At 65.2% G+C, this 220,594-nt stretch carries 222 protein-coding genes, 3 tRNA genes, 1 pseudogene and 1 riboswitch (2 of these 227 only partly in view); of the genes and pseudogenes, 108 read left to right on the forward strand and 118 right to left on the reverse strand.

Annotation, left to right across the window (positions count from 1 at the left end; all coding sequences use genetic code 11):
- The 3 genes in view from ACRYLT_RS05075 to hemC are tightly spaced (each overlapping or abutting the next) and all read right to left on the reverse strand, a layout consistent with a single transcriptional unit that may run on beyond the window.
- On the reverse strand, positions 1-323 hold the beginning of the coding sequence (locus ACRYLT_RS05075; RefSeq protein ID WP_482663018.1) for a hypothetical protein. The gene continues 637 nt to the left of window position 1, outside the view; the window shows 323 of its 960 coding nt (coding positions 1-323); the start codon lies at positions 321-323; its stop codon lies beyond the left edge, outside the window.
- Positions 320-1,003: a uroporphyrinogen-III synthase gene (locus tag ACRYLT_RS05080; protein WP_482663019.1), complete on the reverse strand. Its 684-nt coding sequence runs from the start codon at positions 1,001-1,003 to the stop codon at positions 320-322. The genes ACRYLT_RS05075 and ACRYLT_RS05080 overlap by 4 nt, the downstream gene beginning before the upstream one ends.
- Positions 1,000-1,896 carry a hydroxymethylbilane synthase gene (gene hemC, locus ACRYLT_RS05085; RefSeq protein ID WP_482663020.1) on the reverse strand — a complete coding sequence of 299 codons (897 nt, stop codon included), beginning with the start codon at positions 1,894-1,896 and terminating at the stop codon, positions 1,000-1,002. Before hemC ends, ACRYLT_RS05080 begins: the two co-directional genes overlap by 4 nt.
- Before the next feature lie 45 nt (positions 1,897-1,941).
- On the opposite strand from hemC, the gene tsaD reads away from it, so the two are divergent.
- Both tsaD and ACRYLT_RS05095 read left to right on the forward strand, forming a co-directional pair.
- Positions 1,942-2,976, forward strand: a complete 1,035-nt coding sequence (gene tsaD / locus ACRYLT_RS05090; RefSeq protein ID WP_482663021.1) for a tRNA (adenosine(37)-N6)-threonylcarbamoyltransferase complex transferase subunit TsaD — start codon at positions 1,942-1,944, stop codon at positions 2,974-2,976.
- Positions 2,973-3,953 (forward strand): NAD(P)H-dependent glycerol-3-phosphate dehydrogenase, encoded by a 981-nt coding sequence (locus ACRYLT_RS05095; protein ID WP_482663022.1) that lies wholly within the window; start codon positions 2,973-2,975, stop codon positions 3,951-3,953. Before tsaD ends, ACRYLT_RS05095 begins: the two co-directional genes overlap by 4 nt.
- 7 nt (positions 3,954-3,960) lie before the next feature.
- On the opposite strand, the gene ACRYLT_RS05100 is transcribed toward ACRYLT_RS05095, so the two are convergent.
- Positions 3,961-4,131 carry a DUF1674 domain-containing protein gene (locus tag ACRYLT_RS05100; protein ID WP_482663023.1) on the reverse strand — a complete coding sequence of 57 codons (171 nt, stop codon included), beginning with the start codon at positions 4,129-4,131 and terminating at the stop codon, positions 3,961-3,963.
- Between the two features lie 66 nt (positions 4,132-4,197).
- On the opposite strand from ACRYLT_RS05100, the gene htpX reads away from it, so the two are divergent.
- The 5 genes from htpX to purH are packed head-to-tail and all read left to right on the forward strand — an operon-like array spanning position 4,198 to position 10,459.
- Positions 4,198-5,157, forward strand: a complete 960-nt coding sequence (htpX, locus tag ACRYLT_RS05105) for a zinc metalloprotease HtpX (protein WP_482663024.1) — start codon at positions 4,198-4,200, stop codon at positions 5,155-5,157.
- A 41-nt stretch (positions 5,158-5,198) separates the two neighbouring features.
- On the forward strand, positions 5,199-6,386 hold the full coding sequence (locus tag ACRYLT_RS05110) for an RsmB/NOP family class I SAM-dependent RNA methyltransferase (RefSeq protein WP_482663025.1): 1,188 nt from the start codon (positions 5,199-5,201) through the stop codon (positions 6,384-6,386).
- Positions 6,387-6,445: 59 nt separating this feature from the next.
- Positions 6,446-7,105 carry a ribulose-phosphate 3-epimerase gene (gene rpe, locus ACRYLT_RS05115; RefSeq protein ID WP_482663026.1) on the forward strand — a complete coding sequence of 220 codons (660 nt, stop codon included), beginning with the start codon at positions 6,446-6,448 and terminating at the stop codon, positions 7,103-7,105.
- Positions 7,102-8,847 carry a heparinase II/III family protein gene (locus ACRYLT_RS05120; protein WP_482663027.1) on the forward strand — a complete coding sequence of 582 codons (1,746 nt, stop codon included), beginning with the start codon at positions 7,102-7,104 and terminating at the stop codon, positions 8,845-8,847. The genes rpe and ACRYLT_RS05120 overlap by 4 nt, the downstream gene beginning before the upstream one ends.
- 22 nt (positions 8,848-8,869) lie before the next feature.
- Positions 8,870-10,459 (forward strand): bifunctional phosphoribosylaminoimidazolecarboxamide formyltransferase/IMP cyclohydrolase, encoded by a 1,590-nt coding sequence (gene purH / locus ACRYLT_RS05125; protein ID WP_482663028.1) that lies wholly within the window; start codon positions 8,870-8,872, stop codon positions 10,457-10,459.
- Positions 10,460-10,461: 2 nt separating this feature from the next.
- Here purH and ACRYLT_RS05130 read toward each other — a convergent pair whose 3' ends face one another.
- Both ACRYLT_RS05130 and polA read right to left on the reverse strand, forming a co-directional pair.
- A complete protein-coding gene (locus ACRYLT_RS05130) occupies positions 10,462-11,994 on the reverse strand; it encodes a lipopolysaccharide biosynthesis protein (protein WP_482663029.1) in 1,533 nt (510 codons plus the stop codon).
- Positions 11,991-14,753 carry a DNA polymerase I gene (gene polA, locus ACRYLT_RS05135; RefSeq protein WP_482663030.1) on the reverse strand — a complete coding sequence of 921 codons (2,763 nt, stop codon included), beginning with the start codon at positions 14,751-14,753 and terminating at the stop codon, positions 11,991-11,993. The genes ACRYLT_RS05130 and polA overlap by 4 nt, the downstream gene beginning before the upstream one ends.
- A gap of 96 nt (positions 14,754-14,849) precedes the next feature.
- Between polA and ACRYLT_RS05140 the strand changes: the two genes are divergently transcribed.
- Positions 14,850-15,704: an alpha/beta fold hydrolase gene (locus tag ACRYLT_RS05140; protein WP_482663031.1), complete on the forward strand. Its 855-nt coding sequence runs from the start codon at positions 14,850-14,852 to the stop codon at positions 15,702-15,704.
- Here ACRYLT_RS05140 and ACRYLT_RS05145 read toward each other — a convergent pair.
- The 3 genes from ACRYLT_RS05145 to ACRYLT_RS05155 all read right to left on the reverse strand — a co-directional run bounded on the left by ACRYLT_RS05145 (position 15,701) and on the right by ACRYLT_RS05155 (position 18,900).
- Positions 15,701-16,240 carry a hypothetical protein gene (locus tag ACRYLT_RS05145; protein WP_482663032.1) on the reverse strand — a complete coding sequence of 180 codons (540 nt, stop codon included), beginning with the start codon at positions 16,238-16,240 and terminating at the stop codon, positions 15,701-15,703. The genes ACRYLT_RS05140 and ACRYLT_RS05145 overlap by 4 nt on opposite strands.
- A 78-nt stretch (positions 16,241-16,318) precedes the next feature.
- Entirely contained in the window at positions 16,319-17,914 is a 1,596-nt protein-coding gene (gene nadB / locus ACRYLT_RS05150; protein ID WP_482663033.1) for an L-aspartate oxidase, read from the reverse strand.
- A gap of 56 nt (positions 17,915-17,970) precedes the next feature.
- Entirely contained in the window at positions 17,971-18,900 is a 930-nt protein-coding gene (locus ACRYLT_RS05155) for an ABC transporter ATP-binding protein (RefSeq protein ID WP_482663034.1), read from the reverse strand.
- A gap of 223 nt (positions 18,901-19,123) precedes the next feature.
- Here ACRYLT_RS05155 and ACRYLT_RS05160 point away from each other — a divergent pair, with 223 nt between their 5' ends.
- The 4 genes from ACRYLT_RS05160 to ACRYLT_RS05175 all read left to right on the forward strand — a co-directional run bounded on the left by ACRYLT_RS05160 (position 19,124) and on the right by ACRYLT_RS05175 (position 21,608).
- Entirely contained in the window at positions 19,124-19,333 is a 210-nt protein-coding gene (locus ACRYLT_RS05160) for a zinc-finger domain-containing protein (protein WP_482663035.1), read from the forward strand.
- Positions 19,334-19,438: 105 nt separating this feature from the next.
- Positions 19,439-20,869, forward strand: a complete 1,431-nt coding sequence (gene tldD / locus ACRYLT_RS05165) for a metalloprotease TldD (RefSeq protein ID WP_482663036.1) — start codon at positions 19,439-19,441, stop codon at positions 20,867-20,869.
- Complete coding sequence (locus tag ACRYLT_RS05170; protein ID WP_482663037.1) at positions 20,869-21,405, forward strand: DUF924 family protein; 537 nt, start codon at positions 20,869-20,871, stop codon at positions 21,403-21,405. Before tldD ends, ACRYLT_RS05170 begins: the two co-directional genes overlap by 1 nt.
- Complete coding sequence (locus ACRYLT_RS05175) at positions 21,405-21,608, forward strand: putative signal transducing protein (RefSeq protein WP_482663038.1); 204 nt, start codon at positions 21,405-21,407, stop codon at positions 21,606-21,608. The genes ACRYLT_RS05170 and ACRYLT_RS05175 overlap by 1 nt, the downstream gene beginning before the upstream one ends.
- A gap of 34 nt (positions 21,609-21,642) precedes the next feature.
- On the opposite strand, the gene ACRYLT_RS05180 is transcribed toward ACRYLT_RS05175, so the two are convergent.
- From ACRYLT_RS05180 to ACRYLT_RS05190, 3 genes are all read right to left on the reverse strand, one after another.
- Positions 21,643-22,050, reverse strand: a complete 408-nt coding sequence (locus ACRYLT_RS05180) for a protein tyrosine phosphatase family protein (protein WP_482663039.1) — start codon at positions 22,048-22,050, stop codon at positions 21,643-21,645.
- Positions 22,050-23,819 carry a DNA helicase RecQ gene (gene recQ / locus ACRYLT_RS05185; protein WP_482663040.1) on the reverse strand — a complete coding sequence of 590 codons (1,770 nt, stop codon included), beginning with the start codon at positions 23,817-23,819 and terminating at the stop codon, positions 22,050-22,052. The genes ACRYLT_RS05180 and recQ overlap by 1 nt, the downstream gene beginning before the upstream one ends.
- A 100-nt stretch (positions 23,820-23,919) precedes the next feature.
- Positions 23,920-25,737 carry an ABCB family ABC transporter ATP-binding protein/permease gene (locus ACRYLT_RS05190; protein WP_482663041.1) on the reverse strand — a complete coding sequence of 606 codons (1,818 nt, stop codon included), beginning with the start codon at positions 25,735-25,737 and terminating at the stop codon, positions 23,920-23,922.
- Positions 25,738-25,839: 102 nt separating this feature from the next.
- Here ACRYLT_RS05190 and ACRYLT_RS05195 point away from each other — a divergent pair, with 102 nt between their 5' ends.
- Positions 25,840-26,127, forward strand: coding sequence for a hypothetical protein (locus ACRYLT_RS05195; protein WP_482663042.1), 288 nt, complete (start codon positions 25,840-25,842; stop codon positions 26,125-26,127).
- 27 nt (positions 26,128-26,154) lie between these two features.
- On the opposite strand, the gene ACRYLT_RS05200 is transcribed toward ACRYLT_RS05195, so the two are convergent.
- Positions 26,155-28,263: a TonB-dependent receptor plug domain-containing protein gene (locus tag ACRYLT_RS05200; protein WP_482663043.1), complete on the reverse strand. Its 2,109-nt coding sequence runs from the start codon at positions 28,261-28,263 to the stop codon at positions 26,155-26,157.
- 163 nt (positions 28,264-28,426) lie between these two features.
- Here ACRYLT_RS05200 and ACRYLT_RS05205 point away from each other — a divergent pair, with 163 nt between their 5' ends.
- The 5 genes from ACRYLT_RS05205 (at position 28,427) to ACRYLT_RS05225 (ending at position 31,401) form a co-directional block, all read left to right on the forward strand.
- Complete coding sequence (locus ACRYLT_RS05205) at positions 28,427-29,284, forward strand: SDR family oxidoreductase (protein WP_482663044.1); 858 nt, start codon at positions 28,427-28,429, stop codon at positions 29,282-29,284.
- A 58-nt stretch (positions 29,285-29,342) separates the two neighbouring features.
- A complete protein-coding gene (locus ACRYLT_RS05210; protein ID WP_482663045.1) occupies positions 29,343-29,765 on the forward strand; it encodes a hypothetical protein in 423 nt (140 codons plus the stop codon).
- Entirely contained in the window at positions 29,758-30,126 is a 369-nt protein-coding gene (locus ACRYLT_RS05215; protein ID WP_482663046.1) for an Mpo1-like protein, read from the forward strand. Before ACRYLT_RS05210 ends, ACRYLT_RS05215 begins: the two co-directional genes overlap by 8 nt.
- Complete coding sequence (locus tag ACRYLT_RS05220; RefSeq protein WP_482663047.1) at positions 30,107-30,853, forward strand: Crp/Fnr family transcriptional regulator; 747 nt, start codon at positions 30,107-30,109, stop codon at positions 30,851-30,853. Before ACRYLT_RS05215 ends, ACRYLT_RS05220 begins: the two co-directional genes overlap by 20 nt.
- A 359-nt stretch (positions 30,854-31,212) precedes the next feature.
- Complete coding sequence (locus ACRYLT_RS05225) at positions 31,213-31,401, forward strand: PspC domain-containing protein (RefSeq protein WP_482663048.1); 189 nt, start codon at positions 31,213-31,215, stop codon at positions 31,399-31,401.
- Here the strand turns inward: ACRYLT_RS05225 and ACRYLT_RS05230 are convergent.
- The 3 genes from ACRYLT_RS05230 to chrA all read right to left on the reverse strand — a co-directional run bounded on the left by ACRYLT_RS05230 (position 31,398) and on the right by chrA (position 33,213).
- Positions 31,398-31,541, reverse strand: coding sequence for a hypothetical protein (locus ACRYLT_RS05230; protein WP_482663049.1), 144 nt, complete (start codon positions 31,539-31,541; stop codon positions 31,398-31,400). The two genes, ACRYLT_RS05225 and ACRYLT_RS05230, sit on opposite strands and share 4 nt — an antisense overlap.
- Positions 31,538-31,780, reverse strand: coding sequence for a hypothetical protein (locus ACRYLT_RS05235; RefSeq protein ID WP_482663050.1), 243 nt, complete (start codon positions 31,778-31,780; stop codon positions 31,538-31,540). The genes ACRYLT_RS05230 and ACRYLT_RS05235 overlap by 4 nt, the downstream gene beginning before the upstream one ends.
- A 68-nt stretch (positions 31,781-31,848) precedes the next feature.
- A complete protein-coding gene (gene chrA, locus ACRYLT_RS05240) occupies positions 31,849-33,213 on the reverse strand; it encodes a chromate efflux transporter (protein WP_482663051.1) in 1,365 nt (454 codons plus the stop codon).
- 462 nt (positions 33,214-33,675) lie between these two features.
- On the opposite strand from chrA, the gene ACRYLT_RS05245 reads away from it, so the two are divergent.
- The 3 genes from ACRYLT_RS05245 to ACRYLT_RS05255 all read left to right on the forward strand — a co-directional run bounded on the left by ACRYLT_RS05245 (position 33,676) and on the right by ACRYLT_RS05255 (position 36,488).
- Positions 33,676-34,977, forward strand: coding sequence for a UDP-glucose dehydrogenase family protein (locus tag ACRYLT_RS05245; RefSeq protein WP_482663052.1), 1,302 nt, complete (start codon positions 33,676-33,678; stop codon positions 34,975-34,977).
- A complete protein-coding gene (locus ACRYLT_RS05250; RefSeq protein ID WP_482663053.1) occupies positions 34,978-35,961 on the forward strand; it encodes an NAD-dependent epimerase/dehydratase family protein in 984 nt (327 codons plus the stop codon).
- A gap of 89 nt (positions 35,962-36,050) precedes the next feature.
- Positions 36,051-36,488: an ExbD/TolR family protein gene (locus tag ACRYLT_RS05255; protein WP_482663054.1), complete on the forward strand. Its 438-nt coding sequence runs from the start codon at positions 36,051-36,053 to the stop codon at positions 36,486-36,488.
- 17 nt (positions 36,489-36,505) lie between these two features.
- Here the strand turns inward: ACRYLT_RS05255 and ACRYLT_RS05260 are convergent, their stop codons facing one another.
- Positions 36,506-36,865, reverse strand: coding sequence for a hypothetical protein (locus tag ACRYLT_RS05260; protein WP_482663055.1), 360 nt, complete (start codon positions 36,863-36,865; stop codon positions 36,506-36,508).
- 147 nt (positions 36,866-37,012) lie between these two features.
- Positions 37,013-37,405, reverse strand: a complete 393-nt coding sequence (locus tag ACRYLT_RS05265; protein WP_482663056.1) for a hypothetical protein — start codon at positions 37,403-37,405, stop codon at positions 37,013-37,015.
- Positions 37,406-37,457: 52 nt separating this feature from the next.
- Between ACRYLT_RS05265 and glpX the strand changes: the two genes are divergently transcribed.
- Positions 37,458-38,438: a class II fructose-bisphosphatase gene (gene glpX / locus ACRYLT_RS05270; RefSeq protein ID WP_482665399.1), complete on the forward strand. Its 981-nt coding sequence runs from the start codon at positions 37,458-37,460 to the stop codon at positions 38,436-38,438.
- A 2-nt stretch (positions 38,439-38,440) separates the two neighbouring features.
- On the opposite strand, the gene ACRYLT_RS05275 is transcribed toward glpX, so the two are convergent.
- Positions 38,441-38,830, reverse strand: a complete 390-nt coding sequence (locus ACRYLT_RS05275) for a hypothetical protein (protein WP_482663057.1) — start codon at positions 38,828-38,830, stop codon at positions 38,441-38,443.
- Positions 38,831-38,995: 165 nt separating this feature from the next.
- On the opposite strand from ACRYLT_RS05275, the gene recJ reads away from it, so the two are divergent.
- Together recJ and ACRYLT_RS05285 are read left to right on the forward strand one after the other, a co-directional pair.
- Positions 38,996-40,771, forward strand: a complete 1,776-nt coding sequence (recJ, locus tag ACRYLT_RS05280) for a single-stranded-DNA-specific exonuclease RecJ (protein WP_482663058.1) — start codon at positions 38,996-38,998, stop codon at positions 40,769-40,771.
- A gap of 42 nt (positions 40,772-40,813) precedes the next feature.
- Positions 40,814-40,889 (forward strand) — tRNA-Glu (locus ACRYLT_RS05285).
- Positions 40,890-41,012: 123 nt separating this feature from the next.
- On the opposite strand, the gene ACRYLT_RS05290 is transcribed toward ACRYLT_RS05285, so the two are convergent.
- The 4 genes from ACRYLT_RS05290 to ACRYLT_RS05305 form a co-directional block, all read right to left on the reverse strand.
- Positions 41,013-41,519 (reverse strand): L,D-transpeptidase, encoded by a 507-nt coding sequence (locus tag ACRYLT_RS05290; protein ID WP_482663059.1) that lies wholly within the window; start codon positions 41,517-41,519, stop codon positions 41,013-41,015.
- A 314-nt stretch (positions 41,520-41,833) separates the two neighbouring features.
- On the reverse strand, positions 41,834-42,565 hold the full coding sequence (locus tag ACRYLT_RS05295; protein ID WP_482663060.1) for an extensin-like domain-containing protein: 732 nt from the start codon (positions 42,563-42,565) through the stop codon (positions 41,834-41,836).
- 12 nt (positions 42,566-42,577) lie between these two features.
- Positions 42,578-43,333, reverse strand: a complete 756-nt coding sequence (locus ACRYLT_RS05300; RefSeq protein ID WP_482663061.1) for an NUDIX hydrolase — start codon at positions 43,331-43,333, stop codon at positions 42,578-42,580.
- 408 nt (positions 43,334-43,741) lie between these two features.
- Positions 43,742-43,832: transfer RNA gene (locus tag ACRYLT_RS05305), tRNA-Ser, on the reverse strand.
- Positions 43,833-44,369: 537 nt separating this feature from the next.
- Between ACRYLT_RS05305 and ACRYLT_RS05310 the strand changes: the two genes are divergently transcribed.
- The 4 genes from ACRYLT_RS05310 to ACRYLT_RS05325 all read left to right on the forward strand — a co-directional run bounded on the left by ACRYLT_RS05310 (position 44,370) and on the right by ACRYLT_RS05325 (position 52,877).
- On the forward strand, positions 44,370-46,874 hold the full coding sequence (locus ACRYLT_RS05310; protein ID WP_482663062.1) for a TonB-dependent receptor domain-containing protein: 2,505 nt from the start codon (positions 44,370-44,372) through the stop codon (positions 46,872-46,874).
- A gap of 468 nt (positions 46,875-47,342) precedes the next feature.
- Complete coding sequence (locus ACRYLT_RS05315) at positions 47,343-49,850, forward strand: TonB-dependent receptor (RefSeq protein WP_482663063.1); 2,508 nt, start codon at positions 47,343-47,345, stop codon at positions 49,848-49,850.
- A gap of 39 nt (positions 49,851-49,889) precedes the next feature.
- On the forward strand, positions 49,890-51,731 hold the full coding sequence (locus ACRYLT_RS05320) for a methyl-accepting chemotaxis protein (protein WP_482663064.1): 1,842 nt from the start codon (positions 49,890-49,892) through the stop codon (positions 51,729-51,731).
- 111 nt (positions 51,732-51,842) lie between these two features.
- Positions 51,843-52,877 (forward strand): DUF2332 domain-containing protein, encoded by a 1,035-nt coding sequence (locus tag ACRYLT_RS05325; protein WP_482663065.1) that lies wholly within the window; start codon positions 51,843-51,845, stop codon positions 52,875-52,877.
- Between the two features lie 130 nt (positions 52,878-53,007).
- Here ACRYLT_RS05325 and ACRYLT_RS05330 read toward each other — a convergent pair whose 3' ends face one another.
- Positions 53,008-53,295 (reverse strand): 4a-hydroxytetrahydrobiopterin dehydratase, encoded by a 288-nt coding sequence (locus ACRYLT_RS05330; RefSeq protein ID WP_482663066.1) that lies wholly within the window; start codon positions 53,293-53,295, stop codon positions 53,008-53,010.
- A 147-nt stretch (positions 53,296-53,442) separates the two neighbouring features.
- Between ACRYLT_RS05330 and ACRYLT_RS05335 the strand changes: the two genes are divergently transcribed.
- From ACRYLT_RS05335 to ACRYLT_RS05345, 3 genes are read left to right on the forward strand one after another with little or no spacing between them, the layout of a single operon-like run.
- A complete protein-coding gene (locus ACRYLT_RS05335; protein ID WP_482663067.1) occupies positions 53,443-53,844 on the forward strand; it encodes a metallopeptidase family protein in 402 nt (133 codons plus the stop codon).
- Positions 53,841-54,404: a heme ABC exporter ATP-binding protein CcmA gene (gene ccmA, locus ACRYLT_RS05340; protein ID WP_482663068.1), complete on the forward strand. Its 564-nt coding sequence runs from the start codon at positions 53,841-53,843 to the stop codon at positions 54,402-54,404. The genes ACRYLT_RS05335 and ccmA overlap by 4 nt, the downstream gene beginning before the upstream one ends.
- Positions 54,401-55,042: a heme exporter protein CcmB gene (locus ACRYLT_RS05345; RefSeq protein ID WP_482663069.1), complete on the forward strand. Its 642-nt coding sequence runs from the start codon at positions 54,401-54,403 to the stop codon at positions 55,040-55,042. The genes ccmA and ACRYLT_RS05345 overlap by 4 nt, the downstream gene beginning before the upstream one ends.
- A 4-nt stretch (positions 55,043-55,046) precedes the next feature.
- On the opposite strand, the gene ACRYLT_RS05350 is transcribed toward ACRYLT_RS05345, so the two are convergent.
- The 10 genes from ACRYLT_RS05350 to coxB all read right to left on the reverse strand — a co-directional run bounded on the left by ACRYLT_RS05350 (position 55,047) and on the right by coxB (position 63,575).
- Complete coding sequence (locus tag ACRYLT_RS05350) at positions 55,047-55,913, reverse strand: class I SAM-dependent methyltransferase (protein WP_482663070.1); 867 nt, start codon at positions 55,911-55,913, stop codon at positions 55,047-55,049.
- Positions 55,910-57,133 (reverse strand): M16 family metallopeptidase, encoded by a 1,224-nt coding sequence (locus ACRYLT_RS05355; RefSeq protein ID WP_482663071.1) that lies wholly within the window; start codon positions 57,131-57,133, stop codon positions 55,910-55,912. Before ACRYLT_RS05355 ends, ACRYLT_RS05350 begins: the two co-directional genes overlap by 4 nt.
- Before the next feature lie 22 nt (positions 57,134-57,155).
- Positions 57,156-57,776 carry an SURF1 family cytochrome oxidase biogenesis protein gene (locus ACRYLT_RS05360; RefSeq protein WP_482663072.1) on the reverse strand — a complete coding sequence of 207 codons (621 nt, stop codon included), beginning with the start codon at positions 57,774-57,776 and terminating at the stop codon, positions 57,156-57,158.
- Positions 57,773-58,141, reverse strand: coding sequence for a DUF983 domain-containing protein (locus ACRYLT_RS05365; protein WP_482663073.1), 369 nt, complete (start codon positions 58,139-58,141; stop codon positions 57,773-57,775). The genes ACRYLT_RS05360 and ACRYLT_RS05365 overlap by 4 nt, the downstream gene beginning before the upstream one ends.
- Before the next feature lie 33 nt (positions 58,142-58,174).
- Positions 58,175-58,999: a cytochrome c oxidase subunit 3 gene (locus ACRYLT_RS05370; protein WP_482663074.1), complete on the reverse strand. Its 825-nt coding sequence runs from the start codon at positions 58,997-58,999 to the stop codon at positions 58,175-58,177.
- A 60-nt stretch (positions 59,000-59,059) separates the two neighbouring features.
- A complete protein-coding gene (locus ACRYLT_RS05375) occupies positions 59,060-59,602 on the reverse strand; it encodes a cytochrome c oxidase assembly protein (protein ID WP_482663075.1) in 543 nt (180 codons plus the stop codon).
- Positions 59,599-59,733 carry a hypothetical protein gene (locus tag ACRYLT_RS05380; protein WP_482663076.1) on the reverse strand — a complete coding sequence of 45 codons (135 nt, stop codon included), beginning with the start codon at positions 59,731-59,733 and terminating at the stop codon, positions 59,599-59,601. Before ACRYLT_RS05380 ends, ACRYLT_RS05375 begins: the two co-directional genes overlap by 4 nt.
- The gene (locus ACRYLT_RS05385) at positions 59,730-60,641 is read right to left on the reverse strand and encodes a heme o synthase (protein ID WP_482663077.1); all 912 of its coding nucleotides are present in this window, start codon (positions 60,639-60,641) and stop codon (positions 59,730-59,732) included. Before ACRYLT_RS05385 ends, ACRYLT_RS05380 begins: the two co-directional genes overlap by 4 nt.
- A gap of 93 nt (positions 60,642-60,734) precedes the next feature.
- Positions 60,735-62,411, reverse strand: coding sequence for a cytochrome c oxidase subunit I (gene ctaD / locus ACRYLT_RS05390; RefSeq protein WP_482663078.1), 1,677 nt, complete (start codon positions 62,409-62,411; stop codon positions 60,735-60,737).
- A 15-nt stretch (positions 62,412-62,426) separates the two neighbouring features.
- A complete protein-coding gene (gene coxB, locus ACRYLT_RS05395) occupies positions 62,427-63,575 on the reverse strand; it encodes a cytochrome c oxidase subunit II (RefSeq protein ID WP_482663079.1) in 1,149 nt (382 codons plus the stop codon).
- Between the two features lie 181 nt (positions 63,576-63,756).
- Here coxB and pyrE point away from each other — a divergent pair, with 181 nt between their 5' ends.
- The 5 genes from pyrE (at position 63,757) to ACRYLT_RS05420 (ending at position 67,649) form a co-directional block, all read left to right on the forward strand.
- Entirely contained in the window at positions 63,757-64,341 is a 585-nt protein-coding gene (gene pyrE, locus ACRYLT_RS05400) for an orotate phosphoribosyltransferase (RefSeq protein WP_482663080.1), read from the forward strand.
- Positions 64,338-65,069, forward strand: a complete 732-nt coding sequence (locus ACRYLT_RS05405) for a pyridoxine 5'-phosphate synthase (protein WP_482663081.1) — start codon at positions 64,338-64,340, stop codon at positions 65,067-65,069. The genes pyrE and ACRYLT_RS05405 overlap by 4 nt, the downstream gene beginning before the upstream one ends.
- 100 nt (positions 65,070-65,169) lie before the next feature.
- Positions 65,170-65,577: a holo-ACP synthase gene (acpS, locus tag ACRYLT_RS05410; protein ID WP_482663082.1), complete on the forward strand. Its 408-nt coding sequence runs from the start codon at positions 65,170-65,172 to the stop codon at positions 65,575-65,577.
- Positions 65,578-65,652: 75 nt separating this feature from the next.
- Positions 65,653-66,519 carry a signal peptidase I gene (lepB, locus tag ACRYLT_RS05415; RefSeq protein WP_482665400.1) on the forward strand — a complete coding sequence of 289 codons (867 nt, stop codon included), beginning with the start codon at positions 65,653-65,655 and terminating at the stop codon, positions 66,517-66,519.
- A complete protein-coding gene (locus ACRYLT_RS05420) occupies positions 66,516-67,649 on the forward strand; it encodes an AI-2E family transporter (protein ID WP_482663083.1) in 1,134 nt (377 codons plus the stop codon). The genes lepB and ACRYLT_RS05420 overlap by 4 nt, the downstream gene beginning before the upstream one ends.
- 1 nt (position 67,650) lies before the next feature.
- Here ACRYLT_RS05420 and ACRYLT_RS05425 read toward each other — a convergent pair whose 3' ends face one another.
- From ACRYLT_RS05425 to ACRYLT_RS05445, 5 genes are all read right to left on the reverse strand, one after another.
- On the reverse strand, positions 67,651-68,238 hold the full coding sequence (locus tag ACRYLT_RS05425) for an FKBP-type peptidyl-prolyl cis-trans isomerase (protein ID WP_482663084.1): 588 nt from the start codon (positions 68,236-68,238) through the stop codon (positions 67,651-67,653).
- 73 nt (positions 68,239-68,311) lie between these two features.
- Complete coding sequence (rpsU, locus tag ACRYLT_RS05430; protein ID WP_482665401.1) at positions 68,312-68,518, reverse strand: 30S ribosomal protein S21; 207 nt, start codon at positions 68,516-68,518, stop codon at positions 68,312-68,314.
- A gap of 163 nt (positions 68,519-68,681) precedes the next feature.
- Positions 68,682-69,992, reverse strand: coding sequence for a DEAD/DEAH box helicase (locus ACRYLT_RS05435; RefSeq protein WP_482663085.1), 1,311 nt, complete (start codon positions 69,990-69,992; stop codon positions 68,682-68,684).
- A gap of 383 nt (positions 69,993-70,375) precedes the next feature.
- On the reverse strand, positions 70,376-71,113 hold the full coding sequence (locus ACRYLT_RS05440; RefSeq protein ID WP_482663086.1) for a hypothetical protein: 738 nt from the start codon (positions 71,111-71,113) through the stop codon (positions 70,376-70,378).
- 39 nt (positions 71,114-71,152) lie between these two features.
- Positions 71,153-71,968 carry an enoyl-CoA hydratase-related protein gene (locus ACRYLT_RS05445; RefSeq protein ID WP_482663087.1) on the reverse strand — a complete coding sequence of 272 codons (816 nt, stop codon included), beginning with the start codon at positions 71,966-71,968 and terminating at the stop codon, positions 71,153-71,155.
- A 28-nt stretch (positions 71,969-71,996) separates the two neighbouring features.
- On the opposite strand from ACRYLT_RS05445, the gene ACRYLT_RS05450 reads away from it, so the two are divergent.
- The 5 genes from ACRYLT_RS05450 to ACRYLT_RS05470 all read left to right on the forward strand — a co-directional run bounded on the left by ACRYLT_RS05450 (position 71,997) and on the right by ACRYLT_RS05470 (position 77,340).
- Positions 71,997-72,560: a (2Fe-2S)-binding protein gene (locus ACRYLT_RS05450; protein ID WP_482663088.1), complete on the forward strand. Its 564-nt coding sequence runs from the start codon at positions 71,997-71,999 to the stop codon at positions 72,558-72,560.
- Positions 72,561-72,668: 108 nt separating this feature from the next.
- Complete coding sequence (locus tag ACRYLT_RS05455) at positions 72,669-73,484, forward strand: RcnB family protein (protein WP_482663089.1); 816 nt, start codon at positions 72,669-72,671, stop codon at positions 73,482-73,484.
- Positions 73,485-73,669: 185 nt separating this feature from the next.
- Positions 73,670-74,344 carry a prolyl hydroxylase family protein gene (locus ACRYLT_RS05460; RefSeq protein WP_482663090.1) on the forward strand — a complete coding sequence of 225 codons (675 nt, stop codon included), beginning with the start codon at positions 73,670-73,672 and terminating at the stop codon, positions 74,342-74,344.
- 85 nt (positions 74,345-74,429) lie between these two features.
- On the forward strand, positions 74,430-76,262 hold the full coding sequence (locus tag ACRYLT_RS05465) for a DUF885 domain-containing protein (RefSeq protein WP_482663091.1): 1,833 nt from the start codon (positions 74,430-74,432) through the stop codon (positions 76,260-76,262).
- Positions 76,263-76,266: 4 nt separating this feature from the next.
- Complete coding sequence (locus tag ACRYLT_RS05470) at positions 76,267-77,340, forward strand: S41 family peptidase (protein WP_482663092.1); 1,074 nt, start codon at positions 76,267-76,269, stop codon at positions 77,338-77,340.
- A gap of 1 nt (position 77,341) precedes the next feature.
- Here the strand turns inward: ACRYLT_RS05470 and ACRYLT_RS05475 are convergent, their stop codons facing one another.
- Both ACRYLT_RS05475 and ACRYLT_RS05480 read right to left on the reverse strand, forming a co-directional pair.
- Entirely contained in the window at positions 77,342-78,925 is a 1,584-nt protein-coding gene (locus tag ACRYLT_RS05475; protein ID WP_482663093.1) for a lysine--tRNA ligase, read from the reverse strand.
- A gap of 51 nt (positions 78,926-78,976) precedes the next feature.
- On the reverse strand, positions 78,977-79,489 hold the full coding sequence (locus ACRYLT_RS05480; protein WP_482663094.1) for a YybH family protein: 513 nt from the start codon (positions 79,487-79,489) through the stop codon (positions 78,977-78,979).
- 136 nt (positions 79,490-79,625) lie between these two features.
- Here ACRYLT_RS05480 and ACRYLT_RS05485 point away from each other — a divergent pair, with 136 nt between their 5' ends.
- Both ACRYLT_RS05485 and ACRYLT_RS05490 read left to right on the forward strand, forming a co-directional pair.
- Positions 79,626-82,331, forward strand: a complete 2,706-nt coding sequence (locus tag ACRYLT_RS05485; RefSeq protein ID WP_482663095.1) for an ATP-dependent DNA helicase — start codon at positions 79,626-79,628, stop codon at positions 82,329-82,331.
- Positions 82,328-82,873, forward strand: a complete 546-nt coding sequence (locus tag ACRYLT_RS05490) for a SixA phosphatase family protein (protein ID WP_482663096.1) — start codon at positions 82,328-82,330, stop codon at positions 82,871-82,873. The genes ACRYLT_RS05485 and ACRYLT_RS05490 overlap by 4 nt, the downstream gene beginning before the upstream one ends.
- Positions 82,874-82,894: 21 nt before the next feature.
- Here ACRYLT_RS05490 and ACRYLT_RS05495 read toward each other — a convergent pair whose 3' ends face one another.
- The 5 genes from ACRYLT_RS05495 to rpmF all read right to left on the reverse strand — a co-directional run bounded on the left by ACRYLT_RS05495 (position 82,895) and on the right by rpmF (position 85,898).
- On the reverse strand, positions 82,895-83,266 hold the full coding sequence (locus ACRYLT_RS05495; protein ID WP_482663097.1) for a MerR family transcriptional regulator: 372 nt from the start codon (positions 83,264-83,266) through the stop codon (positions 82,895-82,897).
- Positions 83,267-83,273: 7 nt separating this feature from the next.
- Positions 83,274-83,597 carry an integration host factor subunit alpha gene (locus ACRYLT_RS05500; protein ID WP_482663098.1) on the reverse strand — a complete coding sequence of 108 codons (324 nt, stop codon included), beginning with the start codon at positions 83,595-83,597 and terminating at the stop codon, positions 83,274-83,276.
- 81 nt (positions 83,598-83,678) lie between these two features.
- A complete protein-coding gene (locus tag ACRYLT_RS05505; protein WP_482663099.1) occupies positions 83,679-84,641 on the reverse strand; it encodes a beta-ketoacyl-ACP synthase III in 963 nt (320 codons plus the stop codon).
- A complete protein-coding gene (plsX, locus tag ACRYLT_RS05510; protein WP_482663100.1) occupies positions 84,638-85,684 on the reverse strand; it encodes a phosphate acyltransferase PlsX in 1,047 nt (348 codons plus the stop codon). Before plsX ends, ACRYLT_RS05505 begins: the two co-directional genes overlap by 4 nt.
- Positions 85,685-85,718: 34 nt before the next feature.
- Entirely contained in the window at positions 85,719-85,898 is a 180-nt protein-coding gene (gene rpmF / locus ACRYLT_RS05515; RefSeq protein ID WP_482663101.1) for a 50S ribosomal protein L32, read from the reverse strand.
- A 194-nt stretch (positions 85,899-86,092) separates the two neighbouring features.
- Here rpmF and ACRYLT_RS05520 point away from each other — a divergent pair, with 194 nt between their 5' ends.
- Positions 86,093-86,542, forward strand: coding sequence for an MAPEG family protein (locus tag ACRYLT_RS05520; RefSeq protein WP_482663102.1), 450 nt, complete (start codon positions 86,093-86,095; stop codon positions 86,540-86,542).
- Here ACRYLT_RS05520 and ACRYLT_RS05525 read toward each other — a convergent pair.
- On the reverse strand, positions 86,539-87,198 hold the full coding sequence (locus ACRYLT_RS05525; protein ID WP_482663103.1) for an MBL fold metallo-hydrolase: 660 nt from the start codon (positions 87,196-87,198) through the stop codon (positions 86,539-86,541). The genes ACRYLT_RS05520 and ACRYLT_RS05525 overlap by 4 nt on opposite strands.
- Before the next feature lie 65 nt (positions 87,199-87,263).
- Between ACRYLT_RS05525 and ACRYLT_RS05530 the strand changes: the two genes are divergently transcribed.
- Genes ACRYLT_RS05530 through ACRYLT_RS05540 form a run of 3 tightly spaced genes read left to right on the forward strand, consistent with a single transcriptional unit; the run spans position 87,264 to position 90,205 of the window.
- On the forward strand, positions 87,264-88,073 hold the full coding sequence (locus ACRYLT_RS05530; protein ID WP_482663104.1) for a class I SAM-dependent methyltransferase: 810 nt from the start codon (positions 87,264-87,266) through the stop codon (positions 88,071-88,073).
- A gap of 15 nt (positions 88,074-88,088) precedes the next feature.
- The gene (locus tag ACRYLT_RS05535; protein ID WP_482663105.1) at positions 88,089-89,204 is read left to right on the forward strand and encodes a DUF47 family protein; all 1,116 of its coding nucleotides are present in this window, start codon (positions 88,089-88,091) and stop codon (positions 89,202-89,204) included.
- Positions 89,204-90,205 carry an inorganic phosphate transporter gene (locus ACRYLT_RS05540; protein ID WP_482663106.1) on the forward strand — a complete coding sequence of 334 codons (1,002 nt, stop codon included), beginning with the start codon at positions 89,204-89,206 and terminating at the stop codon, positions 90,203-90,205. The genes ACRYLT_RS05535 and ACRYLT_RS05540 overlap by 1 nt, the downstream gene beginning before the upstream one ends.
- Positions 90,206-90,208: 3 nt before the next feature.
- On the opposite strand, the gene ACRYLT_RS05545 is transcribed toward ACRYLT_RS05540, so the two are convergent.
- Positions 90,209-91,582, reverse strand: coding sequence for an L-serine ammonia-lyase (locus tag ACRYLT_RS05545; protein ID WP_482663107.1), 1,374 nt, complete (start codon positions 91,580-91,582; stop codon positions 90,209-90,211).
- A 42-nt stretch (positions 91,583-91,624) separates the two neighbouring features.
- On the opposite strand from ACRYLT_RS05545, the gene pabB reads away from it, so the two are divergent.
- Positions 91,625-93,337 carry an aminodeoxychorismate synthase component I gene (gene pabB / locus ACRYLT_RS05550; protein ID WP_482663108.1) on the forward strand — a complete coding sequence of 571 codons (1,713 nt, stop codon included), beginning with the start codon at positions 91,625-91,627 and terminating at the stop codon, positions 93,335-93,337.
- Here pabB and pdeM read toward each other — a convergent pair.
- Positions 93,334-93,996 (reverse strand): ligase-associated DNA damage response endonuclease PdeM, encoded by a 663-nt coding sequence (pdeM, locus tag ACRYLT_RS05555; RefSeq protein WP_482663109.1) that lies wholly within the window; start codon positions 93,994-93,996, stop codon positions 93,334-93,336. The two genes, pabB and pdeM, sit on opposite strands and share 4 nt — an antisense overlap.
- A 102-nt stretch (positions 93,997-94,098) precedes the next feature.
- Here pdeM and ACRYLT_RS05560 point away from each other — a divergent pair, with 102 nt between their 5' ends.
- Positions 94,099-94,653: an RNA polymerase sigma factor gene (locus ACRYLT_RS05560; protein ID WP_482663110.1), complete on the forward strand. Its 555-nt coding sequence runs from the start codon at positions 94,099-94,101 to the stop codon at positions 94,651-94,653.
- Positions 94,653-95,018: a DUF6768 family protein gene (locus tag ACRYLT_RS05565; RefSeq protein ID WP_482663111.1), complete on the forward strand. Its 366-nt coding sequence runs from the start codon at positions 94,653-94,655 to the stop codon at positions 95,016-95,018. The genes ACRYLT_RS05560 and ACRYLT_RS05565 overlap by 1 nt, the downstream gene beginning before the upstream one ends.
- Positions 95,019-95,022: 4 nt before the next feature.
- Here ACRYLT_RS05565 and ACRYLT_RS05570 read toward each other — a convergent pair whose 3' ends face one another.
- From ACRYLT_RS05570 to ACRYLT_RS05595, 6 genes are all read right to left on the reverse strand, one after another.
- Positions 95,023-95,187, reverse strand: a complete 165-nt coding sequence (locus ACRYLT_RS05570) for a hypothetical protein (protein WP_482663112.1) — start codon at positions 95,185-95,187, stop codon at positions 95,023-95,025.
- A gap of 307 nt (positions 95,188-95,494) precedes the next feature.
- The gene (locus ACRYLT_RS05575) at positions 95,495-95,995 is read right to left on the reverse strand and encodes an Hsp20 family protein (protein ID WP_482663113.1); all 501 of its coding nucleotides are present in this window, start codon (positions 95,993-95,995) and stop codon (positions 95,495-95,497) included.
- A 122-nt stretch (positions 95,996-96,117) separates the two neighbouring features.
- On the reverse strand, positions 96,118-97,314 hold the full coding sequence (locus ACRYLT_RS05580) for a dipeptidase (protein ID WP_482663114.1): 1,197 nt from the start codon (positions 97,312-97,314) through the stop codon (positions 96,118-96,120).
- Positions 97,315-97,369: 55 nt separating this feature from the next.
- Entirely contained in the window at positions 97,370-97,576 is a 207-nt protein-coding gene (locus ACRYLT_RS05585) for a hypothetical protein (RefSeq protein ID WP_482663115.1), read from the reverse strand.
- A 63-nt stretch (positions 97,577-97,639) separates the two neighbouring features.
- The gene (locus ACRYLT_RS05590) at positions 97,640-100,051 is read right to left on the reverse strand and encodes a ligase-associated DNA damage response DEXH box helicase (protein WP_482663116.1); all 2,412 of its coding nucleotides are present in this window, start codon (positions 100,049-100,051) and stop codon (positions 97,640-97,642) included.
- A 9-nt stretch (positions 100,052-100,060) separates the two neighbouring features.
- A complete protein-coding gene (locus ACRYLT_RS05595; protein WP_482663117.1) occupies positions 100,061-100,252 on the reverse strand; it encodes a hypothetical protein in 192 nt (63 codons plus the stop codon).
- A 68-nt stretch (positions 100,253-100,320) separates the two neighbouring features.
- Here ACRYLT_RS05595 and ACRYLT_RS05600 point away from each other — a divergent pair, with 68 nt between their 5' ends.
- Positions 100,321-101,319: a ligase-associated DNA damage response exonuclease gene (locus tag ACRYLT_RS05600; protein ID WP_482663118.1), complete on the forward strand. Its 999-nt coding sequence runs from the start codon at positions 100,321-100,323 to the stop codon at positions 101,317-101,319.
- Here the strand turns inward: ACRYLT_RS05600 and ACRYLT_RS05605 are convergent.
- The 4 genes from ACRYLT_RS05605 to ACRYLT_RS05620 are packed head-to-tail and all read right to left on the reverse strand — an operon-like array spanning position 101,316 to position 104,051.
- Positions 101,316-101,558, reverse strand: coding sequence for a hypothetical protein (locus tag ACRYLT_RS05605; protein WP_482663119.1), 243 nt, complete (start codon positions 101,556-101,558; stop codon positions 101,316-101,318). The two genes, ACRYLT_RS05600 and ACRYLT_RS05605, sit on opposite strands and share 4 nt — an antisense overlap.
- Complete coding sequence (gene pgmG / locus ACRYLT_RS05610; RefSeq protein WP_482663120.1) at positions 101,558-102,940, reverse strand: phosphoglucomutase/phosphomannomutase PgmG; 1,383 nt, start codon at positions 102,938-102,940, stop codon at positions 101,558-101,560. The genes ACRYLT_RS05605 and pgmG overlap by 1 nt, the downstream gene beginning before the upstream one ends.
- A gap of 26 nt (positions 102,941-102,966) precedes the next feature.
- The gene (locus tag ACRYLT_RS05615; RefSeq protein WP_482663121.1) at positions 102,967-103,245 is read right to left on the reverse strand and encodes a J domain-containing protein; all 279 of its coding nucleotides are present in this window, start codon (positions 103,243-103,245) and stop codon (positions 102,967-102,969) included.
- Positions 103,245-104,051 (reverse strand): division plane positioning ATPase MipZ, encoded by an 807-nt coding sequence (locus ACRYLT_RS05620; protein WP_482663122.1) that lies wholly within the window; start codon positions 104,049-104,051, stop codon positions 103,245-103,247. Before ACRYLT_RS05620 ends, ACRYLT_RS05615 begins: the two co-directional genes overlap by 1 nt.
- An 82-nt stretch (positions 104,052-104,133) precedes the next feature.
- On the opposite strand from ACRYLT_RS05620, the gene panC reads away from it, so the two are divergent.
- Together panC and ACRYLT_RS05630 are read left to right on the forward strand one after the other, a co-directional pair.
- On the forward strand, positions 104,134-104,979 hold the full coding sequence (panC, locus tag ACRYLT_RS05625) for a pantoate--beta-alanine ligase (RefSeq protein WP_482663123.1): 846 nt from the start codon (positions 104,134-104,136) through the stop codon (positions 104,977-104,979).
- A gap of 83 nt (positions 104,980-105,062) precedes the next feature.
- The gene (locus ACRYLT_RS05630) at positions 105,063-105,365 is read left to right on the forward strand and encodes a hypothetical protein (protein ID WP_482663124.1); all 303 of its coding nucleotides are present in this window, start codon (positions 105,063-105,065) and stop codon (positions 105,363-105,365) included.
- A gap of 3 nt (positions 105,366-105,368) precedes the next feature.
- Here ACRYLT_RS05630 and ACRYLT_RS05635 read toward each other — a convergent pair whose 3' ends face one another.
- From ACRYLT_RS05635 to ACRYLT_RS05645, 3 genes are read right to left on the reverse strand one after another with little or no spacing between them, the layout of a single operon-like run.
- Positions 105,369-106,508, reverse strand: coding sequence for a GNAT family N-acetyltransferase (locus tag ACRYLT_RS05635; RefSeq protein ID WP_482663125.1), 1,140 nt, complete (start codon positions 106,506-106,508; stop codon positions 105,369-105,371).
- On the reverse strand, positions 106,505-107,233 hold the full coding sequence (locus ACRYLT_RS05640; RefSeq protein ID WP_482663126.1) for a glycerophosphodiester phosphodiesterase family protein: 729 nt from the start codon (positions 107,231-107,233) through the stop codon (positions 106,505-106,507). The genes ACRYLT_RS05635 and ACRYLT_RS05640 overlap by 4 nt, the downstream gene beginning before the upstream one ends.
- The gene (locus tag ACRYLT_RS05645; protein WP_482663127.1) at positions 107,205-107,711 is read right to left on the reverse strand and encodes a RidA family protein; all 507 of its coding nucleotides are present in this window, start codon (positions 107,709-107,711) and stop codon (positions 107,205-107,207) included. The genes ACRYLT_RS05640 and ACRYLT_RS05645 overlap by 29 nt, the downstream gene beginning before the upstream one ends.
- 196 nt (positions 107,712-107,907) lie before the next feature.
- Here ACRYLT_RS05645 and ACRYLT_RS05650 point away from each other — a divergent pair, with 196 nt between their 5' ends.
- The gene (locus ACRYLT_RS05650; RefSeq protein WP_482663128.1) at positions 107,908-109,572 is read left to right on the forward strand and encodes an ATP-binding protein; all 1,665 of its coding nucleotides are present in this window, start codon (positions 107,908-107,910) and stop codon (positions 109,570-109,572) included.
- A 3-nt stretch (positions 109,573-109,575) separates the two neighbouring features.
- Here the strand turns inward: ACRYLT_RS05650 and ACRYLT_RS05655 are convergent, their stop codons facing one another.
- The 3 genes from ACRYLT_RS05655 to ACRYLT_RS05665 are packed head-to-tail and all read right to left on the reverse strand — an operon-like array spanning position 109,576 to position 111,226.
- Positions 109,576-110,322, reverse strand: a complete 747-nt coding sequence (locus tag ACRYLT_RS05655) for an SDR family NAD(P)-dependent oxidoreductase (RefSeq protein WP_482663129.1) — start codon at positions 110,320-110,322, stop codon at positions 109,576-109,578.
- A complete protein-coding gene (locus ACRYLT_RS05660) occupies positions 110,319-110,963 on the reverse strand; it encodes an HAD family hydrolase (RefSeq protein ID WP_482663130.1) in 645 nt (214 codons plus the stop codon). The genes ACRYLT_RS05655 and ACRYLT_RS05660 overlap by 4 nt, the downstream gene beginning before the upstream one ends.
- Positions 110,960-111,226 carry a DUF3572 domain-containing protein gene (locus ACRYLT_RS05665; RefSeq protein WP_482663131.1) on the reverse strand — a complete coding sequence of 89 codons (267 nt, stop codon included), beginning with the start codon at positions 111,224-111,226 and terminating at the stop codon, positions 110,960-110,962. Before ACRYLT_RS05665 ends, ACRYLT_RS05660 begins: the two co-directional genes overlap by 4 nt.
- 17 nt (positions 111,227-111,243) lie before the next feature.
- Here ACRYLT_RS05665 and ACRYLT_RS05670 point away from each other — a divergent pair.
- Positions 111,244-111,603: pseudogene (locus ACRYLT_RS05670) on the forward strand (response regulator); the annotation flags it as partial.
- Positions 111,604-111,712: 109 nt separating this feature from the next.
- On the opposite strand, the gene rpmG reads toward ACRYLT_RS05670, so the two are convergent.
- The 4 genes from rpmG to ACRYLT_RS05690 all read right to left on the reverse strand — a co-directional run bounded on the left by rpmG (position 111,713) and on the right by ACRYLT_RS05690 (position 116,963).
- On the reverse strand, positions 111,713-111,880 hold the full coding sequence (rpmG, locus tag ACRYLT_RS05675) for a 50S ribosomal protein L33 (RefSeq protein ID WP_114954538.1): 168 nt from the start codon (positions 111,878-111,880) through the stop codon (positions 111,713-111,715).
- A gap of 121 nt (positions 111,881-112,001) precedes the next feature.
- Positions 112,002-113,144, reverse strand: a complete 1,143-nt coding sequence (locus tag ACRYLT_RS05680; RefSeq protein WP_482663132.1) for a DmpA family aminopeptidase — start codon at positions 113,142-113,144, stop codon at positions 112,002-112,004.
- A gap of 61 nt (positions 113,145-113,205) precedes the next feature.
- On the reverse strand, positions 113,206-113,925 hold the full coding sequence (locus tag ACRYLT_RS05685; protein WP_482663133.1) for a response regulator: 720 nt from the start codon (positions 113,923-113,925) through the stop codon (positions 113,206-113,208).
- Positions 113,922-116,963: a PAS domain S-box protein gene (locus ACRYLT_RS05690; RefSeq protein WP_482663134.1), complete on the reverse strand. Its 3,042-nt coding sequence runs from the start codon at positions 116,961-116,963 to the stop codon at positions 113,922-113,924. Before ACRYLT_RS05690 ends, ACRYLT_RS05685 begins: the two co-directional genes overlap by 4 nt.
- 167 nt (positions 116,964-117,130) lie before the next feature.
- Here ACRYLT_RS05690 and ACRYLT_RS05695 point away from each other — a divergent pair, with 167 nt between their 5' ends.
- From ACRYLT_RS05695 to ACRYLT_RS05705, 3 genes are read left to right on the forward strand one after another with little or no spacing between them, the layout of a single operon-like run.
- Positions 117,131-117,280: a hypothetical protein gene (locus tag ACRYLT_RS05695; protein WP_482663135.1), complete on the forward strand. Its 150-nt coding sequence runs from the start codon at positions 117,131-117,133 to the stop codon at positions 117,278-117,280.
- Positions 117,281-117,310: 30 nt separating this feature from the next.
- Positions 117,311-118,213: a hypothetical protein gene (locus tag ACRYLT_RS05700; RefSeq protein WP_482663136.1), complete on the forward strand. Its 903-nt coding sequence runs from the start codon at positions 117,311-117,313 to the stop codon at positions 118,211-118,213.
- 34 nt (positions 118,214-118,247) lie between these two features.
- A complete protein-coding gene (locus ACRYLT_RS05705) occupies positions 118,248-118,805 on the forward strand; it encodes an OsmC family protein (RefSeq protein WP_482663137.1) in 558 nt (185 codons plus the stop codon).
- Positions 118,806-118,867: 62 nt separating this feature from the next.
- Here the strand turns inward: ACRYLT_RS05705 and ACRYLT_RS05710 are convergent, their stop codons facing one another.
- The 5 genes from ACRYLT_RS05710 to ACRYLT_RS05730 form a co-directional block, all read right to left on the reverse strand.
- Positions 118,868-119,431, reverse strand: coding sequence for a GIN domain-containing protein (locus tag ACRYLT_RS05710; protein WP_482663138.1), 564 nt, complete (start codon positions 119,429-119,431; stop codon positions 118,868-118,870).
- Positions 119,432-119,669: 238 nt separating this feature from the next.
- Positions 119,670-120,776 carry a lycopene cyclase family protein gene (locus ACRYLT_RS05715; protein ID WP_482663139.1) on the reverse strand — a complete coding sequence of 369 codons (1,107 nt, stop codon included), beginning with the start codon at positions 120,774-120,776 and terminating at the stop codon, positions 119,670-119,672.
- Positions 120,777-120,884: 108 nt separating this feature from the next.
- Positions 120,885-121,886: a histone deacetylase family protein gene (locus ACRYLT_RS05720; protein WP_482663140.1), complete on the reverse strand. Its 1,002-nt coding sequence runs from the start codon at positions 121,884-121,886 to the stop codon at positions 120,885-120,887.
- On the reverse strand, positions 121,886-123,181 hold the full coding sequence (locus tag ACRYLT_RS05725) for a hypothetical protein (protein ID WP_482663141.1): 1,296 nt from the start codon (positions 123,179-123,181) through the stop codon (positions 121,886-121,888). Before ACRYLT_RS05725 ends, ACRYLT_RS05720 begins: the two co-directional genes overlap by 1 nt.
- Before the next feature lie 31 nt (positions 123,182-123,212).
- On the reverse strand, positions 123,213-123,563 hold the full coding sequence (locus ACRYLT_RS05730; RefSeq protein ID WP_482663142.1) for an ArsR/SmtB family transcription factor: 351 nt from the start codon (positions 123,561-123,563) through the stop codon (positions 123,213-123,215).
- 97 nt (positions 123,564-123,660) lie between these two features.
- Here ACRYLT_RS05730 and ACRYLT_RS05735 point away from each other — a divergent pair, with 97 nt between their 5' ends.
- Positions 123,661-124,749 carry an alkene reductase gene (locus ACRYLT_RS05735; protein WP_482663143.1) on the forward strand — a complete coding sequence of 363 codons (1,089 nt, stop codon included), beginning with the start codon at positions 123,661-123,663 and terminating at the stop codon, positions 124,747-124,749.
- A 12-nt stretch (positions 124,750-124,761) separates the two neighbouring features.
- Here ACRYLT_RS05735 and ACRYLT_RS05740 read toward each other — a convergent pair whose 3' ends face one another.
- From ACRYLT_RS05740 to ACRYLT_RS05795, 12 genes are all read right to left on the reverse strand, one after another.
- On the reverse strand, positions 124,762-125,691 hold the full coding sequence (locus ACRYLT_RS05740; protein WP_482663144.1) for an electron transfer flavoprotein subunit alpha/FixB family protein: 930 nt from the start codon (positions 125,689-125,691) through the stop codon (positions 124,762-124,764).
- The gene (locus tag ACRYLT_RS05745; protein WP_482663145.1) at positions 125,688-126,440 is read right to left on the reverse strand and encodes an electron transfer flavoprotein subunit beta/FixA family protein; all 753 of its coding nucleotides are present in this window, start codon (positions 126,438-126,440) and stop codon (positions 125,688-125,690) included. The genes ACRYLT_RS05740 and ACRYLT_RS05745 overlap by 4 nt, the downstream gene beginning before the upstream one ends.
- A gap of 126 nt (positions 126,441-126,566) precedes the next feature.
- Positions 126,567-127,772 carry an ADP-forming succinate--CoA ligase subunit beta gene (gene sucC / locus ACRYLT_RS05750; RefSeq protein WP_482663146.1) on the reverse strand — a complete coding sequence of 402 codons (1,206 nt, stop codon included), beginning with the start codon at positions 127,770-127,772 and terminating at the stop codon, positions 126,567-126,569.
- A 52-nt stretch (positions 127,773-127,824) separates the two neighbouring features.
- A complete protein-coding gene (locus ACRYLT_RS05755) occupies positions 127,825-127,962 on the reverse strand; it encodes a hypothetical protein (protein WP_482663147.1) in 138 nt (45 codons plus the stop codon).
- 22 nt (positions 127,963-127,984) lie between these two features.
- Positions 127,985-129,316, reverse strand: a complete 1,332-nt coding sequence (locus tag ACRYLT_RS05760) for a dicarboxylate/amino acid:cation symporter (RefSeq protein ID WP_482663148.1) — start codon at positions 129,314-129,316, stop codon at positions 127,985-127,987.
- Between the two features lie 127 nt (positions 129,317-129,443).
- The gene (locus ACRYLT_RS05765; RefSeq protein WP_482663149.1) at positions 129,444-129,752 is read right to left on the reverse strand and encodes a hypothetical protein; all 309 of its coding nucleotides are present in this window, start codon (positions 129,750-129,752) and stop codon (positions 129,444-129,446) included.
- Entirely contained in the window at positions 129,749-131,260 is a 1,512-nt protein-coding gene (rpoN, locus tag ACRYLT_RS05770) for an RNA polymerase factor sigma-54 (protein WP_482663150.1), read from the reverse strand. The genes ACRYLT_RS05765 and rpoN overlap by 4 nt, the downstream gene beginning before the upstream one ends.
- A gap of 3 nt (positions 131,261-131,263) precedes the next feature.
- Positions 131,264-132,043 carry an LPS export ABC transporter ATP-binding protein gene (lptB, locus tag ACRYLT_RS05775; RefSeq protein ID WP_482663151.1) on the reverse strand — a complete coding sequence of 260 codons (780 nt, stop codon included), beginning with the start codon at positions 132,041-132,043 and terminating at the stop codon, positions 131,264-131,266.
- A 96-nt stretch (positions 132,044-132,139) separates the two neighbouring features.
- Positions 132,140-132,673, reverse strand: coding sequence for an LptA/OstA family protein (locus ACRYLT_RS05780; RefSeq protein WP_482663152.1), 534 nt, complete (start codon positions 132,671-132,673; stop codon positions 132,140-132,142).
- Positions 132,670-133,308, reverse strand: a complete 639-nt coding sequence (lptC, locus tag ACRYLT_RS05785) for an LPS export ABC transporter periplasmic protein LptC (RefSeq protein ID WP_482663153.1) — start codon at positions 133,306-133,308, stop codon at positions 132,670-132,672. The genes ACRYLT_RS05780 and lptC overlap by 4 nt, the downstream gene beginning before the upstream one ends.
- Positions 133,301-133,918 (reverse strand): ribonuclease D, encoded by a 618-nt coding sequence (locus tag ACRYLT_RS05790; protein WP_482663154.1) that lies wholly within the window; start codon positions 133,916-133,918, stop codon positions 133,301-133,303. The genes lptC and ACRYLT_RS05790 overlap by 8 nt, the downstream gene beginning before the upstream one ends.
- 34 nt (positions 133,919-133,952) lie before the next feature.
- Positions 133,953-134,756: a TerC family protein gene (locus tag ACRYLT_RS05795; RefSeq protein ID WP_482663155.1), complete on the reverse strand. Its 804-nt coding sequence runs from the start codon at positions 134,754-134,756 to the stop codon at positions 133,953-133,955.
- A gap of 308 nt (positions 134,757-135,064) precedes the next feature.
- Between ACRYLT_RS05795 and ACRYLT_RS05800 the strand changes: the two genes are divergently transcribed.
- A complete protein-coding gene (locus ACRYLT_RS05800) occupies positions 135,065-135,829 on the forward strand; it encodes a cold-shock protein (protein ID WP_482663156.1) in 765 nt (254 codons plus the stop codon).
- Positions 135,830-135,901: 72 nt separating this feature from the next.
- Here ACRYLT_RS05800 and ACRYLT_RS05805 read toward each other — a convergent pair whose 3' ends face one another.
- The gene (locus ACRYLT_RS05805) at positions 135,902-137,485 is read right to left on the reverse strand and encodes a cisplatin damage response ATP-dependent DNA ligase (RefSeq protein WP_482663157.1); all 1,584 of its coding nucleotides are present in this window, start codon (positions 137,483-137,485) and stop codon (positions 135,902-135,904) included.
- Between the two features lie 40 nt (positions 137,486-137,525).
- On the opposite strand from ACRYLT_RS05805, the gene ACRYLT_RS05810 reads away from it, so the two are divergent.
- Positions 137,526-138,353, forward strand: coding sequence for a metallophosphoesterase (locus ACRYLT_RS05810; protein ID WP_482663158.1), 828 nt, complete (start codon positions 137,526-137,528; stop codon positions 138,351-138,353).
- A gap of 2 nt (positions 138,354-138,355) precedes the next feature.
- Here the strand turns inward: ACRYLT_RS05810 and ACRYLT_RS05815 are convergent, their stop codons facing one another.
- Positions 138,356-138,739, reverse strand: coding sequence for a hypothetical protein (locus ACRYLT_RS05815; protein WP_482663159.1), 384 nt, complete (start codon positions 138,737-138,739; stop codon positions 138,356-138,358).
- Between the two features lie 142 nt (positions 138,740-138,881).
- On the opposite strand from ACRYLT_RS05815, the gene ACRYLT_RS05820 reads away from it, so the two are divergent.
- On the forward strand, positions 138,882-140,888 hold the full coding sequence (locus ACRYLT_RS05820) for a putative bifunctional diguanylate cyclase/phosphodiesterase (protein ID WP_482663160.1): 2,007 nt from the start codon (positions 138,882-138,884) through the stop codon (positions 140,886-140,888).
- 143 nt (positions 140,889-141,031) lie between these two features.
- Here ACRYLT_RS05820 and gyrB read toward each other — a convergent pair whose 3' ends face one another.
- On the reverse strand, positions 141,032-143,503 hold the full coding sequence (gene gyrB / locus ACRYLT_RS05825; RefSeq protein ID WP_482665402.1) for a DNA topoisomerase (ATP-hydrolyzing) subunit B: 2,472 nt from the start codon (positions 143,501-143,503) through the stop codon (positions 141,032-141,034).
- A 50-nt stretch (positions 143,504-143,553) separates the two neighbouring features.
- Positions 143,554-144,630: a DNA replication/repair protein RecF gene (gene recF, locus ACRYLT_RS05830; protein WP_482663161.1), complete on the reverse strand. Its 1,077-nt coding sequence runs from the start codon at positions 144,628-144,630 to the stop codon at positions 143,554-143,556.
- A 209-nt stretch (positions 144,631-144,839) separates the two neighbouring features.
- Here recF and ACRYLT_RS05835 point away from each other — a divergent pair, with 209 nt between their 5' ends.
- On the forward strand, positions 144,840-145,976 hold the full coding sequence (locus tag ACRYLT_RS05835; protein WP_482663162.1) for a phospholipase D-like domain-containing protein: 1,137 nt from the start codon (positions 144,840-144,842) through the stop codon (positions 145,974-145,976).
- 10 nt (positions 145,977-145,986) lie between these two features.
- Here the strand turns inward: ACRYLT_RS05835 and ACRYLT_RS05840 are convergent, their stop codons facing one another.
- Complete coding sequence (locus ACRYLT_RS05840; protein ID WP_482663163.1) at positions 145,987-146,604, reverse strand: class I SAM-dependent methyltransferase; 618 nt, start codon at positions 146,602-146,604, stop codon at positions 145,987-145,989.
- Here ACRYLT_RS05840 and ACRYLT_RS05845 point away from each other — a divergent pair.
- A complete protein-coding gene (locus ACRYLT_RS05845) occupies positions 146,506-148,035 on the forward strand; it encodes an MFS transporter (RefSeq protein WP_482663164.1) in 1,530 nt (509 codons plus the stop codon). The genes ACRYLT_RS05840 and ACRYLT_RS05845 overlap by 99 nt on opposite strands.
- On the opposite strand, the gene ACRYLT_RS05850 is transcribed toward ACRYLT_RS05845, so the two are convergent.
- Positions 148,004-150,316: a CDC48 family AAA ATPase gene (locus tag ACRYLT_RS05850; RefSeq protein ID WP_482663165.1), complete on the reverse strand. Its 2,313-nt coding sequence runs from the start codon at positions 150,314-150,316 to the stop codon at positions 148,004-148,006. The two genes, ACRYLT_RS05845 and ACRYLT_RS05850, sit on opposite strands and share 32 nt — an antisense overlap.
- A 535-nt stretch (positions 150,317-150,851) precedes the next feature.
- Between ACRYLT_RS05850 and ACRYLT_RS05855 the strand changes: the two genes are divergently transcribed.
- Complete coding sequence (locus ACRYLT_RS05855) at positions 150,852-151,757, forward strand: LysR substrate-binding domain-containing protein (RefSeq protein WP_482663166.1); 906 nt, start codon at positions 150,852-150,854, stop codon at positions 151,755-151,757.
- A 6-nt stretch (positions 151,758-151,763) separates the two neighbouring features.
- On the opposite strand, the gene ACRYLT_RS05860 is transcribed toward ACRYLT_RS05855, so the two are convergent.
- Both ACRYLT_RS05860 and ACRYLT_RS05865 read right to left on the reverse strand, forming a co-directional pair.
- A complete protein-coding gene (locus ACRYLT_RS05860) occupies positions 151,764-152,525 on the reverse strand; it encodes an SDR family NAD(P)-dependent oxidoreductase (RefSeq protein WP_482663167.1) in 762 nt (253 codons plus the stop codon).
- 13 nt (positions 152,526-152,538) lie between these two features.
- Complete coding sequence (locus ACRYLT_RS05865; protein ID WP_482663168.1) at positions 152,539-153,000, reverse strand: peptidylprolyl isomerase; 462 nt, start codon at positions 152,998-153,000, stop codon at positions 152,539-152,541.
- A gap of 137 nt (positions 153,001-153,137) precedes the next feature.
- Between ACRYLT_RS05865 and mgtE the strand changes: the two genes are divergently transcribed.
- Entirely contained in the window at positions 153,138-154,562 is a 1,425-nt protein-coding gene (mgtE, locus tag ACRYLT_RS05870) for a magnesium transporter (protein ID WP_482663169.1), read from the forward strand.
- Positions 154,563-154,601: 39 nt separating this feature from the next.
- Positions 154,602-155,009, forward strand: a complete 408-nt coding sequence (locus tag ACRYLT_RS05875) for a DUF1489 family protein (RefSeq protein ID WP_482663170.1) — start codon at positions 154,602-154,604, stop codon at positions 155,007-155,009.
- Here ACRYLT_RS05875 and ACRYLT_RS05880 read toward each other — a convergent pair.
- The 6 genes from ACRYLT_RS05880 to ACRYLT_RS05905 form a co-directional block, all read right to left on the reverse strand.
- A complete protein-coding gene (locus tag ACRYLT_RS05880) occupies positions 154,986-155,699 on the reverse strand; it encodes a head GIN domain-containing protein (protein ID WP_482663171.1) in 714 nt (237 codons plus the stop codon). The two genes, ACRYLT_RS05875 and ACRYLT_RS05880, sit on opposite strands and share 24 nt — an antisense overlap.
- Positions 155,700-155,765: 66 nt before the next feature.
- The gene (locus tag ACRYLT_RS05885; RefSeq protein ID WP_482663172.1) at positions 155,766-156,494 is read right to left on the reverse strand and encodes a head GIN domain-containing protein; all 729 of its coding nucleotides are present in this window, start codon (positions 156,492-156,494) and stop codon (positions 155,766-155,768) included.
- A 110-nt stretch (positions 156,495-156,604) separates the two neighbouring features.
- Positions 156,605-157,138 carry a CarD family transcriptional regulator gene (locus ACRYLT_RS05890; RefSeq protein ID WP_482663173.1) on the reverse strand — a complete coding sequence of 178 codons (534 nt, stop codon included), beginning with the start codon at positions 157,136-157,138 and terminating at the stop codon, positions 156,605-156,607.
- A 374-nt stretch (positions 157,139-157,512) separates the two neighbouring features.
- Entirely contained in the window at positions 157,513-157,851 is a 339-nt protein-coding gene (fdxA, locus tag ACRYLT_RS05895) for a ferredoxin FdxA (RefSeq protein ID WP_482663174.1), read from the reverse strand.
- 31 nt (positions 157,852-157,882) lie between these two features.
- Positions 157,883-158,161 carry an RNA-binding S4 domain-containing protein gene (locus ACRYLT_RS05900; RefSeq protein ID WP_482663175.1) on the reverse strand — a complete coding sequence of 93 codons (279 nt, stop codon included), beginning with the start codon at positions 158,159-158,161 and terminating at the stop codon, positions 157,883-157,885.
- The gene (locus ACRYLT_RS05905; RefSeq protein ID WP_482663176.1) at positions 158,154-160,664 is read right to left on the reverse strand and encodes a helicase-related protein; all 2,511 of its coding nucleotides are present in this window, start codon (positions 160,662-160,664) and stop codon (positions 158,154-158,156) included. The genes ACRYLT_RS05900 and ACRYLT_RS05905 overlap by 8 nt, the downstream gene beginning before the upstream one ends.
- A gap of 217 nt (positions 160,665-160,881) precedes the next feature.
- Between ACRYLT_RS05905 and ACRYLT_RS05910 the strand changes: the two genes are divergently transcribed.
- Together ACRYLT_RS05910 and ACRYLT_RS05915 are read left to right on the forward strand one after the other, a co-directional pair.
- The gene (locus ACRYLT_RS05910; RefSeq protein WP_482663177.1) at positions 160,882-162,426 is read left to right on the forward strand and encodes a peptidoglycan DD-metalloendopeptidase family protein; all 1,545 of its coding nucleotides are present in this window, start codon (positions 160,882-160,884) and stop codon (positions 162,424-162,426) included.
- Positions 162,427-163,218 carry a hypothetical protein gene (locus ACRYLT_RS05915; protein WP_482663178.1) on the forward strand — a complete coding sequence of 264 codons (792 nt, stop codon included), beginning with the start codon at positions 162,427-162,429 and terminating at the stop codon, positions 163,216-163,218.
- Positions 163,219-163,244: 26 nt separating this feature from the next.
- Here the strand turns inward: ACRYLT_RS05915 and ACRYLT_RS05920 are convergent, their stop codons facing one another.
- The 3 genes from ACRYLT_RS05920 to ACRYLT_RS05930 form a co-directional block, all read right to left on the reverse strand.
- Positions 163,245-164,936 (reverse strand): ATP-binding protein, encoded by a 1,692-nt coding sequence (locus ACRYLT_RS05920; RefSeq protein WP_482663179.1) that lies wholly within the window; start codon positions 164,934-164,936, stop codon positions 163,245-163,247.
- Between the two features lie 90 nt (positions 164,937-165,026).
- Complete coding sequence (locus ACRYLT_RS05925; RefSeq protein WP_482665403.1) at positions 165,027-165,746, reverse strand: TIGR02186 family protein; 720 nt, start codon at positions 165,744-165,746, stop codon at positions 165,027-165,029.
- 41 nt (positions 165,747-165,787) lie between these two features.
- Positions 165,788-166,705: a sulfite exporter TauE/SafE family protein gene (locus tag ACRYLT_RS05930; protein ID WP_482663180.1), complete on the reverse strand. Its 918-nt coding sequence runs from the start codon at positions 166,703-166,705 to the stop codon at positions 165,788-165,790.
- 79 nt (positions 166,706-166,784) lie between these two features.
- On the opposite strand from ACRYLT_RS05930, the gene dinB reads away from it, so the two are divergent.
- A complete protein-coding gene (dinB, locus tag ACRYLT_RS05935; protein ID WP_482663181.1) occupies positions 166,785-167,900 on the forward strand; it encodes a DNA polymerase IV in 1,116 nt (371 codons plus the stop codon).
- Between the two features lie 27 nt (positions 167,901-167,927).
- On the opposite strand, the gene ACRYLT_RS05940 is transcribed toward dinB, so the two are convergent.
- Together ACRYLT_RS05940 and ftsH are read right to left on the reverse strand one after the other, a co-directional pair.
- Positions 167,928-168,302, reverse strand: a complete 375-nt coding sequence (locus ACRYLT_RS05940; RefSeq protein WP_482663182.1) for a hypothetical protein — start codon at positions 168,300-168,302, stop codon at positions 167,928-167,930.
- Between the two features lie 74 nt (positions 168,303-168,376).
- Complete coding sequence (gene ftsH / locus ACRYLT_RS05945; protein ID WP_482663183.1) at positions 168,377-170,344, reverse strand: ATP-dependent zinc metalloprotease FtsH; 1,968 nt, start codon at positions 170,342-170,344, stop codon at positions 168,377-168,379.
- 263 nt (positions 170,345-170,607) lie between these two features.
- A riboswitch (TPP riboswitch) is annotated at positions 170,608-170,715 on the forward strand.
- A 34-nt stretch (positions 170,716-170,749) separates the two neighbouring features.
- Here ftsH and thiC point away from each other — a divergent pair.
- Complete coding sequence (gene thiC / locus ACRYLT_RS05950; RefSeq protein ID WP_482663184.1) at positions 170,750-172,606, forward strand: phosphomethylpyrimidine synthase ThiC; 1,857 nt, start codon at positions 170,750-170,752, stop codon at positions 172,604-172,606.
- 127 nt (positions 172,607-172,733) lie between these two features.
- On the opposite strand, the gene ACRYLT_RS05955 is transcribed toward thiC, so the two are convergent.
- Both ACRYLT_RS05955 and ACRYLT_RS05960 read right to left on the reverse strand, forming a co-directional pair.
- The gene (locus ACRYLT_RS05955; protein WP_482663185.1) at positions 172,734-173,048 is read right to left on the reverse strand and encodes a transcriptional regulator; all 315 of its coding nucleotides are present in this window, start codon (positions 173,046-173,048) and stop codon (positions 172,734-172,736) included.
- Positions 173,045-173,494, reverse strand: coding sequence for a hypothetical protein (locus tag ACRYLT_RS05960; protein ID WP_482663186.1), 450 nt, complete (start codon positions 173,492-173,494; stop codon positions 173,045-173,047). The genes ACRYLT_RS05955 and ACRYLT_RS05960 overlap by 4 nt, the downstream gene beginning before the upstream one ends.
- A 389-nt stretch (positions 173,495-173,883) precedes the next feature.
- On the opposite strand from ACRYLT_RS05960, the gene ACRYLT_RS05965 reads away from it, so the two are divergent.
- Positions 173,884-174,627: a COG3650 family protein gene (locus tag ACRYLT_RS05965; RefSeq protein WP_482663187.1), complete on the forward strand. Its 744-nt coding sequence runs from the start codon at positions 173,884-173,886 to the stop codon at positions 174,625-174,627.
- Positions 174,628-174,669: 42 nt separating this feature from the next.
- On the opposite strand, the gene ACRYLT_RS05970 is transcribed toward ACRYLT_RS05965, so the two are convergent.
- The 4 genes from ACRYLT_RS05970 to ACRYLT_RS05985 all read right to left on the reverse strand — a co-directional run bounded on the left by ACRYLT_RS05970 (position 174,670) and on the right by ACRYLT_RS05985 (position 176,628).
- Complete coding sequence (locus ACRYLT_RS05970) at positions 174,670-175,122, reverse strand: YaiI/YqxD family protein (RefSeq protein WP_482663188.1); 453 nt, start codon at positions 175,120-175,122, stop codon at positions 174,670-174,672.
- A 135-nt stretch (positions 175,123-175,257) separates the two neighbouring features.
- Positions 175,258-175,677 carry an addiction module antidote protein gene (locus ACRYLT_RS05975; protein ID WP_482663189.1) on the reverse strand — a complete coding sequence of 140 codons (420 nt, stop codon included), beginning with the start codon at positions 175,675-175,677 and terminating at the stop codon, positions 175,258-175,260.
- 180 nt (positions 175,678-175,857) lie between these two features.
- Complete coding sequence (locus tag ACRYLT_RS05980; RefSeq protein ID WP_482663190.1) at positions 175,858-176,229, reverse strand: response regulator; 372 nt, start codon at positions 176,227-176,229, stop codon at positions 175,858-175,860.
- Between the two features lie 60 nt (positions 176,230-176,289).
- Positions 176,290-176,628 (reverse strand): 4-fold beta flower protein, encoded by a 339-nt coding sequence (locus ACRYLT_RS05985; protein ID WP_482663191.1) that lies wholly within the window; start codon positions 176,626-176,628, stop codon positions 176,290-176,292.
- Positions 176,629-176,854: 226 nt separating this feature from the next.
- Here ACRYLT_RS05985 and ACRYLT_RS05990 point away from each other — a divergent pair, with 226 nt between their 5' ends.
- The gene (locus ACRYLT_RS05990; RefSeq protein ID WP_482663192.1) at positions 176,855-177,358 is read left to right on the forward strand and encodes a hypothetical protein; all 504 of its coding nucleotides are present in this window, start codon (positions 176,855-176,857) and stop codon (positions 177,356-177,358) included.
- A gap of 48 nt (positions 177,359-177,406) precedes the next feature.
- Here ACRYLT_RS05990 and ACRYLT_RS05995 read toward each other — a convergent pair whose 3' ends face one another.
- The 3 genes from ACRYLT_RS05995 to ACRYLT_RS06005 are packed head-to-tail and all read right to left on the reverse strand — an operon-like array spanning position 177,407 to position 179,460.
- A complete protein-coding gene (locus ACRYLT_RS05995; RefSeq protein WP_482663193.1) occupies positions 177,407-178,105 on the reverse strand; it encodes a pirin family protein in 699 nt (232 codons plus the stop codon).
- A 24-nt stretch (positions 178,106-178,129) separates the two neighbouring features.
- Positions 178,130-178,822 (reverse strand): glutathione S-transferase family protein, encoded by a 693-nt coding sequence (locus tag ACRYLT_RS06000; RefSeq protein ID WP_482663194.1) that lies wholly within the window; start codon positions 178,820-178,822, stop codon positions 178,130-178,132.
- Between the two features lie 11 nt (positions 178,823-178,833).
- Complete coding sequence (locus ACRYLT_RS06005) at positions 178,834-179,460, reverse strand: FMN-dependent NADH-azoreductase (protein WP_482663195.1); 627 nt, start codon at positions 179,458-179,460, stop codon at positions 178,834-178,836.
- 94 nt (positions 179,461-179,554) lie between these two features.
- On the opposite strand from ACRYLT_RS06005, the gene ACRYLT_RS06010 reads away from it, so the two are divergent.
- The 6 genes from ACRYLT_RS06010 (at position 179,555) to ACRYLT_RS06035 (ending at position 185,976) form a co-directional block, all read left to right on the forward strand.
- The gene (locus ACRYLT_RS06010; RefSeq protein WP_482663196.1) at positions 179,555-180,508 is read left to right on the forward strand and encodes a LysR family transcriptional regulator; all 954 of its coding nucleotides are present in this window, start codon (positions 179,555-179,557) and stop codon (positions 180,506-180,508) included.
- 31 nt (positions 180,509-180,539) lie between these two features.
- On the forward strand, positions 180,540-182,396 hold the full coding sequence (locus ACRYLT_RS06015; RefSeq protein WP_482663197.1) for a DUF885 domain-containing protein: 1,857 nt from the start codon (positions 180,540-180,542) through the stop codon (positions 182,394-182,396).
- The gene (locus tag ACRYLT_RS06020) at positions 182,396-182,659 is read left to right on the forward strand and encodes a DUF3297 family protein (RefSeq protein ID WP_482663198.1); all 264 of its coding nucleotides are present in this window, start codon (positions 182,396-182,398) and stop codon (positions 182,657-182,659) included. Before ACRYLT_RS06015 ends, ACRYLT_RS06020 begins: the two co-directional genes overlap by 1 nt.
- 123 nt (positions 182,660-182,782) lie before the next feature.
- Positions 182,783-183,559, forward strand: a complete 777-nt coding sequence (xth, locus tag ACRYLT_RS06025) for an exodeoxyribonuclease III (protein WP_482663199.1) — start codon at positions 182,783-182,785, stop codon at positions 183,557-183,559.
- Between the two features lie 63 nt (positions 183,560-183,622).
- Entirely contained in the window at positions 183,623-185,059 is a 1,437-nt protein-coding gene (locus ACRYLT_RS06030; RefSeq protein WP_482663200.1) for an alpha/beta hydrolase family protein, read from the forward strand.
- Between the two features lie 80 nt (positions 185,060-185,139).
- The gene (locus ACRYLT_RS06035) at positions 185,140-185,976 is read left to right on the forward strand and encodes an AraC family transcriptional regulator (protein ID WP_482663201.1); all 837 of its coding nucleotides are present in this window, start codon (positions 185,140-185,142) and stop codon (positions 185,974-185,976) included.
- Positions 185,977-186,019: 43 nt separating this feature from the next.
- On the opposite strand, the gene ACRYLT_RS06040 is transcribed toward ACRYLT_RS06035, so the two are convergent.
- Positions 186,020-186,715, reverse strand: a complete 696-nt coding sequence (locus ACRYLT_RS06040) for an arylesterase (protein ID WP_482663202.1) — start codon at positions 186,713-186,715, stop codon at positions 186,020-186,022.
- Between the two features lie 16 nt (positions 186,716-186,731).
- Between ACRYLT_RS06040 and ACRYLT_RS06045 the strand changes: the two genes are divergently transcribed.
- The 5 genes from ACRYLT_RS06045 (at position 186,732) to ACRYLT_RS06065 (ending at position 197,936) form a co-directional block, all read left to right on the forward strand.
- Positions 186,732-187,430, forward strand: a complete 699-nt coding sequence (locus ACRYLT_RS06045) for an ABC transporter ATP-binding protein (protein ID WP_482663203.1) — start codon at positions 186,732-186,734, stop codon at positions 187,428-187,430.
- Positions 187,427-189,943: an ABC transporter permease gene (locus ACRYLT_RS06050; RefSeq protein WP_482663204.1), complete on the forward strand. Its 2,517-nt coding sequence runs from the start codon at positions 187,427-187,429 to the stop codon at positions 189,941-189,943. The genes ACRYLT_RS06045 and ACRYLT_RS06050 overlap by 4 nt, the downstream gene beginning before the upstream one ends.
- 328 nt (positions 189,944-190,271) lie before the next feature.
- On the forward strand, positions 190,272-191,147 hold the full coding sequence (locus ACRYLT_RS06055) for an AraC family transcriptional regulator (RefSeq protein WP_482663205.1): 876 nt from the start codon (positions 190,272-190,274) through the stop codon (positions 191,145-191,147).
- A 208-nt stretch (positions 191,148-191,355) separates the two neighbouring features.
- Positions 191,356-197,073: an autotransporter outer membrane beta-barrel domain-containing protein gene (locus ACRYLT_RS06060; RefSeq protein ID WP_482663206.1), complete on the forward strand. Its 5,718-nt coding sequence runs from the start codon at positions 191,356-191,358 to the stop codon at positions 197,071-197,073.
- A 203-nt stretch (positions 197,074-197,276) separates the two neighbouring features.
- A complete protein-coding gene (locus ACRYLT_RS06065; RefSeq protein ID WP_482663207.1) occupies positions 197,277-197,936 on the forward strand; it encodes a peroxiredoxin in 660 nt (219 codons plus the stop codon).
- Between the two features lie 180 nt (positions 197,937-198,116).
- Here ACRYLT_RS06065 and ACRYLT_RS06070 read toward each other — a convergent pair.
- Positions 198,117-198,203: transfer RNA gene (locus ACRYLT_RS06070), tRNA-Leu, on the reverse strand.
- Positions 198,204-198,326: 123 nt separating this feature from the next.
- Between ACRYLT_RS06070 and ACRYLT_RS06075 the strand changes: the two genes are divergently transcribed.
- The 22 genes from ACRYLT_RS06075 (at position 198,327) to ACRYLT_RS06180 (ending at position 217,813) form a co-directional block, all read left to right on the forward strand.
- Positions 198,327-199,277 (forward strand): complex I NDUFA9 subunit family protein, encoded by a 951-nt coding sequence (locus ACRYLT_RS06075; RefSeq protein ID WP_482663208.1) that lies wholly within the window; start codon positions 198,327-198,329, stop codon positions 199,275-199,277.
- A gap of 42 nt (positions 199,278-199,319) precedes the next feature.
- Positions 199,320-200,123: an undecaprenyl-diphosphate phosphatase gene (locus tag ACRYLT_RS06080; protein ID WP_482663209.1), complete on the forward strand. Its 804-nt coding sequence runs from the start codon at positions 199,320-199,322 to the stop codon at positions 200,121-200,123.
- A 188-nt stretch (positions 200,124-200,311) separates the two neighbouring features.
- A complete protein-coding gene (locus ACRYLT_RS06085; RefSeq protein WP_482663210.1) occupies positions 200,312-200,803 on the forward strand; it encodes a hypothetical protein in 492 nt (163 codons plus the stop codon).
- 149 nt (positions 200,804-200,952) lie between these two features.
- Entirely contained in the window at positions 200,953-201,624 is a 672-nt protein-coding gene (locus ACRYLT_RS06090) for a glutathione S-transferase family protein (RefSeq protein ID WP_482663211.1), read from the forward strand.
- Between the two features lie 37 nt (positions 201,625-201,661).
- Positions 201,662-202,234 (forward strand): NifU family protein, encoded by a 573-nt coding sequence (locus tag ACRYLT_RS06095; RefSeq protein ID WP_482665404.1) that lies wholly within the window; start codon positions 201,662-201,664, stop codon positions 202,232-202,234.
- Positions 202,235-202,293: 59 nt separating this feature from the next.
- Entirely contained in the window at positions 202,294-202,896 is a 603-nt protein-coding gene (gene tsaB / locus ACRYLT_RS06100) for a tRNA (adenosine(37)-N6)-threonylcarbamoyltransferase complex dimerization subunit type 1 TsaB (RefSeq protein WP_482663212.1), read from the forward strand.
- Positions 202,893-203,372: a ribosomal protein S18-alanine N-acetyltransferase gene (rimI, locus tag ACRYLT_RS06105; RefSeq protein WP_482663213.1), complete on the forward strand. Its 480-nt coding sequence runs from the start codon at positions 202,893-202,895 to the stop codon at positions 203,370-203,372. Before tsaB ends, rimI begins: the two co-directional genes overlap by 4 nt.
- Positions 203,373-203,509: 137 nt before the next feature.
- Positions 203,510-203,932 carry a Ros/MucR family transcriptional regulator gene (locus ACRYLT_RS06110; protein ID WP_482663214.1) on the forward strand — a complete coding sequence of 141 codons (423 nt, stop codon included), beginning with the start codon at positions 203,510-203,512 and terminating at the stop codon, positions 203,930-203,932.
- Positions 203,933-204,048: 116 nt separating this feature from the next.
- A complete protein-coding gene (locus ACRYLT_RS06115) occupies positions 204,049-204,471 on the forward strand; it encodes a Fur family transcriptional regulator (protein WP_482663215.1) in 423 nt (140 codons plus the stop codon).
- Between the two features lie 12 nt (positions 204,472-204,483).
- On the forward strand, positions 204,484-205,332 hold the full coding sequence (locus ACRYLT_RS06120; RefSeq protein WP_482663216.1) for a lysophospholipid acyltransferase family protein: 849 nt from the start codon (positions 204,484-204,486) through the stop codon (positions 205,330-205,332).
- Positions 205,329-206,651 carry a tRNA (N6-isopentenyl adenosine(37)-C2)-methylthiotransferase MiaB gene (gene miaB / locus ACRYLT_RS06125; protein WP_482663217.1) on the forward strand — a complete coding sequence of 441 codons (1,323 nt, stop codon included), beginning with the start codon at positions 205,329-205,331 and terminating at the stop codon, positions 206,649-206,651. Before ACRYLT_RS06120 ends, miaB begins: the two co-directional genes overlap by 4 nt.
- Positions 206,651-207,640, forward strand: coding sequence for a PhoH family protein (locus ACRYLT_RS06130; RefSeq protein ID WP_482663218.1), 990 nt, complete (start codon positions 206,651-206,653; stop codon positions 207,638-207,640). Before miaB ends, ACRYLT_RS06130 begins: the two co-directional genes overlap by 1 nt.
- Positions 207,637-208,125 carry an rRNA maturation RNase YbeY gene (ybeY, locus tag ACRYLT_RS06135; RefSeq protein WP_482663219.1) on the forward strand — a complete coding sequence of 163 codons (489 nt, stop codon included), beginning with the start codon at positions 207,637-207,639 and terminating at the stop codon, positions 208,123-208,125. The genes ACRYLT_RS06130 and ybeY overlap by 4 nt, the downstream gene beginning before the upstream one ends.
- Before the next feature lie 4 nt (positions 208,126-208,129).
- The gene (locus ACRYLT_RS06140; RefSeq protein WP_482663220.1) at positions 208,130-209,020 is read left to right on the forward strand and encodes a hemolysin family protein; all 891 of its coding nucleotides are present in this window, start codon (positions 208,130-208,132) and stop codon (positions 209,018-209,020) included.
- 10 nt (positions 209,021-209,030) lie between these two features.
- A complete protein-coding gene (locus ACRYLT_RS06145) occupies positions 209,031-209,810 on the forward strand; it encodes an enoyl-CoA hydratase-related protein (protein ID WP_482663221.1) in 780 nt (259 codons plus the stop codon).
- A 35-nt stretch (positions 209,811-209,845) separates the two neighbouring features.
- Positions 209,846-211,378, forward strand: coding sequence for an acyl-CoA carboxylase subunit beta (locus tag ACRYLT_RS06150; protein WP_482663222.1), 1,533 nt, complete (start codon positions 209,846-209,848; stop codon positions 211,376-211,378).
- The gene (locus ACRYLT_RS06155; RefSeq protein WP_482663223.1) at positions 211,359-211,598 is read left to right on the forward strand and encodes a hypothetical protein; all 240 of its coding nucleotides are present in this window, start codon (positions 211,359-211,361) and stop codon (positions 211,596-211,598) included. The genes ACRYLT_RS06150 and ACRYLT_RS06155 overlap by 20 nt, the downstream gene beginning before the upstream one ends.
- 2 nt (positions 211,599-211,600) lie before the next feature.
- Positions 211,601-212,020 carry a methylmalonyl-CoA epimerase gene (mce, locus tag ACRYLT_RS06160; protein ID WP_482663224.1) on the forward strand — a complete coding sequence of 140 codons (420 nt, stop codon included), beginning with the start codon at positions 211,601-211,603 and terminating at the stop codon, positions 212,018-212,020.
- Positions 212,010-214,154 (forward strand): methylmalonyl-CoA mutase, encoded by a 2,145-nt coding sequence (gene scpA / locus ACRYLT_RS06165; protein WP_482663225.1) that lies wholly within the window; start codon positions 212,010-212,012, stop codon positions 214,152-214,154. Before mce ends, scpA begins: the two co-directional genes overlap by 11 nt.
- A gap of 91 nt (positions 214,155-214,245) precedes the next feature.
- Positions 214,246-215,232, forward strand: coding sequence for a biotin synthase BioB (gene bioB, locus ACRYLT_RS06170; protein ID WP_482665405.1), 987 nt, complete (start codon positions 214,246-214,248; stop codon positions 215,230-215,232).
- A complete protein-coding gene (locus ACRYLT_RS06175) occupies positions 215,229-215,816 on the forward strand; it encodes a hypothetical protein (RefSeq protein WP_482663226.1) in 588 nt (195 codons plus the stop codon). The genes bioB and ACRYLT_RS06175 overlap by 4 nt, the downstream gene beginning before the upstream one ends.
- On the forward strand, positions 215,816-217,813 hold the full coding sequence (locus tag ACRYLT_RS06180; protein WP_482663227.1) for an acetyl-CoA carboxylase biotin carboxylase subunit: 1,998 nt from the start codon (positions 215,816-215,818) through the stop codon (positions 217,811-217,813). The genes ACRYLT_RS06175 and ACRYLT_RS06180 overlap by 1 nt, the downstream gene beginning before the upstream one ends.
- On the opposite strand, the gene ACRYLT_RS06185 is transcribed toward ACRYLT_RS06180, so the two are convergent.
- Both ACRYLT_RS06185 and ACRYLT_RS06190 read right to left on the reverse strand, forming a co-directional pair.
- The gene (locus tag ACRYLT_RS06185; protein WP_482663228.1) at positions 217,810-218,391 is read right to left on the reverse strand and encodes a fasciclin domain-containing protein; all 582 of its coding nucleotides are present in this window, start codon (positions 218,389-218,391) and stop codon (positions 217,810-217,812) included. The two genes, ACRYLT_RS06180 and ACRYLT_RS06185, sit on opposite strands and share 4 nt — an antisense overlap.
- 12 nt (positions 218,392-218,403) lie before the next feature.
- Positions 218,404-219,525: a hypothetical protein gene (locus tag ACRYLT_RS06190; protein WP_482663229.1), complete on the reverse strand. Its 1,122-nt coding sequence runs from the start codon at positions 219,523-219,525 to the stop codon at positions 218,404-218,406.
- 178 nt (positions 219,526-219,703) lie between these two features.
- Here ACRYLT_RS06190 and ACRYLT_RS06195 point away from each other — a divergent pair, with 178 nt between their 5' ends.
- Complete coding sequence (locus tag ACRYLT_RS06195) at positions 219,704-220,534, forward strand: MipA/OmpV family protein (RefSeq protein ID WP_482663230.1); 831 nt, start codon at positions 219,704-219,706, stop codon at positions 220,532-220,534.
- A 57-nt stretch (positions 220,535-220,591) separates the two neighbouring features.
- On the forward strand, positions 220,592-220,594 hold the beginning of the coding sequence (locus ACRYLT_RS06200; RefSeq protein ID WP_482663231.1) for a hypothetical protein. 135 nt of this gene lie beyond the right edge of the window; the window shows 3 of its 138 coding nt (coding positions 1-3); it begins with the start codon at positions 220,592-220,594; the stop codon falls past the right edge of the window.

Below are 220,594 nucleotides of genomic sequence, written 5' to 3' on the forward strand. Positions count from 1 at the left end.
ATTTCCGGATCGATGACGATACGCTGCGGCTCCGTCGGGCCTTCCGATGGCGCCGGCACCTGTGCGGTGACCTGTTGCGACGGCTGATTGGTGGGTTCAGGCAAGCCTTGCGGCTGAGCTTCCTCCGGCTGGACCGGAGCAGGCGCAGCCTCGGTCCTGCTCTGGAGCCCAAGCCAGCTGGCGGCGACATCCCAGCGCGTCAGCGCCCAGCCCATTGCCGCCAGGCCGAGCAGGAAGAAGAGCAGGGCCAAGAGAATATAGATGAGCGGAGAGCGCCGCCGAGGCATCGCTTGAGTTTCCAGAGGCTCGTATTCGCCGTTCATTCGCCGCCGTTCTGGCACAGCTTGGAAGCAAGCTCCAGCATCGCGAGGTCGCACGGAGCTTCGGCTGCCTCGGTCGAACGCCAGCCCGTCCCGGCGGCGGCTGCTGCCGAAGGGCTGATGGCGACGATCCGCACCCCGGATCGTCGGTCTCCGACGAGCTGGCCGAAGATGGCCGCCGCACGCGGCGAGTGGATCAGCGCGACCACTCCTTCCTCGACCGCGCGCCGGGCCTGTTCGGGAAGTCGATCCCCGGCATCCGCGCTGTAGACCGGAACACGGGCGACCTGGACTCCCGGACGGGACAGTTCGACATGGTCGCGCCCGCAAGGGTGGAAGACGCGCCCGATTCCGTCGCCGGCCATCATCTCCAGCAGCATCGCGCCGTCGCCGGAGCCGACGCGGATCTCACCGAAGCCGAAGGCCTTGGCCGCAGCTGCACTGCGCTGTCCAACAGCATAGCAGGGCAGGCGACGGAATGGCGTCAAGCCCCGGCCGGCGAACCGCACCGCATTGGCGCTCGTCAGCATGACCGCGTCGAACTGGTCGAGTGGCGGCGGCACCCAGTCGATCGGCCTCAAGGTGAAGAGCGGAGCGACCACCGGATCAAGGCCGATCGCCGACGCGCGTTCAGCGGTGCGGTCGGCGTCCGGCTGCGGCCGGAGGATCAGGATTTTGGTCATCCCTCGAACATCGAGCGAAGTGCGGGGCTGGCCTGTTCCAGCAGCCGGCGGGCCAGCCGCCCGGGTTGGTCGTCTTCGCCGGCCCGGACCTCGCGGCCATCCGGATCGAGTATCTCCGCTCGGAGCCAGGTTTCTTCCCCGTCGCAGCGGGCCTGGGCGGCCACCGCCGAGCGACAGCCGCCACCCAGTGCCAGAAGGAAAGCGCGTTCCGAGTCGACACATGAGTGGGTGTGGCGATGATCGATCGCTTCGACGAGCCGGCCGACGTCCCTGTTTCCGGCCAGCACCTCGACTCCGACCGCACCTTGAGCCGGTGCGGGAAGCAGGTCCACCGGCACGCCCACGTCGATCCGGAGCCGGTCGAGCCCGGCTGCGGCCAGCAACGTGGCGTCGGCCTCGCCTCGCTCCAGCTTCGCAAGGCGCGTCTGAACGTTTCCGCGGATGGTGACGATGTCGAGATCGGGTCGACGCGCCAGCAACTGGGCGCGGCGGCGCGGGGAGGACGTTCCTACCCGGGCTCCCGGCGGAAGAGCCTCGACGCTGGTCGCGCCGACCAGCCGGTCACGCGGATCGGCCCGCGGCAGCATCGCCGCGATGATCAGACTGTCCGGCCGGATGGTCTCCACATCCTTCATCGAATGGACGGAAAGATCGGTTCGACCGTCAACCAGGCACCGGTCCAGCTCCTTCGTCCACAAGGCCTTTCCACCGACCTCTGCGAGCGGACGATCCTGGATTACGTCTCCGGTCGTGGTGATCGGGACGATCTCGACCGCATCTTGGTCCCAGCCATGGGCCGAGCGGAGGGCGTCGGCAACCATATCGGCTTGGGCGAGCGCCAGGGGTGAGCCGCGAGTGCCGATGCGCAGGGGTCGGGATAAGGGCGTGGGCATGCGGCGCTTGTGCTAGCCGCTGGGGGAATGGCAGGGAAGGGCACGATGAGTCTGATCCTCGGCATCGAATCGAGCTGCGACGAGACGGCGGCCGCGCTGGTGGCTTCCGACCGGCGAATCCTTGCTCATCGACTCGCCGGACAAGAGGCGGCGCACCGTCCCTATGGTGGGGTCGTTCCTGAGATCGCGGCCCGGGCGCATGTGGAGATCCTGCCGCAACTGATCCAGGACGTATTCGCTCAGGCTTCGGTCCGTCTCGGCGACGTTGACGCAATCGCCGCGACCGCCGGGCCAGGCCTGATCGGCGGAGTCATGGTCGGCCTCGTCACCGCCAAGGGGCTGGCGCTCGCGGCCGGCAAGCCGCTGATCGCCCTCAATCACCTCGAAGCCCATGCCTTGTCACCGATGCTGAGCGATCCGGATCTGGAGTTTCCCTATCTTCTGCTGCTCGTCTCCGGCGGTCATTGCCAGCTGCTCTTCGTCGAGGACGTCGGCCGATATCGCCGTCTCGCGACGACGATCGACGACGCTGCCGGCGAAGCCTTCGACAAGACCGCCAAGATGCTCGGGCTCGGCTATCCCGGCGGACCTGCGGTCGAGCGTTCGGCGGCGAAGGGAGATTGCCGGGCCGTTCCCCTTCCCAGGCCGCTGGTCGGATCGGACGAGCCCCATTTTTCCTTTGCCGGTCTGAAGAGCGCGGTGATGCGAGCACGCGAATCCGGCCGCTATGACGAATCCGACATCGCCGCTTCCTTTCAGCAGGCGGTGGTGGACTGCCTTGTCGACCGGACGGCTCGGGCGCTGGAAAGAGCGCGCGGTGCTACCGCTCTGGTTGTCGCCGGAGGGGTTGCCGCCAACCAGGCGGTCCGTCAGGCCCTTACCCAGCTTGCCGCCAGCAGGAACCTGCCGTTCGTCGCCCCTCCGCTTTGGCTATGCACCGACAATGCGGCGATGATCGCCTGGGCCGGTGCCCTGAGGTTCGAGCGCGGCCTCGTCGACGGACTCGATGCGCCGGCGCGCGCTCGCTGGCCGCTCGATCCCGACGCCGAGAGGGCGCGTGGCGCCGGAGTCAAAGCGTGAAGATCGGGGTCATAGGCGCTGGCGCCTGGGGAACCGCGCTGGCGCAGATCGCCGCTTCGGGAGGCGAGGAGACTCTCCTCTGGGCGCTCGAGCCGGAAGTGGCCGAATCGATCAACCGACGCCGGGAGAATCCGCTCTTCCTTCGCGGAATTTCCCTCAATCCGGCGATCCGGGCGACGACGGACCTTGAGGAGCTTGGCGCGTGCGACGCCTTCCTTGTCGTAACGCCCGCACAGCATCTGCGATCGGTGCTCGGCCGGATGCCGGGCACCGACAAGCCCCTGGTCCTGTGCGCCAAGGGTATCGAGGATCGGAGCGGGCTGCTGATGCACGAAGTCGCAGCCGAGATCCTGCCGAGGGCGCCGATCGCCGTCCTTTCCGGGCCGACCTTCGCTCATGAGGTAGCGGCCGGGCTTCCGACGGCGGTGACCCTCGCGGCGGAGGATCGCGAAATGGGACGGCAAGTGATCGCCCGAATCGCCCGGCCCTTCTTTCGGCCCTACCATTCGGACGATGTTGCCGGAGCCGAAGTGGGAGGAGCGGTCAAGAACGTGCTCGCCATCGCCTGCGGGGTCGTCGAGGGAAGAAAGCTCGGCCTCAATGCTCGCTCGGCTCTGATCTCGCGAGGCTTCGCGGAGATGACCCGATTCGGATTGGCCAAGGGCGCTCGCCCGGAAACGCTGGCCGGACTGGCCGGCCTCGGCGATCTCGTCCTCACTTGCTCGTCGACGAGTTCGCGCAACTTCAGCCTCGGCAAGGGCATTGGGGAAGGGGCCAGGCCAGCGGACCTGCTCGCCGATCGCCGCACCGTCGCGGAAGGGGCCTTCACCGCGCCGGTCCTCCATCGGGCCGCCGAGAGGCTCGGGGTGGACATGCCGATCGTCGCCGCGGTCTGCGCCCTCCTCGCCGAGGAGGCATCGGTGGATGACGTCGTGGCCCAGCTTCTCTCTCGCCCGCTGAGGCCTGAAGGCGTCTGATCCGAGCTCAGAAGTCCCAGCAGATACCTTTGCTTTCCCAGTCGCCGTAGCGCGTGGGCTCCTTGCCCTTGGGACCGCCGCTCTCCTGGGCCTCCACGGGTTCGCCGGGCCGCGGAACGGGCGGGCTCTTCGACAGGTGAGCGGGCGGCTTCAAGTGCGATGGGCGCTGTCCGGCCATTTCGATTCCGTTTGAATTCGGGAAGGTTCGAACCCACATTTCGGGCGTGGAGGACCGGAAAGCAAGATGAGCACCTGGAACGGCTTGAAGACCATGATGCTGCTGGCGGCGCTGACCGCCTTGTTCATGGGACTGGGCTACACGATCGGCGGCTCGGGTGGCGCTCTGATCGCCTTCCTGTTTGCCGCCGGAATGAACCTTTTCACCTATTGGAATGCCGACAAGATTGTTCTGCGGATGCACAATGCGCAGGAGGTGGACGCCCGGACCGCGCCCCAGCTCTACGGGATCGTCAGCAGCCTGGCCGATCGCGCACAATTGCCGACTCCCCGCGTCTACCTGATCGAATCCCCGCATCCCAACGCCTTCGCCACCGGCCGCAATCCCAAAAATGCCGCCGTGGCCGCGACGACCGGGCTGCTTGGACTGCTCACTCGCGAGGAAGTCGAAGCGGTGATGGCGCACGAACTTGCGCATGTGAAGAATCGCGACACGCTGATCATGACGATGACCGCGACCATTGCCGGCGCGATCTCGATGCTCGCCAATTTCGGTCTGCTGTTTGGCGGCGGCAACGACAATCGCGGCGGCAATATCGTCGCGATGCTGCTCGCGGTCCTGGTCGCTCCGTTCGCGGCGATGATCGTCCAGCTCGCAATCAGCCGAACTCGCGAATATGGCGCGGACCGGGGCGGCGCCCTGATCTGCCGGAACCCGCGAGCGCTGGCCTCCGCCTTGGCGAAGCTTCATTCCGGGGCGGCTCGGATCCCCAGCCCGGTGGCCGAGCGCAATCCGGCGACGGCTTCGCTTTACATCGTTCCCGGCCTGAGCCGAGGAGACAGCCTCTTTTCGACTCATCCCGCCACCGAGAACCGGATCGCCGCGCTCGAGGCGATGGCCCAGGAACTGGGACTGCACTCGCCTCCGCCGGTCGCGGGAGGCGGCCGAACCCCTCCGCCGATCGCCGCGGTTCCGCGGACGCGCCGCGCTTCCAGCGCGCTTGACCCGCTCGGCAGGCGCGGCTGAGCCGGGCCGATCCGCCAGGCACGGCTACTCGCCGTGCCGCCTTGCGCCTGCTCGACGCGGTGCTCCGCAAGGGGTTGCCGCTGGAAGCGGCGCTCGACGGCGCCGCGCGCGAACTCGATCGAACCGACGACCGTGCCCTGGCCCATGCGATTGCCGCGGAAACGCTTCGGCGGCTCGCGGATCTGGATGCGCTGATCGACCGCGCGACAGCGAAAAGACTGCCGGACGATGCGAAGGCGCGTTCTGCGCTTCGGGTGGCTCTGGTGCAGGCGCTGGTGCTCGGCACGCCGGCTCATGCCTCGATTTCGACGGTTCTGCCGCTGGTCGACGGCGGCCCGCGCCGGCTGGTCCATGGCGTCTTCAGCACCGTGCTCCGGAAGGGCTGGACCCTGCCGGAGGTTCCGACGCTGCCGGAGCCGGTTGCCGAACGTTGGCATTCCGCCTGGGGGCAGGAAGTCGTGGCGGCCGCGGCTCGACTGATCGCTTCCCCTCCGCCGCTGGACCTGGCCTTTCCCGTCGATGGCATCCCGCCTGACCTGGAAGGCATCAGCCTGATGCCGGGACATTTGCGGATCCCTCGTGCCGGGGCAGTCGCGGGTCTCACAGGCACTGGAGAGCAAGCCGGGTCTTTCAGGGCAGGACGTTGGTGGGTCCAGGACATTGCCGCCTCGATGCCGGCGCGCCTGCTCGGCAGTGGAGAGGGCAGAAACGCTCTCGACCTTTGTGCTGCGCCGGGCGGCAAGACGATGCAGCTGGCCGCCGCCGGCTGGCGGGTGACCGCCGTCGACGTGTCGGAAAGTCGCCTTGCGCGACTTTCCGAGAATCTGGGCAGGACCGGACTCGATGCGCAGGTCGTCGTGGCCGATGTCCTGAAATGGAAGCCGGCGGCTCCCGTCGATGCGATCCTGCTCGACGCGCCCTGCTCTGCGACCGGGATCTACCGCCGTCATCCCGACGTCCTTCACAGAGTGCGAAAGGGCGCCGTCCTTGCCCTGGCCGAGGTCCAGAAGTCGATGCTCGCCCGGGCAGCGGACTGGCTGAAGCCGGGCGGGCGGATGATCTATTCCGTCTGCTCCTTGGAGCCCGAAGAGGGCGAAGCCGTCGCTGCCGACTTCCTCGCCCGGCGGCCGGACTATAAGAAGGAGGAAGAGCGGCGCATCCTCCCGGGGACGTTCGAGCAGGAAGGCGGCGCCGACAGCTTCTTCATCGCAGGTTTCGTGCGCAGCTAGTTGGGGATAAGTCGCGGGTTTCCTTGCCCCCCGAGTCGCGCGGGTGTTAGGATTCCGCCGTGCAGCAGACGATCCGAATTTCCCCATCCATCCTGTCCGCCGATTTCGCTCGTCTCGGCGAGGAGGTTCGTGCCGTCGACGAAGCTGGCGCGGACTGGATCCATGTCGATGTGATGGACGGCCATTTCGTTCCGAACATCACGATTGGACCGGCGGTGGTGAAGGCGCTGAGGCCGCACACCGCGAAGCCGTTCGACGTTCATCTGATGATCTCGCCGGTCGATTCCTACCTGCAGGCCTTCGCCGATGCCGGGGCGGACATCATCACCGTTCATCCGGAGGCGGGACCGCACCTGCATCGCACGATCCAGGCGATCAGGGCTCTTGGAAAGAAGGCCGGGGTCTCGCTCAATCCGGCGACGCCGGCCAAGGCGCTCGACTATGTTCTCGAGGAAATCGACCTCGTTCTCGTGATGAGCGTCAATCCGGGATTTGGCGGCCAGAGCTTTATCGACAGTCAGTTGAGGAAGGTGGAAGCGATCCGCAAGCGGATCGATCAACTGGGCAAGCCGATCGATCTCGAGGTGGACGGCGGGATCGACCAGTCGAACTGCCGCCGAGTGATCGATGCGGGCGCCGACGTTCTCGTCGCCGGCACCGCGACCTTCCGAGGCGGCCCGGCCGTCTATGCCGAAAATATCAGGAGGCTTCGGGGATGAGCCTTCTCAAGCGGGTCGATGCCGAGGACGGAACCCTTGAAATCGAGCCGGGCAAGAGGCTGATCCGAGTTGGCGACGACCGCGGGCTTTCCCTTTTCGAGCGGCTCAACCATCGCCTTCACCGCCTCGCCTGGCGGACTCCGCTCCACAAGCTGAGGCTTCGCGGCAAGGTACCGCTGCGGCTGTTGGCGGTGCCGAAGGATCCGATCGCCGGCGACAGGGCGGCCGGCGAATCCCTGCTGGGCGGCCAATTCAGCCACAACGGCACGAATGTACCGGTGAAGGGGTTCGACTATTCGACGGTCGGCCTGCCTGCCGACTTCTGGGATTATCTGCAAAGTTTCGCCTGGCTCCGGGACCTCGCAGCCGCGACGACTCGCGAACGGGGCGCAAAGGCTGCCGAAGAGATTACTCGCCAGTGGATCGCGATTTTCGGCGACCAGGTCGGGTCGACCGCCTGGCGCGGCGATCTCTGGGGTCGCCGGATCCTCTTCTGGACCGCTTATGCGCCGTACATCCTGTCGAGTTCCGACCTGGTTTATCGCTCCTCGGTCCTCCACACTTTGGCTCGGGGCGCACGCCATCTCGAGCGCAGTGCCGACAAGGTCCTCCCAGGGCTGCCGCGCCTCCAGGCGTGGAGCGGAGTGATTGCCGCGGCCCTGGTGGTGCAGGGTGGGCCGGCGCGCCTCAGGACGGGCGAGTCGGGCCTTACCCGGGCGCTCGCGCTCGCGCTGCACGATGATGGAGGATTGTTCAGCCGATCGCCGCTCGAGCAGCTCGCCCTTGTCGAAACGCTCGGTCAGCTGCGCGCGGTCTATATCGCCGGGCGGCGAGACGTGCCGGAATGGCTTGCCGAAATCCTGGCGTCCGCGCTCGGTGCGCTTCTGGCGGCGACCCTTGGCGACGAGAGCCTGTCGGCTTGGCAGGGAGGGAATATGGGATCCCGGCGCCGGCTGCTCGCCGCGATCGAAGGATCGGGCATGTCGGCTCGGCCGCTTCGGCAGTCCCGCGGCTGGGGCTACCAGCATCTCCAGGCGAAAGGCAGCGTGCTCGTCTTCGACGCCGCGCCACCACCGCCGCCGCGCGCCTTGTCGGGCGGCTGCGCCTCAACTCTCGCCTTCGAGTTCAGCGACGGGCCCAACCGGCTGATCGTCAATTGCGGCGGTGCCGGCGACTCGAAAGGAGCGCTTCCGCCGGAACTCGTCCAGGCGCTTCGAACCACCGCCGCACATTCCACGCTGACCCTTGGGGACTGCAATTCGACAGCGATTCACGAGGACGGTTCGCTCGGCAAGGGGGTGGCGGAGGTCGAGATGTCGCGCGACGACACCGCCGGCATCCTTCGCGTCGAGGCCACCCATGACGGCTATGTCCGACGGTTCGGGCTGCTTCACGAACGCCGCCTGACCTTGTCATCCGATGGACGCCAGCTGTCCGGCGAAGACCGGCTCCACCTGGCGGGCAAGAAGCGGCGTCGCGCGGAGGGCATCGTCTTTGCCGTTCGCTTCCATCTCGCACCGGCGATCGAGGTGACGACGACCGCCGACGGCCAGGGCGCGCTGTTGCGCGTGCGTGGCGGCGCGGTATGGCAGTTCCGCTGCCGCGGCGGACGGCTCTGCGTCGAGGAAAGCCTGTGGGTGGACGGCGCGGCCCGTCCGCACCCGACGCTTCAGCTGGCCATACTCGGCGAAACCCCCGCCGAGGGCATGACCATCTCCTGGGAATTAAAACGGGCCCGTTGAGTCCCGAGCGCAGAGGAAGAAAATGTCGGACGTGAAGATCACGCGCGCCCTCCTGTCCGTGTCCGACAAGACCGGGCTTGTTGAGCTTGGCGAGGCGCTGGCACGGCACGGAGCCGAGCTCGTCTCCACCGGCGGCACTGCCGCGGCGTTGCGGGAGGCGGGCCTCGCCGTACGCGACATATCCGAGCTGACCGGTTTTCCCGAAATGATGGACGGGCGGGTCAAGACCTTGCACCCGAAGGTCCATGGCGGCCTGCTCGCGGTTCGCGACGACCCCCAACATGCTGCCGCGATGGAAGCGCATGGGATTGGCGTCATCGACCTGGTCGTCGTCAACCTCTACCCTTTTGCGCAAACGGTGGCCCGCGGCGCCGGGCGCGACGAGATCATCGAGAATATCGACATTGGCGGCCCCTCCATGGTTCGGTCGGCGGCGAAGAATCATGCCTATGTCGCCATTGTCACCGATCCAGCCGACTATGGCGAGCTGATCGCCGCACTGGACGAGAGCGGCGGAATGACGTCGCTGGCCCTGCGCAAACGCCTGGCGGCGAAAGCCTTTGCAGCCACGGCCCGATATGATTCGATGATCGCCTCCTGGTTCGCGTTCGCCGACCAGGAGCAAACCTTTCCGGATACCCTGCCGGTGGTGATGAGGAGGGGCGAAGCGCTTCGCTACGGCGAGAACCCGCACCAGCAGGCGGCGCTCTATCTTCCGACCGGGCCTCACAGCCCGGGAATCTCCCAGGCCCGACAGGTCCAGGGCAAGGCGCTCTCCTATAACAACTACAATGATGCCGATGCGGCGCTCGAGCTGGTCACCGAATTTCGCGATTCCGGTCCGGCCTGCGTGATCGTCAAGCACGCCAATCCTTGCGGCGTCGCCGTCGGGACCAGCCTCGTCGAAGCCTATGAAGCGGCCTTCGCCTGCGACTCGGTGTCGGCCTTTGGCGGAATCATTGCGGTCAACCGGCCGCTCGATGCCGCTTCGGCCGAGGCGATGACCCGGATCTTCACCGAGGTGGTGATCGCACCCGATGCTGACGAGGCCGCTCGCGAGATCTTCGCGCGAAAGAAGAACCTGCGGCTCCTGCTGACGGGCGACCTGGCCGATCCTGCCCGGCCCGGGCTGACGCTGAAGTCCATCGCCGGCGGATTTCTGGTTCAGTCCCGCGACAATGGCCGACTCGCCCGCGATCAGCTTCAACTGGTCACGAGGCGGGCACCGACGGAGCAGGAAATGTCTGATTGCCTGTTCGCCTGGACCGTCGCCAAGCATGTGAAGTCGAATGCCATCGTCTACGCCAAGGGCGGCTCGACCGCCGGCATTGGTGCGGGACAGATGAACCGACTCGAATCGGCCCGGATCGCCGCCTGGAAAGCGAAGGACGCGGCAGAGAAGGCCGGCTGGGCGGAGCCGAGAACCATCGGCTCAGCCGTGGCTTCGGACGCCTTCTTCCCCTTTGCCGACGGCCTGCTTGCCGCCGCGGAAGCGGGAGCGACGGCGGTGATTCAGCCGGGCGGATCGATCCGCGACGAGGAAGTGATCGCGGCGGCCGACGAAGCGGGACTGGCGATGCTGTTCACCGGAATGCGGCACTTCCGGCACTGAAGCTAGGGAGCTGCCGTCCCGGGCGGCGGAAGCGTGGGGCCCTCGTCCTTGTTTCGCCGGAACAGCGCCCGGTCCTCGCTCGTGAAGCCGCGTTTCCAGACGACGAAGCCGAAGGTCAGAAGGATCAACGGAACCCCGAGTGCGAGCTGGGCCCATTCCCACCAGGGGGGGAGCAGGGTGAAGCCGAAACCCACCAGCACGGCGGCGCTCGCCGCCCAGACGAGCGACCAGCGCCAGCCCTGGACCGGCGCTTCCAGGATCTGGCAGAGCAATCTCGCCTTCAGGATCGAGGCCAGGCCGAGCGCCAGCGCCAGGGCAAGGGCCGCGCCTGCGGCCTGATAGGCCTGGGGCCAGTCCAAAGCGCGCATCGCCAGGATGATCGCGACCGTGAGGCCCGCTTGAACGCCGATCATCAGGAAAGAGATCAGCAGATTGCGGTGACGCGCGACATAGACGAGGGCGGCCTCTGAAACGGCCGCAGTCGCAGCGATCACCTCGGCGGCAAGGAGGAAGGCGAGCGCCGCCGTGCCGCCGACGAAGGTCCCGCTCGGACCGAACAGGCCCATCAGGGCCTCGCCGGGAATTCCCAGCGCCAGTGCGACACCGGTCTGGGCGGCGATGATCCAGAAGCCGACTTGTCGAACCTGGCGGGCGACCGCCTTTCGGTCACCTTCGGCGAGCTTCTGGGTGATGACGGGGGCAAGGATCGGGTCGAAGCTGGTCTTGAGCTTCTGCGGCAGCGAGGCGACCTGCTGAGCGACATAATAGATGCCGACGAAGCGGGGCTCGACGAACAGGCCGAGGATGGCGATGTCGAGCCGTCGCGAAACCCATTCGATGGCATCCGCTCCGGCAAGCGGTACATTCTGCCGGGCCACGCCCAGGATTTCGGCCGGGTTCGGCTTCCAGCCCGTCGGCAGGCCATAGCTCCGGTACAAGCGCCACAGCGCGGTCGCGAGGCCGGCGGCGATGGAGATGACATAGGCGATGATCAGGCCGTCCCGGGAAGACAGGAAGATCATCGCCCCCGCGGCGATGCTGATCGTCCAGGGCTCGACGATCGCTCGGACGTGAACCGTGGAGGCGACGTCATGACGATAGGCGAGCGCGGCCAGCGCGACGTCCGCCCCGGCAATCCCGAATATGACGAGTGGAAGGAGCCAGTCGGCACCGTAGATCTCGCCGGTCGGGAACATCGCCTGGGGGAAGATCATGAGCACGGCGCTTGCGGCGGCCGAGGCGATGAAGGCCGCGAGCATTCCGTCCCAGACGACGCAGACATGCGGCTTGTCGGTGCTCGAAAGGCGCTGCGCGAGACCTCGTTTTAGCCCCAGCGTCGCAAGCTGGGCCGCGAACTCGATGACGATCACCGCATAGGCGAACCGGCCGAGTAGCTCCGCGCCATAATAATGGCCGGCGATGAACAGGAAGGGCACGCGCGCCGCAAGCCGGAGCACAAACCCGAAGAAATTGGTCCTTCCACCCCTCGCCAGCGCAGCGATGTCATCGCCGGCTCCTGCCGCGGCCTGGCTCAATGGGCGGCGCCCCAGTTCGGACCGGTGCCGATTTCCACTCCCAGAGGCACGCTGAGCTTCACCGCCGGCTCGGCCGCCTTTTCCATGACGTTTCGGATGACGGCCGTGGCCGGTTCGACTTCCTCCTCCGGCACCTCGAACACCAGCTCGTCATGAACCTGCATGAGCATTCGGACGCGAACGAGTCCTTCCGCCTCGAGCGCCGGATAGATTCGCGCCATGGCGCGCTTGATGATATCGGCGGCCGTGCCCTGGATCGGAGCATTGATCGCTGCCCGCTCCGCCCCCTGCCGCTCGTGCTGAACCTTGGACTTGATCCGGGGGAAGTGAGTCTTGCGCCCGAACAGGGTGGTCGTGAATTCGGTTTCCCGAGCATCGGCGAGCGTATCGCCGATGTAGCGCCGGATCCCGGGAAAGCGGTCGAAATAGCGATCGATGATCGCCTGCGCCTCGTCCGCCGTCACGCCCAGGCGGCCGGCGAGCCCCCAGCGCGATATGCCGTAGAGGATCGCGAAGTTGATCGTCTTGGCCGAGGCGCGCGTGTCGCGGTTCGCCTCCCCGAACAGCTCCACGGCCGTCATGTTGTGGATGTCCGCGCCGGCTTCGAAGGCGGCCCGCAGCTGTGGCACGTCACAGATATGCGCGGCGAGCCGGAGCTCGATCTGGCTATAGTCGGCCGACAGGACGACATAGCCGGGCTCGGCGATGAAAGCGTCGCGGATCCTCCGCCCGAGCTGGGTTCGGATCGGTATGTTCATCAGGTTCGGATCGGTCGAGGCAAGCCGACCGGTCTGCGCTCCCGAAAGGCTGTAGCTGGTGTGGACCCGACCCGTCTGCCTGTTGATCTGCTCCTGCAGGGCGTCGGTATAGGTGCTCTTCAGTTTGGTGAGCTGGCGCCAGTCGAGTACGAGCTGAGCGATCGGGACGCCTTCCCGCGAAAGCCGCTCCAGCTCGGTGACGTCGGTCGACCAGGTGCCCGACTTGCCCTTGCGGCCGCCGGAAAGCCCCATCTTGTTGAAAAGGATGTCGCCGAGCTGCTGGGGCGAGCCGATCGTGAACTTGCAGCCCGCTTCTTCGCAGATCCGGTCTTCGAGCTGAGCGATCTGGGCGTTGAACTCGGCCGAAAGCGCCTTGAGCACTTCTCGATCCACCTTCACGCCGTCGCGCTCCATCCGGCCGATCACCTCGACCATCGGCCGGTCGACGAGTTCGTAGACCCGGGTCACCCGTTCGAACGGCAATCTCGTCCGGAACCGTTTCCAGAGTCGGAGCGCGACATCGGCGTCTTCGGCCGCATATTCGGTGGCCCGATCGACCGGTACCTTGTCGAAGCTGATCTGCTTCTGGCCAGTGCCGCACAGCTCCTTGTAGGTCAGGCACTGATGATCGAGATGCTTTCGGGCCAGATCGTCGAGCGCGTGGCTGTTGAGCCCTCCCGCGTCGAGGTTGAAGCTCATCACCAGCGTGTCGTCATAGGGGGCGATTCGGATCCCCCGTCGATCGAGCACGACCCAATCGAACTTCAGATTATGGCCGATCTTCAGCACGGCCGGATTCTCGAGCAGCGGCTTCAGCCTGGCGAGGACGAGGTCGGTGGCGAGCTGCTTCGGCCGCTCCGAAATCAGATCATGGCCGCCATGTTCGAGCGGAATGTAGCAGGCCCTGCCGCAGCCTGTGGCAAGGCTGATCCCGACCAGCTTCGCGGTGACGCAGTCGCGTCCGTCCGTTTCGGTGTCGAAGGCGACGAGGCCGTTCGCCGTCGCTTCGGCGATCCAGCGGTCCAGGGCGGCTTCGTCGGTCACGGTTTCGTAGGCGGAGCGATCGATCTTGGGCTCCGGGCGGATCTCTGCCTGGGCGGGAACCCTCGAAGACGCAGGTGCCTCCTGCATCTGCGCCCCGAGCCGCGCCAGAAGCGAGCGGAATCCGTGATGTTCGAGAAACTCCCGAAGCGGCGCCTTCGGTATGCCCTTCATTTCGAGCGATTCGAGCGGCTCCGGCAGCGGTGCGTCGCACACCAGACGGACGAGTTCGCGCGAAAGCCGCGCATTTTCGGCATGCTCCGTCAGGTTCTGCTTCAACTTGGGCTTGGAGATTTCGTCGAGATGGGCGAGCACGCCTTCGACGCTTCCATATTGCTGGATGAGCTGAGAGGCGGTCTTGGGCCCGACCCCGGGCACGCCCGGCACATTGTCGACGCTGTCGCCCATCAGCGCCAGCACTTCGCCGACCAGTTCAGGCGGTACGCCGAACTTCTCGATCACCTGCTCGCGGCCGATCCGGCGGTCGTTCATCGTGTCGAGCATGTCGACCTTGCCGTCCTCAATCAGCTGCATCAGGTCCTTGTCGGACGAGACGATGGTGACCTTCCAGCCGGCTTCGCTCGCTGCCTTGGCGTAGCAGGCGATGATGTCGTCGGCCTCGAGGCCGTTCTGCTCGATGCAGGGGATGGAGAAGGCTCGCGTGGCTTCGCGGATCAGCGGGAATTGAGGGACCAATTCGGGCGGCGGCGGCGGTCGGTTGGCCTTGTAGCCGTCATACATTTCGTTGCGGTGGGTGCTTTCCGACGCATCGAGGATGACCGCAAGATGGGTCGGACCCTCCGTCTTCCCCAGATCCTCGGCGAGCTTCCAGAGCATCGTCGTATAGCCGTAAACGGCTCCGACGTTGAGGCCATGCTTGTTCGTCAGAGGCGGCAGCCGGTGGAAAGCGCGGAAGATGTAGCTCGATCCGTCGACGAGATAGAGATGGGGGGAAGACATGGGGCGAAGGTCTAACCGAAGGCCGTCCGGCTGGAAACCGTTTGCGGCGGTGGCAGGGTAAGGCTGCGTTCAAGCAAGCGTGGCTACGCTATCGGGATGAACCGCCGTCTTTTCATCCTTGCGAGCATCGCCGCCGGCCTGATCGGCTGTACGCCGGCGGGGGTCGAGGCTGCGCCTCGCTTCGAGCCGACCCGATTCTCGGTTCAGGTGCGCGGGACCGGCCCGGACGTGATCCTGATTCCCGGCCTGACTTCGGGGCGGGAGGTCTGGAACTCCACGGTCAGTGCCGTACCGGGCTACCGCTATCATCTTATCCAGGTTTCGGGCTTTGCCGGCGAACCGGTGCGCGGCAACAGCGAGGGGGCGGTCGTGTCTCCGCTGGCAGACGAGATCGCTCGCTACATTCTTGATCGCGGCCTGCACCGGCCCGCTCTGGTCGGCCATTCGATGGGCGGCACCGTCGCGATGATGATCGGCGCGCGCAATCCGAACCTGGCGGGAAAGATCATGGTGGTCGACATGCTGCCGCAGCCGGCGGGCTTGTTCGGCGGTTCGGCGGCCGGGATGGGACCGCTGGCGAACAGTCTTCGCAACATGATGTCGAGCCCGGGTGGTCGCCAGCTCGTCGCCAACCTGATGAGCGCCTTCACTCCGCCGGAATCAAGCAATCGCCGGAGCGATCCCAATGTCGTCGCACGCGCCATGCACGAGCTGTCGACCATGGATCTGGGGCCGCAGCTCAGCCGAATCCGCGCGCCGTTGACCGTCGTCTATGCCTCGCCCGATCCTCGGGCGCGGCCGACGATCGAACGCAGCTTTTCCGCAGCCTATGCGCCGGCGCGCAGCGCCCGACTGGTTCGGATCGATGATAGCGGCCACATGATCATGTTCGATCAGCCGGCCCGGTTCCAGGCGACGCTGCGGGCGTTCCTCGGCCCCTCGGTCCGCTAGAAGGGCAGATCCAGGTCTCCGTAGCTTTTCCAGCAAAGGCTCGACAACCTCACCTCGCCTTGATTCAGCTGCAGTCGCACGGTTCCGGGAATATGGAGCGTCTGGTCGATGTCCCCGAGGGTCCAGCGCCGGCCGACGCGACTTTCCTCCCAACGCGCGGTTCGGCCGACAATCCCTCGTCCGACCGCGTCCGCCACTTCCAGCCGCATCTCGCCGGGACCGGTCGTGTCGCCGCTGACGGTAAGGTCGGTGAAGGTGCCCTGACAGGCCGGTGCTGACGACTTCACCGCCAGAACCTCGTCGCCTGCTCGAAGCGCGTTCGAAGCGCGGGCAACGAGTCCGCCGTTCGGACCGCGCTGGAGAAGGGTGAAGCATTGGGACGGTTCGGCATCGGCCGGCGTCGCCGCCTCCGGCCCGAAGGTCGAGCAGGCCGCATAGGGCGCGTTCTTCAGCGAGGGATCGAGGATCGGGCCGGCGAGCGCGCAGGCGCTCAACAAAGTGAAGCTCGCCAGACCAAGTGCAGGTCGCACCGCCATGATTCGTCTCCCCCCTTCGACGATCGAAAGCCGATGCCGATCCTTAAGCGAAGTCTGCCCGGCTTGCCAGCCGGCCGATCAGTCCGGTGAAAGGATCGTGTCGGCGGCGTCGGGGAGAGTGTCGGGAAAGTCGAGCGTGTAGTGAAGGCCCCGGCTTTCCTTGCGGGCGAGCGCGGACCGGACGATCAGATCGGCGACGACGACGAGGTTGCGAAGCTCGATGAGGTCCGGGGTGACCCGGAAATTGGCGTAATAGTCCTGGGTCTCCTGCCGGAGAAGGCCGATCCGGTTGAGCGCGCGCTGAAGCCGCTTCGTGGTTCGGACGATCCCGACATAGTCCCACATGAAGCGGCGGATCTCCTGCCAATTGTGATGGACCACCACTTCCTCGTCGGAGTGGGTCACCCGGCTTTCGTCCCAGGAACGGATCGGTGGCGGCGGCGCCAGATCCCGCAAATGACCGTTGATGTGCCGTGCGGCGGCGAGCCCGAAGACGAGGCATTCCAGAACCGAGTTGGAGGCGAGGCGATTGGCTCCGTGAAGACCCGACATCGTCACCTCGCCGGCGGCATAAAGCCCCTCCAGATCGGTGCGACCGGCCAGGTCGACCATCACTCCGCCGCACGTATAGTGAGCGGCGGGAACGACCGGGATCGGGTTCCGGGTGATGTCGATTCCGATATCGGGCTCCGCCAGCCGCGCCGCGATCGTCGGGAAGTGGGAGCGGATGAAATCCGCGTCCTTGTGGCTGATGTCCAGCCAGACGAAGTCGAGGCCGAGTCGCTTCAGTTCATGGTCGATGGCCCGGGCGACGATGTCGCGCGGCGCCAGTTCCTCGCGCGGGTCGAAGCGCTTCATGAACCGGCGGCCATTGGTGGGAAGCTTCAGCTTCGCGCCTTCGCCGCGCATCGCTTCGGTGATCAGGAAATTCTTGACCTGCGGATTGTAGAGGCAGGTCGGGTGGAACTGGGCGAACTCCATGTTCGCGACCCGACAGCCGGCACGCCACGCCATGGCGATCCCGTCGCCGGTGCTCCCGCGCGGATTGGTCGAATAGAGCCAGGCCCGGCTTGCTCCGCCGGTCGCAAGAATCGTCGCTCGGCCAGTGAACAGCGACACCCGGCCGCTGGTTCGATCGAGCGCATAGACGCCCCACACCCTTTTCTCGTCCGAAAGGCGCTCGGCGTGGCGTCCGGTGGCGAGGTCGATGGCTGCCATGTTCGGAACAAGAGTGATATTGGGCCGGGTGGCCGCTGCCTGTTCCAGCGCCTGCTGGACGGCCCGGCCGGTGGCGTCGGCCACATGGACGACCCGGCGGTGGCTGTGGCCGCCTTCACGCGTCAGGTGCCAGCGGTCGGCCTCGCCACGGGTGAAGGGTACGCCAAGTTCCGCCAGCCGCTCGATCGCTGCCGGAGCATTCTCGACGACGAACTCCACGGCACGACGGTGATTGAGTCCGGCCCCGGCGAGGATCGTGTCTTCGATATGGCTTTCGAACGTATCGCCGGCCTCGAGCACCGCGGCGATCCCGCCTTGTGCATAAGCGGTCGATCCGGCGCTGATCTCGCCCTTGGCGAGCACCGCCACTTTCAGTTCCGGGGAGAGGTTCAAAGCCGCGCTGAGCCCGGCCGCGCCGGAGCCCAGGATCACGACGTCGAAATGAAGATCAGCCACGCAGTGCGTCCGGTCGGCCTCGCCGGGCCAAGCGGAGGATGGCTATCGGCTCGTGCTCAGCCATTCGTTCCCGTTGCTCGGGTAAGGTTCAGGAACACATCCTCGAGATCGGCCTCCCGGGTCGAGACGTCGACGATCCCGAACCCTTCGCGCTGGAGAGCCGCCAGCACTTCGCCGGCATTCACCCGGTCCTTGCGATAGGTGATCGCCAGCGTTCGCTCGCCCGAAAGCTCGATCTTGTCGAAGCAGGCGGCCTGCGGCGCGGCGGCAACGTCCCTGTCGACAATCACTTCGACCACCTTTTCCTGAGCCATTCCGACGAGCGCCCGAGTCGGCTCGTTGGCGATCAGCCGGCCATGGTTGATGATGGCGATTCGATCGCAAAGCTCTTCCGCCTCCTCGAGATAATGCGTGGTCAGAACGATCGTGACACCCTGCGCGTGAAGGCTTCGGACATAGTTCCACAATTGCTGCCTGAGCTCGACGTCCACCCCCGCCGTCGGCTCGTCGAGGACGAGAATAGGCGGCGAATGGACCATGGCCTTGGCCACCAGAAGCCGTCGCTTCATCCCGCCCGAGAGCGTTCGGGCATAAGCGTTGGCCTTGTCTTCGAGATGCATCGCCCGGAGCAGCTCCATCGATCGCCGCTGCTCCTTCGGGATTCCGTAGAGGCCGGCCACCAGCTCCAGCGTCTCCAGCGGAGTGAAGAAGGGATCGAACAGGATTTCCTGCGGCACGATGCCGATGGAGCGCTTGGCGTTGCGCGGATGCTCATCGATGTCGAAGCCCCAGATCGAGGCTGAGCCACCGCTCTTCGTCACCAGACCGGCGAGGATGTTGATCAAGGTCGACTTGCCAGCGCCGTTCGGGCCGAGCAACCCGAAAATACCTCCCCGCGGAACGTCCAACGTAACCCCATCGAGGGCACGCTTCCCGCCCTTGTAGGTCTTTTGGAGCTCGCGGATCGAGATGGCCGCCTCGGACATGGCCGTGGGCATAGCGGCGTTAACCGCCGTCGGGAAGGAGGGGTTAAGAACTTCCACCTAGGACGAAGACCATGTTCGCCCCCCTCCGGCAACAGGGCTTTTCGCGCACCGCACTGCTGCTATCGGCGGTCGGAGCGACGTTGCTTGCTTGGCTGGGTGCCGGCGGCCCAGGCGCCGTCTAAGTCGATTGTCTGCTCCGGACAGGATTGCTAGGAGCGACGGCATGGCCGTGACCGATCCCTTTACGCCCGAAATCGCCTATACCGACACAGCACGGGTCGCCTGCGACGGTGCCGCCGATAATTCGCCGGCGCTTGGTCATCCCCGGGTCTATCTGCAAATCGACGAGAAGGGCTATGTCGATTGCGGCTATTGCGACAAGCGCTTCATCCTGAAGGCCGGACCGGCCGACGAAAGCAGCGCCGCGGCCTGAGGGTCGTCGAGAGCTGGGATCCTGCCGAACTCTCCTCGGCGAGCTGGGCCTTGAAGTCGGCCAAACGAGGCTGGCGTCTGGGCCTCGGACCACTATATCGGGACAATGACCTTTGCCTCCGATCCCCGTCGCTATCTTTATCGCGACGACTCGCTTTCGCCGGAATCGGCGCTCCGGCTCACCGCCAACGCGTTGAAGGCGTGCGACGACGGCGAACTCTATCTTCAATATACCGCCTCGGAGAGCTTCAGCTTCGATGACGGCCGGCTGAAAAATGCCGACTTCAACACCCAGGCAGGCTTTGGTCTTCGCGGCATTTCCGGCGAAACCACAGCCTTCGCCCAGGCGAACGAGATCAGCGAGTCGGCAATCCGGCGTGCTGCCGAAACGATGGCCGTTCTGGATCCCGCCAAAGGTGCGCGATCGGAACCACCGCGCCGAACCAATGCGCGTCTCTATACGGACGAAGATCCGCTGGGTCTGGTGCCGTTCGCACGCAAGGTCGAGCTTTGTCAGCAGATCGATGCGGCTGCGAGGGCCCGCGACCCGCGTGTTGCCCAGGTATCGGTAGCGCTGTCCGGGAGCTGGAGCGTGGTCGAGATCGTCCGGCCGGACGGCTTCGTCGCCCACGACGTGCGCCCGCTGGTCCGACTGAATGTCCAGATCGTCGTCGAGCAGAACGGCCGTCGCGAAGCCGGCTATCACGGGCTCGGCGGCCGTTATCTTTATGACGATCTGTTCCGTCCCGAAACCTGGAACCGAGCCATCGATTCCGCGCTCGCTCAGGCGCTGGTGAATCTCGAATCGGTCGCTGCGCCGGCTGGCGAGATGACGGTCGTGCTCGGGCCCGGCTGGCCCGGCGTTCTTCTGCATGAAGCGGTCGGCCACGGGCTGGAGGGCGATTTCAATCGCAAGGGAACATCCGCCTTCTCAGGACGGCTCGGCCAGCGCGTCGCGGCCCCGGGGGTGACGGTCATCGACGACGGTTCGATGGATGCGCGACGCGGATCACTGACCATCGACGACGAGGGAACTCCGACCCGCCGCAACATCCTCATCGAGGACGGGATCCTCAAGGGCTATATCCAGGACCGGCTCAACGCTCGACTGATGGGCGTCGAGCCGACCGGTAACGGCCGCCGTGAAAGCTTCGCGCACGCGCCAATGCCGCGCATGACCAACACGTTCATGCTCGGCGGCCGCGACGATCCTGAGGAAATCCTCGGGCGGGCGAAGAACGGCATCTACGCCAAGAGCTTCGGCGGCGGCCAGGTGGACATCACCTCCGGCAAGTTCGTCTTTTCCTGCACCGAGGCCTATCGGATCGAGAATGGCCGTCTCGGGGCGCCCATCAAGGGGGCGACACTGATCGGGGACGGCCCGACCGTGCTGACTCGAGTCGCGGCGATCGGCAACGACATGGCTCTGGACGAGGGCATCGGGATTTGCGGCAAGGGCGGGCAGTCGGTCCCGGCCGGAGTCGGGCAGCCGACGCTGATGATCGAAGGGCTCACCGTCGGCGGCACTGCGGCCTGATGCAGCCCTGGGCCCGCGCCGTCCTCGATTTCTGGTTCTCCAGAAAGAAGGAGGAATGGTGGCAGCAGGATGAATCCTTCGACGAGAAAATCCGGGAGCGCTTCGGAATCGAATGGGCGCGGCAATCGCGACGCGAGGCCTCGGACTTTCTCGAGGATCCGAAAACTGCCCTCGCGGCGGTCATCCTGTTCGACCAGTTCCCCCGCAACATGTTCCGGGGTCATGCGGACCAGTTCGCGACCGACCATCTGGCGCTTGCCATCGCCACGAAGGCCGTGGACCGCGGCTATGACGACGGCTTGACCGTCCAGGAGCGCGGCTTTCTGTACATGCCGTTCCAGCACAGCGAGAATCTTCAGGATCAGGTGCGCTCGCTGCTGCTGTTCACTGCGCTGGGCGACGAGGAGATGCTCTTCTATGCGAGGAAGCATCACGAAGTGATCGAACGTTTCGGCCGCTTCCCGCATCGCAACGCGGTTCTTGGGCGCAAGCCCACGGCCATGGAGCAGGCCGCGGGCGAAGTGGTGCCCTGGTGATGGCGCTTGTCGAGATCGCCTCCTTTCCCGATCGACTCACTGCCGAGATGGCGCGGGGACTGCTCGCCTCGGAGGGGATCGAGGCCGTACTGTTCGACGCCGGCCTTTCCAGCCTCGGCTTCGGAGCGCTGGCGCCGGCGAGGTTGATGGTCGAGGAAGATGATCGCGAGAAGGCCCGAACTCTGCTCGCACGGGGCGGCTGAGCACCTTCCCGATTCGCCGGCCTTCGGAACTCCGTCAATCCAGATAAGGGCCGATCGGGGTGAGATCGTAGCCGGCGGCGGCGGCCTGGGATTTCAGGGTCGCGCCATCGCGACCGAGCCGCCGACGCGCCAGCGCCCAGAGAAAGGTCGAGCGGGTACCCGAGCGGCAGTAGGCCAGGATCCTTCCCGGACTATCTTCGATCGCCCCGACCATCTCTTCCACCTGGTCTGGCCGCAACCCGCCTGCAACAGGGATGTGGACATAAGCCAGCCCGCCGGCCTGCGCGGCTTTCCGAATCTGGTCGGAGGTCGGTTGCCCCGGTTCCTCATCATCGGGACGGTTGTTCACGATCATGGTGACGCCCAGCGTTGTAGCCTCGGCCACGTGCTCCGGCCCAATCTGTCCGGCGACCAGCACCTTTTCGTCCAATTGCCGAATCATCAGGCGGCCTCCTGCCAGGTTCGGATCAGCTCGACGAAGGCCGAGCCATATCTCTCGAGTTTCGCTTCGCCGACTCCACCAATCCGAGCCAGCGCTTGAAGCGAGGTCGGCTTCAGCTCCGCCATCTCACGAAGCGTGCTGTCATGGAAGATCACGTAGGGCGGAACGCCGCCCTCTGCCGCGATTTCGCGTCGACGCATTCGGAGGGCTTCGAACAGCGGATCGTTCGGATAGTCATTCGCCTCGCGGCCGCGACGGCGGGTCTGCTTTGGCGGAAGCACGATCTCGAGACGGCTCTCTCCTTTCAGAATCGCCTTGGCCGCGGGGCCGAAGGAGAGCCCGCCAAAATCGTCCGCCCGAAGCGCATCGCGTGCGAGCAGGGCGCGAGCCACCGGCTTGATCAGCGCGAGTTCCCCCTCGCCGGCAATTCCGAAGACGCTCAGCCGATCGTGGCCGAAGCTCAGCACCTTGTCGGTACTACGTCCGGCCAGCACGTCGGTCAGATGACCGATGCCGAAGCGCATCTCGGTCCTGAAGGCGGCAGAAAGCAGCTTCTGAGCGACGGTCGTGGCATCGATCGAGTCGGGCGGGCTCAGGCAGTTGTCGCAATTTCCGCAACGCTCCGGCGGCGATTCGCCGAAATGGCGAAGCAGGATCGCCCGACGGCACTGGGCCGCCTCGACCAGGGCGGCGAGGGCATTGAGCCGTTCGCGCTCGCTGCCCCGCCGCTCCGGCTCGACCTCGGTTTCGAGCCGGCGCCGGGCGCGCGCGAAATCATCCGCGCCCCAGAACAGCCAGGCCTCGGCCGGATCGCCGTCGCGGCCGGCCCGACCGGTTTCCTGGTAATAGGCTTCGATCGACTTGGGAATTCCGGCATGGGCGACGAAGCGCACGTCTGGCTTGTCGATCCCCATCCCGAAGGCGATGGTCGCCACCATCACCATTTCCTCGGAAGCCACGAACGCGGCCTGGTTGCGAGCCCGCACCGACGGCTCCAGTCCCGCATGATAGGGCAAGGCCGGTCGTCCGCCCTGGCCGAGCTGCTCCGCCAGCTGTTCGGCCTTGTCGCGGCTCGGAACATAGACGATGCCGGGTCCCGGCTGATCGGCAAGCAGGGCCTTGAGCTGCGCGGCAACGCTTTGGCGGGGGCGGACATGATAGCGGATGTTCGGTCGATCGAACCCGGCAACGATCAGCCCGTCGTCGGGAAGCCCGAGCTGGAGGAGGATGTCCTCACGAGTCCTCTTGTCGGCGGTAGCCGTCAAAGCCAGCCGCGGAACGCCGGGAAAGGCTTGCAGAAGGGGAAGAAGCTGGCGGTAGTCCGGTCGGAAGTCGTGCCCCCATTCCGAAACACAATGGGCTTCGTCGATCGCGATCAGCGAAAGCCTGGATCTCGAGATCAGGCTTCGAAAGCTTTCGCCCGTGGCCCGTTCCGGAGCGACGTAAAGGAGGTCGAGCTCGCCCCGCTTCAGTTGGTCAAGCGTCTCGGCCCGATTGGAATCCGCCGATGTCAGCGCCGCTGCCCGGATGCCGAAGCCGTGGGCAGCGCGGATCTGATCGTGCATCAGAGCGATCAGCGGCGAAACGACAAGCGCCGTCCCTTCCCGGGCGAGCGCCGGCACCTGATAGCAAAGCGATTTGCCTGCGCCGGTCGGCATGATGGCCAGGGTGTGCCTGCCATCCATCACCCGTCCAATGACTTGCTCCTGCACGCCCCGGAACTGCTGGAAGCCGAACGTCTGACGCAGGATTTCTAGGGGAGTCGTCACATCTGTCTCCCAAGCGGGAGCCGAGCCGAATGTCGAGTCGCAACCGACGCCAACTCACGAATGGAGCAGGATGCTACCAGGATCGGCTAGCCGTCCCGATCTATTCGGCGGCCTGCGCTTCCTCGGCCTCGCGTTCGCTCTGCTGGCGAGCCCACATTTGCGCATACAATCCGTCTTTGCGCATCAGCCATGCGTGGGTGCCGCGCTCGGCGATCCGTCCGCCGTCGAGAACGACGATCTGATCGGCGTCGACGATCGTGGAAAGGCGGTGAGCGATGACGATGGTGGTGCGGCCGCGTTCGATCCTTCGCAGAGTATCCTGGATTGCCGCCTCGGTCCGGCTGTCGAGCGCGCTGGTCGCTTCGTCGAGGATCAGGATGGGTGGATCCTTGAGCAAGGTGCGGGCGATCGCGACCCGCTGCTTCTCGCCACCCGAAAGCTTCAATCCGCGCTCGCCAACGAGGCTCTCATAGCCGTTCGGCAGCTCCATGATGAAGTCGTGGATCGCGGCGCCTCGAGCGGCACCTTCGATTTCTCCCTGGCTGGCGTCCTCCTTGCCGTAGCCGATATTGTAGCCGATCGTGTCGTTGAACAGCACCGTGTCCTGCGGAACGATGCCCAGCGCCCGCCTCAGGCTCGCCTGACTGACCCGCGATATATCCTGTCCGTCGATGGTGATCCGCCCTGCCGTCGGCTCGTAGAAGCGGAACAGCAGGCGCGACAGGGTCGATTTGCCAGCGCCGGAGGGGCCGACGATGGCCGTCATCGTCCCCGGTTCGACCTCGAGGTCGATGCCCTTGAGGATCTCGCGTTCCTCTTCGTAGGCGAAGCGGACATTCTCGAAGCGTACCCGGCCCTCGCGGACCTCGAGATCCGGCGCGTTAGGCACGTCCCTGATTTCCGCGGGAGTGTCGATCACTCCGAACATCGCTTCCATGTCGATCAAACCCTGGCGGATCGTTCGATAAACCCAACCGAGCATGTCGAGCGGCCGGAAGAGCTGGGCAAGAAGAGTGTTCACCAGCACGACGTCGCCGGTGGAGAAAGCGCCGCGGCTCCAGCCCCACACCGTGTAGGCCATGGCTCCGCCCATCATCAGATTGGTGATCAGCGACTGGCCGATATTGAGCCAGGCGAGCGACGTTTCGTTGCGAACCGACGCGTTGGCGAAGGCCTGGGCGGCGTCGCCATAGCGCCGGGCTTCGCGTTCCTCCGCGCCGAAATATTTCACGGTCTCGTAATTGAGCAGGGAGTCGACGGCCCGTGCGATCGCCTGATTGTCGACATCGTTCATCTGCCGCTGGAGCTTCGCCCGCCACTCGGTCACCGCACGGGTGAACCAGATATAGGCGACGACCATCACGAGCGTCGCGACGACGAGCCCGACTCCGAACTTGACGCCGAAGATGACGCAGATGGCGGCGAGTTCGATCAGGGTCGGAGCGACGTTGAAGAGCAGGAAGTAGAGCATCATGTCGATGCTCTTGGTGCCGCGCTCGACGATCTTGGTCAGGGCGCCGGTCCGGCGCTCGAGATGGAAGCGAAGCGAAAGCGCATGAATGTGGCGGAAGACCCGCTCCGCGAGGCGCCGGGCGGCGTCCTGCCCGACCCGCTCGAAGATCGCGTTGCGAAGATTGTCGAAGAGCACTCCGCCGAAGCGCGCGCCAGCATAAGCGAGCACGAGTCCGATCGCCAGCGCGACTCCGGCCTCCATTCCGGCGGCCATCCTGTCGATGGCAGCGGCGTAGACGAAGCCGGTACTGAGCGAGATGGCTTTGGCGACCAGGACGAGCAGGACGGCGATAACCACCCGGGTCCGTAGCGCCGGCTGATCCTTCGGCCACAGATAGGGCAGGAAGCGCCGCAGCGCCCCCCAACCGGGATCGGCCGCCTTCTTGTCGGTCGTCTCTGCTGCCATCGACGCAAGATAGGGAGGAGGGGCGCCAAACCCAAGGAAACGGAGGCGGAACGGCTGGAACGCATCCCCGGCTCGGGCGCTTGATCTTCGGAAGGAGCGGGCATGGAACCCCTGATGTTTGTGATGGCGATCATGGGCTGCGGCGAGAGCGAGGCTCCTTGCCGGGAGGTCGCCGTCGTCGAAGCGCGCTATCAAAGTGAGGCCCAATGTCTCGCGGCCAGCGAAGACACGCTGTGGCGCTACGAGAACCTGTCCTTCCCCGCCGTGGTCGCGCAGTGCCGTCCTGCCGGTGCCCGGCCTCAGCTGCTCCGCGGCAGCGATGTCATGTTGCCGGAGCCCGGACCCGCGCGGCAGCCGCGCTTCGCCGAACGGAGCGATCGCCGACGCTGATTGGCGCCCGCTGCGGCAAAGGTTCCGCTAGATCGTCCCTGATAGGGTGAGGCTGAAGATCGGCCCGTAATATCGGTCGCGCTCTTCGATGAAGAGCACGTTGCTGTTGGTGGCGTCGCGCCGGCCATCGAAGAAGGTTCGGATGAAGCTTTCGTTCGTGTCCAGCAGGTTGTCCACGCTCGCGCGGACGGTGAGGCCCAGCACGTCCTTGTTCTCGATGAACAGGCCGAGGCTCCCCGGCGTGTTGACGAAGCGGAACCGCTGGTCGAGGCGGTAACCTGCGGACTCGCGATCCTGGCTGAAGCTGCCGCCATAGGCCCAGTCGCTCCCTGGAACGTCATGCCTGAAGTCGATCCGTATCTCGCGAGTCATGTTCTCGTTGATGGGCCGCCTTCGACCGGTGAGCGGATCTTCAAGCGCGGTCTTCTGGACCTGCAGGTTGAGATCGAGCTTGGCGCCGCGCCAGCCGAGAGGGTCGAAATTCAATGTGCTCGTCCATTGAGCGCCATAGATCGTCGCCGTGCCTGGAAGATTACCGGGCGACTGGCCGCTCGCTCCGATCGGGATGATGTCGACGATGTCCTCGATCAGGCGGCCGTAGATCCGAGCGGTCGCGGTTCCCCAGGCACCGAGATTGCGTGTCGCCTGCAGCTGGGCGTTCCAGCTCTGAGGCGGCACGAGATTGGCGTTGCCGGCATTCTGGGTGCCACCGCTGACATTCGCCGAGGCGACGAAGTCGAAGAAGTTCAGCTGTTCGACCACCCGCTCGAGCCGAGCGCTGACATCGAGCCCCGGCTGAGGGCGCCAGGCAAAGCTCACGAAGCCCTTGGGCCGGTAGAAGGTTCGGTTGAGTCCGCTCGCCCCCGACTGGCTGAGTTCGGAAAATTCGCCACCGATCGAGGCTTGCACGGTGAGCTCGGGCGAGAGCGGTCGGCCCCAGGTGATCGCGGCTTCAGCTCTCTTCTCCTCGACCGTGGCTTGGGAGTTGGGGAAGGGGACGGGCTCGAACTCTCCGGCCGGGTCGAGTTCGAACAGGGCGTTGACAATGTCGAGCCGGTTCAGCGCACCCTCCACGCTGACCTGCCAGTCATTGCGTCCGCCTCGCCAGCGATATTCACTGCGAAGGATCGACTCGGTCTCGTCCGCAACCTGAGTGAAGCGCTGGCCGAACGTGGGCCGATCGTCCGCAAACGTCTCGGTCAGATTCTGGCTGTAGGGGCTGTGCTCGAACCGGTGCAGACCGATCAGCTTCAATCGCCCGCCGCCCAGGCCAAGTTCGTAATCGCCGCCAAACTCGTAATTGTGCTCGCGCTCGCGCTCGCGGAAGATGCGGAGGCGCTCCGGTCCGGAACGGGGCGAGGTTTCCTGAGCGTCCAGATGATAGATGCCGACGGCGGCATTGAGATTGAGCAGCGAGCCATCTCCGAACGGGCGACGGAGCGTTCCGGCGATTCGCGGCTGATCGCCTTTGACCGACAGTATTTCGTCGCGGACGTCGAGGATCGTTCCGTCGGGCGTGTAGACATATTCCGGGCCCGCATTGCCGTTGCGGAAAGAGTCGTTGCGCAGGCTGACGCTATATTCCGTCCGGCCGATCGATCCGCTCACCGAGATTTCGCCGTTGAGCAGCCGGGGCGAGGTCCGACGAGCGCGGATCTCCGGGCGATAGACGAAGTTGCCGGACAGGCCTCGGGCAGCCGTGACGATATTGGCCACCTGCCCCGAAAGCCCCGAAATGTTGAGCGTGGCGCCGTCGACGACGTCGATCCGGACCACGTTGGCCGCGCTGATCCTGCGAAGCTCGGTGAAAATGTCGGTCGATTTTCCCACCCAGCGCTCGCCGTTGATCAGGACGTTGCCGGTCGCCTGACCGAGACCGCGGCGATCGGTATCTCCCTCCTCGATCGAGAAGCCGGGAACATTGTTGAGCATGTCGAGGGCGTTGCGAGGCGCGAACCGGGCAAAGTCGGCCGGAAGATAGGTCCGGCCGCCCTGCACGCTGGCGGCCTCGGTCGCCACCGGGGGCGGCGCTTCCCCAATGTCGGGAGCTTCCTGGGCAAGGACAGGCGTCGTCGAAGAAAGCCATGCGACCCAGACGAGGTCACGGCCGCGTAACCGGTACCAGCGTCGACTCACCCGATCCTCCCGTTCATTCCCTGTCCCCCCTGCACTATCCGTGGCGTTTATGCACGTTCGTCAGCTTGCGGAGCCTTTGCGGTGATCCTTCGGCTGGTGCACCGGAACGGGGTTTCGATGAAGAGGTTCTCTGCTTCGACCGCAGTCAGAAGGAGAGAGACGGATGTCGGAGACCGAAACGCTCGGAATGATCCACGAGGACGAGCTCCCCGGACATGAAAGTCAGCTTGAGCCGAAGCCCGACTGGCAGCCTTTCTATCCCGGCTCGGGGCGTCTCAAGGACAAGGTCGCGATAATCACCGGCGCGGACAGCGGGATCGGTCGGGCCGTCGCCGCCTTGTTTGCTCGGGAAGGCGCGGACATAGCGATCCTCTACCTTTGCGAGCATGACGATGCCGCCAAGACCAGGCAGATCGTCGAGCAGGAAGGCGGCCGCGCGATCACGATTGCCGGCGACCTTGGCGACAAGGCTTTCTGCGAGCGCGCAGTGCGGCAGACCCTGGAGGCGTTCGGGCGCATCGACATCCTCGTCAACAATGCCGGCGAGCAGCATTGGGACGAGGACATCACCGACATCAGCGAAGAGCAGCTGAAGCGCACCTTTCAGACCAATGTCTTTGGAATGTTCTTCCTCACTCAGGCGGCGAGACCGCATCTCAAGGCGGGCGCCTCGATCATCAACTGCACGTCGGTGACCACCTATAAGGGCGCCGAAATCCTCCTCGACTACAGCTCCACCAAAGGGGCGATCGTCGCCTTCACCTACAGCCTGTCCGAGAATCTGGTGAAGGAGGGCATAAGGGTGAACGCCGTGGCGCCGGGGCCGATCTGGACTCCACTCAATCCGTTTGGCGGCCAGCCAAAGGAGAAAATGGAGGACTTCGGAAAGGACACGCCGATGGGCCGTCCGGGCCAGCCGAACGAAGTCGCGCCCAGCTTCCTTTTCCTGGCCTGCGAGGATTCGCGCTACATGTCCGGGCAGGTACTTCACCCGAACGGCGGAACCATTGTCGGCAGCTAGCCCTTCTGATCGCCGCTCATCACTGCTATAGTTCCCCGCTTCTTGAGGGGGATTGAACGTGAGAGCGCTTCTGGGTCTGGTCGCCGGCATCGTCGCCGGAATCGTCGCGATGATGGTGGTCGGCTGGATCGGCGGAATGCTTTTCTCGGTCCGGAGCCCGGCAGGGGCGGCGGGAAGCGAGGCGTTCGTTGCCGCGCTGGGCACCGCCCCCGTGGCTACTCAGGTGACCATCCTCCTGTCGTGGTTCGCCGCGGCACTGGCCGGCGCTGCGACGGCCAAGGCGATCTCGCGCGTCTCCTGGCCGGGATGGGTCATTGCCGTCCTGCTTGCTCTGATGCTGGCCGGAACCCTTCTGATCCCGCTCCCTGGCTGGATGCAGGCGCTCGCCATCGTCGGGCCGCTGGCGGGCGGGCTGCTTGCTGACATGCTGATCAAGGGCCGCCCCGCGGTCGAGGAGGTCGAGACCGGCGTCGATGCGTGAGCCCCGCCCCATTCGCACCTTTGCCGAGTTCTGGCCCTATTATCTGCGCGAGCATTCGCGGCCGCGGACGAGAGCGCTTCACTATGCCGGCACCACTCTGGTGGTGGGGATTGCGCTGGTTGCGATCGTCACCGGGCGCTGGTGGCTGCTCTGGGCCTTACCCCTCGCCGGCTACGGCTTCGCCTGGGCGGCGCACGCAATCGTCGAGCGCAATCGTCCCGCCACCTTCACCTATCCGCTCTGGTCCTTGGCCGCCGACTTCAAGATGTGGGGGTTCTGGATCACTGGGCGGCTTCGCCCTGAACTTCGGCGGGCGGGCGTAAGCGACGGGCCCGGCCAGGATGATCCGCGTGGGGGGTGACGAGGATCTCGTTGGAAGGCTTCTCCTGAGACTGAGGCGCAGAGACGACGTCAGCGCTCATGAGGAAGAGGTGCTTCGAAGCGCCGTCAGCGAGGTCCACTTCTATCCGGCCGGGAGGACGATCGTTCGCTCCGGGCAGGAGCTCGACCGAAGCATGCTGCTGATCGACGGCTTCATCGCCCGCTTCAAGGATCTCAGCGATGGTCAGCGACAGATCATGGAGATTCATGTTCCCGGCGATTTCAGCGACCTGCATGGATTCCCCCTGAAGCGGCTCGATCACGACGTCGGCGCACTCACCGACGTGAGGATGGGCTTCGTGCCGCACGGCCTGCTCAAGCGGATCAGCGAGGAAGAGCCGCACCTGACCCGAATCCTTTGGCTTTCGACGCTGATGGACTCGGCAATCCAACGTGAGCGCATCTTGTCGGTCGGACGCCGGGCAGCCCGAAGCCGGATCGCGCACCTGCTTTGTGAACTCTACATCCGACTAGAGACGGTCGGCCTCGCCGCCGACGGCGCCTACGATCTCCCACTCACCCAGACGGACCTGGGTGACGCGACCGGCCTCACCTCGGTCCACGTCAATCGGATGCTTCGCGAACTGCGCGAAGAAGGATTGCTTACCTTCCGCGGGGGGCGGGTCCTCATTCATCAGTGGGAACCGCTCAAGCGCGTGGCCGAGTTCGACCCGGCCTACCTTCACCTGGAGCGTCGCCCACGTTGACTGTCCGGATCCGCGCAACTGCCCGGATTCGTGCACCAGGAGTTGGGAATTTTCACCGATAATCGGCGAACGTGTTCATCCGGGAGAAAGGTCCAACGGCGAGATTTGGCTGATTTCGGCCATTTTCTCCGGCTGGCACGAAGTCTGCAATTCCTTGAGCATGACCGTTCGGAAGGTCCGGCGGCCAAGTTCAGGGAGATACGAAATGACACTTTCTTACGCCAACATGCAGCGGATCGCAGTTTCCATCGTCGGCGCGCTGGTCACCAGCAGCCTGTTCATTTCCGCGGCCGTTGGGCCGGTCCCCGTCATCTGAGCGGGGCCGGCTTCAGATTTAAATCAATTGGGGACAAGATACGATGAACAGCCCTTACGCCCTCGACAGGAACAATCGCAAAGTGTTCGGCGTCTGCGCCGGGCTGGCGCGAAGCACCGGTTGGGACCCACTTCTGATCCGCCTCGGCGCGGTATTGCTGACCCTCTTCGTCCTGGGCCCGCTGGCGCTTCTGCTCTACCTCGTCATCGCAATGGTCGCGGAGGGTCGTTAAAGGGTCAGCGGCAGGAAGAGCCCAAGGATGGCAAGCGCGAACGCGATCGCGGACACGATCAGCGCAACCCGAGCGATCTGCGACGCTCGCCTCGCTTCGACGATCGCTTCGTCCTGCTTCGGTTCCCCTTCGCCGTTCAAGCGGGCAGCGGCCGCGCAACCAGTTCCGCGCTCACCATCGAGCCATTGCGAGTCGCCGGCGACGGCGGAGCCACGCCCCGTTCTTCATAGGCGGCGAGCTCGCGTCCGAGCGCCCGGCGGGCTTCCTCACGCGCTTCTTCGTCATCGCGGCCCAGGGCCGTCACGCCCGGCAGATCGGGGAAGGTGGCAATGACCAGGCCGTCATAGCGGGTGACGAGCCTAACCGCATAGCTGACCATCCTCAGCCCTCCTCAAGCAGCGCGACTCCCGCGCTGCCGAATCAACTTCCGACGACTCGAAGTCAGAGTCAATGAATCGGAGCCGAAACGAGCCAAAGAAGCGTTCCGGCGAGACCGCAACCTGCGAGAACAGGTATAGTCCCGATCCTGAAACGGAACACGGCGACCAATGCGGCTGAAGTCAGAACAGCTGCATAGATGTTCAAGCTGGCAAGGTCGGGCAGATCGACACTCGCCCAGGCGAACCGCTTCTCCTCAACCTGGTCGAACAAGACGTGCATGGCGAACCAGAGCGCGAGGTTGAGGATGACGCCGACGACTGCGGCGGTGATGGCCGTCAATGCTCCGGAAAGGGCGCGGTGACCGCGAAGCCGCTCGCTGAACGGGGCACCGACGAAGATCCACAGGAAAGACGGGACGAACACGACCCATGTCGTCAGAATGCCGCCCAGAGTGCCCGCGAGAAGCGGGTCCAGTCCCTGTGCAGCCCGGGCGGCGCCAAGGAATCCGACAAACTGGGTGACCATGATCAGCGGTCCCGGAGTCGTCTCGGCCAGGCCCAGTCCGTCGAGCATTTCCCCGGGCCTCAACCAGCCATAGGTTTCGACCGCCTGTTGGGCGACATAAGCCAGCACCGCATAGGCGCCTCCGAATGTGACCACCGCGAGGCCTGAGAAGAACAAGGCGATCTGGGTGAAGACGTTGCCCCGGCCGAGAGTGGCAAGAAGCAGGAGGAGGGGCGCAAGCCACAGGAACAGCAGGACCATTCCCCGGCCCAGACTGCTTCGCCAGCGGATACGGGCATGGATCGGCAGATCTCCGCCGAGCGCCGTTTCGCTTTCCAGCACTTCCGACGCCGCTTCGCCGCGCCCCCCTGCGGACGCGAAAGCCGGCCGCCCCGAGCGGCCGCCAAGATAGCCGATCAGTGCGGCCGCGAAAACGATCAGCGGGAAGGGCAAGTCGAAGGCGAATATCGCCACGAAGGCGGCCGCCGCGAGCGCGAAGAGGGTTCGATTCCCCAGCGCCCGCCGGCCGATCCGTCGCAGAGCCTCGAGCATGATCGTGAGCACGGCCGCCTTGAGGCCCAGGAACAAGGCTTCGACGGGGCCGACACTTCCGTAAAGGAAGTACAGCCAGCTGAGTCCCATGATCGCGACGAAGCCGGGAAGCACGAAGAGCAATCCAGCGACCATCCCGCCGCGAACCCCGTGCAGGAGCCACCCGATATAGGTTGCGAGCTGCTGCGCCTCCGGTCCCGGAAGCAGCATGCAGAAGTTCAGCGCGTGAAGGAATCGACGATCATCGATCCATTTCTTCTCCTCGACAAGGATCCGGTGCATCACGGCGATCTGTCCCGCCGGGCCGCCAAAACTCAACAGCGCTATGCGCCACCATGTACGCACGGCTTCGCCGAAACTGGGGTGCTGGGACATGGATCTATCTGCGCCGCTTTGCCGTTCGAAGCCAAGCCCGATGAACGGAAGATAAAAGGCTTGTTCAGGACATGCACAGACGCTCTGCCGCAGAGGGGGAGCGACCCCGGCGGGCTTAGATTTGCCGGGGCTCGTGTAAACGGGCCTGGACTGAGCGGCGGTCCTGATCGAGCCCCGAGTTCGATAGCCGGTTACCCTTAGGTTGCGTATCGAGGGAGGGTCGGTGCCTGGTCGGCACCGACCCTGTGCCGGTACGACCCTCCTTCATCGAGGCCGGACGCTTCTTGACGGTCCCGCGAAGGCTGCAAGCCTCAACCTTCCTCGCGATTCTCCTCCGCCACGCGCTCAACTCGTCGCTTACAGCTCAAGCTGGACAGGGGGCAGCGAGATGATAAGGCCCGCTCCGGAACCGTGCCGGAGCTGACGCGGTTTCCCGCTCGGGGTGGCACTTTGAGGTGATCGATGCGCGTGACGATGATTGGGTCAGGCTATGTCGGCCTGGTCTCCGGGGCCTGTTTTGCCGATTTCGGCCATCAGGTGATCTGCGTCGACAAGGACGAAAGGAAAATCGACGCCCTTCTCCAGGGGCGGATGCCGATCTACGAGCCGGGCCTGGACCAGCTCGTCAAGGGCAATGTGGCGGCGGGGAGGCTCCGCTTCACGACCGGACTGGCTGATGCCGTCAAGGGCGCGGACGCGGTTTTCATCGCCGTCGGAACGCCGTCACGTCGCGGCGACGGCCATGCCGATCTTTCCTATGTCTATGCGGCAGCACGAGAAATCGGTGAGAATCTCGACGGCTACACCGTGGTTGTCACCAAGTCGACGGTTCCGGTCGGCACCGGCGACGAAGTCGAGCGGATCATCCGCGAGGCGAATCCCGACGCGGAATTTTCCGTCGTCTCCAATCCGGAGTTTCTCCGGGAGGGCGCGGCCATCGCCGACTTCAAGCGACCGGACCGGATCGTCATTGGGTCGGAGGAGCCGCGAGCGACGGAAGTGATGCGCGCCATCTATCGTCCGCTCTACCTTAACGCTTCGCCGATCGTGGTCATGTCGCGTCGAGGAGCAGAGCTCACCAAATATGCCGGCAACGCCTTTCTCGCGACGAAGATTACCTTCATCAACGAGATTGCCGATCTTTGCGAACGGGTCGGAGCGGACGTCCAGGACGTCGCTCGCGGGATTGGTCTCGACAACCGGATCGGGCCGAAATTCCTTCACGCCGGACCGGGCTATGGCGGCTCCTGTTTCCCGAAGGATACTCTGGCTCTGCTGAAGACCAGCCAGGACTATGACGCTCCGCAGCGAATCGTCGAAGCGGTGGTCGCGGTGAACGACAACCGCAAGCGGGCCATGGGGCGCAAAGTCGTCCAGGCGATGGGAGGAGATGTTCGCGGCAAGACGGTGGCGATCCTCGGCCTCACCTTCAAGCCGAACACGGACGACATGCGCGACAGTCCCGCAATCTCCATCATCCGCACCCTTCAGGATGCCGGCGCCGCAATCCGCGCCTACGACCCGGAAGGTGTCGAGCAGGCCAAGGAAGTGCTCGAAGAGGTGACCTATTGCGAGTCGCCCTATGAGGCGGTGGAGCAGGCGGACGCGGTCGCGCTGGTTACGGAATGGGACGAGTTCCGAGCGCTGGATCTGAAGCGGATCAAGGCGCTTCTGCGACAGCCGATTCTCGTGGACCTGCGCAACGTCTACCCGCGCGCCGAGGCGGAGGCGGCGGGTCTGACCTATACCGGCGTTGGTCGCTGAATGGGGGCGCCGATACTGGTCACGGGCGCAGCAGGCTTCATCGGCCATGCTGTCTCGCACCGTCTTCTCGATCGCGGAGAGGCGGTGGTCGGAATCGACAATCTGAACGACTATTACGATCCGGCTCTGAAATCGGCCCGCTTGGCCGCGCTTCGCCAAAGGGGCGGATTCGAGTTCCGAAAGATCGACATTGCCGACTCGCAACAGGTCTTGGAGCTGGTCCGGGAGAACGGGGTGGATCGAGTCATCCACTTGGCCGCTCAGGCCGGGGTTCGATACAGCCTGGAAAATCCCTTCGCTTATGAGCGGTCCAATCTGGCCGGCCATCTGGCTGTTCTGGAAGCCTGTCGCCATGCCGATCGGCTCCAGCACCTCGTCTACGCTTCCTCGAGTTCCGTCTATGGTGACAAGCCGCTCGGTGACGCGGGGTTCAGCGAGGATGAGCCCGCCATCGCCCCCGTTTCGCTTTATGCCGCCACCAAGCGCAGCTGCGAACTGATGAGCGAGACCTATTCGAAACTTTTCGCAGTCCCGCAGACCGGTCTTCGATTCTTCACTGTCTATGGGCCCTGGGGACGGCCCGACATGGCCTATTTCAGCTTCACCCGGAAGATACTGGCAGGGGAAGCGATCGAAGTGTTTGGCGAGGGCAGACTGGCGCGCGACTTCACGTATGTCGACGATATCGTCGATGGCGTGATCGGGACCCTCGATCGTCCGCCGCCCGCCGGCGAGCATCGACTGCTCAACATCGGCGACAGTCGCCCGGTCGGTCTGCTGGACATGATTTCGACGCTAGAGCATGCGCTTGGGCGGACGGCGATCAAGGTGATGCGACCGATGCAGCCCGGGGACGTCACGGCCACCTTCGCTGACATCGGTCGGATCCGGGCTCTGACGGGATATGAGCCGAAAGTGATGCTGGAAGAGGGGATCGCCCGGTTCGTGCGTTGGTATCGGGAGTACCACAAGGAGATGGTCTAGGGCTGCAGGCAGGGCTGATCACAAAAAGCTGTCGGCGAGCGAGGCGATGATATAATATCAATCCGTCAGACCGCCAACGGAGAATGGACATGTCTGCACGGCTCTACCTTCCACCACCCGCCGACGAGGCCGAACCGATCTCGGTCATCAACACGACACCGCTGATCGACCTGATGCTCGTCCTTCTCATCATGTTCATCCTGTCGGTTCCGGTGACGACCCATCAGGTGCCGCTTGATCTTCCGCGCACCGCTCCCGAGCCGATCGAAAGGCGGGAGTTCCACCGGCTCGCGCTCGACGCTGAGGGGCACATCCACTGGAACGGTCGACGGATCTCAGACTCCGATCTCGCGCCGCGGCTTGCGGCGCTCGCGTCGGATCCTGCTGAACCCGAACTTCACATCATCGCCCATCCGGAGACCCGCTACGAGCGCGTGGACCAGACGCTCGCCGCGATCGGCCGGGCCGGCGTAACCCGGCTCGGCTTCGTGGGCAATGAGAGGTTCTCAGCGTCCCTAGATCGCTGAGCCGGCCACCCCGGGGATTACCAGCGCAGACGCCAGCGATAGCCGTCCCAGAAATAGCGATCGCGGTCGTAGCGGCTGTAGTGCCGGCGATCGTCGCGCCAATCCCGGCGGAAATCCCGCCTCGCCTCGCGCAGGTCACGGCGGCAGTCGCGCAACTCGCGACGATATTCCCAGCGCGAATCCGCGCGGCGAAGGTCACGCCGGCACTCACGTTGGGCTCGACGGACGTCACGCCGATAGTCGCGATAGTCGGCGCGACGGTCACGATAATCGCGAGAGTCGCGATAGTCGCGCCAGGTCTGGGCGTCGGCCTGGCTGGCGGGGAGCGCCGGCACGGCGAGGAAGCCGAGCGCGGCGGCGGCAAGCAGTTTGCGCATGTTCACTCTCCTACGGTCCGCACGTCGGACCGGAGTGGAAACGATCCCGGCTTTCACGGTGTTGCATGAACCGGAAACTACCTGTTGTTCATCAGAGGTTTACTATTCCGGCGAGCGCAAGCGCTTCCTCGATCGACGGCGGTCGCGTCAGTCGTCGGTCAGGGCCCTCGCCACGGCGCGCGCCACCGTGGCGGCGATGCCGATCACGTTCAGTCCCTGGCTGCACTGGGGATTCGGGCCCACCGTCGTGCAGCGACTGGTGTCGATCCCGAGTGCGGCGCGCTGCTCGCCGCCGGCTGCGTTCACCGACCGGCCCGGGTCGCGGCCCGGCGCAAGCGGAAGACGGTGCCGGTCCTCGCCGCGCGATCCGCACACGACGATCTCCTCGTCGCTGGCCGCCGGCGGGCAGTCGATCCGCATCGTCTGGCGAAGCTGGGTACGCTGCGCCCGGATCAGCGCCTCCGCGTCACGATCCTGACCGGCGGCGGGCATGGGAACGAGGACCAGAAGCAGCAGCGGGGCCGTTCTCGACTTTGACATGACGCTCGCCTATCCGCTCCTCGAACGCACCCGCGAAAGGATGACACAGGCCATGGTGAATGCAAGCCACGTTCTCGACCGACTGCTCGTTCTGGAAATGGTGCGGGTCACGGAAGCTGCGGCGGTCGCAGCGTCGAAGCTGGTCGGACGCGGCGACGAGAAGGCGGCCGATCATGCCGCCGTGGAGGCGATGCGGGCGGCACTGAACGAGCTGGAATTCGACGGCACGATCGTCATCGGAGAGGGCGAACGCGACGAGGCGCCGATGCTCTATATCGGCGAAAAGGTCGGGGCGGCACAGGGCTCCGGACCGAAAATCGACATCGCCCTGGACCCGCTCGAAGGCACCACCATCACCGCCAAGGCCGGCTCCAACGCGCTCGCCGTTCTGGCGATCGCGGAGGAAGGCTGTCTGCTCAATGCGCCGGACGTCTACATGGACAAGCTGGCTGTCGGCCCGGGCTATCCCGAAGGCGTGATCGACCTCGCCCGCTCGCCTTCCGAGAATGTCCGCTCGATTGCACAGGCCAAGGGCGTCGATCCCAGCGAAATCATTGCCTGCGTCCTCGACCGGCCACGTCACGCGTCGCTGATCGCCGAGCTTCGTTCCCTCGGTTGCGGCATCAATCTGATTCCGGACGGGGATGTCGCCGGGGTGATCGCTGTCACCAACCCGGAAACCACGATCGACGTCTATATGGGCCAGGGCGGGGCGCCGGAAGGCGTGCTCGCCGCGGCGGCGCTACGCTGCGTGGGCGGCCAGTTCCAGGGGCGGCTCGTCTTTCGCAACGACGATGAGCGCGCTCGCGCCGCCAAATGGGGAGTCACCGATCTGGACCGCATCTACCATCTCGAGGAACTCGCCCGGGGCGACGTGATCTTCGCCGCAACGGGCGTCACCGACGGCACCCTGCTGAAGGGCGTGAAGCGGCGCAGGAATTCGATCGCCACCGAAAGCGTCGTGATGCGCGCCAGCACCGGCACCGTCCGTTGGGTCCGAGGCGAACACCGCCGCGAGCCCGGAAGCCACTGAGTTCAGCGAACCAGCACGGCCAGCGATAGCTCGCGTCCATCGCTTCCGGCGAAGCTCAACTCCGCCTCTTCGCCTTCGATGACGGTCATTGCCGGCGAAGCGACCAGCGCCCAGCCGCTGCCTGAACGGTAAAGGCTCGATCGGATGACGAAAGGCTCGGCGCCTTGCTTGCCTTCGGCCGCCCGATCCATTCGAAGCCGAAAGGCGTAGCTTCCGGCACTCACCGCCGCAGGCCGTCCGACCTCCACCCAGACGGTCGGGGCGGCGACGAGGCGTCCCCCTTCGCGAAGCTCGATCTGGAGTTCGCGAGCATCCCGCTCGGCGGATGACTGGGCGGCGGCGGCGCCTGCGGCAAGCAGCGTCAGGGACAAGGCGGAAGCGAAACGTATCATGGGCACATTCCTCCGGTCGCGATACGGCAGAATGGAGGATAGCCGGCGGCCGTGAAGCGAAGGCTCATGACCGTGGTTAGCACCGCTTAAGCCATAAAGCCGTGGATAGCTTGCAAAGGAGGGATTCACGAGGCCGCACCCATGCCTTAGGCTTGGCGCGTGCTGATGACCCCTTCCCATGTCTGCGGCGTGTCGCGATCGATCCTGGGCCAGCCCTGGCGCTGGCGCGGACAGTCGGGCGAAGGGCTCGACATCGGATTCCAGCCGGACGATCTGGTTGATCAGCTGCTGCTCGCCCGCGGAGTCGCTCGACACGAGCTCGAGCGGCACCGGCAGCCGACGCTGCGCAACTTCATGCCCGACCCGTCGGCTTTCCGCGACATGGACAGGGCCGCGGCTCGACTCGCGGACTGTGTTGAGGCGCGCGAGCCGGTCACCGTTTTCGGCGACTATGACGTCGATGGGGCGACTTCGGCCGCTTTGCTGGTGCGGCTGCTGCGCCAGCTCGGCTGCGATCCGCAGGCCTATATCCCCGACCGGCTGATGGAAGGCTATGGTCCGTCGGGCGAAGCGCTGGTTCGGATCGCCAAAGGGGGATCAAGACTGATCGTCACCGTCGATTGCGGTGCCCAGGCCTTCGAAGCTCTCGCCATGGCGAGGACGGCCGGGGTCGACGTGATCGTCGTCGATCACCACAAATGTTCGAGCCAGCTCCCGCAAGCCTATGCCATCGTCAATCCGAACCGGCTCGACGAAGAAGAGGAGGCTGCCGCGCACGGCCACCTGGCCGCCGTCGGAGTCGCTTTCCTGCTCGGTGCGGCCCTGCTTCGCGAGCTTCGCAAGCGGGGATTCTTCGGCGGGCGCGAGGAGCCCCGGCTGATCGAACTGCTCGATCTGGTGGCGCTTGGTACCGTCGCCGACGTGGCCCAGCTGCGCGGGCTCAATCGCGCCTTCGTCGCTCAGGGGCTCAAGGTGATGGCGGCTCGCCGCAACGTCGGTCTGTCGGCGCTCGCCGATGCCGCTCGGCTCAACCGCACGCCGACCTGTGCCGATCTCGGTTTCGCGCTCGGTCCTCGAATCAATGCAGGCGGACGAGTGGGCAGGTCCGATCTCGGGGTTCGACTGCTGACCACCGAAGATCCTTCGGAAGCCGAAGCGCTGGCCGCCGAACTCGACCGGCTCAACGAGGAGCGGCGAGCCATTGAAATGGCAGTCTGCGCGGCGGCCGAAGAATCCTGCCGGTCGCAGGCCAATCGCTCGGTCGCGCTGGTCGCCGGGGCTGGGTGGCATCCCGGGGTGATCGGAATCGTCGCCGGGCGACTGAAGGAGAAACTGCACAAGCCGGCCATCGTCGTGGCTCTGGACTCCGATGGCATCGGCAAGGGCTCGGGTCGATCGATCTCCGGAGTGGACCTCGGCGCTGCAGTGATCGCGGCGAAGGAAAGCGGGTTGCTGATCGCCGGAGGGGGCCATTCGATGGCGGCCGGCCTGACGGTGGCGGTGGACAAGATCGACGCACTCGCCGATTTTCTCGAGGAGCGCCTGGCTCCGGATATTGCGACCAGCCGCGAAGGCCGAGCGCTTCTCCTCGACGCGGTGCTCTCGCCCGGCGGAGTGTGCGCGGCCTTGTGCGACGCGCTCGATTCGGGCGGTCCCTACGGGGCAGGCTGGCCGTCGCCGCATGTCGCTGCCGGGCCGGTTTCGATCGTCAAGGCGGATATCGTCGGTAGCGGCCATTTGCGGGTGATCGCTGCCGGCGACGATGGCCGCCGCCTGAAGGCGATCGCCTTCCGAATGGCGGACGGCCCGCTTGCCGAGGCCCTCCTTTCCGCTCCGGCCCACCGCAAACTGTGGCTGGCCGGTCGGATCAGGCGCGACGAATGGAACGGAAATGCGAGCGCCGAGCTGCACCTGGAAGACGCCGCCTGGGCCGGTGCTTGACCCTGCGGTCCGCACACCCTAAGTCGCGGCGTCGCGCTTCACGGCCCCATCGTCTAGCGGTCTAGGACGTCGCCCTTTCACGGCGAAAACACGGGTTCGAGTCCCGTTGGGGTCACCATCTCACCATTGTTGGGGGCAGCACCGAACGCCTTTGACGGTTTGTCGGTCGCGAATCACGACGAATCTGCCGCTAGCCTCCGGCTCGAACGGCTGTCAGCTCATCGAACTTGAACCTGGTCGGTTATTCGCGCAGCTCGAGCGGGATCTCCTGCTCAAGCGGGATCTGGTATTCCTCGCTGCGATTTCGAGTCATCTGTTGGAACCAGGATCGTCCCTCCCAAGCGCCGCCAGCCTTCAGGAGCATCTCGGCGAGCGCCACCACATGCTCGTTGGCAACGCGGATCGAGCCGTGTGAAACGGCTTTGCCCAAGGAATCGAGATTGTCGGTCCCGTGTATGGTGTAAGGCATGGAATAGACGAGACGGGCGCGTCCCATTGGGTTCTGGGGATGGCCAGGCGGCCTTGTCTGGCGGTCCTCGGCCCATTCACTGTCTGGCGGCACCCACCGAGGATTCAGGTCGACGCGATGGAAGGCGAAGTTGCCGGTGGGAGTGGGGTTTTGCTCCGTGCCGACGGCGACATCATAGGTTCCGGCAAGTTCGCCGCCGCGATACACTCGAAGCTTTCGCTCGCTCTGGTCGACGAGGAAACGCAGGCCCTGCATCTCGGACTGGCCTTGCCGGCGCATATTCGCCCGCTCCGATTCACTTCCCTGCGACTCCGCCAACTCGCGTGCCCGAGACTCCGATTGTGGGTCTGACTGCGCCTGCCGGTTAGACGCCGCCTGTCCAGCGACCGGAGCCATCTGATTCGAGCTACTACGGTTTTCGTTTCGCTCGTCGCTGATGGTGACGTCACATCCCGCGGCGCCGAGCAGCGCGCAGCCTGCCATCAGAAGCCGTCCAAAGGCCAATCTCGCTCTCCTTCACCGATGCCAACCCAAAGCTTCCGCTTTCGTTGCGTGCAATTGGCTCCTTTTCGGGTCGAGCTAGCTGATCGCCTTCAGCGGCATCCACGCCAGCCGAAGGTGCCCCGCTGCGCCTGGTCGAAATGAAAATGGTCGCGATGAGCTGCGTTATAGGCAGGTGAGAGCACAGTCGCGAAAAGCCTGCAGGCGCCGTCGCGCACTTCGCGCAGGAACAGGGCCTTCGCATCTTGGCCGTCCCAGTCACGAAGGACGCTGATCCGAGTCCCGTCCTCCAGCCGAAAACCTGCGATGTCCACTGCATTGGCGGTGGCATGCTCGCTCCAGGCGCCTTCGTCGCGGCCGTAGAGCCGTCGGCAGCTATAGCTACCGAGATGCTCTATGGCCTCCACTTCTTGGCCGAGGTGACGCCGGGCCGCAGGCTGCACGACGTGCCACTCCCACAGGGCAAGTGCCGCGGCGACGGCGCAGTTCGTCCCCAGCCTGCCGGGCCGGTAGCTGATCTGTTGGGCTCCACCGGGTGCGAAGCGCACTGCATGGTCGTAGCCACACTGCTCTCCGGCCGAGCGTGGCGGAAGCGATTCGAACCGTACCCCCGCCTGCTCCAGCAGAGCGTGACATTGCTCCCCTTCGTCAGCGAGGTCGGCGAGTTTGCGACCGGTGAAAGCGCCGATCGGCTGAGTCAGGTCGAGCGGAGTCCATGGCATGTCCTGCGGATACGTGCGGCTGTAGCCGTATAGCAGCAGCCCCGCGAGGCCGAGCAGCCCCAGCACCAGCAAGCTCGTCACCAAGCGGCGGACGCGTCTCATAACCCCACAACGCTATTGCCGCCTCGCGGTCTCCAAAGGTTCGGACGTTATCGGATAGCCGATCCCTTCGGGAATGCAGACATGCGGCTTGCCGTCTCGATCCTCGACCCAAGGGGTGATCGTCCGAACCGGATGCAAGGCGGCGTCGGCTCGGGCTTCCTCGATGGACGCGAATCGGGCGAGTCGTTCGAGATTGCGCCGGGTGGGAAAAATGGCGTGAGCCCGTCCCGAATCGAGATCCGAAAGTATCTCGGCCGCGCTCGCCCAGAAAACGCGCACCGCCTCGGCCTCGCTCACCGTCGGCTCGGGCGAATCCGGTGGCGCTTCGGCAAGGAAGAACAAGGTGTCGAACCGCCGGGTCTCACGAAAGTTGGGGCACCAGCGCGCGAACGGAGTGAGCGCGTCCAGATCGAGGGACAGATGCTCCTCCTGGAGCAGATCGGAAAAAGCGCGGCCCGAAGCTATCCCCTCCCGAACCCTGTCGATGAGCCGCGCCCTCGGCCGAGGGCTGGTAGCGGGAGCGATGCCGGTTTCTTCGATCGTCTCGCGGATCGCAGCAATGCGCGCTGCGGCGTCGGCGACCGCTGGAAAGCGGGACGCGAGCACGTCATCGTCGCGGTCGATCCTGCCTCCTGGAAAGACCAGAGCGCCCGCGGCAAAGGCCATGTGCCCCGTCCGCTCCATGATCAGAAGCTCGGGCGCGCCGCCGGCTCCGGGTCGCATCATCACCAGTGTGGCGGCAGGAACAGGCTCGGGCAGATCGGACATCAATCACTCATTCGCAACAGCGTGAGAGGGTGGAACTCGAACTCCTCCGTCCGACCCTGAGTTGCAACCGGCTTTCAGCCATGACTGCTGCACGTGGTGCTCGCCGAGCGAAGAGCCAGCAGAAACAGACAGTAGATCCTGCCCCTTCTCGCCGCTTGGCCTCGGCGGAGACCGCTGTCGCCCAAGCGCTCGCCGAGGGCAAGTCGCCGGCCGCGATTGCCGAAGCGCGGCAGCGGTCGCTCGCCACGGTTCGATCGAAGATCAAGGTCATCAAGGACAAGCTGGATCGCCGCAGAGCGAGCGAAATCGCTCCACTGGTCGCGTCGATCCCAGGCCGCCGACTACCGGTAGCTGGAGGGGGCGGCCTCTCGAGCAGTTGGCGAGGGCGCGAGGCGCTCGGCAGTCAGGTGGCGGAGCGGGAGGGATTCGAACCCTCGATACGGTTTTGCCGTATACTCACTTTCCAGGCGAGCGCCTTCGACCACTCGGCCACCGCTCCGCATCGAACCCGATCGTCCGCCATGAAGCGGCGGCGTGGATCGGATTTGCAACCAAGTCACCCTGGAAGTGCGCTCATCTAGTGAGCGCCGCCGCGGAGAGCAAGCTGCTCGATCCGCGGACTTCTCGCCGGTCATCAGCATTGCCCTTTGGTCGAGCCGCCCTCGCCGCCCCAACGGACATCCCGAATCCCGTGTCGTACAGGTGGCTCATCTCAGCACGGCGAAGCAGATCGCAACCAGGCTTCCAAGTGCCATGCCGGCTCAGACTCGTCGGCGTGATCGACGCATCCACCTGGTGGGGGGAGATGTCCGAGCAGGCGAACCCGACCATCGCCCGGCATCGCCTCCGTTCGTCGTAGCGGCGCCTCCTCCGTGAGCCGCCCCTCTGCATTCTCTTGTCCAACGGCCGAAGCGAACAGATCGCGTTAGTCGAGCATTAACCATCTCGGCTCCGAATTATTTCGCGCAGCCGGCAAGGCCCTGTCCCGCCAACCCTATAATGGTCGTGAAAAACCAACAACTTCCAGGGACCTCCGATGCCTCGCGCTTATCTCCTCCTTGCCGCCGCCCCGATCGCAATTGCCGCTCCCGCTGCCGCCGAAACCCTTGCCGTCACCGCCGCAACCGCTGCATCGGCGGAAGCGACAACGACCGACTCCGCTCAAACTCCGGCGCAGCGGGATGTCGTCACCACCGGCGTGGCCCGCGGCCGCGACCGGCTCGACATGGCGATCTCGACCAGCTCGCTCGACAATGTCGAGATCCTGAAGCTCGCGCCGCGCTCCGTCTCCGATCTGCTGCGCGCGATCCCAGGAATTCGCTCGGAAGCCGGGACCGGGGTCGGCGGTGCCAGCATTTCGATCAGGGGCCTGCCGATCTCGTCAAGCGGCAACAAGTTCGTGCAGCTTCAGGAGGACGGCCTTCCCGTCCTCGAGTTCGGCGACATCGCCTTCGCCAGCTCGGACAGCTTCATCCGCGCCGATCTCAACATCGTCCAGGTGGAGACGATCCGCGGCGGCTCAGCCTCCACCTTCGCATCCAACTCGCCCGGCGGAGTGATCAACTTCAAGTCTCGGACCGGCGAGACAGAAGGCGGCGCCGTGCAGACCACATTCGGCATCGACTATGAGGAATATCGCGTCGACTTCGCTTATGGAGCGCCGATCAACGACGGACTGCGCTTCCATATCGGCGGCTTCTACCGCAGCGGCGAAGGCCCCCGCCGCACCGGCTACGATGCCTATCAGGGCGGTCAGGTCAAGCTCAACGTGACCCAGGAGTTCGACGGCGGCTATATCCGCGTTTACGGGAAGGTCCTGGACGACCGCACTCCGGCCTACGATCAGGTGCCGGTCCGGGTGACCGGGACCAATGCCGATCCCTCGTTCGAGGCGGTTCCCGGGTTCGACATCAACGGCGACACCCTGCTGTCCCGTTATTTCACCACCAATCTGACGCTGGACGGCGAGAACAACCTCGCCCGCAACGACGTTCGCGACGGGCAGCACGTCCAGGTGAACGCAATCGGCCTGGAGGCGCAGTTCAACGTCGCCGGCTGGACGGTCACCGAGCGTTTCCGGTACGCGGACAATTCCAAGCACAATCTCGGCGTTGGCTATCCGACAATCCTTCCGGCGGCCATGCTCGCCATGGGCTTCGGAGGACCAGGCGCCACCCTGCGCTATGCGACCGGCCCACTTGCGGGCCAGAGGATCACCGATCCGTCGTCGCTCAACGGCAATGGCCTGCTCGCGAGCCTGCTCGTCACCGACACGAACGTCCACGGTCTCGACAACGTCAACAACGACCTGCGAATCAGCCGGGTCTGGAATGTGGGCGACGCGGCCTTGACCACCACAGTGGGCAGCTACAATTCGCGGCAGTCGATCGACTCCGACTGGACCTGGACCAACGTGATCACGGAGATCCGCGGCGACGGCGAGGCCGCTCTGGTCGACATCATCCGTGCCGACGGCGTTCCGGTGACCCTGGACGGCTTCTACGCCTTCAACGTCGCGCGTCGGGGCGGTGCCTATCGTCGGGGCTTCCGGCTCGACTATGCCATCAACGCCCCGTTCGCCTCTCTGAACTACCATATCGGCAACCTCGTGCTCGGCGGCAGCGTCCGCTATGATTTCGGCCAGGCCAGCGGCTCCATCTTCGGATCGGACCTGGGCGGCGGTCGCGTCGGCTCCATCGAGCGGGACATGAATGGTGACGGAATCATCTCGGGGGCGGAGCGTCATGTCGGCGTGTTCCCGCTCACCCGGCCCGCGCCCGTCGATTACGACTTCGGCTACCTGTCCTATTCCGGAGGCATCAACTACCGTATCGCAGAGCCGCTCGCCGTGTTCGGACGCTACAGCCGTGGCGGCCGGGTCAATTCCGACCGTATCCTTTTCGGCCCGATCGTCAGCTCGGCGGACGGCAGCATCTTGATCGACGGCGCCGATGTGGACTTCGTCGATCAGGCCGAGATCGGCGTGAAATATCGCACATCGAACCTGACGCTGAACCTGACCGGCTTCTGGGCGAAGACCGAGGACACGAACCTCAGCACCACCAATGGCGAGCCTTTCCTCCGGGAATATGAGGCCAAGGGTTTCGAATTCGAGGGCGGCTATCGGCACGGGCCGTTCAGCCTGACGGCCGGCGCGACCTACACCGATGCCGAGATCGTCGACGACCAGCTAAGGCCCCAATTGATCGGAAATACGCCGCGTCATCAGGCCAAGTTCATCTTTCAGGCCACGCCGCAGTTCACAACCGATCGGTTCAGCGTCGGCGCCGTGTTCATCGGCACGACCGGCAGCTTTGCGCAGGATACCAATCAGCTGAGGATGCCAGGCTACGTCACGACCAACGCCTTCGTACAAGTTCGGCCGACCGAAAGCCTGCTGCTGTCGCTGAACGCCAACAACCTCTTCGACGTGGTGGCGCTCACCGCGATCAACGATGCGGCAATCCCGGCGACAGGAATTGTCGGGGCTTATCCGCTCAACGGACGCACGATCTCGGCAAGCGCGCGGTTCAACTTCTGATGCGATCCTCGCGGCCGGACTACCCAAGTGGTCCGGCCCCGGCGCGCGGAGCCCTCGGTATGATCTGACTCGCCGTGCCGAGGTGAGTGGTCCGCAACCTGTACGACGTTGAAGGAATTCTCTTGCGATGGCGAGCGCGGCAGCGAACTCCGCTTGACCTAAGGCTTGGTCAGGCGAGGCGGTTCCGATGCTTCGCCGGCGCCGGGAACGTCGGTCCACCCGAACCTGCGATCAGTTCGCGCGCACCGTGGCCGGGCCTTCGCAGAGATCGCTAAACGTCGGTGATGTTTGAATTGATGCGGTCTGGCGGTTCGGCGGGCTGCGCGATCAAGCCAGGAAGGATCGCCGCCAGCCCAGTTAATCAGCGTTAACCATCACGGCCCCGAAATTATTCCGTTGAGCCGGCCACGCCCTGTTCCGCCAATCCTATAATGGACGTGAAAAACCAATAATTTCCAGGGACCTCCGATGCCTCGCGCTTATCTCCTCCTTGCCGCCGCCCCGATCGCAATTGCCGCTCCCGCTGCCGCCGAAACCCTTGCCGTCACCGCCGCAACCGCTGCATCGGCGGAAGCGACAACGACCGACTCCGCTCAAACTCCGGCGCAGCGGGATGTCGTCACCACCGGCGTGGCCCGCGGCCGCGACCGGCTCGACATGGCGATCTCGACCAGCTCGCTCGACAATGTCGAGATCCTGAAGCTCGCGCCGCGCTCGGTCGCCGACCTCTTGCGCGCCATTCCCGGCATCCGCGCGGAAGGATCGCTCGGCGAAGGCGGCGCCGCCATCTCCATCCGCGGACTGCCGATCGCGTCCAGCGGTACCAAGTTCGTCCAGCTCCAGGAGGACGGCTTGCCCGTCCTCGAATTCGGCGACATCGTGCCGATCAGCCCCGACAGCTTCATTCGTCCCGACCTGACGCTCGCTCAGGTCGAGACCATCCGTGGCGGCTCGGCCTCGACCTTTGCGTCCAACTCCCCCGGCGGCGTGATCAATTTCCAGTCGCGAACCGGCACTCAGCAGGGCGGAGCGGTACAGGCGAGCGTCGGCCTGGACTATGGAGAGTATCGCACCGACTTTGAATATGGCGCGCCGATCAACGACGGGCTACGCTTCCACATCGGGGGATTCTACCGGCAGGGCGAAGGCCCGCGCAACACCGGCTACGATGCCTACCGCGGCGGCCAGATCAAGCTCAACGTCACCCAGCAGTTCGACGGCGGCTATATTCGCTTCTACGGCAAGTATCTCGACGACCGTACGCCGGCCTATGATGTCGCGCTGATGCGCCTGAGTGGCACCGACGAGAACCCGGTGTTCGAGAATATCCCGAACTTCGACGCCAACAGCGACACTTGGTACTCTCGCTACCACCGCCTCAGCCTGGTGCTGGACGGCGACAACAATGTTTCCGCCAACGACATGCGCGACGGCCAGCACGCTCAGATGATGTCGGTTGGCCTGGAGGCGCAGTTCGAACTCGCCGGCTGGACCGTCACCGAGCGGTTCCGCTACTCGGACATGTCCAACCACTTCATCACCAGCCTTGCGCCGATCGCGCTACCGGCGGGCGCCTGGGCCTTCATTTTCGGCGGTCCGGGGGCACGGCTGAGCTACGCCAACGGTCCGTTGGCCGGACAGACGATCACCAATCCGGCCGAGATCGGCGGCAACGGCCTGCTGGCCTGGCTGACCTTCTGGGACTTCAACCTCCACGGGCTGGACAATATCACGAACGATCTGCGCATCAGCCGGGTGTGGGAAATCGGCGGCGGCGACCTGACGACCACCGTCGGCTTCTACAATTCGCGCCAGCAGATAGCCGCCAACTGGCGATCCACGTCGGTATTCTCGGAAGTCCGCGGCGATGGCGAAGCGGCGCTGATCGACATCACTCGCGCCAACGGGACGCGAGTCACCGAAGACGGCATCTATTCCTACGACTTCAGCCTAGCCGGCGGCAACTTCGCGCGGAACTACGACGTAAACTACGGGATCAATGCGCCCTTCGGCTCGCTGAACTATCATATCGGCAAGCTCGTTATCGGCGGAAGCGTCCGCTACGATACCGGCCATGCCGAGGGGTCGATCTTCGGCGCGGCGCTGGGCGGCGGCCGCGTCGGCATGATCTCCCGCGACATGAATGGCGACGGCGTCATCTCCAACCCGGAAACGCGGGTCGGAACGGTGCCGCTGACCCGCCCGGCGCCGGTCGATTATGATTGGCGCTACCTCTCCTATTCGGTGGGGGTCAACTACCGCATCGCGGAGCCGCTGGCAGTCTTCGCCCGCTATAGCCGGGGCGGCCGCGCCAATGCCGACCGGATCCTGTTCACGCCGATCGTCAATTCGGTCGACGGTAGCCTGGTAGACGAGGACGGCGCGGTGGATTTCGTTCGACAGGCCGAGGCCGGCGTCAAGTTCCGCAGGACCAACCTGACCCTGAACCTGACCGGCTTTTGGGCGAGGACCGAGGACACCAACGTCGACAATACGAGCGGGCGCCGGATCTCGCGGGAATATGAAGCGATGGGTCTGGAGTTCGAGGGCGCCTATCGCTGGGGTCCGCTCGGCATCAGCGCCGGTGCGACCTTCACCGACGCCGAGATTGTCGCCGACACCGTCAACCCGGCCGTGGTCGGCAATACGCCCCGGCACCAGGCCGACCTGATCTTCCAGGTGACGCCGCAATATTCGAACGAGTGGATGAGCGTCGGCGCGACGTTCATCGGCACCACCGAGAGCTATGGTCAGGACGTCAACGAACTGAGGCAGCCGGGTTACGTCACCACCAACGCCTTCGTTCAGTTCCGGCCGACGGACCGGCTCCTGCTGTCGCTAAATGCCAACAACCTCTTCGACGTGCTCGCGTTCGTGGCCGTCGACACGGCCTCGATCGCGACATCCGGCGGCCTCGCCAGAGTGCGTCCGCTCAACGGTCGGACCGTCTCGGCAACGGCGCGGTTCAGCTTCTGACCGGGCGCAACCCTCCATCCATGAATCAAGGCGAATAAGATGCTGAGGGCATTGAACATCCCCCGCAAGCTGGGCCTGTCCTTTCTTGCGATCTGCGCTTCCGCCGCGATCATCATGATCGTGTTCTACGTGAATATCACGTCGATCCGCAGCTCGACCGAAAGCAACAATTTCAGCCAGTCCGTCTACGCCAAGGCGCTGACGCTGGAGACCTCGATCCTGCGCCAGAACAGTCAGTTCCGCGGCTTTCTGGTCACTGGCGACGAGACTTATCTCGGCTCCTACTTCGAGGCGCGCGACGAATATGACAGCACCTCGGCCGAGCTGGAGTCCATGCTGACCGACCCGGCCCAGCGCGAGCTGGTGAAGCTGTCGCGCCGCGAGACTCTCGACTGGCGCCGCAATTGGGGAGACCGGCTGATCGCCTGGACTCGCCAAGGCCGACGTGAGGCTGCCCAGGCCGCGGTACGAGCCGCCGGATCGGCCGTCCTGGTCAGCAAGCCGGTGTTGCCGCTGCGGGAACTCCGCCAGACCCAGACCGAAATGATCGAGGAGAATTCGGAGCGACAGGAGAGGGCTATCTCCACCGCCATGACGACCCTCTTCATCGGCGGCATCCTGCTGATCGGAATCGCTATCGCCCTGGCGGTGCTGCTCAGCCGGATCATTGCCCGCCCGATCAGCGGACTCACCCGCAGCATGACCGAGTTGGCGGCCGGCAAGAACGACACCGATGTTCCCGACGTCGATCGCAGAGACGAGCTCGGCGACATGGCCCGCGCCGTTCTCGTCTTCCGCGATGCTGCTGTAGCCAAGCAGGCCGCCGAGGCGGCCAAGGAGAGGGCCGAGGCCGATCAGAAGATGGTGGTCGACACCGTCTCGACCCACCTGTCGGAACTCGCCGAAGGTAATCTGACCGCCGAAATCAGCCGCAACTTCCCGTCCGATTACGCCGCGGTGAAGACGAACTTCAACGGGGCCATCGCCGCGCTGAGGGAGCTGATCGGCTCCGTCATGGAATCGACTTCCATGATTGGAACCGGATCGAACGAGATCGCCCAAGCCTCCGAAGACTTGGCCCGCAGGACCGAGGCCAATGCCGCCAGCCTTGAACAAACCTCGGCGGCGGTCACGCAGATGGACGAGCGCCTGAAGGCGACCGCCGCTGCGGCGAGGCGAACCGTCGAGCGGGCCGACGGAGCGATCGCGACCGTTACCCAGGGCCGCACGGTCGCCGACGAGGCGGTCGAGGCGATGGGCCGGGTGTCGGAAAGCGCGAAGGGCATCGACAGCGTCATCGAGGGTCTCGACAAGATTGCCTTCCAAACACGTGTGCTGGCGATGAATGCTGCCGTCGAAGCGGGCCGTGCCGGCGAGGCGGGGCGCGGCTTCGCAGTCGTCGCCGACCTCGTTTCGGCGCTGGCAATGCGCTCGGAGGAGGAGGCCGCGAGGGCCCGGGACCAGCTCACCGCCACTCAGACCGACATCGGTGCAGCCGTGGAGATGGTGCAGAAGGTCGATGGAGCGCTCGCCAATATTTCGGGCGACGTCGGTGAAGTGCATGAACTGCTTGCCCGAATCGCGCAGGACAATCTGGCGCAATCCACCGCGATCACGCAGATCAGCACGGCGATCGGCACCATGGACCAGGCGACCCAGCAGAACGCCGCAATGGTCGAGCAGACATCGGCCGCCGCGCGCAATCTTGCCAGCGAGGTCGGTGGCCTGACCGAGCAGGCCCGCCAGTTCAATGTGGGTTCCAAGCCGGCATCGAGATCGCCCGCTCGCGTGGCCGCTCCCGCCAGGGAGCGATCGAACCGCGCGCCGTCCTCTCGAACGCACGTGACGGCCGACGCGGGCGACGGCTGGGGACGATTTTGATCGATGGGCGTTCGGCGGCCACTCTGCGGGCCTGGTTTGCCGGACCCCCAGTCAGCGTATCGCCCGCACGGCCGCGATCCACTCACCGCGGCTGGGGCGAACCGGAGGAACATGACTGAATTTCGTGGCACCCGTGGAGAACTTTCGCGCCAAGCGAAAGTCGCCCGGACACTCGGATCGCCCTTCGTCGCGGCAGTTCTCGAGGCAGGCGAACGCCATCTCGCCCAGGCGCCGCGCACGGCGGCGTTGATCGCATCGTGGCCCGGTGATCCCTCCGCGGCAGCCTTGGCGATGCGATTCAATGCCGCCATTCATGCGCTTGCCCGTCGCGGCCGGCCGCCCAAGCTCCGTTCTCTCTACAGGCGTCGCCACGAAGATTTCGACGGCGCTGTCGGAGCGGCCATGGCGGCCGAGGACGAATTCATTGCCGCGTGGATGCGTGATCCGCCGCAGACCAACGAGGTCAGTCGGGCGGCGGCGATCCGGGCGGCGCTCATGGTGGCGTGGCGCTCGACCCGTTTGCCCTATGAACTGATCGAACTCGGCTCGAGCGCTGGGCTCAACCTCAATCTCGATCGTTACGCCTATGATCTGGGCGGTCTGGCGACAGGGGCGCTCGGCTCGCCCGTGCAGATTGCGCCGGAATGGCGAGGTCCCCCGCCGCCCGATGCGCCTGTGGACATCCTGGCCGCCCGCGGCGTTGATCTTCACCCGCTCGACGCCTGCGACGAAGCCACGCGTGAGCGGCTGCTTTCCTTCGTCTTCGCCGACCAGCCGGCTCGCTCGGAGCGCCTTCGGCAGGCGCTGGCGCTCGCGCAGCGCCATCCGCCACGCGTCGAACGCGCCGATGCCGTCTCCTGGCTGGCGGAGCAGTTGCGCGCGCCCCAGACTGCCGGACGGTGTCGGGCCGTCTTTCATTCCATGATGATGCAGTATCTCGGCGACGAGGACCGCCGGGCGGTTGACCACATGATCGCAGCGGCCGGTTCGCGCGCCAGTACGGAGCGACCGCTGATCCGGATCGGGTTCGAATGGGCGCCCGGACGGACGGAAGTCCAGCTATGGCTTACTTGCTGGCCGGGCGGTGAGCCGCTTCATCTCGCGACCTGCCATCCTTATGGGGCTTGGATCGACTGGCGAGGATAGGACAGGACCCTTCCGAGCGGATCGGCCCGGGATCAGAGACTCTCGTCGGTAATCCGCATCGCTCTCCTGTCGCTCCCCTCGGAACCGGAATCGGCTTCATTATGCCATTTTCAAAGGGCCAATGCAGGCCTTAGTCGACGATCTCGTCCAACCGCCGCGCCAGCGCCAAATCCTTCTCCGTGACTCCGCCGGCGCTATGCGTTGAGAGCAGAATATCGACCCTATTCCAGACATTGGCCCAGTCGGGGTGGTGGTCGGCCTTTTCGGCCTCAAGCGCGACTCGGGTCATGAAAGCGAAAGCTTCACCGAAATCGCGGAAGCGGAAGCTTCTGGCGATGCCGTTCCGCTGAGCATCATATTGCCAGCCGGACAGCGTTCGGAGTGCTTCCTCCCGCTCGACTGCTGATAGCAAGGTCACCCTTTCCTCCTGCGGCTGCCGGTTGACTTGCCCGACATGGCGGCGCTTTGCGGCTCGGCTCACCTGCCGAAAGCGCCGAAGAGATCATATCCAGAGCGTCGACGGCGCCTCTTCCGCCCTAGGCCTGCCCACTTTATGGCCCGTCTCATGGGCAGGGGTCAAACCTACGCGCCGGATGCGGCGGCGATCGAGCGGCTCGCCGAGCAGGCGATCGCGGGTCTGCCCGATCAGTTCAGGGTCCACCTTCGCGATGTCGTCCTGCGAATCGAGGAGTTTGCCGACGAGGAGGTGCTGAAGGAACTCGGCATCGAGAACGAGTTCGAGCTCTCCGGCCTCTATAGCGGCCGCTCGCTCGACAAGTCGTCGAGCTGGGCATCGGGCGAGCTGCCGCCGATGATCCACCTTTACCGACGCCCGCTGCTCGACGAATGGGTCGAGACGGGGGTGAGCCTCGAAGAATTGATCACCCATGTGATCGTCCATGAGGTCGGGCACCATTTCGGATTTTCCGACGAGCAAATGCACGCCATCGAGGAGCAGGCGGATTGAGCCAGCGGCTCCGTCTGGAAGGCCTTACCGGCCGGCGTGGGGGGCGAATGCTGTTCCAAGGCTTCAGCCTTGTCCTGAGCGCGGGCGAGGCGGCGGTGCTGACCGGGCCCAATGGCGTCGGCAAATCCAGCCTTCTTCGAATTGCCGCCGGTCTGCTGAATCCGGCAGCCGGATCGGTCGAGCGGGACCGCTGCGCTCTGGCTGACGAAAATGCCGCGCTGGACGAACGCCGGCCGCTTGCCGATTCGCTGGGCTTCTGGGCCGGCCTGGACGGAGGATCGCTCGAACCAGCGCTCGAGCGGATGGGACTGGCTCATCTCGCCCCGGTGCCTGTGCGGATGCTTTCGACCGGCCAACGCAAGCGTGCCGTGCTGGCGCGGGTGGTCGCGAGCGGAGCACCGCTCTGGCTTCTCGACGAGCCCGGAAACGGGCTCGACTCGGAAGGACAGCAGAGGCTCGCGGTCGCGATGGCGGCGCACAGGGCCGAGGGCGGAGCGATCCTCGCTGCGACCCACCAGCCTCTGGGGCTGGAAGACGTCCGGACGGTGACGTTGGGATGATCGCCCTGATCCTGCGCGAGTTGAGGATCGCCACTTCGGGAGGAACGGCGCTCCTTCCGTTGATCTTCTTCCTGCTGGTGGCCACACTTTTCCCGTTCGCGGTGGGACCCGACGGTCCGCTGCTTGCCCGGACCGGAGGCGGTGCCCTCTGGATGGCCGCCCTGCTCGCGGCTCTTCTGCCGGTGGACCGGCTTGTCGAGCCCGACCGGGCCGCGGGTGTGCTCGACCAGCTCGCCGTTCGCGGGATCAGCGAGGAATCGGTCGTGCTGGCCAAGCTCGCCGGTCACTGGCTCAGCTTCGGACCGCCGCTCATGATCGCCGCCATCCCGGCCGCGGCCTTGATGAAGCTGCCGCAGGAGGTCCTGCTCCGGCTGGAACTCGGGCTGCTGGTCGGCACGCCCGGCCTCGCCGGGCTCACCCTCGGCGTAGCCGCGCTTACCGCCGGGCTCAGGCGCAGTGGCGCTCTGGCCGGCCTGCTGATGCTTCCGCTTGCCGTCCCGTTGCTGATCTTCGGGGCCGGGCTGGTCGAACGCGGCAACGACACCGGCGCGCTTCAGCTGCTGGGTGCCGTCTCGCTTCTGCTCGTCGCTGGCGTGCCCTTTGCCGCCGGAGCGGCGATCCGGGCGAGCCGCGACTAGCGACTCAGTCCCGGCTCCACCTCGCGAAAATGGCTGTCGGCAGCAGCAGGCGACGGGCTTCCTCGCGAACCGCCATGTCGCCGCATTCGATCCGCCCGCCAAGATCCCCGAGCGCCTGGTTGAGCAGCTCGCCGATCGCAAGCGCGGACATACGGACGGCGTAGACGGTGAGGACGAGGAAGCGGCTGTCCGAATCGAGCAGCTGACGGCAGTCGGCGATCAGGCCCGGAAGATCTTCCTCCAGACGCCACACCTCGCCGTTCGGACCTCGCCCATATTTGGGCGGGTCGAGGATGATTCCGTCATAGCGTCGGGCGCGGCGAACCTCGCGCGCGACGAACTTGCCCGCGTCGTCGACCAGCCAGCGTATCGGTCGCTCCGCCATCCCCGACAGACCGGCATTGGCCTTGCCCGCTTCCACCGACTTCCTGGAGGCGTCGACATGGACGAGCCGAGCGCCGGTCGCGGCCATCGCGAGCGTGCCGACGCCGGTATAGCCGAACAGGTTGAGCGCTTCGGTCCCTTCGCCCAGCCGTTCGCGCATCCATTGCCATTGCGGCGCCATGTCGGGGAAAAAGGCGAGGTGGCGGAATGGCGTGCACTGGGCCCGATACCGGACCTCCTCCCAGCCGAGCTCCCAGCCGTCGCTCGGAACCGGCCGGGAGAACTGCCATCGTCCGCCGCCCTCCTCGTCCGAACCGGGCACGAACTCGCCATCCGCTTCCCAGGCATCCGCCGCGGGCGCCCACATGGCCTGCGGTTCGGGTCGGACGAAGCGATAGCGCCCATAGCGCTCGAGCTTGCGGCCATGTCCGGAGTCGACGAGGCCGTAATCGCCCCACGGCTCGGCGACGAGCGTCGAAAGTCTCACGCCGCCCGGACGGCTGGCACGCCGATCGTCGCGCTCGCGCGCGGCCCGGCGAGGATCCGCGTGGCGACGGCCCTGACCTGGTCGAGAGTCACGGCCTCATACTCCCGAACCACCTCGGCGGGATCGACAAGTCGTCCGTGGACCGAGAGCTGGCGAGCGACGTAAGCGGCCTGGCCCCAGCTCGATTCCAGCGACATCAGAAGCCCGGCCTTCGCCTGCGCGACCGCCCGGTCGAGCTCGCGCTGGGTGACGGTCTCGGCAGCATCGGCGACGACATCGGCGACGAGCGCGGCCGCTGCTGCGGCCTGCCGGCGCGCCGTGGCGGCATAAAGGTAGAAGGTGCCGCTGTCGCGGCAGGGAAGCAGCGAGGACCAGACCGAATAAGCGAGGCCCCGTTCCTCGCGAACGGCCTGAAAGAGCCGAGAGGATGCGCCATTGCCGAGAATGTCGGAAAACAGCCGCGCTGGATAATGGTCCGGATCGAGCAAGGCGGGCGCCGGATAGGCGAGGGCGATATGGGCCTGATCGGCCCGTACCGGGCCGCTGCGCATACCGCCGGCAAATCGCGCGGGTTCGGCGGCGGCGATCCTGCCGCAGGGCAGTTCGGCGAATCGTTGCTCGGCCAGCGCCACCAGTTCCTCATGGTCGACCTTGCCGGCGGCGACGAGAAACAGGCTTTCGGCTCGAAACTGGTTCTCCCGCCAGGCTTGGAGATCGTCGACTCCGATCGCCGCAATGCTGGCTTCGCTGCCGAGGATGGAGCGGCCGAGCGGCTGATCCGGATAGGCTGCTTCCCAGAGGTGATCGAAGATGATGTCGGACGGCGTGTCGCGCGCTTCGCCCAGTTCCTGGAGTACGACCTCCTTCTCCCGGACCAGCTCCGCCGAGTCGAAATGGGGCCGGAGCAGCATGTCGGACAGGATTTCGAGGCCGAGCGGAAGATGTTCGGCCAAAAGCGAGGCGGTGAAGCTCGTTCCTTCGCGCTCGGTGCAGGCGTTGAGATCCCCGCCGACATCCTCGATCGCTTCGCTGATTTCCCGCGCAGAGCGGCCGCCGGCGCCCTTGAAGACCATATGTTCGAACAGATGGGCGATGCCGTTGAGGGGCGTCGGTTCGTGGCGCGAGCCTGCATCGGCGTAGAGGCCGACGGCGACGGTTTCGAGCCCGGCCATGGACCGGCTGGCGACGGATAGTCCGTTGGAAAGTCGGGTGAGGCGCATCATCGAGCCCGGATGTAGGAGCTCAGCGCTCCGGCGGCAAATCCGCGCCTCGCCGGCGGAGTGCGAGAAGATAGATGACCAGCGCTGCCGCCGCGAAGAAGAACCACTGGAAGGCATAGCCGATATGGTTGTTGGGAATCTCCCCGATCGACGGTGCGGCGCTTGGTCGCAAAGGTGGCGCGGCGACGGCGCTGGTCAGGATGATCGGCTGCCCTTCCTCGACCATCCCCAGGGTTCCGGCGATCGTTCCGGAGAGCGCGAGCCGGCGGTCGCCGTCCGGCATGGCGCTCCAACCGGCATTGACGGTGAGTCGGCCTGCCAGGCCGGAAGCTCCAGGCCGGCAGGGGAGGAAATAGCTGTAGCCCCCCTGGCCCTCGCGGCTTCGACCCCCGCGCAGCTGCGGTTGGACATTGTCGGCGCGGCAGGTGACGAGGACCTTGCGGAAGGCGAGCGGTGCCAGATTGTCGGGCGGGTCGGCGAGGAGGGGATCGAGATCGACGGCCGGCTGCGCCGCCGCCGCCGCATAGTCGGCGAGCAATCGCTCCTTCCAGGCGGCGCGCTGGAGCTGCCAGATCCCGAGCGCGATCATCGTCGCGACGGCGGCGAGGACGACGATCGTCGGAAAGACGGGAAGCCGCTTCATTCTTCGTCCCTCATTCGGGCCTCGTGCGCACGATGGCGCCACTCGAGCGCAAGCAGAAGGCCCTTGGCGAACCGCAACGAAAGGATGACGGCAAGACTCGTCAGTGGCAGCCAGAGCAGGACGTGCAGCCACCAGGGCGGCTCTGCGGTCAGCTCCAGTCCAATGGCCAGAGCGGTGATGAGGCCGCCCACGATCAGGGTGAGGAAGGCCGCAGGTCCGTCGCCGACATTGAAGGCTTGAAAGTCGAGTTCACAACGCCGGCAGTTCGGTTCGAAGGTGGCGAGCCCGGAGAAGAGCGTCCGGTTGCCGCAGCGGGGACATAGGCCCTGAAGCGCGACCAGGATGGGAGAGGGGGATGAAGACATCGGGCCGGACATGGGGGTCCGGCCCGTCATTGCCTAGTGAATGTCGGCGCCCCAGCCGCCCCAGATGTAGATGCACAGGAACAGGAACAGCCAGACCACGTCGACGAAATGCCAGTACCAGGCGGCGGCTTCGAAGCCGAAATGCTGACGCTGGGTGAAGTGGCCCTTATAGGCCCGGACGAGGCAGACGATCAGGAAGATCGTTCCGATCGCCACGTGAGCGCCGTGGAAGCCGGTCGCCATCATGAAAGTCGAACCGTAAATGTTCGCTTCCGGTCCGACGAAGAGGAACGGCGCGTGGGCATATTCATAGATCTGGACGGCGGTGAACAACAGGCCGAGGCCGACCGTCGCCCACAGGCCCTTGATCAGTCCGTCCCGGTCGCCGTTGATCAGGGCGTGGTGCGCCCAGGTCACCGTGGTTCCCGAGCAGAGCAGGACCAGGGTGTTGAACAGCGGCCAACCGAAGGGATCCAGAACCTCGGTTCCTGCCGGCGGCCAGGTGCCGCCGACCGCGTCGATTTCCGACGGGAACAGGGCCGCGTTGAAATAGGCCCAGAACCAGGCAACGAAGAACATCACCTCGGAGGCGATGAACAGGATCATTCCATAACGCAGGTGAAGCTGCACGATCGGCGTGTGATCGCCCGCATGCGCCTCGCGGATCACGTCCGACCACCAGCTGAACATGGTGAAGATGACCCCGATCACGCCCAGCCCGAACAGATAAGGGCCGTAGGCATAATCGTGCATCCACATCACGAGCCCGCCGAAGAGGACCAGCGCCGACATCGAGCCGACGAACGGCCACGCACTCGGCGGCAGGATGTGATAGGGATGGTTCTTCGCTCCGGCCATTCTTCGTCCCTGTTCCCTTGGCTTCACCCGGCCTGCGCCAGGTGAGGATGTTGCGCCCCTCTAACTTCCGTTCCCCGGCTGGTCCACCGGGTAAAAGGTGTAGGAAAGCGTGATCTCGCTGATGTTGCGGGCGTTCGGATCGTCCAGCATCTTCGGGTCCACGAAGAAGACCACGGGCATGCTGATTTCCTGCCCCGGCTCCAGCCTTTGCTCGGTGAAGCAGAAGCACTGGATCTTGTTGAAATACTGGCCCGCCTGGCTTGGGGTGACGTTGAAGGTGGCGGTTCCGACGACCGGCCGGTCCGAAACGTTGCGGGCGGTGTAGAGTGCGATGTTCCGCGCTCCGACCGCCACCCGGCGGCTGGTATCGACCGGCTCGAAATCCCAGCCCAGAGCAGGCGAGGTGTTGGCGTCGAAGCGCACGCTGATCATCCGGCCCACCGCACCGGGCGCTTCGCCGCCGACCGCCATCTGGGTGGTCCCGCCGAAGCCGGTCACCTGGCAGAAGATCCGGTAGAGCGGAACGCTGGCGAACGCCATTCCGGTCATCCCCGCGACGAGGACGAAGCCCAGCAGCGCCGTCCGAAGCTTGCGGTCCTTCATAGCGCACCGATCCGGGCGATGGTGATGAAGTAGAGCAGCACGACGAAGGCGCCGAGCGCAAGGGCGACGACAAGCGCCCGCGAACGCTGACGCCGGCGAACTTCCCTGGTGACCGGATCGTCCGGAGTCATGCCAACAATGCCTTGTCTGCGACCAGCACTCCGAAGAGCGCGAACAGGTAGAGGATCGAAAAGGCGAACAGCCGCTTTTCCGGAGCCATGCCTTCGGGGGTGACGGCCTTGTTTCGAAGCACCTGGAGCGAAAGCAGAAGGAAGAGCGCGCTGAGTGCCGTTGCCGCTGCCCCATAAAGGGGCCCCGTCAGCCCGAGCGCCCAGGGTGCGATCGCCACGGCGGCCATCGGCAGAGTGTAGAGCAGGATCTGGATCCGGGTCGCCCGTTCGCCGGCAACGACCGGAAGCATCGGCACGCCCGCTTTCGCATAGTCGGAGCGTACGAAAAGCGAGAGCGCCCAGAAATGCGGCGGGGTCCACAGGAAGATCAGGCCGAAGAGGAGCAGCGGGAGCATGTCCGCCTGGCCGGTGGCTGCGGCCCAGCCGATCAACGGTGGAAAGGCCCCGGCAGCGCCGCCGATGACGATATTCTGGGGGGTTCGGCGCTTCAGCCAGATCGTGTAGACGAAAACGTAGAAGAGGATCGAAAGGGCGAGTACGCCGGCCGCGAACCAATTCGTGGCCAGTCCCATCAGAAGGACGGAGAAGACCCCGAGTCCGACGCCGAAGTGAAGCGCCGAATCACGCTCCATCCGGCCGGCCGGCAGCGGACGCCCGGCGGTCCGCTTCATCATCGAATCGAGATCGGCTTCGTACCATTGGTTCAGCGCTGCCGCCGCTCCAGCGCCGAGGGCGATGCACAGCACGGCGGTGAAGGCGAGCACCGGATGAAGCGAAACGGGTGCGGCAAGCATTCCGCACAGTCCGGTGAACACGACGAGACTCATCACCCGCGGCTTGGTGAGGGCCACGAAATCCCGCCAGTCGGCAGGAAGCGCCTGGGCTTGAGTCTGCGTCAGCGTTGCCACTTCAAATCACTCTCATGCTGAACTCGGTTCAGCAGCCTTTTCTCCGCCCTGCAGCTCGACGGCGGTGCCGGGGTCGATCGGCGGCGAGCGCCGTCAATCGACCTTCGGCAGGGTCTCGAACTGGTGGAACGGCGGCGGGCTCGAAAGCGTCCATTCGAGCGTCGTCGCCCCTTCGCCCCACGGATTGGCAGGAGCCTTCTTGCCCGCAGCCAGCGAGACGATGATGTTGAGGAAGAAGAAGCCCATCCCCGCGATCACGCCGTAGAAGCCGTAGGTGGCGATCTCGTTCCAGCCCGAATAGGCGTCCGTATAATCCGGCACGCGGCGCTGGAAGCCGTCCATTCCCAGGAAGTGCATCGGGAAGAACAGCACGTTCACGCCGACGAAAAAGGTCCAGAAATGGAGCTGCCCGAGCAGCTCGTTGTACATCTTCCCGAACATCTTGCCGAACCAGTAGTACCAGCCGGCGAAGAGCGAGAAGACCGCTCCGAGCGACAGCACGTAGTGGAAGTGCGCGACCACATAGTAGGTGTCGTGCATGTAGGTGTCGACGCCCGCATTGGCGAGAACGACGCCGGTGACTCCGCCGACGGTGAACATGAAGATGAAGCCGAGCGCCCAGAGCATCGGAGTCTGGAAGGTCAGCGAACCGCCCCACATGGTCGCGATCCAGGAGAAGATCTTGATGCCGGTCGGCACCGCGATCACCATGGTCGCAGCCGTGAAGTACATCTTGGTGTTCACGTCCATGCCGACGGTGAACATGTGGTGCGCCCACACGACGAACCCGATGACGCCGATCGCCACCATGGCATAGGCCATGCCGAGATAGCCGAACACCGGCTTGCGGCTGAACGTCGCGACGATGTGGCTGATCATTCCAAAGCCCGGAAGGATCATGATGTACACTTCGGGGTGGCCGAAGAACCAGAACAGGTGCTGGTAGAGAACGGGGTCGCCGCCACCGGCCGGATCGAAGAAGTGCGTCCCGAAATTGCGGTCGGTGAGCAGCATGGTGATCGCTCCGGCGAGCACCGGAAGCGCGAGCAGCAGAAGGAAGGCGGTGACCAGCACCGACCAGACGAACAGCGGCATCTTGTGGAGCGTCATGCCCGGAGCGCGCATGTTGAAGATGGTGGTGATGAAATTGATCGCGCCGAGGATCGAGCTGGCGCCGGCGAGATGGAGAGCGAAGATCGCCATGTCGACGGCGGGACCGGTCGCGCCGGTCGTCGAAAGCGTCGCATAAGCGGTCCAGCCGATGCCTGCGCCATTGCCGGTGCCGCCGGGCACGAAGGCCGAACCGAGCAGCATGATGAAGGCGGGAGGCAGAAGCCAGAAGGAGATGTTGTTCATGCGCGGGAACGCCATGTCCGGCGCACCGATCATCAGCGGAACGAACCAGTTGCCGAAGCCCCCGATCATTGCCGGCATGACCATGAAGAAGACCATGATCAGGCCGTGGGCCGTGATCAGCACGTTCCACATGTGCAGGCCTTCGTCGAAGCTTGCGCTTCCGCCGAGCATTCCGGCCCAGGATTCGAGATACTGGACTCCCGGCTCCGCCAGCTCCCAGCGCATCAGGCCGGAAATGCCGCCGCCGATGATCCCCGCGATGATCGCGAAGATCAGGTAGAGCGTGCCGATATCCTTGTGGTTGGTCGACATGAACCAGCGGGCGAAGAAGCCCGGCTTGTGGTCCGCATCGTCATGCGCGTGCGCAGCCTCGGCGGTCTCGAAATGGACGGCATTAGCGGTTGTGTCGGTCATGAGGTTCGGCCGCCTTTACTCGGTCTGGGTGCTCACGCGCGGCAAGGCCGGCGCGGCGGTGTTGGATTCGATGGTTCCGGTCGGGGCCGGAGTCGTCTGGGTAGGATCCTCGGCCGAAAGGCCCGGCTGCGCAGCCGGAGCCGCCGCTGCGGCCGCCGCCGGACCAGCGCTCGGCATGGTTCCGCCCTTGGAAGCGATCCAGGCGGCGAACTGGTCGGCCGGGAGCACTTCGACGGCAATCGGCATGTAGCCGTGGCGGGCGCCGCACAGCTCATAGCAGACGCCGTAATAGATGCCGGGGCGATCGGTCCGGAACCAGGTCTCGTTCAGGCGCCCCGGGACGGCGTCGATCTTGGTCCAGAAGGCGGGAACGCCCCAGGCATGGATGACGTCGTTGGAGGTGACGATCAGCTTCACCGTGGCTCCGGCCGGAACCACCATCCGTTCATCGACGGCAAGCTGACGAGGCTCCCCGCGGGCGCGGGCGTCCTCGTCGGAAAGCATGTTGGACACCAGTTCGATGCCGTGATCCGGATATTCGTAGGTCCAGTACCACTGGTTGCCGACGACCTTGATGGTGAGGTCGGCCTGAGGTGGCGAATATTGGTTCGACAGAAGCCGGATCGACGGCACGGCGATGACGACGAGGATCAGCACCGGAACCAGAGTCCAGACGACCTCGAGCACGGTGTTGTGGGTGGTCCGCGACGGCTTCGGATTGGCGCTCCGACGATAGCGGATGATGACCCAGAGAAGCAGCACCAGGACGAACAGGGTAATGACGGTGATCGCCGGCATCAGGATCCAATTGTGGAACCAGGCGCCTTCTTCGCCAATCGGCGTGAACTGGTCCTGCAGGGCCGCACGGCCGTCGGGCTGTCCAACCCCGACTTCGGCTCGGCTGGGGCTGGCGAAGGTCGTCGCCTGCGCGACGGTCGAGTCGCTGGGGCGCTCTCCGCCAGTCGCGAGCGGCGGCACGCTGCTCTCCTGCGGCTGGGCCGGGCTGGCCTGCGAAGCGGCGCTGATCGCGTCGATCGGCGGAGCGCTGGGCTGCGCGACGGGCTGGTCCGGAGCAGGCGCAGCCGGTCCGGTTTGAGCCAAGGCGGCGGCCGGCGCCAAGCCGAAGGCGGCAGCAACGGCGAAGAGCTTGAATAGAGTCTTCATCTAATCCCCTGTGAACCGCCTGGGACAGCGGCTGGATTCGCGCGCCGGGGGGCGCCTAGCGCGCGCTATATAGGCAGCGTGCCTGTGTCTCTCAAGCATGTTGGCGTTACGGTACAGAAGCTTGAAGGAAGGGCTGCGCTTCCCTATTCCTGCCCTGCTCCCGATCCTTTCAGGAAATGCGATGACCGAAGAGGAAGTCCTGGCCGAATTCCGCGCCGCCGGCGCTCTGCTGGAGGGCCATTTCATCCTCTCGTCGGGCCTTCACAGCCCCCGCTATCTTCAGTGCGCACGGGTGCTGATGGACCCGATGCGTGCCTCGCGCCTGGCCTCGGCGCTCGCGGCGGCGCTGCCGCGCGACCTTCGATCGCAGATCGAGATCGTCGTCTCGCCTGCGATGGGCGGGGTCATCATCGGCCATGAAATGGGTCGGGCTCTCGGGGTCGAGGCAATCTTCCTGGAGCGGCCGACCGGCACCTTCGAGCTCCGCCGCGGCTTTTCCCTCGCTTCCGGTCAGAAGGTCCTGCTCGTCGAAGACGTGGTAACGACGGGGCTATCCTCGCGCGAAGCGATGCAGTCGGTTCGGGCGGCGGGCGGGGAGGTGGTCGCGGCTGCGGCCCTGGTCGATCGATCCGCCGGTGAAGCCGATCTGGGGGTGCCCTTCTTTCCGCTCGTTCAGCTCAGAGTCCCTAGCTATCCGGCCGAGCAGCTTCCGCCTGAGCTTGCCGCCCTCCCCGCGGAAAAGCCCGGGAGCCGCAAGGCCGCGTGAGCCGGAAACTCCGCCTCGGCGTCAATATCGACCATGTCGCGACGATCCGGAACGCGCGGGGCGGCGATCATCCCGATCCCGTCCGCGCCGCCTTTGCCGCGGCCGCAGCCGGCGCGGACGGGATCACGGCTCATCTGCGCGAGGATCGCCGCCACATCACCGACTCCGACATCCACCGGCTGATGGACCAGCTCGAAATCCCTCTGAACCTGGAAATGGCGGCAACGGAGGAGATGCTTGAGATCGCTCTGCGGCATCGCCCCCATGCCGCCTGCATCGTGCCGGAGAAGCGCGAGGAGCGAACGACGGAAGGCGGCCTCGACGCCGCCGGCCAGCGCGACCTGCTTGCCGGCTTCATCGATCGGCTCGGGGCGGCGAATATCCGAGTCAGCCTGTTCATCGAACCTGATCCAGCCCAGGTCGAGGCCGCAATCCACCTCGGCGCTCCGGTGGTCGAGTTCCACACCGGCCGATTCGCCCATGTCGGGGACGAGGAGCGTGCCGAGGAACTGAAGCGGATCGCCAATTGCGCCGCGCTCGCCGCCAAGAACGGGATCGAGCCCCATGCCGGCCACGGACTGAGCTTCGACAATGTCGCTCCGATCGCCGCCATTCCGCAGCTCGCGGAGCTCAACATCGGCCATTTCCTGATCGGCGAGGCCATTTTCACGGGGCTCGAAGCCAGCATCCGGCGGATGCGCGCGCTGATGGACGAGGCACGGGGATGAGGTGGGTTCCTTGTCTCGTGAGCAGCGGTCAGAGCGCCGGCTTGTCGACGCGCGGCACTCCTGTGTGCTCCGCCCGCGGCCGGTGGCGGGACTCTGACTCATGATCATCGGCCTCGGCTCCGACCTGTGCAACATCGAGCGGATCCAGAACTCTCTCGACCGGTTCGGCGAGCGATTCGTCGCCCGAGTCTTCACCGAAGCCGAGCGCGCGAAGGCGGAAGGACGGCCGTTCACCCGCGCCGGCACCTATGCGAAGCGCTTCGCCGCCAAGGAGGCCTTTTCCAAAGCGGTCGGGACGGGGTTCAAGCGGGGCGTGTACATGCGCGACATCGGCGTGGTGAACAAACCCTCCGGAGAGCCGACGCTCGAGCTCACTGGCGGCGCCCGGGAAAGGCTTGACGCATTGACGCCGCCGGGCCACGCCGCCCAGGTTCATCTGACGATGACCGACGATCACCCCTTTGCGCTGGCGGTCGTCATCATCACCGCCATACCCGAGGAGCAATAGATCTTGACCGACAGCGACCGCAGCACCGCGGCCGAATCCTTCAACGAAGCCGCTCCGGCAAGCGGCGGCGAAGCCGTGGCGACAGCCGCGCCCCGCGCGGCGCCGCCGAAGAAGGGAACCGACTGGTGGGGTGAGGTCAAGGCCATCTTCTGGCTGATCCTGGCGGTGCTCGCCTTCCACAGCTTCATTGCAAAGCCCTTCTACATCCCGTCCGAATCGATGATGCCGGTCCTCCTCAAGGGCGACCGACTGGTGGTCAGCAAATATCCCTACGGCTGGTCCTGGGTCTCCCCGTCATTTCACATCTTTCCACCGACTCCCGGGCGGGTCTGGGGCGAGATGCCGCGCCGCGGCGACATCGTCATCGTCACGCCGCCGGGACAAAGGGCCGACTATATCAAGCGCGTCATCGGCCTCCCCGGCGACACGATCGAAGTGATCGACGGGCGCGTCTACCTCAACGGTCGCGCGCTGCGCCGCGAGGAGCGGGAGCCCGTGATGCTGCCGATCGACGAAAACCTGCCCTGCACGCCCGACCTGTACGGCGACTTCCGGGTGACCGGACCCGATGGTGAAGCTTATTGCCGGCTGCCCGTCTTTCGCGAATATCTTCCGGACGGGCGCTATTACGACACGATCGACGTCGGCCACTCGCAGGGCGACGACTATCCGCGGATCCAGGTGCCGGAGGGCCATGTCTTCCTGATGGGCGACAATCGCGATCACAGCGCGGACAGCCGCGCCAGCGCCGCCGAGCAGGGACTGGGCGGGCCGGTGCCGTGGGAGAATATCGGCGGTCGCGCCGAGTTCATCACCTTCAGCCTCGACGGCAGTTCCAGCTACATCAATCCGATCAGCTGGTTCACCGCGCTTCGCGGCGGTCGCGCCGGCACGTCGCTTCATCCGGGCCAGGGCCGGGAGGGGGATGCTCCGGCGCAATGAGCGATCCGGAGTCGCGAGCAAGTTCCGGAGCGGCAGCGGTCCGGCGCGCCGCTTCGCCTGACCCTCATGTCGAAACGGCCGGCCCGGCGGAGTTTCGCGACCCGCTAATCCGACAGGAACTCAAGCGCGCGAGCGTCTGGTTCGGCCTCGGTCTTGCCATTCTCGCCGTCATCTTTCTTGCCCAGCCCTTGCTGCTGATCTTCGGAGGAATCGTCTTCGCCTCGATGCTCGATGGCGGCTCGCGTCTCCTTGGGAGGATCCTTCCGATCGGTCGCGGTTGGCGCCTGCTCATCGTGACCTTGCTGGCGCTGGCCTTCATCGTCGGAACGGTCTGGCTGGCCGGAGTGCAGCTCGCCGCTCAGGCCGCGCTGCTTCGCGACGTCGTGACCTCGCAGATCAACCATCTGGTCCGGCTCGCCGCAAGCTACGGACTCGGCGCTGATTCGGTTCAACCTCAGCAGATGCTCGAGCAGTTGATGGGGTCGCTGGGCCTGCTGACGTCCGCCGTCAGCACCGCCATCGGCGGGATCACAAGTCTGGTGATGATCATCGTGATCGGCCTTTTCATCGCCGTCGAGCCTCGAATCTACGAACGCGGCATAGCCTGGATGCTCCCGCTGACGACTCGCCAGCGCTTCTACCGGACGTCCGACCGGATGGGTTTCACCCTTCGCCGGCTGATGGCCGGTCGGCTGCTCGGAATGGCGGTCGAGGGTATCGGCACCTGGCTGCTGCTGATGGCCGGCAATGTTCCGATGGCCGCCTTGCTCGGTCTCCTAACCGGCATCCTCGCCTTCCTGCCCAATATAGGCGCGATCCTTTCGGGGGTGCTGATTGTCCTGGTCGGCTTCAGCGCGGGCGTCGACACCGGCCTTTGGGCGCTTGCGGTCTATGTCATCGTCCAGGTCGTCGACGGCTATCTGATCGTTCCCTACGTGGCCCGCAAGACGGTGGATCTCGCTCCGGCCCTGGTACTCGGCGCGCAGCTCATCTTCGGCGCATTGTTCGGGATCCTGGGCCTGGCCTTGGCCGATCCGATCGTTGCGATGATCAAAGCCGCGCTCGAGCAGAAGTCCTACGACGACAAGGACGAAGCGGTGGCCCCGAACGAGCCTGCCGCAGCCATTTAGTCTATTGGCTGTTACCGGCTGCCGGGGCTTCTCCGCCCTCGAGGCCCTCGGCCGCGCCTGGTTCGCCGCCGGGCGAGCCACCATGAGCTCCCGGAGGACCCATCAGCTGCTGCATTCCGGCCATTCCCGGCGCGATCTGCAGCACTTCGACTTCGAAGACCAGCGTGTCTTCGGGCGTGAACGGAGCGCCGGGCGGCATCGGTTGGGTGACGTGAAGCCCGGGCGGGATCCACAGCATGTAACGACCGCCGGCCTGCATCAGCTGAAGACCCTCGGAAAACCCTGGAAACAGGCCTTCGGTCCCGGTCACGAACGGCTGACCGGTCTGGTCGCTGTCCTGGATCAGCGTACCGTCTTCGGTGCGCAGCTTGTAGCGCAGGGCGACCAGATCGGCAGGGGTCACGGTCGGACCGGTGCCCTCTTCGAGGACGCGGTAGCGCAGGCCGCTTGCGGTCGTGGTCACCTGCTGGCTGCTGGTTCCGACCCAGGCAAGCCCGGCTCCGGCGAGAGAAAGCGCGGCAAGACCGATCCAGAGCTTCAGGACCGAGCCCTTGCGGACGGGGCGAATCGGCACGGCGGTGACGGACATCATTGGCCCCCGAAATGAAACAGGCGGCGATGCTTATCGCCGCCTGCTTGCGATTCCAAGCTGAAGCTGTGCCTTAGCGGCTGCCGTCGCGCTCGGCCCGCTTGCGCTCGAGCTTGCGGGCGCGGCGGATCGCCGCGGCACGCTCGCGGGCGCGCTTCTCCGACGGCTTCTCATAGTGACGGCGCAGCTTCATCTCGCGGTAGACGCCCTCACGCTGCAGCTTCTTCTTGAGCGCGCGCAGCGCCTGGTCGACATTGTTATCGCGAACGATGATTTGCATAAAAGCTCGCCACTCTTCCTTTTCTAACCGGCTGAAGTCTGCAGGCGGCCGATTATCGGCCACTCCTGAACTAAACGTTGATACCAAGAAATTGGTTCACCGCGAAGCACTTCCCCGCAGCGTCGGGCGGCCCGTTAGCAGGGCCGCCCTTCGCTGGCAAGCCTCAGCCCCGCGATGCCTGGCGACGGCCACCGCCCATCGGCTTCACTGCGGAAGCGAAGTTCCGCTTCGGCTTCGACCAATGGCGGCGTCGCTCCTCGTGCCGGGCCGGCTGGCGCTCCTCCTGTCGCGGAGCGACTCGAGTCGACTTGATTCGCTCCGCCTCGGCAACGAAGTTCGCCGGAAGCGGAACGACCGCGATCTTCTGGCGCGTGAGCTTCTCGATGTCGCGCAGGTAGGTTCGTTCGTCCTCGGCGCAGAAGGCGATCGCTACCCCGGCAGCGCCGGCTCGGGCGGTGCGGCCGATCCGGTGAACATATTGCTCAGCCACATTGGGCAGCTCGAAATTGATCACGTGACTGACTCCGGAAACGTCGATTCCGCGCGCCGCGATGTCCGTGGCGATCAGGATCGGAACGTCGCCCGACTTGAACGCAGCCAGCGCCTTTTCCCGCTGGGGCTGGCTCTTGTTGCCGTGGATCGCGGCGGCGGCGATGCCGTTGCCGGCAAGCAGCTTCACCACCCGGTCGGCACCATGCTTCGTACGGGTGAAGATCAGCACCCGGTCCATCGAGCCTTTGTCGCCGAAGCCGACCCGAAGCATCATGGTCAGCAATGCCTGCTTCTCCGCCTGGCCGACAAAGCTCACGAACTGCTCGACTCGCTCGGCGGTGGTGGAGGCCGGCGCTACTCGGACTTCGGCCGGATCGCTCAGGAAGCGGTCGGCCAGCTCCCGGATCGTCTTGGGCATGGTCGCCGAGAAGAACAGGGTCTGGCGCTTGGCCGGAACCAGCTTCACGATCTGCTTGAGCGAATGGATGAATCCGAGGTCGAGCATCTGGTCGGCTTCGTCGAGAACGAGGATTTCCACCTCGCGCAAGCTGAGGCAGTTCTGCTCGACAAGGTCGATGAGACGGCCGGGCGTGGCGACGAGAACGTCGACCCCCCGCTCCAAGGCCCGCTTCTGCTTGCCGATCGGAACGCCGCCAAAGGCGGTCGTCACCGACAGCCGAGCGAAGCGGCTATAGGCCTGGGCACTTTCGGCGATCTGGCTGGCCAGCTCGCGAGTCGGCGCGAGCACCAGCATCCGGCAGGTCTGCGGGCGCGGAACGCGCTTGGCTGCCGCGAGCCGGTCGATCGAGGGAAGCATGAAGGCCGCCGTCTTGCCGGTACCGGTCTGCGCGATCCCGAGCAGGTCGCGGCCCTTCAGAAGGGTCGGGATGGACTGTGCCTGGATCGGCGAGGGGCTGGCATAATTCTTGAGCGCGAGCGCTTTGAGGACGGGCTCCGAAAGCCCGAGCGATTGAAACGACATGTTGAAAATGACTCACTTGAATGCGGCCGCGCACGCAGCCGAAGGCGCGTGCGATGCAGCGGGTTCTGCTGACCCGCGTGAAAAGGGAAAGCCTTGGAAATAACGAGAGCGGAGCCGCGGCGGTTCTACCCGCCTGTTCACGCTGCATGACGCCTCGCTGGAGGCCATGTGGGGGTGAATTGGTTAAAAGTCAAACAATCCGGCACCGGAAGCGTCCGTCACTGCTCGGACGGCGGCAGTTCCTCGGTCTGATGAGTGACCGCGGAATCCAGGTTGACGTCACATTGACCATCCATTCACGTCCGTCGCTCACCGGAGGGTCGATCGGACGGTGAGCGTTCGGCGGGGGCCGCCCATCGTCAGATCGAGTGGGCCGTCGATCTTCACCGGCACGAGACCGGAAACGTCCGGTGCCGATGAAGAACCCGACTCGGAGCGATGTCGGCGAACGTTCCGGCATAGTCCGCCGCCTCTGCGTCGTTCAGCCGGCGGTAGCGGAGTGGCTCGCCCATCACGTTCAGCTGGATGGCATTGCCGGCCAGGACCGCGCGCGTTCCGCGAAAGTCCGCACGGCCGATGTCGTTGGGGAGAAAGCGGAAGCGCAGCCGAGACTCGCCCGCCCGCACCGGCACGGGTTCCGACCACACGTCGTACATGCCCAGGCCGGCGCGCACCGCCACGATTGGGCGACGGGCTTCAGACCGGAGGAGGTAGACTCTCCTGTCGGGATCGAAAATGGCCCTGTCGGTTTCGCCGTTCGCAAATTCGCCGAGGACATCGAGATAGGGAAGGACGCCCTCATTCTGCGTTTCGATCCGAACGACCAGATCAGGCCCCGAGTCGCGAGCGGAACCCATGAACTCGAATCGAGGGGGCGTCACCGGCGGTTCCGTGTCGAGCACGACCGAATCGCCGTCGCGCCGCCACCGCCCTTCCGCCACCAGGTCGACGGCGCCGTAGCTGAAGGCCCAGCGGAACCGCCCCTCCGGCGCCAGCTCCAGCATCGACGCCGTCTCCATCCGTTCGACGATGTAGACGCCTTCGAGCGGATCCTGCGCCGCCGCGGATGCGCCGAAACATATCGCGGCCAATGCGAGGCTGAAGCGCTTCAGCATCCCCATGCCGTCCTCCCGACAGACGAGGCGACATGTCTACACGATTTATTCCGCCAGCGGCCCGAATTTCGGCTCCGTCTTGTTGAGGCGCGCCTGGACGGCTTCGGTCAGATCTGCGCTGACCAGGGTGGCGGCGTTCCACAGCGCGACGTCGCGAAGTCCTTCCTCGACAGGTCGTCCGCGGCTGTGGTTGAGGCTGCGCTTAGCCCCGGCGACGGCCAATGGAGACTTTGCGGCGATCGTTCGGGCAAGTTCGAATCCGGCGGCGAGAGCCGAGTCGCGGTCCGACTCGAGCCGGTTGACGAGGCCGTAGCGGCTGGCTTCCTCCGCGCTCATCCTGCGGCCGGTATAGGTAAGCTCGCGGAGAATCCCGTTCGGCAGCAGATGGGCCAGCCGCTGGAGCGTGCCAAGGTCGGCCGTGATCGCAACGTCGACTTCGGCCACCTGGAAGTAGCCGCCGGTGCTCGCGACCCGAAGATCGCATGCCGCCGCGAGATCCACTCCGGCGCCGATGCAGCCGCCATGGACCACGGCGATCACCGGCGCGCGCGCCTGCTCGACGGCGCTGAACGCGTCCTGGAGCCATTCGATGTGCCGGAGACGAGCCTCGGCCGCCCGTCCAGGATCGGAGCTGGGCGGGAACTGACGCGAGGCATAGTCGAGATCGAGTCCCGCTGTGAAATGCCGGCCTTGGCCGCTCAACAGGATCGCCCGGACGGCCGGGTCGCGCCCCAGCCGGCGAAACGTGTCGCCAATCGCGGCGAACATCTCGCCATCCATGGCGTTGAGCTTGTCGGGGCGGGCGAGTTCGACATGCGCGACGCCCTCGCTCAGCTCGATCGCGATCCGCTCGCTTTCCATCCACGCGCTCCCGTGTCTATTAGCCCGCATGAGCCGCTTTACCGTGAACGGCCAGCCCGTCCACTACCGCATGGATCCCGATACGCCCCTTCTTTGGGCGCTTCGCGACGCCTCCAACCTTACCGGCACGAAGTTCGGCTGCGGCACGGGCGATTGCGGCGCCTGTACCGTTCATGTCGACGGCCATGCGGTCCGGAGCTGCCGGGTCAGGATCGGCGACATCGAGGGCAGCTTCGTCACGACCATCGAAGGCCTGTCGCGCGACCGCTCGCATCCGGTACAGCAGGCCTTTGCCGCCGACATGGTGCCGCAATGCGGCTTCTGCATTCCGGGAATGATCATGGCCGCGGCCGCGCTCATCGATCGCAACGACAGTCCCACCGATGCTCAGATCGATTCGGCGATCACCAATATCTGCCGCTGCGGAATCTATCCGCGGCTGCGTGAGTCGATCCGGCGCGCCGTTCGCATCAAGACGGGGCGGGAGGCCGTCGCCGGCGCTCCACCGCCGGGAATCGCTCCCGAAGATGCGGCGCGAGCCGTTCCGGCCCTGCGGGCTCAACCGCGTCCGTCCCGCTCCGGGACGCCTTGATTCTTGCCTAAGCCTTACGGTGCGGTTCAGGCTCTGCTCATCGCCGAAAGGGCACCGTTTGCCTATCGGGCGGGGTCGGACGCCGCCGGGCAGTGAAGGAGTAAAGCAATGCGCAAGGCATTGATTGGATTGGTCCTGGCGGCGACGGTGCTGACTCCGTTCGCGGCTCGGGCGCAGGAGAGCAACCGCGATAGCCGAGTCCTCGAACGCTATCAGCGACTGGAGCAGCGCAATCAGCAGCGCTCGGAGCGGCGCCAGGCTCGCCAGGAAGCCCGGCAGCAGCGGCAGGCGGTCGAGCAGGCTCATCCTCAGCGGCCAGCGGCACAGGCTCAGGCCCCGGGATGGGGCGGGTCGCGCAGCGATCGCCGGATGCGCGAGCATCAGGAACGCTATGACCGGCTGGCGCGCGAGAATGCCGCCCGCCACGGATCCGAACGGCAGTATCGCCAGGTGGTTCGCGAGCAGCGGCAGGCGAATCGGGAAGCCGGGCGAGAGGACTGGGACGATCGTCGCGACTGGCGACGCGACCGGGACAGAGATGGGCGCGAGTGGCGGCGGGACCGCGACCGCGACTGGCGCGGCGATCGCCGGCGGGATCGGCGGGACTGGCGTCGCGATTGGAGCCGCGACTGGCGCTACGATCGGCGCTATGACTGGAACAGCTGGCGCTATCGCAATCGAAACTATTACCGGCTGCCGCCTTATTATTCTCCCTATCGGAATTGGGGCTACCGGCGCTTCTCGATCGGCCTGAGCCTTCAGCCGCTCTTCTACAGCCAGCGTTACTGGATCAACGATCCCTATTATTACCGGCTTCCGTCGGCTCCTCCGGGCGCCCGGTGGATCCGCTACTATAACGACGTGCTGCTTGTGGACACCTATAGCGGCGAAGTCATCGACGTAATCTACGACTTCTTCTGGTAAGGCCGTCTTCCGCTCGTGGCCGCAAAGGCCCGGAGCCACGCAAGGGATCAGCGGGTTGAATCTGCGCCGCAGGTTCAGGATCGTCCGGCGGACGATCCGACCCGCCGATCCTGGGCGGACCCGCCGATCCCGGGCTTTTCGTTCCGGAAAGACTGCTCTAGGGGCGGCGGAAGCCGGAGCAGGACATGCAGCAGAGCGTCGACTACAAGATCGCGATCGGGAGCTGGGTTGCGGACCGCCTCGTTCGAAATCCCACCGTGTTCAAGATCCCATCCAACGATCTGCAAATCTTCGTTGCTCGGGACTTCCTCACCGCGGCGGAATGCTCCGCCGTGATCAAGCTGATCGATTCGGAACGCATCCCGTCGCAGCTGCTTGCACCGAGCGAGGACCCGGAGTTTCGAACCAGCGAGAGCTGCAATCTCAGCCCCCTCCACCCGATCGTTCGCCAGGTGGAGCAGAAGATCACCGACCTGATGGGGATCAATCCTGAGCATGGCGAGACGGTTCAGGGGCAGCGTTATGCCGTCGGCCAGCAGTTCAAGGCGCATCATGATTTCTTCTATACGGACCAGCCTTACTGGCCGGAGATGGAACGCACCGGCGGGCAGCGCACCTGGACGGTCATGATCTTCCTGAATGCTCCCGAATCGGGTGGACACACCTACTTCCCCCAGGCCAACGTGAAGGTGGCGCCGAGAGCGGGAAATCTGCTCGCCTGGAACAATCTCGACGCGGCCGGGCAGCCCAACCCTTTCTCGATCCATCAGGGGATGCCGGTGGAACAGGGCGTGAAATACATCATCACCAAATGGTATCGTGAGCGCCCTTGGCGCTATTCCGACGCCCCCACCTACTGACGGGCGGTCAACCGAAATCGATTGCGGTCAGCCTCCCTGCTGTTTTATGTCGGTGCCACACCGAGCCTTGGGGGAGCCAGTCGATATGAGACGCCACGCCGCCTTTCTTGCCGCCGCATCCTTGATCATCCTGAGTGCCTGCGCGACCAGTGAAGCTCGCTCGTCGCAACCCGCCGCCGCAGCGGCGCCCCAAGCCGCCGCCGAAAGTCCCCATGATCGACTTCATCGCCTTTTCCGGGAAAGCGACGAGGCGAGCCTGCGCCGCAATCCGGTTTCCGCCATGTTTCGCGGCGACTTCCGCTACGCCGATCGGCTCGGCGATTTCTTGAGCGACGAGTATTTCGCAGAGGAGCGCGCCGCCGCCGAGCAGGATCTGGCGGTGCTCGCCAGTATCGATCGCGAAGCGCTGAGCGAGACCGATCGCCTGGCCTATGACGTTTTCAAATATCAGCGCGAGGACGATCTTCTGGACGTCCGTCCGGATTATCTGGCGCTCACCGTCGTCCGGCCGCTCAACCATTTCACCGGCTTCCACACCTTCTATCCGGTGTTCGCTTCCGGGCGGAACGTCGCTCCGTTCCGCAACGTCGAGGATTACGAGAATAATCTGAAGCGGCACCGCCAGTTCGTTCAGGCGTTCGACCGGGTGATCGACCGCTTCCGCCAGGGCCTGGATTCAGGGGTGGTCGACACCAAGCTCACCATCCGGAACGTCATCGGCCAGCTTGACACCCAACTCGCCGTTGCTCCCGAAGAATCCCCCTATTTCGGGCCCGTCCAGAACTTCCCGGATGCGGTTCCCGAATCGGAAAGAGCGCGCCTGAGGCAGGCGCATCTCGAGATCATCCGGGAGGGCATCTATCCCGCTTACCGTCGACTTCGAGACTTTCTCCAGAACGAATATCTGCCACGCGCCCGCGATGGAGTTGGCCTGGTTCACATGCGGGGCGGCGAGCTGCTCTACCAGCGGCTGATCCAGGAAAATACGACTCTGCCGCTAAGCGCGGACCATGTCCACGATCTCGGCCTGAGCGAGGTCGCTCGCATTCGTGCCGAGATGGAGGCGATCAAGGAGCGGGTCGGGTTCCGGGGAACGCTCGCCCAGTTCTTCGAACATCTGCGTACCGATCCTCAGTTCGAGCCGCCGAGCCGCGAATGGATGCGCAACCGCTATTACGAGATCGGCCGAACCGTCGAATCGCGCATCGGCCAATTTTTCTCGACCATGCCGCGCTCGCGGCTCGAGATACGGGAGGTCGAGGCCTTTCGCGAGCGCAATGCGGCCGGCGGCTCCTATCAGGACGGGACTCCGGATGGGTCCCGCCCCGGCATATTCTACTACAATGCCTATGATCTGCCCTCGCGGCGGACTTACGGCATGGAGACCCTCTATCTCCACGAGGGCGCACCCGGCCATCATTTCCAGATCATGCTGGCCAGCGAAAATGAGGCTCTGCCCAGCTTCATGCGCTTCGGCGGCAACACCGCCTTTGTCGAAGGCTGGGCTCTCTACGCCGAGACTCTGTGGGATGAACTCGGCATGGAAACGGATCCCTATCAGCGGTTCGGCGGACTGAATGACGAGATGCTGAGAGCCATGCGCCTCGTCGTCGATACCGGCATCCATGCCAAGGGCTGGACCCGTGAACAAGCGATCCGGTACATGCTCGACAATAGCGGAATGAGCGAAACGGAAGTCACCGCCGAGGTCGAGCGCTACATCGCCATCCCAGGCCAGGCGTTGGCCTACAAGATCGGCCAGCTGAAAATTCTCGAACTGAGGGCCCGTGCCGAGCGCGAGCTTGGCTCCCGCTTCGACCTCAAGGACTTCCACGCCCAGGTGCTGATGAGCGGAGCGTTGCCGCTCACCGTTCTCGAACAGAAGATCGACAACTGGATCGCGGCGCGGCGGAGCTGAGGCTGTGCCAAAGCCTTTCATCGCCCTGATGGCGGCTCTCGCGGCCGTCGCAGGAGCGGCGATCGCGCAAGTGCCGGCGGTTGGGCAGGTCGAGCCCCCGACTGGTCCCTTGGTCTCAGACAGCGAAGCGGACCGGGCCGCCGTGGTGGAGCGCTTGGCCAAGGCGCTCGAGGACAATTTCGTCTTCCCGGAGGTCGGCCGCCGCTATGCCGAAGCCCTCAGAAGCAAGGCCGCCGCGGGCGGCTATCGGAACCTGGGCGAGCGCTTCGCGGAAACGATCGAAGCCGATCTTCAGGCGATCCATCCCGACCGGCACCTTCGCCTCGGCTCGAGCTCGGCTTCGCTGTCCGGCCCGGGGCCCCGGCGGGCAATGCGGGCTCCTGATCCTTCACCGGCGATCGGCCGCTCGGGATGGATCGCGGACGGAGTCGCCTATATCGATCTCGGCCTTTTTCCCGGAACGCCCGAAGTGGTCGGGCGGATCGAGCGCTTCCTGCGCGATCATCGGGACGCGCGAACGCTCGTCTTCGACATCCGCAACCACCGGGGCGGGGGACTTGCGGAGATGGATGCGATCTTTCCCTGGATCTTTGCCGAGCAAACGGTCCTGGTCGGAATGGACACGCGCGAGGCAGTGGTTAGGCGTCAAGGCGATCCGGTTCCGAACGGACCGACGCTCCGACCGGCGACCGGACCGGCCGGAGTGGTCCGACGCATGCATTTCGCGGTACCTCGCGAGGAAGCTTCGCCCTTGCGTCGGGCACAGGTCTTTGTCCTGACCTCCCACCGAAGCGCGTCCGCCGCCGAGCATTTTGCCCTTGCCCTGAAGCGCACCGGCCGGGCCACACTGATCGGGGAGACGACGGCAGGCGCGGGCCATTATGGCGGGCCGGCTTCCCTGGGCAGCGGCTACTCCGCCTTCATTCCGGTCGGCCGGACCTTCGATCCCGACAATGGCCAGGGCTGGGAAGGCGTCGGCGTATCCCCTCATGTCGCGATCTCGGCCGACCAGGCGCTCGACGAGGCGTTGCGCCGCGCCGGCGTCGATCCTTCGCAGCGCCGCGAGCTGGCGCGCTAGCTCAGACGGACTCCAATGCCTGGGCGATGAGCTTGCGGCTGTTTGCGATCCCGTAGAGTGCGATGAAGCTGCCCATTCGCGGCCCTTGGCTGGTGCCGAGCAAGGTCTCGTACAGCGCCCCGAACCAGTCGCGCAGATTCTCGAACTCGTGCACCTTTCCGATTTCGTAGACCTCGTTCTGGATCGTCTCGGAATCGGCCTCCTCGGGTAGTTCGGCAAGACGGGAGTCGAGATCGCGAAGAGCCGCCGCCTCGATCGCCGTCGGTGGGCGATGGCGAAGCGAATCCGCGATGAAGTCACGGAAATAGGCGAGCGCGAAATCCAGCAGCCGATCGAGCTCGGGATGGCTCTTCGGCGACGCTTCCGGGCAGTAGCGCCTGACGAAGCCCCACAGCAATTCCTTGTCGTCGGTCGAGGCGACGGCGACGAGGTTCAGGAGAAGCGCGAAGCTGATCGGCATTCGCGCGGGCGGCACCTGGCCGGCATGAACATGGTGCACGGGATTGCCGAGCTTCTTGTCCAGCGGCTGCTCGGGATAGGCGGCGAGGAACTGAAAATATTCGTCCACCGCCTTGGGAATGACCGAAAAGCTGAGCTGCTTGGCCTTCTTCGGATCACGATAGAGATAGAAGGCGAGGCTCTCCTCCGGCGCATAGGTCAGCCACTCGTCGATCGTGACCCCATTGCCCTTGGTCTTCGAGATCTTCTCGCCATTTTCGTCGAGGAACATCTCGTAGGTGAAGCCTTCCGGCGGTCGGGCGCCGAGGATCCGGGCGATCTTGCTGCTCTGAGTGACGCTGTCGATCAGGTCCTTGCCCGACATCTCGTAGTCGACGCCGAGCGCCACCCAGCGCATCGCCCAGTCGACCTTCCATTGCAGTTTTGCGCCGCCGGACAGGATCGACTGCTCCACCGCCTGATGAGTCGCAGGATCGACATAACGAATCATGCCCGTTTCGGCGTCCAGCACCTCGACCGGCACCTGAAGCACCTTGCCGCTCGCCGGGCTGATCGGGAGCACCGGCGAATAGGTTTGGCGACGCTCCTCCCGAAGCGTAGGCAGCATCACGCCCATGATCTCGTCATATCGGCGAAGCACCTGCCTCAGCGCTTCGTCGAAGCGGCCGGACCGGTAGCAGTCGCTCGAGGCGAGGAACTCATAGTCGAAGCCGAACCGGTCGAGGAACTGCCGGAGCAGCTGGTTATTATGGGCGGCATAGCTGTCATGACCGCATCCGAAAGGGTCCGGCACCACGGAAAGGGGCTGGTCGAGATGCGAATGCATCATGTCCTGGTGCGGAACATTGGGCGGCACCTTGCGCATCCCGTCCATGTCGTCCGAAAAGGCGACGAGACGGCTCGGCCAGCCCGCCATTTCCTGGAGCGCATGCCGGACCATCAACGTCCGGGCCACCTCCTGGAAAGTGCCGAGGTGAGGAAGGCCCGACGGTCCATAGCCAGTCTCGAACAGGATCGGCTTGTCGCCGGGGCCATCGGGGTAGCGCTTGAGCAGCTTGCGGGCTTCTTCGTAGGGCCAGGCCTTTGAGACCATTGCGGCTTCGCGAAGCTCAGGAGGGATCAGCATGCCCGCGTCATTGCGGTCTCGCCCGCTCGCGCGCAAGCGCCAAAGCGGCGATCAACCGTCGAAGTGCAGCCCTTCCACCGGGCGGAGCGCCGTCCAGGCCGATTCCTCGGCCGGCATGCTGGCATCACCGATAATCCGCCAGGAGCCATCGGACCCGCGCTGCAGAGTCACCAGGAAACGCGCATGGCGGGTTATCGACTGTCCGTCAGGCCGGCGGATCGTCTGGCGCATGTAGCCCGCGTCCAAGGCGATCTCGCCGATGATCGACCGGCGCTCGATTCGATACGCCGTGTCGATACTCGCATTCTCGGTCCTGAGCCGCTCGGCCATCGGACGCAGCCGAGCCGGCAGCTCTGCGCCCGACACCGGCGGGCCGGGCCGGGCATCTACAAGCAGGCCTTCGGCGGCAAAGGCGGCCGTCATGCCGGGGACACTGCCCGCAGCCCGGGCCTCCGCCAGCCGCTGATAAACGGCGTTGATGGCGCGATCTTCCGGGCGGGCAGCCGCCGCAGGCGAAGCGACCCAGACGATCGAAGCCATGATCAGCACAGACATTCTCATCATTCGCTCTCCTTGCGCGGACCGACTACAATCGTGATCGAAATCGCGGCGGAGGTTTCGACCAAAGCCGGCCCTGGCTCGACAAAGGTTCGCCCGCCATGCGGTTGCCGTTTCGTTCCATGTCGGCCATGGCTGCCGAGTGAGCTCGGCTTTCCCCTATCCCGCACTCCACGCGACCCATGCCGGAATATGGATCGCTTACCCGGATGGTGGTGTGGAGGCGGTCGGACGAGGACAGGCGATCGCTCGAGCGGCCGAGACGCCGATGATCATGCTGAACGCGCCGCTGGTCGGCAATCGGCTCGGCTATCCCGATCTTTCCGGTCTGGATCTGCTGGAACTGTTCGCTTTCGTCCATCCGGCGCGCTTTGCCGTGCCGACGCCCAAGGGGATGGCCGACGCACTCGGACTGGCGCCGCCCGGAGGCGAGGGCGAGGCCGCCGCTTTCCTGCGAGCTGCCGCGCTCCGACTTCTGCAAACCCTGGGTGGAGACTGGGAGGAGCGGGAAGGGGCCTGGGCATCCGCCCAGGCGCTGTCCCGCCTGCGCTGGCCCTGGGGTACGGCCGTGACGGAACGGCTGGCCCGCCCCGTTCGCGAGGAGCGCTGGCTGTTCAGCCGGCTGCCGGAATGGGAGGAGAGCGGCGGCCGATCACCGGCGAAGTCGGTTCGCCTGGCGCCGGAGGCGGCGATCGGCAGGCTTGCCGAACTGACCGGCGAAGGCGCCGAACTGCGCCAAGGGCAGCGAGATTATGCCGCCGCCGCGTCGCAGGTTTTTGCCCCCCGAAAACAGGAGGGGCAGCCGAACGTCTTGCTCGCCGAGGCCGGAACCGGGATCGGCAAGACGCTCGGCTACCTCGCTCCCGCTTCCGCCTGGGCCGGTCAGGCCGAGGGGACTGTGTGGGTATCGACCTACACCAAGGCGCTCCAGCGCCAGCTCGACCGTGAGACACGCCGGGTCTTTCCCGATCCCGAGGAGCGGAAGCGGAAGGTGGTGATCCGTAAGGGGCGCGAGAACTATCTTTGTCTGCTCAACCTGGAGGATGCGCTTCAGGGGGGCTTTTCCGGGCGCGCCGCGATCCTGGCCCAGCTGGTGGCGAGATGGGCGGCTTACACCCGGGATGGCGACATGGTCGGGGGCGACCTCCCCGGCTGGCTGACCTCCCTGTTCCGACGCGCCGGAGCAACAGCGCTGACCGATCGCCGAGGAGAATGCGTCTATGCCGGCTGCCCCCATTATCGCCGCTGCTTCATCGAACGTGCCGCTCGGGCCAGCAGCAGCGCTGACCTGGTCATCGCCAACCACGCTTTGGTGATGGTGAACGCCGCCCGCGGACGGGAGAGCGGGCAGGCGCCGACTCGAATCGTCTTCGATGAAGGTCATCATCTGTTCGATGCCGCGGATTCGACCTTTGCGGCGGCTCTGACCGGCCAGGAAACGATCGAGCTCAGGCGCTGGATCGTCGGTCCCGAAGGCAAGTCGCGGGGCCGACGGCGAGGGCTCGCGGCCCGGCTGATGGACGTCGCCTCCTATGACGAAGCGGGCGGAATGGCGCTGGAGACGGCCGTTCAGATGGCGGGGGCTCTGCCGTCGGAGGGCTGGCTGCAGCGCCTTGCCGAGGGCGCTCCGTTCGGCCCGATCGAGAAGCTGCTCTCGGCCGTGCGCGGCACCGTCTATGCCCGGGCAACCGCGCAGGACGCCGGCTATGGTCTGGAAACGGAACTCGCCGAACCGGATGCTGCCCTGGTCGAGGCGGCCGCGCCCGCAGTGGAGGCTCTGGAAGGGCTTCTCCGGCCGCTGGTGGCGCTCGGCAAGAGACTCGAAGCGGTGCTGGAAGATGCGCCGGACTGGCTCGACGCCCAGGCGCGGGCCCGGGTGGAGGGAGCGATTGGCGGCCTGAGCTGGCGTACCCAGACACTTTCCGCCTGGATCGGGCTCGCGGCAAGGATCGGGGGGCCGGCCGATCCCGACTTCGTCGACTGGATCGCGATCGATCGGGTCGAAGGGCGAGAATTCGATGTCGGGCTTCACCGGCACTGGCTCGATCCGACCCGGCCGCTCGCCGACTCGGTTCTGAAGCCGGCCCACGGCGTTCTGGTCACCTCCGCCACCCTGCGCGGCAGTGGCGACTGGACGGCCGCCGAGGGCCGGACCGGAGCCTGTCACCTGGGCGGTCCGGTGGCACGTTTCGAAGCCGCGAGCCCGTTCGACTATATGGCGAGAAGCGAGGTGCTGGTGGTCACCGATGTGAAGAAGGGCGATGCCGCCGCGCTCGCCGGAGCCTATGCCCGGCTGATCGAAGCGGCGGGCGGCGGTACGCTCGGCCTGTTCACGGCCATCCAACGGCTCAGGGCCGTCCACGCCCGGATCGCGGACCGGCTCGCTCGTGCCGGGCTTCCACTCTACGCCCAGCATGTCGATCCGATTGACACCGGAACCATTGTCGACATTTTCCGTGACGACCCCAGGGCATCGTTGCTGGGCACCGATGCCCTTCGCGACGGGGTCGACGTTCCGGGAGAATCGCTTCGTCTGGTCGTGATGGAGGGCGTTCCCTGGCCGCGGCCGACCGTGCTTCATGCGGCTCGGCGGACGGCCGGAGGCGGCTCCGCCTATGACGATCAGGTGGTTCGGGCGAGGCTCGCCCAGGCGTTCGGCCGGCTCATCCGGCGACAGCAGGATCGGGGCTTGTTCGTGCTTCTTTCGGGAGCGACGCCGTCACGCCTGCTCACCGCTTTTCCTCCCGGGGTGCGAATTTCGCGTGTTCCTCTTGCGGAAGCGATCGAAAGGGTAAGAATAGGCCTGTCACAGAACGAGGCTAAGATGCTGACCGAAGGGGCGGCATGAAGACGTTGATCCTGCTGAGGCATGCCAAGTCGAGCTGGGACGACCCGGTTGCTCGCGACTTCGACCGGCCGCTCAACAAGCGCGGCCGCAAGGCGGCGCGGACCATCGGCCGGGAGATGCGCAGCCGGGGAATGGAGTTCGACAGCATCATCGCGTCGCCCGCCGCCCGGGTGGTCGAAACCCTCGCCGACGTATCGGAAGGCTATGGAAGTTCCATCGAGCCGGAATATGATCAACGGGTCTATCTCGCGTCCGTGACGACCCTGCTGGAGATCGTCCAGGAGGCCGACGATGGCGCCGACCGGCTATTGATCGTCGGTCACAATCCTGGCCTCGAATCGCTGGCGATGCTTCTCACTCAGGAGGATTCGGACGGGCTTCGGGGAGAGCTGGCCGTCAAATATCCAACGGCGACGATTGCGGAGATCGCCTTCCCTGTCGATCATTGGCGGGATGTGGCGGCGGGAAGCGGCCGGCTCAATCGGTTCATCCGACCACGCGACCTCGATCCGGATCTCGGACCGGACGAGGACAGCCATTGAGCACCAACGCGGGCTGAAGCTTCAAACGTCACTTTCCTGGAGCGCTTCGGCAAGAGTCCGCCGCAGGGCGCGGAGGGCTTCCGCGGGAAAATCGCCATCCGTGCTCGCCGGCTCAGGCGAGGCAGGCTCCGGATCCGGCGCGGCTCCGCCTTTGGCCAGAAGCTGCTGAACGCCTCGGATCGTATAGCCGTCCTGATTCAGCAGGCGATGGATTCGCCGGGCAAGGGCGACATCCTCCGGCCTGTAATAGCGTCGATTACCGGCCCGCTGCAGCGGCCGGAGCTGCGGAAAGCGCGTTTCCCAGTAGCGCAGAATATGCTGCGGGACGCCAAGTTCCTGGGCAAGTTCGCCTATGGTCCGGAAGGCTCGATCGCTCTTGCCGCTCGGGCCCATCCGGCGATCAGACGCCGCGAGCGATCCGCTCGCGCATGATCTGGCTCGCGCGGAAGGTGAGCACGCGCCGAGGAGCGATTGGGACTTCCACGCCGGTCTTCGGATTGCGCCCGATCCGCTCGCCCTTGTCGCGCAGGATGAAGCTGCCGAACCCGGAGATCTTCACATTCTCGCCTTCGGCGAGCGCATGGCACATATGGTGGAGGATCCGCTCGACAATGCCTGCGGAGTCGGCGCGCGACAGCCCGATCTCGCGATGAACGATGTCGGCGAGGTCCGCGCGGGTCAATGTGCCGGCCATCGGCTTCCTTATCGTCCCTGCGTCGGCCATGAAGGAATCCCCTCCCCGTGAACAGGGCGAACCCTAGTCCAGCTTGGCGCTCAGCGCAATCCGGCTAAGCGTCCAACCTGTTCAGTAACGGACCACTGCGGCGCCCCAGGTGAATCCGCCGCCCATGGCTTCGAGCACGAGCAGGTCGCCCTTCCGGATGCGGCCGTCGCGCACGGCCACGTCGAGCGCGAGCGGCACCGAGGCAGCCGAAGTATTGGCATGCTGGTCGACCGTGACGACGACCTTGCCAGGATCGATTCCGAGCTTCTTCGCCGTTGCGTCGAGGATACGCTTGTTCGCCTGGTGCGGAATCACCCAGTCGACTTCCTCCACACGGTGTCCGGCGACGCCCAGCACCTCGTTGAGGACATCGGCCAGGTTGACGACGGCGTGGCGGAAGACCTCCTTGCCCTTCATTCGGAGCTTGCCGACGGTTCCGGTCGTCGAGACTCCGCCGTCCACATAGAGGAGATCGTTGTGCCGCCCGTCGGCATGGAGGCGAGTGGCGAGGATTCCGGAATCCTCCGTTTCCTCGGCCTTGAGAACGATCGCGCCGGCGCCGTCGCCGAACAGGACGCAGGTGGCGCGATCCTCCCAGTCGAGAATCCGGCTGAAGGTTTCGGAGCCGATGACCAGCGCATAGTCGGCCATTCCGCCCTTCACCATATTGTCGGCGACGGAGAGGGCGTAGAGAAATCCGGTGCAAACCGCGGCCACGTCAAAGGCGATGCAGTCGTCGATGCCCAGCGCGGTCTGAACCCGAGTCGCACTTGCCGGAAAGGTCTGGTCCGGCGTCGCGGTGGCGAGAACGATGAGGCCGATCCGATCGGGCTCGATCCCGGCCGCGGCCAGCGCCTTGCGCGCTGCCTCCGTCGCGAGGGTGGCGGTGGTCTCGCCGTCCGCGGCAATGTGCCGAGCCTCGATTCCGGTTCGCTCGACGATCCATTCGTGGCTCGTCTCGACTCGCTCGGCGAGCTCGGCATTGGTGACTCGCCGCGGCGGCAAGGCCGACCCGGTGCCGATGATGGTTGCGCGTCTGGTCATTTCGCGGCGACCGACGACTGGCGGGATGCCACGTTCGCCAGGTCGTCCTTGATCTTGCGGGTCAGTTCCTCACGCACCATCCGGGCCGCGACCCGGATGGCATTGGCAACGCCTTTTTCGTTGGCGCTTCCGTGGCTCTTCACCACCAACCCGTCGAGCCCGAGGAAGACGGCGCCATTGTGATTGTTCGGATCGAGGTGATGCCGGAGGAGCTCGGTCGCCGGTCGCGAGATGAGGAACCCGAACTTGGAGCGGATCGAGCTGGTGAAAGCCCGCCGCAGGAGGTCGGTGACAAACCGCGCCGTGCCCTCGACGGACTTGAGCGCGATGTTGCCGGAAAAGCCGTCGGTCACGACGACATCCGCGTCGCCCCGGGAAAGCTTGTCGGCCTCGATGAAGCCGTCGAACCGCATCCCAAGGTCGGTCGAAGCGCGGAGGATCGCTGCGGCTTCCTTCAGCTCGTCGGTTCCCTTGAGATCCTCGGTGCCGATGTTGAGGAGCTGGACCCGCGGCCGCTCGAGGTCGAGAACGACTCGGGCATAAGCCGCGCCCATAACCGCAAACTGAACGAGATTCTGAACGTCGCATTCGGTGTTCGCGCCAAGGTCGAGCATGACCAGGTCATTCTCGCCAAGCGTCGGCAGCAGGGCCGCAAGCGCCGGTCGGTCGATTCCCGGCATGGTGCGAAGCGCAAGCTTCGCCATGGCCATCAGCGCACCCGTATTGCCGCCGGAAACGGCGGCCTGAGCCTCGCCGGACTTCACGGCGGCGATGGCCAAACCCATCGATGTCGACTTGGCGCGACGGATCGCCTGGCTCGGCTTCTCGGTGCCGGCGATGACATCGTCGCAATGGATGACCGTGCAGGCGCCTGCCAGATCCCGATGCTTGTCGAGTTCCTGGTGAACCGCCGCTTCGTTGCCGAACAGGAGAAAAGTCAGGTCGTCGCGCCGATCAAAGGCGTGGGCGGCGCCCGCGACCATCACCGATGGTCCGCTATCGCCCCCCATGGCATCGATCGCGATCCGGGGCCCGTTGGCCAAGAAAGTCGTCTCCCCTGCTGAAGGCGGAGCCGTCTTAGGCCTCGGACTTCAGGATTTCACGCCCCTTATAGTGGCCGCAGCTCTGGCACACATTGTGAGGCAGCCGAAGCTCGCCACAGTTCGGGCATTCCTGGTACTGCGTCGGCTTCAGCGCGTCATGGCTGCGACGCATGTTCCGGCGGGACGGCGAGGTTTTTCTTTTGGGGACGGCCATGTCGGCACCTGTTCTTCTTGGATCGGTTGCATGATGTGGCGAGTGCGCTGCCGCGGTTCAACGGCCGAATGCGGCCGCTGGCCTCGCGGCCGGATGCCCTCGCTTAAAGGCTGCCGCCTATAGCGACTTCGCGAGACGTTGCAAGCGAGTCCACGGCGTGCGACGAGCTGCGCCATGCTTCGGGGAACAGCCTCATGATCATTCTGCCCATCACCTTGACCATCGCCGGCGCCGCCGCCCTTCTCCACATCTGGCTCAGCCTTCGAGTCAGCCGGCTTCGCCGTCCACTTCGAATCGCCGTAGGCGACGGTGGCAATGAAGCTCTCGCGCGCCGGATGCGGGCCCATTCCAACTTTGCCGAGAACATGCCGATCTTTCTTGTCCTGCTCGGATTTCTCGAACTTGCGACCGGCGGCAATCACTGGCTTTGGGGTGCCTCGATCCTGTTCATCCTCGCCCGCATCGCTCACGCTTTCGGAATGGATCGGCCCGGCGCGAATGCGCCTCGCGTCGGCGGGATCGGGATCAGCTGGGCGGTGCTGCTCGCGCTGGGCGGCTATGCGATCTTCATTGCCTATCAGAGCCCGCCGATCCGAGGCGGGATGGAAATCTCGCCCGGCCGCAGCGCCTCGCGCTCGCTCTAGCCGCTCGCGAGCACCCGGTCCCCGACGAAGGGATTGGTGCGGCGCTCCTGGCCGAACGTGCTGACCGGGCCGTGCCCGGGAACGAAGGTCGTGTCGTCACCGAGCGGCCAGAGCTTGCGGGTGATCGCGTCGATCAGGTCCTGGTGATTGCCCATCGGAAAATCGGTTCGGCCGATCGAGCCCTGGAAAAGGACGTCGCCGACGATCGCAAGGCGCGAAGGCGAATGGTGGAAGACGACATGACCTGGAGTATGGCCGGGGCAATGGTAAACGTCGAACTCGACCGTCCCGACCGTGACCTTGTCGCCATCGTTCAGCCACCGGTCCGATTCGAAGGTCTTGCCGGTAATCCCATAGGCCCGGCCGTCATCTTCGAGACGGGCAATCCAGAAGCGGTCCGCCTCGTGCGGACCCTCGATCGGAACTCCAAGCTCGTCCGCGAGGATCTTGGCCGACCCGCAATGATCGATATGGCCGTGGGTCAGCAGCAGTTTCTCGATGGTCACGCCCTGCTGCCGGGCGGCCGCCTTGAGTCGATCCAGGTCGCCGCCGGGATCGGTGAAGGCGCCCTTCATCGTCCGCGTGCACCAGACGAGGCAGCAATTCTGCTGGAGAGGCGTTACCGGAATGATCGCAACTTTGAGCGGCAGGTCCATGACGGAGCAGATGGCGCACCGGGCATGGGGATACAAGAACCGAGCCGCCTGTTAGAAAGCCTGCAATGCGGCCGCTCCTGATCGTCCTTCCCTTCGCGCTCGCCTCCTGCGCCTTCGAAGGTGGTGGTTTCGTGCCGACGAACCCGGCGCCGGCGCGGCTTTCCGAGGCTGACCTCGACGTCCCTTATGTACCCACGCCCCGTCGGGTGGTCGAAGCGATGATGGAGATCGCCGCAGTGGGACCGGAAGACTATCTGATCGATCTCGGTTCGGGCGACGGCCGAATTGCGATCATGGCGGCCCAGCGGGGTGCCCGGGCGCTCGGGGTCGACATCGATCCGGCGCGAGTCGCCGAAGCGAGCGCTGCCGCCGCTTTGGCCCAGGTCGAGAATCGGGTTCGCTTTCGGCGCCAGGATCTGTTCGCCACACCGATTGCCGAGGCAAGCGTCATCGCCATGTACCTGCTTCCGGAGATCAACATGCGGCTTCGGCCGCGTCTGTTGACCGAAGCGAGGCCGGGTACCCGGATCGTCAGCCACAACTTCACCCTCGGCGACTGGCGGCCGGACGCGCAACGGGCCGTCGACGCCTCGACCATCTACTTCTGGGTGGTCCCGGCAGTTGTCGGCGGAAACTGGTCGATGACCGACACCTCCGGCGAAACGGTGGCGCTTCAGCTGGAACAGAGGTTCCAAGAGGTGGTTGGCACCCTGACCGGGCGCGGACAAAGCGTGGAGCTTCGCGATGTCGAGCTCATCGGGACGGCCTTTCGCTTCGCCGTCGACACGCCTGAGGGAAGGCGGACCTATCGCGGCTTTGCCGACGGCTCGGAAATCCGCTTCGACGGCGGCGCGATCGCTCGGCGGAATGACTGAGCCGGGGCGCGCCCGTTGATCACCCAGTTCGCCGCGCTTCCGTATCGGGTCGATTCGGAAAAAGGCCTTCAAATCCTGCTGATCACCTCCCGCGACACCGGACGATGGGTGATTCCGAAAGGGAATCCGATGCCGCGCCGGCAGGGTCACGAGACGGCTGCCCGTGAAGCCTTCGAGGAAGCAGGGCTGGAGGGGGAGATATCGACGCTTCCCGCAGGCCATTATTCCTATGACAAGCGCCGCCGCTCGGGTGCGCCGGTGCCGGCCCGGGTCACCGTCTATCCGATGCGAGTCCTGCACCAGCATTATGCCTGGCCAGAGCGCAAGGAGCGGACGGTGCGCTGGTTCGAGCCGAAGCAGGCAGCCGCGTCGGTCGACGAGCCGGACCTCAGAGATCTGATCCTCGCTTTCGCCGACTCGCCGCCCGAGCTCGGCAGTGACGGGGCATTCGTCATCGGCGGCTACCGCTTCCGCAGGAGGGCCGGAATGTTCAACTTCATCCGGGCAATGATGCCGAAGGAGGACCGCTTCTTCGATCTGTTCGAACGACAGGCCGAGATCATCGTCGCAGGCGCCGACACGATGACGGCCATGTTCGCCGGTGAAGCCGGAGTCGCGGAATCCTGCCGCCGGATTTCGGAGCACGAAACCGCCGGCGACGATGTCACTCGGGACGTGCTCGTCGCCGTGCGCAGGTCCTTCATCACTCCGTTCGATCGAAGCGCGATCACGGCCTTGGCCTCGGCCATGGACGATGCGCTGGACGAGATGTGGCAGACCGCGAAAGCCGTGACGCTCTACGAGGTCGGCCAGTTCGAACCGGAAATGCTGGAGATGAGCCGCAACGCGTCCGAGGCGGCGCGGCTCGTTCGCGAAGCCGTCCCGCTGCTGCGCAACGTCGGCCGCAACGGACAGAGACTGCACGAAATCACCGAATCCATCGTTCATCTGGAAGGCCGGGCCGACCTTCTCCACGAGAAGGGATTGAAGGCGCTGTTCCAGGCGCATGGCGCCGGGCAAGTCATGGACTTCATCGTCGGGCGGGAGGTGTACCGCCATGTCGAGCGCGTGCTCGACAGTCTCGAAGATGTCGCCGACGAGATCCAGGGCATCGTGATCGACCACGCCTGATGGAGCCGACGCTCGCTTTTCCGCTGCTCGTCGCGCTCATCGGCGTGGCCCTTGCCTTCGATTTCCTCAACGGCATGCACGATGCCGCCAACTCGATCGCGACCGTCGTCTCGACTCGGGTCCTCAGCCCGCAGGTCGCGGTCGCCTGGGCGGCCTTTTTCAACTTCATCGCCTTCCTCTTCTTCGGCCTCCACGTCGCGGAAACCATCGGCAAGGGCATTGTCGACCCGCTGGTCATCGATCCGTCGGTCATCTTCGGAGCGCTGATGGGCGCGATCAGCTGGAACGTCACAACCTGGCTGCTGGGGATCCCGTCGAGCAGCAGCCATGCCCTGATCGGCGGCCTGCTTGGTGCCGGAATCGCCAAGGGAGGACTGGGCGTGATCGAATCGTCCGGCGTTCTCATGACGAGCGCTGCGATCTTTCTTTCCCCGGCCATCGGGATGTTGGTCGCCCTCGTGCTGGTGGTTCTGACATCCTGGCTGTTCAGACCGGTCAATGCCGGGCTCTCGGATCGGATATTCCGAAGCCTGCAGCTCCTCTCGGCAGCCGCCTACTCGCTTGGGCATGGCGCGAACGACGCCCAGAAGACGATGGGGATCATCGCCGTCCTGCTTTTTTCCCAGGGCCTGCTCGGGAGCGCGTTCTACGTGCCATTCTGGGTGGTGATTTCGGCCCAGGCGGCAATGGGCCTGGGAACGCTGATGGGCGGCTGGCGGATCGTGCACACGATGGGGTCGAGGATCACCCGACTGACTCCGCACCAGGGATTCTCCGCCGAAACCGGCGGTGCGATCATGCTCTTTTCCGCCACGTCGATGGGAATCCCGGTTTCGACGACCCACACGATCACCGGCTGCATCATGGGCGTTGGTGCCGCGCGGCGGTTTTCCGCGGTGCGCTGGGGCGTCGCCGGCAATATCGTTTTTGCCTGGATCGTCACCCTGCCGGCCGCGGCCTTGATCGGGGCGCTCTTCTACGGGATCACCCGGACCTTCTGAAGGTCAGCACTCCACGACGTTGACGGCAAGTCCGCCAAGGCTGGTCTCCTTGTAGCGTTCGTTCATGTCGAGACCGGTCCTGCGCATCGTCTCGATCACCTGATCGAGGCTGACTCGATGCTCGCCCGTGCCGACGAGCGCGAGCCGCGAGGCTTCGATGGCCTTGATCGCTCCCACGGCGTTGCGCTCGATGCAGGGCACCTGAACCAGTCCGCCGACCGGATCGCAGGTCAGCCCGAGATTATGCTCCATGCCGATCTCGGCCGCATTCTCCACCTGCTCCGGCGAGCCTCCGAGCGCTGCGGTGAGCCCCGCCGCGGCCATCGAACAGGCGACACCGACCTCGCCCTGGCAGCCGACTTCCGCCCCGGAGATCGACGCATTCTCCTTGAACAGCGAGCCAATGGCGGCCGCGGTAAGGAGGAAGACATGGACTCCCTGGTAGGAGGATTGCGGCGTGAAGCGCTGATAATAGCGGAGCACCGCCGGAACGATTCCGGCGGCGCCGTTGGTCGGCGCGGTGACGACCCGCCCGCCGGCGGCATTTTCCTCGTTCACCGCCAGCGCCCACAGATTCACCCAGTCGATCACCGTTAGCGGGTCCGCAAGTGCGCGCTCGGCGCGCTCGGTGAGCAGCCGGTGCAAAGCGGGCGCTCGCCTTTTCACCTTCAGGCCGCCGGGCAGGACTCCGTCTGCGGCCATGCCTCGGTCGATGCAGGCCGACATCGTCTGAACGATGGCGTCGAGCTGACGATCGATCTCGGCGTCCGAAAGATTGGCCCGTTCGTTGGCGCGGGCGATCTCGGCAATGGTCAGCTTTTCGCGTCCGGCGATGGCGAGCAGTTCCGCCGCCGAAGCATAGCGGAAGGGGACGTCCCAGGCACCTTCGGGAGGCGCGTTGCGCTCGACTGCACTGTCGTCGACGACGGCGCCGCCGCCCACCGAATAATAGACTTTGCTTTCGATGGATTCGCCGGCGGAAGCCGTGAAACGCATGCCGTTGCTGTGGTGCGGAAGCCTTTCCCGCTGGTTGAAGCGCAGGTCGCGAGCTTCGTCGAAGGCGATTTCATGCTCGCCGCCGAGGCTGAGACGCCCGCTTGAGCGGATCCGAGCCAGTCGATTCTCGGCCTCGTCGGGATCGATCCGATCCGGTCGGTCGCCCGCGAGACCGAGGAGCACCGCACGATCGGTTGCGTGCCCCTTGCCGGTCAAAGCGAGCGAGCCGTACAGGTCCACTTCGACACGTTTGGTTCGCTCGAGAAGCTCCTTTTCCCGAAGCCTCTCGACAAAGGCGAAGGCCGCGGTCATCGGACCCATTGTGTGCGAACTCGACGGGCCAACGCCGATCTTGAACAGATCGAAGGTGCTGCAGACCAATTATTTTCTCCTGACGTCCCGAGATGGGCGAATTGCCCAAGGATGACAACCGCGCCGTTTGTTCTGCTCGACGATGGGCGCCCGGGCGGGCGGGCAATCCTTTACAGCGCTCCGACCGAAGTGGTCGAAACCCGCGAGCCGAGCGAGGTGCCCGGCTGTCTCGAACGGCTGCGGGGTCGAACGGGGGCCGGGTTCCTTTCCTACGAAGCCGGCTATGCCCTGGAGCCGAAACTGGCGCACCTCGCTCGGCCGGCCTCGGCTGAGGCGCCGCCGCTGCTCTGGTTCGGCCTGTTCGACGAGGGAAGGGAGATCGATGCATCGGCCTTCCTGCCCGATCCCGCCGGCGCCTGGTCGGGGCGTCCCCGCCCGCTCGTTTCGAAAGTCGATCATGGCGCGGCGCTCGATCGGGTGCTCGAGCATATCGCCGCGGGAGACATTTATCAGGCCAACTTCACCTTCCAGTCAGAGGTGCCGACGGCCGGCAGTCCCGCGGCGCTCTACTCGGCCCTGCGCCTCCGCGCCCGTGCCGGTCATGGAGCCCTGGTCTTCACGGGCGCCCACTGGATCCTGAGCCTCTCGCCCGAGCTGTTCTTCACCATGAAGAAGGGGCGGATCGTGGCTCGACCGATGAAGGGAACGGCGCCGGCCGGATCAAAGCCGGCAGCGCTGCGCGACGATCCCAAGCAGCGGGCCGAGAATCTCATGATCGTCGACCTTCTGCGCAACGACCTTTCCCGGGTGTCGAGGCCGGGCTCCGTGAAAGTGCCGGAACTGTTCGCGATCGAAGTCTATCCCACCGTTCTTCAGATGACCTCCACCGTCATCTCCGACGCCGCCGACGGCATCGACGGAGTCGATCTTGTTCGGACAATCTTTCCGTGCGGCTCGATCACCGGAGCCCCCAAGATAAGAGCGATGGAAATCATCGCGGCCCTCGAAAAACGGCCTCGCGGCGTCTATTGCGGAGCTGTCGGCCGGTTCACGGGCGACGGCGATGCCGAATTCAACGTCGCCATCCGAACCCTGACTCTTCCCGAAGGAGGATCGGTGGCGCGGCTGGGGCTCGGCTCGGGCATCGTCGCGGACAGCCGCGCCGGCGACGAATGGCGCGAATGCCTGGCGAAAGGAAGGTTCGTGGAAAGTCAGAAGCGGTTCGACCTCATCGAGACGATGGCGTTCGACCCGCATTCCGGCCTCGCCGATCTCGACCGACATCTGGCGCGGATGAAGCAAAGCGCCGAAGCGCTCGATTTCCGGTTCGACCGTCACGAGGCCCGCAACGAGCTTCAGGCCGCTACCTTCCGGGCCGGTCCGTGCAAGGTGCGGCTGCGGCTGTCGAGAAGCGGGGCGATGGCGATCGAGCTTCGCGAACCGGACCCCAAGCCGACGGAGCCGGTGGAAGTGGCGGTCGTGCCTCTGCCGGTTTCTTCCGACGACTTCCGGCTTCGCTTCAAGACTTCGGATCGCGCCTTTTATGACGAGGCTCGCGAGAGAGCCGGCACCTTCGAAGTGGTGTTCCGGGACGATAGGGGCTTCCTCACCGAGGGAAGCTTCACCACCCTGTTTGTCGAACGGGGTGGCAGGCTGGTCACGCCGCCGCTCGTTCGGGGGCTCCTGCCGGGAACGCTCAGGGAGCGGCTGATTGAGGAGTCGGGGGTCATCGAAGCGGATCTGGTCGAGGCCGATCTGCTCCAGGGTTTCCTGGTTGGGAACAGCGTTCGTGGCCTGATCCGAGCCAGGCTGAAACGCAGCTAGGCGGCGATTGGGAAGCGAAGCAGCCGGTCGGCAACCGGCACCAGTGCCTCGGCTGGGCTTCCAACCGCGCGAAGGATTTCGGGATGGGCTGCATCCAGTCCGCCGGTCAGGGCGCCGAAGGCCGGCAGGACGAGCTTGCGTTCGCTCGCAACGAAGCAGCGGCGGGCGACCTGCCGACCGCGCTGGCTGATTCGCAGCTTGGGATGAAAATGGCCGGAGAGTTCGGGCCGAGTCTCGCTCGAATGGGCCTGATGGCGAAGCACCAGACCGTCGACCAGCGCTTCCTCGACGATGCTTCCGCCGCAATGATCGGCGAAGCCTGGGTCGTGGTTGCCGATGATCCACGTCCAGCGGGTCTCTGCGGTTAGCCTTGTGAGCAAGTCCCGCGCCCGAGCCGGCAGTCGGTCGCAGCCATGCTCGTCATGAAAACTATCGCCCAGGCACCAGATTTCGCGCGCGCCGGTAGCGGCGACCAGAGCCGTCAGGTCGGCGAGCGTGGCGAGCGAATCGTAGGGTGGGAGCATCTGGCCCAGCCGGGCAAACCAGCTGGCTTTTTCCAGATGAAGATCGGCGACGAGCAGGGCGTTCCGACGCGGCCAGTAGACCGCGCCTTGCGGAAGAGCCTGGAGCTCCTCTCCACAGAACGAAAAGCGAACCATCGCCCGGCTATGCGGTGCAGTCGCACAACTTTCAAGCGCACGAATTGAACCGATGCCCGATCGATCGGCACCTATAGCGTGAAACCACGCAGAAGGCGGGACGTGAAGCATTTGGAGCCAAAGCGACGTGCCCTCGACGCGTATCTCGTCGCATCCGCTCGGCTCGGCGACCGCAGGGCCTTCGTGCTGCTCATTCGCGCCTGGCAGCCGCGCCTTGCCGCCCATGCCTGGCGGCTGCTCGGCGATGCCGAAGCGGCGCAGGACGCAGTTCAGGAGGCCTGGACGGAAATCGTCCGGGGGCTGCCTCGACTGGCTGACGCCGATGCCTTTCCGGCCTGGGCCTTTCGGATCGTCACTCGCCGTTGTGCCCGGTCGGTCGCTGGCGCGCAGCGCCGGCGCCGGCTGGAGGCGGCGCTGGAAGCCGAGATCGGCTTCGAGCCCGAAGAGCGGCAGGTCGATGCAAGCGATCGGGCACGGCTGCGCGCCGCACTCGAAGCTTTGCCGCCCGGCCAGCGGGCCGCCATCGCCCTCTTCCATCTGGAGGAAATGAGTGTCGCCGAAGTGGCGGTAGCTCTCGACGTCCCGGCGGGCACGGTGAAGACCCGCCTCATGCACGCGAGGCGCAAGCTGCGCGTGGTGCTGCAAGGAGACGAATGATGCGTGACCTGGACAGGATGATCGACGAGGCGCTCAACGAGGAAGAAAGTGAATTGCTTCGTCGGATCGGCGATCCGCCGGGACTGGTCGAGCGGGCGCTTGGCTTGTTCGGAGCCGGTACCAGGTGGATGGTCGCACTGCTGATGCTGATCCAGGCGCTGCTGTTCGCGGCAGGCGCTTGGGCGGGCTGGAAGTTCTTCGAAGCGTCCGATCCGGTCGCTCAGCTTCGCTGGGGGCTGCCGGCGGCGGTTCTGCTGCTGATGTCGCTTTCCATCAAATTGTCAGTGGCCCCTTCGATCCATGCCAACCGGATTCTTTGCGAGCTCAAGCGGATCGAACTGCGCGTTGCCCGACTCAGGGAGTGACCAATCAGGAGCCGGATGGCAGTTCGGGCAGGACCGACGACTGAACCGCTGCGTCCCGGCCGCGCGCTTCGAGCGAATCTACATGGGTCGCGAAGAAGATGATTCCGCCCAGGACAAAGCCCTGACCGACCAGCACGAAAGGATTCTGTAGCTTCTTCAACAACTTCATGGCCGCTCTCTTCTGTCATCCCTTTGTTGCGGCGCAGCATTGCGCTTCGTGAAAGCGCGCCCGTTACAGCTCCGAAAGCAAATTTGCACGCGCAATATGTCGACTGTGCCGGACCGATCATAAACCACGCCTGAATCATCGCGGTCTGCTCCGGAACGAGGCCGGGGCCGCTTCACGACGGTGAACCTCGTGCAATAAGCGGGACGCCAGCGGGTCGAGATCGGTCGCGCTTCGGCGGAGGGACGGTTTCGAAACCGGAAGCGAAGCGAAGCCGGCGCCGACACTGCGGCGCCGGATCATCGGCCGGTCAGGCGGTTTGCGCCTCCTGGTCCGCCGGCTGCGGACCGGGCTCCTCCTGGCCATCCTCCCGCGACAGAGTGGTCGCTTCACCGCTACGGATGTCGATCTTGCGCGGCTTCATGGCGTCCGGAACCTCACGTACAAGCTCGATCGAAAGCAGGCCGTCGCGAAGGTCGGCACCGGTCACCCTGACGAAATCCGCCAGCTCGAAGCGACGCTCGAAGGCCCGGGTGGCAATGCCCATGTGCAGATAATTGCCGTCTCGGTTTCGACTCTCGGATCTGCGTCCGGCGATCACGAGCATGTTCTGCTGAGCCGTGATTTCCAGGTCGTCGCGCTTGAAGCCGGCGACGGCCAGAGTGATCCGGTAGGAATCGTCGCTGAGCTTTTCGATGTCGAACGGGGGATAATTCTCCTGCTCGGCGCGACTGGCATTTTCCAGGAAGTCGAACAGACGGTCGAACCCGACGGTGGAACGGCGGTAGGGCGAGAAATCGAGACCCCTCATGTCCATGTCCTCCTTCTGAGCAACATCGAACGGAGCTCGCCCCGGCCGGGCGCAAGCCCCGGTGGCACCGGAAGCGGCATCGGGCTTCCGGCGGGAATCATCTAGTCAGCCTTGCGCTGTCTTCAAGACGGGCGGCGCTGGTCGGCGTAGCGCTGGGCCTGGCGGAGGACCCGGAGCAGATTGCCGCTCATGATCTTGGCGATGTCGGCCTCGCTGAATCCTTCACGTCGAAGGCGTGCGGTGATCCGGGGAAGGGCGGTGATATCCTCCATGCCGATCACTCCGCCTCCGCCGTCCCAGTCGGCGCCAAGACCGACATGATCGACGCCCATGACCGAAACGGCGTGGAGCAGGCTTTGCATGAAAGTCTCGAACGTCGCTGTCGTCGCCGGACGCTCGAGTGCGGCGAGGTCGGCGAGCAGACGTCGGCGCTCGGCGGGGTTGAGCGTGTTCCAGCGGCGCTGGCGCTGCTCGATCGCGCTACGTTCGGCGGAACGGTCCTCCTCGCCAAGGAAAACGGTGTTCATGAACATGACGCCGCCGCTCCGTGCGAGCCTCCGCAGACGTTCGTCCGTCGTATTCCGGGGATGATCGAGGATGGCGCGCGGCCCGTGGTGCGAGAGGACGATCGGAACCCGGCTGAGTTCAATCATCTGGTCGATCGCGGCGTCGGAGGCGTGGCTCCCGTCGATCACCATGCCGAGCCGATTCATCTCCTCGATCCAGCGCCGACCCAGCGGCGAAAGTCCGTTCCAGCGCGCTTCCCCGGTCGTGCTGTCGGCGAACTGATTGGTCCGGCTGTGTACCGGCCCCGCCATTCTCACGCCCAGCCGGTGAAAGGTCCTCAGCAAGGACAGATCCTCGCCGAGCGGCCAGCTATTTTCGATGCTGATAAAGGCGATCCGCTTGCCCTCGGAATGGAGTCGCTCGGCATCCTCCGCCGTCAGCGCCAGACCCATTCGGTCGCGATTCTCGCCGATCACCCGCCAGATCGCGGCGGCCCGGATCAGGGCCCCGTCGCGCGCCTGGGCATAGGCCGCAGGGGTCAGTTCACCCTGCGGCGTGTAGATGACGAAGAAGCCGCCATCGAGACCGCCAAGTTCCATCCGGGGTAGATCGACCTGGCTCCCGTCCCAGCCATGATGGTGGTGTTCGGAGAAATCCCAGTCGCCACTGTCGAACCGCGCGGGAATGTCGAGATGGGTGTCGAGCACCAGCATTTGCTCGTGCACCAGCCGGTCCTCGGGCGTGACATCGGTCTGAGCAGACGCGGGGAGGGCGAAAACAGCGGCGAGGAGGAAAGCGGTCGGAAGGCGCATGAACGGACTCCAGTTTCGGTTCCGTCATTGAAACCGCCGGAGCGCCGGGGTCAAGTCAAGGGAGGTGCGCGGATGGCCCGTTGCGCAGGGCTTGCGCCGATTTCGCCTCGACGCAGGCCATGAGCGCCGCCTGAAGCTCAGCCAGGGTCCCGAGCTCCCGTCCGCAATCGTTGCATCCCAGATGGCCCGCCTCCGGCGGATCCGGCAGGCTGAAATTGGCGCTTCCGCAATGTTCGCAATGCAGTTCGAGCGAGATGTCCATGAAGTCAGCCGATTATATCGTGTCGGTAACTGCCGGTAGCGGCAATTTGATCCGGCGGGTCCGTCAGTCGATCCGCATCGCGTTCGCGGCGAGGGCCTCCGCCTCGATCAGCAATTCGTCTTCGGCCGTTCCGGCCGGGGCCGTTTCGCGACCGATCATGACCAGCACCGGAACCGCAAGCGGACTGATCCTGTCGATCGGCTTGTGAAGCATGGTGGCCACGGCCCGGTCGAGCAGCGAGCCCAATCGGCGAACCTCGGTCAGTCGGGTCCTGGCATCCTCCCATGCGGCCCGAAGCAGCAGATGATCGGGCTCGTAGCGGCGAAGCACGTCATAAATCAGGTCCGTCGAGAAGGTGACCTGCCGGCCGGACTTGCGCTTGCCGGGATGATGCCGTTCGACCAACCCGCCGATCACGGCAACTTCGCGGAAGGCCCGCTTGAGCAGATTGGACCCCTGGACCCATTCGACGAACTCCTCTTCGAGCAGGTCGGGGCTGAGCAAGGCGTGCGGATCTGCGATCGGCTCGAGACCGTAGCAGGCGAGGGCATAATCGTTGGACACGAAGCCGAGCGGCTTCAGGCCGGCCGACTCCATCCGCCGGAGGATCAGCATGCCGAGCGACTGATGGGCGTTCCAGCCTTCGAAGCTGTAGATGACCATGTAATGGCGCCCCTCGTGGGGAAAGGTCTCGACGAGCAGCTGATCCGGCTTCGGAAGCCCGGATCGACGCGCCTGGACCTCCAGCCAGTCGCGAACGTCGTCGGGGAATCGCGCCCATTGCGCCCGGTCGGCAAGGAAATGGCGTACCCGATCGGCAAGATGGGTCGTCATCGCCATGCGCGTGCCGACATAGGTGGGGATCCGCGCCGACCTGCTGGTGGCTCGGACGATGAGATCGGTTGCGGTCATCCGCTCGACTTCGAGGGTCAGGCCGGCGAAGAAGAAGGTGTCACCGACGCTCAAGGTCGAAGCGAATACGTCTTCAACGGTGCCAAGCCTGCGGCCGTTGCGGAACCGGACGTCGAGCAGGGGAGCGTCGACGATGATCCCCGCATTCAGCCGGTGCTGCTGGACGAAGCGGGGATGCGAAATCCGCCAGGTTCCGTCCGGATCGCGGACCAGACGCTTGAACCGGTCATAGGCCCGAAGCGCATAGCCGCCGCTCTCGATGAAGCCGAGGATTTGGCTGAACGTGTCGGCGTCGAGTCCGGCATAGGGCGCCGCGCTTCGAACCTCTTCGAGAAGCTCGGATTCCTGGAATGGCGATGCGCAGGCGAGCGCCATGACATGCTGGGCAAGAACGTCCAGCGCGCCGGATCGAAACATCTCCGAATCGAGCTCTCCCGCCTCGATCGCGTCGAGCGCGGCGCGGCCTTCGAGATATTCGAATCGATTGCCGGGAACGAGGATCGCCTTGCTCGGCTCGTCCAGGCGATGGTTGGCACGTCCGATCCGCTGGACGAGCCGGGAAGCGCCCTTGGGGGCGCCCATCTGGATGACCAGGTCGACGTCGCCCCAGTCGACGCCCAGGTCGAGACTTGCGGTGCAGACCAGCGCCCGCAGCCTGCCAGCTGCGACCGCGGCCTCAACCTTCCGCCGTGCCTCGACGGCCAGGGAGCCGTGATGGATCCCGATCGGAAGCGCGGAGTCGTTCACCGCCCAGAGATCCTGGAACGTCAGCTCGGCCAGGCTTCGCGTGTTGCAGAAGACCAGCGTCGTCCGGTGCCGCTCGATCTCGCGCATCACCCGGGCTGCCGCCCAGCGGCCGCTATGGCCATACCAGGGGATGCGCTCATCCTCCGGGAGCATGATCCTGATATTCGGTTCGGCGCCGGGATCGCCGCGGACGAGGGTCACGGCTTCGACGTCGCCATGGGGCGCAAGCCAGCCCTGAAAGGCTTCCTCGTCGGCGACGGTCGCTGAAAGGCCGACTCGGCGAAGGCCGGGAGCAAGCCGCTGCAGCCGCGCCAGGGCCAGCGCCAGCAGGTCGCCTCGCTTGGTCGTGGCGAAAGCATGGATTTCGTCGATGATGACGGTGCTCAGCCGCTGGAACAGTCGGAAGCTGTCTTCATGGCTCAGCAGGAGACTGAGCGATTCCGGAGTCGTCAGAAGCATGTGCGGTGGCCGCATGCGCTGCCGAGCCTTCCGATCTGCCGGAGTGTCGCCGGTCCGGGTCTCGACCCGGACATCCAGCCCCATCTCGCCGATCGGCGTGAGCAGATTGCGCTGCACGTCCACCGCAAGCGCCTTGAGCGGCGAAATATAAAGGGTGTGAAGGTCTTCGCTCGGCTGCTCGACCAGATCGACGAGGCTGGCGAGGAAGCCGGCAAGCGTCTTCCCTGCGCCGGTCGGCGCCACCAGGAGCGCGCTCCGCCCGGCGCGGGCCGCCTCCAGCATCTCGCGCTGGTGTCGACGGATTTCCCAGCCCTTCGCCGCAAACCAGGCGGCGACCGGCGCGGGCAGTCCGGTCATGCGCGAAGTTCAGGGGACGTTGTCACTCTCGCCGCGATGCTCCCGATCCTCCTCGTCGTAAAGACGGTGAGTAGCCGCTTCCGTGTCGTCCGTCCGCCGTCGCGAGGCGCGATTGCGCAGCAATGCCCAGGCGATGACAACAAGCAGCAGGATCGGGCCGATGATGTTGAGCAGGCTCCAGTTGAATCCACCCGCGTCCATCTTTCGCTCCCTTCTGTCTCGCTCCGGCCTCCTTGGCCGGACAAATGGTATCGCCCATATAGCTCATGATGGCCCGTCTCGGTTCCTGGATAGAGCCTTTTTCCGAAGGCATCTATGTGAAGCCCGCCGATGCGTGGATCGATCCGTCGCAGCCGAAGGACAAGGCGCTCATCACTCACGGCCATGCGGACCATGCCCGCGGCGGCCACGGGAAGGTTTGGGCCACCCCCGAGACCCTGGCGATCATGGCGTGCCGCTATGGCGACCAGACCGCGAATCCGGTTGCCTATGGAGAGGTGATCCGACTGGGGGAGGTCGAGATAAGCTTCGTGCCGGCCGGGCACGTTCTCGGATCGGCGCAGATCGTCCTCGAACATGCCGGCGAGCGGATTGTCGTTTCTGGCGATTACAAGAGGCGCCCGGATCCGACCTGCGCGCCGTTCGAGCCGGTGCCTTGCGACATCTTCGTCACCGAAGCCACCTTCGGACTTCCGGTTTTCCGCCACCCCGCAACGGCCGAGGAAATGGATCGGCTGCTCCGGCGGCTGCACGACAATCCCGATCGGTGCATCCTTGTCGGAGCCTATGCGCTCGGCAAGGCGCAGCGGCTGATCGTCGAACTTCGCTGCCGCGGGCATCATGACCCGATATACATACACGGCGCCCTGCAGCGCTTGTGCGACCTTTATGCCGCTTTCGGAGTGCCGCTCGGCGAGCTTCGTCCGGCGACCGGTGCCTCAAAGGACGAACTTCGGGGAAAGATCGTTCTCGCGCCGCCGGGCTGTCTCAATGACCGCTGGTCGCGGCGACTGCCCGACCCGATCACGGCCATGGCCTCGGGCTGGATGCGAGTCCGGCAGCGTGCCCGTCAGCGCATGGTGGAGCTCCCGCTGATCGTTTCCGACCATGCCGACTGGGACGAGCTCACCCAGACGATCGCCGAAATTGCACCGCGCGAGGTGTGGATCACCCACGGTCGGGAGGAAGCGCTGAAGCATTGGTGCATGACACACCAGATCAAGGCTCGGGAACTGAACCTTGTCGGCTATGAGGACGAGGACGACTAGGCGGCGGAGGACCAGAGCACGAAAATCAGTGCTCCGAACGCCAATATGCCCCAGCGGACCTGTCGCTCCATCCTGAAGCTGCCGGTGCGCGAAAGTACCAGGCTGCTTGCCGGCATGATCAACAGGAGCAGTCCGACGGACAGAACGGCGCCGGCGATCCAGCCGGCGAGGAGCCCAGCTGCCGTGGCCACTGCAGCCCACGCGACTCCGAAGGTCAGCGCCTCGGCATTGATCGGCATCAGTGTGACGCCTGCGGGCCGCGCTTGACTCCGGACAAGGCGAGCTGATCGTCGATCTGCGCGACCAGGCGCTCGAGACCAGCCTGGTCCCGGGCTTCGGCGCGGGCGACGAGGACGTCCTGGGTGTTCGAAGCACGCAGCAACCACCAGCCGTCCGCCGTCGTGACCCGCGCTCCGTCCGTGCGATTCACCTCGGCGCCGCTGGCGGCGAGCCGTTCGAGCACCTCCTCGACGACCTGGAACTTGCGGCTTTCGTCCACCTGGAACCGCATTTCCGGCGTGTTGACCACGTCCGGCATGGCCGAACGCAGGGCTGTCAACGAGCCGCCAAGTCGGGTCACCGCCCGGATGAGTCGGACCGCGGCATAAAGCGCATCGTCGAATCCATAATATTCATGGGAGAAAAAGATGTGGCCGCTCATTTCTCCGGCGAGCGGCGCTCCGGTTTCCTTCATTTTGGATTTGATCAGGCTGTGCCCCGTCTTCCACATGCAGGGAGTTCCACCGAGCTCCGCCACTCGATCGAACAATGCCTGGCTGGCCTTCACGTCGGCAATGATCGTGGCGCCCGGCTCCGCTTCGAGCACCGGCTCGGCGAGGATGGAGAGGAGCTGGTCGCCCCAGATCACCCGACCTTCCCCGTCGATTGCCCCGATCCGATCGCCGTCGCCGTCGAACGCGACGCCGAAATCGAGCTTCTTGTCCCGAACCAGCGCCTTGAGATCGGCGAGATTCTTCTCGTCGGTCGGATCGGGATGGTGGTTCGGAAAGCGACTGTCCACTTCGGTAAAGAGCAGGTGATGCTCGCCCGGCAGTCGAGCCGCGAGCCGTTCGAGGGCAGGACCGGCCGCGCCATTCCCCGCATCCCAGGCGATCCGGAACTCGCCACCGTCGAAATTCTGAAGCAGCCGGTCCACGTAGCGGTCGAGCACGTCCTCGTCGCTTGCCGAGCCGCTGCCCGATTCCCAGTCGGCCGCCGCCGACATCGCTCCGACCTTCTGAATGTCCTGCCCGAAGAAGGCGCTTCCCTGAAGCACCATCTTGAATCCGTTATATTCGGGCGGGTTGTGGCTGCCGGTGATCTGGATGCCGCCGTCCACCTCAAGTTCGGCTTCGGCGAAATAGAGCATCGGCGTCGGCCCAAGCCCGACCCGAACGACATCGACGCCGCTCTCATTCAGTCCCTGAACCAGTGCAGCTTCCAGCAACGGCGAGCTTTCGCGTCCGTCGCGTCCGACGGCGACCCGGCTGCCGTTCCGCCGCCTGACGAGGGTTCCGAAGCTTCGACCGAGCGCCAGAGCATCCGCTTCGCCCAGCGTCTTCCCGATGACTCCCCTGATGTCATATTCGCGAAGGGAGGTGGGGTGGAAGCTGTGGCTCATTCGGAACTCCATCGTTTCGGGAAAAGTCAGGACGCTCGAGGCGTCCTTCGGTTCAACTCGGCAACCAGGGCGTCGCGCGCGGCATTGACCCGCGTGGCAAGCTCCGCCGAGCCGCCAGCATCAGGATGTACCTTGGCTATGAGGCGGCGATGCGCGGCGCGGATATCGGCCAGGTCCGCCCCTTCGTCGAGTCCGAGCAGGGCACGAGCCTCGGCCGGGCTCATCGACGCGGGACGAACCTTTCCGCGCCGCCACAGGAAATACATCCCCGCCGCGAGCACGACGAGAATCAGGATCTTGATCATCAGCTCGCGACGGCCCGCCTCGGCGCCACGCTGGAGCCGGGTTCGGGCAGACCGAAGCCGGCGATCATCTCCCTCAGCTCCTGTCGAGCAGCGATGTGAGCGATCCCCACCTGGCCAAGCTGCTGGAGGTCGAGCAGCGTCAGGCCCTTCGGGAAAAGCTCGCGGTAGATGACCCGCTCGTGAAGACCGGGAATCACTCTGAACCCGACTCGGCGCGAAAGCTCGGTAAGCGCATCGCCGACCCGCTTCATGTTGCGCGCTTCGATATGCTGCATCCGGTTTCGGAGCACGACCCAGTCGACGCTCGCTCCATGAGCCTTGGCGCGCTGCGTCCGGCTGTTCCATACCAGCTCGGCATAGAAGCTCGGCCGTTTCACCCGGTAGGTCTCGGCATCGACTTCGCCGATCAGATCCAGATCGACGAAGCTGTCGTTGATCGGCGTGACCAGCGTATCGGCCTGGACCATGGCGGCGCGAGCATAAGCGTCGTCGCGCCCGGGCGTGTCCACGACCAGAACGTCGCAATCGGCACCGACTCGTTCGATCGCCGCTTCCAGCGTCTCTCCCTTGTCCGGGTCGAACGTTGCGTAAACCGGCATCGGCAGGTCGATCTGCATCCGCGCCATCGTCGCGGCGCGGTTGTCGAGATACCGTCCGAGGGTGCGCTGGCGGGTATCCAGATCCAGCGCCGCAACCCGACGGCCCTGAGCGGCCAAGGCGACGGCGCTGTGCACCGCCGTGGTCGACTTTCCGGTGCCGCCCTTTTCGTTGGCGAAGACGATATAATGCGGCGATGCGCCAGCCATGACCTGCTGCCCAGAGACTTGATCTTGCGAAAGCGGGCTCGCAAAGAGCCCGCCTCATTCCTCTATCGGAGCCTGCGGAGCGGTGCAAATCATCCGTGAACTCGTTGTCTTACGCGCTGCTTTGGCGGAGCTTCGCCGCCAGGGCGGAACGATCGCCTTCGTTCCGACGATGGGCGCCCTTCATGCCGGACATATGGCGCTGGTTGCGGAGGCTCGGCGCCGAGCCGATCACGTGATCGCCTCGGTCTTCGTCAATCCAAGGCAGTTCGGAGCCAATGAGGATCTTTCCACCTATCCGCGCCGCGAGGCGAGCGACGCCCGGATGCTGGAGGAAGAGGGTTGTGCGATCCTGTGGGCTCCGGACGCAGCGACCATGTATCCGGAGGGCTTCGCCACCCGAGTGAATGTCGACGGAGTCAGCCGTGACCTGGATGGAGCCGCTCGGCCGGGGCATTTCGAGGGCGTCGCAACGGTGGTGACGAAGCTGTTCAATCAGGTCCGGCCGGACATCGCGCTGTTCGGAGAGAAGGACTTCCAGCAACTCGCCGTCATTCGGCGGATGGTCCGCGACCTGGACCTCGAAGTCGAGATCGTCGGGATCCCAACCCAGCGGGATGCCGATGGAGTGGCCCTCTCTTCCCGAAATGCCTATCTTTCCGACGAAGAGCGCCGGGCTGCCCGAGCCTTGCCCCGTGCCCTCGGCGAGGCGGCTCAGGCGCTTGCCAATGGTTCGCACGCCGCGGAGGTGCTGGAGCGGGCGCGGGAACGGCTTGCAGCGGCGGGCTTCGATCCCATCGACTATGTCGAGCTGCGCGATTCGGAAACGCTGGAGCCGGTCGAGTCTCTGCGGCGCCCCGCACGACTCCTGGCTGCCGCTCGGCTGGGCCGGACCCGGCTCATCGACAATGTGCCGGTGGAGCCCCGCTAGTCGGTCACCGCACCGTTAACCATTTGTTGGTGATGTTCGGTGACACAGGCTTTCGACAGGCGACTTTTCAGGGGGCATGTCAGATGGGCCATAGTTTCAAATCCGCGGCATTCCTGATGGAGAGCCGAATCGCCGAGGCAGCCGCCGGTGATGTCCAGGCGCTCTATGAACTCGGGGTTGCTTATTCGACGGGCAGCGGCGGAGTTCCTGTCGATCTGATCGAAGCCCATAAATGGTTCAACCTGGCGGCCCTCAACGGCAGCACGCTCGCCCAGGAGTGCCGCGCCGAGATCGCGGAGGACATGACGGCCCGAGAGATTGCCGAGGCCCAGCGACAGGCCCGCGCCTGGCTTTCCGAAATTGCTTCCATGCGCCGATGTGCCTGAGCTTCAGCTCTTTCTGAAGGGCACGAACTCCCCCAGCGCCGCAATCTCCTCAGCCACGGCGCGACGCTCCGCTTCCAGATAGTTCGCAACCGCGCTTCGGAAGTTCGGATCGGCGATGAAATGCGCCGACCAGGTTGGTACCGGCCGATAACCTCGAGCCAGCTTGTGAGCCCCCTGAGCTCCAGCCTCGACTCGGTCCAATCCGAGCGCAATCGCCGCTTCGATCGCCTGATAATAGCAGATCTCGAAATGGAGATGCGGCACCTCCTCCACTCTGCCCCAGTAGCGACCGTACAGCACGTCTTCGCCGATGAGGTTGAGAGCGCCGGCGATCGGGACGCCGCCGCGAAGCGCGAATATCAGCAGGGTTCGATCCGCAAGCCGCTCGCCGAGCAAGGAAAAGAACCGTCGGGTGAGATAGGGCCGGCCCCACTTCCGCGCACCGGTGTCCTGATAGAAGCTCCAGAAGGCGTCCCAATGCCCTTCGGAAATGGCCGGGCCGGTCAGATGCACTATCTCCAGCCCTTCCAGCGCTTGTTCCCTTTCCTTGCGGATGGCCTTGCGCTTGCGCGAGGAAAGGGCGCCGAGGAAGTCGTCGAAGCTGTCATAGCCCTGGTTCAGCCAGTGAAACTGGCTGTCGGTTCGGATCAGCCAGCCGGCGTCGCGGAAAAGGGCTACCTCCTCCTCGGCGATGAACGTAGCGTGGGCCGAAGAGAGGCCGTGGGCGACGACCACCCGCTCGGCCGCAGCGATCAGAGCCGGAGCCAGGAGGGGCTGCCGGGTGAGCAGTCGGCGCCCTGGAACGGGCGTGAACGGCACCGCTATCTGGAGCTTGGGATAATAGGCGCCGCCTGCACGCTCATAGGCGTCCGCCCAGGCATGATCGAAGACATATTCGCCCTGCGAATGGCTCTTCACATAGGCTGGCAGGACCGCGTCGGGTCGGCCGTCCGGGCCGTCGATGGCAATCGGCAAAGGTTGCCAGCCGGTCCGGGGCGTCGCACTTCCGGATTCCTCCAGGGCCGAGAGGAAAGCGTGGCAAAGGAACGGATCGGCCGCTCCCGCGCAACGATCCCAATCTTGCTGGGCGAAGCTGGCGATCCCGCCAGGGGCAAGCCGGGCGAGAATCGCGTCGCTGCTCATGACTCAGTCTCGTAGATGATCTGGTCGGCGTGCAGCGCCGCAGCCCTCCGCTGATCGTCGCTTCGACAGGTCCAGGTGAGAACCGGCAAGCCGTTCGCGCGGTGTCTGGCGGCGAATGTCGAGGGAAGGTCGCGTATGTCGTAGGCAAGGAAGTCCGGTCTCGATCGCCACGAGGCAAGATGGCGTGCGATCCGCCGGCGCCGGGGCTCCCCGGCTTCGGTAACGACCAGTCCGCGCAGGATTTCGGGCGCATGGCGCGCGAACCAGCGGCCGATCTCCGGGTTGAACGACATCACTCCCACCGGGCCATCATAGCCAGTCAGCGCCCGAAGCACCGCTCGGCTCAGCGCACCAACCCGGCGGCCGGGCGATTTGACCTCGACGAGCAAGGGCGCCCGGCCGCCGATCAGCGTCAGCGTGTCGGCGAGCGTCGAGATCGGATCGTCGCTTCCCTTGAGCAGGATCCGGCACAGTTCCGCTGCGGTCAGTCCGGAAACGAGGCCGTTCCGAGTCGTGAGCCGTTCCAGTTCGTAGTCGTGGAAGACGATCGCTTCCCCGTCCGCCGTCACCTGAACGTCGAGTTCGATGCCATGGCCAGCTTCGATCGCCGCTTCGAAAGCGGCCCGGCTGTTCTCGACACGCCCGCGGCCATGCAGCCCACGATGCGCGAAGGGCCGACCGATCAGCGCGGCGAGCCTAGCCTGCCTTGACGGCAACGACGGCATCGATCTCCACGACCGCGCCCAGCGGCAGCACCGGAACGCCGACGGCGCTGCGGGCGTGGCGGCCCCGTTCACCGAACACCTGTTCCATCAGCTCGGACGCGCCGTTCGCCACTTTCGGCTGGTCGGTGAAGCTGGCGGCGCTGTTGATGAACACGCCCAGCTTGACGATCCGCTCCACCCGGTCGAGCGAGCCGACCGCTTTCCTGATCTGGGCGAGCAACATGATTCCGCAGGCGCGGGCGGCCCGCTGGCCAAAGTCGAGATCGCGATCCTCGCCCAGTCGACCGGTCATGACCGCGCCGTCCTCGAACGGAAGCTGCCCCGAAATGTGGAGCAGACCGTTGACTTCGACGGCAGGCACATAGGCGGCAACGGGGGCGGCAGCTTCGGGAAGTTCGATCCCAAGTTCCGCCAGGCGGTTGGAGATGCTTTCGCTCATGGCGCCGGTAAGCACTTCCCGGCGGCTGTGGTCAACCATGTGATTGTTCGCGGGGCTCACGGTAGCCGTCGTTAAGAATTCCTTAACCCGGAGGCTCCCAGCATTCCTGCACCGATCGGGGGGCGACCGTGAGGTGAGCATGAGCAGCTCCAGAGACACGCGTCGCCGAGGCGGCAGCGATTCGGGTTCGACGGCCCGAAGTTCCAAACAGGTTGAGCCTTCGTCGGCGACCACCATGATCGCGCTGCGCGAACAGCAGGATCTTCTTCGTCTCGCCTGCGAGGCCGGACGGACCGGCTCCTGGTTCGTGCCCCTCGACACACGCGACTGCGTGCTCTCGCCGATGGCTGCGGAACTTCTGGGGCTCCCCGCGAAGGAGCTCGTCCTTCCTCAGGAATTGTGGCGCGGGCACATCGACCCGGCGCACCTTGACGGCCTTCAGGATGCGGCGCGCGCCAGCATCGAGCATGACCGGCCGTTCGATTTCGAATTCAGGGTGATCCGAAGCGATGGCAGCGACCATTGGCTGTACGCTCGTGGCCACGTCGTTCGCAACGAGACTGGTGAAGCGGTTCGGATCCATGGAGCCCTGGTCGACCTCACCGAACACAAGCGCGCCAAGGACGAACTCGCCCGACTCAACGCCACTCTCGAAGAGCGCGTGGCGGCGAGGACGGCCGAGCTGCTGTTGGCCCAGGATGCTCTCCGGCAATCGCAGAAGCTTGAAGCGCTGGGTCAGCTGACTGGCGGTCTGGCTCATGACTTCAACAATCTGCTGACCCCGATCATCGCCAATCTCGATCGCCTGAGGGAGAATGTCGGTGAGCGAGACCGGCGGCTGATCGATTCGGCGCTGAAATCGGCGGAAAGCGCCCGCCAGTTGATCCGTCGGATGCTGGCCTTTGCCCGGCGCCAGCCGATCCAACCGGTTCCCGTGGACATAGCCGATTTGATCATCGGAATGGAGGACCTGGTGGTTCGCACTCTTGGTCCGCAGATCAGGGTGGAGCTCGACGTGGCGGAGAACCTGCCCTGCGCGTTGGCCGATCCGAACGAACTGGAACTGGCTCTCCTGAACCTCAGCCTCAACGCCAGGGACGCGATGCCGTCCGGCGGGCTGTTGACGATCGCCGCCAGGCAAGAGGATGTGAAGGCCCGGAGGTCCGCTCTCGCTCCCGGAACCTATCTGCAGATCAGCGTCACCGACACCGGCTTCGGGATGGACGACGAAACCCTGGCCCGTGCCGTCGAGCCCTTCTTCTCGACCAAGCCGGTGGGCGAGGGGACGGGTCTCGGCCTGTCCATGGTCCACGGTCTCGCCTCGCAGCTTGGCGGCGCACTGGAACTGACCAGCGCGCCGGGAGGCGGTACTACGGCAAGGCTGTGGCTTCCCCCCTGGTCGGGCCGCTCTGCCGAGACGGGTCAGGGCAAGTCGCCTGAGACGCAGGCGTTCCGCGAGACGGCGCTGTTGGTCGACGATCATGATCTTGTTCGAAGAACCACGGCGGAACTGCTCAAGGAATTCGGCTTCGATGTGGTGGAGGCGAAGTCGGGAGAGGAAGCCGTCCGACTCGTCGGCGGAGGCCTGCGCGTTCAGCTCGTCATCGCCGATCACCTCCTGCCCGGGATGACAGGCGCCGATCTGGTTAGACTGCTCAGGAAACACAGCCCGAAGACCGCCTTCCTGCTGATGTCGGGAGACGAATCGGCAGGGAGTGCCGCTCCCGATCTGCCATGCCTTACCAAGCCTTTCCGGAAGGCGGAGCTCAAGTCGGCGATCGCATCCGCAACCGGTCGGATCAATGCCGCCCTTCCGGTGCGGACCAGCGTTCGAGAGATCGGGGATTCGCGGTCGATATCGCCGGCGCACCCGGAGGAGCCTGCCCCCACCCCGGCCTGAGGCTCAGCTCGGCTTCGACTTCCGCGCCACGACGAAGCCGGCAAAGCTCTGGCTGACCGGCATCAGCTCGATCGTGTTGATGTTGAGGTGCGGCGGGAGGTTCGCCACCCAGTGGATCGATTCGGCAATATCCTCCGCGGTCATCGGATCCATGTCCGCATAGAGCGCTTCTGAGGCGGCTTGATCGCCGCCGGTGCGAACCAGAGTGAACTCGGTTTCCGCCATTCCCGGTTCGATCGACGTCACCCGAACGCCGGTGCCGTGTAGGTCGCATCTGAGGTCGAGCGAGAATTGCCGGACAAACGCCTTGCTCCCGCCGTATACGGCGCCGCCCCGATAGGGATAGGTCGCCGCGACCGAGGAGAGGTTGATGACGGCGCCCCGACGCTCGATCAGCCGGGGAAGCAGCGCCCGGGTCAACGCGACGAGGCCGGTGATGTTCGTTTCGATGACCGACTGCAGGGCAGCCATTTCGGAATCCTGAAGCGGCTCCATCGCGGAAGCGTGTCCCGCATTGTTGACGAGCAGATCGACGGGTCCTGCCTCCCGTGCCGCCTGCTGGACGGCTTCGAGGTCGCGCATGTCCAACTCGATCGGCCGGAGCCGCTCTCCGAGCTCATCGGCCAGCGAATCGAGCCGCGCCCGGCGCCGACCCGTGCCGATCACGGTCCAGCCATCGGCGGCCAATCGCCTGGCGGTGGCCTGGCCGATACCGGCGGTAACTCCGGTGATGAACGCGATTCTGCTCAAGGCATTTCCCCTTCGTCGATGGCGGCAAGAATCCAGGGCAAGGCGACATTCCAGTCGTCGATTCGGGCATGAGCGTGGGGCGCTGGCGGAGTCACGGCCGCAAGCCGCGGTTCGGCGATCATGTGCAGCCGATGGACAAAGGGCGCGTGCTTCGCGACCGATTCGTGATGGACGGCCAGGTCGTCCACGAACACCGTCGCCCTGGGCTTCATCTTCTCCACAAGTTCCTGCACGGGCCGTCCCTTGCCGCCCCTGTTGCAAAGCACCCGGTGGCGGATATCGAACGCTTCGAGCTGAGCAACCCGGTTCGCCTGAAATTCGTCGCCGATATTCGTCAGAATGACGATGTCGGCATGCTCGGAAAGGGTGCGAAGAGCGTCAACCACCCCTGGAACCACGTTCTGCCGGTGCATCTCGCGCTCGAAGAACATGTCGAGCAGGGGCCAGACACGCTCCTGCGGAACGATCTGCCCATCCCTGCTCCTGAGTGCCCCGACGAATCCGGGGGAATCGAAAGCGAACTGAAGATCGGCCGCTTCTTCGACCCATTCGGCGAAATGGGTGACGAAATGAAGGATCACCTCGTCACAATCGCTGATCAGGAGCGGCCTGCCCGTGCCGGCACGAACGCTTGAACTCATGCTTCCAGTCTGCGGCGTATCTCGACCAACTGCAACGGAGTCAGCCCGAGATATTTGGCGCAGGCCACGAGGTCGGGCTCATGCGCCTCGAGGAACAGCAGAACAGCGGCCAGAGTGGTTCGATCGCCGATCCTGGATCGCAGGGTTTCCGGAGTCAGTCCGGTCAGCGCAAGGAAGCGCGCCGCGCGCGAATCGTCGCTCAAAGTCCAGCCGAGCGCCTGCAGCGCCTCGGCTTCCGGATCATTTGTTTGTTCATCAGTCATGGCCTACACCGCCGCGCGTGGGACAGAAAATCCTGGTTGTCGAGGACAACGAGCTCAACCTGAAGCTGTTTTGCGACTTGCTGCGCGCTCACGGCTATGATGCCGAGCCCGTCCGCGACGGACGCGAGGCGATCGACAGGGCTCGCGCTTTCGCTCCGGACCTCGTCATCATGGATATCCAGATGCCCCATGTCAGCGGGTTGGAGCTGATCGAGCAGATGAAGGGGGATCCGGAGCTCAGGCCGATCCCGATCATGGCCGTGACGGCCTATGCCGCTCGCGGCGACGAGGAACGAATCCGGGATGCCGGCGCGGAGGGCTATGTTTCCAAGCCGATCTCGGTGATCCGATTCGTGGAAGCGGTGGCCGGGTTGCTCGCCGCGGCGGCCGAGCGCATTCGGGCCGCCGAAACGCCAGAAGCGGCCCGACTTGAACCGCCGGCCGCTTCTGAGGAAGAATCAGGCGAGGAGGGCGACGCCCCCCGTCTTACTTGATCTTGGCTTCCTTGAACTCGACATGCTTGCGCGCGACCGGGTCGTACTTGCGGAAGCTCATCTTCTCGGTGATGTTCCGAGGATTCTTCTTGGTGACGTAGTAGAAGCCCGTATCGGCGGTGCTGACGAGCTTGATCTTCACCGTGGTCGGCTTGGCCATGACAGCCTCTCTCAAACTGAAGGGTGCGAAAAAATAAAAGCGGCGAAGCCGCCGCCCTTGTCGCGCCGCCTCTGCCTTCGGGGCGCGATTCTGTCAAGGGTGCCAGCTTTTGACGCGACGCTCAGCGACGGCGGCTGCGGCGGTAGAGCTCGACGACCGGGTCGATCGGCAAGGCTTCGATCCGTCCCTGATCGCCGTCCATGTCCTGTGCTGCGAACAGCGAATTGACGACCGCTTCCTCCGTCGCCTCGACGACGGCCTGGAAAAGCGGGGAGACCATCTCGTTGGGAAGTTCCTGGCTGGTTGCGACGGCGCTCCGCCGCTCTGCGGTCCGACGCACTCCCGAATGGGTCGAAAAGGCGAGGGCATAATCGCCCGAGCCGTTGGTGATCGGCGAGCCGGTGCGGCCGATCCCCAGAAAGGCGCGCTCGGCCAACCGCTGGAGGTTGCGATCGGAAAGGGGTGCGTCAGTCGCGATCACGATGATCACCGACCCGTCCCCTGATGACGATTGCAGCTGGTCGCGGAGGTAGTAACGGTCGAGGGCCCGTCCGACCGGTAGGCCGGCGATGCTGAGAACGCCGCCATAATTGGTCTGAACAAGCACTCCGAGAGTCCAGCCGCCGAGCCGCTCGGGTAGCCGGCGCGAACTGGTGCCGATCCCGCCCTTCCAGCCGAAGGCCACGGTTCCGGTGCCCGCGCCAACGGATCCTTCCGCGACCGGCCCGCCGCGGGCCGCGGCGATGGCGGCAAGCGCGTGTTCCCGCCTTACCGGCCGCGCTCGGATGTCGTTCAGGAAGCCATCATTGGTTTCGCCCACAATGGCGTTGACGGACCGAACCTGCTCGTTGCCGGGCTGAGCCAGGGTCCAGTCGATGATGGCGGAAGCCGCTTCGGTCACTGCCAGAGTGTTGGTGAGGAGGATCGGAGTCTCGATCTCGCCCAGCTCGTCGACCTGGGTGGAGCCCATGAACTTGCCGTAGCCGTTTGCGACGGCGAAGCCGGCCGGGACCTTGTTCTGATAGAGATTGTCCGGGTGCGGGAGGATTGCGGTCACTCCGGTACGGATCGAGGCGCCTTCGATCAGGGTGACGTGGCCGACGCGCACGCCAGTGACGTCGGTGATCGCATTTTCGGGCCCGGCCGTTAGGATACCGATCTCGATTCCGGCCTCCCGAGCCCGCGGCCGGTCGGCTGCGGCGGCAGCCTCGGTGGCCGGCAAGGCAAGGAGAAGTGCGGCAGCCAGTCGAGTTGCGAGGGTCATGTTCCGCTTTCCAGGTTCACGGCGCGTCCCGCGCATCGCCCGGGCCGATCGGGCTCAAGGCTCAGCGAGTCCGGCAATCGGGATTGTACAGATAGCCGGCGCCGCGCACGGTGCGGATGCAGTCCGGCTTGGAGGGATCCGGTTCGATCTTGCGGCGGATCCGTGCGATCCGAGTGTCGATCGATCGATCGAACGGCTCGATTTCCTTGTTGTGGGCAAGGTCGAGCAGCTGATCGCGGGTCAAGGGTCGACGCGGATGTTCGGCAAAGGTGCGCAGCAGGTCGAACTCCATCGCGGTCAGCGGCACCTCCGTCCCGTCGGCTTCGTATAGCTTGCGTTCGTCGAGATTGAGCCGGCACTTGCCCATCTGCACTTCGCGCCCGAGCGTCGCCGTTGCCTCGCCGCTGGACGCTCGAGCCCGGCGCAGGACGGCCTTCACCCGGGCGAGCAGCTCGCGCGGATTGTAAGGCTTGGTGACATAGTCGTCCGCCCCAACCTCCAGGCCAACGATCTTGTCGAGATCGTCATTGTTGGCGGTCAGCATGATGATACCGGCATTGCCCAGGCCGCGAATCTCCCGCGCCAGGGTGAGGCCATCGTCGCCGGGCATGTTGATGTCGAGAACGGCAAGGTCGATCGGACGCGAAGCCATCACCTCGCGCAGAGCGCCGCCGCCGTCGGCTTCGGTAACCGCAAAGCCGTTGCGTCGCAGATATTCGGCCACGGTCTCGCGAACGTCCTGGTCGTCGTCCACCACCACAATATGCGCGGCTTCCGTCATGATTCCCCTCCCGAAGCGGTGACGGCGGCGATCAGGCAACGCACCCCCACCTTCGTGAACGGCTTCTCGAGTACGGGCCGCCCGCAATTGCGCAAGAATTCGTTCATGCTCGTCCCAAGCGTGTCGCCCGTCACGAAAGCCATTCTGCCCAGAAGTTCCGGCCGGGTCTCCGTCAGTCTTGCATGGAGTTCCGGTCCGCTGACTCCGGGCATGCGCAAATCCGAAAGCAGCAGATCGAAATCGCCCCTGTCGAGGGCCATCAGCGCAGCGGCTCCGTCATGGGCGACAGTCACCTCATAGCCCTCGCGCTCAAGCAGCTCGCGAAGGGTGTCGGCAACGTCCACCTCGTCCTCGACGACAAGGGCCCGGCCGCCGGCGCGGACCTTGGGCGGCTCCGGTTCGATCGGCACAGCCACCAGCTCGCTCTGGGGCGCTGCCGGAAGGGCGATCCGGAAGGTGGCGCCGCGACGGCTTGGCTCGAGTGTCAGCGATCCGCCATGCGCCTCGACGATGCCTTGGGAAAAGGCCAGGCCAAGGCCGGTGCCGCTCCCCTGCTTGGTGGTGAAAAAGGGCTCGAAGATTCGCTGGCGGGCTTTCTCCGGAACGCCCGGCCCGGTGTCGCCGACGTCGACCAGAACTCGCCCCGACGCGTCGACAGACGTTCGAATCGTCAGCGTCTTCTCGAACGCTTCGCCGCCTTCCATCGCTTGCTGGGCGTTGACGATCAGGTTGACCAGTACCTGGTGAAGCTGGTCCCGGTCCGCCTCGACCAGCGGCAGGGCCGTTCCAAAGGTGACCTGAACGGCAATTCCGGCAGTTCTCAGTGGGTATTCGGTAAGATCCAGCGCGGAGGCGATGACATCGTTGACGGCGACAAGGCTGCGCTGCGGTTCCCTCTGCCGAGCCATGGCAAGGAAGGTCTGCACGATTCGCGAACAGCGCTCGGCCGCCTGGCTGATCTTCTTCGCTCGAGTCTCGAACGGCGTGCCCTGCGCATCCTCCTGAAGCATTTCCGCCTGGCCGACGATCGCCGCGAGTGGATTGTTGAGCTCATGGCTGACGCCGGCAAGCAGTGAACCCAAGGCGGCGAGCTTCTCGGACTGGTAAAGCGCCTCGCGCGATCGCTCCAGTTCCGCCTGAGCCCGCTTCTGCTCCGTGATGTCGAGGTGGATTCCGCTGATCGTTCGAACCTTGCCCGACGAGTCGCGATAGGCCGTGCCGATCGACTGCAACCAGCGCACTTCGCCGTTGGGCCAGACGACCCGGTGCTCGAGAGCGATCCGGTTGTCCGGAAAGTCCTTGCGGTAGGAATCGAGGACGAGGTCCCAGTCGTCGGGATGGATGAACGGCTTCAGAGCCTTGGCGGTGAGCGGCGTATCCTTGTCGAGACCGTGGAGTTCGCGCGACCTGGCCGAGTACCAGGTGATGCCGGTCTGCGGATCCACCGTCCAGGACCCGAGCTTCGCGCCTTCGACGGCAAGCTCCAGCTGCTTGCGCGTTTCGGCCAGCTCGGCCTCGGCTTCCTTGCGCTCGGTGATGTCCAGATGGATGCCGTGAACCGTCTGAGGCGCGCCGCTCTGGTCGCGAGTGGCCGCGCCAAGCGAATAGATCCAGCGGACCGATCCGTCCGGGTGGACGACCCGATATTCCACTTCCACCCGATCTTCGATGAAACCGGTGAGATAGGGCGTGGACACTTCCTCCCAGTGATCGGGATGAACAGCGCGGCGAATGACCTCGGTATCCATCTCGGTTTCTGGAGCGAGTCCGTACATTTTCTTGGATCGCTCGGAATACCAGGTCTTGCCGGTCCGAAAATCGAAGGTCCAGGTGCCGAGCTTGGCACCGTCGACTGCAAGCTCCAGCCGGTGGCGGGAGCTTTCCAGCTCCTGCTCGGCCTCCTTGCGAGCCGTGATATCCGCGACGATCCCGTGAACCGTCTGGGGAACATCATGGTCGTCGCGGATTGCCGCGCCAAGGGCATGCACCCAGCGGATCCCGCCGTCGCGCTTGATCACCCGATATTCGATCGGGAGTGGATCGCGCGGATAGGAGGTCAGATAGGGCGCCGCGAGAGCCTCCCAGTCGTCCGGATGGACATGAGCGCTGAGGCTGCGCGCATCGGTCAGGAAATTGTCGTCGAGCTCCAGCAGTTCGCGAGCCCGGTCCGAGAACCAGGCCGAGCCACTCTTCGGATCGTAGGACCAGACGCCGAGATTCGCTCCCTGAATGGCCAGTTCGAAATGCTGCCGGATGCGTTCGAGCTCGTCGTCGGCCTGCTTCCGGTCGGTTATGTCGATGATCACCCCGTGAATGGCGACCACTTCGCCATTGGCGTCGCGTTCGGCGGCGCCGAGGCTGTGGAGCCACCGTATCTCGCCATCGGGACGAATGACCCGATATTCGGCGGCGACCGGGCCTTCGGGAAAATCCTCGTTGCGGTCGAAGACGAGCTGGTCGCGGTCGTCCGGGTGAACGCGCTGGCGGAAGGGCTCGCCGTCGGTGAGGAAGTTCTCCTCGAAACCGACGATTTCCTTGACCCGGTCGGAATACCAGGAAACGCCGGTGCGCGGATGATAGGACCAGATGCCGAGCTCGGCGCCTTCGATGGCGAGCTCCAGCCGCCGACGAGTTTGTTCAAACTCTTCCTCCTGGGCCGCATCCTCCGATCGGTCCCGTATGGTCGCAGTGAAGACTCGACGCTCTTCGACCTTGATTTCGAGAATACTGAGCTCGACGGGAATGAGACGGCCGTCCTTGCACCGGGCCTGGGTTTCCACGCGCTTCCCCAGGACGCGCGGCTCGCCGCCGGCGAGATAGGCTGCGAAACCGCGGCGGTGCGCCTCGCGCAGATGCTCGGGGACGATCAGTTCAGCAATCGGCTGGCCGACAGCTTCCTCGCGTTCATAGCCGAACATGGCCCGGGCGGAGGGATTGAGCCCGAGGACGAGGCCTTGCTCGTCAATCACGATCACGCCGTCGAGCGATGAGCTGACGACCGCCGCTTTGATGGGCTCAAGATTCGAACTACCGAGCACTCGTCCTCCCCCTCGGACAGACTCAAGCTGCGTCAAAGGTATAGCAGGATCGTGTGCCTGCTGTAACAATTGAAACAATTTTCTTCGAGCGACAGCATTCGCCTGTGACGAGTCTCCTCCAGATGCCTTTTCGCCGTCGAGTTCCGGCGGCAATTGGGAGATTCAAGATGACCACTACGGCGAACAGAAAGAAGGGTCGCCTTCGCCTGGCGCTCGCCGTCGCTGCGGCCCTCGGCTGCAGCTCGGCGACGCTGAGCGGCGTCCTCGGCTCGCTGGCACTCCAGCAGCCGGTCACCGATCAATCCTCCGTCGCCTGAGCTTTCGCTCGGCGGCGAGAGGCGGATCCGATGCATCACGAACTCGAAATCGGGGGTGGATCGTTCTCCTGCCGCGCCGCCAGGCCAATCAGCGAGGATCGTTCCTCGCGGCCGTCGCTCGACTTCGGTCGGGAATTCATGCCCGAGTCGCTGGCGCGAACCGCGGCCATCCCCTTCCTCGGCCGGGAAGATCGCCGGATCCTGAACCAGATCCGCGGATGCGAATATCTGACACTGTCGAGCCTGTTCGACGGGTTCATCGAGCCCTTTCTGCTCGATCACGCCCGCAAGCTGCCGCTGGACAGCCAAGGCAACCGGCCTCTGCTCGGTTTCGAGCCCGGACCGGGCAGGCAATCTCCGTCTCTTGTCCACGTCCGAAAGCTGTTCTGCGAACGATATGGAGTGGAGTGCGCCACGATCGGACCGGCGGATCGAATGACCGCCCGGATCCTGAGCCGCGACCCACTGGCCGTCGCGCTCATCATCGTCATGGTCGGCTGGATGGCGCAGAACCATCTCGGGAGCTCGAATGGCGGGAACCTCGATCCGCATTTTCGAAGCCTGTTCCGGAATCACGCCAAAGGGCGGTCGCGGCAGGCCCGCCTCGCAACAGCGATCGCCGAACACCTCGCGGCCGGACTTGGCGCACCGGAAGAGATCTACCGGACACTCGACGCGTTCCTCGGGATCATCGACTTTCTGGATGAAGCGCTGAAGGGCCAGTCGCAGCTCAACCTCGACTCGTTCGAGGCCGCGGTCGGTCGGCGCCTGGGCCCGTCAAGTCGATCGGGGCTGCTCCGCCAGCAATATCTGGCGCTTCGCTTCACCTACATCGAGTCCGGACTGATCCACCCGAACTTCCGCGCCACCCTCGACGGCTTGTTGCCGGTCGCGAAGGCGCCGCTCGCCGAGACCATCCCGGCCCTTTGCTGAGCCGAAGACCAAGCAACAACAGGGGAGAAGACACATGCTCGACGTCACCAGCCGACCCCCGGTCAACGGCCTCGACCTTCATGCGCTCGACGACATGATCGGGAAGGTGAAGAATGATCCGGCATGCGCCAGCGCCAGCTTTCGCGTCAGAACTCAATGGAAAGGACGGACGCGCTCCGAATCGGTCGTCGAGTCCTTCACCTGCGCGGGTGAGGCTGTCGAGAGGAGCTATACGATCGTTGCCGACGAGCCGCGAGAATTGCTTGGAACCGATACCGCCCCGAATCCCCAGGAACTTCTGCTTTCCGCGGTCAATGCCTGCATGATGGTGGGCTACGTGGCACAGGCGACGCTACGTGGCATCCACCTGGACGACTGCCGGATCGAAACCGAGGGCGAGCTCGACCTTCGCGGCTTCCTCGGCCTCGATGAGAACCTGCCGCCCGGTTATCGACGGATCAATTTCACCGTTCATCTCGAGGGCGACGCCACTCGTGAGCAGTTCGAGGAAATCCATCAGGCGGTGCTGGCTACCTCTCCCAACTATTTCAACATGGCCCAGCCGATCCAGATGTGCGGCCGGCTCGCCTGATCGACGCTCTGCGCCCTGCTCTTGTTCGGGGTCGCCGCTGCGCGTCTCCCTTCCGATTTCGATCAGCGGGCTGAAGCCCGCTGCACGGTTCCGCCGCCATTGATTCGAGTGGTGACCGCCGGATCGCCTTGGTAGGCGACCGTTCCGCCGCCATTGATCGTCACTGCGAGCGTCCGGCGCGGATGAATCCTGATCGAGCCTCCCCCGTTGATCGCCGCTGAGACAGCCTCGGCGGCCAGAGCGGTGACGTCGATCAGGCCGCCTCCGCTGATCGTGGTAGCGAGCGACGATCGCTGGCGGAAATGGCCTTCGGCACGGATCTGCCCGCCGCCGTGGATCGCGACACCCTCAAGATCTGGAGTCACGATCTCCACAGCCAGGTCGTAGTTGCGACAGGTCCGGACGCAGGCGTCGATCCTGAGCTGACCGTCCTGATCGACCGTGAACCGAGTCATTTCGAGGCTGCCTCGAACAAGATTGACCCGCCGAGCAGCGCCCGGACGGATCGTCACTCGCCCGCCGCCGCGAAGCTGCACGGAGTCGAAGGCGGGAACGGCGACCGGGGTTTGCGCGGTTGCCGGAGCGACGCTCGCGAGAGCGGCGACGGCGAAGGCAATCTTCTTCATTCTCGGCCTTTCCTCGTTTCTCGGAGCGATCGCCGACCAGGTCCCGCGGGACGTTCGAGCCGATGCTCGCCGTCACCGCCTTGCCCTGCTGACCAGCCGATCGCTACGTTTGTAGCATGCGACATTTGTCGCAGAATTCAAGTCACAAAATTCCGATCTCCCGACCCGGAGCCGAGCGGCCGTGGAAGGAGCGCGGCCGCATCCTGCCGACACACCTTCAAAAAAGAAGATTTCAGGTTCAGGGGTTCAGTGCGCGATGGACCCGGCGGCGGTCGAACATTCCGAGGCTGTCCGTCCGAAGACCGATGATCAGGTTCGGATCGAGCCTGTACAGCCGATCGAATATCCTGTGCCTTTCAGCGGGCGGAACGGACGCGAGGGCCCCGATCACGGAGCGGAGAAACTCGCGGCGGCGCCAGAGTTGCCTCGCCTGATCCTCGAACAGGTCATGCAAGGCCGGACCTGAGAAATCGCGTTGTTCCGCGAGAAGCCGCGCCGTCCGCGCAGCGGCCGCCACCGAATCTCCCGTGAGCGGATTGAGGAACCCGCCGCGCACGCCGATCTTCGCCACGCGGGCGCCGCCAATCCGCCAGAAGGCGGCGAAGTCGCCGCCAAAGGGCAGCGGTCGGGCGATGATCCGCTCGGCCTCGATCGAAGGCGAGCGCCAGCCGCGTTGCGCAACATAATGATCAAGCCGAGACGGCGCCTCGGCGTCGGGAGACGCGCGCTCCGCAACCGCCACCTCGGCAACGATCAGCCGGTCTTCGGCGAGCGGAATGCACTGAATCGAGGTGGAGCCGCCGTTGAAACTGAGGCTGGTGTCGACCAGCACCGGGCGGTCGACCCGATGCGGCGCAGCGAAGCGATATTCACGCTCCAGCCGTACCTCGTAGAGCAGCTCGAGCATCGAAAGGTTGGCGGCTCCGCGCGCGTCGATCGCGCCCTCGGCTCTGATCGTTTCTCCGCCGTCGAGCACCAGCGCGTCCTCGCGAACCGCAACGATCCGAGTCCCGAGTCGATACTGTTCCGGTCGCAACGTTTCGACCATCGCCTGGTGTAGCGCACTGGACGAGAAGCCGGTCATCGGCGCCTTCAGCTTGCGGCTGGAGCCCGGCAAGACGATGTAGAATCCGGGCCAGCTTTGCTCGACCAGTCGTGACGGAAGCTCGGTCCCCTCGCGTTCGGCGTCGAGTTGCAAGCGGAAGCCTTCGCCGCCGAACCGTTCCTGCTCCTCGACGATCAGGAAGGGGATATCAGGCCGAAGCCGTGCCAAAGCGAGCGCAGCAAGGCAGCCGGCGGGACCTCCGCCGGCAATCAATACTCCTTCTCGTCGACCCCTCGCCATGTCAGGCTCTTACTGCAAACAGGCGTGCCGTCGCCACGGCAACGGGTACCGACGGCCCGAATCGAGACGCCCGCCATGCAAGCGCAACGGCCGGCCCATCGAGCGTCGTCAGAAGCCCGAAAGGAAGGCGGCGACGTTGGCTCCGAGCGAGTCCACCGCATAACCGCCCTCCATGACGACAAGGGTCGGCAGTTCCAGCGAGGCGATCCGGCGTGCCAGCACAGGATAATCCTGAGTGTTCAGCCGGAAGTGGGAGATCGGGTCTCCGACGAACGTATCGGCGCCATAGGAACAGATGAGGAGTTCGGTTCCGAACCCTTGGACCGCCTCCAGCGCCCGATCGAGCGCCGGTAGGTAGGCCTGGAGGTCCGAGCCTCTCGCCAGCGGCAGGTTCAGGGTCGCGCCTTGCCCCTCGCCCTCGCCCGTCTCGTCCGCATGCCCCCAGAAATAGGGATAGTCGGTGGCGGGATCGGCGTGGATGGAAAGGAAGAGCACGTCGCCACGCTCGTAGAATATGTCCTGTGTGCCGTTGCCGTGGTGATAGTCGATGTCGAGGATGGCGACCCGCTTGCCGGCGGCAATGCCGGCCTCAGCGGCGATGGCGGCGTTGTTGAGGTAGCAATAGCCGCCGAGATAGTCGGCGCCGCAATGGTGGCCCGGCGGACGGCACAGGGCGAAGGCCGTGCGCGCCCCGGAGAGCAGAGTGTCGAGCGCGGTCAAGGCCGTCTGGGCGCCCCAGTAAGCCGCTTCCCACGTGCCGGCGGCGATCGGGCTCGAAGCGTCGAAGCTGAAAGCTCCCAGTCGGGCGTCGATTCGCTGGAGCTTGAGCGGCCGGCGCCGGACGACGGGCCAGGCATAGGCCCCGGCATCGCCGGGTCGTCCTGCGGACCTCCACTCGTCCCAGGCCGAGCGCAGGAAGTCGACATAGTCGCCGCTATGGACGGCCCGTAGCGGAGCTTCGCCATGATCGGTCGGCGCTTCCACAGAGCCCAGCGCCGCCAGGATCGATTCCACTCGTCCGGGATGTTCAGCGAAGGGGATGAAGGCGCCGTTATGGAGTTCCAGCGCCGGCGCATGCGCGCTCTGCCGGGAATCGAAGAAGCAACGCATCAGCGGTCCCCCGTCAGATGGGAAGGCAAAGTGGGCTCCGACAGGATCCGACGCATCGCCGCCCAGCGAGTCGCCACGTCCGGCCCGACGCCCTCTATGTGCTGCCGGGCCATGTCGCGGCCGAGCCCGTAATTGATGACATAGCTCCGATACTGATCGGTGAAGGCAACCGATTGCTCCGCCCGCGCGCGGGACACGAGCTGGTAGCGCTGGGTCAGCTCGACCGCCTGCTCGCGGCTCAGCCGGCCTTCGAGATAATCGCGGGCGATGGTGAATCGGGCGCCGGAAAGTGCCTGGGTCGCCGTCTGGAGCGCGAGATAGCGGGCCGCGTCGGCGGTCGGCAGGCCGGCGAGCGGATAGAGAATCCGGGTCTCGAACTCGAGCCGCTCCTCCCCGGGAAAAGCGAGCTCGATCCCGTAATTGGCCGTGCCTTCCGCAATGAAGCTCTGCGGCGAATAGAGCGGGTAGACCATGAACTCGGTCCAGCCCCGGCCCCGTGCCAGATCGCGCTCGAGCAGGACATTGAAGGCGTGATGGCCGGGATACCCCTCGTGACAGCCGAGATCGACCGCTCGGCTCAAGCGCACCGGCAGGTCGGTGTTGATCTGAATCAGGCTGCGGTAATTGCCCTGGTACCAATTGTAGCCCGACCAGCTCTTGTCGGTCACGAACTCGAGTGTGAACGTCTCGCTTTCCGGAAGGGCAATGTGTCGAAGGGTTCGGCGCCGGCATTCGTCGATGGCGGCGCGCATGACGGCGTCCAGCCGGTCGGCCGGAATGGTGAAGCGGTTCATGAAGGCTTCGACGCGATCGGCCAGCGGTCCGGGGCCCGGCACGAGGGCATCGATCCGGGCGAGCACCGGATCATAATGGCTTAGAGGCTGGAGCTGAGGAGTCACGCCGTAGAGCCCCTGCGCCTCTTCTTCGAAACTGAGCCGTTCGCCCTGGATCATCCGCAGCCGCGTGCGCGCCGCCGTGAGCTGGGCGATCAGGAACTCGCGCCGCCGGGCTTCCAAGTGGTCGGCAGGGACCGGCAATTCCGACAGCCGCCTGTGCAGCTGTGCGGCTTCGGCGGCAAGTTCGGCGACCGGTCTGGGGCTGGCACGCGCCGCTTCGCGCCATTCCGGCGGGCCATAATAGGCGTCGACATAACCTTCTTCATGCGTGTCCGCTTCGAGCGTCAGGCGGACATAGTCGCGCGCGATGCCGTCGAGGCTGTCCGCCTCGGCGGACGGGGACGTCGCGCATCCCCAGACCAGGAAAGCGGCCATGCACGCCAGCAGCCAGTTCGTCATTCCAACCTCCCGGTCCATCCAGGAGAAGGCGTTAGCGGCTCGCTCGGCGCTGGGGAATATCGGCTTCTACCGGGCCAGGCACTTCCTGAGCGAGAACCGCGTCGAGCAGGCCAGGAAAACGCGCGTCGAACTCCTCGCGCCTGAGCGAGCTGAGATGATCGCGACCGGCCGGCCGAGTCCGAATCAGCCCAGCCGAGCGAAGGATCCTGAAATGGTTGCTGAGCGTGCTTTTCGGAACGTCGGCAGCCGCGGCGGCCGAGCAGGATAGCTCGCTTTCTCGAGCCAGGCGCCTGACGATCTCCAGCCGGGAAGGATCGGCGAGCGCGTGCAAGGCCGCCTCGAGCGGCACGTCTTCCAGCCGTGGGTGAACGAAAGCGGGCATAAGGCCCCTATATGGCAGAAGGCGAAATTTTGATAGTTCGGGAATATTGAACTATTCATCGGTCAGTCTATCTCATCCGGAGTTCAAGGAGATCCCGATGACCAGCCTGTTCGATCCCGTTCAGCTCGGCGCCGTGACGGCGACGAATCGAATCCTGATGGCGCCGCTCACCCGCGCGCGGGCCACGCGTGCCGCGGTTCCGACCCCGATCATGGCGGAATATTATGCGCAGCGGGCCAGTGCCGGCCTGATCATCTCCGAAGCGACCGGAATAAGCCGCGAAGGCCTTGGCTGGCCGTTCGCACCGGGCCTTTGGAGCAAGGAGCAGATCGAGGCGTGGAAGCCGGTCGTTGCTGCGGTTCACGGCGCCGGCGGCCGGATCTTCGCCCAGCTCTGGCACATGGGACGCCTGGTCCATCCCGATCTCGGCGGCGGCCAGCCTGTCTCGTCCTCGCCGACGACCGCGCCGGCTTATGCGCACACCTATTCGGGAAAGAAGCCCTATGTCGAAGCGCGTGCCGCAACTCGAGACGACATCGCGCGGATCCTCGACGATTATGAGCGGGCAGCTCGTAGTGCCCGCACAGCCGGCTTCGACGGGGTTCAGCTGCACGGCGCCAACGGCTATCTGATCGACCAATTCCTCCGCGACAGCGCCAATCTGCGGGACGACGAATATGGCGGTCCGCCGGAGAACCGGATCCGGTTCCTGGTCGAAGCCACAGAGCGCGTAGCAGCCGCGATCGGCTCCGATCGAACGGCCGTACGACTGTCCCCCAACGGCATCAGCCAAGGTGTCGAAGACCGCGATCCCGTTTCCGTCTTCGTTCCCGCAGCCGTCGCCCTCGATCGGCTCGGCATTGCCTTCCTCGAGCTTCGCGAGCAGGGCCCCGAGGGAACGTTCGGGCGCAGCGACCAGCCGAAAGTGTCGCCGGAGATCCGAAAGGTGTTCACCCGGCCCCTCGTCCTCAACCAGGACTATGACGCCGTCTCCGCGGCCGCAGCCGTCGCCGACGGGCATGCCGATGCGATCGCTTTCGGTCGGCCGTTCATCTCCAATCCGGATCTGCCGGAGCGGATTCGGCGCGGAGCCGACTGGACCAAGGACCAGATGGCGACCTGGTACACGCAGGGAACCGCCGGCTATCTCGACTATCCGGCCCTGCCTCAGGCGGTAGACGCCTGAGGATTGGAGCGGTCAAAGCTTCTCGGTAAGCTCCGGAACGATCTTGAACAGGTCGCCGACCAGCCCGATGTCGGCGACCTGGAAGATCGGCGCATCCTCGTCCTTGTTGATGGCGACGATCGTCTTGGAATCCTTCATCCCGGCGAGGTGCTGGATAGCGCCGGAAATGCCGATGGCGACGTAGAGCTCGGGCGCGACCACCTTTCCGGTCTGGCCGACCTGATAGTCGTTGGGGACATAGCCTGCATCGACCGCGGCTCGGCTGGCGCCGACAGCCGCTCCGAGCTTGTCGGCGAGCGGCTCGATATATTGATGGAAGGCCTCGCTCGAGCCGAGCGCTCGTCCTCCGGAGACGATGATCTTCGCGCTGGTCAGCTCGGGCCGCTCGCTGTGGGCGATCTCGGCCCCGACGAAGCTGGACAGGCCCTGGTCTCCCGGTCCCGACACGGCTTCCACCTGAGCCGAGCCGCCTTCACTTGCCGCCTTTTCGAAGGCCGTGGTCCGAACCGTGATGACCTTCTTGGAATCGGCACTCCTGACCGTGGCGATCGCGTTGCCGGCATAGATGGGGCGAGTGAAACTGTCCTCGCCCTCGACCGACAGGATGTCCGAGATCTGCATCACGTCGAGCAGGGCGGCCACTCGGGGCGCGATGTTCTTGCCGGTCGTCGTCGCAGGAGCGAGGAAGGCGTCATAGCCTTCCATCAGCTGCGCCACGAGCGGGGCCACATTCTCCGCCAGCCCATGACCATAAGCGGGATCGTCAGCAACCCGCACCGTTCCAACCCCGGCAATCTTGGCTGCCGCCTCGGCCACTCCACCGACGCCCTGACCGGCGACGATCAGATCGACTTCGCCCAGCCTGGAAGCCGCCGTGACGGTTCCGAGGGTGGCGTCCTTGAGCTGTCCTTCCTCGTGCTCAACCCAGACGAGCGTCTTCATCCGATCACTCCCGTTTCCCTGACCTTGTCGATCAGCTCGTCGACCGAACCGACTTTCACGCCCGCCTGGCGCTTCGGCGGCTCGGTCACCCGGAGGGTGGTCAGCCGCGGCGTGGTGTCGACGCCGTAATCGGCGGGCGTCTTTTGCGCGAGCGGCTTCGACTTGGCCTTCATGATGTTGGGCAAGGAAGCGTAGCGCGGCTCGTTGAGCCGGAGGTCGGTGGTGACGACCGCCGGAATCTTGAGCTTCACAGTTTCGAGCCCGCCGTCCACTTCCCGGGTGACATTGACGCCCTCGGCGCCATCGACTTCGACCTTGGAAGCGAAGGTGCCCTGAGGCCAGTTCAGGAGGGCCGCCAACATCTGCCCGGTCTGATTCGAATCATCGTCGATCGCCTGCTTGCCGAGGATGAACAGCCCCGGCTGCTCCTCCTGAGCGATCTTCGCGAGGATCTTGGCAACGGCCAGAGGTTCGACTTCGTCATCGGTCTGGACGAGGATGGCGCGATCCGCGCCCATGGCGAGGGCCGTACGAAGCGTTTCCTGCGCCTTGGCCGGGCCGATCGATACCGCCACGATTTCGGTGGCGATGCCCTTTTCCTTGAGCCGGATGGCCTCCTCGACGGCAATCTCGTCGAAAGGGTTCATGCTCATCTTGACGTTGGCGAGATCGATCCCCGTCTGGTCCGCCTTGATCCGCGGCTTGACGTTGAAGTCGATCACCCGTTTGACGGCGACCAGCAGCTTCATTCTCAGCACCTCCTGCTCGTCAGTCCAGCGAAAGCTGGCATCTCACCGCTGAATGGGAGTGAGACCCGGTCAATCCCGGATGACTCAAATTCGTCGGAACGTCTTGCCGCGCACCTTACGCGAACGTCAAGCCGGCACCTTCTCCCGAACCTGAGCGACGATCTTCCGTGCGGCGTCGCCAAGATTGTCCGCGGGAACGATCGGAAGGCCCGAGTCGGCAAGGATCGCCTTGCCGGCCTCGACGTTGGTGCCTTCAAGCCGAACCACCAGAGGCACGTTCAGGTCCACTTCGCGCGCGGCGGCGATGATTCCTTCGGCGATGATGTCGCAGCGCATGATCCCGCCGAAAATGTTGACGAGGATTCCTTCGACGGCCGGATCGGAGAGGATGATCTTGAACGCGGCCGTGACCTTCTCTTTCGAAGCGCCGCCGCCGACATCCAGGAAGTTGGCCGGCTCGGCGCCGTTCAGCTTGATGATGTCCATCGTCGCCATGGCGAGGCCGGCGCCGTTGACCATGCAGCCGATATTGCCGTCGAGCTTGATATAAGCGAGGTCGTGCCGCGAAGCCTCGAGCTCCATCGGATCTTCCTCCGACTCGTCGCGAAGCGATTCGAGATCGGAGTGGCGGAAGCCGGCATTCGAATCGAAACCGACCTTGGCATCGAGCACCAGCAGCCGACCGTCATCGGTGACGGCGAGCGGGTTGACCTCGATCTGCGAGGCGTCGGTGCCGATGAAGGCCTCGTAGAGCTGCTTGGACAGCTTCTGAGCCTGCTTGTTGAGCTCGCCCTCGAGGCCCAGAGCGTGAGCGACGGCCCGGCCGTGATGCGGCATGAAGCCGGTCGCCGGATCGACGGTGAAGGTGTGGATCTTCTCCGGCGTGTCGTGAGCCACATCCTCGATGTTCATCCCGCCTTCGGTCGAAACGACGAAGGCTACCCGGCCGGTCTTTCGATCGACGAGCAGGGCAAGGTAGAATTCGCGGGCGATGTCGACGCCATCGGTGATGTAGAGGCGGTTGACCTGCTTGCCCTCCGGTCCGGTCTGGACCGTGACCAGCGTCCTGCCCAGCATGTCCTCGGCATGGGAGCGCACTTCCTCGACCGTGCTGGCGAGCCGGACCCCGCCCTTGGCGTCGGGGCCGAGCTCCTTGAACTTGCCCTTGCCGCGACCACCTGCATGGATCTGCGCCTTGACGACGAAAAGGGGTCCGGGAAGCTTCTGCGCGGCCGCAACCGCTTCCTCGATGCTGAAAGCGGGGTAGCCGGCCGGAACCGGGACTCCGAACTTGGCCAGAAGCTCCTTGGCCTGATATTCATGAATGTTCATGAGGCGCGCCTAAAGCACAGCCCGCCGCGGATGGGAAGCCGCTCGCTCCGGCTCATTCGCGTCCGCCGCCGCCGCTGTTCTGGCTGCCGGTCCGGCTATTCTCGTTGCGATCCTCGCGCTGCTTCTTGTCGCCGCCCTTGTCCTCGTTCTGCCACTGATCGAAATCGCCCTTCTTCTTGTTGTCGGTCATCGCTGCCTCCTTCTCGGGAAGCTCAACGGACCGGCTGGAGGTTCGTTTCCGACAAAGCGACGTCCAAGGTCTCAGGCGGGATCATGCCCTCGCGCCGGGCAACGATCGTCGGCACGAGCGCCTGTCCCGCCACGTTGACCGCGGTTCGGCCCATGTCGAGAATCGGATCGATGGCAAGCAGAAGTCCCACGCCTTCCAGTGGCAAACCGAGCGTGGAGAGGGTGAGAGTCAGCATGACGGTTGCGCCGGTGACGCCAGCCGTAGCGGCCGAACCGAGCACCGAAACGGCGGCAATCAGCAGATAGTCCGCTGGTCCAAGGGATATGCCGTAATATTGGGCAACGAACAAAGCGGCGACCGCGGGATAGATTCCGGCGCACCCGTCCATCTTCGTCGTTGCCCCGAGCGGAACCGCGAAGGCGGCATAGGCCCTCGGAACCTGGAGCGCTCGCACCGTCACCTCCTCGGTGACCGGAAGAGTCCCGACCGACGAACGCGAAACGAAGCCCAGCTGGATCGCCGGCCACGCACCGGCAAAGAAGCGCGACGGGCTGAGGCCGTTCAGGCGAAGGAGCAGAGGGTAGACGACGAACAGGACCAGCCCAAGCCCGACATAGACGGCGAGCGCGAACTGGCCGAGCTGGGCCAGAGCGCTCCAGCCGTAGCGTGCCACGGCCGTTCCGAGCAAACCGGCCGTACCGATCGGAGTCAGGCGGATGATCCACCAAAGGACCCGCCGCACCACCGCCAGTGCCGACCGGGCAAAGGCAATGAACGGAGCGCCCTTTTCGCCGCTTCGAACGGCCGCAATGCCGAGGACGATCGACAGCACCAGCACCAGGAGGATGTTGAAGCCGACGGTGCTGGTCGCGTGCCCGTCTTCGCCGAGACTTGTCAGGACGGTCAGTCCGAGGAAATTGGCTGGAACGACGCCTCGGAGGAAATCGGTCCACCCGCCAAGGCTGGAGGGCGCCTGCGCCGCTGACGCCGCAACTCCTGCATGGCGGCCGGGCTCGAGCAAGGTTCCGACCATCAGACCGATCGCCACGGCGATTGCCGCCGTGATCGCGAACCAGAGCAGCGTTCGCCAGGCGAGGCGAGCGGCATTGGCCATCGCGCCGAGGTCGGCGATGCTGGCGACGATGGCCGTGAACACGAGCGGCGGAACCACCGCCTTGAGAAGCTGGACGAAGATCGACCCGACCGTGGCCAGCGTTTCGGCAAGCCAGTTGCTGTCGCTGCCGAGGGCCCTGGCAGCCAGCCCGAGCACAATGCCGACACCCATTCCGATGGTCACCTGAACGCCGAAGGAGGGCCAGCGGAGGGATGGAGAAGGTTCAGCAGCAGTCGTCATCGGCGCGAGATATGCCGCGCACTTCAGCCCTTCAAACCGAAGGGGACGAGTTTGCACGATCGATGCGCTGCGGGTGCGCAAGAAGCAAAAAGCCGATCGCCGGCCCGCCTGATTGAGGCAAAAGCTTTCAGTCGCGATCGAGCGCGCACCGCGCTGCGGCACCGGAGGCGATGCTCCAGATTTCGGGATCCCTGAGGGCTCGGACCCGGTGGAGGAAGCTTGTCACGCTGCGTTCCTCCCGGGCGTAAGGCAAGTCTGCGAGTCGCCGGAGCTGGATCAGCGACAGCCGGTCGACCATTCGCCGGGCCATGCAGCCGGCCATGGATTTCGACAGTCCCGCATTTTCGAGCCCTTGGCGAAGTCGGTTTTCGGGCGTTGCGCAAGCGGCAAGGAGTCCGACTGCGGCGATGAGTCCCGCAAGCGCCTTCACGGTCACGCCGCTCGACCGATGGCTTTCTGCCGCCGGCGCTGGACGGACGAGCCGATCCCCATTGCCTCGCGATACTTTGCGACGGTTCGCCGGGCGATGTCGAAACCTTCGCCCTTGAGCATATCGACGAGCTGGTCGTCGGACAGGATCTTCCCCGGATCCTCGGCAGCGATCAGAGCCTTGATCCGGCTCTTCACCGCTTCCGCCGAAACGGCATCGCCGCCATCGGCCGACTGGATTCCGCTGGTGAAGAAATATTTGAGCTCGAACAGGCCCCGGTCGCAGGACAGATATTTGTTGGATGTGACCCGGCTTACCGTCGATTCGTGCATCCCGATCTTTTCGGCCACGGCCCGGAGAGTCAGCGGCTTCAGGTGCGAGACTCCGTGGCGAAAAAAGCCTTCCTGGGCCGTGACGATCTCGCTTGCCACCTTCACGATCGTCCGGGCGCGCTGGTCGAGCGCCTTGATCAGCCAGTTGGCGCTTTGCAGACATTCGGAAAGCCAGGCGCGAGATTGCCTGTTCTGCGATCCGCCGGACAACTCGGCATAATAGGTCCGGTTGACGAGGAGCTTCGGAAGGGTCGCGCTGTTCAGCTCGACGGCCCAGCCATTGCCGCGCCGGGCGACGAAAACGTCGGCTATGATCGAGTCGACCCGCTCCGAGCTCGTGAAGCGGCAACCCGGCTTGGGGTCGTAAGCACGCAGCTCGCGGATCATGTCGGCGAGATCCTCGTCGTCGACGCCGCAGATGCGCCTCAGCGCCGCCAGATTGCCCTTGGCGAGATAATCGAGATTCGCGATCAGCCGCGCCATGGCCGGGTCGTAACGGTTGGCATCCTGAGCCTGAAGCGCAAGACATTCCGCGAGGTTGCGAGCGCCGATGCCCGCCGGGTCGAACGTCTGGATGACGGCAAGTACGCGCTCGACCTCGTGCAGTGGAACGTTCAGGCGCTGGGCAATGTCGAGCAGCGAAGCGAGAAAGTAGCCGGTCTCCTCGATCTGGTCGATGATCTGGTCGGCAATGATCAGGTCGGCGCCCTTGAGGCACTCGCCGGCCTGGCGGCGAAGATGATCATGGAGCGACACCTGATCGGCGGCAAAGCTGTCGAAATCGGTACCGTCCTCGCTGCCGCCGCCGCTTCCGGTTGCTGAAAGGCCCAGGCCGCCGTCGAGACCCAGCATTGCATCGGCCCGGCTGTCCTGGTGGAAGTCTTCGCTGTTGAAGTCCACGTCGAGCGGCGAATCGGTCGTCGCATCGCCGGAGATCACCAGCTCGTCGACCGTGGCGGGCTCCTCGCGCTCCACGAGGATCGGTTCGGGCTCTGCCGCTTCGCCCGCCGCTTCCGGCTCGCCGCTTCCACTGTCGAGCAACGGGTTCTTCTCGATCTCTTCGGCGATGAAGGTCTCGACCTCCAGATTGGACAGCGCCAGCAGGCGGATCGCCTGCTGAAGCTGGGGGGTCATCACCAGCGACTGGGACTGTCGAAGGTCGAGACGGGGACCCAGCGACATGGTCTACAACTCGAAGCTTTCGCCGAGATAGAGGCGACGGACGTTCGGATCGCGCACGAGGTCGTCGGGGCTTCCGGCGAAGAGCACCTGGCCGCCATAGATGATGCAGGCCCGGTCGACGATGTCGAGCGTCTCGCGGACGTTGTGATCGGTGATGAGGACACCGATGTTGCGCTTCTTCAGCTCGCCGATCAGGTCGCGAATGTCCTGGATCGAAATCGGGTCGATCCCGGCAAACGGCTCGTCAAGCAGCATGATCGACGGATTGGCCGCGAGCGCCCGGGCGATTTCGCAGCGCCGCCGCTCTCCCCCCGACAAGGCCATGGCCGGCGCATCGCGCAGCCGCTCGATATGGAATTCGGCGAGGAGTTGCTCGAGCCGCTCCCCCCGAGCCCCCTTGTCCGGCTCCGCCACCTCGAGCACGGCCATGATGTTCTGCGAAACCGTCAGCCCGCGGAAGATCGAGGTTTCCTGCGGAAGATAGCCGAGTCCGAGAATGGCCCGGCGGTACATCGGAAGACCGGTAATGTCCTGGCCGTCGAGCAGGATGCGGCCGGAATCCGGCCTTACCAGGCCCATGATGGAATAGAAGCAGGTCGTCTTCCCGGCGCCGTTCGGACCGAGCAGGCCGAGCACTTCGCCGCGGTCGACGCCTAGCGAAACATCGGTGAGCACGGCCTTCTTGTCGTAGGACTTGGCGATCGAGATGACGGAAAGTCCGCGCGAAACGTCGCCGACCGCGGCCGCGGCGTCAGGACGTTCGATCTGGAGCGTCTCGTTCATCAGCGTCAGTTATCCCCTTGGCTTCCCTAGGCGATCCGGATCGCAGGCTCAACGGCAAGAATCTTGCATGGGCGAATTTGGCACCTGCGTTGCGGCTCAGCTGCCGCCCCGCTGCGGCACGGTGAATCGCCCCTTCACCCGGCCGCCGCTTTCCTGGACACCGGGAGCGCCGCCGTCCATCACCGCGCGGCCGCTGTCGAGATCGAGGACGAGACGGCCCCCCTGAACTCGCGATTCCCCGCGGGCCAGGGTCACGTCGCCGATCATCGTGACCAGCCTCCGGTCGAGGTCGTAGATGGCATAGCGGCTGCGCGCCGTTTCCGACGGACTGCGCAGGGTCACCCCTCCGCTCGCCTCGAGACGTTTGATTTCGATCCCGCCGGTATCGGCATAGGCGACGGTGAGGCGCGACGTGCTGAGCTGGAGGCGGCCTTGCCGAACCTCGACATTGCCGCTGAAAATGGCCCGGTCGGCGCGATCCTGCACTTCGATCCGGTCCGCCGCGACGTCCACTGGCGCATCGGTGTCATGGCCCTTCAGCGCCGAGGCGGCGCCCTGTCCAATCGCCATCTGGGCGCCGGCCAGACCGCCGGCCAAAGCCAGAGCAAGCCAGAGAGGCGATCTGTTCATCGCATGCCTCCCTGGACAATGTGAAGCCGGGCCCGCCCCGTGAGGACGACCCGCCGATCGGGAAGGCTGACCTCCATTGCGTTCGCGCTGAACCGGCCAAGCGGCATCTGCCCCTGGACCGGTCCGTCGCTCTCGAGTCGGCGCTCGCGAAGATCGGCGGTGACGTCGCGGGTCGCGAGGCGGTAGCCGTCGGCGGCGGTGAAGAGGATCGGGCCGGTGACGTCGACCTGGTCCTTCTCCATATTGTAGCGCCCGCGATCCGCGGTGAGTCGTGCCGGGCCGTCGTCCAGAAGGATCTGGGCGCGCATGTCGGTTATGTCGACGATCGGCCGGGCGGCGCTCTGCTGGAGTGCCGAGCCGGCGTTCAGCACGAAGGGGCGGCCGCGATTGTCCTGACCCCGATATTGCGCCGATTCGACTCGCATCCTTTCTTCGGCATGCTCGACCTTGTTCTTGTCGAGAATGAAGCTGACCTCCTGCTTGTCCTCGAGCGGCGAGAAGGCGAGAAAGGCGAGAACGACTCCGATCAGAGCCGGCAAGGCGATCTTCAGAAGCCTGATGAGGCTGTCGTGAGCGCCCCCTGGAGCGGCCCAGCCGCGCTTCTGTATGCGCTCGCTTTCGGCCAGCTCAGACATGGGCGAAGATGTCCTGATCCGCCCAACCGGCCAGATCGAGCAGCGAACGGTGCGGGAGAAAGTCGAAGCAGGCCTGGGCCAGCGCGGTTCGACCTTCTCGCTCCAGACGTTCGTCAAGCTTTTCCTTCAGCGCGTGAAGGTAGCGAACGTCCGAGGCGGCATAATCCTTCTGGGCGTCGCTGAGCTCCGGCGCTCCCCAGTCGGAGGTCTGCTGCTGTTTGGAAATCTCCTGGCCGAGCAGTTCTCTGACAAGGTCCTTGAGGCCATGTCGGTCGGTATAGGTGCGAACGAGCCGCGAAGCCGTCTTGGTGCAATAAACGGGCGCCGGCATCACCCCGAGATAGGCCCGGATCGAAGCGATGTCGAAGCGGGCGAAATGGTAGAGCTTCAGCCGCTCCGGATCGGCCAGCACCGATTTGAGTATCGGGGCCGCATAGTCGCTGCGGGGCGAGAAGCGGACGAGATGTTCGTCGCCCCGCCCGTCGGCGATCTGGACGACGCACAGGCGGTCGCGGCCCAGCTGCAGGCCCATCGTCTCGGTGTCGACGGCGATCGGACCCTCTGCGAGAACGTTCGCGGGGAGATCTTCTTCGTGGAAATATACGGTCATGCGCTTCCCGAGATAGGGGGAAGCGCCTGAACGCTCAATGGCCCGTGTCGATTGACGCCTCGGCAGACTCGGAGGGGCTCTTTCGAGCCTTTGCGCGCCGCGACATCATGTTCAGCCCTTCCACGAGAGCCGAGAAAGCCATGGCCGCATAGATATAGCCCTTGGGCACATGAACGCCGAAGCCGTCGGCGATCAGCACCGCACCGATCATCAGCAGGAAGCCGAGCGCGAGCATCACAACGGTCGGGTTCTTGTGGATGAAATTGGCGAGCGGATCGGCGGCCAGGAGCATCACCACAACCGCAAAGAGTACTGCCACCACCATGATTGGCAGATGCTCGGTCATGCCGACCGCGGTCAGGATCGAGTCGATCGAGAAGACGAGATCGAGCAGAAGGATCTGGAAGATCGCCGCTCCGAAGCCGAGAGCCGCCTTGGAAGTGTCGAAGACGTCGTCCGACGGTCGAGAATCGACGTTGTGATGAATTTCCTTCGTCGCCTTCCAGACGAGGAAGAGGCCGCCCGCGATCAGGATCAGGTCGCGCCAGGAGAATTGCGTCTCGAAGGTCGGTTCGCCATGCGCCCCAGGCGAACCCTGGATGCCGAGGTCGAAGACCGGAGCCGTCAGCCCGACAAGCCACGCGATCATCGACAGCAAAGCGAGGCGCATGATGAGAGCGAGGCTGATGCCGATCCGGCGAGCCCGCTGCCGCTGCGCCTCGGGCAGCTTGTTGGACAGGATCGAGATGAAGATCAGGTTGTCGATGCCGAGCACCACCTCCATGACGATGAGGGTGATGAGCGCAGCCCAGGCTTCGGGTTGCGCAAAGATGCTCATGGCTTCGATCATACGGCTCCCCAGTGGTTCGGCAGCGCTGCTGCATAGCGGCAGAGGGGGTCGTGCCGCAATGCGTCACGCTTGGCCTGAATGCAGCGATGGCGGCTTTTCTGGACCTGAAATAGATCTAGTTCGAAGGCTCTGCTTGAGCCGATCTAAGACTTGAGTCGAAAGTCGCTCGCACCAAACAATATTTTCAGGTATAGATTAGCCCGCGTGCCGGCCGTTCCGGCGCGAAGGCCTTTGCGCAGTCAGCCCAGCGCGGCGGTTCTAATAGGATTTTGGGCGCTGGAAAGTAATTGATTCAAATGGGTTTCGACAGAGGGCGCCGTGGTGAGCGCGGCGGGCGCGGCAGAGACAAGCGCGACACTTTCGGGGACGACGTCTACAGCGGCGGATTTGGTGAACGCGGCGGCTTCGGCGGCGGTGGCGACCGTTTCGGTGGCGGCGACCGCTTCGGTGGTGGTGGCGGCGGCGGCGGTTATCGCGGCGGCGGCGGCGGTGGTGGCGGCTTCGGCGGTCCCCGCGGCGGCGGCGGCGGCGGCTTCGGCGGCCCCAGGGGCGGCGGAATGCCCCCGCAGGTCGTTGGCGAGGGCAAAGGCATCGTCAAATTCTTCAACGCTCAGAAGGGCTTCGGCTTCATCGTTCGCGACGATGGCGGTGAGGACGTGTTCGTCCATATCTCCGCGGTCGAACAGGCCGGCCTTACCGGCCTGGCCGAGGGGCAGCCGCTCGAATTCACGCTCGTCGACCGCGGCGGCCGGATTTCGGCGACCGATCTTCGAATCGAAGGCGAGCCGATGCCGGTGGAAGACCGAGGCGCGCCCAAGGAGCGCGGGCCGCAGCGTCAGCTGACCGGCGAGAAAGCGACCGGCACCGTCAAGTTCTTCAATGCGACCAAGGGCTTCGGGTTCATCACTCGTGACGATGGACAGCCGGATGCCTTTGTTCACATTTCGGCGGTCGAGCGTGCGGGAATGATTTCCCTCAACGAAGGCGATCGGCTTGAGTTCGAGCTGGAAGTTGACCGGCGCGGCAAGACCGCGGCCGTGAACCTCGCCCCGATCCAGTAGATCCCACGCAGTGCAGGGCCCGCCGCCGTTCGGCGGCGGGCTCTCGCCGTCCGGCGAACGGCCCATCGGGGTTCAAGTCACCATTCGGCGCAGAGTCTCGATCGTGTCGGCCTCTGCCGCGGGCTTGTCGGTTCGGATCCGCGAGATTCGGGGAAAGCGCATGGCGAGGCCCGACTTGTGCCGCTTGCTCTCGTGAATCGAGTCGAACGCCACTTCGAGCACCAGAGTTTTCTCCACCTCGCGAACCGGTCCGAAGCGCTGGATCGTGTTGTTGCGGACGAAGCGGTCCAGCCAGATCAGCTCTTCATCCGTGAAGCCGAAATAGGCCTTGCCGACCGGGAGCAACTCGCCTTCTTCGTTCAAGCAGCCGAACGTAAAGTCGGAATAGAATGACGAGCGCTTGCCGCTGCCTCTCGCCGCATACATCAGAACGCAGTCGGCGGTGAGCGGATCACGTTTCCATTTGTACCAGAAGCCTGTCCGCCGACCCGCAACATAGGGGCTGTCGCGGCGCTTGAGCATCACGCCTTCGATCGAGGCATCGTGGGTGCCGGCCCGGATGGCCTCGAGCTCGTCGAACGTCGCCGCCTCGATCAGCGCCGAAAGATCGAATCGCTCTGGATCGAGGCGCGGGACCATCCGCTCGAGCCGATGCCGCCGCGCCGACCATGCGAGCTGTCGAACATCCTCGCGCCCATCGATCAATATGTCATAGACCCGGACGAAGGCGGGATAGTCGGCGAGCATCCTCGAGGAGACGGCCTTCCGTCCGAGCCGCTGCTGAAGCGCGTTGAAGCTGGCTGCCTCGCCACCCTGGAATTCGCCCTTCACCAGCAGTTCGCCATCGAGAACGCCATCGAGGTCGAAGGCTTCGGCGATTTCCGGAAAGGTGCGGCTGATATCGTCCCCGGCGCGGCTATAGAGTCGGGTTTCCCCACCGGCGCGGACAATCTGCACCCGGATGCCGTCCCATTTCCACTCGGCGGCATAATCCTCCATCGCCAAGCGCAGATCATCCAGCGGATGAGCAAGCATGAAGGGACGGAAGACCGGGACGTCTTGCGTGGTGGGTTGCGGCCCCTGGCCCTCGGCCCAGGCGAAGAGCGGCAAATAGGGGGGATCGATTCCGTGCCAGACCTCCTCGACGGCATCGACGTCCAGTTCGAAGGCCTGCGCCAGCGCCACCTTGGCGAGGCGGGCGGATACGCCGATGCGCAGCTCCCCGGTCGCCAGCTTGAGCAAGGCGTAACGACCGCTCGAATCAAGGTGATCGAGCATCGCGGCCAAAGCGCCGGGGGCCTCGGCGCGGCCGAGGCTCGCCAGCCGCTCGACGACGTTGGAAATCCGAAGTGTGCCGTCATCCAGATCGGAACCCTGCTCGACCGGCTTGGGCCAAAGCAGCGCCGCCGTTTCGGCGAGATCGCCGACATAGTCCCAACTCATGTTGAAAAGCATCGGGTCGACCCGCTGCTCGACGATCGCGCGGATTGCCGCCGACTTGATCGACGGCAGGTTGAGTTCGCCGGTGAGTGCGGCAAGGGCGTAGCCGCGATCCGGATCGGGGGTCCGCTTGAGATAGTCCCCGATCAGCTTGAGCTTCGCGGTTCGCGAGCGGGTATAGACAAGACTGTCGAGTAGCTGGGAGAAGTCTCGCATCCGGTCACCCATCTCAGCTAGGCGCCCCTTCAGGCAAGCCATGACGATCTTCAGGCTCTTCCTGTTCCTCCTGTTCGCGGGTTCACTCCTGCTCGGCTGGAGCTACCGAACGGCTACGGCCGATCCCATCGTTCGCGAAACTCGGGTCGGGTTGAGCGACTGGCCCGCGGCTCAGTCGCCGGTGACGGTTCTGCTGATCTCCGACATCCATGTCGCCGGCCCCGAGATGCCGCCCTCGCGCCTCCAGCGGATCGTTGCGCAGATCAACGGGCTACGGCCGGATCTGGTGTTGATCGCCGGCGATCTGGTGAGCGACAAGCGAACGGCGACCCGGCGATACGGCCTAGCGGAGGCGATTGCTCCACTCGGGGCGCTGCGGCCGCGGCTGGGGACGTACGCGGTTCTCGGGAACCATGATCACTGGCGGGATGCGGAGCAAGCACGAGCCGAGCTCAGGCGAGCCGAAATCCACGTGCTCGGCAATTCGGCGGCGGCCGCAGGTCCGCTGGCAATCGGCGGACTGGATGATGCCTTCACCGGCCATGACGATCTTGAAGCGACGCTGTCGGCGATGGAGCGGTTGCCGGGCGCGAAGATTCTTCTCAGCCACGATCCGGACCCTTTCCCACGCCTGCCGTCGACGGTCGGGCTGATGGTCGCGGGGCATACGCATTGCGGGCAGATCCGGTTGCCACTGATTGGGGCGATCTCGACGATGTCCGACTTTGGCGAGCGTTACGCCTGCGGGCGAGTCGACGAAGCGGGCAAGACCCTGGTGGTGGGAGCAGGGGTTGGAACAAGCCTCCTGCCGCTGCGCCTCGGGGCGGAGCCGGACATGTGGCTGATCACGATCGGCCCGCAGGCCTGAGTTCAGGCTCCGAGGCGAACGGAAACCGACGCTAGCAGTGCCTCGCTCGCCAAGTCGTCCGTTCGCTCGCAGCCAATCGCGTCGCGGAGGCGATCGAGGTAGAGACTGGCAACGCTTCCGCGCGGGTGGGAGAGGATGGCTCGCTCGAGCGCCGTCGTCAGCGCCACGACCGGGACGAGGCCGTAGGCACCCGCGATGGTGCGGATTCCTGCTAAACGCTGTACCATGTCGCGAACGGTCATCCGCTCGGCCGCCTGCTGCAGCAACTCCAGCCGGTCGCAAAGTTCCGCGCGAACCAGGATCAGTCCGTCACTCCCGCGGGGATCCGGCAAAGGCGCCTCGTGCCGTGGCAGCGGGCTCGACAAAGGTTCACCATTGCAGCGCATTCGGGCGGCTCCTGCCGTGACGCAGGACCATCATGAGGTTCGTTGATTACTTCCCGGTTAAGTTTTGAGGGAAGGAAGATGACTCCGGCACGAGCCAGCGCTTCTAATCCTCCCTTAACCGCTTTCCATTAGTGGCCCGCGGATGGGCGAGGCGGAAACGCGCGGACTGAGGCGTTGGCTGAGCGCGGGGGAAACGGAGACGGCGTTCGGGCGCGCCCTGTTGCGCGAGCGCTATCGACTGCTCCAGCGCCAGATGCCGCTCGTCTATCTGCTGGTGCTCGCCAATGTGTTCGGCTTCCATCTGGGGCACGGGCTCAGTCTCGACCGGCTCAACCATCCCGCGAATTTGCTCGTCCTCCTCGCGCTCGTTCGGCTGGTCCACTGGGTGCGCAACCGTCGTCGCGATTTCCCGCCCGAGAAGATTCTGGTCGAGCTCCGCAGAGCGCTCTATCTCGCCGCCGGGTTCAGCCTGGCGGCCACCTTCTGGTCGATCAACTTCCTGTGGGATTCCGAAGGCGAATATAAGCAGGATCTCGTCATCCTCTTTGCCTCGCTGGCTGCAGTCGGCGTTGCATACGGGCTGAGCGGCTTTCCTGCGGCAGCGAGGCTCCCATTGCTGCTTTTCGCTCTGCCCTTCTCGCTCTTCCTCGCCTTTTCACCGCAATCCGCCCATCTGGGAGTCGGCGTCTGCCTGGCGCTGATCGCCTTGCTGACGTTGCGGCTCATCGGTCTGCAGGACCAGGGATTCGTCGAGATCGTCCGTTCCCGCTCGGCCGTCGAAAACGACCGCGAACTGGCTCAGCTTGCAAAGCAGGAAGCGCTGGCGGAGAAGGCCAGGGTCAAGCGGATCGCCGACAGTGACCCGCTGACCGGTCTGGCGAACCGTCGTGCCTTCCTGCACGCGCTCAGTCGACGTCTCGGCGATTCGACCGGAACACCGTTCGTTCTGGCGCTGCTCGATCTCGACGGGTTCAAGCCGATCAACGACACTTTCGGACATGCTGCGGGCGATTCGGTTCTCGTGGAGGTGGCCGCCCGGCTTCGAGCGCACCCGGCGGCGGTACTGGCGGCTCGGATCGGCGGCGACGAATTCGCTCTGATACTCGAGGCACGGGACGGCGAAGCGGCGATCGCAGCCGGGCGAGCTTTGACTGAAGTACTCGGCCAGCCTTATCGCTCGGACGGGCGCGAGTTCCGACTGTCTTCCTGCTGCGGGCTGGTGCTGCTCCGGCCCGGCGAGAGCGATGAAGCGCTCGCCTTGCGCCGCGGCGACGCCGCTCTCTACAACGGCAAGGATCAGGGCAAAGGAAGCGTGGCGCTGTTCACGCCCGAACTCGAGCGGGCGAACTCGCGCCGGGGTGCGATCGAGCAGGCGCTTCGGACGCGTGAAGTCCACGATCAGATGCGACTGGTGTTCCAGCCGATCTTCGACCTGCGCAGCGGCTCGATCCGAGCCTTCGAGGCGCTGGCGCGCTGGCATCACCCCGAGCTCGGCGCCATCGCACCGTCCGAATTCATCCCGATCACCGAGCAGATCAATGCGATCGAGGCGATCAGTGCCAGCCTACTGGCCGGCGCCGCACGGGAAGCGGCGCATTGGCCCGACGCCGTGCACCTGTCCTTCAATCTCAGCGCGGTGCAGCTTTGCTCGGCGAGCTCGGCCAAGCAGATCCTTGCCGCGGTGGAGCGCGAGCATCTGGCTCCCGAGCGGCTCCAGATCGAGGTGACCGAGACAGCGCTGCTCGCGGATTTCGAAACGGCCAGGCTCAATCTGAAGGCGCTGCGGAGCGCCGGCGCGCGGGTCGTGCTCGACGATTTCGGCGCGGGTTACGCCTCCATCTCCTACCTGCGCGAGATGTTCTTCGACGCGATCAAGCTCGACGGTTCGCTCCTTACCGGGGCAGCCGAGTCGCCCGCGGCGATGCGTTTGTTCAAGGGCGTGCTCGACCTTTGCGCGTCGCTCAACGTCCCCTGCATCGCCGAACATATCGAGACGGCCGACCAGCTCGCCTTGCTTCGCCGGCTCGGGTGCCGAGACGGCCAGGGCTTCGCTCTCGCCCCTCCCATGGTCCCCGCGGAGGCCCGAATCATCGCGGCCGCTCGGGTCGTGCCGTTCCGCACCGCGGGCCAGGCGCCGAACGCCGCCTGACCCTCGACTATTCGATTGCCTTTCACCCACCTCGCATATGATACTGTTACATCATCCTGCGGGAAGACGAAGGATGCGTGCATTGATTCTGGCTTCGATTTCGGCCCTGGTCCTCGCTTCAGGCGAAGCTCGTCAGGCGAGGGTCAAACGTCGAGATTGGCGACGTTCAGCGCATTCTCCTGGATGAAGTCCCGCCGCGGCTCGACGACGTCGCCCATCAGTCGCGTAAAGATTTCGTCCGCCACATCGGCCTGTGCCACCTCGACCTTGAGCAGCGAACGGTTGGTCGGATCGAGCGTCGTTTCCCAAAGCTGGTCCGCGTTCATCTCGCCGAGGCCCTTGTAGCGCTGGATGCTCAGGCCCTTGCGGCCGGCGGCGAGGATCGCCTCGAGCAGCTCGCTCGGACGGCTGACCCGAACCCCCTTGGCGGGAACCGCCTGCTCGTCACCCTCGCCATCCGCGGCCTCGGCCTGAGCGGTCCTGAGCGACACGAGCCGGGAAGGTTTCGCGTAAGCGGCCGCCTGTTCGCTGGACAGGCTGTGCAGCTTGCGGGCTTCCGCCGACACGAGGAACTTGTGATCGACGACGTGGTGATCGGTGACGCCCCGCCACAGCCGGCGCAGGACATAGTCGCCATCCGTGCCGATCTCCGCCGTCCAGACGGCTTCATCGTCGCCCGGGTTGAGCCACGCGGCGGCCCGTGCAAGCGCCTCGCTACGCTGGGCCGGCTCGAGCTGGGGATCGAGGGCGCCCGACAAGGCCAAGGCCTCGATGATGGTCCAGTCGTAGCGCCGGGGAACATAGCGCATCAGAGTCCGCATCCGGCGTGCATGATCGGCAAGCGCCCGCAGGTCCTCGCCGGATCGGGTCCCTTCGGCGGATTCCAGGACCATGCCGCCAATGCCGGCGTCGACCAAATATTGATCGAGCGCCGCATCGTCCTTGAGGTAGACTTCGGAACGTCCCTTGGCGACCTTGTAGAGGGGCGGCTGGGCGATGAAGAGATGCCCGCGCTCGATGATCTCCGGCATCTGGCGATAGAAGAAGGTGAGCAGGAGCGTTCGGATATGGGCGCCGTCCACGTCGGCGTCCGTCATGATCACGATCTTGTGATAGCGCAGCTTCTCGATGTTGAAGTCGTCGCGGCCGATGCCGGTGCCCATGGCCTGAATCAGGGTGCCGACCTCACGGCTGGACAGCATCCTGTCGAACCGCGCCCGCTCGACGTTCAAGATCTTGCCGCGCAAGGGAAGGATGGCCTGGAAATGGCGGTCCCGTCCCTGTTTCGCCGAGCCGCCGGCGCTGTCGCCCTCGACCAGGAACAGCTCGGACTTGGCAGGGTCGCGCTCCTGGCAGTCGGCGAGCTTGCCGGGAAGGGAAGCGATGTCCATCGCGCCCTTGCGACGGGTCAACTCGCGCGCCTTGCGGGCCGCTTCTCGAGCTGCGGCGGCGTCGATGACCTTCTGGACGACCGTACGGGCATGGCCGGGATTCTCTTCCAGCCATTCGGCCAGCTTGTCGGCGATCAGGCTCTCGAGCGGCTGCCGGACCTCGGAGGAGACCAGCTTGTCCTTCGTTTGCGAGCTGAACTTCGGGTCGGGCAGCTTGACGGAGACGATCGCCGTGAGCCCTTCGCGCATGTCGTCGCCGGTGAGGCTGACCTTTTCCTTCTTCAGCTGGCCGGAACGATCCGCATAGACGTTCAAGGTGCGGGTCAAGGCGGCGCGGAAGGCCGCCAGATGGGTGCCGCCGTCGCGCTGCGGGATGTTGTTGGTGAAGCAGAGAACCTGCTCGTAATAGCTGTCGTTCCACTCGAGCGCGACATCGATGCCGATGTCGTCGCGCTGGCCGGTGATGGCGATCGGCTCGGGGATGAGCGGGGTCTTGGCGCGATCGAGCCAGCGCACGAAGGCAGCGATGCCGCCTTCGTAAAAGAGCTCGACGCTCTTTTCCTCCTCGTGACGGGCGTCGGTCAGGATCAGGCGGACCCCGCTGTTGAGGAACGCGAGCTCGCGGAACCGGTGCTCGAGCGTGTCGAAATCGAATTCGGTTATCTTGAACGTCTCGGCCGAAGGAAGGAAAGTGACCTTGGTGCCTTTCTTGCCCGGCGCTTCACCGACGATTTCCAGCGGCGCCTCCGGTTCGCCGTGGCGAAACCGCATGAAATGCTCCTTGCCGTCCCGCCAGACGGTGAGCTCGAGCATTTCCGACAGCGCGTTGACGACGGAGACGCCCACGCCATGGAGACCGCCCGACACCTTGTAGGCGTTGGCGTCCGACGTGTTCTCGAACTTCCCGCCGGCATGGAGCTGGGTCATGATGACCTCGGCCGCCGAGACGCCTTCTTCGGGATGGATGTCGGTCGGAATGCCGCGGCCATTATCCTCGACCGAGCAGGAGCCGTCCGGGTTCAGGGTGATCCGGATCAGGTCGCAATAACCCGCAAGCGCTTCGTCGATCGCATTGTCGGACACCTCAAACACCATGTGGTGGAGGCCGGATCCGTCGTCGGTGTCGCCGATATACATGCCGGGCCGTTTGCGGACCGCGTCGAGCCCTTTCAGCACCTTGATCGAATCGGCGCCGTAGCTGTTTTCATTCGGGGAGGATGCCATGCCGAGCATATAGGGTTTCAGAGGGGAAAACCCAAGGAAAATCGCCGGATTCAAGCGGTATGGACGGCGCCCTCGCGGATCTCGATCCAGCTGGCGTCGCCGCCGATTTCAGCGAACAGGCTACGCTCGGTTCCGGTCATCCAGACCTGGCCGCCGCGCTGCGCCAGCCGGTCGAACAGGGCAGCGCGACGCAAGGCGTCGAGGTGCGCCGCAATCTCGTCGAGCAGGAGGATCGGCGGAGCACCCGATCGATCGGCGACCAAAGCCGCATGGGCGAGGACGAGGCCGACGAGGAGCGCCTTCTGTTCCCCGGTGGAACAGAGTGCCGCCGGCTGCGCCTTGCCGAGATGAGTGACGACCAGGTCGGTGCGGTGGGGACCGACCAGGGTTCGTCCGGCCGCGGCGTCGCGGTCGCGGCCGAGGGCCAGGCTTCGAGCCAGATCCGGCTCTTCGCCACCCTCGATGGCGAGGCCCGCTCGTGCGAACGGTCCTTCGGGCGTGTCGGCGAGGATCTGGTTCAGCGCCGCGACGCTTTGACTTCGAGCCTCGACGATCGCCGTCCCATGTTCGGCCATTCGCGCTTCCAGCGCAGACAACCAGCTTGTATCGCGCGAGCTCCGACCTTCGGCTTCCTCGGCCAGCAACTTGTTGCGCGCTCGCATCGCCGCTTCATAGCGGGCGGCATGTGCGGCATGGCCGGGGTGGAGCGCCAGCACCAAACGGTCGAGAAAGCGGCGGCGCCCTGAAGCGCTTTCGGTGAACAGCCGGTCCATCGCCGGCGTAAGCCAAAGCAGCGACAAGCGCTCCGAAAGGGAGTTGGCCGCCGCCGGAGCTCCATTGATCCGCACCTGGCGCCGCTCCGGCGCGGCTGCGCTGGTGCCGGTGCCGATCTCCACGTCCGGCAGCCTGGCCGCCACGGCAAAGCCGCCGGGCCCGTCGCCGCGCGCCATTTCCGCCAGACTTGCACCGCGAAGCCCGCGCCCGGGTGCAAGCAGCGAGACGGCCTCGAGCATGTTGGTTTTCCCCGCGCCATTCTCTCCGGTGAGGATGACGAAGCCGGAGCCCGGCGAAACCACCGCGTCCGCATAGGACCGAAAGTCGGTGAGACTGAGGCGGGAAATGGGCACGCCATTCCCTATCGCCAAAGCGTCGCGCCGGCCAAGGGCGCCGCAGCCTCGGGCGCATAGGAAAGGGGCGAAGGAAAGAAGCGAAGGAAAGTTGTGGCGACCGCCAGCCTATCGACCGGTCAAGCTCCAGCCTTCGACACGCCTTCCCACCGCATTTCGGCACCGCTACTCCGCTGCACATGTCGCTCGACAAACGCAGGATCAGGCCGATGGAGGTGGCGGGAAACCGCCTCACCCTCTGGACCGATGGCCCCGAGCGTCTCGAGGCTCTGATCGCTCTGATCGACGGAGCGAAGGAATCGCTCCGGATCCTCTATTACATCTGGCTCAATGACGAGAGCGGCCGGCGAGTCCGCGATGCGCTCGTTGCCGCCGCCGAGCGCGGCGTGAAGGTGTCGATGCTGCTGGACGGGTTCGGCGCGTCCGATGCAACGCCCGCCTTCTTCAAGCCGCTCAAGGATGCGGGAGCCCGATTCTGCCGCTTCGTTCCGCGCTGGGGGCGCCGCTATCTGATGCGCAATCACCAGAAGCTCGCACTGGCGGACGGTCGCAAGGCGATCGTCGGCGGCTTCAACATCGGCGACGAATATTTCGGAACCATAGAATCCGGCGCCTGGCGGGACCTGGGGCTCGAGGTGGAGGGACCGAGCGTCGCCTGCCTCATGGCCTATTTCGACGACATCTTCCGCTGGGCGGAGAATGAGAATGGATCGATCCGGGCCCTTCGCCGGATGCTCAGCCGCCACAGCATCCAGTACGAATCCCTGCACTGGCTGTTCGGCGGCCCGAGCCGACGGCTGAGCCCCTGGGCCCGGTCGGTGAAGCGGGACATGCTCCGGGCTCGTTCGGTCGACCTGTTCATGGCCTATTTCGTGCCGAGCCTCTCGATGCTCCGGCGTCTCTACGGCGTGGCCCGGCGTGGCCGGGTAAGGCTCGTCACCGCCGGCAAGTCGGACATCCGCTCGACCATTTGGGCCGCCCGCTTCTCCTACTGGCGGATCCTGAAGCGCGGAATCGAAGTCTATGAATATCAGCCGACCAAGCTTCACGCCAAGCTGATCGTCATCGACGACGTGGTGCATATCGGCTCCGCCAATTTCGATCTGCGGAGCCTCTATCTCAATCTGGAAATGATGCTCCGAGTGGAGGATGCCGGCTTTGCAGCGATGATGCGCGAGTTCCTCGAAGGCGAGATTGCCGACAGCCGGCGGATCTTGCCGGAGGAGCATCGAGCCAACATGACCTTGCTGAACCGGCTCCGCTGGGGCTTCGGCTTCTTCATCATGGCGACGGCCGATTACAATCTCGCCCGACGATTGAACTTCGGCAATCGCCTGGGACCCTGATCCGGCGCCCCTAGTCCTTCCACGCCCAGAAAAGCTGGCAGGGTGGGACGTTCTTCCATTCAAAGCCGCGGTCGATCCGGTCGAAATGCGGCGCGAGGAAATCGCGCACCTTGGGCGAGAACTGATAGACGAGGAAAGCGCCTCCCGGCCTCAGCGCCTCGGCGGTCTGTTCGGCGATCTTCGGGCCGATCCCCGGCGGCAGGGTCGAGAAAGGAAGGCCGGACAGGACATAATCCGCCTCCTGGAAGCCGCAGTCGGCGATGATCTGACGCACATCGGCGGCCGAGCCGGTGACGGCGAACAGGCGGCTGTCGGCAAACTTGCGCCGAAGATAATCGGTAAAATCCGGATTGGTGTCGATCGTGATGAGAGTCGCGTCCGGTGCGAGCCGGTGAAGCACATGTTCGGTGAAGGTGCCCACGCCCGGTCCATATTCGACGAACAATTTCGTGTTCGCCCAATCGACTGGTCCGAGCATTTTGTCGATCGTCGCTCGGGATGACGGAATGATCGAGCCCACCATCACCGGATGCTTGATGAAGCCGCGCAGGAAGTGCCAGAGCGGGCTTCCGGCCAGCTGACGCGCGAACCGGCTCTCTCTACGTGCTTGGTCCCAGGATGCCGACATGCTCTCTTCCAGATTTCCGAGGAAAGGCACTGCGTTGGCAAATCGTCGGACGATTGGCAAGCCGAGCGCACTGCCCCTGTTCAGCCGAACCAACGGCAGGCGTACCGAAAAGGTCCATCCCAAGCGCTTTGTCGACCACTGGGTAGCTGGAGAAAAGCCAGCCAGATGAACGGGTTCGGCCTCTCGCGCGAGCGTTTTGCACTGCTCTTCTCGGTGATGCTGGTCGCCGCTGCCGGGAATACCGCCATGCAATCGCTCTTGCCTGCGATCGGGCGGCAGCTGGGGGTCGCTGACATCTGGGTCGCCGTCGTGTTCAGCCTTTCGGCCGTCATCTGGGTCTTCACCGCACCCTATTGGGCCCACCGTGCCGACCGGAGAGGGCGCCGGGCATTGATGCGCCTTGGCCTGTACGGCTTCATCGTCTCCATGCTGATCTGCGGCGGAGTGCTCGCCGCAGGGCTTCACGGCGTGCTCGGGACCACCGCCGTCTTTTTCATCTTCATGCTGGGTCGAACCATCTACGGCGCGTTCGGATCGGCTTCACCGCCGGCGGTACAGGCCTATGTTGCCGCCCGGACCGAGGGTCAGCAGCGCACCAGTGCGCTGGCGGCGATCGCTTCCTCCTTCGGCCTCGGGACCATTGTCGGCCCGGCGATCGCGCCCCTCTTCATCTTCGAACCGCTCGGCTTGTCGGCGCCGTTGATCGTGTTTGCCGGCGTCGGCGCGGGGGTGCTCACCTATCTTGTGCTGAGGCTTCCCGACGATACCCCGAAGACGGAGGCCAGCGGAACGATCATCGCCTATCCTTCGATCGGTGGAGTCGCCGCGGCGGCCGAGCCGGGCAAGCCGAGCCGCCTCGCCTGGCGCGATCCAAGGGTGCTTCCGTGGCACATCATCGGAACGATCGGCGGTCACGGCCACGCCGCCCTGCTCGGCGTCATCGGCTTCCTCGTGATCGATCGGCTCGACCTCCCGCTCGACACGGCTCAGCAATGGATCGCCATCGTGCTCATCGCCGGAGCGCTCGCTTCCTTGCTGGCGCAATGGTGGCTGATCCCCCAGCTCGGACTCGATCCGAGGCAGCTCGTGTCCTGGGGATCGATCATCGCAGCGGTGGGGACGGCGATCACCGGCGTTTCGACGGGCATTTACGGGATCACGATGGGTTTCGCCCTCGCCTCGCTGGGGTTCGGAATGTTCCGTCCCGGCTTCACCAGCGGCGCTTCGCTGGCGGTCGAGCCGCACGAGCAGAATGCGGTGGCGGGGATGGTCACGTCGGTCGCGGGCGTCGCCTTCATCGCCGCTCCGGCGATCGGAGTCGCTCTCTACACGGTGTCGATCCCGCTGCCTTTCCTTGCCACAGCGCTGCTGATGCTGGCGCTTGCCGCCTGGACGGCGCTCAGCTTCCGCCCTTCGTCCCCCGCGGAGTAAGCATGCCCGGCTGGATGAAGCCGATGCCCGACGTTCCAGCGCTCATCGCGTCCTGCTTGAGATTGGCCTGGATCTGCTCATAGTCGCGCTCCATTTCCGGAGTCACCGAGGCGCGGGTCTCGCCGAGAGCCCGCTCGAATTCGGCCATGGAGACCACGCTGGCCTCGATCCGCTCGCGAAGCGCGAACAGGCCTGCCCGTCGGACCAGATCCTCGAGGTCCGCACCCGTGAAACGATCGGTGCGCTCGGCCAGCATGTCGAGATCGACATCGTCCGCGAGCGGCATTCCCTTGGTGTGAATGCCAAGAATGTGCCGTCGGCCGGCGTAGTCAGGCACCGGCACGTAGATCAGCTCGTCGAACCGACCCGGGCGTAGAAGCGCCGGATCGATCAGGTTCGGCCGGTTGGTTGCGCCGATCACGACCACCGACTGAAGCTCTTCCAGCCCGTCCATTTCGGCCAGGATGGTGTTGACGACCCGCTCGGTGACCTGCGGCTCGCCGAGCCCGCCGCCGCGAGCGGGCACCAGGCTGTCCAGCTCGTCGATGAAGATGACCGTGGGCGCCACCTGCCGGGCTCGAGCGAAGAGCCGCGCAATCTGCTGCTCGGATTCGCCATACCATTTCGACAGCAGGTCCGAAGATTTGGTGGCAATGAAGTTCGCCTCCGCCTCGCGCGCGGTCGCTTTCGCCAGCAGCGTCTTGCCGGTTCCTGGCGGGCCATAGAGAAGGAAGCCCTTGGCCGGACGGATTCCCAGCCGCCGGAAGGCGTCGGGATGCCTGAGCGGGAGCTCGACGCCTTCGCGCAGCCGCTCGCGAGCCTCGTCGACCCCGCCGACATCCTCCCAGCCTATATCCGGCTTCTGGACCATCACTTCGCGCATGGCCGAAGGCTGGACGCGCTTCAGCGCCTCCTCGAAATCCTTGCCGGTGACGGAGAGCGTGTCGAGCACTTCCGGCGGGATTGCGCCCGATCCGTCGGCCAGGTCGAGCTGCGGCATGATCCGGCGAACCGCCTCGATCGCCGCCTCGCGGGTCAGGGCCGCGAGATCCGCTCCGACGAAACCGTAGGTCTGCTTCGCCAGGCGGGTCAGGTCGGCTCCGCCGTCCAGCGGCATTCCGCGCGTATGGATGCCGAGGATTTCGCGACGCCCATTCTCATCCGGAACACCGATCACGATCTCGCGATCGAAGCGGCCCGGCCGCCGGAGCGCTTCGTCAATCGCTTCCGGCCGGTTCGTCGCGGCAATGACGATGAGATTCTGCCGCGGCTCCAGGCCATCGAGCAAAGTGAGGAGCTGCGCAACGAGCCTCTTCTCGGTTTCGCCCTGCACCTGGCCGCGCTTGGGCGCGATCGAATCGATCTCGTCGATGAAGATGATGGAAGGCGCGGCCTTGCCGGCTTCTTCGAACAGTTCGCGAAGCCTCTTCTCGGACTCGCCATAGGCCGAGCCCATGATCTCCGGCCCGGCAATGTGGAAGAAGCTGGCGTCGCTTTCGTTCGCCACCGCCCGAGCGAGCCGAGTCTTGCCGGTTCCGGGCGGCCCATGGAGCAGGACGCCCTTCGGCGGATCGACCCCCAGCCGCTCGAAGATTTCGGGATAACGGAGCGGAAGCTCCACCATTTCGCGAAGCTGGTCGACGGTGGCGCCGATCCCGCCAATGTCGTCATAGGTGACATCGGCCCGGCGCATCTCCTTGGCTTCGGTATATTCCGGGCGAAGCTCGACTTCGGTATTGGCGTCGATCAGGACGATGCCTTTCGGCACTGTCGAAACGACGATCAGCCGGATCTCCTGGAGCGCATAGGCCGGCGCCGTCAGCATCTGGCGAAGCTCGGGCGGGATGTCGCCGCGCATGATCTGCTGTTGCCCGGTCGTCGCAACGATGTCGCCTGCCGTGATCGGCTTCATCCCGAAACTGCGCTTGAGGGCATGGGCGGAGCCGTGAAGGCGCAGATTCTTCTGGGCGGGCGCGAAGACGACCCGCTGCGCCGGCTTCGCTTCGCCGCGCCGAACTTCGACATAGTCGCTTGAGCCGACCTCGGCATTGGCGCGCTGGAGGCCGTCGAGGCGGATGATGTTGAGCCCCTCGTCCTCGGGATAGGGACCCACGGCCCGTGCCGGCGTGGAGCGCTTGCCGACCAGTTCGATGACGTCGCCCTCGGCGAGCCCGAGCTCGTTCATGATTGCGCGCGGCAGTCGGGCAATGCCCCGCCCGCTATCTTCCGGCCGCATCGTCGCGACCTGCAACTTTCTCGGTTTGCGTTCTTCGTCCGCCACGGCTGACTGTCTCCTGAGCGCCCCCGTTCGCCTCACATAGGCACCGCCAACGGATCGTCCAGCACAAGGTTCAAAAAAGGTGGCTCCGGGTGCGGAATGAGCCGGAGCCGCTCCAGACCAACTCGCCCGAGAGGTCCGCGACAGGCCGCGTCCGCCTGAAGACTTCGCGACGCTCGCACGGCGCTCGGCCAGCTGAGCTTGCGCTGGTGTTCAAGGGAGCAAGCGCGGGCGGAGCAGCGGCAAAGGAGTCGCAGCGGCAGCCTTGCCATGCGGTTTTCGCCCATCGACTCCGTCTCCGCCCGGAAGGCGTCGACGCAAAAAAAGGCCGACCCGAAGGTCGGCCTAAAAGTTTTAGGAGAGGATGCCTGAAAGGCGAGTTTCGTTTCGCATGTGCACAGTCATTGTGCAAGTGCGAAATAGGGTGCTAGGATTGCAAAAAGTGCAACCGGTGTCATCTCTCTGTAAGAGAGGGTGAGAGAGGAAAATCGTTTGTGTGCAGTGCACAAACAACAGCCTGAATCGACGGGAGAAGAGTATGAAAAGGCTGCCGCCCCTTTCGGCGATTGAAGCTTTCGTCCAGACGGCCCGGCTGGGCTCGGTCAAGGCCGCGGCTGAGGCGCTGGCGCTATCCTCGCCGGCACTGTCGCGCCGGATCCAGACTCTCGAGCAGCATGTCGGGCATCCCCTCTTCGATCGGCGCCACCAGGCCATCCACTTGAATTCCGAGGGCGAACGGCTGCTCGCGGAAATCGGCCCCGCTTTGGACGCGCTCGGCCTCGCCATGGAACGCGCGGCGGGTCATCGTGAGCTGATGCGCCTGCGACTGGGGGCGTTGCAGCTCTTCGCATCCTACCAGTTGATGCCGAGGCTTCCCGTCCTGCGGGAGCGCTGCCCGGAGCTTCACATAGACATCGAAACCCAGCCCCACGCTTTGGCCCGGCTCGACGACGGACTCGATGCGGCGATCGTTCTTGCGCGCGAAATCGAAGCGCCGCTTTACGCCCGCCGGCTGGGCGCCAACCGAATCGTCGCGATCGGCTCCAGGAAATTCGCGCAAGGGCCGCGAGCGCTCGCCCATCCGGCGCAGATTGCACAAGCCACGGTTCTGCTTCACCGCGATCTGCCCTACGCCTTCGACTATTGGCGCGAAGCGGCCGGGGTGCCGAACCTCGAGCCGGCGGCCATCGACCATTTCGACTCCGGACAGCTGATCCTCGATGCGGCGGCGCAGGGTCTCGGGATCGCCTTCATGCTGGAAATGCATCTTGAGGGCTCGGCCGATCCCCGGCTTGCTCGCTTGTTCGACGTGGCGGTGGAAAGCCCTTATGCCTACTGGTTCGCCTGCCGGCGCTCGGCGCTGGGCCGGCCGGCCGTCAGGATCTTTCACGACTGGCTTGTCGAGAACCTGCCGGACGAGGATAGCCAGCGCCGGGCGGCCTAGTCGCAATCAGCTGAGCTTGATTGCTCCGACGATCCGACGCATGGCCGCTCGCGGCAGCAAGCGGCTCGAGAAGGCCGTCGTCTTGTTGAAGATTCCCGGGATCACCAACGCTCGGTTGCGGTCGAGTCCATTCAGTCCGGCCTGAACCACGCTCGCCGCATCGGCCGTGACGTAGCCGAGCATCGGACTGTTCACCCCGGCCACCTCGCCGAATTCGGTCGCCGTCGGCCCGGGGCAGAGGCAGGATACCTTGATCCCGCTGCCCTTCAGCTCGTGGTGAAGAGCCTCGGTGAAGGAGAGCACGAAGGCCTTGGTCGCGTAGTAGACGGCCATGTTCGGCCCCGGCTGGAAAGCCGCGGTCGACGCCACGTTGAGAATGGCGCCCCGTCCGCGCGCCTTCATGGCTGGGACTACCTGGTGCGAAAGCTCAGTCAGCGTTCCGACGTTGAGATCGATCATTTCGCGCTGGCGTTCGATCGGCTGACGAGCGAACTTGCCGGCGAGTCCAAAGCCGGCATTGTTGATGAGCGTCTCGACCGTCAGCCCCTCGGCCTCGACTGATTCGATCAGGCGCGCGGCCGATCCCGGCCGGGCGAGATCGAGCGCGAAGACGTGCGTCCTCCTGCCAATTTCGCCGGCAAGGGCTTCCAGCCGATCCCTCCGGCGCGCGACGAGCACCACCTCCTCCCCGCGGGCCGCGCATTGGCGTACGAACTCGATCCCCAGCCCCGCCGAAGCGCCGGTGACAAGGGTGACCGGACGGGCCAACGCGAAACGTTCCTCAGGGTCTGAGGCTGGCCTTGACGATCTTGCCGGGAGTGCGTGGCGGCTCGCCCTTCGGGAGCGCATCAACATGCTCCATGCCTTCCACCACCTGACCCCAGACGGTGTACTGGCCATCGAGGAAGCGACAATCGTCGAAACAGATGAAGAACTGGCTGTTGGCGCTGTCCGGGTCGGGGGTTCGAGCCATGGACGCGGTGCCGCGGACATGCGGCTCGCGGCTGAACTCCGCCTTCAGGTTCGGCTTGTCCGAACCGCCGGCGCCGGTTCCGCTTGGATCGCCACCTTGCGCCATGAAGCCGTCGATGACCCGGTGGAAGACGACTCCATCGTAAAAGCCTTCCTCGACCAGTTCCTTGATCCGGGCAACGTGGCCGGGAGCGAGGTCCGGACGCAAGCGGATGACCACGTCGCCGCCGCTGTCCAGGTTGAGAACAAGGGTGTTGAGTTCGTTGGCCATGATCGTCTCCTCTTGCGTCCTGCGCGCCTTAGGCCCGCCGTCGGCGATATGCCACCCGCCTTGCCTTCGATCCGGCCATTGCGGCTGGCGGGCGCACCTCGTAGGAAGCCTGCGGGTCGAGCGTCGGGAGGAGCGAGATGAGCGACAGCGAGCGCGAAATCCCGCATGAGCCGACGCCGGTTTCGACGCCGGACGACAGCCGCCACGACGAGGACGATCGGCTGAGGCCGGAATTCGTCCGGGCTGTCATGGCCTGCGTCTATTCTGACGACGGCGACGGCGCCCGAGCGCTGGTGCAGCCGCTTCATCCGGCCGATGTGGCCGATCTTTTCGAGCTGGTGGACAGCGGCGAGCGGCGGGCCCTTGCCGAAGCTCTGGCCGGAATGGTCGATGGCGACGTGCTCGCAGAGATGAACGAGCATGTTCGCGACGAATTGCTCGAGGCTCTGACGACGCTCCAGGTGGCCGAGATTGCCGGCGAGCTCGACACCGACGACGCTGTCGCAATCATCGAGGACATGGAGGAGGAGGACCAGCGCGCCGTTCTTCGGGCGCTGGATCCGGACGACCGGGCGGCCATCGAGGAAGCGCTGTCCTATCCGGAGGAATCCGCCGGACGCTTGATGCGGCGCGACGTCGTCGCAGTGCCCCAGCACTGGACGATCGGTCAAGTCATCGACTTCCTGCGCGCGAGCGATGATCTGACGACCGATTTCTGGGAGGTCTTCGTCGTCGACCCCGGGCACCGACCGGTCGGCACCTGCCTGCTTTCGTGGATTCTTCGCACACCGCGTCGGATCGCCATCGGTGACGTCATGAAGCGCGAGCAGACCTTGATTCCGGTCGACATGGACCAGGAGGAGGTTGCCCTTCGATTCCAGAAATATGCGCTGATCTCGGCTGCCGTGGTCGACCAGAGCGGCCGACTGGTCGGAATGATCACCGCCGACGACGTCGTCCACATCATCCAGGAAGAAGCAAGCGAGGACGCGCTGCTCCTGTCCGGCGCCGGAGTCGAGGGCGACATCAACGAGCCCGTCATCGAAAGCTACAAGAGCCGGGTTCGCTGGCTTATCGCCAATCTCGGAACGGCCTTGGTCGCTTCCACCATCATCAGCCTGTTCGAAGGGGCGATCACCCAGATGGTCGCGCTCGCCGTCCTGATGCCGATCGTCGCTGGAGTCGGCGGCAATGCCGGCACCCAGACGCTGGCGGTGACCGTTCGGGCGCTGGCGACCAACCAGCTGACAAGCTCCAACCGATGGCGCGCCGTGTGGCGCGAGATCCGGGTGGCCCTGCTCAACGGTGCTACCGTCGCCATCGTGATCGGAATCGGCGTCGCCGCCGTCTTCTCCAACTCGCTGCTTGGAGGAGTCATAGCAGCGGCCATGCTGGCCAATATCGTCATTGCCGGGCTTGCCGGCGCGCTCGTGCCTCTGACTCTGGAGCGGATGGGCGCCGACCCGGCCGTTGCTTCGTCGGTGTTCGTCACCATGACGACGGACTCGATGGGTTTCTTTGTTTTCCTGGGACTCGCCGTTGCATCCGGCCTGGTGGGCTAACTTCTTGATCTGGCAGGCGTAAACCGGCATGGCTCAGACATGCCTGAATTGCATATGAGCAAGGTCGCGGTCGGTTGCGCGAATCTCGATGCGTTGCGCCGCCGCCAGCAGCTGCGGCGGCTCGATGATCATGTGCCAGTGACCACTCGCTTTCGGCCGAAGCGCGCGGACGAGCTTGTCGGCGGATCGCTTTACTGGATCATCAAGCACCGGATCACGGCCCGCCAGGCCATCCTCGGCTTCGACGAGAGTGAAGGCGACCGGCGAACCATCATTCGCCTCCATCCCGAACTCGTGACCGTTCAGGCTCGACCGAGGCGGGCACATCAGGGCTGGCGCTACCTCGTTGCCACCGAGGCGCCTTCGGACCTTGGCCGCGAAGGCGACGACATCGCCGAGCTTCCGCCCCAGCTCGTCGAACAGCTAACGGTGCTGGCGTTGATTTGAACTGCAGCGCACCTGAGTCGCATTCGGGCCGCGGATGGTGCAGGCTGGGCTACCCAGGATGTTCACTTCGCCGAGACCTTGGGCGGTGACGGTGGCTGCGCGAGTCACCCCCACGGTGACATTGCCGAGAGTAGACGCCGTGATCGTGGCATTGTCCGCTCTCAGGTTCGACGCGTCGAGATCTCCCGTCCCCTGGAGAGTTGCATCGAGCTGTTCGGCGGTGCCCGAAAGGATCATCCGGCCGGAGCCGAGCAGACCGATCGACAGATTGTCGGCTTCGATGGCGCCGGCGCTCAGCAGGCCGCTGCCTTCGACGACGAGGTCGACCCTCTGCCCCTGAACCCGGTCCAGCTCGAGCCGGGCAGGACCCACCAGGCGCGCGGATCGGAGGGTCCGGGTCGTGAGCTCGATCGTCAGCGGCCCTTCCTGGGCGCCTGGGCTGCCGCCCCATTGTGAACGGTTGCGCCGAATCCGAAGCGTCTGTCCCGACGAGTCGATGACAACCCGGTCCAGAGCCGCCTGGCTTCCGGAAGCCTTGGCCGAAGTCGGGCGACCGGTGGTCAGCCGGACGATGAAGGGGCCTTCGACGACGATCCGGTCGAAATCGGTGATCGAATAACGGCGCTCCGCCGCGACGGCGGGGGAAGTGGCGGAAGCGAGCGCGAGGAGAAGAAGCAGGACACGGATCATGGCTGCGAACATGACCGCAAATGGTTAACGGTCAATGGTGGCGAGCCTCCGCAGGGGCGGACGCTGTCAGGCCTGCCAGCGAACGTCGCCCGAGCCCATCCTGGAGACCGAGCAGCGAGTCGTTCCCCGGACGACAACGTCTCCCGATCCCATGATCGACCCGTCCACCGCGTCCGTCGCTCGCAGACTTATGTCGCCTGATCCCATGATCGAAACCGAGGCCCGACGAGCCTGAAGCGAATCGAGACGGATGTTGCCGGAGCCTGCAATCGAGAGGCTCGCTTCCTCGGTGGCGCCGGCCGCGCGGATGTCGCCGGAGCCGGCGATGTCGAAGCTGGCCCGCCGAGCCTGAAGGGCGGCGATGTCCAGATCGCCTGAGCCGGACACGGCGGCGGCGAAAGCCTCGCTGCGGACCCGGTCGATCCGCATATCGCCCGACCCTCTGATCGAAGCGGAGCGAAGCGTGGGTGCGCTGACGTGCACGGTAACCGGACCACGGCCTCGCCAGTTCAGGGCACCGTTGCGGCGGGCGCCGATTCTGAGTACCCCATCTTCCACTCGGACCTCCAGCTCATCAAGGCCCGCCTGCTCGCCTTCGGCGCGAGCGGAAGGCTCGCCGCCGACGGTGACGATCACATTATAGGCGCCGGCCAGGTCGATCGCCTGGAAAGTCCCGATCTGGAAATCGCGTTCTCCCGAACCGCTGCGGCTGCTTCGATCGTCTCCGCCCTGTGCTCCGGCCGAGCAGGCGGCGGAGAGCGTCAGAAGCGAGGCAAGAGCAAGAAACCTCCGCATGGCAATCCTCCCATCTGTATTAGGAAGATAATACAGCACGGCAGCACTAGGCGCAACGAAAAAGGCGGCCCGCTTGCGGACCGCCTTCTTCCCTGCCGCGGATCGAAGCTTCAGGCTTCGGCCGGGCTGTTGTGATGGATTGCGGCCGCCCTGTTGAGGATGTCCAGGATCTTCTCCAGCGCCCGCTTCTCGTCGATCTGCTCCATCGCCCCCAGCTCGCGAGCCAAGCGGGTCGAGGCAGCCTCGAAAATCTGCCGCTCGGAATAGCTCTGTTCCGGGGCGTCGTCCGGCCGGAACAGGTCGCGGACGACCTCGGCGATCGATACGAGATCGCCGGAATTGATCTTCGCCTCATATTCCTGGGCTCGGCGCGACCACATGGTGCGCTTGACCTTCGGCTTGCCCTTGAGGGTCGTCAGCGCCTCCTGCATCGTCTTGTCCGACGACAGCTTGCGCATGCCGACGCTCTCCGCCTTGTTGGTCGGGACTCGGAGCGTCATCTTCTCTTTCTCGAACCGCAGGACGTAAAGTTCGAGGCTCATCCCCGCGATGCTGGTGCTCTGCAGGTCGATCACACGGCCCACGCCGTGCTTTGGGTAAACGACATAGTCGCCAACGTCGAAGCTCAACGCTTTCGTTGCCATCAATATGGACCTTCCCATGGAAAAGGCCGCACTTGCACCGTCACTATCCCCGCATCCGCCCCGAAGGACGCAGTTCAGATTTTCGGTTGTGCGGCAATTCGCTGTTGATCACCGACTGCGAATGCAAAGGCACCCGCTTCGATACACTGTCATATAACAGCAAAAGTGGCAGGAATCCAGCCTTGCGAGGCTTTTCCGGGGATAAAGGGACCCGGCACCCGCTGTCGAGCCTGTCCGGCCGCGGACCTGATTCGCTTCCGGAGCGGCTCACCTGTACGAAGAGCCGAACTGAACGGCGTGGGTGAACCCGTCATCGGGCGGAAAGACGACTCGCGGCCGGCGACCAGCGGCGGGGGGCAAATCGCCCCGAACGATCAGTCCCCGGTCCCCGGGTCGGCGGAGAAATATTTCTCGAACTTGCCGTCTTCGCCCTTGTGTTCGTCCGCGTCCGCCGGGGAGTCCTTCTTGCGGGTGATGTTCGGCCACTCGGCGGAATAGGTGGCGTTGAGCTCAAGCCACTTCTCTAGTCCGGCTTCGGTATCGGGCAGGATCGCCTCGGCCGGGCATTCCGGCTCGCAAACGCCGCAATCGATACATTCGCTCGGATTGATCACGAGCATGTTCTCGCCCTCGTAGAAGCAGTCGACCGGACAAACCTCGACGCAATCCATATATTTGCAGCGGATGCAGGCATCGGTCACGACATAGGTCATCGGTGTCTTTCTCCCGGAAGGCGGCGATTTCCTAGGCGTGGCCGCCTTCGCTCGTCAATTCGGAATAAAGCGCGCTCGCCTCCGCGGCCGGCCCGCGCCTGACCGGAAGCGCTTCGATTCGCAATATCCGGACCCGGCCGCGAATCGCGAAGCTCAGCACGTCCCCCACCCTGACCGGCGCGTGGGAACGATCGATAACTCGCCCATCGATTCGGATCCGCCCCTCCTGAGCGAGCGCTTGAGCGGCGCTTCGGGTCTTCACGATGCGCGCGAACCAGAGAAACTTGTCGAGTCTCAGGCTGTCAGCCACGCTTCAGTTCCGCAAGCGCGGCAAAGGAGGATGAAACCGTGCGTTGCGGGCGATCCTGCCGCCGTCGACGGCCGCGCCAGACCCAACCGGCCTCGCCATCGCTTTCGCGGAATCCGAGATCGCGCATCAGCTTGGCAACGGCCTGCGGCTGGAGCCCGAGCGAGGTCACCAGCATTTCGTTGACCGGCGCGCCTTCCTTGCCGGCCCGAACTTCGTGCGCATGCCGGGCGAGCCGCTCGGCCATGTCCACCCGGATCAACTGCGGTCCTGCCGGGCGGAAGCCCAGCCGGATCAGGGAATCGCTCCGGCCGTTGACGGCGGGCAGGACGACGCTCGACTGGGGGGGCAGGGCCACCATCGACTGGCCCGATGCCGCGGCTCGCAAGGCGGCGCGCCAGCGCATGGCTTCCGGCTTGAGTGCCGTCGGCATGAAGAGGTCGAGCGCTCCGATCCGGATACCCAGCGCGGCAATGGCCCGGCGCTGTTCGCGCTCGAGACTGGCGAGCGGCGCTGCCACCTGCTCTCGGGCGACGATTCCCCCTTCGTCGACGAGGAGAGCAAGGACCGACCTGACAGCCGCAGGCGTCGCCGGATCCTGGGCGGCGTGGCCGGCCGCCCGAAGCGGCGCAAGCGTGCGTTCTACCTGGTGGCGGATCCAGGCCTGAAGCCGGTCGATCACGGCGTCGCGACCGCGCTGGGAGACGGAGTCGATTCGTCGATCGAGCTGGATTCTCGGGCTCAGGAGATTCTTGCCGCGGCCGAGCTTGGCCACTTCATGGCCGCGCCACAGGATGGCCACCGGCTCGCCGGCGTCGGTTCGCAAGGAGAAATGCTCGTCCTTGTCGGCGACAAGCGCCGCCGCTCGCTTCTCATATTCGCCGGCAAGGCGCCGTTCCGCCGTTGCAAGCAGCATCTTGCGGTCGGCGTGGCGAGCGGCCGGATCGACTTCGAAGGAAAAGCCACGAAGGCGGCCGATCGCGTAGGAGCCGACGCTGACCTCGCCCTGTTCGTCGATGAGGACTGGAAACTCGCCGGCACCCTTGCGCCCGAGATCGCGCATCAGCACGGACGTGCGGCGGTCCACGAAACGCTGGGTAAGCCGCTCGTGAAGCGCTTCCGACAATTTCTCCTCGACCGCCATGGCGCGCTCGGCCATTTCGGCCGGAGCGGCGAGCCAGTCGGAGCGGTGAGCGATATAGGCCCAGGTGCGAACGCCGGCGAGCCGGTCCGCAAGCGTCTCGATGTCGCCCTGGACATTGTCGAGACGGGCGACCTGTTCGGCATACCAGCCCTGCGGAATGTGACCGCTTCCCTCGCTGAGATGGCCGTAAAGCCGAGCGACGAGGCGGGCATGATGTTCGGGCCCGGTCTTGCGGAAATCCGGCAGCCCGCAGGCGGCCCAGAGCCGCCGGACGCGATATTCGTCGGTCGCCCGGCGAAGGACCTCGGGATCGCTGGCGAGCAACCTCAACACCGCAAGATCGATCGCTTCGGGGGCAGCCCGCAGGCCCGCTCTTGAAGGACGCCGCTCGAGCGACCGGATGAGCCGCTCGATGCTTCGGAAATCGAGTTCGCCCTCGCGCCAGTAGAGATGTTCGAGTGGCGCGAATCGATGCTCCTCGATCGCTTCGATCTCCTCCGGCCGGAATTCGGCAAGGGCATCGCCCTCCAGCGTCAGCGATCCGAACGTGCCGTCGCGCTGGTGGCGACCGGCACGGCCGGCAATCTGCGCCATCTCCGCCGGAGTCAGTCGTCGCCGACGACGACCGTCAAACTTGGAAAGACCGGCAAAGGCGACATGGCTGACATCCATGTTGAGTCCCATGCCGATTGCATCGGTGGCCACCAGATAGTCGACCTCGCCGGCCTGGTACATCTCCACCTGGGCGTTGCGAGTCCGCGGCGAAAGCGCTCCCATCACGACGGCGGCGCCGCCGCGCATCCGCCGAAGCATCTCCGCGACCGCATAGACCTGCTCGGCCGAGAAGGCGACGATGGCCGAGCGCGGCGGCAGTCGGGACAGCTTGGAAGGGCCGGCATAGGAAAGAGTCGAGAATCTCGGCCGGCCGATGATTTCCGCCTTCGGCAGAAGGCTCCTCACCATCGGTTTCAGGCTTTCCGATCCGAGGATCATCGTCTCGTCGCGGCCACGCGCGTGAAGCATTCGGTCGGTGAATACGTGGCCCCGCTCGGGATCAGCGCCGAGCTGCGCCTCGTCCAGTGCGACGAAAGCGACGTCTCGTTCGGTCGGCATCGACTCAGCGGTGCAGAGAAACCAGCGCGCCTTCGGCGGCAGGATCTTTTCCTCGCCGGTCAGGAGCGCCACCTCGGCGGGCCCTTTCAGCTTGACGACCCGGTCATAGACCTCGCGGGCGAGCAGCCGCAGCGGAAAGCCGATCATTCCCGAGGAATGTCCACACATCCGCTCGACGGCCAGATGGGTCTTGCCGGTGTTGGTCGGCCCGAGGATCGCCTTAAGCGGACTGGCGTGAGCGTCGCTCATCAACGCTAGATTGCCCCGGCCTGGCCAAAGCGCAACCTTTTCCGGAGCTTGGGAGCGGAACTCGGCTCGTCGGCCCGGAGCGGCGACTGGTCGCAAGGAGGGCGCGAGGCGGCTTAACGTAATTTGACATTAACCTCTTTTCTTCACACCCCTATCCGCCTGCCGAGCGGGGTTGCGCGGCGGGGGAACGAAACGGGCGCGCGGGGGCTCACCGGCCTTGTACCAATTCAACGATTTCACCTCGGACTCCGGCAGCGGCGCCGCCGCCGTCAGTCTCGACAGCTCGGTCTTCCGGCAGGCTCTGCAGACTCGACCGGCCTTCGGTCAGAAGAGCGGAGATCTGCGCCGGAGCACCGGCAATCTCGACCTCGTGGTCGATCTCGGGCAGCGGCTTGGTTCGCTTCAATGGTTTCGCGGCCTGCTTACCTGCACTGCCCTTTGCTACGCCGCCTGGTCGCTTGCGCCAGGCTTCGAAGCCCTTCCCGGCCATTCGCCCGCACCCTATCCCGAAGCCCAGTTCGAGGAAGCGCGGGCCCTCAACATCGCCCCGCTCGCCTTCGGCGCCGACACGGGGCGCCGAATGGCGCCCACCGACCTTGTGGAGCCGCTGACGGAAACGCCCGAGCGGCCGATCATCGATCTTCGCGCCGCCCTTGGTCGTGGCGATGGGTTCGTTCGCGTGCTCGAACGCGCCGGGGTGGCGACGGCCGAAGCCAATCGGATCGCTGAGCTGATCGGGGAGGCCGTTCCCGTTTCCGACCTCCGTCCCGGAACCGTGATGGACCTGACGCTCGGCCGCCGACCGAATCGGATGGTTGCGCGGCCGGTCGAAAAGCTCAGCCTGCGCGCTCGGTTCGATCTTCGGATCGAAGTGAGCCGGGTCGACGGAGCGCTCGTCCTCGATCGAATCCCGATCGCCGTGGACGAGACACCGCTTCGGATTCAGGGACGCGTCGGGGCCAGCCTCTACCGTTCGGCTCGAGCCGCCGGCGTTCCCGCGCGGATCGTCGAATCGTACATCCGGGCACTGACAACTCAGGTCAGTGTGCCTTCCGGCCTCAGCTCCGACGACCGGTTCGACATCATTATCGAGCATCGTCGGGCGGCTACGGGCGAGACCGAGACCGGCGGCCTTCTCTATGCCGGTCTGAAGCGGGCCAGCGGTCGGGAGGTCAGGCTGATGCAATGGTCCGCCAACGGACGGACCCAGTGGTTCGAAGCATCCGGAGTCGGCCGCGAAAGCGGTGGTCTCACTCAGCCGGTGCCTGGCCGGATCACTTCCAATTACGGGCTGAGGATGCACCCGATCCTCCGCTATTCGCGAATGCATCGCGGGGTCGACTACCGGGCGGCTCATGGCACACCGATCCTGGCCGTGGCCGATGGCCGGGTGACGGCGGCGGGCTGGGCCGGCGGCTATGGCCGCCAGGTGCGGCTCAGCCACTCCAACGGACTTGCAACATCCTATTCCCACATGAGCCGCATCGCCGTGTCGCCGGGCTCCCGAGTTCGCCAGGGCCAGGTGATCGGCTATGTCGGATCGACTGGCCTGTCGACCGGTCCGCACCTGCATTTCGAAACCTATCGCAATGGCCGGCCCGTCAATCCGCGGTCGGTGCGGTTCACCAGCCGTCCGCAGCTTTCCGGTTCCGAGCTCGCCAGCTTCCGAGCGCGTCTTCGCAACCTGCTGGCGACTCCGGTCGGGAGCGCTCGTCGGCAGGAGGTGGAGACCGACGGCGCGTCGACGCAGACTGCGCCGTAGATGCTTGCCAGTCCGGTTCTCCTGCTGATCGCCATCGGGGCGGCCGCGACGGAACCGGAATCCGCAGCCCCCAGCCAGGACTCGCCGATCGTCGTCACCGGCACGGCGGAACGCCAGGAGGAAGTCGCGCCGACCGGCTCGCGAATCGCGCGACCGCAGGACCAATCCTGGCAGGGGCAGATTGCCACCGGCACCGGGGTGGCGGGCCTCCTTCCCGGCAGCGGCATGGACCCGTTCGCGGGAGGGACAAGGCAGGTTCAGGTTCGTGAATGCCGCTCGCGGGAGGTCCGGCTGTCGGAGGGGACGCTGTGCCTCTTCGCCGAGCTCCAGGCCGGTCTCCAGGCCGGCGATTTCGGAGCGGCAAGGACCCGGCTCGACCGCATCATCGAACGTGCGGATCTCGGCGACGAGGAGCGCTATCTTGCCCACTGGTTCGCTTATTTGATCGCGCAGTCGGACGGCGGCGACGATGTCGATCGGCAGCAAGCGCTCGAGGGCATGCTGGCCACGCAAAGCATGCCCCAAGCCTATCGCGGGCCGGCGCTCCGCAGCCTGGTGGCGATTGCGTTGCGAAGGGGCGAAAAGCAGAGGGCAGCGATACTGCTCGAGCAGATCGTGAACGCCTCGCCGCTAGACGCCCGCAGCCGAGCCAATCTCGCGGCTCTCTATGATGAGCAGGGGCGGCGAGCGGACGCGGCAAGGCTGCTGGGCGAAGCCATCGGCATCATGAGACGAACCGGCGCCGAGGTGCCAGCCGAATGGGCCGCCTACGTGGCCGAAAGCACTCGCTAGACACGCTCGACCTGCGCTCTTGGATCTTAGCGCCCCTGGGCGCGCCAGCGTTTGACGACCCGGCCGACCATCGCTTCCTCGTCGCCGCTATGCCTCCACAGCTCGGAGAAGAGCGGGTCGGAGGATGCCGGGCGTCGGTCGCGCTCGAGATCGTCGAACGAGACCCGGATCGGAATCGAGACGCCTTCGCCGCAGACGATGCATTCCCGATTCCGGAGTGCCGGGATGACGTCCAGGAATCCGCGCGACCCTTCGGGCATCGCGCTCTTGACGAACTGCTGGTCGCGGTCGTTGTTGAGCCGCATCGCGATGATCGTGCCGCACTGGGAGAGGACCCCTTCGGCAAGGTCGGACGGACGCTGCGTGATCAACCCGAGCGAGACGCCATATTTGCGTCCTTCCTTGGCGATCCGCTCCAACACCTTGCGCACTGCCTGACCGGTCGAGGTCTTGTCGGCGGGCACGTAGCGATGGGCTTCTTCGCAGATCAGGAGAACCGGTCGCTGGACCTCGCTCCGCGACCAGATCGCATAGTCGAACACCAGCCGCGAAAGCACCGACACGACGACCGAGACAATGTCGGACGGAACGCCCGACACGTCAATGATCGAAATCGGCTTTCCTCTTGCGGGAAGGCGAAAGATCTTGCCGATGAAGGCGCCCATCGAGTCCGCGACCAGCATCCCCGAGAACATGAACTGGTAGCGCGGGTCCGACTTCAGTTCGTCGATCTTGGTCTTGAGCCGCATGAAGGGCGCCGTGTCCGTGGCCTTGTTGAGCAGGCCCATCTCGTGACTGATGGCATTGGTCAGGTCGGACAAGGTGTAGGGTATCGGCGAGTCCACGGTAAGCTTGTTGAGTCCCTCGGCCGCGCGGTTCTTGGCTCTCGCCTGGAGAAGGCATTTGGCGAGAATGTCCATGTCCTGCTGGCGTTCGGCGCCGGATGAGGTGACGAACACCTCGCAATGCTCCTCGAAGTTCATCAGCCAGTAGGGCATGGCGAGATTGTCGACGTTGAATAGCTCGCCATGGCCCTTGAAGGCGGCCGAATATTCGCCGTGCGGATCGATCATGACGATGTGACCCTCCGGCGAAAGCTCGCAGATCCGGTGCATGATCAGGGCCGCGGCCGTCGACTTGCCGGTGCCGGTCGAACCGAGCAGCGCGAAATGCTTGCCGAGCAGCGCGTCGACATAGAGCGCGGCTCGGACGTCCTTGGTTGGATAGACAGTGCCGATTTCGACATGAGCGCGTTCGTCGGCGGCGAACATCTGCTTCAGGTCGGCCCCGGTGACCGGATAGGCGCGGCTGCCGGGGATCGGATAGGCGGTGATTCCGCGCTTGAAATTGACCAGCCTGCCGGTCTGCGAATCTTCGTCGCCTTCGCCGAGAAAGTCGATCTCCGCCGACACGATCCCAGCCTCGGCATCGGTGACCTTGAGCCGCCGCACGTTGGCGAGCAGCCAGCGGCGACCGGAATCGATCTTGACCTGGCTTCCGACCTGACCCGACATGGCCACCGTCGGATCGGGATCACTCGCGAGATCGGCCAGCCGGCCGGAGGAAATCTCGATTCGCGCGCCGCTGCCGGCAATCTCCACCACCCGGCCGATCGGCTCGTGAGTCGCGACCAAGGTCCTTGGCGCAGGCGACCAGGGGTCCGAACCGGTGCCTGCAGCGGATTCCGGAAAGCTGTGGAGATTGATTCCGTCGGTCATTTCTGCCCCTGTCGCTCGTCACGAAGGGCTGAAGGCTTAGCCCAAGCCGGTAAACAAGTGATTTTCGAGCAGGTTGGGAGGAACCCTGGCTCAGGAATAGCGGCGGGCGAAGACGGCGCTGGCGCTCCAGCCGAGCAACAGCGAGACGGCCACCGCCGCGAGTCCGTAAGCGAACGACCATTCCTCCGCAGTTTCGGCGACGAACCTTTCGAAACCGAATTTCTCGATGCGGATTTCGCGCGCTGCGCCGGAAATCACCCGTCCGTCGCGGATGAGGAAGGTTTCCGCGGTGTAGGTTCCGACCGGCACCCTGGCCGGTATCGCGATTCGGGCACGGTAAAGCACGCCTTCGCTGATCTCCACGCCGCGAGGATATTCGGCATAAAGCTGCTGCCGTCGCCTGAGGTCGATCAGCCCTCGCTCGAACCGACGAAGTTCCTCGGGCGAGGAGCCACCGCCGGGAGAAAGCTGGAGATTGTCGACTCCAAGCTCGTAGATTGCCGCCATTCGCTCGTCGATCAGCTGCGCCAGCGGGCGCGAGGAGGCCACGGCGTAGAAGGATGGCGCCGAGCGGAATCGCACGCGTTCGACATTCATCCAGATCCCGGCCACCTTCTGCTTCTCGCGAACGACGATCCGCTCCAGCGGTCCCTTGACCACGACGGCCACGTCCGTGTCGGGTTCGGGCGGGCGCCCCCCTGGATAGAGGATCGCCCCGAACAGCAGCAGTTCGGCGCCCGTGAAGCTGTAGCGGATCTCGATATTGCGATCGGAAACGTCCGGGACGAGTCGCGGCTGCGCCTGCCCCATTGCGAGCGGCGCGAGCAGAGCGAGGGCCAGCGCGCGCAGCCTCACAGATATTGCACCGTGTAGATTTCCTCGGGCCTCCAGCCGAGCTGGAGAGCCATCCGGAAGGCGACGCCAAGGACCACGATCGCAAGGATCATCCGGAGCAGCTCCGGTTTCATCTTCTGGGCGAAGCGAGCGCCATATTGCGCGCCGATCACCGAGCCCAGAAGCAGAAGGACGGCAAGGACGATGTCCACCGATCGCGTGGTGGTGGCGTGAACGATGGTCGTCACCGCGGTGACGAACAGGATCTGGAGCAGCGAGGTGCCGACGACCACCTGGGCCGACATTCCGAGCAGGTAGATCATCGCGGGAACCATGATGAAGCCGCCGCCAATGCCGAGAAGCACCGTCAGCAGCCCGGAGACGAAGCCGAGGGCGAGCGGTGCCAGCGGCGATATGTAGAGGCCGGAACGGTAGAAGCGCCAGCGCATCGGCAGGGCCGCGATCAGGGGATTGTGGCGCCGGGCCGGCTTGTCGCCGTTGCGCGTCGACGGGTTGAGAATGCCGAGCGCCGTGGCCGCTTCCTTGGCCATCAGCAGCCCGATGCTTCCCAGCAGGACGACATAGAGGATCGAGATGACCGTATCGATCTGGCCCCCGTTCTGCAGCAGTCGGAAAAGGAAGCCGCCCGCGATCGATCCGATCACGCCTCCGACGATGATCACCGCGCCCATCCGCATGTCGACGCCGCGGCGGCGGCGATGGGCCAGCACTCCGGAAATGCTCGTACCGGTGATCTGGGTGGTCGCGGAGGCGACCGCGACCGCGGGCGGAATGCCATAGAAGATGAGGATCGGAGTGGTAAGGAAGCCGCCGCCGACGCCTACCATCCCGGTCAGGAGCCCGACCAGGCCACCCAGGCCAATGATCACCAGCGCGTTCACAGACAGGCCGGCGACGGGCAGGTAGATGTCCATGGCGGCGACCCTAACGGCTAAGCTGAAGCGGCGGAAGCGGGCCCTGTTCGCAGCGGGCTGCGGCTGCTAGAGACATATCGTGAACGAAGCGTCCGTCCCGAGCCGAGGTGAAGGACCCACTGCGCCGCTGCGCAAGATCATCCATGTCGACATGGACGCCTTTTTCGCCAGTGTCGAACAACGCGACCATCCCTCGCTTCGAGGACGGCCTGTGGCGGTTGGCGGGTCCACCGCTCGGGGCGTCGTCGCCGCGGCGAGCTACGAAGCGCGCAAGTTCGGAGTGCGTTCGGCCATGCCTTCGGTCACGGCGAAACGGCGCTGCCCCGACCTCGTCTTCGTCAAGCCGCGATTCGAGGTCTATCGCGAGGTTTCGCGCCAGATCCGCGGCATTTTCGCCGAATATACCCCGCTGGTGGAGCCGCTGAGCCTGGACGAAGCCTATCTCGACGTCACCGAAGACTTGAAGGGGATCGGAATCGCGACCCGGATCGCGCAGGAGATCCGGGAAAGGATCCGGGCGGAAACCGGACTCACCGCGTCGGCCGGAGTGTCCTACAACAAGTTCCTTGCCAAGCTGGCCAGCGACCAGAACAAGCCGGATGGCCTGTGCGTCATCACTCCGGCCCGAGGCGAAGCCTTCGTCGCGTCGCTCCCGGTCTCGCGATTCCACGGGGTCGGCCCCAAGACCGCGGAAAAGATGGCCCGGCTCGGGATCGAGACCGGGGCCGATCTGCGCGCCCGGAGCCTTGCTTTCCTTCAGCACAATTTCGGCAGTTCGGGACGCTACTTCTTCGATCTCGCGCGCGGCATCTGCCATCGTCAGGTGAAGCCGGACCGGCCCTCCAAGTCGGTGGGAGCGGAGGACACGTTCCTGGACGACCTCGTCGAGGAATCGGCGCTGATCGCCGAACTGGACCGGATCAGCCAGACAGTGTGGCGGCGGATCGAGGAAAAGAGGCTGAGCGGCCGGACGGTCACGCTCAAGGTGAAGTATCAGGATTTCCGGATCGTCACTCGGGCACGAAGTCTCGATCGGCTGGTGAGCGGCCGGGAGGAATTCCTCCACATCGGAAGTGTCTTGCTTCGAACCCTGCTTCCCCCGCCCAAGGGCATCCGCCTGCTCGGGCTCACTCTTTCGAACCTCGGCGAAGATACCGCGCGCGAGGCGGCCAGGGAACTCGAACTTCCGCTTTGACGGGCCGCGAGCGGAGCGCCAGCGCCGTCAGGAGGGGCAGGGGAACTTGCGGACGAGCAGCCCACGAAGGCCGTCGCGAACATGCATCCGCTGGCGCTGAGCGGGCGGAATCGAGCGGAAATGCTCGAGCAGCTCGCGTGAATCGAGGCTTCCGCCTCCGTCGGGCGGGCAATAGGGCACCCGTCTTCCGGCACGCTGCGCGGCAAGGCGCTCCGCCTTGAGCGCCTCGCCGGCCTGCTTTACCTCGGCCTTGAGCCGCCCCACGTCGCTTGAGAAGAGCGCCATCGCGCCCTTCTTTTCCAGCGCCTCTGCCTTCTGCAGGAAGGCGGCGACGGTCATTGCATGAAGCGCGGTGAGCGGAATCAGGGCCAGCAGGGTGGCAGCAAGCAGCTTTTTACGCATCGACACTCCCTCTCACGGATCCCCGCAAGGAGCAGGGCCGTCGCTGAACGGCGGTTGAACATCGAAGCGTCGGTTCAGGCGCCGGCGGGAGCCGGACCGCCTATTCCTCCGCCGCGGGGACGGCGCGTGCTCGGAATGGTGGAGCCGGTCACCGGAGTAAGGCTCGGCTTGTCGTTCGGATTCTCGCGACCGATATCCTCGCCCCTGATCGCCCGCTTGGCTTCCTCGCCGGTCAGGGTCTCATATTCGAGCAGGGCCCCGGCGAGCCGGTGAAGCTCGTCGAGATTGTCGGTGAGGACCTGGCGCGCTGCCGCCTCCGCTTCCTCGATCAGCCGGCGGACCTCGGAGTCGATCAGCCGAGCCGTTTCCTCGGACACGTGCTGGCTTCGGGCGACGCTGTGGCCAAGGAAGACTTCTTCCTGATTGTCGCGGTAACGGAGCCAGCCGAGCTTCTCGCTCATTCCATATTCCATGACCATCGATCGGGCCATGTCCGTGGCCTGCTGGATGTCGTTGGACGCGCCGGTGTTGAGAGCATCGGGGCCATAGATGAGCTGCTCGGCGATCCGGCCGCCGAAGCAGAGCGCGAGCCGCGCCTTCATCTGCTTCATGCTCATCGAATAACGGTCGCGCTCGGGTAGGTTCCAGGTCACGCCCAGCGCCCGGCCACGCGGGATGATCGTCACCTTGTGGAGCGGATCGCAGCCTTCGACATGGAGCGAGACCAGAGCGTGCCCGGCCTCGTGATAGGCGGTCGCCCTTTTCTCCTCGTCGGTCATGACCATGGACTTGCGCTCGGCGCCCATCATGACCTTGTCCTTGGCTTCCTCGAACTCCTTCATCGCGATCAGCCGCTTGCCCTTTCGAGCGGCGAGCAGGGCGGCTTCGTTGACGAGGTTGGCGAGATCGGCACCCGAAAAGCCCGGCGTTCCGCGGGCGATCGTTCGGGCGTCGACGTCCGGAGCCAGCGGAGTCTTCTTCATGTGGACTTCGAGGATCTTCTGGCGACCCTCGATGTCGGGCCGGGGCACGACGACCTGCCGGTCGAAACGGCCCGGGCGAAGAAGCGCCGGATCGAGCACGTCGGGACGATTGGTAGCGGCGATGATGATGATGCCCTCATTGGCTTCGAAGCCATCCATCTCGACGAGCAGCTGGTTCAGCGTCTGCTCGCGCTCGTCATTGCCGTTGCCGAGGCCGGCGCCGCGATGGCGGCCGACCGCGTCGATCTCGTCGATGAAGACGATGCAGGGCGCGTTCTTCTTCGCCTGCTCGAACATGTCGCGGACCCGGCTCGCGCCGACACCGACGAACATCTCGACAAAGTCGGAGCCGGAAATCGTGAAGAAGGGCACGTTTGCCTCGCCGGCGATGGCGCGGGCGAGCAGCGTCTTGCCGGTGCCGGGCGAGCCGACCAGGAGCGCGCCCTTCGGGATCTTGCCGCCCAAGCGGGCGAACTTGGTCGGATCCTTGAGGAATTCGACGATCTCCTGAAGCTCCTCGCGCGCCTCGTCGATGCCGGCCACATCGTCGAAAGTGACCCGGCCGTGCTTCTCCGTCAGCAGCTTGGCCTTGGAGCGGCCGAAGCCCATCGCTCCGGAGCCGGCATTCTTCTGCATCTGGCGCATGACGAAGAAGGCGATGCCGAGAATCAGCAGGAAGGGCAGGGACTGGTAGAGCAGGATCAACCAGACGGAGGTCTGCGGTTCCGGCTCGGCGGCGAAGGACACGCCCTGGCGGCGAAGCCGTTCGACGAGCTGGGTGTCCTGCGGCGGAGCGTTGGTCCGGAAGGTCTCGTTGTTGGTCAGGCGGCCGGTGATCGTTTCCTTGCCGATCACGACCTGCTTGACCGAGCCTTCCTCGACCCGGTTCAGGAAGTCGGAATAGGGAATGGCGTCGCGGGTCGTGGACGTCCCGGCCCCCATCATCTGCACGAACAGCACCAGCGCAAGCAGGATGCCGGCCCAGATCATCAGGCTCTTCATCCAGTTGTTGCCGGTCGGGTCCTTGTCGCCCTGGGGGGTGCGGTTGTCGTCGGACATGAAATTTCCCATCAAAGTGATGCTTCGACAGGGCTCGTTCGAAGAACGAAGGACCCGTGAGCACCGGTCGTCGTCTGCCAAATCCTACATGGGGAGTTCGGCGGCGCTTGGCAATGTAGGGCGCCAGGGTGAACGAGCCATTAGCGAACCCGTTCAATGCACGTTTCGGCGCGCACCGGAACGGGGCGACTTGGCGGCGCCAAGACCAGGACGAGAATCGTCGCCGCAGTGCCTTTCGCGTCGGGTCGCAAACGCCTATGCTGGGTCCTTCCCCGGGGGGCCGCGCTTGGGCGGCTGAGAGGCAGGCGAACCTGCGACCCGCTGAACCTGATCCGGCTGACACCGGCGTAGGGAGGGACGGCTTTCATCCGAAGACCGTTCTCTCCCGAATGAAGGAGAGACGTAATGGCCGATTCACCCGCTCGCACCGAACTCAAGGTCACCACCGGCCCGATTCGCGGCAGCCGCAAGATCCATGTCGAAGGACCGGGCGGGATCCGCGTCGCCATGCGGGAAATCGATCTGGAGCCTTCCTCCGGCGAGCCGCCGCTCCGCGTTTATGACTGCTCGGGCCCCTATACCGACCCGGACGCCCGGATCGACATCATGGCGGGGCTTCCTGAGCTCCGGCGCGAGTGGATCCGCGGGCGCGGCGATGTCGAGGAGGTCGATCAGCGCGAGGTAAGGCCGGAAGACAATGGCCAGCTCGGGCCGGACCGGTCGGGCGGGGTGCAGCCCTTTCCCAAGGTTCGCCGCAAGGTGCTCCGGGCGAGGCCGGGCGCCAACGTCACCCAGATGCACTATGCCCGGCGCGGGATCATCACTCCGGAAATGGAATATGTCGCGATCCGCGAAAATCTGGGCCGCGAGATGCTCCGCGAGCAGGTTCGCGATGGCCAGGATTTCGGCGCGTCCATACCGGATTTCGTGACCCCCGAATTCGTCCGCGACGAGGTCGCTCGAGGACGGGCGATCATCCCCAGCAACATCAATCATCCGGAAAGCGAGCCGATGGCGATCGGCCGCAACTTCCTGGTCAAGATCAACGCCAATATCGGCAACAGCGCCGTCGCTTCCGATGTTGCTCAGGAAGTGGACAAGATGGTGTGGGCGATCCGCTGGGGCGCCGACACGGTGATGGACCTTTCCACCGGCCGCAACATCCACGATACGCGCGAATGGATCCTGCGCAATTCCCCGGTGCCGATCGGAACCGTGCCGATCTACCAGGCTCTGGAGAAGGTCGGCGGGATCGCCGAGGATCTGACCTGGGAAATCTACCGCGACACGCTGATCGAACAGGCCGAGCAGGGGGTCGACTATTTCACCATTCATGCCGGCGTTCGCCTGCCCTACATTCCGATGACGGCGAAGCGGGTCACCGGGATCGTCAGCCGGGGTGGGTCGATCATGGCCAAATGGTGCCTGGCCCACCACCAGGAGAGCTTCCTCTACACCCGCTTCGAGGAGATCTGCGAGATCATGAAGGCGTATGATATCGCCTTCAGTCTCGGCGACGGGCTGCGCCCGGGAAGCATCGCCGATGCCAATGACGAAGCCCAATTCGCAGAACTGGCGACGCTTGGCGAACTGACCCGCATCGCCTGGGAGCATGACGTCCAGGTGATGATCGAAGGGCCGGGCCATGTGCCGATGCACAAGATCAAGGCCAATATGGACAAGCAGCTCGAGGCCTGCGGCGAGGCGCCCTTCTACACCTTGGGGCCGCTCACCACCGACATCGCTCCGGGTTACGACCATATCACCAGCGCGATCGGCGCAGCGATGATCGGCTGGTTCGGAACGGCGATGCTCTGTTACGTCACGCCGAAGGAGCATCTCGGACTTCCCGACCGCGACGACGTCAAGGTGGGAGTTGTGACCTACAAGCTCGCCGCCCACGCCGCGGACCTTGCCAAGGGGCATCCTGCGGCGAAGCTGCGCGACGACGCCCTGTCGCGCGCCCGTTTCGAGTTCCGCTGGCGCGACCAGTTCCACCTTTCGCTCGATCCCGACACCGCCGAGCAATATCACGACCAGACTTTGCCTGCGGAAGGCGCCAAGACGGCGCATTTCTGTTCGATGTGCGGACCCAAATTCTGCTCGATGAAGATCACCCAGGAAGTTCGAGAGTTCGCGGCAAGGCAGAACCAGACGGCGGCCAGCTTCCTGGCGGCCGAAGAGGTCGAGCAGGGCATGGCCGAGATGAGCAAGGAGTTCCGGGAAAAGGGCGGAGAGATCTACCTGCCGGCGGCGGAGTGAGGGAGCGGCTGGTCGTCAGGTCCCGCTGAGGAGATCGGACGATCCTCCTCGTCCATCAGCAGAACCGGGGTTCAGTCAGGGTGACGATCGGCACCTGATTGGCCCTGCGCCCGCGGACCTGCCGCTCCTATTCGGCCGCCACGGCTGCCTGAGCGTGCGCAACCAGCTCCTGCAGCGCCCTCATATGGGCGTCGAAGGCCTTGCGACCGGCCCGCGTCAGCGAGACCCAGGTGCGCTGGCGGCCGTCCTGAGCGGCCTTGCGTAGCCGCACATAGCCCTCTTCGCTCAGCGTCGAGAGGTGCTTGGACAGGACGGAGTCGCTGACTTCAACGATGTCGCGAATGGTGGCGAACTCCGCTTCTTCGACGCGCGCGAGCAGCGCCGCGATCTGCAGTCGCGCGGGGGCGTGCAGGGCGCCGTCGAGGCCGCTCCCCGCCTTCACGGGCGTCCTCCGTCGCCGAGCTGAGCACGATATTGCTTTTCCCAGCGGATACTCGCGGCTGTCCCGACGGCGAAAGTGATAAGCCCGAACAGATAGCCCAGAGGCTGGGCGCTTCCTTCGTCGCGTACCAGAACAGAAGCGAAGGCCATCGCCATGATGAACAAGGTGAGCATGATCGTGAGCGGAAGCGTGGCTCCGCCCTGCCAGCCGGACACGAACATTCCGTGACGACGTCGATCTTCCAACACGCAAACCGCCATCAGCGCGAACGCCACGGCGATCATCGCACCGGCAATCCCGATCGGCTGTGCAACGGCGGCAACCAGCAGTCCTTCCAGCAGCCCGAACATGGCATGTCGATGGAATGGCCACCGCGCGCGTTCGGCCAGCTTCTGTTCGATTCGCCCCACTTCGGCCAGAGCGATCGCGGCTTCGTTCCTGTCCATGTAATCCCCTTTCTTTCCGTTATGGAAAGTCAATGAAGATCCTTTTCCGATCTGGCAAGACGAAACTTTCCGAGTTGGAAAGTCACAGATTTCCGTTCCACCACGGACCGAACCGGCCGCGGGAGCGGCGCGCCGCCTCGCTCGGAAAGTGGCGGTGCCGGAATCGAGGCGTTAGGAGGTCACACGACCTCACCTGAAACGCCATCTTCGATCCCGTGCAACCGAGCAGAGGCAGAATGCAGAAACGAGCGCTTCCAATCCTAGCGGCCCTGTTGGTCGCGGCGTGCGGCAACCCGGAACGGGCGTCTGATCGCCTTGCCGAGGAACCGCACAACATTGTGAGCGGCCAAGAGCACCCGCGTAGGGCGGACTCGGGAAGCACGAACAGCTTGACCGGTCGATGGGACCTGCAGGCGAGCGGCGAAGGAACCGCACTTGCGTTGCTTTCGCGGGAAGGCGAGCCCGAGATGCGCCTCTTCTGCCCGGCGGGGCAGCAGCGGCTGCTCGTTAACGTTCCCGGTTTCCGGCCGGTCGGAAGCGAGGAGCGACTTTCATTCGGAAGCGGCGGCGAAGTCGTCGCGCTCGTCGCCGACACCGGTGGCGATCGGCAGCGCGGCGGAGTGAGCGGGACCGGCCAAGTTCCCGAGAATCTGGCGGCGCTCGTCGGTGGCCCGCTCGCCGTGAACTACGGTGCCCAGAATAGCGGCCCCCACACCGCTCCGCCGCCGGACCTGGCCAGCGCTTTCGTCGCTGCCTGCACCGAAGGGGCGGCCGCGGCCCGATCCCCCTCCCGAACGCCCGCGGTCAGTGCCTGCCAGATTCAGGATGGCGAGCGCCTTCGCCTGAGCCCGCTGCGGGCGATCGGCACCGAGCCTTTCTGGAGCGCTCGGATCGAGGGGCGCTGCGTCACCTACTCGAATCCCGAGGATCAGGACGGCACCCGGATCTGGACCCGCTATACGGCGGCGGCCGATGGCGGCATCTGGTCAGGGGCGCTGGGCGGTCGTCCTTTCGAGCTTCGCACCCGGGCAGCGCCGGGCTGCTCCGACGGCATGTCCGACCGGCGCTATCCGATCGCCGTCGAGCTCATCGTGGCGGGCGAACGGCGGCGGGGGTGCGCCGCTCCTCTGTAGCAGTTCGGCAGGGACAACGGGCGTGGCGGCGCCCGGTGGCGGTCATCGGCGCTTGAGCCGCACCAGCGCTTCGTCGAGCGCCTGGAGAAAACGCGAACGATCGGCCTTGGCGAAAGGCGGCGGACCGCCGATTGCATCGCCGCCCGCCCGAAGATCGGCCATGATCGCGCGAGTCGCGACGGCGGCGCCGATCGAGCTGGTGGTAAAGGGCTTTCCGTTCGGGCCGATCACGGTTGCACCAGCCTTGAGGCAGCGATCGGCGAGCAGGATGTCGGCAGTGACGACGATGGAGGTGGAATCCGCGGCTTCGGCGATCCAATCGTCGGCCGCATCGAAGCTGCCGGTGACGACCACGCGCTCGACCAACGGATGATCGGGCACCCGCAAGCGGCTGTTGCTCACGATCGCGACGGGGACGGAGTGGCGGTAGGCGACTTTGTACACCTCGTCCTTGACCGGACAGGCGTCGGCATCGACGAGGATTCGGATTGTCATAGGGGCCGCGCTAGCGATGCCGTGCCGGGATTGGCCAGCACCGAGTGGGATCGGGAGGCGAGATGCAGTCGGGTCAGCCTTGTCGCTAGCGCCCCGCACGGCCGGTCCCTCTTGCCACAAGTACGAGGCGGCGGGTCAGAGACAGTTCGATCGTCGAGTCGGCTGCGGCAGGGCGCCCGCCAGGACGACAGCGGAAAGGAACAGCCGCTCGCGCTCGTCCTCCCCGACCATTTCCATGAGAAGGCGATCGAAAGTCGGTCGGTCTCCTTGGCGGCCGAGCCTCAGCATGTCGGCAAGAAGCGCCTCGTCATGGCTTAGCCGGCGGCAACAGAGCGGACTGACGACGAACGGCTCCGGCCAGGCGGTCGCAATCTCCTCCAGCAGCAACTGGAAGTGAGCGGCGGCACGGCGCGAACCCAACTTCTCGGCCACGGCCGGCAGCGGGAACTGGCCGGAGCGGCGAAGAACCGCCCAGAGTCGCAGCGCCGAAACCGCCTGGGCATCCGCTGCGGCAAGCGAAGCCAGAGTGGGCAAGGAGAGGATCGTGTCGAACATGAGCAAAGCGTATTGCGAACGCCTCGCAATAGCAACAGGGATTGGGGCCCTTGTCCCGCGTCCGATGCCTTTCACCGCGCTCGTTGTTTGGCGAGCGATCGGCGATGCACACGCGAGCGGCGGGAGAGTTCGAGTGCCCGTCCGTAGCCCTGTCCTGGAGGATCGACGATCCGGAAGAGTTCAGGCGGACCGGGCCCGGCGGCGTTCGAGCAGGCGCTCGCGAACCAGGCTGTCCAGTTCGTCCAGCGTGAACGGCTTTTCCAATACCCGAACATCTTCGCCGGCCGCTGCCCTCAGGGCCCTGAGCGCCGCATGCCCCGTCGAGAAGAGAACCGGCAAAGTCTCGTCCAGCTGCGCAATTTCCCGCGCAACTTCGGTTCCGTCCATGCCTGGCATGCGATAGTCGAGGATGACCAGACTCAGCGCCTCATTGCGGACGATCTCGAGGGCGGCGGGACCATCCGGCGCCTCGCACACGGCATAGCCAAGCGCATTGAGCGCCTGACCAATGGTCGCGCGAACCAGGGGATCGTCGTCGACGACCAAGATCATGGACGGGTGCAATTCATTGACCGCAGGTCAAACCACGCTCCTGTCGCGTGGTTCCCTCTCCTATTCTGCCGCCTCGCTGAGATATCCGTTATGAGCCGCGCCATCGCGAAGCAGTGGGAAGGCGTCTTCATAGCCATAGTCGACGACGGCGCGAAGCCGGTAGGAGGCGCTGGTCGGGGGACGGCGCGGCGGCACCGGAACCGGGGGAATGATCCTCGGCCTTCCTTGAGGCCGGCGAACGACCATGTCGCGGAACCATTCGCCGACATAGGTGCCATCGAAGCGATGAACCCGGCAGCCGACGATCCGGCCCAGCGGAGTTCCATCAAGATCGTAGATATTGGTTTCGAACACCGTTCCGACGGGATCACCGTCGGTGCTGTAGACGTACATCGTCATGGAAGGCCCGCCCCTGAAACTCAGAACCCGACAGGCGCCGCTCCGCCCGCCAATGAATGTTCCGCAAAGTGAGCCCGCTGGCTGTATGCCGGATGAACGTGTAGCTGTTTCGGTCCGTCGATCTGCCTTGTTGCGATGGATTGTTTTCCCACGTCGGCAGGCGGATGGTAAACGCAAGAAAAATGATGCAAACCATTCCACAAGCGTCACAAAATGGAGTGTCCGAATGCCGCTCAAGCCCTTCTTGCTCGCTGCCGTCGCCGCCGGAGCGCTGGCTCCGGCCGCACTGGCACAGAACAGCTCGGCCGAACCGCCGGTCGTCGCTGCGCCGCCGCCGACCAAGGCACCGGCTCCGGCACCGCCACCTCCACCTCCACCTCCACCTCCTCCGCCGCCTCCGGCCCAGCCGGTCGATCCGGCCCCGTCGGACGAACCCGAGCCTCCGGTTGTCGTCGTTCCGCGGACGGAAACGCCGCCCATGGAACCGGTGACGATTTCACCGGACGCGGCCTATCCGAATGGCTTCGCCGACCCGGAGGATCCGTTCGGCAATGGCATGTCGCTCGCTCAGCGTGAGGAAAATGACGGATTTGACTGGGGATTGCTCGGCCTGCTGGGCCTGTTCGGTCTGATCCCGCTCTTCAGGGGAGGCGAGCGCCGGCGAGTCGTCTATGTCGAGGAGGATGACGAGCCGAGGCGCGTGGTTCGCCGCAAGCGAATCGACGAGTAGCGATACCCATGGGTGAGCCCCTCCTCCGGTAGGAGAGGGGCTCACTTTCTACCGCGCGTCGACGAGGACGATCTCCGAGTCGCCGATCGCCCGGATGACGAGCTTGTCTTCGCCGGTGACGGCGACCCCGTCCCGGGCTTCGGCCGCGACCCCGTTCACCTCGATCGGTCCCTGGGTGGCGACCAGATAGATGTGCCGGTCCGGATCGATCAGCAGTTCGGCCGACTCCCCCGCGGCGAGGGTGGCACCCATCACTCGAGCGGCCGAGTTGATCCGGAGCGCGTCCGGATCGTCTTCGAAGCCGCTGGCCAGAGTGACGAAGCGTCCCGCTCGATCGCCCTTCGGAAACTTCATCGCGCCCCAGCTCGGGCGAACGCCCGGCTGATCGGTCAGCACCCAGATCTGGAACAGGGTCGTCTGCTCGTCTTCCAGATTATATTCGGCATGCTGAACGCCCGTCCCGGCAGACATGACCTGGACGTCCCCGGCTTCCGTCCGCCCCTTGTTGCCCATCGAGTCCTGATGGGTGATCGCGCCGGTTCGGACATAGGTGATAATTTCCATGTCGCGATGCGGGTGCGGCGGGAATCCGGAGCGGGCGGCGATTTCGTCATCGTTCCAGACCCGGATCGCCCCCCAGCCCATGCGCTTGGGGTCATGATAGTTGGCGAAGGAGAAATGGTGGCGGGCATTGAGCCAGCCGTGATTGGCATGACCAAGAGACTCGAACTTCCTGACGTCGATCATTTCTAATCCTCCTTCCGCAGGCGCTCAGGCTGCTTCCGACGCAAGCCGGGGCTCGGCCCGAAGGGCCATGAAGCCGCCCTTGTCGGCGACGTAGCGGACCAGTTCTTCCGGATAGTCCCCCGGCACCGCGCCGATCACGCTTGGCCGCTTCGCCAGGGACTTGCGCCACGCCTCCAGCTTCGGCTTCCCGGCAAACAGGTCGCGATCCAGCATCCGGTCGAAGCTGTCGAAGTAGCGCAAAGCCGGAGCAAAGGCAGCGTCGACGAGACTGAACCCCGATCCCGCAAAATTGGGTCCTTCGCCGAGAACGGCTTCCAGGCGGGTGAACTTCCTTTCCAGAGCCTCCAGCTTCGATCGATGGACCTGCTCGTCACCGGTATAAAGGCCGTAAATGTCGGCAAGGCTTGCCGATGCGAATTCGATCCACGCGCGGTGCCTCGCTTTCTCCAGCGGGTCCACGGGATGGAGCCGCGGCTCCAGCGTCTCGTCGAGATATTCGGCGATCACGCCGGATTCGAAGATCGGCGTCGAGCGGCCATCCTGCTCGACCACAAGCACAGGCACCTTTCCGAGCGGCGAAAGCTTCAGGAACCAATCGGGCTTGTCGGCAAGGTCGATGTCGACTCGCTCGAACGGAACGCCTTTCTCGGCAAGAACGATCGCTGCCCGCTGGACGTAGGGGCAGAGCTTGAAGCTGATCAGTCGAAACCTGTTCATGACTTCCTCCCTCAGGCGGCGAGCGCCAGCTCCTGTCCGGCGAGGCCGCGAAGTTGCGCAAGGGCGCCATCGATCGCCGCCGCCGCGGCATCGGCGCCGAACGCCAGCCCTTCCGCGCGAACCCAGCTGACCTCGGTGATGCCCATGAAGCCGAGCAGATTGCGGATGTGCGGTTCCTGGCTGTCCATGCCCGCCGCCGCGCCGTCGCTGTAAATTCCGGCCCGGCTTTCGATGACGATCGCCCGCTTGTTCTTCAGCAGGCCCTCCGGACCCTCGGCCGTGTAGCGGAAGGTCACTCCGGCGCGCAGGACATGGTCGAACCAGGTCTTGAGAGTCGAGCTCATCCCGAAATTGTACATGGGCGAGGCGATGACGATCAGATCCGCGGCCTGAAGCTCGCCGATCAGTTCGTCGGACAAGGCGCGAGTGGCTTGCTCCGCTTCGGATTCGGGCGTGCCCCGAATCCCGGCGACGGTCTCTGCCGTCAGGTGCGGGAGGGTATCGGCGCCGACGTCGCGCCGGATGATCTCCACCCCGCCTTCCTGCTCGACCAGGCTGGTCGCGAGTTCTCCGGCGAGCCGGTTCGACACCGACTGCCCGCCTTGTGCGCTGCTCGTCACGATCAACACTTTTCTCATGAGTCATCCCCTTGGAATGCGTTTGCAGACGGGGATGTAGGCCGCTAACGGTGTTGTCAGAAGAACAGCATCAGGCATTTCGGAGTTGCAGAAGATGGAACGCTCTTCGACCGACATCGTGGACGTCCTTTCGTTTGTCCGAGTGGTCGAAACCGGCTCCTTCGCTCGAGCGGCGGAGCGGATGGGCCTGTCGAAGCCGGTGCTGTCGCGCCGGGTCGCCCGGCTTGAGGACCAGCTCGGCGCGAGGCTGCTGACTCGCACGGCACGGGGCGCCCAGCCGACGGATATCGGCCAGTCCTATTACGCCCGGGCGTCGAACATTCTCTCCGAACTGGAGGCAGCCCAGGAAGTCGTCGCCGAAGCCGTGACCCAGGTGGCCGGCCCGATCCGGCTGTCGGCGCCCCTGTCGTTCGGGATCACCCACCTGGCCCCGGTCCTCGCCGAATTTGCCGGACTCCATCCCAAGGTCGAGCTCGACATCGAGTTCGAGGATCGGAACGTGGATCTTGCCGGCGGCGGCTATGATCTGGCGGTCCGGATCGGCACATTGCCCGATTCGTCCTTGGTCGCCCGGCGGATCGCTCCGGTCCGCAAGTGCGTCGTCGCCAGTCCGGATTATCTGCAGCGCCGCGGCCGCCCCGGGCGGCCGGCTGAACTGAGCGCTCACGACATCCTCTATTATGCCCAGGAGCAGTGGCGGTTCCGGGTCGGCGATCGGTGGGAAACGGTCCGCGGAGAAGCTCGGATGCGAGCGAATAATGGCGAAATGCTGCGCACGGCCGCGGCAAAGGGCCTCGGGATCTGCATCCTCCCGACCTTCATCGCCTCCCCGGGCATCGCCTCGGGAGAGCTCGAAGTCATCCTTGCGGATTACCCGCTTGCAGAAGGCGCGCTGCACGCGGTCATGCCGCCTGGACGGGCAACGACGGCTCGGGTTCGCGCGCTCGTCGACTTCCTCGTCGAGCGGTTCGGACCAGAGCCGGACTGGGATCCCTGCTGGGGCGCGATGGCTTCCGCGGAAGCTGGACGCATCGACGTGAGCCGCTAAGAAAGCGGGCGATCGAACTCAAGGACCTGCCGTGAAAACCAACAAGACCCTTGCCCTGCTCCTCGCCACCGCCTCCCTCGCCGCTTGCGCGACTTCCGCGATCGAGCCCCCGTCGACCCCAAGTCCGGCCGGTGGCGCCCCGGCCCAGTCGGCGGATCCGGCTTCTGAGGATGCACGCCTCAACGCGTTCCTCGACGCCGCCTTCGACGAGCAGCTTGCGAGCAATCCGCAATTCCTGACCAGCCTCGGCTCGAAGCAGCTTTACGACCGCCTCAACGATTATACCGACGCCTATCGCCAGCGGCAGCTCGCTTTGGCGGAGCGCCAGCTCCAGGAGCTGCGCACCCGTTTCGATCCGGAGCGGCTAAGCCTTGCCGGGCGCCTCTCCTACCGCCTGTTCGAAGGTGAGGTGGAGCGCGAGCGGGAGGCCTTCCGCTGGCGCTGGCACAGCTTCCCCGCCTCGACCAACGGCAGCCCGATGGGCTCGATCCCCGTCTTCCTGATCAACAATCACCGGGTGGACAATGTTCAGGACGCGGAAGCCTATGTGTCCCGGCTGCGCGAAGTCGAGCGGGTGATGAACGAAATCAGCGCGAATCTGCGTCGCCAGGCCGAACTCGGGATCGTACCGCCCCGCTTCAACTTCCAGCCGGTGCGCGAGGACGGCCGCCGGATTCTGGCCGGCGCACCCTTCGCGACCGGCGCCGACACGCCGATCTTCGCCGACTTCAAGGCCAAGGTGAACCGGTTGGAGATCCCCCAGGCGGAGAAGGACCGGCTGATCACCGCCGCTCGCGAGGCGCTGACCGGGCCGTTCCGCCGCGGCTATGAAACCATGCTTGCCACGCTCGACGCAATCGAGCCGCGCGCCACGGGCAACAACGGCGCCTGGAGCCTGCCGGACGGGCAGGCCTTCTATGCGCAGCGCCTTCGGCAGTCGACGACGACCGATCTCACTGCCGAGCAGATCCACCAGATCGGTCTGACCCAGGTTCAGCGGATTCATTCCGAGATGGAGCGGATCAAGCGCCAGGTCGGGTTCGAAGGCACCCTCCAGGCCTTTTTCCGCCACATCAACGAGGGGCAGCAGTACAAATATCCGAATACGGCCGAGGGGCGAGAGCAATATCTCGCCGATGCCCGCCGCTATATCGACCAGGTGATGCAGGTGGCCCCGCGCTGGTTCCGCCGGCTGCCGCGGGCGCCGCTGGAAGTTCGCGCCGTGGAAGAATGGCGCCAGCAGACGGCCGCCGTCGCCTTCTACAACCGGCCTTCGGCGGACGGTTCCCGCCCCGGCATCTACTATGTCAATCTGGCCGACATGAACCAGGTGCTGAAGCCGCAGACGGAAGCCATTTCCTATCATGAGGGCGCTCCCGGACACCATTTCCAGATCGCGCTCGCTCAGGAACTGCCGGACGTGCCGAAGTTCCGACGCTTCGGAGGCTATGGAGTCTATTCCGAAGGCTGGGGCCTCTATGCCGAGGGACTGGGCAAGGAGATGGGATTCTACCAGGATCCGATCTCCGAATTCGGCATGTATTCGACGGCGCTATGGCGAGCGATCCGGCTCGTGCTCGACACCGGCATTCACCATCATCGCTGGACGCGCGAGCAGGCCATCCAGTATTTCATGGAGAACGGCCTTCTTTCGCTCCGCGACGCGACCAAGGAGGTGGAGCGCTACTTCAACAATCCCGGCCAGGCGACGAGCTACATGATCGGCCAGCTGAAGATCCTCGAGCTGCGCGACCGCGCCCGCGAGGCGCTTGGAGACAGGTTCGACATTCGCGACTTCCATGCCGTCGTGCTCGAAAACGGTGCCGTCCCGCTCGACGTGCTCGAATCCCTGGTCGACAACTATATTGCTGAGAAGAGGAACGGCTGATGGCCGAAAATTCTCCCCCCGATCGCCTTTCGAACGACCCTTCGAGCGATCATTTCGACATGGAAGCGCTCCAGCGCGGTGTCGGGGTACGCTTCAAGGGTCGCGAGCGCAGCGATGTCGAGGAATATTGCGTCAGCGAAGGCTGGATCAGGGTTCAGGCCGGCAAGGCGGTGGACCGGCGCGGAATGCCGGTCACGGTCAAGCTGAGCGGGCCGGTGGAAACCTGGTGGCGCGACGAGGCGGCGCCGGAAGACTCGGACTAGGTCCCCGGCGGCTCCCGCCCGGCCGGGCCCAATCGTCACGCCTTGCGGCGCAACTCGCCGAAACCCATTCCGCCGACCGCGAGTCCCTTGGCACCTGCTCCGGGGATGGGCGTTGGCGAGCGGGTGAGGATTGCGACATTCAACGTCAACGGCATCAATGGCCGTCTGGAGGTTCTGCTTGAGTGGCTGGAGGCGTTTCAACCGGACGTCGCCTGCCTCCAGGAACTGAAGTCGCCGGATGAGAAATTCCCGGCCGAAGCGATCGAGAAGGCCGGCTATGGAGCCGTCTGGCATGGCCAGCCGCGCTGGAACGGAGTCGCGATCCTCGCCCGCGGCTGCGAACCCGTGGAGACCCGCCGCGGCCTGCCGGGCGATCCCGGCGACAGCCAAAGTCGCTATATCGAGGCCGCCATTCGGGGAGTCCTGATCGGCTGCCTGTACGCCCCCAACGGCAATCCCGTGCCGGGGCCGAAATTCGACTACAAGCTTTCCTGGCTGGAACGCCTGATCGCCCACGCGGCCGAACTGGTTCCGCTCGACTGCCCGGTCGTGCTCGCGGGCGACTATAACGTCATTCCCAGCGAGGCCGACGTCTACAAGCCCGAACGCTGGCTCGACGATGCTCTGTTTCAGCCTGAAGCGCGGGTGCGATTCGACCGGCTGCTGGGCCAAGGCTGGGCCGATGCGATCCGCCGGCTGTATCCCGACGAGACGATCTATACTTTCTGGGATTACTGGCGGAACGCCTGGGCCCGCAATGCCGGCATCCGGATCGATCATCTACTACTCAACCCGAAGGCGGCCGCCCGGATCGCCGACGCGGGTGTCGACCGCGAGGTCCGAGGCCGCCACCATGCGAGCGATCACGCGCCCACCTGGATCCTTCTCGACCAAGCCTGACCCAGGCCAAAGAAGCAAGAACGGATAAGGCGCGGCAACTCGGCGCCTGCTAGCCTCCGCCGCATGACCATGAAGCTCATCACCCGCACGCTGCGCCCGCTCTGGGCTTTCGCCCTTCTGATCCTGTCCGCACCAGCTTCGGCAGACGACCTTCCCCGTCGGGCCGCGCTTGGACTGACGCTTGCTCCACCGCCCGAGGGAAGGACCGGAGCGCTCGTCCAGAATGTCATCCCCGGACTGACCGGCGAGGCGATCGGCATTCGCTCCGGCGATCTCGTCACCGCGGCGGGCGATTCCCCAGTGGCCGGCCCTTCGGACCTCGTCCGCTATGCTTCCGCTCTGCGCTCGGGCGAACCCGTGGCACTGACCGTTGCTCGCGGATCGGCGAGCCTGAGGCTTCAAGGGCGCGCTGCCGCACGACCCCTCGAAAGCTATGAGGGGGGCAGGGTGAGCTACGGATCGGTGCCCTTCCGCGATGGCCGCTTGCGCGACATCCTCGTGATGCCCGCCTCCACGCCCGACGCACCCGTCCTCTTCCTTCTGCCCGGTTTCACCTGCGCGAGCATCGAGCCGGTCAATCCGGACGACACTTATCGCCAGCTTGCGGCGACCATGGTCCGGCAAGGGATCGGCTATTATCGGGTGGAAAAGCCGCAGGTCGGCGACAGCGTCGGCGGACCCAACTGCCTGGAGATCGATTTCGATGTCGAGCTCGAAGCCTTTCGGACCGCCTATCGGCACCTCGTCGAAACCCGCGGAATCGACCCCGACCGGATCTTCCTCCTCGGCCACTCGCTCGGCGGACTTCAGGCACCGCTGCTGGCGGCGGAGCGGGCGCCGCGGGGGGTGGCGGTCTTCGGAACGGTCGTTCGCAACTGGGCCGACTACCACCACAATGTGAGCACGTTTCAATCCTTCCTGCTCGCCGGCTCGGATCCGGTGGAATCGGCCGCTGGCGGAGAGGCCAGCCGGGCGGTGATCCGGCGTTTCTATCTCGAGCGACAATCGCCCGCGCAGATCGCCGCGGCCAGCCCGGAACTGGGGCCGGTGATGCGCGACCTGCTGGGCTGGGACGGTGAAGAAGCCATTATCGGCGGACGGCATTACAGTTTCCTCCAGGACCTGGCGCACCTGCCGCTCTACGCCGCCTGGCGCGACACGCGCAGCCATGTCCTGTCGCTCTACGGCGAAGCGGACGTCGTCGCCCTGTTCGACGTCGATCACCATCTGATCGCCGACATCGCCAATCATTACCGCCCCGGGACAGGCCGCTATGTCGAACTTCCACGAACGGATCACGGCATGCGCCTCGTCGGCGATCGCCACGAGCTTCGGCGCCTCACCCGCGAACGGGGCTCGCCGCCGGAAGGGCCCTATAATCAGGAGATCAGCCGGATCCTGGCCGAGTGGATCCGGGACAGCATGGCTCGTCCGCCGGCAAGGCTCGCCTTCGGTCAACCCACTGGAGCCACTACGCAATCGCCCGACGCGACGCCTTGACGTTTCCCGACGCGGGCTGTCATCTCCTGCCCGAGCGGATCCGACTCCCGTCGAGGCGGACGCGTTCGAACGGGCTGGTGATGGTGACTGAACGATTCCTGCTCATGGCCTCGCACGGCAGCGGGCGAAGGGAATGTTCGAGGGAAGGGCTTGTCGTGCTTTCCCGGCTTGCGGGCGGGACGAGCGAACTCACCGCGCTGGCACCCTCAGTCAAGTTCGTCCTCAAGGGCGAGGAAGTCTATTGGGTGAACGGCCGCAGCCGCCGTGTCGGCGCTGGCGAGTTCATGCTTCTGGACGGTGGGTCCGACGTCGTGGTCCGGACTCCATCGGAAAGCGAGACTGTCGGCTTGTGCGTCTATCTTCCCGCGCTGGAAGCGGCTGGCGAGGAGCTTTTCGGTCCAGGCCTTCCACCGCTCACCGGCAACCGCCTCGATCCTCTGTCCTCCCAGCTGAAGCCTATCGCGGAGGGCCTTGCCGGCAAGCCGGAACTTGGACAGGCCTTGTCGAGCCGGATCGTTGGCGACGTCGCCAACGGGGTCGAGGGCTATTTCGGCCGATTGGCCGGACGCAGCAGCCGATTGGGCTCGGTCAAGGCGGCAACCCGGGCAGAGACGATGCGGCGGCTCGAGAAGGCGCGGGCCTTCATCCACGACAATCCGGATCGCTCGATCACTCTCGAGGAAATCGCCCACGAGGCGGCATTCTCGCGCTTCCACCTCGCCCGCAACTTCACGGAAGCCTATGGCGTTCCGCCACTGGCCTATCATCGCTCGATCCGGCTGGAACTGGCCGCGAGCAAGCTTCGGCGAGGCGAAAGCTCGCCGACCCAGCTCGCTTACGAGCTTGGCTATTCATGTCCCAGCGCCTTCACCCGGGCGTTTACTCGAACCTTCGGAGTGCCCCCGAGCCAGTATTGACCTACAGCGGAAGCGTGGTCCGTGGGATTGGTTTGCAGACCCTTCAAGGCTCCAGTTGACGGGCGACTTGCGGGGCGACCCTGTTCACGATCGCCTCGACCCCCTCGCCGTTGGGATGAATGCCGTCGGCCAGCAGCAAATCCGGCCGGGTGATCACTCCTTCCAGGAAAAAGGGGTAGAGCTCGGCCCCGAACTCCCTGGCCAGTTCCGGATAGATCGAATCGAAGCGCTCGGCATAGTCCGACCCCATGTTGCGCGGTGCCATCATCCCTGTGAGGAGAACGGGGATCTGCCGCCGGCGCAACTCGGTCAGAATGGCCGAGAGATTGCGTCGGGTCTCCTCGGGGCTGAGGCCGCGCAGCGCGTCATTGCCCCCCAGGCCGACCAGCGCGAGGTCGGGCCGGCGCTCCAGTCCGTCCAGGGTGAAGGCGAGGCGTTGGAGCGCGGCGGCGGTCGTGTCGCCCGAAACGCCGCCATTGACGACCCGTGCGGAGATTCCCTGCGCCTCGAGCGAACGCTCCAGCACTGGCGCGAAGCCCTGATCCTGGTCGAGCTGATAGCCGGCATAGAGGCTGTCGCCGAAGGCGAGGATCAGCTTGCCGGACTGAGTGACCTGCGACGTTTCGGCCTTCGCGACCGGCCGATTGTTTGGCGCCTGGCCGGACGGCGTTTCGCCCGAACAGGCGACCGCCAGTTGAACCGCCAGCAGCAGGAACGCATATCGAAGCGTAACGATCATCCGAGGGATTCCCTTTATGCGCGTCGAAGCCGGTTCCGATATCGTCATCCGTGCGCGCAATGTCACTCTCACTCTCGGCACCCGTGAAGCAAGAACGGAAGTGCTGAAGGGGATCGACCTCGATATCGGCCGAAGTCAGAGCGTCGCGATCCTCGGGCCGTCGGGCTCCGGCAAATCCTCGCTGATGGCGATCCTGTCCGGCCTGGAGCGCGCAAGCGGCGGCGAGATCGAGGTCGCCGGAGTGGATTATGGCCCCCTCGGCGAGGATGCGCTCGCGCTTGCCAGGCGGGGCAGGATCGGGATCGTCCTCCAGTCCTTCCACCTGCTTCCGACCATGACGGCGCTGGAGAATGTCGCGGTGCCGATGGAATTGGCGGGAATCGGCGATGCCTTCGCCCGGGCGGCCGACGAGTTGCAAGCGGTGGGGCTCGGCCATCGGCTTACCCACTATCCCGCCCAGCTTTCGGGCGGCGAGCAGCAGCGCGTCGCGATCGCCCGAGCCCTCGCGCCCGGGCCCGACATCGTCTTCGCCGACGAGCCGACCGGCAATCTGGATGGCAAGACCGGGTCGGCGATCATCGATCTGCTCTTCGACCGCAAGCGCGCGGCGGGGGCAACGATGATCATCATCACCCACGATCCCCAGCTTGCGGCGCGCTGCGACCGGATCGTCGAGATGCAGGACGGGCTGGTCGTGCTGGACCGCGCGGCATGAATGGCGGCTGGCGACTGGCGCTGAGACTGGCTCGGCGCGATCTCAATTCCGGACTGCAGGGTCTCAGGCTCCTGTTCGTCTGCCTGTTCCTTGGAGTCGCCACGCTCGCGGCGATCGGCAGCCTGACCTCCGCGATCACTTCGGAACTGTCGGCGCGCGGCCAGAGCATTCTTGGCGGCGACGTCGAGATCTCGATGAGCCAGCGCGAAGCCGATGCCGAGGAGCTGGCCGCTTTCCGCGCCGCCGGCGAGCTGAGCGAGACGATCCGGATGCGGGCGATGGCGCAGCCCGTCGAAACGCCGGACGGGGAAGGCGCGATCCTCACCGAACTGAAGGCGGTCGATCGCGCCTACCCCCTTTACGGTTCGTTGCGGGTCGGCGCAGGGGCGCCCGCGCCGGCGCTTGCATCGGACGAGATCCTGATATCGCCCGCTCTCGCCGAACGGATGAACCTCCGTCCTGGCGACGGCGTGCGTTACGGCATTGCACGCTTTCGGATCGCCGGCCTCGTCACCGAGGAGCCGGACCGGCTCGGTGAAGGCTTCACTCTGGGTCCCGTTGCGATCGTGTCGATGGAGGGACTTGACCGAACCGGGCTGGTGCAGCCGGGCAGCCTCTTCGTCAGCAAATATCGGCTCCGCCTTCCCGCCAACGTCTCGCCGGAGTCGGTCGCCGAACGGCTCCGCGACGACAATCCCTCCGCAGGCTGGCAGATCCGTACGCGCGACCGGGCGGCCCCCGGAGCTGATCGCTTCTTCACCCGGATGGGCCAGTTTCTCGGGCTGATCGGCCTGGCTGCCCTGATCATCGCCGGGATCGGAGTCAGCAACGGAGTTTCTTCCTATCTGCGCTTGAAGCGCGATGGGATCGCGACCCTGAAGGCACTTGGCGCCAGTTCGGCGGACATTTCGCGCATCTATCTTGCCCAGATCTTCATGGTGGCGTCGGCGGCGATCGTGGCAGGGCTGCTGGTCGGCGCTCTGCTGCCGCCCCTGCTGATCGCGCTCGCCGGCGACGTGCTTCCGGTGCGGCCCGGATTCGCGATCCACTGGCTGCCGCTCGCGACCAGTGCCGCCTACGGGCTGCTCGTCGCCTACATGTTCGTTCTTCCGCCACTGGCACGCGCTCGGATGTTTCCGGTCGCTACCCTGTTCCGCGCCGGACTGGACGAAGGCGCTCGGATGGACCGGCGCAGTCTTCTCCTCGCCGGCCTGGCCGGCCTCGCCGTCGTCGCCCTTGCCGTCGGAACGGCGCAGGATCCGCTGTTCGCCGCGTCGGTGCTCGCCGCCGTCGCCGCGGTGTTCCTGATCCTCTACGGCATCGGCCTCGGGGTACGCTGGATGACCCGGCGGCTGCCGCAATCCCGCCGACCGCTGCTTCGGCTGGCGATCGCCGGACTGCACCGCCCCGGCGCCCAGACGGTTGCCCTCGTGATCGCCTTGGGACTGGCGCTCACCCTGTTCGTCGCACTGGCGGGGATCCAGACCAGCCTCGCCGCCGAAATCGAACGGAGCGTTCCGGAGCGCGCGCCCAACCAGTTCGTCCTCGACATTCCCGCGGCCGAGCGATCGCGCTTCGAGTCGCTGGTGAAGCAGGCGGCACCGGGCGCCGAGGTAAATGTCGTGCCCACCTTGCGGGGAACGATCGTCGCCTTTGCGGGCCAGCGGGTCGCCGACCTCGTGGAACTGCCCGAGGGCGCCTGGTTCCTGCGCGGGGAGCGGGGCGTGACCTACAGCGCCGATCTGCCCGAGGGCAGCGATCTGGTCGCCGGTCAATGGTGGCCCCGCAATTATGCCGGACCGCCGCTAGTGTCGCTCGATCGAGAAGCGGCGAATGTGATGGGCGTCGGCATCGGCGACACCTTGACCGTCAGCGTTCTCGGTCGCGAGATCGAGGCCCGGATCGCGTCGCTTCGCGAAATCCATTGGGACACGATGGGCTTCAACTACCTGATCGTCTTCCCACCCTCGGTCCTCGAGAGCGCACCCCACAGCCTCGCCGCGACGATTGCGATGGATTCGGCGCGCGAATCCGCCGTGTCGCGGGCGGTGCTCGGTACCTTCCCCTCAGTGTCGATCATTGCGGTGAGCGAGGTGATCGAGCAGGTCGGAACCCTTCTGGCGCAGATGTCGACGGCGATCCTGCTTTCCGCCTCGGTGGCGATCCTGGCGGGAATCGCGGTGCTGATCGGCGCCATCGCGGCTGCGCGGCAGGCACGCAGCTACGACAGCGTGGTCCTGAAGACGCTTGGCGCCACGCGCTGGCAAATCCTCGGGACCCAGGCGCTGGAATATGCTTTCCTGGCCGGCATCCTTGCAGCGGTCTCCCTCTCATTGGGTCTGGCAGGCGCCTGGTACGTCATCGTCGGCCTGTTCGAGTTCGGCTGGGATCCGGACTGGGTGGTCGTGCTCGCGACTCTCGGCTCCGGAGCGATCCTGACCCTTGGCATCGGCCTGCTCGGATCACTCCCCCTCCTGTCGATCCGGCCGGCCCGAGCCCTTCGCCAGCTTTGACATCGTCGGCTGTTGCAGCCGCGACCATCGGCGCCCAAGCGGGGGCCATTTTGGCGAGGCGTCAGGCAGCCGAACTTCCGCACTCCGGTGGAGGAGCCTTGCCGGGGACGCGGCGATTCTGTAGCCCTGCCGGGAGGCGTCTCCCCATTTGCGATCCTTCGAAGTCGAAGGCGAAGCTCGGGAGTGATCCGGAGGTATGACCGTCGTGCCGTCGCGACCATCGCCGCCTCCGCAAGTCCGGACCCAGCGAACCTTCTTCGGTGCTTTCTCGGATCCCGAATCGATGGCGGGGGCGATTGGCGGCCTCGATCCCCGTCTACGACATCGCGTGTTGAAGAGTGGTGCGAGCGACTTCGACGCAAGGTTCGCCCGGGCGATGCTGGGCGAAGTCAGCGTGGGAGTCGGGCGCTTTGCCCAGGGTGTGCCTCAGCGCGCCGACCTGAGCGGCGCCCACACCTTCATGTTTGCGACGGAGCCAGATCTTGTCCGGCGGGTCTCGGGAAGGATGCTGGGCGGCAACCATATCATCCACTTCCGACCTCATGGTGAAACGGTCGCGACATCGCCGAGGGGCATGGCCTGGGCATTCGCGGTCCTGCTGGTTCCTCAGGAGGTGCTCGCCGCCCACGCCCCGGCCCTGTCCGGGCTGGATCTGACAGACTCATCGCAGAACGACCGGATGTTCCAGGTCCGAAGCGAAGCCATGGCGCGTTTGATCGCGCTGATGAACGACACGGCGCGGATCGCGCGCGACTCGCCCTGGATCATCGAGGCCGACGAACCGGCGCGCGCGCTGGCGGGAACGATCCTCGAAGCGCTGCTGCTGGGTTTGGCACGAAGCGAGTTGCGGCACGACCGGGGAGCGCCCGAGCGGCACCGACAGATCGTTGCGAAGTTCGAGCAGTTGCTGGACGAAAGAGCAGAGGAAATGCTGTCACTGGCGGCAATCTGCGCCGCGATCGGTGTCGCCGAACGGACTTTGAGCCTCGCCTGCCAGGAATTTCTCGGCCAGAGCGCCGTTGGCTATGCGCGTGGCCGCCGGCTGGACCTGGTCAGGCTGACTTTGTTGTCATCGGATCCTTCCGCGACGCAGGTGACATCGGTGGCGATGAAATATGGTTTCTGGGAACTTGGCCGTTTTGCCGGTGCCTACAGGCTGCGCTTCGGAGAGCGTCCCTCGGAGACGCTGCGACGGGGTCGCTGAAGCGTTTGTCGGTTCACTCGCCCGGCCTGTCCATGCCGGAATCGCATAGCGAAGCTGCCCGCGACCCACCTATCGAAGCGCTCAACGCGCAGGCCGGACGGCTAGCCGGCTTCCGTAACGGGGCGGTGACTTCTTTGGTCGCCGCGGCGACGTTCGAGCCGCAATCGGTCGATCTTCACGCGGCAGCGTCGGCAAGGGGAAGGCCGTCATGCGAGCTCAGTTTCGATCCGGACAGCGGCGGCAGGCGCGGATCGCGGGCGGATCAGCGTCGGCGGCGGCGCTGGCACTGGCCCTTGGCCTTGCCGCAGCACCGAATGCCGAGGCGCAGCAGATCAGTCAGGGCGGCGGCGGTGCGACGGGCGGGATAGCCGGGGGCGGCGGCGGCAGCGGAGGAAGTGGCAGCGGCGGGGCAGGACGCGGCGGCGCCGGCGGATCCGGAGCCACAACGCCGACCGGATCCGCTCAGGATGGGGCTCCCGGGAGCAACCCCGCTAGAGGCGGTGCAGGGGGGCAGGCCGGAACACCGAACGATCTCTCGGCCGGCGGTGGTGGCGGCGGTGGCGGCGGCGGCGCAAGCGCGATCGAGCTCGGCGGTAACGGCGGCGACGGCGGCGGCGGCAACTTGGTTTCGACGGACGGATCCTTCTTGCTTGGGAGCGACAGTTCCGGATCGGTCGGCGGCGACGGCTCGGGGGGGCTCGGCGGCGGCGGCGGCGGCGGGGGCGGCGGCGGAGGAATGGTACTGGTCGGGACCGGCGTCGTTCTGACCACGAATGGCTATGATGTGACCGGCGGCGCTGGCGGCGGCGGCATTGCGGGCGGCGGCGTTGCCGGCGTTGGTGGCGGCGGCGGCGCGGGGCTGGTGTTGATCGAAGACGGCCTGGTGACGGTTTCGGGCAACTCCGCCATCACCGGCGGGAGGGGCGGCGACCGAGGTTCGATCGGCGGCTTCGGCGGCTCCGGACTCTTTCTCTACGCGGGCGGCAGCCTGGTCAATCAGGACGGCGAGATCCGGGGCGGAAATGGCGGCGGCACCGGCTTGTCGGCGCTGACTGGCGGAAATGGCGGAGCCGGCGTCCTGGGAAATAGCGGGTCGATCGACAATCGCGGCGTGATTGCTGGCGGGATCGGGGGGAATGGCAATTCCGGGGGCGGCGCCGGCGGCGTCGGCGTGGTCGTCTGGGGTGGCAGTGTCGAGAATGCCGCTTCCGGCATCATTTCGGGCGGGCTTGGCGGCGCGCCGCGACTGGCGGGGTCCTTTTCCAGGGCCGGCGCTGGCGGAGCTGGCATCCTGTTCCGGGACGGGCAGGCGGCAAGCCTGAACAATTCGGGCATGATCGAAGGCGGTGCGGGGGGTGCGACCCCGTTCGGAGACAATGTGGTCGGCGCAGGCGGAGTCGCCATCCTTGGCGCGTCGACCGGCAACGTCTCCATCGTCAATTCGGGCACGATCAACGGTGGGGTGAACAGCAGAAGCGCCGTTCGATCCAACGCCATCTCTCTGTTCGGCAGCAACAATCGCCTGGAGCTACGCTCGGGCTCGACCATCAACGGCGATGTCGTCGTGGCGGGCGGCGCCGACAATGTTCTGGCCCTCGGGGGAGCGACCGACGCCACGTTCGACGTGTCGCAGATCGGTGCGGCCCGACAATATCGCGGCTTCGACACTTACGAAAAGGCCGGGTCGAGCGTCTGGACCCTGATCGGCACCGGCGATCAGAACTGGTCCGTGGCAGGCGGTGGGCTGAAGGGCGACACCAACAGCATCGCCGGAAACGTGATCTTCGCCATCGAAGCTGGAAGCCTTCAATTCGATCAGGACTTTGACGGGACGTATGGCGGCACGATTTCGGGCAATGGCCTCCTCAGCAAGACCGGTGCGGGCGTCCTGACGCTCGACGGCGGGAGCAGCGACTTTACCGGGACTGTCCAGCTCGACGGCGGCGGGATCGTGCTGAACGGTGCGTTCGGCGATTCGACGAGCAGGACCGCCAGTCTTCGTGTCGGCAATGGTGCCGTGCTGGGCGGCAGCGGCACCTTTCTCGGCGATGTCAGAGTTTCGGACGGCGGGACGGTCGGCCCCGGGAATAGCCCGGGCACGCTGACGATCGCCGGTGATCTTGGGCTCAGCGCCGGATCGATCCTGAACTTCGAGTTCGCCCGAAGCGGCGTTGTCGGCGGCGCTGTCAACGATCTGATCGTCGTCGGCGGCGACCTTACGCTCGATGGCACACTGAACGTCACCGCCCTGAGCGGGTTCGACGCCGGCTACTACCGTCTGATCGACTATGCCGGAGGGCTCGTCGACAACGGTCTCCAGCTCGGCTCGACACCAAACGGCTTCACCGGCACGATCCAGACCGGAATCGCCGGACAGGTCAACATCCTGTTCAACGATGGCGCGCAGCGGGTACAATATTGGGACGGCACGGATGTGACCGGGGCGTCGGATGCGGCGAATGGTGACGGCGGCTCGGGCGTGTGGCGGGCTGGCGGCACCAACTGGACCGCACCGAGCGGCTTCGGAGTCAACGACGCCTGGGTTGGCCAGGTGGGCGTGTTCGCCGGCGACACCGGCGGTACGGTGACGGTCGATGGCACTCAGAGCTTCCAGCTGCTGCGCTTCGACACCGCCGGTTACGTACTGCAGGGTGGCGCGCTTGCCCTCACCGGGGGCTTCTCCATCGTCGAAGTGAATGCAACGGAGGCGACGATCGGCTCCGCGATCACCGGCAGCGCCGGCCTCACCAAGACCGGCGCGGGTAGGCTGATCCTGGCAGGCGCGAACAGCTTCTCCGGCCTCACAACCATCACCGGGGGCACGCTGTCGTTGGCCGAAGGTGGTTCGATCGTCGGCGCGGTCCAGAATGAGGCCGGCTTCCTCAATGCCGGCCGGGTGAGCGGAACGGTGGTCAATTCCGGGACCGTTGCTTCGACCGGCTCCCTGAACGGCGGACTCGTCAATCGCGGCACGGCGAGCCTGGCCGGCGAGCTCAATGGAGCGGTCTTCAACGACGGCGGAACGATCGCGCTTACGGGTGCCCTGATCGGCGTTACTCGCTTCGAGCAGACGGTGGCCGCCACTCTCGACCTGGCGGGCTTCGGGATGGCGGTGGGCGAGCTCGATGGCGCGGGCACGATCGCGCTTGGCGGCGGCGCTCTGGCGATCGGCACGGCAGGCAGCAGCTCCGTCTTTAACGGCACCATCGCTGGCGGGGGCGCGGTCACGATCGCCGCGGGCCGCTTCCAGGGTAGCGGGACGATCGACGCGGCAGTGACCGTCGCCGACGGGGCGCGGCTGGTGGGTGTGCAGGGCAGCAGCCTCGTTCTGGATTCGCTTGCTCTGGGCGCGGGATCGGTGGTCGATGCAACGCTCGGCGCCTCCTCGAGCGTGGCCCTGTTCGACGTTGGCGGAGATCTGACGCTGGACGGGACGCTCGACGTCAATGCCACGCCCTCCTTTGGCGTGGGCGTCTATCGGCTGTTCGATTATGGTGGCGCCCTCACCGACAATGGGCTCGAACTCGGCGAGGTGACCGGCACATCCACCGACGGACTTTCGATCCAGACCGGTGCGGCGGGCCAGGTCAATTTGGTGAATACGGCCGGAGCGGAGCTGACCTTCTGGGATGGCGGCGACGCCGGGCTTCACAACAATGGCGTGGTGAACGGCGGCAGCGGTCGCTGGACCACGCACGGAACCGCCTGGACCAGCGCGGACGGTCGAGTGAACAGCGCCATGGCGCCGTATCCGGGCTTTGCCATTTTCCAGGGCACCGGCGGCACCGTCATCATCGACAACGCCGCGGGGCAGGTCTCCGTCACCGGGATGCAATTCGCCGCCGACGGCTACACTCTTGGTGGTGGCGATCTCGCCTTGGCCGGAGACCGCGTGGTGATCCGCGTCGGCGACGGCACTGCCGGTGGGGCGGCCGTAACTGCCGAAATCGCAGCATCGCTGACCGGCTCGGCCGCCTTGATAAAATCCGACCTCGGAACGCTCGTGCTTAGCGGGTCAAACAGCTATTCCGGGGGGACGACGGTCGAGTCCGGTACCCTCGTCGGCGACACCGTCGCGCTGCGCGGCGACATCGCCAATAACGGCACCCTTGTCTTCGACCTGACCGCCGACGGCACCTATGCCGGCACCGTCACCGGCACGGGCGCAACTATCAAGTCAGGCAGCGGGGCGCTGACGCTCACTGTTGCGAATGCTACCGACTGGCAGGTCGCGGCCGGGAGCCTGATCTCCACTTCCACATTGTTCACCGGCAATATCCACCTGGAGCAGGGCACGAGCTTCGTGTTCGATCAGGCCGGCGAAGGCGTCTACGCCGGATCGATCACGGGCAGCGGCGCGATGATCGTGCAGGGCGGGGGCGCAATCAGGCTGGACGGCGACAGCTCCGGCTTTCGTGGAACCGTCACGATGGGCCAGGATCAGAGGCTCGTCCTCGGCGGAACGCTGGGCGGTTCCGTCGACGTACTGCGGGGTGGGCGCCTCGAGGGCAGCGGCACGGCCGGCTCGGGCCGTATTGCGGGCACGGTCGCCCCAGGCAACTCGATCGGGACGCTGACCTTCACCGGCGACCTCGTTTTCGCTCCGGGCAGCCGCTACGAGGTGGAGGCGGATGCGGCCGGCAATAGCGACAGGATCGTCGTGCGCGGACTGGCGACGATCGGGAGCGATGTCGGGGTCACCGTGCTGGCGGCGAACGGCAATTATGCCTCCAACACCAGCTACACGATCCTGGTCGCAACCGGAGGCGTCACCGGCACCTTCGCCACCGTGACTTCGGATCTCGCCTTCCTCACTCCGACGCTCAGCTATTCGAGCGACGCGGTGACGCTGAACCTTCGCCGCAATACGATCGAGTTCGGCACGGTGGGGCAGACGCCCAACCAGCGCGCGGTCGCCCCGGCCGTCGAAGCACTGGGCATAGGCGATGCCGTGTTCGACGAAGTGGTTGCACTTACCGCAGCGGAGGCGCGTGACGCGTTCGAACAGCTGGCCGGCTCCGATCATGCCAGCCTGCGTGGGCGCCTGCTCGAGGACGGCCACTTCGTTCGAGACGCAATGCTGGCGCGCGGCGGCACAGCTGGCACCACCGGCATGGCGCTGTGGGGGCGTCTGCTCGGCAGCTGGGGCAGCACGGACGCCGAGATCGGCGGTCAGGCCTATCGCCGGAATTTGGAGGGCCTGCTCACCGGCTTCGACGGAGCAGTCAGCGAGAACATCCGCGTCGGCGTGGCGCTCGGCTACGGCACCACCAACTTCAGAACGGAACACGCCGAGCACGACATCGACGTCTATCATGCCGGCGCCTACATGGTCGGCGGCTATGGCATGGTCTCGTTCCAGTTGGGCGGCGCCTATGCCTGGAATGACGTCCGGGCGTCCCGGCGCGTGGCTTTCGGCACCCTCTCCGAGACCCTGTCGAGCAACTATTCGGCGCGAACCGTTCAGGCGTTCGGCGAAGTTGCGGTCAGAAGTGAGGTCGGCGGCGTGACATTCCAGCCGTTCATCGGCGCGGCGCATGTCACCTTGTTCGATTCGGAGATCGACGAGGGTGGCGGCAGCGCCGCGCTGCAGGGCGACAACGGCAATGCCCATGCGACTTATGGCATGCTGGGCGTGCGGACCTGGGCGAACCTTCCCGTGTCGGATTTCGGCCTGCGCCTTGCCGGCTCGGTCGCGCTGCGCCATTCCTTCGGAAATCGTGTGCCGACGGTCGACCTGGCCTTCGCGAGCGGCCCGACCTTCACCATCGAAGGTGTCGCGATCGAGCGGAACAGCGTTGCCGTCGATGCGGGCATCGAAGCCGACCTCCGCCGGAACGTCGGTCTCGCCGTCAGCTATGTCGGGAATTACGGCGATCGCTACACGGATCACGGCGCGCGCGCGTCGTTGAGCTGGCGGTTCTGAGGTGGGACGGCCACTTTGGCGCTGGTCCACGTCCCGCGCGGGATGATCTTCCGCCGGCCTTTGTGCTTCGAAGGCAAGGGCGCCAGTGGGCGAAAGCGAGGCCTGCTGCGCGGGAGTTCGCCCAGGCCAGGCGGTTAACTGCGGGCTCGAGAAGAGCGCGCGCCTGAATTCCTGAAGCTCAGTTCCAACGAGAGGACGAGGCCATGACACTCCGTATCAACTCAGAAGCGCCGAACTTCACGGCCGACACGACCGAGGGGCCGATCGATTTTCACCAGTGGATCGGCGATGGCTGGGCAATTCTGTTCTCCCATCCCAAGGACTTCACGCCGGTCTGCACGACCGAGCTTGGCTATCTGGCGAAGCTCAAGCCGGAATTCGACAAGCGCAACACCAAGATCATCGGACTCAGCGTGGATCCGGTCGCGAATCACGCCAGATGGGCACAGGACATCGAGGAGACCCAAGGCGCGGCGCCGAACTTTCCGATGATCGGCGATACCGATCTCAACGTCGCCAAGCTCTACAACATGCTGCCCGAGGAGATCGACGGCCACTCGAACGGCCGAACCGCGGCCGACAATGCGACGGTGCGCACCGTTTTCGTTATCGGTCCCGACAAGCGGATCAAGCTGATGCTCAGCTATCCGATGACCACGGGCCGCAATTTCGACGAGATAGTTCGCGTGCTCGATTCGATCCAGCTCACCTCCGGACACCGAGTCGCGACTCCGGTGAACTGGCAGGATGGAGACGATGTCATCATCGTTCCTTCGGTGACGGATGAGGAAGCGGCCCGATTGTATCCGGAGGGTTGGAAGACCCTGAAGCCCTATTTGCGACTCGTTCCGCAACCGCGATAGCCGGTCTGTGGTGCGAGGACGATTCCGGTCGCTCCCTCGCGCTCGACCTGCACCCCGCCTTTGGAGAGATCAGGCACGGGGCGAGCCGGTGCCCGCGCCGGCGCACGGCGTCACCAGCCGGCGGGGCCGCATTTCTCAAGCTCATGAGGGAGATCTTGAGACACCCTGAGATGGGATGTCTGGTGCCCAGAAGAGGACTCGAACCTCCACGCCCTTGCGAGCGCCAGCACCTGAAGCTGGTGCGTCTACCAATTCCGCCATCTGGGCACGGGGTAGGCCGCGCGAATTAGGGATCGTCGCTGGCATTGTCAACGCGTCCTGCCGACCCGCTTGCCATTGTCGCAGCAGCGCGGCAGGGGGACCGCGCACATCCTTCAAAGGGCACTTTCCATGACGGCAAGAACGGACCGGATCGTAACCCTGTTCGGCGGCGGCGGCTTCATCGGCCGCTATGTCGCGCAGGCGCTGTTCAGGGCGGGAATGCGCGTTCGGGTTGCCGAGCGCGAGCCGCGCCGTGCTTATTTTCTCCGGCCGCTCACTGGCCTTGGGATGATGCAGTTCCTGCGCGCGGACATCCGCAATCCGGGCGAAGTGGCGGCGGCCGTTCAGGGCGCGGACGCGGTGATCAACCTCGTGGGCACACTCAAGGGCGATTTCGAGGGCGTCCATGTCGTCGGTGCTCGGAACGTTGCGGAAGCCGCCGCCGCGGCAGGCGCGGCTTCGCTCGTCCATGTTTCGGCGATCGGCGCGGACCCGGAGAGCGAAAGCGCTTATGGTCGAACCAAGGGAGAAGGCGAGCAGGCGGTCCGTAGTCTTTTCGCGGGTGCGACGATCATTCGCCCGTCGATCGTCTTCGGCCCCGAGGACCATTTCGTGAACCGCTTCGCCGGAATGGCCCGACTGCTTCCCGTCGTGCCGGTGATCCGCGGCGGCTGGAAGCTCCAGCCCGTCTACGCAGCCGATCTGGGCAAGGCGATCGCCCAGGCCGCACTGCAGCCCGAGAAGCATTCCGGCATGGTCTATGAACTGGGCGGTCCGCAGGTCATTTCGATGCGCGAGGTGAATGCCTGGATCTGCCAGGCCACCGGCCGGGGATCGAAGGCGGTGGTCGAGCTTCCCGACGCATTGGCGAAGTTGATGGCCCGTTTGATCGGCTGGGCGCCGGGCGCGCCGATCAGCTGGGACCAGTGGCTGATGCTTCAGAAGGACAATGTGGCGAGCGGCGACTGTCCCGGTTTCGAGGCCTTCGGGATCAATGCCGCCCCGCTTGCCGCGGTCGCGGAGGGCTGGCTCCCCATCTATCGGCGCCATGGCCGCTGGGCCGCGCCCTCGCCTTATTGACCGCTGGACCGGGCGGGCGGGCGCCCGCTACAGCCCCTCGCCATGGACGCGTCTCTTCTCACCATCATCCTCCTCGGTATCGTCGAGGGGCTGACCGAATTCATTCCGGTTTCCTCGACCGGCCATCTCGTGCTGGCGGCGGAGCTGCTCGGTTTCGACAGCGAGGCTTCGGGGACGTTCGAGATCGTCATCCAACTCGGCGCCATCCTCGCGGTGATCGTGCTCTACTGGCGCCGCTTCTTCGACGTCGGCCTCGGACTGATTCGCGCCGACCGGGATGCGATGCTCTTCACGCGCAACGTCGCGCTCGGCTTCGCCCCGTCGATGGTGATCGGTTTCATCGTCTACGACTACGTGAAGATGATGCTGGGGGCGCCGATGATCGTCGCCGTGGCTCTGATTCTGGGCGGCTTCGCGATTCTGATCATCGAGCGTCTGATCAAGCGGCCGCACTGGCACAGCGTCGAGGGAATGAGCTGGAAAACGGCCCTTGGAATCGGCTTCATCCAGTGCCTGTCGATGATTCCGGGGGTCAGTCGGTCGGGTGCCACCATCATCGGCGCGCTGTCGCTCGGCGTCGAGCGGAAGACCGCCGCGGAGTATAGCTTCTTCCTCGCTGTTCCCACCATGCTGGCGGCGAGCAGCTACGATCTGCTGAGGTCGGGCGCCGAGCTCGGGGAGGGGGCCTGGACGACGATCGCGGTCGGCTTCGTCGTTTCCTTCATCGTTGCCGTCGTGGTGATCCGCTGGTTCATCGGCATCGTGTCCCGAATGGGATTTGCCCCCTTTGCCTGGTACCGGATCGGAATCGGCACCATCGCTCTTGTCTGGCTGCTGGCCAGATAGGCCAAGCTCGGGCTTGCTCCGCCCGGTCGGGAGCCGACGGCGATTGGACTGGCTGAACAGTGAGCGCCGTGGCGGCGGCCCTCGAGCTGGAGCCGTGTTAAGGTTGGGGTCAGGGTAAGTCGTTCAACAGGCAACGGACTTTGCCGCGGCGCGTTTGATCGGCCGCCACGTCCCCATGGGAGGCCCGTATGCACAAGCTTCTTATCGCCGCGCTTGCCACGACTCTCGCCGCTCCGGCCGCTGCCCAAAGCGGGCCGCTCTTCGACGAGCGGTTGGACGACGAGATCGTCCGGGCAATTCCTCCGGCCGAGGAGATCGAGGCGATGGCCCCGGCCTTGGATCTTTCGGTGGGGGCGCTTCTGAATATGGATGTCGGCCCGATCCTCGACGCCGTCGACCCTTATCGACGGCGGCCGGGCTATGGCCGTTCGGGCCGCACCCTGGCCGAACTCGGACGGCGGGACGATCCTTATTTCGAACAGCGCCTGCGCTCCTCAATCTATGGCGCCACCAGCGACGTGGCCCGGATGATGGACGCCTTTGCCGTTGCCGCGCCGTCGCTCCGCCGTTCGCTGAGCGAGCTTGAGCGCGGGATGGCCGCAGCGATCGGCGATTATCACCGCCGCCGCGGTGGCTTGCCCGACTACCGGTACGACGAATTCCCGTACGACGAGGATTGAGGCTCGTCTTCGGAACGTTGGTCGGCCGAGGCGACGCGAGGTTCAGGCCCCTCCCGACGAGGTGGAAGGGGCCCTGATTCCTGATGCTGCGATTTCCGGGCCGCTGGGTGTTTCCACCCGGCGCGAAATCGCTCTAGAGAGCGGCTTCCATGTGGCAGCTCTACCAATTCCCTCTTTGTCCGTTCTCGCGCAAGGTCCGCCTGATGCTGGCCGAAAAGGGTGTGGCGCATGAGCTCAAGCGAGTTTCGCCCTGGATCGAGAACGATGAGTTTTCCGATCTCAATCCGGCCGGAGAAACGCCCGTCCTGGTCGAGGACCAGAAGGGAACGGTGCTGATCGATTCCGGAGCGATCTGCGAGTTTTTCGAAGAAACGGTCGATCGCTCGCCGATGATTGCCGGCACTTCGATCAATCGCGCTGAAATCCGGCGCCTTGTCGCCTGGTTCGACGGCAAGCTCTTCCGTGACGTCGTCGCTCCCCTGATGGAGGAGCGGATGAAGAAGCGTCTCGTCAGCCGGGCGCCGCCCGACACAGGGGAGCTGCGGAAGGCGATGATGGCCGCCAATGGCCACCTCGACTATATGGACTATCTCCTCGACCATCGCCGCTGGCTCGCGGGTCCCGCGCTGACACTCGCCGACCTGGCCGCGGCGGCCCAGCTTTCCGTTGCCGATTATCTGGGCGGCGTCGACTGGCGGGGACACAAGCAGACGGCCGACTGGTACATGGTAATGAAGTCGCGGCCGAGCTTCCGGCCCTTGCTGGCCGAGCGGATGGAGGTGATCATGCCGCCGGCGCACTACGACAAGGTCGACTTCTGACCTTGATCGCCAAGCATGCCCGGCCCACATGGACACCATGCTGATCCAGACCGAAACAACGCCCAATCCGGCCACGCTCAAATTCCTGCCCGGTCGATCGGTCATGGATCATGGCACGCGCGATTTCGCCACGCCGGAAGAGGCCGAGGCCTCGCCGCTCGCCGAAGCGATCTTCTCGATCGGCGACGTCGAAGGCGTTTTCTTCGGCCGGGACTTCATTTCCGTCACGGCCGCGCCGGGCGTGGAATGGCGCCAGCTCAAGCCCCAGGTCCTCGAAGTCCTGCTCGACCATTTCGCGAGCAACGCCCCACTTTTCCGCCCGGGCAGCGCAGCCGGAATTGCGGTGCCTCCCGCCGAAGTCATCGAAGAAGATCCGGCCGACGCTGAAGTCGTCGCCCAGATCCGCGAGTTGATCGAGACGCGGGTGCGGCCCGCCGTGGCCAAGGATGGCGGAGACATCGTCTATCGCGGGTTCCAGAAGGGCAAGGTTTATCTCGGCCTGCAGGGCGCGTGCGCCGGCTGCCCCTCCTCGACGATGACTCTGAAGCAGGGGATCGAGAGCCTGCTCAAATATTATGTTCCCGAGGTCGAGACGGTCGAAGCGGTCTAGCTTCCGCTCGCGAAAAGCGGATAGCCCTTGCGGATGGATCGACGGTCGAGCCCTGTCCCATGCTGTTGGTGATCGAAAGCGCCACGTCGGCCTGCTCTGCAGCCCTGATCGGCGCCGACGGAGCCTTGGTCGACGAACGGCACGAGGTCGTCGGCCGCGGTCATGCCGAGCGGCTCGTGCCGATGATCGCCGATCTGCTGGACGGCCGGCGGCCACAGGCGATCCTCGTCGACTGCGGGCCCGGAAGCTTTACCGGAGTTCGGGTCGGGCTTGCCGCCGCCCACGGACTGGCGATCGGCTGGGGAGTTCCGATTGCCGGCTTCTCCTCTCTCGCCTTGCTCGCCGCCGCCAGTGGAGCTGACGAGGTCGGCGTTGCGCTTCAGGGGGGACATGGCGAACTTTTCGTGCAAAGTTATGCGGGTGACCCGATCGCGCCCGTCAGCGAGTTGCGTTCCCTCGAGCCGCGCGCAGCGGCCGAGGCGGTGGAGGCCGATCTCGTCCTCGGCTCCGGTGCCGAGGCTCTGGTTGGGGCTCGCGGGCATGGGCGCTGGCTCGACGCCTTGCCGCGGGCGGCGGACGCGCGGCTGCTTCCGTCGGCTTTGCGACAACTGGAGCCCAAGCCCATCTACGGCCGAGCGCCCGACGCGAAGCCGATGACATGACCGCCGACGCCGTCACCATTTCCGCCGGGAGCCTGGCCGATCTCAGCCAGGTGATGGAAGTGATGAACGACAGTTTCGATCCGCGCTACGGAGAGGCCTGGACCGCCTCGCAATGTGCCGGACTTCTGCCGATGCCGGGTGTTTGGCTGTCGGTCGCGCGCGCCGAAAATCGCGTCGTCGGCTTCTCGCTCGCCCGGAATGTCGAAGCGGAAGCGGAATTGCTGCTGCTCGCGGTGCGTCGAGGCGCTCAGGGGCGCGGCGTTGGAAAGAAGCTGCTCGATCGTTTCTTGGCTGACTCAAAAGCTCGCGGAGCTCGACGCCTCCACCTCGAAGTCCGTGAAGGAAATCATGCTGTTAAGCTGTACGAACAGTTCGGCTTCTCGCTAGTGGGCAGGCGAAGGAATTATTATAGCGGTCCGGCCGGGCAGACATTCGACGCTCTCACCCTCGCGCGAATAGAAACTTTAGCCACTTAATGCCCGTCATACGGGGTTTTCCACCTTGTCAAGCGGGTTACAATGGACCTATCGGCAAAGATGTCTGCTTCCCGCCGGTGGCAGGCACCGCCACGGCCAATGGCGGACATCTCCTTTCCAAGAAGTGGTACCGACAAATGGATACTCAAGAGAATTTCGGGGAGACGCTGATCACCCTGACCGCCGACATCGTGTCGGCCCATGTCAGCAACAACAGCGTTGCGGTTTCTGACCTGCCGCTGTTGATCAACAACGTCCATAATGCCCTGAAGGGGCTTGGCGAGACCAAGGAAGAACCCGCTCCGAAGCCGGAGCCCAAGGTTTCGATCCGTTCGTCGGTGAAGCCCGATTATATCGTCTGTCTCGAGGACGGAAAGAAGCTGAAGATGCTGAAGCGGCATCTGATGACCCACTACAACATGACTCCCGACGAATATCGTCAGAAGTGGGGGCTCAGCGCCGACTATCCGATGGTCGCCCCCAATTATGCCGAGCAGCGCCGCAACCTGGCGAAGAGCATCGGCCTCGGTACCAAGCGCCGCCGGACGGGCCGCAAGTAAGCGGCTAGCTTCGGGGGGCTTGAAGCAGACGCAGCGCCGTTTCCGGATCCCCGGAGGCGGCGCTTCTGCATTGCGACGCTTTGATTGGCCAACGAACTGTTCTAGATAGGCGGCGCATGTCACGCAGTATCGATATCGAGGCGCTTTGCGCCGAGAAGGGCCTCCGCATCACCGAGCAGCGCAAGGTCATCGCCCGGGTCCTTTCCGAAGCCGAGGACCATCCGGACGTGGAGGCGCTCCATGCCCGCGCATCGGCGATCGATCCCGGCATTTCCATTGCCACCGTCTATCGAACGGTGCGGCTGTTCGAAGAGGCAGGGATCCTCGAGCGGCACGATTTCGGCGACGGCCGCGCCCGCTACGAGGCTGCGGACGCCACGCATCACGATCATCTCATCGACGTCGAGACCGGCCGGGTGATCGAGTTCGTCGACGAGGAACTGGAGGCGCTTCAGCGGCGGATCGCCGAGAAGCTTGGCTTCCGACTGGTCGATCATCGAATGGAGCTTTACGGCGTCGCCCTCGACCGGAACCGCTAAGGGCGCTCGCCGATGCGCCTGATCTTCCGGGCCGCCGCGATGGCGGCCGGGCTGATCGTCTGCGTGCCGCTCCACTATCTCTGGAAGGCATTCGGCGCCCGTTCGATCTGGCCGCAGCTCTATCTGGGTTATTCGGCGCGATGTGCCGGCCTCCGGATCGACGTGGAAGGGCAGCCGCTCCGGGGTCGCGTTCTGTTCGTCTCCAATCATGTCAGCTGGCTGGACATTCTCGTTCTCGGCGGAGCGACGGGCGCCGTTTTCGTGTCTAAGGACGACGTCGAGGATTGGCCGCTGGTAGGCTGGATCGCGGGTCTCAACGACACCATCTATGTCGCTCGCCAGGCGCGCCGTGAAGTCCATGGTCAGGCCGACCGGCTCCGTCGAGCGCTTGCCGACGGATCGGCGGTGGCACTGTTCCCCGAAGGAACGACCGAAGGGGGCCACGCCGTGCTGCCCTTCCGCGCGAGCCTGTTCGCCTCCCTGTATCCGCCGCTGGAGGGCGTGCGGGTTCAGCCGGTCTCGATCGATTATGGCGCCGAGGCGGAAGCGATCACCTGGATCGGGGACGAACCAGCCGGGACGAATGCCAGGCGAATCCTGTCACGCAGGGGCTCGATCTCCGTCCTTGTCCGCTTTCTCGAACCCATCGATCCCGGCGAGGCCGGTGACCGGAAGGCACTGGCGGCACGAGCCCAGGCTGAGGTTGAGGAGTCGCTCGGTTGGTCTGGAACCGATCGTGAGAGCGTCGAGCGGAAGGGCGAGGGCGTTCCGCGCTCCGGCGGTGAGGAAATCGGGCGTGGCGGCATCCGAAAGAGCGCTGCTTCCGAACCGGGCCCCCATCTCCTATATGCCCGTCGATGAAGAACCGTAACCCGCGCACCTTCCTGGTCAAGTCGTACGGCTGCCAGATGAATGCCTATGACGGCGAGCGCATGGCGGAGCTGCTCGAGTCGGAGGGGCTCGCCCCGGCCGAGGAAGGCGCGGCGGCCGATCTGGTCGTGCTCAACACCTGCCACATCCGCGAGAAGGCCGCGGAAAAGGTCTATTCCGAGATTGGCCGCGTATTGCGCCGCGCCGAAGGCGAGCAGCCGCTCATCGCGGTCGCCGGATGCGTCGCCCAGGCCGAGGGCTCCGAGATCACTCGGCGAGCGCCGGGGGTGGACATCGTCGTTGGGCCGCAGGCCTATCACAATCTGCCAGAGCTCGTCCGAATGGCCAAAGCGGGACAGCGTGCGCTGGACACGGACATGCCGCCGGTCTCCAAGTTCAACGCCCTTCCGGCGCGCCGCCGGCTGGCGCCAAGCGCGTTCCTCACCGTTCAGGAAGGTTGCGACAAGTTCTGCACCTACTGCGTCGTCCCCTATACGCGCGGCGCCGAAGTCTCCCGCCCCTGGTCGGCCGTGATCGACGAGGCCAAGGCGCTGGTGGATGGCGGAGCACGCGAAATCACCTTGCTCGGGCAGAACGTCAACGCCTGGCGGGACCCGGACGGGCGCGGACTCGAGGAGCTGATCCACGCCCTCGACCGCCTGCCGGGCCTGGAGCGGATCCGCTACACGACCAGTCACCCCAACGACATGACCGAGGGCCTGATCCGCGCTCATGCCGAAGTCGAAAAGCTGATGCCTTTTCTCCACCTTCCCGTTCAGTCCGGCAGCGACCGGGTGTTGAAGGCGATGAATCGCAGCCATTCGGCCGAAAGTTACTTGCGGATCATCGAACGGGTGCGCGCCGCTCGGCCGGACATCGCGATCTCCGGTGACTTCATCGTCGGTTTTCCGGGCGAGACGGACGGCGAGTTCGAGGAAACGCTGAAAATCGTCGAGGCGGTGAACTACGCCCAGGCTTTCTCGTTCAAATATTCTCCGCGTCCGGGAACTCCGGCGGCGGAGATGGAAGGACAGGTTCCGGCTCCGGTGATGGACGAACGTCTCCAGCGGTTGCAGGCAGCGCTCAACGCGCAGCAGCTTGCCTTCAACGTCGCCAGCGTCGGACGAAGGACCCGGGTGCTGCTCGAACGGCCAGGCCGCAAGCCGGGGCAGCTCGTCGGCAAGTCGCCCTGGCTTCAATCCGTCCATCTCGAAACCGCTGGCGCGATCGGCGACATCGTCGACGTCGAAATTCTTTCGGCCGGTCCGAACAGCCTGGCCGGCGCCGAACTCGTGAAAGTCGCCGCCTGATGGCTCACAAGAAAGTGGGCGCCGGCACGCGTGCCCGGGTCGAGATCGAGTTCGAGCAGCCGCATCTGCTCGGACCCTTGTTCGGTGAGTTCGACCGCAACCTCGTCGCGATCGAAGACCGGCTCGGGGTCTATATCGCCGCTCGCGGCGCGAAGGTGCAGATCGAAGGCGATCCGCACGATGCCGCCCGGGCCCGCGAGGTCCTCATGGGGCTCTACAACCGTCTGGACGAGGGTCACGACATCGACGCCGAGACGGTGAATGCGATCATCGCCATGTCGGGCGAGCCGACTCTGGAGGGCATCATCTCGCCCGAAGTGACGGAACCGCCCAAGGTGATGATCCGCACTCGAAAGAAGACCATCGTCCCTCGATCGCGGACCCAGGCCGTCTACATGGAGGCGCTGGCTCGGGACGAGATGATCTTCGCTCTTGGCCCGGCCGGCACCGGCAAGACCTATCTCGCCGTCGCCCAGGCCGTCCAGCAGTTGATTGGCGGCAGCGTCGACCGGCTCATACTCTCCCGGCCGGCGGTGGAGGCAGGCGAGCGGCTCGGCTTCCTCCCGGGCGACATGAAGGAAAAGGTCGACCCCTATCTTCGGCCACTCTACGACGCGCTCTACGACATGCTCCCGACCGAGCAGGTGGAGCGACGCATTGCTTCCGGCGAGATCGAGATCGCGCCTATCGCCTTCATGCGCGGGCGAACGCTGTCGGACGCCTTCATCATCCTCGACGAGGCTCAGAACACCACGCCTCAGCAGATGAAGATGTTCCTCACCCGCTTCGGAATGCGCTCGCGGATGGTGATTTGCGGCGACCCCAACCAGACCGATCTCCCGCCCGGCGTCGAATCCGGCCTTCGCGACGCCGTCGGCAAGCTCGAGGGGATCGACAAGATTTCCATGGTCCGTTTCGGGGCCGGCGACGTCGTTCGCCATCCGCTGGTCGGCAAGATCGTCGAGGCCTATGAAGGCCCGTCGAGATGATCCTCGTCGAAGCCGACGTTTCCGAAGAATGGGACAGTAGCACCGACTGGGCGGCACTGGCCGGACGCGCCGTCGCGGCCGCCGTTGCCCACAGCCGTCATTCGGCACTCGCTTCTTCCGAAGCCGAAGTTTCGGTCAAGTTCGCCGGAGACGAGGAAGTCCAAGCGTTGAATGCCGACTGGCGCGGCAAGGACAAGCCGACCAACGTCCTCTCCTTCCCCATGGTCGAGGAGGACGAGCTCGGCAGCGCGCACCTGCTCGGCGACATCATTCTCGCTTACGGCGTCTGCGCACGCGAAGCCGGTGAAAAGGGAGTTCAGGTCGAAACGCACGCCGCGCACCTTGTGGTGCATGGCATGCTTCATCTGCTAGGATACGACCACGAAACGAGTGACGAGGACGCCGAGGAAATGGAGGAAGCGGAGCGAAAGGCGCTCGCATCCATCGGGATCGAAGATCCCTACCAGAAAGAGGTAGAATCCTAAACTCATGGACGACGACAGTCCCAGCGGCCGGGAGAACGGTCGCAGTTTCTGGAGCGGTCTGAGGGCCCTCCTGTTCGGGGATGACAGCGAAGCCACGCTTCGCGACGAGATCGAGGAAGCGATCGAAAGCCGGGAAGGCGAAGTGCCCCGGGTCGGAGACCTTTCCCAGGTCGAACGACAGATGCTGCTCAACATCCTCCACTTCGGCGAAAAGACCGCGGCCGACGTGGCGGTCCCTCGGGCGGACATCATCGCCGTTCCGACGAGCATCAGCTTCGAAGGGCTGGTCGCCGCCTTCGCCGAAGCGGGACACAGCCGGCTGCCGGTCTATGAGGACAGCCTCGATACGGTCGTCGGGATGATCCACGTCAAGGACGTCTTCACCGTTCAGGTGAGCGGCGCCGAACCGCCTTCCGACATTCGCCAACTTATCCGGACGCCGCTCTACGTTCCGGAATCCATGGGGGTGCTCGATCTGCTCGCCCGGATGCGCGCTCAGCGCGTTCACCTCGCCATCGTCGTCGACGAGTTCGGCGGCACCGAGGGTCTGCTCACGATCGAGGACGTGGTCGAGGAGATTGTCGGCGATATCGAGGACGAGCATGACGAGGAGCTTCCCGGAATGCTGATCCCGCTCGAGGACGGGCTATGGGACGCCGATGCGCGGGCAGAGCTGGAGGAGGTGGCCGAAGCCATCGACGCTCGGCTCGGAGCGGTGGAGGAAGATGTCGAGACGCTCGGCGGCCTGGCTTTCGTCCTTGCCGGCCACATCCCGCAGCCGGGGGAGATCGTCCAACATCCGAGCGGCTGGAAGCTGGAGGTAACGGAAGGCGACACCCGGCGGGTCACCCGCCTGCGGCTCCACGCGCCCGAGGAGAGCGCCGTCGTCCATTGAGGGGAAACGAATGGCCTACGAACATATCCGTCTCGAGCAGAATCCCGCCCAGGTCGCGACAATCACTCTCAATCGCCCCGATTCCTTGAATGCTCTCAATGCCCAGCTGGTGGACGAGCTTCGAAGCGCGGTCGAAGGCCTGCCGGATTCCGGTGCGCGCTGTCTCCTGATCACCGGGGAAGGCCGCGGCTTCTCGAGCGGTGCCGACCTTGCCGGGGGCGGCGGCTTGCCGGCCGATGCGGGGCTGGCACTGGAAAAGCATTTCAATCCGTTGATCGAGGCGCTGTTTGCGCTGAACATTCCCGTGGTCGCCGCCGTCAACGGTCCGGCCGCCGGCGCCGGCTGTTCGCTGGCGCTCGCGGCCGACATCGTGATCGCGGCGCGCTCGGCTTATTTCCTCCAGGCGTTCGTCAATATCGGCCTCATTCCCGATGCCGGCGCGACATGGCTTCTGCCGCGGCTCGTCGGCCGCGCCCGAGCGCTGGAAATGATGATGCTGGGCGAGCGGATCCCGGCGGAGCAGGCGGCCGAATGGGGAATGATCAGCCGAGTCGTCGACGATGAATTCCTCGCCGAGGAAGCGGTTGCCCTGGCGGCCAGTCTCGCGAAGGGACCGACGGTCGCGCTCGGGCTCATCCGCCGACTGGCCCGCGATTCCGCCCAACTCCCGCTGGCCGATGCGCTGGCTGCCGAACGCGTCGCCCAGCGCGAAGCTGGCGCGACCGAGGATTTCAAGGCCGCCGTTCTCGCCTTCCTTCAGAAACGGCAGGCGCGGTTCGAAGGGAGATAGTTTGCCTCTCCCAGGCCGCCGGAATAAGGAGCGGCATGGCCACCACGATCGAAGAGCTTGAGCGGCGCCGCGCTGCTGCGCGCCTGGGGGGCGGAGAGAAGAGGGTCGAGGCGCAGCATGCCAAGGGGCGGCTGACCGCAAGGGAACGTCTGACCGTTCTGCTCGACCCCGGATCGTTCGAAGAATATGACATGTTCGTGGAGCATAATTGCTCCGACTTCGGCATGGAGACCCAGAAGTTCCCCGGCGACGGAGTCGTCACCGGATCGGGAACGATCAACGGGCGGCTCGTCTATGTCTTCGCTCAGGACTTCACCGTCTTCGGCGGCTCGCTTTCCGAGCGTCATGCGCAGAAGATCTGCAAGATCATGGACATGGCCATGAAGGTCGGGGCGCCGGTGATCGGCCTCAACGATTCGGGCGGGGCGCGGATCCAGGAAGGCGTTGCCTCCCTTGCCGGCTATGCCGAGGTGTTCCAGCGCAACGTGCTCGCTTCCGGGGTCATTCCGCAGATCAGCCTGATCATGGGGCCGTGCGCGGGCGGCGCGGTCTATTCGCCCGCCATGACCGACTTCATCTTCATGGTGAAGGACAGTTCCTACATGTTCGTCACCGGACCCGACGTGGTGAAGACCGTGACCAACGAAGTGGTGACTCAGGAGGAGCTGGGGGGCGCGATCACCCACACCACCAAGTCGGGGGTCGCCGATGTCGCCTTCGAGAACGATATCGACGCCCTGCTCGCCACCCGTGACTTCTTCGATTTTCTGCCGCTGTCGAACCGGCACGATCTTCCCGAACGGCCTTGCGAGGATCCGTGGGACCGGGTGGAGGAGAGCCTCGACACTCTGATCCCGGACAGCGCGAGCAAGCCCTACGACATGCACGAACTGATCCGGAAGGTCGTCGACGAGGGCGACTTCTTCGAGCTCCAGCCGGCCCATGCCGCCAACATCATCATCGGTTTCGGCCGGATCGAGGGCCGAACCGTCGGGATCGTCGCCAACCAGCCGATGGTCCTCGCCGGCGTCCTCGACATCGCAAGCTCGAAGAAAGCGGGCCGCTTCGTTCGCTTCTGCGATGCCTTCGACATTCCGATCGTCACCTTCGTGGACGTGCCGGGCTTCCTTCCCGGCGTCGCGCAGGAGCATAACGGGATCATCAAGAACGGCGCCAAGCTGCTCTTCGCTTATGCCGAAGCCACGGTTCCAAAGATCACGGTGATCACCCGGAAGGCCTATGGCGGCGCCTATGACGTGATGTCGTCGAAGCATCTTCGCGGCGATCTCAATTATGCCTGGCCGACGGCGGAGATCGCCGTGATGGGCGCCAAGGGCGCGGTCGAGATCATCTTCCGCAAGGACATTGGCGATCCCGCAAAGATTGCCGAACGCACCGCAGACTATGAGGCGCGTTTCGCCAACCCCTTCGTTGCCGCAAGCAAGGGCTTCATCGACGAAGTCATCATGCCGCATTCCACTCGTCGCCGGATTGCCCTGGGTCTTCGGAAATTGCGCAACAAGCAGCTCGAGAATCCGTGGAAGAAGCATGACAACATTCCGCTCTGACGAAGCGGTCGTCGGCATCGTCGCGCTCCTCGTGGCGATCTGGCTCGGTTTCAGGCTGCGTCGCGCTCTGGGCGAAGGCTGGCTGCCGATCGGCAAGGGCCGGGTGGCTCGGGACGAACGCAAGGGAGCCTATGTCGCGCTGTTCGGCTGCTACTCAGTCGCCGCTGCGGGGATGGTGTTCATCGGCGCCGACTTGTTGTTCGGATTGACGAGGGATTGAGAATGCAACTGGGCCGACTCAACCATATCGGAGTCGCGACTCCGTCGATCGAGAAGAGCATCGCGCTCTATCGCGAGATGCTCGGCGCGACCAAGATCCACGAACCCCTCGACCTGCCGCCGCAGGGGGTGCGGGTCTGCTTCGTCGACACCCCGAACAGCCAGATCGAACTGATCGAGCCGCTTGGACCGGATTCGCCGCTCAACAATTTCCTGGCGAAGAACCCCGCCGGCGGGCAGCACCACATCTGCTTCGAAGTGCCCGACATCTTCGAGGCCAAGGCCGAGATGGAGTCGAGGGGTGCGAAGGTGCTCGGCGAACCGCGAATCGGCGCCCATGGCACGCCCGTGATTTTCGTGCATCCGAAGGATATGGGGGGCGTTCTTGTAGAGCTGATGGAGACTCCCAAGGGTGAGCACTGACAAACCCACCCGGACCGACTGGGAAACGGCAGCCGCCAAGGAGGTGAAGGGGAAGGACCTTACCTGGCGAACGCCCGAAGGGATCGACGTCCAGCCGCTCTACACGGCCGAGGATTCGGCCGAGATCGATCCGGGCCTGCCGGGCTTCGCGCCATATACCCGCGGCCCCTATGCTTCCATGTATACCGGGCGGCCCTGGACGATCCGGCAGTATGCGGGCTTTTCGACGGCCGAGGAGTCCAACGCTTTCTACCGGCGCAATCTCGCTGCCGGGCAGAAGGGACTCAGCGTCGCCTTCGACCTCGCCACCCATCGCGGCTACGATTCCGATCATCCGCGGGTGGTCGGCGACGTCGGCAAGGCGGGGGTCGCGATCGACACGGTCGAGGACATGAAGATCCTGTTCGACGGCATTCCGCTGAACGAAATGTCGGTGTCGATGACCATGAACGGCGCGGTGCTTCCGGTCATGGCCTTCTACATCGTCGCTGCGGAGGAGCAGGGGGTTGCTCAGGCGCAGCTGTCCGGAACGATCCAGAACGACATCCTCAAGGAGTTCGCAGTCCGCAACACCTACATCTATCCGCCCGAACCCTCGATGCGGATCGTCGCCGACGTGATCGCCTATTGCGCGCGCAACATGCCGCGCTTCAACTCGATCTCGATCAGCGGCTATCACATGCACGAGGCTGGGGCGACGGCGGTCCAGGAACTCGCTTTCACCGTGGCCGACGGCATGGAATATGTTCGCGCCGCTCAGGCCCAGGGGCTGGACGTCGACGAGTTCGCGCCCCGCCTTTCCTTCTTCTTCGGCATCGGAATGAACTTCTTCATGGAGGTGGCGAAGCTTCGAGCGGCCCGTCTCCTGTGGCACCGGATCATGGACGGGTTCGGGGCGAGCCATCCCAAGTCGAAGATGCTTCGCACCCATTGCCAGACCAGCGGTGTCTCGCTCACGGAGCAGGATCCCTGGAACAACATCATCCGAACGACGATCGAGGCCATGGCCGCCGTGCTCGGCGGAACCCAGAGCCTGCACACCAACAGCTTCGACGAGGCGATCGCTCTTCCGACCGACTTCTCGGCGCGGATCGCCCGCAATACCCAGCTTGTTCTGGCCGAGGAAAGCGGGATCACCAACGTCGCCGATCCTCTCGGCGGTTCCTACTATGTCGAGGCGCTGACCCAGGAGCTCGCCGACAAGGCCTGGCAGCTGATCGAGGAAGTGGAAGGGCTCGGCGGAATGACCGGCGCGGTGGCCGAAGGCATGCCGAAGCGGCGGATCGAGGAGGCGGCCGCCGCCCGCGCTGCCGGGATCGATCGGGGTGAAACGGTGATCGTCGGGGTCAATCGCTACCGGCCGGACAACGAGCCCCCGATCGACATCCTGCAGATCGACAACGCCAAGGTGCGTGCCGACCAGATCGCCCGGATCGAACGGGTCCGCGCCAGGCGCGACGAGGCGGCTTCGAAGGCGGCACTCGAAGCCCTTCGTGAAGGCGCCAAGGGTCAGGCCAACCTGCTTGCGCTCGCGGTCGAGGCGGCCCGGGCGCGGTGCACGCTCGGCGAGATTTCGGCCGCGCTCGAAGAAGTCTTCGGGCGATACGGCACCACTCCAAAGCCGGTGCGGGGAATCTATGGCGGGGCGTATCGGGGCGATCCCAGATGGACTCAGGCACAGGCCGGGATCGCCGCGGTCGAGCGCCGGCTCGGGCGCAAGCCGCGGCTGCTGGTCGCCAAGATGGGTCAGGACGGGCATGATCGGGGCGCCAATCTCGTGGCCTCGGCTTTCGCCGATCTCGGCTTCGAAGTGATCCCGGGGCCGCTGTTCCAGACTCCCGTCGAAACGGCGAAGCTCGCCATCGATCAGGACGTGGATGTCGTCGGCGCCTCCAGCCTCGCTGCAGGCCATCTGACCCTCGTCCCTGAGCTGATCGGGCACCTTCGCGACAGGGGACGGGCCGACATCAAGGTCGTCGTCGGTGGGGTGATCCCTGCGCAGGATTATGACGCTCTCCGCGAGACCGGCGTCCAGGCGATCTTTGGCCCCGGAACCAATCTCGTCGATGCGGCCGGCGAGGTGCTGAGACTGCTCGGGCACAACATGCCGCCGCTCGAAGAGGCGACCGAGTGAACCGGAAAACCGAAGATGTCGTGAGCGCGCAAACGTCTTCGGGGGTGAAGGGCTTCCTATCGACCGAACAGGAGTTTCTATCTTGAAAGCGATCCGCACCGACTGGACCCGTGACGAAATCGCCGACTTGTTCGGGCGACCGCTGATCGACCTGCTGTTCGAAGCCCAGCAGGTCCATCGCCGCTGGCATTCGCCCAACGAGGTCCAGCTCTCCACTCTTCTGTCGATCAAGACAGGAGGGTGCCCGGAGGATTGCGGCTATTGCAGCCAGTCCGCTCATGCCCGGACCGGTCTTCCGGCAAGCAAGCTGATGGACGTCGACTCGGTCCTTACCGCCGCCGCCGAGGCCAAGGCTGCAGGTTCGGCGCGGTTCTGCATGGGTGCGGCCTGGCGCAACCCCAAGGAGCGCGACATGGACGCTCTTTGCCAGATGGTCGCGGGCGTGAAGGCGCTCGGCCTCGAAACCTGCATGACGCTCGGCATGCTCACGCCCAGCCAGGCAGACCGGCTCGCTGCTGCAGGGCTCGACTATTACAACCACAATCTCGACACCTCGCCCGAACATTATGGCGAGATCATCACCACCCGCACCTATCAGGACCGGCTTGAAACGCTCGAGCATGTCCGCGCTTCGGGCATGGCGGTGTGCTGTGGCGGGATTGTCGGAATGGGGGAAAGCCGCGCCGATCGGATCGGCTTTCTCCATGCGCTCGCCACTCTGCCAAGGCATCCCGAAAGCGTTCCGATCAACGCCCTCGTGCCGATCAAGGGCACGGTGCTCGGCGACATGCTCGCCGACACGCCGCTCGCCAGAATCGACGATATCGAGTTCGTCCGAACAGTCGCCGTGGCGCGGCTCACCATGCCGCGATCGATCGTCCGACTCTCCGCTGGCCGCGAGAGCATGAGCGAAAGCACTCAGGCGCTCTGTTTCCTGGCTGGTGCCAACAGTATCTTCACCGGAGACAGGCTTCTCACCACCGGCAATGCCGGAGCAGGCGCGGACTCGAACTTGTTCCACAAACTGGGATTGAGACCGATGACGGCTCCCGAGCCGGCGCGGGTGGCCGCCGAATGATCGCCGCAGCCCTCCTCCTCGCTCTGCTTCAGCCGGTAAACGCGCTCGAGGAGGACAGCACCTTCTCCGATCGTCAGCCGGTGCGGCTGGCGCCGCTGCCGCTCGACCGGGCGCTTGGTGCCTTCCGCGACATCTGCGTGGCGACCCTCCCGGATCATGCGGCGTTCGATTCGGCGGCGGCCGCCTCTGAGCTCGGCTTCGTCCGACTGGAGGAGCCGCAGCGCGGAGCTTCGGAATGGAGCTCGCAGCACGGCCACATCACCCTTCGCCAGGCGCAGCGGCGGGAGTCGGCTGAACGGCGCGAGCGCCGGGCCGGCCGGGCTCCTCGCCAGCGTTGGCAGGATAGATGCGATTTCTGGGTCGCCGTGGAGGAGCGCCACGAAACTCAGGCCCTGCTGTCGGCAATCGGTCAGCAGCTGGCGGGCGGCCGGCCGCATGTCGAGGAAATTATCGGGGCTTCGTGGAACCTGGGCGCCAGCCCCGCCGGCGGATCGCTGAGGCTGGTCTATCTACCGGCACACGAGGACGATCCGCGCCTTTTCACCTTGTCGCTGCAGCGACTTCCTGACAATCCGCCACGCTGATGTTCAACAAGATCCTGATCGCGAACCGGGGCGAGATCGCCTGCCGAGTCATCCGAACCGCCAAGAAAATGGGCATCCGGACCGTTGCGGTCTATTCCGATGCCGATGCGCGCGCGCCGCACGTGCGGATGGCGGACGAAACGGTCCGGCTCGGGCCTCCGCCGGCATCGGACTCCTATCTCAATGCCGAGCTGATCATCGACGCCTGCCGGGCGACCGGGGCCGACGCGGTCCATCCCGGCTACGGCTTCCTGTCCGAACGGACCAGTTTCGCCCAGGCGCTTGCCGAAGCGGGAATCGCTTTCATCGGACCGCCGCCGAACGCAATCGCCGCAATGGGCGACAAGATCGAATCCAAGAAGATCGCGAAGGAAGCCGGGGTCAATGTCGTGCCCGGCTATCTCGGCGAAATTGCAGACACCGAGGAAGCGGTCCGAATCGCCTCGGAGATCGGTTATCCGGTAATGATGAAGGCCTCCGCAGGCGGCGGCGGCAAGGGCATGCGGCTGGCTTATGGCGAGCGGGACGTTCGCGAAGGTTTCGAAGCGACCAAGCGCGAAGGACTCGCCAGCTTCGGCGACGACCGGGTGTTCATCGAGAAGTTCATCGAGAGCCCTCGGCACATCGAGATCCAGGTCCTGGGCGATCGGCACGGGAACATCGTCTATCTCGGCGAGCGCGAATGTTCGGTTCAGCGCCGCCACCAGAAAGTCGTCGAGGAAGCGCCTTCGCCTTTCGTCACGCCGGAAATGCGCAGGGCCATGGGCGAACAGGCGGTCGCGCTCGCTCGGGCGGTCGGCTACTACAGTGCAGGCACGGTGGAGCTGATCGTCAGCGGCGCGGACCCGACCGGCAAAAGTTTCTACTTCCTGGAGATGAACACCCGCCTGCAGGTGGAGCATCCGGTGACGGAAATGGTCACGGGCCTCGATCTGGTCGAGCAGATGATCCGGATCGCCGCTGGCGAAAGGCTCGGCTTCACCCAGGATGACGTGATCCTCAAGGGCTGGTCGGTCGAAAACCGGGTCTATGCCGAGGACCCGTATCGCGGCTTCCTTCCCTCGACTGGCCGGCTCGTCCGGTATCGACCTCCTGCGGAGCGGGACGGGGTCCGGGTGGACGATGGAGTCTTCGAAGGCGGCGAAGTCAGCATGTTCTACGATCCGATGATCGCCAAGCTGATCACCTATGGCGAGACTCGCGAGCAGGCGATCGATCGACAGATCGAGGCGCTGGATGCGTTCCTGATCGAAGGGATCGGCCACAATATCGATTTTCTGTCGGCGCTGATGCAGCATCCCCGCTTCCGTTCGGGGGCTCTGACCACCGGGTTCATCGCCGAAGAGTATCCGGAAGGCTTCACCGGTGCTCCGGCCGACGAGCAGCTGGTCGGCGATCTCGCCATCATCGCTGCACTTGCCGGCTATGAGGTCGATCGGCGGGGCTGTTCGATCAGCGGGCAGCTCAACGGGCCGGTCGAGGCCCCGGAGCTGCGGGTGGTGAGGATTGCCGGGACCGAACATCGCGTTCGGATCGAGCCTTATGAAGGCGGCTTCCTGGCCTTTCTCGACGGAGGCGAGCCGAAGGACGTGGTCGGGCGCTGGCGGCCGGGACAGCTGCGTTTCCGCGGCACGATCGATGGTCGCGCGCGGACGGTCGCTGTCAACCGGCGGGGGAGACAGTGGCGGCTCACGACTCGAGGCGCGTCGCACCTGGCCGACGTTCTGCCTGAGCATGTTGCCATGCTCAGCCGGTACATGATCGAGAAGGTCCCGCCGGACCTTTCGAAATTCCTGATCTGCCCGATGCCCGGCCTGTTGACGGCGCTTCACGTCGGAGAGGGCGATCGGGTCGAGGCGGGGCAGCCGCTCGCCGTCGTCGAGGCGATGAAGATGGAGAACATCCTGCGGGCCGAGAAAGCCGGAACCGTCAAGTCGGTCCGGGCTCGTCCAGGGGACAGCCTGGCCGTCGACGCCGTGATCCTGGAGTTCGATTAACCCTCGGGCGCGGCCGGCGCGAGAACCGAGTCGATCGAGTGGACGACGCCGTTCGAATGTATCTGATCGGCCTGAGTCAAACGTGCCCGCCGCTCACCCTCGCCGATCAGGATCGTATCGCCTTCTCGTGAAAGACTGAGCGTTTCGCCGCTCATCGTGGCCAGTTCGGCTCGGCCCTGTGCCTGGTCGATCGCGCGGCGAAGATCGGCGGCCGTCACCGCTCCAGGGACGATATGGGCGCTGAGCAAGGCTCTCAGCCGCTCCCGCCGCTCGGCTGGGGCGGATTCCCCGCCATCGGCTCCCACAAGCGAGGCCATGGCCTCGTTCGCCGGTACGAAGACGGTGTAAGGACCGGCCCCGCGCAACGCCTCCGTCAGACCGGCGGTATCCAGGGCCTGAACGAAAGCGCGGTGATCGCCGGAGTTTGCGAGCGAATCGCCTACGGTCGTGCGGCTTTCCGCCTTCGCTTCGGGTTGCGCGGCATTGGCGGCCGCCAGATTGTTGTTGTCGGGATCGGTCTCACCGCAGGCTGCAAGCCCGGCGGCGAGACCGATTGTCAGAAGGAAACGGGACTTCATCCGGTTCTCCGATCAAACGACCAGCGAAATGATCTCCTGGATCAATCGGGTTTGCGGATCCACCTCGTAGATCGATCCGTCGGCATAACGATACCAGGCGTCATTCGTATCCGCGTAGCGGTCCCGATAATCGAGCGGGACGTTGTAAACGTCATAGCCTGCCGGAAGCATGTCTCCGACGCCCAACCCGCCCAGCCCGCCGACTCCGCTGGTCAGAAGCGCGACTATTCCGTCGACGAGCATCGAATCGCTGTTGACGCGGTAAATGGCGCTATCGTCATAACGGTACAGATAGTCGGAGCTGTCCGGATAATAGGACCGGTAGGCGAGAGGCACGTTGTACACCTCGTAGCCGAGCGGCATCGGTTCACCGACGAAGAGGTCTGTGGCGAGCAGCGGGAAGACGGCGTTCACCAGCGAACTGCCGCGATCGACGCGATAGATGTAGCCGGCATCGTCATAGCGATAGGTCCACTGGTCGCTGTCGGTGAAGCGGTAGCGGTACCGATCCGGCAGATCGTAGGTGTCGAACCGGTCGGGAAGTCGCTGGCCGATCAATTGTGCCCGTCGCAGCTGGCCCGGCGGGAGGCAATATGGGTTCTTGCGCGCCAGACCCGGAGGACAGCCGTCCACGCGCCCCGACAAGGGCTCCAGTCGCTGGTAGCGAGGCCGCTCGAGAGTGTCGAAACGATCCCGCACCACGAAGCGCTGGCGTTGCTCCCGGATTCGACCATTCACTCGGTCGCGGTCCTCGCTCCGCCCGCGTCCACGGTAGGAGGGAACCGGCTCCTGTCGGCGCGCTTCGCGGATCATTCGCCGTTCGGCGCCCGTTGATCGTTCAGCTCGGCGCTGTTCGCGGATCATTTGTCGCTCGACAGCGCGGGCCTCGCCGCCCCTGCCGCGGCTTGCCGATCTTTCGGCTGGACCGCGTCCCGAGCGAGCGGCGGCCCGGTCGTTGCCTCGATCGTTTCCACGTCCTGCTCGCTCGGCACGGCCCTGGCCCTTTCCGGGATGCGAGCGTTCGGCAGCCGCTTGTCCGCCGCCGCGGCCCTGGCCACGGTCCTTGTCGGCCGCCAAAGCGGGGGAGATTGCGGCCAGCGCTGCGGCGCCGGCGAGAAGTATCAGCTTGCGCATGACAAGATCCTTTCGTCTTGGAGAAAGAACGGAAAGCCATGCGGTGACGTTCCCCCTGTTTTCGCTCGCTTGGACGTGCCGGCGCTGCGGCCAGTCGCCGCAAAATGAAGGCGAAATGAACGGTGCAGTTTTTTGTGCTGGAAGCGCAACGAAGATTGAGGCAGTCCGTTGGGCCGCAATGATCAATTCTTCAGGCCCGATCCGAGCGCTCGCTTTGCCCGCAGTTCTTGCTGCCCTTCTCCTCGCGGCACCCGCGACGGCCCAGGACGATCGAGACGGTGCGGAGCGCAGATGGCTCGTCACGATCGGCGGGGGTGCCCAGATCAATCCCAAATATCCCGGCTCGGACGAGATCGGATTCAGTCCGATGCCGATACTCGGGCTTCGCCGGGAAGGGGCGCCACTACCCTTCGAGGCGCCTGACGAAGGCTGGGGCTTCGGATTGCTCGGCGAGGACAGCCTCTTCAACTTCGGCCCGGCCGTTCAATTCGTGAACAAGCGGGAGGAAGAAGATGTCGGCGCCCCGGTCGGCGAGGTCGATTATACCGTGGAAGTCGGCGGCTTCGTTCAGGTCTTCCCGATGCGCAATTTCCGGCTTCGGGCGGAGGGCCGCAAGGGCCTTGGCGGGCATGACGGGTGGATCGGCGATGTCGGAGCGGACTTCGTGCTCCGCGACCGGGACAATTACGTCTTCTCGATCGGTCCGCGAGCGCGCATCGCCGACGGCGAATATCACCGCACTTATTATGGCGTGACTCCAGCCGTCGCGGCGGCAACGGGCCTGCCGGCCTATGATCCGGAGGGCGGCTTCTACGCACTGGGCGTGGTGGCCGGGCTCACCTACATGCTCGACGAGAGCTGGGGTCTTTATACCTATGCCGGCTACGACCGGCTGATCAACGACGCCGCCGATTCGCCGATCACGCGCGCGTTCGGATCGCGCAACCAATATTCCGCGGGTCTGGGCATCTCCTACACCTTCGCCGTCGGCAACCTGTTCGGAGGCTGAGCCGGGAACCGCTTGTCCTGCCGCCGGTTGGCGTCGACAGGATTGGAAGGATCGGCAATG

The sequence above is a fragment of the Sphingosinicella sp. SM1-17 genome (assembly GCF_056821765.1).

Excerpts from the sequence above, each read along its gene's own strand:
- ACRYLT_RS05220 (WP_482663047.1), top strand. The coding sequence starts at position 30,107 with ATGATCCGCGTGGGGGGTGACGAGGATCTCGTTGGAAGGCTTCTCCTG.
- ACRYLT_RS06175 (WP_482663226.1), top strand. The coding sequence starts at position 215,229 with ATGATCGCCGCAGCCCTCCTCCTCGCTCTGCTTCAGCCGGTAAACGCG.
- ACRYLT_RS05295 (WP_482663060.1), bottom strand. The coding sequence starts at position 42,565 with ATGAGACGCGTCCGCCGCTTGGTGACGAGCTTGCTGGTGCTGGGGCTG.
- ACRYLT_RS05880 (WP_482663171.1), bottom strand. The coding sequence starts at position 155,699 with ATGATCCGTGTCCTGCTTCTTCTCCTCGCGCTCGCTTCCGCCACTTCC.
- ACRYLT_RS05665 (WP_482663131.1), bottom strand. The coding sequence starts at position 111,226 with ATGACTGATGAACAAACAAATGATCCGGAAGCCGAGGCGCTGCAGGCG.
- ACRYLT_RS06000 (WP_482663194.1), bottom strand. The coding sequence starts at position 178,822 with ATGAACAGGTTTCGACTGATCAGCTTCAAGCTCTGCCCCTACGTCCAG.
- ACRYLT_RS05885 (WP_482663172.1), bottom strand. The coding sequence starts at position 156,494 with ATGCGGAGGTTTCTTGCTCTTGCCTCGCTTCTGACGCTCTCCGCCGCC.
- ACRYLT_RS05565 (WP_482663111.1), top strand. The coding sequence starts at position 94,653 with ATGCGTGACCTGGACAGGATGATCGACGAGGCGCTCAACGAGGAAGAA.
- rpmF (WP_482663101.1), bottom strand. The coding sequence starts at position 85,898 with ATGGCCGTCCCCAAAAGAAAAACCTCGCCGTCCCGCCGGAACATGCGT.
- ACRYLT_RS05335 (WP_482663067.1), top strand. The coding sequence starts at position 53,443 with ATGGGCAGGGGTCAAACCTACGCGCCGGATGCGGCGGCGATCGAGCGG.
- ACRYLT_RS05500 (WP_482663098.1), bottom strand. The coding sequence starts at position 83,597 with ATGGCCGACGCAGGGACGATAAGGAAGCCGATGGCCGGCACATTGACC.
- ACRYLT_RS05695 (WP_482663135.1), top strand. The coding sequence starts at position 117,131 with ATGACCACTACGGCGAACAGAAAGAAGGGTCGCCTTCGCCTGGCGCTC.
- ACRYLT_RS05100 (WP_482663023.1), bottom strand. The coding sequence starts at position 4,131 with ATGGCCGGACAGCGCCCATCGCACTTGAAGCCGCCCGCTCACCTGTCG.
- ACRYLT_RS06065 (WP_482663207.1), top strand. The coding sequence starts at position 197,277 with ATGACACTCCGTATCAACTCAGAAGCGCCGAACTTCACGGCCGACACG.
- ACRYLT_RS05120 (WP_482663027.1), top strand. The coding sequence starts at position 7,102 with ATGAGCCTTCTCAAGCGGGTCGATGCCGAGGACGGAACCCTTGAAATC.
- lptC (WP_482663153.1), bottom strand. The coding sequence starts at position 133,308 with ATGTCTGAGCTGGCCGAAAGCGAGCGCATACAGAAGCGCGGCTGGGCC.
- ACRYLT_RS05865 (WP_482663168.1), bottom strand. The coding sequence starts at position 153,000 with ATGGCCAACGAACTCAACACCCTTGTTCTCAACCTGGACAGCGGCGGC.
- ACRYLT_RS05745 (WP_482663145.1), bottom strand. The coding sequence starts at position 126,440 with ATGAAGCTGCTGGTCGCCGTCAAACGGGTGATCGACTTCAACGTCAAG.
- ACRYLT_RS05975 (WP_482663189.1), bottom strand. The coding sequence starts at position 175,677 with ATGTTCGACACGATCCTCTCCTTGCCCACTCTGGCTTCGCTTGCCGCA.
- ACRYLT_RS05930 (WP_482663180.1), bottom strand. The coding sequence starts at position 166,705 with ATGGACATCTACCTGCCCGTCGCCGGCCTGTCTGTGAACGCGCTGGTG.
- ACRYLT_RS05840 (WP_482663163.1), bottom strand. The coding sequence starts at position 146,604 with ATGTCGGCATCCTGGGACCAAGCACGTAGAGAGAGCCGGTTCGCGCGT.
- pdeM (WP_482663109.1), bottom strand. The coding sequence starts at position 93,996 with ATGGTTCGCTTTTCGTTCTGTGGAGAGGAGCTCCAGGCTCTTCCGCAA.
- ACRYLT_RS05140 (WP_482663031.1), top strand. The coding sequence starts at position 14,850 with ATGAACCGCCGTCTTTTCATCCTTGCGAGCATCGCCGCCGGCCTGATC.
- ACRYLT_RS05155 (WP_482663034.1), bottom strand. The coding sequence starts at position 18,900 with ATGTCCGAGGCGGCCATCTCGATCCGCGAGCTCCAAAAGACCTACAAG.
- ACRYLT_RS05170 (WP_482663037.1), top strand. The coding sequence starts at position 20,869 with ATGCAGCCCTGGGCCCGCGCCGTCCTCGATTTCTGGTTCTCCAGAAAG.
- ACRYLT_RS05425 (WP_482663084.1), bottom strand. The coding sequence starts at position 68,238 with ATGTCCGTCACCGCCGTGCCGATTCGCCCCGTCCGCAAGGGCTCGGTC.
- ACRYLT_RS06190 (WP_482663229.1), bottom strand. The coding sequence starts at position 219,525 with ATGCGCAAGCTGATACTTCTCGCCGGCGCCGCAGCGCTGGCCGCAATC.
- ACRYLT_RS06045 (WP_482663203.1), top strand. The coding sequence starts at position 186,732 with ATGCGCGTCGAAGCCGGTTCCGATATCGTCATCCGTGCGCGCAATGTC.
- ACRYLT_RS06005 (WP_482663195.1), bottom strand. The coding sequence starts at position 179,460 with ATGAGAAAAGTGTTGATCGTGACGAGCAGCGCACAAGGCGGGCAGTCG.
- ACRYLT_RS06180 (WP_482663227.1), top strand. The coding sequence starts at position 215,816 with ATGTTCAACAAGATCCTGATCGCGAACCGGGGCGAGATCGCCTGCCGA.
- ACRYLT_RS05740 (WP_482663144.1), bottom strand. The coding sequence starts at position 125,691 with ATGAAGACGCTCGTCTGGGTTGAGCACGAGGAAGGACAGCTCAAGGAC.
- ACRYLT_RS05820 (WP_482663160.1), top strand. The coding sequence starts at position 138,882 with ATGGGCGAGGCGGAAACGCGCGGACTGAGGCGTTGGCTGAGCGCGGGG.
- polA (WP_482663030.1), bottom strand. The coding sequence starts at position 14,753 with ATGTCTTCCCCCCATCTCTATCTCGTCGACGGATCGAGCTACATCTTC.
- ACRYLT_RS05260 (WP_482663055.1), bottom strand. The coding sequence starts at position 36,865 with ATGCGCAAACTGCTTGCCGCCGCCGCGCTCGGCTTCCTCGCCGTGCCG.
- ACRYLT_RS05920 (WP_482663179.1), bottom strand. The coding sequence starts at position 164,936 with ATGACCGACGGAATCAATCTCCACAGCTTTCCGGAATCCGCTGCAGGC.
- recJ (WP_482663058.1), top strand. The coding sequence starts at position 38,996 with ATGACCCCTTCCCATGTCTGCGGCGTGTCGCGATCGATCCTGGGCCAG.
- ACRYLT_RS05790 (WP_482663154.1), bottom strand. The coding sequence starts at position 133,918 with ATGACCGTATATTTCCACGAAGAAGATCTCCCCGCGAACGTTCTCGCA.
- ACRYLT_RS06090 (WP_482663211.1), top strand. The coding sequence starts at position 200,953 with ATGTGGCAGCTCTACCAATTCCCTCTTTGTCCGTTCTCGCGCAAGGTC.
- ACRYLT_RS05380 (WP_482663076.1), bottom strand. The coding sequence starts at position 59,733 with ATGACTCCGGACGATCCGGTCACCAGGGAAGTTCGCCGGCGTCAGCGT.
- rpmG (WP_114954538.1), bottom strand. The coding sequence starts at position 111,880 with ATGGCCAAGCCGACCACGGTGAAGATCAAGCTCGTCAGCACCGCCGAT.
- coxB (WP_482663079.1), bottom strand. The coding sequence starts at position 63,575 with ATGAAGACTCTATTCAAGCTCTTCGCCGTTGCTGCCGCCTTCGGCTTG.
- ACRYLT_RS05705 (WP_482663137.1), top strand. The coding sequence starts at position 118,248 with ATGCTCGACGTCACCAGCCGACCCCCGGTCAACGGCCTCGACCTTCAT.
- ACRYLT_RS06085 (WP_482663210.1), top strand. The coding sequence starts at position 200,312 with ATGCACAAGCTTCTTATCGCCGCGCTTGCCACGACTCTCGCCGCTCCG.
- pyrE (WP_482663080.1), top strand. The coding sequence starts at position 63,757 with ATGACCGAAGAGGAAGTCCTGGCCGAATTCCGCGCCGCCGGCGCTCTG.
- ACRYLT_RS06020 (WP_482663198.1), top strand. The coding sequence starts at position 182,396 with ATGGCCGAAAATTCTCCCCCCGATCGCCTTTCGAACGACCCTTCGAGC.
- ACRYLT_RS05595 (WP_482663117.1), bottom strand. The coding sequence starts at position 100,252 with ATGGACGCGGGTGGATTCAACTGGAGCCTGCTCAACATCATCGGCCCG.
- ACRYLT_RS06120 (WP_482663216.1), top strand. The coding sequence starts at position 204,484 with ATGCGCCTGATCTTCCGGGCCGCCGCGATGGCGGCCGGGCTGATCGTC.
- ACRYLT_RS05915 (WP_482663178.1), top strand. The coding sequence starts at position 162,427 with ATGCTTGCCAGTCCGGTTCTCCTGCTGATCGCCATCGGGGCGGCCGCG.
- ACRYLT_RS05680 (WP_482663132.1), bottom strand. The coding sequence starts at position 113,144 with ATGACCCTCGCAACTCGACTGGCTGCCGCACTTCTCCTTGCCTTGCCG.
- mgtE (WP_482663169.1), top strand. The coding sequence starts at position 153,138 with ATGAGCGACAGCGAGCGCGAAATCCCGCATGAGCCGACGCCGGTTTCG.
- ACRYLT_RS06030 (WP_482663200.1), top strand. The coding sequence starts at position 183,623 with ATGACCATGAAGCTCATCACCCGCACGCTGCGCCCGCTCTGGGCTTTC.
- ACRYLT_RS05320 (WP_482663064.1), top strand. The coding sequence starts at position 49,890 with ATGCTGAGGGCATTGAACATCCCCCGCAAGCTGGGCCTGTCCTTTCTT.
- ACRYLT_RS05580 (WP_482663114.1), bottom strand. The coding sequence starts at position 97,314 with ATGCGCCTTCCGACCGCTTTCCTCCTCGCCGCTGTTTTCGCCCTCCCC.
- ACRYLT_RS05650 (WP_482663128.1), top strand. The coding sequence starts at position 107,908 with ATGATCGCGCTGCGCGAACAGCAGGATCTTCTTCGTCTCGCCTGCGAG.
- ACRYLT_RS05530 (WP_482663104.1), top strand. The coding sequence starts at position 87,264 with ATGCGGCCGCTCCTGATCGTCCTTCCCTTCGCGCTCGCCTCCTGCGCC.
- ACRYLT_RS05985 (WP_482663191.1), bottom strand. The coding sequence starts at position 176,628 with ATGACGATGTACGTCTACAGCACCGACGGTGATCCCGTCGGAACGGTG.
- rimI (WP_482663213.1), top strand. The coding sequence starts at position 202,893 with ATGACCGCCGACGCCGTCACCATTTCCGCCGGGAGCCTGGCCGATCTC.
- ACRYLT_RS05845 (WP_482663164.1), top strand. The coding sequence starts at position 146,506 with ATGCTTGATGAAGCCGCGCAGGAAGTGCCAGAGCGGGCTTCCGGCCAG.
- ACRYLT_RS05585 (WP_482663115.1), bottom strand. The coding sequence starts at position 97,576 with ATGGACATCTCGCTCGAACTGCATTGCGAACATTGCGGAAGCGCCAAT.
- ACRYLT_RS05300 (WP_482663061.1), bottom strand. The coding sequence starts at position 43,333 with ATGTCCGATCTGCCCGAGCCTGTTCCTGCCGCCACACTGGTGATGATG.
- ACRYLT_RS05495 (WP_482663097.1), bottom strand. The coding sequence starts at position 83,266 with ATGGGCCCGAGCGGCAAGAGCGATCGAGCCTTCCGGACCATAGGCGAA.
- pabB (WP_482663108.1), top strand. The coding sequence starts at position 91,625 with ATGACAACCGCGCCGTTTGTTCTGCTCGACGATGGGCGCCCGGGCGGG.
- ACRYLT_RS05995 (WP_482663193.1), bottom strand. The coding sequence starts at position 178,105 with ATGATCGACGTCAGGAAGTTCGAGTCTCTTGGTCATGCCAATCACGGC.
- ybeY (WP_482663219.1), top strand. The coding sequence starts at position 207,637 with ATGATCCTCGTCGAAGCCGACGTTTCCGAAGAATGGGACAGTAGCACC.
- ACRYLT_RS05235 (WP_482663050.1), bottom strand. The coding sequence starts at position 31,780 with ATGGTCAGCTATGCGGTTAGGCTCGTCACCCGCTATGACGGCCTGGTC.
- tsaB (WP_482663212.1), top strand. The coding sequence starts at position 202,294 with ATGCTGTTGGTGATCGAAAGCGCCACGTCGGCCTGCTCTGCAGCCCTG.
- glpX (WP_482665399.1), top strand. The coding sequence starts at position 37,458 with ATGGTGAATGCAAGCCACGTTCTCGACCGACTGCTCGTTCTGGAAATG.
- ACRYLT_RS05160 (WP_482663035.1), top strand. The coding sequence starts at position 19,124 with ATGGCCGTGACCGATCCCTTTACGCCCGAAATCGCCTATACCGACACA.
- ACRYLT_RS06185 (WP_482663228.1), bottom strand. The coding sequence starts at position 218,391 with ATGAAGTCCCGTTTCCTTCTGACAATCGGTCTCGCCGCCGGGCTTGCA.
- ACRYLT_RS05685 (WP_482663133.1), bottom strand. The coding sequence starts at position 113,925 with ATGACGGAAGCCGCGCATATTGTGGTGGTGGACGACGACCAGGACGTT.
- ACRYLT_RS06150 (WP_482663222.1), top strand. The coding sequence starts at position 209,846 with ATGGCCACCACGATCGAAGAGCTTGAGCGGCGCCGCGCTGCTGCGCGC.
- acpS (WP_482663082.1), top strand. The coding sequence starts at position 65,170 with ATGATCATCGGCCTCGGCTCCGACCTGTGCAACATCGAGCGGATCCAG.
- ACRYLT_RS05460 (WP_482663090.1), top strand. The coding sequence starts at position 73,670 with ATGCAGCAGAGCGTCGACTACAAGATCGCGATCGGGAGCTGGGTTGCG.
- ACRYLT_RS05440 (WP_482663086.1), bottom strand. The coding sequence starts at position 71,113 with ATGGGGATGCTGAAGCGCTTCAGCCTCGCATTGGCCGCGATATGTTTC.
- ACRYLT_RS06140 (WP_482663220.1), top strand. The coding sequence starts at position 208,130 with ATGGACGACGACAGTCCCAGCGGCCGGGAGAACGGTCGCAGTTTCTGG.
- ftsH (WP_482663183.1), bottom strand. The coding sequence starts at position 170,344 with ATGTCCGACGACAACCGCACCCCCCAGGGCGACAAGGACCCGACCGGC.
- chrA (WP_482663051.1), bottom strand. The coding sequence starts at position 33,213 with ATGTCCCAGCACCCCAGTTTCGGCGAAGCCGTGCGTACATGGTGGCGC.
- ACRYLT_RS05175 (WP_482663038.1), top strand. The coding sequence starts at position 21,405 with ATGGCGCTTGTCGAGATCGCCTCCTTTCCCGATCGACTCACTGCCGAG.
- thiC (WP_482663184.1), top strand. The coding sequence starts at position 170,750 with ATGGCCGATTCACCCGCTCGCACCGAACTCAAGGTCACCACCGGCCCG.
- ACRYLT_RS05815 (WP_482663159.1), bottom strand. The coding sequence starts at position 138,739 with ATGCGCTGCAATGGTGAACCTTTGTCGAGCCCGCTGCCACGGCACGAG.
- ACRYLT_RS05370 (WP_482663074.1), bottom strand. The coding sequence starts at position 58,999 with ATGGCCGGAGCGAAGAACCATCCCTATCACATCCTGCCGCCGAGTGCG.
- ACRYLT_RS05855 (WP_482663166.1), top strand. The coding sequence starts at position 150,852 with ATGAAAAGGCTGCCGCCCCTTTCGGCGATTGAAGCTTTCGTCCAGACG.
- rpsU (WP_482665401.1), bottom strand. The coding sequence starts at position 68,518 with ATGCAAATCATCGTTCGCGATAACAATGTCGACCAGGCGCTGCGCGCG.
- ctaD (WP_482663078.1), bottom strand. The coding sequence starts at position 62,411 with ATGACCGACACAACCGCTAATGCCGTCCATTTCGAGACCGCCGAGGCT.
- ACRYLT_RS05795 (WP_482663155.1), bottom strand. The coding sequence starts at position 134,756 with ATGAGCATCTTTGCGCAACCCGAAGCCTGGGCTGCGCTCATCACCCTC.
- ACRYLT_RS05520 (WP_482663102.1), top strand. The coding sequence starts at position 86,093 with ATGATCATTCTGCCCATCACCTTGACCATCGCCGGCGCCGCCGCCCTT.
- ACRYLT_RS05190 (WP_482663041.1), bottom strand. The coding sequence starts at position 25,737 with ATGGCAGCAGAGACGACCGACAAGAAGGCGGCCGATCCCGGTTGGGGG.
- ACRYLT_RS05635 (WP_482663125.1), bottom strand. The coding sequence starts at position 106,508 with ATGAGCAGCGACGCGATTCTCGCCCGGCTTGCCCCTGGCGGGATCGCC.
- ACRYLT_RS05250 (WP_482663053.1), top strand. The coding sequence starts at position 34,978 with ATGGGGGCGCCGATACTGGTCACGGGCGCAGCAGGCTTCATCGGCCAT.
- ACRYLT_RS05360 (WP_482663072.1), bottom strand. The coding sequence starts at position 57,776 with ATGAAGCGGCTTCCCGTCTTTCCGACGATCGTCGTCCTCGCCGCCGTC.
- ACRYLT_RS05455 (WP_482663089.1), top strand. The coding sequence starts at position 72,669 with ATGCGCAAGGCATTGATTGGATTGGTCCTGGCGGCGACGGTGCTGACT.
- ACRYLT_RS05890 (WP_482663173.1), bottom strand. The coding sequence starts at position 157,138 with ATGGCAACGAAAGCGTTGAGCTTCGACGTTGGCGACTATGTCGTTTAC.
- ACRYLT_RS05605 (WP_482663119.1), bottom strand. The coding sequence starts at position 101,558 with ATGCCGATCAATGCCGAGGCGCTGACCTTCGGAGTCGCGTGGGCTGCA.
- ACRYLT_RS05225 (WP_482663048.1), top strand. The coding sequence starts at position 31,213 with ATGAACAGCCCTTACGCCCTCGACAGGAACAATCGCAAAGTGTTCGGC.
- ACRYLT_RS05540 (WP_482663106.1), top strand. The coding sequence starts at position 89,204 with ATGGAGCCGACGCTCGCTTTTCCGCTGCTCGTCGCGCTCATCGGCGTG.
- ACRYLT_RS05245 (WP_482663052.1), top strand. The coding sequence starts at position 33,676 with ATGCGCGTGACGATGATTGGGTCAGGCTATGTCGGCCTGGTCTCCGGG.
- ACRYLT_RS05325 (WP_482663065.1), top strand. The coding sequence starts at position 51,843 with ATGACTGAATTTCGTGGCACCCGTGGAGAACTTTCGCGCCAAGCGAAA.
- ACRYLT_RS06050 (WP_482663204.1), top strand. The coding sequence starts at position 187,427 with ATGAATGGCGGCTGGCGACTGGCGCTGAGACTGGCTCGGCGCGATCTC.
- ACRYLT_RS05645 (WP_482663127.1), bottom strand. The coding sequence starts at position 107,711 with ATGGTTGACCACAGCCGCCGGGAAGTGCTTACCGGCGCCATGAGCGAA.
- ACRYLT_RS05080 (WP_482663019.1), bottom strand. The coding sequence starts at position 1,003 with ATGACCAAAATCCTGATCCTCCGGCCGCAGCCGGACGCCGACCGCACC.
- ACRYLT_RS06010 (WP_482663196.1), top strand. The coding sequence starts at position 179,555 with ATGGAACGCTCTTCGACCGACATCGTGGACGTCCTTTCGTTTGTCCGA.
- ACRYLT_RS05525 (WP_482663103.1), bottom strand. The coding sequence starts at position 87,198 with ATGGACCTGCCGCTCAAAGTTGCGATCATTCCGGTAACGCCTCTCCAG.
- ACRYLT_RS05615 (WP_482663121.1), bottom strand. The coding sequence starts at position 103,245 with ATGATCAAGATCCTGATTCTCGTCGTGCTCGCGGCGGGGATGTATTTC.
- lptB (WP_482663151.1), bottom strand. The coding sequence starts at position 132,043 with ATGAACGAGACGCTCCAGATCGAACGTCCTGACGCCGCGGCCGCGGTC.
- ACRYLT_RS05590 (WP_482663116.1), bottom strand. The coding sequence starts at position 100,051 with ATGACCGGACTGCCCGCGCCGGTCGCCGCCTGGTTTGCGGCGAAGGGC.
- ACRYLT_RS05575 (WP_482663113.1), bottom strand. The coding sequence starts at position 95,995 with ATGAGGGGTCTCGATTTCTCGCCCTACCGCCGTTCCACCGTCGGGTTC.
- hemC (WP_482663020.1), bottom strand. The coding sequence starts at position 1,896 with ATGCCCACGCCCTTATCCCGACCCCTGCGCATCGGCACTCGCGGCTCA.
- miaB (WP_482663217.1), top strand. The coding sequence starts at position 205,329 with ATGAAGAACCGTAACCCGCGCACCTTCCTGGTCAAGTCGTACGGCTGC.
- fdxA (WP_482663174.1), bottom strand. The coding sequence starts at position 157,851 with ATGACCTATGTCGTGACCGATGCCTGCATCCGCTGCAAATATATGGAT.
- ACRYLT_RS05710 (WP_482663138.1), bottom strand. The coding sequence starts at position 119,431 with ATGAAGAAGATTGCCTTCGCCGTCGCCGCTCTCGCGAGCGTCGCTCCG.
- ACRYLT_RS05195 (WP_482663042.1), top strand. The coding sequence starts at position 25,840 with ATGGAACCCCTGATGTTTGTGATGGCGATCATGGGCTGCGGCGAGAGC.
- ACRYLT_RS06130 (WP_482663218.1), top strand. The coding sequence starts at position 206,651 with ATGGCTCACAAGAAAGTGGGCGCCGGCACGCGTGCCCGGGTCGAGATC.
- ACRYLT_RS05420 (WP_482663083.1), top strand. The coding sequence starts at position 66,516 with ATGAGCGATCCGGAGTCGCGAGCAAGTTCCGGAGCGGCAGCGGTCCGG.
- ACRYLT_RS06075 (WP_482663208.1), top strand. The coding sequence starts at position 198,327 with ATGACGGCAAGAACGGACCGGATCGTAACCCTGTTCGGCGGCGGCGGC.
- ACRYLT_RS06095 (WP_482665404.1), top strand. The coding sequence starts at position 201,662 with ATGCTGATCCAGACCGAAACAACGCCCAATCCGGCCACGCTCAAATTC.
- ACRYLT_RS05780 (WP_482663152.1), bottom strand. The coding sequence starts at position 132,673 with ATGAACAGATCGCCTCTCTGGCTTGCTCTGGCTTTGGCCGGCGGTCTG.
- gyrB (WP_482665402.1), bottom strand. The coding sequence starts at position 143,503 with ATGGCATCCTCCCCGAATGAAAACAGCTACGGCGCCGATTCGATCAAG.
- ACRYLT_RS05715 (WP_482663139.1), bottom strand. The coding sequence starts at position 120,776 with ATGGCGAGGGGTCGACGAGAAGGAGTATTGATTGCCGGCGGAGGTCCC.
- ACRYLT_RS05355 (WP_482663071.1), bottom strand. The coding sequence starts at position 57,133 with ATGCGCCTCACCCGACTTTCCAACGGACTATCCGTCGCCAGCCGGTCC.
- ACRYLT_RS05925 (WP_482665403.1), bottom strand. The coding sequence starts at position 165,746 with ATGGGGCAGGCGCAGCCGCGACTCGTCCCGGACGTTTCCGATCGCAAT.
- ACRYLT_RS05940 (WP_482663182.1), bottom strand. The coding sequence starts at position 168,302 with ATGCGTAAAAAGCTGCTTGCTGCCACCCTGCTGGCCCTGATTCCGCTC.
- ACRYLT_RS05475 (WP_482663093.1), bottom strand. The coding sequence starts at position 78,925 with ATGCTGATCCCTCCTGAGCTTCGCGAAGCCGCAATGGTCTCAAAGGCC.
- ACRYLT_RS05345 (WP_482663069.1), top strand. The coding sequence starts at position 54,401 with ATGATCGCCCTGATCCTGCGCGAGTTGAGGATCGCCACTTCGGGAGGA.
- ACRYLT_RS05805 (WP_482663157.1), bottom strand. The coding sequence starts at position 137,485 with ATGCGAGACTTCTCCCAGCTACTCGACAGTCTTGTCTATACCCGCTCG.
- ACRYLT_RS05630 (WP_482663124.1), top strand. The coding sequence starts at position 105,063 with ATGGGCCATAGTTTCAAATCCGCGGCATTCCTGATGGAGAGCCGAATC.
- ACRYLT_RS06155 (WP_482663223.1), top strand. The coding sequence starts at position 211,359 with ATGACAACATTCCGCTCTGACGAAGCGGTCGTCGGCATCGTCGCGCTC.
- ACRYLT_RS06040 (WP_482663202.1), bottom strand. The coding sequence starts at position 186,715 with ATGATCGTTACGCTTCGATATGCGTTCCTGCTGCTGGCGGTTCAACTG.
- ACRYLT_RS05145 (WP_482663032.1), bottom strand. The coding sequence starts at position 16,240 with ATGGCGGTGCGACCTGCACTTGGTCTGGCGAGCTTCACTTTGTTGAGC.
- ACRYLT_RS05465 (WP_482663091.1), top strand. The coding sequence starts at position 74,430 with ATGAGACGCCACGCCGCCTTTCTTGCCGCCGCATCCTTGATCATCCTG.
- rpoN (WP_482663150.1), bottom strand. The coding sequence starts at position 131,260 with ATGTCGCTGGGTCCCCGTCTCGACCTTCGACAGTCCCAGTCGCTGGTG.
- ACRYLT_RS05620 (WP_482663122.1), bottom strand. The coding sequence starts at position 104,051 with ATGGCTGGCGCATCGCCGCATTATATCGTCTTCGCCAACGAAAAGGGC.
- ACRYLT_RS05435 (WP_482663085.1), bottom strand. The coding sequence starts at position 69,992 with ATGTCGTTTCAATCGCTCGGGCTTTCGGAGCCCGTCCTCAAAGCGCTC.
- tsaD (WP_482663021.1), top strand. The coding sequence starts at position 1,942 with ATGAGTCTGATCCTCGGCATCGAATCGAGCTGCGACGAGACGGCGGCC.
- ACRYLT_RS05700 (WP_482663136.1), top strand. The coding sequence starts at position 117,311 with ATGCATCACGAACTCGAAATCGGGGGTGGATCGTTCTCCTGCCGCGCC.
- ACRYLT_RS06145 (WP_482663221.1), top strand. The coding sequence starts at position 209,031 with ATGGCCTACGAACATATCCGTCTCGAGCAGAATCCCGCCCAGGTCGCG.
- ACRYLT_RS05180 (WP_482663039.1), bottom strand. The coding sequence starts at position 22,050 with ATGATTCGGCAATTGGACGAAAAGGTGCTGGTCGCCGGACAGATTGGG.
- ACRYLT_RS05875 (WP_482663170.1), top strand. The coding sequence starts at position 154,602 with ATGCCTGAATTGCATATGAGCAAGGTCGCGGTCGGTTGCGCGAATCTC.
- ACRYLT_RS05255 (WP_482663054.1), top strand. The coding sequence starts at position 36,051 with ATGTCTGCACGGCTCTACCTTCCACCACCCGCCGACGAGGCCGAACCG.
- ACRYLT_RS05760 (WP_482663148.1), bottom strand. The coding sequence starts at position 129,316 with ATGACGACTGCTGCTGAACCTTCTCCATCCCTCCGCTGGCCCTCCTTC.
- ACRYLT_RS05600 (WP_482663118.1), top strand. The coding sequence starts at position 100,321 with ATGGCCCGTCTCGGTTCCTGGATAGAGCCTTTTTCCGAAGGCATCTAT.
- ACRYLT_RS05990 (WP_482663192.1), top strand. The coding sequence starts at position 176,855 with ATGCCGCTCAAGCCCTTCTTGCTCGCTGCCGTCGCCGCCGGAGCGCTG.
- purH (WP_482663028.1), top strand. The coding sequence starts at position 8,870 with ATGTCGGACGTGAAGATCACGCGCGCCCTCCTGTCCGTGTCCGACAAG.
- ACRYLT_RS05970 (WP_482663188.1), bottom strand. The coding sequence starts at position 175,122 with ATGACAATCCGAATCCTCGTCGATGCCGACGCCTGTCCGGTCAAGGAC.
- ACRYLT_RS06110 (WP_482663214.1), top strand. The coding sequence starts at position 203,510 with ATGGATACTCAAGAGAATTTCGGGGAGACGCTGATCACCCTGACCGCC.
- ACRYLT_RS05480 (WP_482663094.1), bottom strand. The coding sequence starts at position 79,489 with ATGATGAGAATGTCTGTGCTGATCATGGCTTCGATCGTCTGGGTCGCT.
- ACRYLT_RS05755 (WP_482663147.1), bottom strand. The coding sequence starts at position 127,962 with ATGACCGACAACAAGAAGAAGGGCGATTTCGATCAGTGGCAGAACGAG.
- ACRYLT_RS05375 (WP_482663075.1), bottom strand. The coding sequence starts at position 59,602 with ATGAAGGACCGCAAGCTTCGGACGGCGCTGCTGGGCTTCGTCCTCGTC.
- ACRYLT_RS05215 (WP_482663046.1), top strand. The coding sequence starts at position 29,758 with ATGCGTGAGCCCCGCCCCATTCGCACCTTTGCCGAGTTCTGGCCCTAT.
- ACRYLT_RS06080 (WP_482663209.1), top strand. The coding sequence starts at position 199,320 with ATGGACGCGTCTCTTCTCACCATCATCCTCCTCGGTATCGTCGAGGGG.
- tldD (WP_482663036.1), top strand. The coding sequence starts at position 19,439 with ATGACCTTTGCCTCCGATCCCCGTCGCTATCTTTATCGCGACGACTCG.
- ACRYLT_RS05960 (WP_482663186.1), bottom strand. The coding sequence starts at position 173,494 with ATGGACAGGAACGAAGCCGCGATCGCTCTGGCCGAAGTGGGGCGAATC.
- ACRYLT_RS06060 (WP_482663206.1), top strand. The coding sequence starts at position 191,356 with ATGCGAGCTCAGTTTCGATCCGGACAGCGGCGGCAGGCGCGGATCGCG.
- ACRYLT_RS05720 (WP_482663140.1), bottom strand. The coding sequence starts at position 121,886 with ATGCGTTGCTTCTTCGATTCCCGGCAGAGCGCGCATGCGCCGGCGCTG.
- ACRYLT_RS05205 (WP_482663044.1), top strand. The coding sequence starts at position 28,427 with ATGTCGGAGACCGAAACGCTCGGAATGATCCACGAGGACGAGCTCCCC.
- ACRYLT_RS05570 (WP_482663112.1), bottom strand. The coding sequence starts at position 95,187 with ATGAAGTTGTTGAAGAAGCTACAGAATCCTTTCGTGCTGGTCGGTCAG.
- sucC (WP_482663146.1), bottom strand. The coding sequence starts at position 127,772 with ATGAACATTCATGAATATCAGGCCAAGGAGCTTCTGGCCAAGTTCGGA.
- ACRYLT_RS05365 (WP_482663073.1), bottom strand. The coding sequence starts at position 58,141 with ATGTCTTCATCCCCCTCTCCCATCCTGGTCGCGCTTCAGGGCCTATGT.
- ACRYLT_RS05445 (WP_482663087.1), bottom strand. The coding sequence starts at position 71,968 with ATGGAAAGCGAGCGGATCGCGATCGAGCTGAGCGAGGGCGTCGCGCAT.
- htpX (WP_482663024.1), top strand. The coding sequence starts at position 4,198 with ATGAGCACCTGGAACGGCTTGAAGACCATGATGCTGCTGGCGGCGCTG.
- ACRYLT_RS05800 (WP_482663156.1), top strand. The coding sequence starts at position 135,065 with ATGGGTTTCGACAGAGGGCGCCGTGGTGAGCGCGGCGGGCGCGGCAGA.
- ACRYLT_RS05980 (WP_482663190.1), bottom strand. The coding sequence starts at position 176,229 with ATGATCTTGGTCGTCGACGACGATCCCCTGGTTCGCGCGACCATTGGT.
- ACRYLT_RS05505 (WP_482663099.1), bottom strand. The coding sequence starts at position 84,641 with ATGACCAGACGCGCAACCATCATCGGCACCGGGTCGGCCTTGCCGCCG.
- ACRYLT_RS05310 (WP_482663062.1), top strand. The coding sequence starts at position 44,370 with ATGCCTCGCGCTTATCTCCTCCTTGCCGCCGCCCCGATCGCAATTGCC.
- ACRYLT_RS05905 (WP_482663176.1), bottom strand. The coding sequence starts at position 160,664 with ATGAGCGACGCTCACGCCAGTCCGCTTAAGGCGATCCTCGGGCCGACC.
- ACRYLT_RS05640 (WP_482663126.1), bottom strand. The coding sequence starts at position 107,233 with ATGCCGTCGTTGCCGTCAAGGCAGGCTAGGCTCGCCGCGCTGATCGGT.
- ACRYLT_RS05265 (WP_482663056.1), bottom strand. The coding sequence starts at position 37,405 with ATGTCAAAGTCGAGAACGGCCCCGCTGCTGCTTCTGGTCCTCGTTCCC.
- ACRYLT_RS06035 (WP_482663201.1), top strand. The coding sequence starts at position 185,140 with ATGGTGACTGAACGATTCCTGCTCATGGCCTCGCACGGCAGCGGGCGA.
- ACRYLT_RS05275 (WP_482663057.1), bottom strand. The coding sequence starts at position 38,830 with ATGATACGTTTCGCTTCCGCCTTGTCCCTGACGCTGCTTGCCGCAGGC.
- ACRYLT_RS05490 (WP_482663096.1), top strand. The coding sequence starts at position 82,328 with ATGAAGACGTTGATCCTGCTGAGGCATGCCAAGTCGAGCTGGGACGAC.
- ACRYLT_RS05660 (WP_482663130.1), bottom strand. The coding sequence starts at position 110,963 with ATGAGTTCAAGCGTTCGTGCCGGCACGGGCAGGCCGCTCCTGATCAGC.
- ACRYLT_RS06115 (WP_482663215.1), top strand. The coding sequence starts at position 204,049 with ATGTCACGCAGTATCGATATCGAGGCGCTTTGCGCCGAGAAGGGCCTC.
- ACRYLT_RS05450 (WP_482663088.1), top strand. The coding sequence starts at position 71,997 with ATGAGCCGCTTTACCGTGAACGGCCAGCCCGTCCACTACCGCATGGAT.
- ACRYLT_RS05315 (WP_482663063.1), top strand. The coding sequence starts at position 47,343 with ATGCCTCGCGCTTATCTCCTCCTTGCCGCCGCCCCGATCGCAATTGCC.
- mce (WP_482663224.1), top strand. The coding sequence starts at position 211,601 with ATGCAACTGGGCCGACTCAACCATATCGGAGTCGCGACTCCGTCGATC.
- ACRYLT_RS05725 (WP_482663141.1), bottom strand. The coding sequence starts at position 123,181 with ATGACGAACTGGCTGCTGGCGTGCATGGCCGCTTTCCTGGTCTGGGGA.
- ACRYLT_RS05810 (WP_482663158.1), top strand. The coding sequence starts at position 137,526 with ATGACGATCTTCAGGCTCTTCCTGTTCCTCCTGTTCGCGGGTTCACTC.
- ACRYLT_RS06195 (WP_482663230.1), top strand. The coding sequence starts at position 219,704 with ATGATCAATTCTTCAGGCCCGATCCGAGCGCTCGCTTTGCCCGCAGTT.
- ACRYLT_RS05735 (WP_482663143.1), top strand. The coding sequence starts at position 123,661 with ATGACCAGCCTGTTCGATCCCGTTCAGCTCGGCGCCGTGACGGCGACG.
- ACRYLT_RS05835 (WP_482663162.1), top strand. The coding sequence starts at position 144,840 with ATGGAGGTGGCGGGAAACCGCCTCACCCTCTGGACCGATGGCCCCGAG.
- pgmG (WP_482663120.1), bottom strand. The coding sequence starts at position 102,940 with ATGAGCCACAGCTTCCACCCCACCTCCCTTCGCGAATATGACATCAGG.
- ACRYLT_RS05730 (WP_482663142.1), bottom strand. The coding sequence starts at position 123,563 with ATGCCCGCTTTCGTTCACCCACGGCTGGAAGACGTGCCGCTCGAGGCG.
- ACRYLT_RS05290 (WP_482663059.1), bottom strand. The coding sequence starts at position 41,519 with ATGCGCCGGCAAGGCCAGTCCGAGATGCAGGGCCTGCGTTTCCTCGTC.